Genomic DNA, 223,972 nt, shown 5'->3' on the forward strand with positions numbered 1-223,972 from the left:
CGCTGGCGGATTGGATCGGAGGACACGCTGGGCCAAGACGAGATCGCGCGCGACATCGACATGCCCACCGGGGGCAAGCGCGAGGTGCAGCCGCTCTTCCTGCAGGAAGAATACTCCGCTCTTCTTGAGCCCCGCGGTCACGCCATCGTGGCGCTGAGCCGTGCCGGCATCAAGCGAATCGACATGGCGGAGCTGCTGCCCGACGCGGATTGATGCGGGTAGGCGAGGGGGTTCGCCCCCTTGCCAAACCTGCGGATTGAGCAACGATGAACCTATTCACCCCAGCGGAGGAAACAAACATGAGCGACACCCTTTCCCAACCCATCGAAGAAATGACCGAGCTGCGAGCACTCCAGGCGCAGCGCAACGAGCGGCTTCTGGGCGAGCGCCCACCGCCCCAGAAGGACAGCGCGGCGCGGGCCGACTTCGAGCAGAACGTGGCCCAAGACCAAGACGCCATCGAGCAACGCCGACAGCGCGTTCTGGATTGGGCAGAGAAGGCCTCGCCCGATCAGATCGCCGCGCTCCAGGCAAAGATCCAGGAGGCCGACAAAGCCGTTCGTGATGCAAAGCCGGATGACAAGCGCGAGCAGGTGGTTCATGCGACCGTTGCGCAGTGGCGGCAGCAACGCGGGGTCCAGGGGGCGGAGAGCCCTCCCATGTTGACCCGTGAGCAGCGGATGGAGAACGGGCCCGGGCGCCTGGGATACGCCGATTACGCCCGCAGCTCGTTGAAGGAGGCGGCTTTCATGAAGGACTACGCTGCCAACTACGATTGGGAGAAGCACCAAAAGCAGGCCCAGCCGAACGTCTTCCGACAGTAATCTTTACCGATGTTCAAATCTGCCCGGTTCTTCGCAGAATCGGGCATTTTTGCGTCTTGACGCCCAGTTTTATGGTGCTCTACTGGTTATGTGACGAGTAGGTAAACCTACTCATAAAAACCCAAAGGAGAGCCTCTATGTCCACGTTGTTCAATGCCCTCAAAGACTTCGCTTTCGAAAACGCGGTCCCACTGCTGACCGGCTTGTTCCTGCTGATCGCGACCTTCGCAACGGCTGTCCTCGCCTACCCTCCGGCCGTTCCGGTTCTGCTCAAGGTAATGGCCATAGCGGCGGTGGGCTTTGTGACCATCGGGGTGGTGGTCCAGAGTTCCTTCCGGTGAGCAGCCGGCGCTGGCTCAAGCTGCGCGCGCGGTGCAGGAAGCGTTGGCGCCGGTTTGACTGGTAGGGGTTTGATTTCTGGTTCTATCCCGCGCTGATTTTCTACATGTTGGGTTGGATCGTCTTTGGCCCACCCGACAGCGTTTAACCCTTTAGCCCACTAATTCACCAGTGATCGAGCTAGGCCTTTCCGATGAGGCACATCGGCTTACCACTGCAGGAGGACCTGATGAATATCAACAACACCAACTTCCACCGTTTTCCCGACGTTGCTCCCGAGCATTTGAGTTCTTTCGCCTTGGTCGGCGGGTATGTGGATTCCCAGGTCTTGGCTGGAAGAAGCTTGGACAATGTGCTTCAGGAACTGGACAGCAGTAGCCCAGGGCAGAAGCTCTGGCATGACACTGAGATTCTTCGGCATTTCAGTGTTGCGGTGGCTACTCGCCTCAACAGCTAACATGTTCTCTTGACGGTCGCGGATTCGGCTTTACAACAGTAGAGATGGACATCCAAGAATCTCTGTTGTGCCTCTTGCGTCCCCTGGGCCTCCAACGAGCGGAGGCCTTGGCGGCCGCACTCGCTCGCGAAGCCGGCGCATCCAAAGGCCTTCACGATTCGCAAGTGTTGGCGCGCGCCCACGCACTGAGCGTTGCCCCTGTTGAGAGTCGGTTGGGCGATCTGGTTTGGCAGGTGCGCCAGCGGGAGCAGGATGGGGCACCGCAAGTGGACCTGCGCTGGGGCTTGCATCGCCTGGGGTTCGACGCGCCCATGCGGGCGTCCACACGGGACCTGGTGCGTGCTTACGAGAGGCGCTTGGCAGACCGTGACGAGCCGATGGTTTACAGCACCCTGGCAGAGAGGGTGGCTGGGTTGTCCATGGCAGAGCACGCCTCGCTGTTCCAAGGCATGGCGATGGCGGTAGAGGAGGCGCGGGCTCGGCGGTCGGATGCAAACCGGTTGCGGGAGAACGCACCGTGGCAGGCCTGGCTCGTGGGGGCGTCCCGGGCGGGCGAGGAAGCGGCACTGCTGGCCTGCATCGGCATGGGCGCGGACGCCCGGCTGCCCGATGCCAGCGGTAACACGCCACTGCATCATGCGGCCCGGTTTGGCCATGCCTCGCTGGTCACCCCGCTGGTCGAAGCCGGCGCCGACGTGGCGGCCCTCAACGCCCTCGGGTGGGCACCGCTCCACCTTGCCGCGCTTCACAGGCACGCCCGGGTCTGCCTCCACCTGATGGCCCACGGCGCCAATCCTGATCAGCCAGGGTGGCGAGGGCGGACCCCAACGCGCATGCACCGACATGAGCAAACCCAAGCCCTTTGATGCGCTGGGTGACGTGCCCGGCAGCGTTGCGCCTTCCCAGCCGGTCCGTTACTGGCACCGCGCCGTTCTTGTCGGCGGATTCGTTTTTGGCTTGGCCTACGTGGGGAGCATGGGTGTTGCCTGGCTCGTCCCGAATCCCGATGGCTCGCTCATCCGCTTCACAGATGCCTTGAACGGTGGTCTGGTGACCGCTTTTCACTTCCTGACTGCTGGCATCTCGGCACGTGCTCCGGCACGGGAGTTCATCGAACTGGTGTCCTACCACCACCCGGCGGAGACGTGGATCCGGATAGGGGTGTCGCTTCTGCTGGCGACGGGCCTTGGCCTTCGCATGTTCTTTAAGGCAGCCGAGCCGGTGAGCAACACCTGGCACCTGTCCGGATCGCGGTTGCTGGAAAGAAAAGAGGCCGTGGACGAAGCCCGGCACCGCTCGATGACACCCAAGGAAGCAGAGGCGGATCCCTTTGCCCTGTCCCTCCACCCCGATCTTTTGTTGCCAAAAAAACATTGGGCGCGCCACGTCTTGATCACCGGTTCGGTGGGGTCGGGCAAGAGCGTCATCCTCAAGCACATCCTGGAACAACTGACGCGAAAGAGGGGCGCAAAGCTGTTCCTTTACGACATCAAGGGTGATTTCACGTCGATTTTCAAAAGGCCCATCATCGTGTCGCCCTTCGATGCGCGGTCCCACGTGTGGGACGTTGCCGCTGACGTGCGGACCCCCACCCATGCGGCGGCGTTCGCTGCCTCAATCATTCCGGAGGGCGATGGGAACGCCAAGTTCTGGAGCATGGCCGCCCAGGACTTGTTGATTGGGTGCGTGCGCGAGCTCCAAAACACCCGGCCTGGCCAGTGGGGGTGGCCCGATCTGGCGGCCTTGGTGCGCCGCCCGGCTGCAGAGATGGCCGCAGGCATGCGCCCGCATTACCCCCGCGGCGCCGCACTGGTGCGTGATCCGGAGAGCCAAACCACGTCCAGCGTGCTGTCTTCCCTCGGGGGCTTCACCCGCCTCATCGACGACCTGGCCACCGCATGGCCCAAGGTTGGCAAGCGCCGTTTCTCAATGACCGAGTGGATACGGGACGACTACACCGGGCGCAAGCAGGTCATCGTTCAATCCGGACCCGACCCAACCCTGACGAAGGCCTACATCGCCGCCATGATCAACGTGGCCGTGCCAGATCTCATTGGGCCAGGTTTGCCGGACAACGAGGGCGGGCGTGGGCTCTACTTCGTGTTCGACGAGCTGACCAGCGCCGGGCGCTTGAACATCGATCCCTTGTTGGCGTTGGGACGCAGCAAAGGCGTGGTGGCCATCATGGCGGTCCAGGATCACTCCCAGATTGAGTTGGTTTATGGGGACAAGACCGCCCAGGCCTTCTCATCGCTGGTGGGCACCCACGTGGTGTGCCAAGTGCAGATGGGGGCGACCCGGGACAAGCTGGCAAGCCAGCTCGGCAAGCGGAAAATCGCCTGGCGTGGGCACGAAGACAAGGCCCAGATTCACGAAGAGAGCCGCGCGTTGGTTTCCAGCGGTGAGCTCACCGACCGGTTGGGTTTCCGCAAAGGCAATCGCTACGGTTCCGAGAAGTGGGGCATCGAGGCGATCGTCCAAATGGGCGGGGACGTGCTGTTGCTGACGTGGCCCGGCAGGAGCCATCCAACGGTTCGCGAAGGGCAGGTGGCCGCCGCGTGGACCACCAAGCCGGCCGGTGTGGTGGGAGAAGCTGAATTGCCCCCTTTGACCGGTGACGCGTTGGCCTTCCCAACCACCGCAGAAGGCATCGACACGGTCCAGCGGGTGCTGACCATGACACCCGAGGAAATCGACGCGCTTTTCAAGCGGTGATCGGCCTTGCCAACTCTCCGTTTTCTGGGACCTTGGAACAGTCAACGTTCTTTAAGGGAGCCCCATGATCAATTGCACCCGCATCGATGCCCGCGGCCACAACAAGAACAACGGAAACATGTTCGACTACATGCTGGCCACCGAGCGCCTGGCCATCGACAGTGCCGTGGCCTATTACGCCGGCAGCGGTCCCGATCCGCGGCAGACGCTCAATTGGGGCGGCAAGCTCGCCGCCGAACTCGACCTGGAAGATCAACCGGTCACCCGAAGGGTGATGGAGTTGTTGGGCAAGGGCTTTTCACCCACCGGAAGGCCGTTGTGCAAAAACGCGGGAGAGGAGCCCCAATTGGTCATCAAGACGGATCGCATGGGCAACGTGCGACTGGACGACGATGGCAAGCCAATGGAGAAGTGGGAGGGCGGCCATCGGGTCGGGTTTGATCTGACCATCTCCGCCCCGGGGGACGTGAGCGTGGCGTTTGCGCTGGCGGATGATCGCGAGAAGCTGGCCATCCTGGAGGCCCACCGCCAGGCCTGCGCCGTGGCCATGCGCTACATCGAAAGCAAAGTGGAGACCCGGCGCGGACAAGGAGGCGTAGACGTTATAGGCACGGCGGGATTGGTATGGACAGCCGCCGATCATGTCAGCAACCGGAACGTGGAACCCGACCTGCACACCCATCACCTGGTCTACGGGATCTCGATGGGCGAGGACGGTCAGTGGGGCACCTTCGACGCCATCGAAATCTACCGTCACCGGCACGCCGCGGATCACCTTTACAAAGTCGAGCTCTACGCCGCGATGAAAGCGCTGGGCTATGGGATTCAGCGGGAACGCGAGGTGGACGTGATGGGGCACGAAACGGGCCAGACTCTCACCACGATTGCCGGCATCGACCGGGAGCTGGTGCTTCAGAGGAAGACCCGCCGCCAAGAAATCCTGGACTACGTCAAGGAACACCCCAACGCCAGCCACGACGAGGCCTGCAAGGCCACCCGCAAAAAAAAGGAAGAACCGCCCTTCGAGCAGGTGGTCAAGGACTGGCAGCAAACCTTCGCCAACATCGCTAAAGAGCACCCGGAGCTGGTTCCCACCACCCAGTCGCTCAAGCAGACGAAAGGCCAACACCTGGACCCGCATACGTTTGACGAGGTTTTGCAGCGCATGCACGAAAACGAGGCGATGTTCTGCGAGCATGACCTGGTCCGGGAGTTGGGGATGGAGTTCGCAGGACAAAAAAATTCAGAAGAAATCCTCAGGATGGTGAATGAGTTCACCGAGCAGGACGATCTGGTGCGCGTGAAAGCCGAATACCTCCACGAAGACGACCGGGGCGTTCGGTTGGCGCGCAAGCACCGGGAGGATCGCTTCTGCGCCACCTGGATGGTCGAATGGGAGGCCGAGATCATCCGCCGCTCGAAAGAGCGGGAGAACGAGACGGACCTCAAGCTGTTCCGCTCCACCGTGGATCGGGAGATCGCCGCTTACGAGAAGCGCAAGGGCTTTACCCTCACAGAGGAGCAGAAAGCCGCCATCGGTCACCTCACCTACGGCACGGCCGGTGTGGGGGTCATGTCGGGGTTGGCCGGCACCGGCAAGACCACCGTGGCCGAGGTCTACAAACAGTGCTTCGAAGCCGAAGGAAAGCAGTTGATGGGCTTGGCCGTGTCGGGTAAAGCCGCGGCCAAGCTAGAAGAAGAGTCCGGAATGCCCTGCATGTCGGTTGCAAAGTTCTTTTCCCAGCTCCGGCAGGGCAAGGTTGCTCTGACGAAGAACGTTGTGGTGGTGCTCGATGAAGCCGGCATGGTGGCCACCGATGACACCTTGAAGCTCATGACCTACTGCCAGGGGGTGGGCGCCAAGCTTGTCATGCAGGGAGACAGTGACCAGCTTCAGCCCATCGCTGCGGGCAACGGCTTTGAGCTGGCGAAGATGGCCTTGGGGGACAAGAAACTGACCGAAATCCGCCGGCAGAGGAACGCTGATGACCTGGTCACCGCCAACAGCTTCTACGAGCGGGATGACGAGGGAGAGGTCAAGGACATGCGCCGCGGACACCGCAGCCGCAAAGGCACATTCGATATGGGCGAAGATATCCTGAACAACCTCAAGCAACGCAACTGCATCGACGACTTTGGCACGGAAAGCCAGGCCATCAAAGCGTTGGTGGAGGATTACTTGAAAGACAGGACGCCCATGGACGAGAAGCTGGTCTTGGCCCACACGCGCTCTGAAGTCAAAGCGCTTACCACGGGCATCCGAACGGGGCTCCAGGAGCAAGGCGTGCTGGACAAAGAGGAGTTCACCTTCCGATCGATCGTGAAAGGCCAATGGGAAGACCTGACGCTCTCCCGCCGCGACCGTGTGATGTTCACGGCGACCAACAACGACTTGGGTGTCATCAACGGCACCGAGGGCACGGTGGAGAGTATTCGGAAGGACAAATCCGGTGGCTACGACCTGGTGGTGCGCATCGACTCTTCGAACCCGAATGAAGAAGGACGCATCCTGGAGTTCAACACCAGCGAGCACAACGCCTTGGCCCACCGGTATGCCATGACCGTTCACAAGGCGCAGGGGCAGGGGAAATCCGAGGTTTACCACTTGGCCACGAACATGGGAATGCTCGACCAGCAGTCGGCGTTGGTGGCGTTCACTCGCCTCACCAAAGGCAGCTACCGCATGTTTACGACCGACGAGATGATGGATCGCATGGCCGAGCGGCTGGGCACCGAACGGCACAAGGAAATGGCGCTGAGCGTGGGACTGTCCAGCAAGCAGGCGGACCCGGTGCGCAACCTGGTCCAAGAAGTGGAAGCGCTGCTGGCCGGGTTGAAATCCGAAACCGAGGTGCCAATCTCGAACGCGGAACGGCGCGAGATGAGGCTTACCCGGTGACGCATCGGGCCAGCGCCAACACGCTGATCACCACCACTACCCATGGCCACCACCCCACGCGTTCGGAGGGGGCTTTCACCGGTGTTCCCAGCTGCCACCGCCGTTGGTGGGCCAACCCGCGCACGTGGGCCGTGGCCCGCCGGCGCGGGTTGACCACGATCCCCGGTGGCTTGGCGTAGATGCGCCATCCCTCCCGGGAGGCCTTCACCCGCCACGCCTGCTCATACGCCTCGGTTTCCGCCCGGGTGGCTGTCACCACCTCCAGCTGTTAGTGCTGTATGTGTCATCTTCCTTTGCGTCGTGGTTGGTCAACCATTCCCTGACGGCTTCTAGGGCAATGGCAAGCATTGGCGTGAGTAGTGCTACGGCAACGGTCATTACTGCAGGTGGGATTGTCAGTCCGGCTCCTACACTGCTGAGCGGTTGAGATGCTACCAGCTTACAACGCCGCGGTCAACGGTAAGTTATTGTATACAAATAGAATTTCAATAAATTGACGCCACGAACAAGGACCCCGAAGGGCCCTTGCCGAGATACGATCACCTCCTTTCGCCGCTGACATTCGTTACCAACCGATGGCCCAGGCTGCGCCCACGGCGGTGTCCTGCCCACTGCGGGAAACCCCGATCGAGAAAGCCGATGGGGATCCGCGTGGGGTGGTCACGTCACGGGTGTAGCCAATGGAAATGGCGGCTTGGCCGCTGCAGCCACCGACGCCCACGGCCAAGCGGTTTCGGTTCTCTCCGTGGATAGCAGACGTCGAGGTGGCCATCTGGGCGTTGGCTTGGGCCATGGCGCACACGCCGCTCACCCGTTTGTCGAGCTGGCGGAAACGGCGGTCCGTCAGGTTCCAGCGGTCGTCTTGCTCCCGCTGGTAGTCCCACAGCTGACCACCGTTGATCGCGTCCGTGGACCCTGGAGCGATCGCTCCTGCAGCCACCCCGGTTACCCGCTGGTTGCCGGCGTTGATCCCGAATCGGGTGACCGATGGGCCGCCTTGGACGGTGAAGCCGTCGCTGTTGTGGATGGCCTTGGCCACTTGGACCGAGCCCTGCTCGGAAAGCTCAATGGTGTCTTTCAAGGCAACGGTTTGGGTGCCGTCCCCGTTGTCCGTGACCTCGATGTTGGCCCCGGCCACCGCAGAGCTGCCACCGCCATCCTTGCCGTCCTCTCCATCTTGTCCAGCCGGACCTTGGGGGCCTGCTGGCCCCGGTGTTCCGCTTTGTCCGTCCGATCCTGCCGGGCCTGGCTCGCCTTTATCTCCCTTCAGCGACGCCAACCACTCGCGCTCATTGCCCTGGTAGCCATTGTTCACGGCCACTTGGTAGGCACTGGCACCATCGGAGCCTGCTGGACCTTGGCCGCCGCCGGGGTTGTTCTCAATGGTGTGAAGTCGTCCGTCGATGTCGTAGAGCGCCTCAGCAACCGTGTGGTAAGTGTTGCCGCTCTGCATAACATACGTCGGAGCGATGAATTGTCCATTGACGTAACGTGCACCGGCCCCCAGTGCACCAGCCATAGGATTTAATTGCCCGACTGTCGCAGCGTCTGTGTCGTAGAGGCCGTCGGCCACGTTGGACACACGGCGCTTAAGCGTAGCGTTACCCACGGAGACGGTGTTGGCTTCGCGGCCGCAGTCGCTGGTAGCGCCGAGGGCTACGCAGCCATCAGCGTCGGCGTTGGTGAAGGCTCCCAGCGCGGTTGTCGCGGCCTTGGCCCCCAAATGATTGGAATTGAGAGCTCGGCCGCCATCGCCCACTACCACAGTGCCTGCGCCAGTAGCTCGAATGTTCTTGCCCACGCCAACCCCTCCTTCATTGCTATTGGAGGGGTTGCCGCTGACTTGGCTGTTGCTGCCAATGATGGTTGCGTTGTCTCCGTTGCTGTTGTGGCCAACGACGACCGTGCCGCTCACCGCGCCAGCAGGCGCGAACGCGTCGTTTCCAATAACAATGACGCCGCCGGCGAGGGCTCGAACCCGAGTTCCGAAGCCGATCGAACCAGTTCCAACGACACTGTCCGCTCCCACTGCGATGCAGTCGCCGAATGCTGCATTGGGAATTCCAGCGAGGGAACCCTTTCCCACTGCGACGCAATTGTTGTGGGCAGTCGAGTCGTCACCGACGGAGGTGCTTTCAGAATCTGTGGCAGTGGCGTTGTTGCCAACTTGGGTTTGAGCATTTGCTAAACCCGCTAAAAGGACTGCCAACCAAGCGCAGTGGATGAGGGAGCGTTTCATAGGGTGGCCTCCTGGGTCTTAATTGAGTGAGTGTGTGCACTCACGAATAGATCAGATCCAAGAGTGCGCAAGCCCCCCCCCCAACGAAACTTCCCGGCGCAACGGCAGGAGGGGCCGTTGGGCCGGGAAGCGGTGGGGCCGACTTTTCCCCACCCTTGTTCTTCTACGTCAGGGAAAAGATTCCGCAAGCCCCCTTGCGCGTTTTCGATTCTCCGCTTGCATGGATGTATCGCTCATGTGAGTAAGGAGGCCTACTCATGATCACCCGTTTTCTGCTCGCGCTCGCACTGGCCAGCGCACCCGTCTTGGTCCACGCGCACGCGCCAGCCACCGATTCCGTTGAGGTCCACGGGAAGAAGCCTGGGTTTTTCAAACGCCTGTTCCACCGCCACAAAGACGCCCCGCAGTGGGACGGTGTCCAGCCCGAGCTTCGCTCAGCGCTGGAACGCATCGCCTTGCAGATGAAGGACGAGGGCTACGACCTGCGGCTGATGGAGGGCTACCGTTCTAAACAGCGCCAGGCCGAGCTGATCGCCAGCCAAAAGGGCGTGACCCAGGTGGGGCCAGGCAGCAGCTGCCACAACCACGGTTGGGCCGCGGACATGGTCATCTACAAGCGCGGGCGCCCTTCTTGGGACCTGAAGGACGAGCAGGTGCGGCAGGGCTACCAACGCTTCGGTGAGCTGGCCCAGCAGGCGGGATTGAGGTGGGGTGGGGCTTGGAAGAGTTTCAAGGACATGCCCCATGTGGAGATGCGCAGCGAGTGCCTGCTAGCCATTCGTGGGGGATATCCCCCACGCCGATCAATGCAAACGGTGATTGCCAAGGCGGAGTCAGTGTCTGACCTACCGAGAGCACCTCGGTGGGCCTGGAGCGTCGATTCCGAGCTGGCGCCGGACTGGACGTGCGAGTCCGTGCTTTGCAGTGCGTCTTGGGCGACGGTGAGCCGGCCATGGAGTTATGACGCAAGGTTGGCGTTGAAAGGGCTCCGAGCAGAACCGTTTGCTGCGGCCTCCTGTCCCATGGCCCCAATTGCCCTGAGACATACATGAGGAAGCGGTCCACCTGATTGCTTCCCTTTTCGGCGGAGAGTGGGGCGAGCGGGTCATCTGCCCTGATCGCGCAGGTTCGGAGGGGATCGAGATTGACGCTCCCAAGGGCGGCAAAAACGGCTGGATCCGTTGCACCGCAAGGGGTATGCTCGTGGCGGGCACATTCCAGGGCACCTCCCAGATTGGTGAAACCCAAGCCGCCCAAGGGGTGAGGGCACTTCTCAAGGAAGTCCCACTCTCTCCGCCAGTTGTTTCAAAGAGCCCCTGGAAACAGGGGCTTTTTCGTCTCTACGGCCCTGGCTGCCATTCATCCACCCATCCGCCCACAAGGGCAAGTGAACGGACAAACGGATGCCTTCCTTTGATCGGGACTCCGATAGGGCAGAGGAAAATCAAGAACCGTAAGCGGTTCTGATACACAGGCGCAGAGACTTGTGCCGGTCAATTTGAATGTACAAGTCACCCGCGCTAGGCTGCGCATGCCCAAGGAGGGCGATCAACGGAGTTATGGCATGAAGATTGGATTCAAGCTTTCTGTTGCTATTGCGGCCTGTGCGTTGACCTTTGGAATCAGTAGCGCCACGGCGAAAGCCCCCGGCCCTTGTACCGTCTGCGAGGTCCAGTACAGGGCGTGTGAGGCGTCAGGCACAGACGTGAGCATCTGCATCCGAAACTATACGCAATGCATGCGTGCGAACGGTTGCATTATCCCGTAAGAAAACATCGTGGGGATTTGCAGGGCCTTTACGATGCCCGCAGTCTTGCCACCATCCAGACGAAAGCCTCGGTCCAACCGGGGCTTTTTCTTTTCCGGAGACGCCATGGCGTAGAAGTGCCCTCTGATGCAGGCGGGCGGGTGCGTGCTGAAAGGGGGCGGGATGCAGTCATCCCCGACGCCCACCTCTCGGCTTGCTGTGGCACAACGGGTAACTGGAGCACGACCGGAACGCCCCATGCGGCCCATTGCGGTCCACAAACACGCCCACCTTGCACACCGGGCAGCGCTCTTCATTGATGGCCGCGCCTGAAATCGCGGTTACTTCCACTGCCCCGTCCTTCACCAGCTCATCCAGGAACGGCGAGTGCTTCCCCTGTAGGGTGAACATGGCCACCGAGCGTCGCGCACGCGTCAGCGCGACATAGAACAACCGCCGCTCTTCGCTCAGCGGATAGGTATCCCCATCCGGCATTGCCAGCGAAAGGACCGGGTCATCGGCGCGCAGGCTCGGGAAGCTGCGGTTGATCATGCCCGGCAGAATCACGTAGTCCGCCTCGCGTCCCTTCGATCGATGGACCGTGAGGAACTCTACGTCCATCGTGCTGCCGAAGGCTGTCTTCCAATCCGAAGGCATCGCGCTGCGATCTGCGCGGTAGCGCCCCAGGATAAAGACCGTCACGCGCCCGTTGCGCCCTTGTGGCACCGCCCCGGACAACAACTGCTGATGCAGCTTGGCGAGGTACTGGCGAACACCATCCTGAAGCTCCTCGCGCCGGGTCATCTGGAACGCGTGCAACACCGGGCCCATCGCCGGCGCAGCAGAGCGAACTTCTTTGGTGATCTGCACTGGATTCCGGCCGATGAAGCGGCTGGACGCATCGCAGAGCGCCTGTGGGCAGCGGAATGTCTGCTCCAGCTTCAGCACCTGGCCCTGGCCCTGGCCCATCCATTCGCGGAATCCGGTCATCACTGAAACGTCGGCGCCGGCGAAGCGATTGATCGACTGCCAGTCATCGCCCACCGCAAACAGGTAGCGGCCCGGTTGGCTGACCAGCGCACGGCAGAGGCGTGCGCGGGCGCGCGAGACATCTTGGAACTCATCGGCCATCACCAGCTCGTAGGGCGATTCGTAGCTGCCCTGTTCCAGCAGCCCGGCCGCCATGTTGAGCATGTCTTCAAAATCGATGCCGTGCTCGTCAGCCAGTGCGTTGTCCCAGGCCTGGAAAACAGGGCTGGCGATTTCCAGGAAGCGCCGATGCCGTTCCTTGAACTGGTCTTCGGGCATCTGTCGCAGGCGCGCGGCCATATCGTCCAGCGTCAGACAGTTGCTCTTGGCGTGGGCAATGAAGGTGCGCATCAAGCCGATCAGGTCTGCATCCGGCATCGGCTTGGCGCCCTGATCGGGCAACTCGCGGTCAGGGTTCGGGTCGAGTTCGACATCAGACGCGCCAAGTCGCTCCGCAAGATCCTGCAGGGCATGTCCACTGCGCAGGCCGAACGACGTCGTCTCGACCAGCGCGGTGCCGCGCGCTGCATGCTGCTGGCGCTTCCAGTGCATACCTTCAGCGTAGTGGGCGAAGTGCGCCGGCGGCTGGCCATTGGCATCCAGCGCAAAGTGCTCGTGATACAGCCCGGCGTCCGGGTAATAGAAGTCCGGACGATACTGGCGATGGGTGTCGGTCGCCGTATCGAATTCGTAGCGCCGCTCGTAGTCGTACGTCACGCCGTTGTAGAAGAGCCAGTCGGCGATCACGCACTCTTCCAGGCTCTTCACCCGCTCACCCTGCAGGGTGCGGATGTAGGGCATGCCATCGCGGTCGTAGCCGTCGGCCTCCATTTCCGCGCCGAATGGTGGCAGGTCGCGCCCGAACACTAGGCGGAACATGTCCCATTGGGTGCGGAAATGGGTCGAGCGATCCTTCAGGTCGTCCACCAGTTCGGCCAGCTTGTTGAAGCCCAGCGTGGCGTCAATGGCCCATTCCGGGATATCGGGCTTGCGCCCCGTGGCTTTGGCGATGATGGCCAGGCCGAGTGCATGGAAGGTCCGTACCTCAATCGTGATGTCGCCCATGCCTAATCGGTTGAAGGAACGCTGTGCGCGCTCTTCAAGCTCTCTGGTGGCATCCTTGTTGAAGGCGAGCATCACGATGCGTTCGGGTTCGACAAAGCCGCGGTCAATGGCATAAGCGGCCTTGGCGACCATCGTGGAGGTCTTGCCTGAGCCGGCCGCGGCCACGACCTGGACCCGGTTGTCGAAGCAGATGACGGCGCGGGCCTGTTCCTCGGTCAGCGGCTTGCTCTCGACCCGGTCCAGGAAGTCCTTGGCCAGCACCAGCTCCCGCGTCGCCATGGTCGCATTGGCGTCCCCCCATACGGCGGGCCAATCCAGCTGCCAGTCGTGCAGGGCATCCAATGCGGCACGATGGCTATGGGAGTGCAGGTCGTCGTGCACATCCTCATCGAGGAACAGCCGTTCCAGCTCGGCCGGCGACAAGGGCAGGGTGGGGCGCTCGGCCAGCAGGATATGCTGCTGTTCGTGGGTGATCCAGCGGCGGCCGGCGGTGCCCCGGTCAGTGAGGGCGTCGGCCTCGGCCAGCCACGATTGGATCTGCTCCAGAATGTCCTCGAAGAGCGCCTTGCGCCCGCGTGTGGTGCGCGCGAAGAGCACCTGCTGGACAGCACCCGCGAGGCGGGAAGCCTGGCCGTTGGGCAGGCCGTCCACGGACAGCGTTTCGCCGTCCTCGCTCTGCAGCGCAACCCTGGCCCAGAACAGGCCCGGAAGAACCCGCACACGCTGGTCATCATCGACGTGTTGGCGGTACTGCCGGCCTTCAATCAGAAGCTCGACATGCTCGCCATCCAGCCGCAGCCGCCAGTCCGGCGAGCGGGTCACACGCTGGCCCCAGCCCGAGGGGCGCCATTCCATAGACATCAAGATACTGCCTTGCGTACGTCACTGGGCGTAAAGCGCCCTTACAGCCCCATGATAAGGGGGCTTGATCAGGCGCGTGACTGTTGCCGTGCGGTCGGAGTGGGTTAGGCTGTCGCCATGCCGTAGCGGATGGCTGCGACCACTGCGTGGATGGCGCCCCGGGAAGGAATCCAATGCCTGCAGGAATGTTCTCTACATCTGGCCGCAACTGCCTTCTGGCTGTTGTACTGTCTTTGGCAGCACTGCCTGCGGCGGCGCAATCGCCCACCCCATCACTGTTCTGTGGCTTCTGGACTGAAGAGGCGGATGGAACATGGAGTGTGTCCCGGGAGGTGGACGCAGCAACGGGTGCCACGGCATCGCGCGACACCTACGAATGGACGTCAAACAGCACGCCATTCGGCACTGGCATGGCCAGCAGCTGGACCCTGAATTACTACTGGCCACAAGACGCGACGCGCCAGAAGGTTGTTCCAGAGGCCGAGGTTGTAGTGGTCATGGATTTCCGTTTTGACGCCAAGGAAATCGGCCAGGAGCCGAAGGATCCCGGACACACCTGGATACACCTGTATCGGTCGGAAGATCCGAACAAGCAGTTTTCGGTCTACTCCACCAGCCTGACGGGCAGTATGGACTGGAATCGCCTCCGAAACGGAAACCTCGGCGGAAGGGCTTTTCTGTCTTTGGATACGCTGCTGGCTTACGGTACGGGCCTGGAAAAACTGGTGTGGCAAATCCGCGGTGCGCCTAACGCTCTGGGTGTGACGGAAAGTTACGCCAAGGGCGTGCTGCCCATCGCGACGATGCGCGGCAAGCTGGCGAAGATTCTGAAGCTACGTGCTGAACTGGACCGGAAAGCGGGGAAATTCCGCAGCGAATGCAAGCTGCCGATTGAAGTTTCAGAATAGCGCTGCATAGACGCAGAGCACGGCATCGGCCCCGCGGCGGCAGCGTGCCACCGCGGGACTGCCTGCCGTCAGGCATTCACATCCACCACAATCCGCCCACGCACCTTGCCTGGGATGATCTGGTCGTAGACGTCCAGCACCTCGGCAAGCCCAATCAGCTGCACGGTGCTTTCGAGCTTCTGCGGGTCCAGGTCGGTGGCAAGCCGGTCCCACGCACGCTGGCGAACGGCCTGCGGCGCATTCACCGAATCCACGCCGGCAAGCGTCACGTTGCGGAGAATGAAGGGCAGCACCGAGCCATGCAGCTCATCACTCTGCGCCAGCCCGCACGCGGCCACTGCGCCGCGGTACTTCGTCTCGGCAAGGGCGTTGACGAGGGTAGGGCCGCCTGCCACATCGACCACGCCGGCCCAGCGCTCAGCACTCACCGGCCGCTCGCGCGGTTCTGAAAGCTGCGCGCGGTCGATGATCTCGGCGGCGCCCAGGCTGTGCAGATACTCGGCGTGTTCCGGGCGCCCGGTGGCGGCCACCACGCGATAGCCCAGCTTTGAAAGGATCGCCACCGCGATCGAGCCGACGCCACCGTTGGCCCCCGTTACCAGCACGTCGCCCCTATCGGGCGTCACGCCGGCATCTTCCAGTGCCAGCACGCACAGCATCGCGGTGTAGCCCGCGGTGCCGATGGCCATGGCGTCGCGGGTGCTCAGGTTGCCGGGAATCCTGTTGAGCCATTCGCCGCGAACACGGGCGCGCTGGGCGAGGCCGCCGTGGTGGCCCATGCTGAGATCCCAGCCATTGAGCACAACGCGGTCGCCGGGTTTGAAGTCGACGCTGCTGGAGTCCAGCACCACGCCAGCCAGGTCGATGCCAGGGATCAACGGGAACGTCCGGATCACCGGGCGCGCGCCGGTGAGGGCCAGCGCGTCCTTGTAGTTCAGCGTGGAGTACTCGACCTGCACCAGCACGTCGCCATCCATCAGGTTGGCTTCATCGAAATCGACCAGCTCCGTGGAAACGCCGTCGTTGGTCTTGCGGGTCAGCAGTGCCTTGAAACTCATGGTGCGGTCTCACGTTCAATGGATGAACCCATGCTAGGCTCGCACCACTATCGCAACAAGAACGATGATTTTCCGTAGGTACTATGGTTTTCCGGAGTATGCATGCGTAGCAAGTGTTGGGACGGCAAGAGCGGTTGCGCGGTGGAAGTCACGCTGTCGGTCATGGGCGGCGTGTGGAAGCCGATCATTCTGTTCCACCTGATGACAGGCAAGCGGCGTTTCATGGAGCTCACGCGGCGTGTGCCCAACGCTACCCAGTCCATGCTGACCAGCCAGCTGCGGGAACTGGAAGCCGACGGGGTGGTGATCCGCCACGTGTACCCGGAAGTGCCGCCGAAGGTGGAATACGAGCTTTCCGAGTTCGGGCGCACGCTGGTTCCGGTGCTGCTGGCCATGCGCGAGTGGGGTGAAACCTATCGTGGTTTCAAGCGTTCGCCCTGAGCTGATTGTCAGCCGCGCATGGAATGTGGCGCGCACCAGTGCCAGCCCCCAAAAATGGGGGCCGGCACACATCACGGCAATGCGTGACTTACGGGATGGTGCAGCCGCTGTTCCGCAGGCAACGGGCAAACGCCGGGTAGCAGACGTTCTCGCCATTGCCCGCCGCCAGACAAGCCTCGTAGGCGGTGTAGCACGGGGTACAGCGGGACTGCGCGGAGGCACTGCCGATTCCCAGGGTCAGTGCAGCAGCCGCAATAGCAACAGGCAGCTTGAATCCAATCTTCATGCTTCACTCCGTTGATAGCCCTCCATGAGCACCTCGGAGGCTAACGTGGGAAGAGGGTGTGTTCAACCCGCACCGCGTCCGGATGGGCATCCATCTTCAGCGCCCCGCCCTGGATTTACTTTGTTGGCGCGTCTGCAGTCTGAGCGGCCACCATGGCTTGTTGCATTTCCTTCAGTGACAGATAGCCATCACCATCGGTGTCCAGGCCCGTAAAGTACTTCGCGATCTCCGGCACCACGATGGCTTCCTCCTTGCTGATCCTTCCATCTTTGTTCTTGTCCATCGCGGTAAATGCGGCGTTGATTGAATCGGCCTGCTTGTTGAAACGGCCCTGCTGAAATTCTGCGTACTCGGACTTGTCGACGCGTCCATCCTTGTTGGTATCCATCGCGGTGAACGTGGAATCGATGTAGGCCTGTTTCGGGTCGGCCGGTGCGGCCTCGGCCAGTAATGGGGCAGCGCACAGGGCAATCAACAGAGCAGTTCTGGTCATGGGGTGTTTGTCCTTGTTGAGGGTCAATCAGCGGCAGGGATAGGTGTAGCCGTCGGTGCCGCGATAGGTATCGTTGCGGCGGTCGTAGTTGCCGTAGCGGTTCATGCAGTAGTCGGCGCGCTCGCGGACTTCGCGTTCGCGCTTGGCAGCAGCGGCAATCACGCCGGCCACCACCGCTGCACCCACCACGCCCACTACCACGCCGGTGGCTTTGGCGTCGTGCCGGCGCTCGCGTTCCCGCTCACGATCCCGCTCACGTTCGCGCCGCTCCCATGCATCGCGCTCCCGATCACGGTAGTCCTGGCTCCAGTGTGGGCTGTAGCGATCGCCACGCTGTGCGTGGGCGTCGCTGGAGTAGGGCATCAACACCAGTAGCTGCGCGGCAGCTACCAGCAGCAGTGCGGGCTTTCCTGTTCTAAGAAACATCGTCCAGCTCCTGTGCGGACATTCTCGGTAGCCGTAGTACACACTGCGGACATTGCGCGAACCTGCTGTCAATACAGGTAGATGCATTGGCTATTGGACCAGTGCCTCCACCGGATCGAGCCGTGCGGCACGTCGTGCCGGCAGAAATCCGAAGCCAACGCCGATCAGGCTGGAACAGGCGAAGGCGGCCAGAATCGAGTTGACGGAGAACACCAGGCTGAAGCCCGCATCGGCCAGCTCCAGAGCCGCGCCCAACGCAAGGGCCACGCCGATGCCGAGTACACCACCGAGCAGGCAGACCAGCACCGATTCGATCAGGAACTGCTGCAGGATGTCGCTGCGGCGCGCGCCCACCGCCATGCGCACGCCGATCTCGCGGGTGCGCTCGGTCACCGACACCAGCATGATGTTCATTACGCCGATCCCGCCGACCACCAATGCGATGGCTGCGATGGAGCTGATCATCATGGTCAGGATGCTGGTGGTCTGTTCGATGGATTCACGGATCTGCGCGTTGTTGCTCATGTAGAAGTCGGTGCTGCCATGACGCCGCGTCAGCAATCGTCGGATGGCCTGCTCAGCCGCTTCCATGCTGATCGCATCGGAAACGCGTACGGTGATGCTGGACACGTGGCTCTGCCCCAGCATGCGTGCCATGGCGGTGGTGTAAGGCAGCCATACCCGCAGCAGTGACGCATCGCCGGCAGCACCGGCATCTTTCTTCACCACGGCCACAATACGCACAGGCACGTTGCCCAGCAGCAGGGTCTGGCCGATGGGATTGTCCGCGGCAGCGAAGAAGCGAGCGCGGGTATTGGCGTCGATCACCACGACCTGCTGGTAGCCGCTCACACCCGGTGGGCCGAAGAATGCGCCTTCGCCCAGCTTCAGGCCATGCACGCGGAAATACTGCTCGCTGACGCCCTGCACCTGCACGCTGGCCGAACGGTTGCCGCGCAGGGCAGTGCCGCTGGTGGCAACACCGGGGGTGGCGCTGTCCACGAATGGCTGCCGGGCAAGGGCCACGCTGTCGCCGGGAGTGAGTGTTTCCACCCGCGCGGAATGGAGGTCGCCAAAGCCCGATCCGGGATAGATTTCGATGGTATTGGTACCCAACGAGGAGATGTTGGACAGGATGGCCTGCCGTGCGCCGGTACCCAGTGCCACCACCGCTACGACCGATGCAATGCCGATGATGATCCCGAGCATGGTCAGGAAGGTGCGCATGCGGTGGGCGTTCATCGCGCGCAATGCCATGCGGAAGGCTTCAGCGAAACGGTCCCGCCAGACCCGCCAGCCGCTGTTGCCCACAGGCTGGGTCACGGCTGGCGTCGCCACGCCCGCTGACAGACCAGTACCGGTTGCACGATCATCCACAATCCGCCCATCGCGGATTTCGATGATGCGCTGCGCGTGCTCGGCCACGGCCATGTCATGCGTAACCAGCACCACGGTATGGCCCTCGGCGTGCAGCTCGCCGAGGATCTTCATCACTTCTTTGCCGGAATGCGTGTCCAACGCACCTGTAGGTTCGTCGGCGAAGATCACTGCGCCGCCATTCATCAGCGCACGTGCAATCGAAACGCGTTGCTGCTGGCCACCCGACAGCTCACCAGGAAGATGCTGCATGCGCTCGCCCAGGCCAAGCCGCGACAACAGCGTGGCCGCACGCGCATGGCGTGCATCGGCAGGCATGCCGGCGTAGATCGCAGGCACTTCCACATTGCTCAGTGCAGTCAGATCGGTCAGCAGGTGGTAGCGCTGGAAGATGAAGCCGAAGTGTTCGCGGCGTAGTTCGGCCAGTTCATCCGGCGACATCTGCGCGGTCTCGCGCCCGGAGATCTGATAGACACCGGCGGAAGGGCGATCCAGGCAGCCCAGGATGTTCATCAGCGTGGACTTGCCCGAACCGGACTGGCCTACGATGGCCACCAGTTCACCTGCGTGAATATCCAGGTCGATGCCGTCGAGTACCACCAATGTCTGCTCGCCTGCGGCAAACTCGCGGCGTACGCCGCGAACGCGCAGCAGCGGCTCGGTCGTGGTCGTGCTCATCTGGACTGCGTGGGTGCGCTGGTGGCTTCGGCGTCGGCCTGCGCCAGCACGACCTGTTCGCCTTCCTTCAGCCCGGTGCGTACTTCTACCTGGATCTGATCATCCAGCCCGGTAGTGACGCGCCGCGTGCTGGCGCGGCCGTCGGCACCACGTACCTGCACGCTGTAACTGCCATCGGCGGCGCGCGCACCCAATGCGGCCGAGGGAATGGTCAGTACGTTGTTGGCGCGGCCCAGCACGATGCGGACCTGCGCGGTCATGTAGCTGCGCAGGCGGCCATCGGCGTTATCCACGTCGAACTGGCCGTTGTAGTACATGGCCGTGCGGCTGCCACCCGACACTGCCGGTGCAGCAAGGCTGGAGCTGTCTTCGTTGGTGATCGATTCCGGCGCTGGCGCGATATCCCGCAACGTGCTGCTGTGGCGGCGGCCGGCATCACCAAGAATGGTGAAGAATGCTTCCTGGCCAACAGACGTGTGTACGACGTCGGCCTCGGAGATCTCGGCGTACACCGTCATCACGTCCTGGTTGCCCAGCATCACGATGGTGGGGGCGCTCTGCACCGCATTCACGGTCTGCCCCTGGCGCGCGACCACGGCCAGTACGGTTCCGTCGGTGGGGGCGGTGATGCGGGTGTACTCCAGATTGGTCTGAGCAACATCGACGTCGGTCTGTCGGCGCGCCACTTCACCGTCCAGCGCAGCGACCTGTTCACGGGTGGCATCGACCTTGGCCTTGGCAGTATCGAAGTCGGCGCGGGCCACCAGTTGCGAGGCCACCAGTTGCTGCTGCCGATGCAGTGTCAGCTCGAACTGGCGCAGGTCGGTGGCCAGCGCATCGCGGTTGGCACGCGCGGTGCGTTGTGCGGCCTGCGCGCTGAGCAATGCATTGCGTTGAGTACGCGAGTCGATGTCGGCGATGGGATCGCCGGCTTTCACTTTGTCGCCCAGCTTTACATGCAGGGTATCGATGCGTCCGGAGACCTGTGCACCCACGCTTACCAGTTGCGAGGGCTTCAGCGTGCCAGTGGCCTCCACCACCTGTTCGATGCTGCCGCGAGCGACCGGTGCAACCTGCAGGTGCGGAGGTGGTGCGGGCCGCAACCACGCGAACAGAGTCAGCGCGCAGCACAGCAGGCCGGCAGCGACGATGAGCGCACGGCGGCGCTTGCGGGGTACGGTGCTCATCGGCTCAGCAACCAGAAGAGACAGGTCATCGGGGGTCCTTGCGACAGAAGAGACACACGTCTGTCGGGGAAGACGTGGTTGGCCGTCGAGTCTCGATGCGCTGGGTTGCGCGAACCTTGCGGGGCGATCGTTGTGTCAGCGCGCGGCATGAAGAGCGAGCAGTGTCACGGCGATGAACTGCAGGGCGCTACCGAGAACCAGCAGTGCATTTCGCAGCCGGTGACCTGCGATGCGCGCAGCGCAGAGTTGAATCGCCGCGCTGGCCAACAACCAGGGGAAGGTCGAAGCATGCAGCTTCGCCATTCCTGCACCGATGGCGATCAGCAGCGTACTGGCAATCATTATCCCAGCGGCATGGCCGTCCAGGGCCCGCAGCAGCGGTGGCGTTGGGTGTGGGGTTGCCGCCCGCCATGCCGCCAGCCCATGCAGCGCAGCATGCACGGCAACGAACAGGAGCACGGCCGTCGCCACCGCTGTGCTCGCATGCCGATACGCTGAAGCCACCAGCGCAATGCCGGGCAGCAGCAGAAACAACGCGCCGAACAGCCGCATCAACACGCCAGCGCGCTCGATATCGGGGACTGTCCGCAGCCAAAGCGGCCAATGTTGCAGGCCGGGCGCGCGGACATTGTGTGGGCGGCGATTCCATGCGGCAGCCGTAAGTCCCGGCGAATTCCGCGGTGGCACAGTGCGTGCGGAAGGGGACGGTGGGGGAGCTCCCTGGGTCACATGCAGGCTTCCTGTCAGATAGGAACGCGGTGGCACGGCAGGTGCCACACCCCGATGCTGTCCAGCGAACATTGCCGCAACCTTGCCTGTCCTCGCTCCCGGCCACGTATGGACAGGCGCCGGTTACACAGGTGCATGCGATGTGTTCAGTGCTCCAGCGGTGGCGTGCTGGTCACGCCCGGATGCAATGGAAACTCGACACGGATCAATGCACCACCGCCTGGCGCATCCAGAATCGTGACGTGGCCGCCGTGGCGGTCGATCACCTGGCGCACCAGGTTCAGCCCCAGGCCCGCGCCTGTCTGCCGCGGCCGCAACCGCTGGAAGGGTTCGAAAACCCGTTCGCGCTGGTCGACCGGTATGCCGGGGCCGTCGTCCTCGACCTCCAGGCAGCTGCCTTGAACGCGCACGATGATCTGGCGTCCGCCATGTTCGGCAGCATTCAGTACCAGGTTGGAAATTACCCGCTCCACTGCGCCGGTCTCGCCGAGCACCGGGAAATGTGATTCCACCGCCACGGCTACGGTCTTGTCCGACTGGATCAGCAGCGGCGCCAGATCGGCGGCCACCCGTTTGGCCACCCGCGCCAGGTTGATGGTTTCCTTCGGCCCGTCTTCGTCCATGCGGTGCAGATCCAGCAGCTGCTCTGCCAGCGTCGCCAGCCGCGCCACTTCCACGGCCAGGCTGCACGAGGTGGCGTCGTCGGCCGCATCGACCTTTACCCTCAGAATCGCAATGGGTGTGCGCAGCTCATGCGCGGCGGCGGCGATGAAGCGGCGTTGCCGTTCGTGCCCCTCGTCCAGCCGCTCCAGTGCTTCATTCACCGCCGTCACCAACGGAGCGATCTCCACAGGCACAGCGGTTTCTGTCAGGCGGACACCGCGGCGGCTGGCGGAGATGTTGCGGGCTTCCTCGGCGATGCGCTCCACCCCGGCCAGGGCCCGTCTCACGATGATCGGTGTCAGGACGATGGTGGCCAGGCCCAGCAGCAGGAAGATCGGCAGGGTGATGATGTGTGCCGCCAGCGCCATCTGCCAGGTCAGCGTATCGGTTTCGCCATGGGCCATGATGGTCAGCTTGCCGGCCGGCCCGCTGTGCTGGCGGACCACGACGGCCAGGCCATCGCTGCGATCCCGCCCGCGCAGGTCGCCAAAGGGGATGCCATCCAGTGCGCCTACCAGCGAGGCATAGGCCGGCGGCACAGGTCCGAACGTAACGTAGTGGCCATGCTCATCCTCGGCGATGAACCATGCACCGGGAACGATCTTCAGTAGTTCGGCCAGTTCCGGTGTGTTCTGCACGTACAGTTCGCCATTGCGGTCGCGGTGCACCGCGTCGGCGGCCACCGGCGCAAAGGTCTGGATGGTGTAGTAGCCACCGCTGTCGGCACGTATCAGCACCATCAGCAGCGCGAAGAACGCCACCAGCAACGCCATTAGCTGATAGATCAGCGTTTTGACGATCAACGGACGCTTCAGCGATGGACGACGCGCCATTATTTGGCTTCCCGCATCAGATAGCCGACACCGCGGATGGCGTGTATCTCTACTCCTGCGTCGGCATCGGCCAGCTTGCGGCGAAGGCGCGAGACGTGCGAATCGAGCGTGTTGGAATGGATGCCGTCATCGAATCCATACACCGCCATTTCAATCGACTCGCGCAGCACGGTGCGACCCAGACGCCGGGCCAACGCGGCCAGTACACGTATCTCACGGCGCGGCAGCTCCAGCCGCTGCCCGCCCACGCTCGCCTCGCCCGATGCCGGGTCGAACAACAACCGGCCGATGCTCACCAGTTCCACCTGCATGCCGCTCGGCCGGCGCCCGGCAGCGCGGATGCGGGCGAACAGCTCCTCCAGTGCGAAGGGCTTGGCCAGATAGTCGTCCGCGCCCTCATCCAGGCCGGCGATGCGGTCCGGCAGCTGCCCCAGCGCGCTCAGCACGATGATCGGCACCCCGGGGTTGCGCTCACGCAACAGCGAAATCAATCCCAGGCCGTCGCCGTCGGGCAGGGTGCGGTCCAGCAACACCAGGTCGTGCGATCCGCACAGCGCCGCTTCGCGGGCCAGCGCCAGCGTGTTGGCCAGGTCCACCACGTAGCGCTCGCGCTGCAGGGCGGACTTCAGGGTAGCGGCCAGTTCGGCTTCGTCTTCGATCAGCAGGATGTGCATCGGCGGGGTTTGCGCAGGAAGGGGGCGTGGCGGGGCGGTTCGGCACGCGCCGGCACCGTATTACAGGAACATTGCGTGAACATGGCGTGCCTTCCCGATGTCCCGCAAGGCTGTAATGGACGCAGGAAAGCGGATGTCGGCGCAAGGTTCGCGCAATCCGGGCACTCCAGCCTTGGCGCCCTTCCGCTGATCCCACCCCCTGGAGTACCCATGAAGTTGTTCGTTCCGTTGTTGTTCGTGGCCGCGCTGAGTGGCTGCACCACCGCCAGGATGACCGTTACCCCCGATGGCCGACGCGGCGTCTCCATCGACTGCAGCGGCTCCAGCTCCTGGAGTGGCTGCTACGAAAAGGCCGGGCAGATGTGCCCAGGCGGCTATGTGGTCTTCAGCAAGGATGGCGACGACGGCAACGCCATCGCGGTGGGCAACAAGAACGGCTTCACCTCCACCCAGATGGCCACCCGCTCGATGCTGGTGGCCTGCTCGCACTGACACCGGGAGGGGAGGTGGGCAGCCACCTCCCCCTGTCATCATGGTTCGCAGCCCTGTGTCAGAAGCTGTAGGCCGCCTGCAGATACACCCGCCGTGGCTCGCCGGGGAAATGCCCGTTGCGTTCAATGAAGCCACTGGCCGCGTACCCCTTGTCGAACAGGTTCTTGACGTTGGCCTGGAAGTGCCACTGCCTCCACGTGGTCTTCCAGCTCACGTCGAACACGGTGTAGGCCTTGACCGTCTGCCCATCCAGGCTGAGGCGTTCGCCGACGTGATCGGCGCCAAAGCCGATGGCGGAGTTGATCGCCGGCAGGTCATAACGCGTCCACAGTCCCAGCTTGTTGCGCGGCGCATTGGCGAATCGGTCGCCGGAGGCGTTGGTGATGCCATTCGGGCCGGCGTCCTTCACCCGCGCATCGTTGTAGGCGTAGGTCAGGTTCAGCACCCAGCGCTCGGTGAGGTCGGCCAGAAGGTCCAGCTCCATGCCGGTGCTACGTACCAGGCCCAGCGCGGCCAACTGGTTCACGCCACCGATCACCTCGCCGGTGGCCTGCACGATGTTGCTGCGGTCGATCCGGTAGGCCGCCATGTTCAAGGTCACACGGTCGGCCAGCAGCGACTTCATGCCCACTTCCCACTGCTTGCTGCGCTCGGCATCGAACGGTCCGCCAGCGGCCGGGTTCTGGTTGGCGGCACTCTGCGGCACGAAACCATTGGCGATGTTGGCGTAGACATTCAGGCCCTCGCGCACGGTGAACGTGCTACCCAGCCGCCAGCTGAGATCGTTGCCATCCACGCTGCTGCCACCCATGCGGTCCTCATCCTTGAAGCCATCCCAGCGCAGTCCGGCCAGCACATGCCAGCGTGTGCCCAGTGCCAGTTCGTCCTGCAGGTAGCCGCCATAGCGCTTGCTGCGGGTGGACGTGCTGCGCCAGGGCAGGGCCGCCAGGTTGTAGTCGTGCCAGGTACTGGCGCCGTACACGGGATTGAACAGGTCGATGCCGTGCACCGGCCCGGCGCCACGCGCAAGGTCAGCGCTGTTCGCGGTCTGTGCGGTGAAGTCCGCATCCAGCCGGTATACATCGGCGCCGAACAGCACCTTGTGCTCCACCGCGCCGGTGGTCACCCGCCAGACGGCATTGCCGTTGGCAGTGAATGCGTCGTTGTCGCGGATCTGGTTGCGCAGCTGGCGGGTCATCCACTCGGCCACGCCATCGCGGTCACGATCGATCAGGCCCATCGGCTCGTGGTACATCTGGTGTTCGTTGTTGCTGAACCAGCGGGCGGCGAAGTCCAGGTCCAGCGTGTCGAGCGGCGCGAAGCGGTACTGCGCCAGCGCCACCTTGGCGCGCATGTCGAGAAAGTCGCTGGCCTCGTTGTGGTTCCAGCGGCGGTCGGTCAGGAACGTGCCTGCATCGTTGACCGGCACGCCGCGCAGACGGTTGCCGCCAAGGTTCTGGGTGATGTCGGTGAACTGCAGCACCAGTTCACCGGTCTGTCCGACGTCGAAGGCCAGCGAGGCATCGCCGATCACGCTCTCGCTGTCGGTGTTCCAGCGCACGCCCTTTTCATTGTCGGCATAGAGCCCGGCGCGATAGCGCACGCTGCCGGCGGCATTCAACGGCCCGGTACCCTCGATCGATCCGGCACGGAAGTCCTTGTCGCCCAGCTGGACCTCGATGCGGCGCTCGGCAGCGGCTTTGGGCTTGCGGGTCACGTAGTTGATGACACCGCCCGCATCACCCCCGCCATACAGCGCGCCTGCCGGTCCCTTCAGCACTTCCACGCGCTCGATGTTGAACAACTGCGGCACCGAGAATCCTGCATACGGGTCGCCGCGCAGACCGTCATACAGCACGTTCTCCTGGCGGAAGCCGCGCAGGGTCACCCCGGCATAGCTGAAATAGCTGATGCCGCTGATGCTGCGATAGAGATCGGTTACCTGACGCGCCGCCTGGTCGTCGATCAGTTCACGCGGGATGACCTGGATCGACTGTGGGACCAGCTCCAGCGGTGTATCCGTGCGGGTGCCGACCGCGGCATCGTCCACCCGGTACAGCGCCTGTGCACGTCCGCGAACCTCGACCTTGTCCAGGTCCTTGGGCGCGGCAGTAGAGGACTCGGCAGCATGGGCAAGCGGTGCCAAGGGCAGGGTCAGTGCCAGGTACAGAGTGCGTTGCAGGGGTGTGGGAAGGGGCATTGGGGAGGGGCTATGTGTCTGCAAATGAGAAAGATTAGCATTTGCAACACTTCGAAACCTATCCCCCGAATGCGCTATGGACGCGCGCCGGGGTCCGTATATGGGGTGCCCGCCAAGGCCACCAGTACCCCGGTGGCGCCGCGCACGATCAGCTGCAGCATGGCCTCGCGCGGGTCCTCGCCCTGCAGTTGGCTTGCCAGTCCTTTCTCATAGGCCGCCACCATCGACGCCAGCAGCATGGCCGCGCCCAATCGCGCTTCGGCGTCATGTCCGGGCCGGCCGACAGCGTCGGCCATCAATTGCGCCAGATCGTCAGTCAACTGCGCCTGCAGCCGTCGCGCGTGCGCGACCAGTACCGGGCTCTCCGCCACGGTGCCCCAGAAGGCGGCAGCACCGGCATTGATGCGCAGCAGTGGATGGCCCGCCTCCAGTAACTCGCGCACGAGTGACTGGAATGCCATCAGCGGGGTCATTCCGCTGCGCGCCATCATGCCCTCGCGCAGCAGCGTGCGCGCCTCCTCATCGCGATCGAACACCAGGTCTTCCTTGCTGGCGAAGTAGTTGAAGACCGTCTTGCGTGAGACGCCCGCGGCTTCGGCGATCTCGGACATGGAGACGGCCTCGAAGCCCCGCCGGATGATCAGCTCGGTGGCGACGTCGGAAATCGCTTGTCGGGTCTCGGCTTTGCGCTGCTCGCGACGGCCAGGAAGCGGGGTCATGGGTGGTTCACGTGTGAAAAGGTACACCGAGTGTAACATTTGTCCCGCCAGAGCGCCGACCCGGCGCTCACAAGGAATCTCCATGCTGTACGACGTCGTCATTGCCGGTGCTGGCCCGGTTGGCTTGTTCCTGTCCTGCGAACTGGCCCATGCCGGGTGTTCGGTGCTGGTGCTGGAACAGGCCGGGTCCGCTGATTCGCCGTTGAAGCGCCTGCCATTCGGGCTGCGCGGCCTGAACGTCCCCACGCTGGAGGCACTGGATCGGCGTGGCCTGTTGGACGCGGTCGTCGCGACTCAGGTGCTCAAGCCCGACAAGGGCGCGCCGCCGCTGGGCACCGCCCATTGGCTGGCGCAACCGCGGGCGCTGGGTGGCCACTTCGCCGGCATTCCGTTTGCGTTGGACGACGTCGACCGCACGCGCTGGAGCTGGCGCCTGCCGACGCCAGTGGGCACTCAGATGGCGGTGGAGCTGCAGGCCCTGGAAACGGTATTGGCCGAACGTGCGATTGCGCTGGGCGTGCGCATCGAACGCGGGCGTGCGGTACAGGCGGTGGATGCGCACGAGGCGCAGGTTGCCGTGCACATCGGCTCCGGCAGGGTCCACGGCCGCTGGCTGGTCGGTTGTGATGGGGCCCGCAGCACGGTACGCAAGCAATCGGGCTTCATCTTTGCTGGAACCGGGCCGGAGTTCACCGGTTACACGCTGCTGGTCGAACTGGCAGATGGGTGTGTACTCACACCGGGCCGACAGTTCACCGATCACGGGATGTGCAATTTCAACCCGCCAGGCCTGCTGGCGCTGGCCGATTTCGACGGTGGCGCGGGCCATCGCACGCCACTGGACCGGCACTCCGCGCAAGCGTTGCTGCGGCGGGTGTCTGGCCGCGAGGCAACGATCACTGCATTGCACCTGGCCACGACATGGACCGATGCTGCGCGCCAAGCGACGGCCTATCGCAGCGGCCGTGTGCTGTTGGCAGGTGATGCCGCGCACATGCATTCACCGTTGGGCGGCCAGGGGCTGAACCTTGGCATCGGCGATGCGATGAACCTCGGTTGGAAGCTGGCCGCCGTAGTGGGGGGCAAGGCTGATGAGGCGCTGCTGGACAGCTATCAGTCTGAGCGCCATCCGGTGGGCACCAAGGTGCTGGACTGGTCGCGCGCGCAGGTTGCGCTGATGCGTCCCGGGGCCGGCTCGCGCGCGCTGGCAGCGATCATGGCCGACCTGGCCGGCACCCGCGATGGGGCCACGTATCTGGCCGAGCGGATCTGGGGTGTTTCGCAGCAGCTGGAACTTGGCGGAGAGCACCCGCTGGTCGGCAGGAGCGCGCCGGACTTCCGGTTGGCCGATGGCCGCCGCCTGGGCGAACTGCTGAGAGCGGGGCAGGGGGCGCTGCTTGTTTTCGACCCGGCGTCTTCGCCGCCGCAGCATGGCCAACGCTGGCAGCCTTCCATCGCCTGCGCCGCAGATACTGGAGATGTGGCATCGGGTCTGGGGGCGGTGCTGGTGCGCCCGGATGGCGTCGTTGCCTGGACCTGCGGCATAGGAGGAGATATGCCCGGCCTTGATTCGGCGCTTGCTTCCTGGACCGGTCCGACGCGGTGATCTGCCGGCTAAAGCGCAGTCACCATCGTCTGCGAGCGACGGCTGGCCTCGGTCATCACGGAGGCCAGCTGCTTCAGTGAGTAGGGCTTGCGCAGCAGCGTGAAACCGTGGCCTGGATCGCGGGCCAGCAGTTCGCTGTAGCCACTGGTGAGAATGATCGGAAGATCGGGCAGGCGGCTGCGGATGGTGCGGGCGAGATCCAGCCCATTGGTCCCGGGCATGACCACGTCGCTGAACACCACGTGGAAACGCGCAGCGTCGCGCTCGAGCTCCGCCAGTGCCTCGTCGGCATTGCGCGCGAGTACGACGTTGTACTCAAGCTCGCGCAGCGCCCCGACTGCAAACTCGGCCACATCCACGTTGTCTTCCACCACCAGTACGCACAATCCGTGGCCATGCAGCAGCCCCTGTTGCGTGGTCGGCAGCTCGATGGTGGCGTTTTCCTGCGCCAGCGGCAGATACAACGTGAAGCGCGTACCGACACCGGCCTGGCTCTGTACGTCCACTTCGCCCTCGGACTGCTTGACGAAGCCGAACACCTGGCTGAGGCCAAGCCCGGTGCCCGCGCCCACTCCCTTGGTGGTGAAGAATGGCTCAAAGATCCGGTCCACCACGGACGGATCGATACCGGCACCGGTGTCGCTGACGCTGATCGCAGCGAAGTTGCCTTTCATCGGCGCCGCGAACCGCACGGAAGGCACCGATGTCAGCTGTTCCACATCGATCGTCACCTTGCCGTGGCCGTCAATGGCGTCGCGCGCGTTCACCGCGATGTTGATCAGTGCGGTGTCGAGCTGGGTCCGGTCCAGCAGTACCGGCAACGGGGCGTCGGGCAGGTTTACTGATACGGAGATGCGCGCACCCAGTACTGTGGTGATGATGTCTGAAAGCGCGCGCACGCTCTCGCAAAGGTCGAACACCTGCGGCGACAGGCTCTGTCTACGCGAGAACGCCAGAAGCTGGGCGGTCAGGCGAGTGGCGCGGTCAGCGGCGGTTTCGATGGCCTGTACATAGCGCAGGCGCGCATCTCCGGCTGGCCAGGTATGCAGCAGCATGTCCACGGAGCCGGTGATGACCTGCAGCAGATTGTTGAAGTCGTGTGCAACGCCGCCGGTCAGCTGGCCGATGGCCTCCAGCTTCTGCGACTGCCGCAGCTGTTCGCGGGCGCGTACCAGTTCAAGGTGGGCCTCGCGTGCCTGCTCGGTGATGGCCGCTACCTGGCGCGTGTGCCGGTCGCGCTCGATCACCCGTTCGGTCTGCTCGCTGACGACGCAGATGATGCCGGCCACGCCTCCGCAACCGGCACGCAGCGGCGAGTAGGAGAACGTCCAGAATGTCTCGCGCAACGTGCCATCACGGTCCATCATCAACGGCATGTTCTTGAAACTGCGGCTCGTGCCGCCGAAGGCGTCGTTGACAGCATCGACGACGTCGGCCCAGACGTCCGCCCAGACGTCTTCCAATCGGCTGCCCATGGCGCCGTGGAGCTTGCCGCCCAGCATCGGCAGGTAGGCATCGTTGAAGAAGAACGCCTTGTTGTCGCGGCCCCATGCGATCCACAGCGGCTCCGGAGAATCCAGGATCATCGCCAGCAGAGCGCGAAGTTCGGGAGTAGCGTTGGCGGCGTCGGCGGAACGGGCCCAGTCGCTGTCCTGCAGCAGCCGGTAGGCGAGTTGATCGGGTGCCGAGACAGGAAGGGGGAAGGGATGCATGGCCGTGCGTGAAGAAAGGTGCCGCAGCTTAGCCGAGGTGATGTCATTGCGCTCTGCACAGGTCCTGCGCCCTGGCCGTCATCGGCCCTTCGGGCCGACGAGGTGGCTCACGGGGCGGCCTCTGACTTCACCATCATCCCTGCGCCAACAGCCTGCGTCATGGCACCGTCGTATTCCAGCCTCAGACACCCAGAAGCGAATTCACCTGCCAATCGGCAACCCGCGCATGGCTCACCGCCTGATGACTGCCGCATCCATCGCAGCGGAACAAGGCACCGCCCGGCAGCTGGACCAAGTTGTCTTCGCTGGCCGAGCGGGTTTCAGAACAGTGCCGGCAGATGACAGTGAGCGCCGTAATGCGCTCCACTCCGCCAGACAGGTCGAACACAGCTTCAAAGGCATGGATGACAGGGTGACCAGTGGCCGGCATCGGGAAAGTCGTCGCGGTGGGGAGGCGTTATCCTGCCCTTCTGATCGTGACGGGCTGGTCATCCGCATGCATCGGAACGATCAAGATGCCAGGCGGCTCAGAGATCCTTCTTCCTGCCGCTCAGGTCGATCGGCCTGTCACTGCCCTTGCGCTCGCTCGACCACACTTCCATGCCCTTGTTGCAGCGGCTCTCGCGGGCAGCCACTTCGCGCGGCAGGTCCTTCAGATGCGGTGATTCCTGGCAGGCCTGATGCATGTTGCTGTCGTCATAGGTGGCACAGGCGCTGAGCGAGGCCAGGGCAACGGCGGTGAGGGAGGCGCGAAGCAGGGGCTGCAGGGTCATGGGGAGGTCTCGGGTGGTGCCGGGCTGGCCATGGCATTCAAATCCGTGACCCCGGGCACGCACAATCCGACCAACCGCACTTGTTATTCTGTAACAGATGCGCGATAGTCCCGCGCCTGCTGGGATCAGGCGACGCAGATCATCAGCATCATGCTCAGCGCCAGCATCAGCACGAATACGCGCCGGCTCAGCGCAAGGCAGGCCAGGCAGGCGGCCAGTGCCCAGGCAGCCAGCAGCGCGCAGGCCAGCAGCCACAGCCCGATCACCATCAAGGATCCACTCGCCAGTGCGGACAGTGCGATCGCCTTGAACAGCGTCACGCCCAACACACTGCCGAGTACACCGGCCTGAAGGGCGATGGCATCGTGACGGGCAGGGGCGGGTGGGTGGTGCATGTCGGCGGCGTTCGTTCGCTGCAAGGGAGGCGCAGCCACTGTGCCCGACGGCATATCCACGCCATGTGTTTTTCGCGCACGCGATGCGAAGCCGGCGCAGGCTTCAGTCGAACTCGCCCTCGGCCGACTCCAGCCGTTGCCGGTAGGCCGCCCGATGCTGATACAGGCGCTGGCACTCGGCGGACCTGTGGATCCGGCTGGCCGGTTCGTTGGCCACGGCGTCGCACATTCTTGCGATGTGGTTGTTGGACGCCAGTTCGGTCACGAAGAACACGGCGGTGATACCGGTACCGAGCAGCACCACGTAGAGCAGGCGGCTGAGCCATCGCGTGCGCTTGCGCTCGAAGTGCTGCTGGAGGGTCAGGTCGAAGCGGATGATGCTGAGCACGATCCAGATGATCGCGACCAGGAAGCAGAGGGTGGGCAGCAGGCCACGCCAGAGCCCGGCCTCGTAGACCGATTCGTTGTAGTGGACGGCCGCGCCGGCACCGGCGATGGCGATGGCAAGTGCCCAGTTGCGGCCCAGCGAGAGCAGGTCGTCGAGCAGCTTCTCGCGGTTCCTGGTCGATCCTGCTGCCACGTGGCTTCCGTCTCCAAGTTGCGACCGGCGGCGGAGTGTCGCCGATCCTGCAGATGGTGGAGCATCGCTGCGGTGAAGAGAAGTCCGCGCGGCTCAATGTGCGATGACGCGGGCGCCGATCCAGCGCCGGTAGCGGCGGGTCCGACACTTTACGTCCGCCTGTGCCAGCAGCAGTGCCCAGGCCGGTGAGATACCTGGCGCGGTGGGGCGGTGCCGGCTCAACCGGCCCAGCTGATACTTCACTGCGGCCATGTGCGCGCTGGCCGCCAGCGGCTTGCTGCGCCAGTTGATGTTGCGCAGTGTCGGCACCGGGTCGCGGCCCTGCTGCCAGTGCTGCGGCAGATCCGGCTCGATCGCCAGCGCGGTGGCGATGCCGACCATGGCCACGCCGCTGGCCAACACCTGTTCTGCCACTTCGCGGCGGCGGATGCCGCCGGTGACCATCAGCGGCATCGTTGCCACCGTGGCGATCTCGCGTGCGAATTCGAGGAAGTACGCTTCGCGGGCCACGCTGCGTTCGTCGCGTGCGGCGCCGGTCATGGCCGGTGCTTCATAGCTGCCGCCGGACAGTTCGACCAGATCCACGCCGAGGGGCGCCAGCATCTCCACCACGGCGCGCGCGTCCTCGGGCGAGAAGCCGCCCCGCTGGAAGTCGGCGGAGTTGAGCTTCACCGCCACCACGAAGGTGGGCGCCACGGCCGCGCGCACCCCCTGCACGATCTCCAGCAGCAGGCGCGCGCGGTTGTGCAGGCTGCCGCCCCAGCGGTCATTGCGTTGGTTCGACAGCGGCGACAGGAACTGGCTGAGCAGGTAGCCGTGCGCAGCATGGATCTCCACCCCGCTGAAGCCGGCGCGCTCGGCCAGCTCGGCACTGCGGATGAAGCGCGCGATCACCGCGTCGATGTCGTCCTCGGTCATCGCCTTCGGCGGTGCGAACTGCTTGGACAGCGCGCCCATCTGCAAAGCAACGGCTGACGGCGCGAGCGCGGGTTGGCCGAGTGCGGCCGGCATCTGCCGCCCCGGGTGATTGATCTGCATCCACATCTGCGCACCCCGCGAGCGGGCAGTGTCCGCCCAGGCGGTGAAGCGGTCGAGGTGACGATCGTCTTCCAGTACCACGCCGCCCGGCCCGGTCATGGCGCGCCCATCGACCATCACGTTGCCGGTGATGATGAGCCCGGCGCCGCCGTCGGCCCAGCGCTGGTACAACTGCAGCAGCGCTTCGGAGGGGGCGTGGTCGGCATCGGCCATGTTTTCCTCCATCGCCGCCTTGGCGATGCGGTTGCGGATGACGGCACCGGAGGGTAGTGCCAGGGGCGAGAACAGCGACATCGGACAGCTCCAGGACAGGGGAATGGCGCTACGCTAACCTTCAAGTTTGATTGAAGGTCAACAGGTTCCGATGTCGAGGATTCAGGCAGATGAAGATCGGTGAGCTGGCCCGGCGCACCGGTCTGGCAGCGTCGCGCATCCGATTCTACGAAGAGGCCGGGTTGCTGGTGGTCCAGCGGCAGGCCAACGGCTACCGCGACTACCCGGAGCAGGCGGTGCTGTTGCTGGAGCTGATTACCGGTGCGCAGCGCGCCGGCTTCAGCCTGGAGGAGATACGCGCCCTGCTGCCACCGGACATGGGCCAGTGGCAGCACGACGCATTGATCACGATGCTGCAGCAGAAGGTGACCGACATCGAGGCGCTGCAGTTGCGGCTGGCACAGAGCCGGGCCCATCTGCTGGCCCTGATCGAGGACATCCAGGCACGGCCGGAGGGCATCGACTGCGCGGCCAACTCGCGGCGGGTGCTGGACCGCGTACAGCGCGGCGGGTTGGCGCGACCGACGCTGGCGGCCGGCGATACGGCGTTGCTGCGGCCGGGACGCCGCCGCCGCGTGGGCAGCGACTGACGAGCCGGCGCCGTGTTCAGTGGCTGCCGGCGGTGGCCTTGCGCTTCCTGTCCAGCATCACTGCCACGCACCACAGCAGCAGGCCGCCAATCGCAGTGGCCGCACCGACATAGCCGGTGCTGGCCGGGCTGAAGCCGGCGCTGATCGCCAAGCCGCCCAGCCACGGGCCGAGTGCATTGGCGGTATTGAAGGCGGCATGGTTGGAGGCAGCTGCCAGCGTCTGCGCTTCGCCGGCCACGTCCATCAGGCGTGTCTGCAGCACCGCGGCCAGCGCGCCCATGGTGCCGACGGTGATGATCATCGGGCCGATGGTCCACACCGATTGCGCGGCCAGCGGATACAGCAGCAGCATCACGATCGACCACAGCAGCACCACCGCGGCGGCCTTGAAGTGGAACTTGTCCACCAGCCAGCCACCGGCGATGTTGCCGATGATCGCACCGATGCCGAACACGCCCACCGCCAGCGGCATCCACGATTCGGCTACGCCGGTGACCTGCACCAGGGTCGGCGCCAGGTAGGTGAACACGCAGAACATGCCAGCGAAGCCAACGGCGCCGATTGCCAGCGCCAGCCACACCTGGGGGGTGTTGAAGGCGCGCAGTTCGCGCATCGGCGAAGTGCGCACTTCGTCCGGATCCGGCAGCAGGAAGCGCGCGATCATCGCCACGGTGGCGATGGCCAGCAGGCTGACCAGGGCAAAGGCGGTGCGCCAGCTCAGCTGCTGGCCCAGCCAGGTGGTCAGCGGATTGCCGACCAGGATCGCAATCGACAGGCCCAGCAGCACCCGCGACATCGCCTGGCCGCGCTGGCCGGCCGGGCTGATCGCCGCCGCCACCAGCATCGCCACGCCGAAGTAGGCGCCGTGTGGCAGGCCCGCGACGAAACGCGCGATCAGCATCGTGCCGTAGTTTGGTGCCAATGCGCTGGCCAGGTTGCCGACGGCATAGAAGCCCATCAGTGCCAGCAGCAGCTTACGGCGCGGGAAGCTGGCGCCGACGAAGGCGAGGATCGGGGCGCCGACCACCACGCCGATGGCGTAGGCGCTGATCAGGTGGCCGACCTGGGTTTCGGAAATCGACAGGCCGCGGCTGATCTCCAGCATCAGGCCCATGCTGGCAAATTCACTGGTGCCGATGGCGAAGCCGCCCAGGGACAGGGCAAGAATGATCAAGGTGCGCTGACGGGGCGTCAGCCGCGCAGCCAGGGAAGCGTTAGGGCTCATGCGGGGGCGCGATGGGGGCGGGGAGCCAGCCATTGTACTGCTGCACCGCAACAGCAGCAGCCACGCCGGGGGCAAATCAGTGTTTGATCGATGGGATTGCGGCACGCCGGGCACGGGCTCGGTGCTGCAGCGCGTGCGGCCCCCTGTTGCCGGACTCCTGCATGTGATGACGACACGGCGGTCGGCATGATGGGCGTGCAGGGGCTGTGGAATGCTGGAACAAGGAGGATGTCGATGCAGGAGTTCAGGCATGTGCTGGAGACGCGCGGCCGCTATCAGCTGGTAGCGGTGTCCTACGCGCCGGTGTACGCTCCGGGCGATGTGGTCGGCCATGCGGTCGTCGCCGATGATGGGGATCGTCTGACCGACCTGGTATCACTGGCCGAAGCGCGCCAACTGCTGTTGCAACGGGTGCGTGAAGAGGGCGAAGAGCCCGGGCTGGAGAACGAAAACCACCTGCGGAAGAAGGCGTCGCGCTGGCGCCGCCGCTAGGCCGTCGCGCCCTTGTGCGCATCATGGAGGATTCGGGTGTTGCCCAGTAAGAAGTATCTGCTCATCGCCATCACCACGCTGGCGACCCTGTTGCTTGGTTTCGTGTTTTCCGGCTACCTGACGTTGTTGTTCCTGGGCCTGGATACCAAGCTGTTCACCTGGAACACCTATTACCAGTACTTCAATGCGCTGGACCAGCCACAGGTCGCGCCGTTCGTGGGCAAGATCAAATGGGCTGGCTACGTGGGCTTCGGTCTGCCGCTGCTGGCCCTGCTGGTGACCGGCCTGGTGCTGCTGCTGAAGAAGGACAAGCGCTCGCTGCATGGCGACGCGCGTTTCGCCACCGGCGCCGACCTGTCCAAGCACGGCATGTTCAAGAAGACCGGGCAGAGCATCGTGGTCGGCAGCCACAGCGGAAAGCTGGTGCGGCTGGACGGCCAGCAGTTCGTGATCCTGGCCGCGCCGACCCGCTCGGGCAAGGGCGTGGGCGTGGTCATCCCCAACCTGCTGGAGTACGGCGAATCGCTGGTGGTGCTGGACATCAAGCAGGAGAACTTCGACCTGACCAGTGGCTGGCGCGCCAGCCAGGGCCAGGAGATCTACCTGTTCAATCCCTTCGCCGAAGATCGGCGCACGCACCGCTGGAACCCGCTCAGTTACGTGTCCGATGATCCGGCGTTCCGGGTTTCGGACCTGATGAGCATTGCCGCGATGCTGTATCCGGATGGGGCCGAGGACCAGAAATTCTGGGTCAGCCAAGCGCGCAACGCGTTCATGGCCTTCACCCTGTATCTGTTCGAGAACTGGGATGACGAGCGCAGCAGCGGATTCCCGGGCGGTTCGGGCACGCCCACGCTGGGCGCTGTCTACCGGTTGTCATCGGGCGACGGCACCGATCTGAAGAAGTACCTCAAGGCTTTGTCGGAGCGGTCGTTCCTCAGTGGCAACGCCCGTTCGGCGTTCGCCAACATGCTGTCCCAGGCCGACGAGACCTTCGCTTCGATCCTCGGCACCTTCAAGGAGCCGCTCAATCCCTGGATCAACCCGGTGCTGGACAAGGCCACCAGCAGCAACGACTTCCTGCTGACCGACGTGCGCAGGAAGAAGATGACCATCTACATCGGCATCCAGCCGAACAAGCTGGCCGAGAGCCGGCTGATCATCAACCTGTTCTTCAGCCAGCTGATCAACCTCAACACCAAGGAACTGCCCAAGTCCAACCCGGACCTGAAGTACCAGTGCCTGTTGCTGATGGACGAATTCACCTCGATCGGCAAGGTCGAGATCATCGCCTCGGCGGTGTCCTACATGGCCGGTTACAACATCCGCCTGCTGCCGATCATCCAGAGCATGTCCCAGCTTGATGCCACCTACGGACGGGAAGTGTCACGCACGATCATCACCAACCACGCGCTGCAGATCCTGTACGCGCCGCGCGAGCAGCAGGACGCCAACGACTACTCGGACATGCTGGGCTACACCACCATCCGCAAGAAGAACGTCACCCATGCCCGCGAGAAGACCCACAACTTCACCGAGGAGCGGCGCGCACTGATGCTGCCTCAGGAGCTGAAGGCGATGGGGCCGGACAAGGAAGTATTCCTCTACGAGGGCATACCGCATCCGGTGAAGTGCGACAAGATCCGCTATTACAAGGATCGCTATTTCACGTCGAGGCTGCTGCCGAAGGTCGACGTTCCGATGCTTAACGTCTAATTCACGTCGCTAAATTTGTGACGTGGATTCATATTCACTGACATGAAATCGTGACCTGAGTCAAAAATTCGGCATCTGTTCATAGATTTTCAGACTTGTCTGACATGGAATTGACGCGTGGTTGTGTAACTCTGTGTTCGTCATCCAGAAGTGTGTGCTGGATGGCAAAAGTTGTAACGCAGGGTGGCCAGGAGTTTGTGCCATGGAAACAAGGATGGTTTCGACGTTGGTGAGGGTGTGCGGGTGTGTCGTCGGCAACGTCTGGCGGCCCCGCGACCTGGTTGGCAGCTTTCGGGCTGCAGGGGAGCCGGGGCAGGTGTGCTGCATGCCAGCGCGTCTCCCCGATTCCGGCGTGCGCCATGCAGCGCCGGACGACCAGGGAACCAACGCTCGGGACTGCTTTTTCGTACGTCACAGTGAAGCCCGTATGAATCAGGCGTTTATCGCTAAAATCTCCATCGCCGCAGTCGCGGCGCTGATGGTGGCAGGGTGTGCCACCAAGTCCGCCCCCGATTTCGGTGGGCGCTGGAAGCCGGTCAATCGCTTTGCCGTGGCGACGACCGAGATCCCGCTGTACTCCAGCTACGTCTACCAGGCCTCGCCGATGGATGGCACGCTCAAAGCCATGCTCGAGCGCTGGGCCAAGGATTCCGGACGAACACTGGACTACCGCCTCAACTCGGACTTCACGCTGTATGGCGCGGTCTCGAAGATCGACACCACCAATGCACAGCAGGCCGTGATCGATCTGACTTCGGCGTATTCGGCGCAAGGCATCTCCGTCTCCATTGTTGGCAACCAGATCGTTGTGCAGAGCGCTGGCTCGACGCCCACCGCGTCGGCGCAGGGCGCTGATTCCAACAGCGGCACCTGAGTCCACCTCGAAACCATCGAACGTGCTGCTCCCCGCGCCTGTCGCAGGGGCTCCATGCCCATTGATGTTTCAGCAGTACGGAAGAATCCATGTTCCGCAAGAAGGATCCCGGCAACAGTCCCAAGGTCGAGCAGTCGGTCGCCAAGGCGGTCAGCTACGAGATCACCGTGGCCGACATGGCGCGTCGCAGCGAGCGGCGCGCGTGGTGGGTCGCCACGGGCTCGTTGCTGATGTCGCTCGCACTGGCGGGCGGCTACTACTACATGCTGCCGCTGAAAGAGAAGGTGCCGTTCCTGGTGATGGCCGACGCGTATACGGGCACCGCGACGGTCGCGCGCCTGCGTGGCACGTTCCAAGGCGAGACCATCACCGCCAACGAAGCCATCAATCGCAGCAACGTCGCCCAGTACGTGCTGGCGCGCGAATCGTACGACTCGGCGGTGATGGGCCTGCGCGACTGGGAACTGGTGTTCGTGATGTCCAACGGCCCGGTGTCGCAGTCGATGCGGCAGCGATATGCCGGCAACAACCCGCAGAACCCGTTCGTGATGTACGGCCGGGAGAAGGCCATCCGGGTCAAGATCCTCAGCATCACGCCGCTGGGCGCAGAGCCCAATGGCAGCTTCCGCGGCGCCTCGGTACGCATCCAGCGCAGCCTGCTGGACAAGCGAACTGGTGCGTCCACGTACCTTGACAACCAGCTGGTGACGATGCGCTTCGAGTACAACCAGAACCTGGCGCTGTCCGAGCAGGATCGCATCCTCAATCCGCTGGCCTTCCAGGTCACCGAGTATCGCGTCGACAACGACTACTCGCGTGGCGTTCCGGTGCCGGACGACGGCGCCATGCAGGCGCAGGCGCAGCAGGCGGCACAACAGGCAGCGCAGCAGGCGCAGGGCGTGTACGACCCGAACAATCCGGCCGCCGCCACCATGATCGACCCGGCCACCGGCCAGCCGGTCGCGGCACCGGTGCCGGCCAACGGCCAGGTCGCGGGCCAGCCGATGCCAGGTCAGCCTGTGCCGGGACAGCCCGTGCAGGGGCAAGCAATGCCGGGGCAGGCCATGCCCGGACAGCCGGCCATGAGGCCGGTGCAGAACAATTCCACCGGAACTGCTGATGGAGCAAGCAACCGATGAGTAGTCGAAAGATCAGGGGACGCGCGCTGGCGCTGCTGTCGATGTTGTCGCTGTTGTTTTCTGCAGCAGCGATGGCGCAGGCGGTGGACCACTACGAATACGAGAAGGACCGCATCTATCCGGTTCGCACCGGCCTGGGACTGACAACCCAGATCGAGCTGAGCCCGAACGAGAAGATCCTCGACTACAGCACCGGCTTCAGCAGCGGCTGGGAGCTGACGCGCCGCGAGAACGTGTTCTACCTCAAGCCGAAGAACGTCGACGTGGACACCAACATGATGGTGCGCACCGAAACCCACTCCTACATCTTCGAACTGAAGGTGGTGGCGACCGACTGGCGTCAGCTGGAGCAGGCGCGTCGTGCCGGCGTGCAGTACAAGATCGCCTTCGTCTATCCGAATGACACCGTGTTCGGCGTCGCCCAGGAAGCGGTCGAGGAAGAAGCCAAGCCGTTGCTGAGCGCTGAACTGGCCAAGGATCGCCAGTACAACTTCAACTACTCCTACTCGACCAGCAAGGCGAAGAAGATGGGCTGGCTGATCCCGGTCAACGCCTATGACGATAGCCGTTTCACCTATCTGAAGCTGCCGAACTCGCCCGAATACAAGACCGGCATCTTCCCGGCCGTGTTCGGTCGTGAAACGGAATACGGTGAAGACTTCGTGGTCAACACCACGGTTGAAGGCAACACGCTGATCGTGCACGGGACCTACCCGTACCTGGTCATCCGCCACGGCGACTTCGTCGTCGGCCTGCGAAGGAACGTGAAGAAATGAGTCAGCAGAACACCCCGGGCAACGACCCGAACCCGTCTCCCTATTCCCAGGGCGCCGCAGGCCAGGAGCCGCCGTCCAATCCTTACTTCGGCAACGCAGCCGAACAGCAGGCCGCGCCTGATCTTGATGCAGGAGCCCCGCAGCTGCGCTCGGCAGAGGAACAGCGCCTGAACCGCAAGGCGTTGCTGTTCCTGGGCGGTATCGTGCTGCTGCTGATGGCTATGGGTTTCCTGCTGTTCCGAAAGGGGCAGGACGATGCAGCCGAGCAGAAGAAACCACAGGAAGAAGCACGCGCCACCACGCCGCAGCTTCCGAGCGTTGTCGGGGCGACCGAGCCGGCGCCCCCGATCGCGGTTGCCGATCCGATCCCGATGCTGCCGCCTCCGCCGCAGCAGGAAGTGCCAATGCCGGGCTTCCCGATGGGCAACGAGGCCAAGGCGGATCATGATCGCGGACCGACGCTGATGGACCGTCGCATGGGCAGCGGCTCCGGCGTGGGCGGGGGCGAGGCGGGCGGCGCCGCCAACGGCCAGAGCGGCTCCGACTACAACCAGGCGATGATCGCGGCCATGCAGGCGGCGGCCAATCCGCAAGCGCAGCCGCAGAAGGTGCGCCGTGGACCGGATGTGGAGGATGTCTCCAGTGCCACCTACATCCGCAGTCCGGATGCACTGCTGGTGCGGGGCACGTACCTGCGCTGCGTGCTGGAAACCCGCATCATCACCGACATCGCCGGCTACACCTCCTGCCTGCTGACGGAGCCGGTGTACTCGATCAATGGCCGCAACCTGCTGCTGCCGAAGGGCTCCAAGATCTATGGCGCCTACGGTGGTGGTCCCACCGGAAAGCGCGTGGAAGTCATCTGGGATCGCATCACCACCCCGAATGGCATCGACGTGGCCATGTCCAGCCCCGGTACCGATGGTCTGGGCGGTGCGGGCCATCCCGGTCAGTACAGCGCGCATTGGGGCAGCCGTATCGCTTCGGCGCTGATGATCAGCCTGCTGGCCGACGCGTTCAAGTATGCCGCTGCAGAGCACGGTCCGGAGACCACGACCGTGGCCAACAACGGTATGACCATCCAGTCGCCCTATGAAAGCGCCACCGCACGCACCATGGAGCGCCTGGCCAACGAAGCTCTCGGCAGCAGTCGCCGTCCGCCCACCGTCACCATCAACCAGGGCACCGTGGTGAATGTCTACGTCGCCAAGGACGTCGATTTCACCAACGTGCTGCATCCCCGCCGGTAACCCAACGAACGACCATGGACGCTGAAGTGTCACCCCTCGCCCTCGTCTCCAGCGATTTCCTGCGCTATCAGTACGAAGTGCTGGGCATCGCCGAGTACATGACTTCGCCGGAAGTGACGGAAATCTGCATCAACCGTCCCGGCGAGCTGTACCTGGAAACCCGGGCCGGGTGGCAGCGGGTGGAGGTGCCGAGCCTGACCTTCGAGCGGGCCCGGCAGTTCTGCACGGCAGTGGTGAACGAGAGCAACACCGGGCAGCGCATCACCGATGCCGATCCGGTGGTCTCGCTCACGTTCCCGACCGGTCAGCGCGCCCAGTTCGTGATTCCACCGGCGTGTGACGCGGGCAAGGTGTCGATCACCATCCGCCTGCCGTCCAAGCACACCAAGTCACTCACGCAGTATCACGAAGATGGATTCTTCAACCAGATCCTGGAGAGCGACGGCAGCATCAGCGAACACGATCGCGAGCTGCTGGAGCTGCGCCATTCGCGTGAGTACGCCGAATTCTTCCGGCGTGCGGTGATGTACCGCAAGAACATCGTGGTATCGGGTGCGACGGGTAGCGGCAAGACCACCTTCATGAAAGCGTTGGTGAATCATATCCCGGACAGTGAACGCCTGGTCACGATCGAGGACGCGCGCGAACTATTTCTGACCCAACCAAACGTGGTGCATCTGCTGTACTCCAAGGGGGGGCAGAGCGCAAGCAATGTCACCGCCAAGAGCTGCATGGAAGCGTGCCTGCGCATGAAGCCCGAACGCATCATCCTGGCCGAGCTGCGCGGTGACGAGGCGTTCTACTTCATCCGCAACTGCGCATCGGGCCATCCGGGGTCGATCACGAGTTGCCATGCCGGCAGCCCGGAGCAGACCTGGGACCAGCTGGCGCTGATGGTCAAGGCCTCCAGCGAAGGCTCTGGGCTTGAGTTCAACGTGATCAAGCGACTGCTGATGATGACCATCGATATCGTCGTCCACATCAAGGCACATGCCGGTTCCCGCTACATCACCGGTATCGATTTCAACCCTGGGCGCGCCCAGGGGCAGGAGGGCTGAAGGATGCTGCCAGGACTGGAAATGATGGCGTGCCCGGAGATGGCCGTGTCGATGGACGTGATGCAGCACGTCATCAATGTCGAATCGTCGCGCAATCCCTACGCGATCGGCGTGGTTGGAGGAGCGCTGGTGCGCCAGCCCAAGGCGCTGGACGAGGCGTTGGCCACAGTGCGCATGCTGGAAGAGAAGGGCTACAACTTCTCCATCGGCCTGGCCCAGGTCAACCGCTACAACCTAGGCAAGTACGGGCTGGATTCGTACGAGAAAGCGTTCCAGCAGTGCCCGAACCTGCAGGCCGGATCCCGCATCCTCGCCGAGTGCTACAAGCGCTCGGGTGGCGATTGGGGAAAATCGTTCAGCTGCTACTACTCGGGCAATTTCGAAACCGGCTTCCGTCACGGCTATGTGCAGAAGGTCTACGACTCGATCCGCCGTGGGCAGCAGGTCGCCAGCAATGGCGTTGCGCCGATCGACGTGGTGAGCCGTGGCGAGCGCCGCAGCGTGAAGATCGAGCATCACCCGCAGCTGGCGTCGCCGGCACAGGCGCGCATCGTGGCCCAATCGAACGGACCGGTGTACGTTCCTTCGGATGATCCAGCGCGTGCGTACGTGGTGTACCCGTCCACCGGTGCGATGGCGCGCGGCAGTCTGCTGAATATTGCCGATCAGGCGCTGTCCAAGGTCGTCCTGGGGTCGGTGGACCGGATGATGCAGCCCCAGCAGGCAGGTCAGCAGGGCGGGGCTGCACAGCCGCAGCAGGCGCAGTTCCCGCAGGGCATGGCCCAACGCCTGCCGTCCCAGAACAGCTTGGCAATGCCGCAACAGCTTCCTGGTACCGCGGGCGGCACCGACAATGGCCCGGTGATGCTGCGTCCGTGGAGCGAACGCAACCTACCGGTGGCGGAAAGCGCAGATTCGTACAACGCGCCGGCGCAGGGCGCGCCGGTGCAGCAGATTCCCGCAGGGGATGCGGCCTTCGTGTTCTGACGAAGTCGTGGTGCGGCCAGTCCCCCGGCTGGTCGATTCAGTTGTGTTAGTCCATCAACAAGGAAATCAATCCATGAAGCGATCCAATCTCGACCTCGTCCAGGCCCAGCGCACGCTGAAGACCCTGCTGATGGCAACGATCTTCGTCGGCGCATTGTTCGCCCCGCAGGTGTTCGCCACCAACGGCGCCACCAACTACGGCGGTACCGACGGCAAAGTCTGCGGCTTCTTCTCCAACATCAATGGCCTGCTGAACATGGCCTCGATTGCCGTCGTCACCATCGCGGTCATCTTCGCCGGCTATCAGATTGCCTTCGCGCACAAGCGCATCAGCGAGGTCTCGCCGATCCTGATCGGTGGCGTCCTGATCGGTGCCGCCGGCCAGATCGCCCGCATGCTGCTGGGTGACGAGTACGGCACCTGCGAAGGCAAGACCGCCATGCTGATCCAGCAGGCAGTGCTCTACTACAGTGCATAAGAACGTCGTCTTCCGCGGTTGCACTCGCCCGGCAATGTTCCTGGGCGTTCCCTACCTGCCATTCTTCATGGTGGCAGGTGGGTTGCTGCTGCTGAGCGTCTACACCAATTTCTGGTTCCTGCTCACCATTCCGGTAGCAATCTTCATCATGCGGCAGATGGCCAAACGTGACGAGATGATCTTCCGTCTGATGGGCCTGCGCCTGATGTTCAAGCTGCGGGTGCGCAACGTGCAGCAGCACGACGGCATGTGGGTATTCAACCCGAATCATTACCGCAACAAGCCGGCCCGAATGGATTGAGGTCCGGAATGGCCTGGCGGTCGCGTGCTGCCCGCCAGGCCACCTCGAAGTTCCCTGGCAGCAACTCTTTGGAAGCAGTCGTATGTTCAGCCCAGATACCTCCATCAGTGAGTTCATTCCCCTGTCGACGCATGTCGCCCCGAACGTGGTCAAGACTACGGGCGGTGACTACCTGTTGACCTGGTACCTGGAGGGGTTGCCGTTCGTGGGTCGCGAGGAATGGGAACTGGAACATCGGCACAACACCTTCAATCGCCTGCTGCAGACGCTGCGTGCGCCGGACTTCGTCAACGTGGCTTTCTGGGTGCACGATATTCGGCGCCGTCGCACGCTGAAAGGCAAGAGCACCTACCGGCAGCGCTTCAACCAGGACGTGTCCGATCAGTACATGGGCATGCTGTCCTCGCAGCGCATCATGCAGAACGAGCTGTACCTGACCATGATCTACCGCCCGGTGGTATCGGGTAAGCGCTTCGTGGAAAAGTCGGCGAACGTCGATCGCCTGCGTGCCGAGCAGGAACAGGCCATCGAGAAGCTGATGGAGCTGGCCGGCAACGTCGAGGCCGTGATCCGTGATTACGCGCCGTATCGCCTGGGCATGTACGAGGCAAAGAATGGCGTGGTGTTCTCCGAGACGCTGGAGTTGTTCGGATACCTGATCAACCGCATCGACGAGCCGGTGCCGGTGCTGCCGGCGCCGATCAAGGATTACCTGCCGGTCAGCCGGCACATGTTCTCGGCCAAGACCGGCGACTTTGTCATCAACACCCCGAATGGCGCCAACCACTTCGGTGCCATCCTCAACATCAAGGAGTATGCCGAGGGCACCTACCCGGGCATTCTCAACGGCCTGAAGTACCTGGACTACGAGTATGTCATCACCCATTCGTTCAGCCCGATGGGGCGCCAGGACGCGCTGAAGGTGCTCGACCGCACCAAGGGCATGATGATCTCCTCCGGCGACAAGGCGGTCAGCCAGATCGTCGAGCTGGACCAGGCCATGGATCAGTTGTCGTCCGGCAACTTCGTGCTGGGCGAGTACCACTTCATCATGGCGGTGTACGGCGACACGCAGGCCAAGCTCTCGCAGAACGTCGCCTCGACCCGGGCCGAGCTGTCCAACGCCGGATTCGTGTCGACCAAGGAAGACCTGGCGGTTACCTCGTCCTTCTATTCGCAGCTGCCGGGCAACTGGCGCTACCGTACGCGCCTGGCCAATGTCAGCTCGCTGAATTTCCTGGGCCTGTCACCGCTGCACAACTTTGCTACCGGCAAGCAGCACAACAACCCCTGGGGCGACTGCGTCACCACGCTGCAGACCACCAACGGCCAGCCGTATTACTTCAACTTCCATGCGACCCATCCGTCGGAGAATTCGCTGGGCGAGAAGGCGATCGCCAACACCATGGTGATCGGTAAGTCCGGTACCGGTAAGACCGCGCTGATCAACTTCCTGCTCAGCCAGGTGCAGAAGTACGAGCCGTCGCCGACCATTTTCTTCTTCGACAAGGATCGTGGTGCGGAGATCTTTGTGCGTGCCTGCGGCGGCAACTACCTGGCCCTGGAGAACGGTGCGCCGACTGGCTTCAACCCGTTCCAGTGCGAGAACAACGAGTCGAACGTGCAGTTCCTGGCCGACCTGATCAAGGTGCTGGCCGGCAAGCGCGAGTACAGTGCCCGTGAGGAAGAGGACATCTACCGCGCAGTGGAGAGCATGCTCGATACGCCGATGCACCTGCGCAACATGACCAACTTCCAGAAGAGCCTGCCCAACATGGGCGATGACGGTCTCTACGCGCGCATGCGCCGCTGGACCTCGGGCAATTCGCTGGGCTGGGTGTTCGACAACCCGGTCGATACCGTTGACCTGAGCAAGGCCAACATCATCGGGTTCGATTACACCGACATCATCGACAACCCTGAAGTGCGCGTGCCGGTCATCAATTACCTGCTGCACCGCCTGGAGTCGCTGATCGACGGCCGTCCGCTGATCTACGTGATGGACGAGTTCTGGAAGATCCTGGACGGCGAGGGTGGCCTGAAGGAGTTCGCGAAGAACAAGCAGAAGACCATCCGTAAGCAGAACGGCCTGGGCATCTTCGCCACGCAGAGCCCGGAAGATGCGCTGAAGAGCGACATCTCCGCGGCCCTGATCGAACAGACCGCCACGCTGATTCTGCTGCCGAACCCGAACGCCAGCAAGAGCGACTACATGGATGGCCTGAAGCTGACCGAGGCCGAGTTCAAGGTGGTTACCGCGCTGGACGAGCGCTCGCGCTGCTTCCTGGTCAAGCAGGGTCATGCCTCGAGCGTCTGCCAGCTCAACCTGCGCGGCATGGACGACATCCTGTCGGTGATCTCGGCCTCGACCGACAACATCGACATCATGCATCGCGTGCTGCAGACGGCAGCGGTCCGCAACCGTGTGACGGTGGACGAGTTGACCCCGGATCAGTGGCTGGACGCGTTCTACAAGAATCGAAAGGGCTCCGGCAAGCGGGCCGAACAGGATCAGGAGGAGACGGCATGAACCTGCCCACTCAAACGAACAAGGAAACTGCCATGACGACCGAAACCCAACGCAAGCCCATTCGCCGGCGTCGCATGGCGCCCCTGATGGCAGCCGTACTGACGCTGGGCCTGACCGTGAGCACGGGCACCAGCCCGGCGCAGGCGATGACCGTCTATGACCCGTTCAACTGGGTCATGAACTTCCTGCAGGAGATGAAGGCCGGCAAGGAGTACTTCGAGACGGCTGCGCGCTGGAGCCAGACGGCCGAACAGTACACCAAGACCATCGACAACTGGCTGTCCAAGCTGCAGAACTGGACCCAGATCATTGCTTCGCCGCTGATGCCGCCGACGCCCACGCTGACGAAGATTCCCGAAAACTGGAACGTGGCAGAAAAGTGCGGTGGCGATTCCATGATCAGCATGAGCGGCCTGATGGCAGTGCTGAACATGAGCCCGGGCGGCGATATCGGCGCGCAGCAGCGAGCGATCTGCTCGTACATCCAGGTGCTTGAGAACAAGAAGTACAACGAGACCGTCGAGGTCGTGCAGATGTCCATGCCGGCGATGGAGCAGATGCTGCAGCAGCTGCGCCGGATCCGCAACGCGTTCAAGAACGAAGGCGCGCTGCAGGAGGATATCTCCAACAATACGGCAACCGCGGTCGAACTCGATAAGGCGTTCAAGAAGTGGGAAACCACCGTCAAGGTCTACGATCAGCAGATTCTTGCCCTTCAGGGGCGGCAGAAGAACCTGGCCGAGCGTGCGTTGCGTGGCGAGCGCAATCCGATTGGCAGCGTCATCAAGGCCGGCGCGCTGAAGGCCGCGCTTTCGAAGTGAATCACGTGCGCAACGCACTCCAGCAGGGCCCCGATGCGGGGCGGGTGATGTGATGAGTCAGGGAATGATGCACGGTATGGTGTTCAATGATCTGTTGCACGGCACGTTGTTCGCCTCGGTGGGCGACTTCGTCTTCTTCCGGCTGATCCTGGATTATCTGCGCGACGAGATCACCAACTTCGGCAACGGCATCCTGAGCCGGATGATGACCTGGGTCGGCACGATGGCGTTGGTGCTGATGACGCTGTGGGTGCTCATCCAGGGCTTCCGCATCGTGACCGGACGGAGCCGTGACTCGATGGCTGCGCTGATGACGAACATGGCGCGCGCCGCCCTGATCGTCACCGTCGCAACGTCGATGGCGATGTTCGGAACCAAGCTGCAGAACTTCCTGACCGGCGATGTGCAGGACCAGATCACCTACATCGTGACCGGCAAGAAGTCGACCGCCGAGGAGCTGATCGACAAGAACCTGGGCTACATGCAGCTGGCACTCACGTCGGTAAGCGTGCTGGATGTGGCCGGCGACGTGGCTCTTGATAGTGCCAAGACCCGCGCGATGTGGTTCATCGGCCTGGGAACGGGCGGTCCCGCCGTGACCGCAGGCGCGATGTTGCTGCTCTACCAGATTGCGCTGGCGCTGTTCATCGGATTCGGACCATTGTTCATCCTGTGTCTGCTGTTCGAGCAGACAAAGTCGCTGTTCCAACGATGGTTGTTCTATGGCATCGGCACCATGTTCTCGATGGCGGTGCTGGCTGCGATGACCGGCATTGCCATGGAAATGGTGGCGCGCGTGGCGGCTTCGTTCTGGGGCGCGTCTGCGCTGGGTGCACTGCTGGGGTCGAACCTGACCGAGGGCATGAGCAGCATGGCGCTGCAGCAGGGCGGTATGGGCCTGATCCTGACGACGCTGATTCTGACTGCGCCCCCAATGGCTGCGATGTTCTTCCAGGGCACCCTGGGTACCTTCATGGCATATTCGCAGATAGGTGGTAGCGCCGTGCCGACCTCGCCGGGTCCGAATGGGCAGCCGCCGGGTTCTAGCGGGTCGGGTGGTGGAGGATTCTTTATGCCAGCGATGCCTCCTGCTGATACGCAGATGCGAACGGGTGCTGCTGGGGCCCAGCGGTCGGGATTCACCGGCGAAGCGGCGCCTCATGCAGGCCAACGGGGTGCTGCTAACAACGATCGGAACTGAGATCTGACTATGTCTAAACGATTTATGCGAGCCGTCGTCGCAACAATGCTCCTTCTAGTATTCTCATCCGCAAGTGCTGAGGGGAACTGCCCTCCCGGTATGTATCCGATTGGAGGGCAGGGAGTACAGGGCTGCGCGCCAATTCCAGGAGCCAGTTCTGGGGGCAGCGCTACGATTCCTACTCCTCCGCCCAGACCATTGGGTGAGTGGGTTAAGACCTGGGGCGCACTCGCTGGCTCATCCAGCGGTTCGGAGGGGGGCGCATCTGTAGGTGAACCCAGTGAGCGTGCTGCGAAGAGGGCCGCGATTTCGAATTGCGAGAAGAACGGTGGACGTTGCAGAATCGAGTTCACCTACCAGAATCAATGTGTGGCTGCTGTCACCTCGGAACTGGCATCCACCGGTACGCAGTACGCCAGTTCGGGGACGGTAGAGAGCGCCGGGGAGCAGGCCATGCGTGACTGTCAGGCAGCAGGCGGGGCGCATTGCAGGATTATTTACTCGGAATGTTCCGCGCCGGTCTTCCGCAAGTATTGAAAGTGTGTCCAGGCGGCGCTCGAATGCCTGGTGGCTTTAGGGGAGCGTATGTTGGTGCAGGCTGGTACGCCGCCGTCGCTACCTTCACGCGAGTTGCTCGGCAGTCAGAGGTACATGGCCGCTGCCTCCGTTCTTCAATGTCGTCCTGGATGACTGATGCGGTACTTTGTTGGAATGCTGGCAGTGCTGGCTTCGTTCTGGTCCTCGCCGGTAGCGGCTGAGGGCAACTGTCCGTCTGGTTTCTACCCAATTGGCGGGCAGGGTGTCAGCGGGTGCGCTCCGATCCCTGGTGCGAGCAGCGTCTCTTCCCAGCAACAGTTGCCATCGCCCCCGCCGCAGCCGACAGGGCGTTGGCATAAGACCTGGGGCGCCGTTGCCATGGGTGAAAAGGGGGATACGGGAGTTGCAAAGCAGAAGTACTCCCGCGAGGAGGCTGAGCAGGAAGCGCTAAGTCAATGTGCGACGTGGGGTGCGCGAAACTGCGTGGTCAAGATCTCGTATGAGAACCAATATGTGGCGATTGAATCTCCCACTGCTTCCCAGACCGGCGCCCATATCGCCCGAGATGGCAGCATTGCCAAGGCCGGTGCTGTGGCGCTTTCGGGTTGCAAGAAGCAAGGAGGTTTCGGGTGTGAAGTTATGTACTCCGAGTGCAGCGATCCCATCTTTGAGAGGTTCTAGAAGCACTCCTGTCGCTGCGAATTTTCTTTGGGGCATGCCAACCTGGTTGTGGCTGCGGCACGAGTTGCATTGACGCAATCGGATTTCGCGAGAGCTGCGGATACAGGCTTTGGAGCTGTGGACCTTGGGCAGCCATAGCCTCGCGCGGTACTGGAGTACTGGTATGAGACGCGTTGTACCGTTGTCCCAAATGGCTTCATTCTTTCTGGTGCTTCTTGCATGCGATGCTCGTGCCGAGGGGCGGTGCCTGCCGGGACAGTACCCGGTTGGAGGACAGGGTTTAGGGGTGTGCTCCGATACCCGGAGACAGCAGCCAAGCTGGCCAAGCGGCACAGAGCGGTCCGATCGCGACTGGGCGCTGGATCAGGACCTGGGGCGCGATAGCCGGGGCAGCAAGCACCGGTGATGTGGGTGCCTCGGTAGGCCAGGGAACAAAGAGTGAAGCGATATCGGAGGCGCTGGAACGCTGTGGGAAATATGGCGCGAAAGGCTGCAAGATCGATACGACCTGCAGAAATCAGTGTGTGGCATATGCTGATCCTTCCCCTGGCAGTAAGGGTACTGCTCGGAACCTGTTTTTGAGTCCTTCTAGCTGAGTCAATTCAGGGTACTTGCGGCTTCGCCGAATCGCCCGGGTCGCAGGGCAACAGTGAGACTGTCGTTTCGCTGAGCCTTGGCTGACGCTAGTAGTTAACCTTATGAGCGGCGGTGCGAGAAAGAACTGAGATCGAGCCCGCATTTTGTAGCTGTGCTTTGGCCCGTCTTAGCGGCATAGCTCCTTGATCGGGGTGCCAGCGGCCGCCTGCTTCAGGAAGCCAATAATCTGCTCGTCGGTGAAACGCTTCTTCATGTCCGTCCTCGGTATGGGGACGGACTCTACTTAAGTTAGGCTGGCCCTGGAAACCGGGGGCACGTCCCACCTATATCGTGACCGGAAAGAAGTCGATCGCCGAGGAACTGATTGACAAGAACCTGGGCTATATGCAACTGGCGCTCACGTCGGTGAGTGTGCTGGATGTTGCCGGCGACGTAACGCTGGATAGCGCAAAGACCCGTGCGATGTGGTTCATTGGGCTGGGCACCGGCGGACCGGCCGTTACGGCGGGCGCCATGCTATTGCTGTACCAGATCGCCATGTCATTGTTCATTGGTTTTGGTCCGCTGTTCATCCTCTGCCTGCTGTTTGAGCAGACAAAGTCCCTGTTCCAACGATGGTTGTTCTATGGCATCGGCACCATGTTCTCGATGGCGGTGTTGGCTGCGATGACCGGCATTGCCATGGAAATGGTGGCGCGCGTGGCGGCTTCGTTCTGGGGCGCGTCTGCGCTGGGTGCACTGCTGGGGTCGAACCTGACCGAGGGCATGAGCAGCATGGCGCTGCAGCAGGGCGGCATGGGACTGATTCTGACGACGCTGATCCTGACTGCGCCCCCAATGGCTGCGATGTTCTTCCAGGGCACCCTGGGTACCTTCATGGCATATTCGCAGATAGGTGGTAGCCCGGTAGCGCAGGCGCCCAGCTCAAACGGCCAGCCGCCGGGTAGTTACATGCCGCCTCAGACTTCTAATGCGGAGAAGCATGTTTCACCACCAGTAACCTATGCAACCAGTGGAAGGTCTATAGGTGAAGGCGGGTCTAGCGGAAGTCTTGGGCCTGGTACGCATGGCAAGGCTGCTGGAAGTTAGTTGAGGCTTGCTCAGCGCATGATTCAAGGATTGGAGTAAACACTATGATCAAGTTCTTTCTTGCGGCCGCGCTGCTGATAGCCCCTTTTTCCGCTCTGGCGGAGGGGAGATGTCCCCCTGGGCAGTACCCTGTTGGAGGGCAGGGCGTCGGCGGGTGTGCGCCTATTCCTGGCGGAAGCAGCTCTCCCTCCACTGGATCTTCTGCGCCGGTTCCGGCCGGGAAATGGGAGACGCGCTGGGGAGCCATCGCTGAGGACAAAAAACCAGCAACTGGTGGCTTGATGGCAACCGGTGTTTCCGTATCCCAGAAATCGAAGCGAGCTGCGGAAGCGGCGGCGATCGACGGATGTGTCCGACGAGGAGGGAGCAAGTGTGAGATTCGTTTGAGCTATCACGATCAATGCGCCGCAATCGCCGATCCGTCGCCCCGCTCGGGCGGAAAGGCTGCCGGAAATTCAATCGTTGCCAGCGCTGAAACACTTGACGAAGCTCAATCGCTCGCGTTGAAGGAATGCGCCTCTGTGAATGATGGAGGAGCGTGTGAAGTGGCCTACTCGGCCTGCAGCATGTCGGAGTTCAGGGCGTATCGCTGATCGCCAGTTCTGCGTGAGGGCTGTCAGCAGTTATTCATGCTGCACCGGAAGGTGGCGTTACTTGTGGCCGCATCTGCTATGGCTGTGATGTTGTTCCGAGGCGTCTGGGAGACTTCATGCATGTTCGCAGATGGCTGGAAATTGAGTTCGGGCGTGGCTGTATGATCATGACTGGTCGGTTGATGCAAGCGGTCATCGCAGCAATGTTCTCTCTAGCATTCTCATCCGCAAGTGCAGAAGGGAACTGCCCTCCCGGTATGTATCCGATTGGAGGGCAGGGAGTACAGGGCTGCGCGCCAATTCCAGGAGCCAGTTCTGGGGGCAGCGCTACGATTCCTACTCCTCCGCCCAGACCATTGGGTGAATGGGTTAAGACCTGGGGCGCACTCGCTGGCTCATCCAGCGGTTCGGAGGGGGGCGCATTTGTAGGTGAACCCAGTGAGCGTGCTGCGAAGGGGACCGCGATTTCGAATTGCGAGAAGAACGGTGGACGTTGCAGGATCGAGTTCACCTACCAGAATCAATGTGTGGCTGCTGTCACCTCGGAACTGGCATCCACCGGTACACAGTACGCCAGTTCGGGGGCGGTGGAGAGCGCCGGGGAGCAGGCCATGCGTGACTGTCAGGCAGCAGGCGGGGCGCATTGCAGGATTATTTACTCGGAATGTTCCGCGCCGGTCTTCCGCAAGTATTGAAAGTGTGTCCAGGCAGCGCTCGGCTGCCTGTGGCTTTAGAGGGCCGTATGTTGGCGCAGGTCGGTAAGCCGCCGTCACTACCTTCAGGTAAATTGCTCGGCAGCCGGGCGAACACAGCTGCTGCCCCCATTCTCAATCTCGTCCTGGATGACTGATGCGGTACTTTGTTGGGATTCTGGCAATGGTGGTTTTGTTCTGGTCCTCGCCGTTAGCGGCTGAAGGCAACTGCCCGTCTGGTTTCTACCCAATTGGCGGGCAGGGTGTCAGCGGGTGCGCTCCGATCCCTGGTGCGGGCAGCGTCTCTTCCCAGCAACAGCTGCCATCGCCCCCACCGCAGCCGACAGGGCGTTGGCATAAGACCTGGGGTGCCGTTGCCATGGGTGAAAAGGGGGATACGGGAGTTGCAAAGCAGAAGTACTCCCGTGAAGAGGCTGAGCAGGAAGCGCTAAGTCAATGTGCGACGTGGGGTGCGCGAAGCTGCGTGGTCAAGATCTCGTATGAGAACCAGTGTGTGGCGATCGCGTCTCCCACGGCCTCCCAGACAGGCGCGCATATCGCGCGTGATGGCATTATTGCCAGAGCAGGTGCTGTAGCGCTCTCGGGTTGCAAGAAGCAGGGGGGTGTCGGGTGTGAGGTTATGTACTCCGAGTGCAGCGATCCCATCTTTGAGAAGTTCTAGAAGCTCTAAAGACTGCAAGATCGATACGACTTATAGAAATCAGTGTGTGGCATATGCTGATCCTGCCCCTGGCAGTAAGGGTACTGCTCGGAACCTGTTTTTGAGTCCTTCTAGCTGAGTCAATTCGGGGTATTCGTGGGTTCGCCGACTCGCCCGGGTCGCAGGGCATCAGTGAGGCTTTCGTTTTGCTGAGTCTTGGCTGACGCACGTATTCAGCCTTATGAGCCGTGGTGCAAAAAAGAGGATTGAGGCTGAGCCCGCGTTTTGTAGCTGCGCTTGGGCCCGTCTTAAAGGTGAGGGTTTCATGCGATCTACTCTATTTAACCTGCTGTCTTTGGGAATCATTGCAGCTTCAGCTTTCTCTGCACGTGCAGAAGGTGGAGCCTGCCCTCCCGGTTACTACCCCGTGGGGGGACAAGGGGCAATGGGGTGCGCACCAATTCCCGGCGCGGCGTCTGGTGGCGCCGCCCAGCAGTCTCCACGTCCTCCTCCGCAACCTACGGGTGAGTGGATCAAGACCTGGGGCGGAATTGCGGTATCCGCCAGCACTTCCGATGCCGGCGTTTCTACGGGGCACCGGTCAAAGAAGGAGGCGGAACGCAAAGCCGTCTCAGAATGTGCTGCCAGTGGAGCAAGCGATTGCAAGGTCAGCATGACCTATTTCAATCAGTGCGTTTCCTGGGTCATCCCGAGCGGAAGGACTGGAAATGGCCTGTCAGGAATTGGCACCGGTCCGACTCCGGGTGATGCCGAGCGGGCTGCTCAGGGAGTCTGCAAGAATGACAAGCCGGGAGCCTGTGCTCCTGTGTATGCAAATTGTACCGAGCCCTTGTTCAGGAATTACTGAAACGGCCGTGCTCGGGATGATTGCATTGACGCGGAGCGCTATTTGTTTGTTGCAATTTGCGCGCACAGAGGTTTGGCTCCGAGAAGCCTCGGGCGCGGCTGCGCTGCTGCAGCTGAGAATGAGGCCGACCCTGACCGCTCTGTTTTGCACGGCGGCGTGTGCAAGGACGTTATGATCTTCCAGGGACATGGCTAGCTTGATGGCATGAGTGGTCGGGTCAACGCGCGGGTTTCGACTGTGCAGGGGCATGTTGGAAGCCTGCTTGGATCTAATGGGTCTGGCGGGGCGTGTATACCCATCGGTACGGCCAGATGGCCATGCTGCAAAAAACTGCTGGATATTCTGGGCCCAGAATTTCATGGCGTGATTGATGTGCTGGTTAAAAATAGTCAACGGGGAGACGCCCCGACCATGGATGCTTGCCTTGGCGCTTGGAGCACGTAATGAAGTGGTTCACTAGGCTGGCTATTCCATCTTTCTTCTTGACTCTGTCTTTTTCCGTGATGGCTGAGGGCAACTGCCCCTCTGGTATGTATCCGATCGGAGGACAGGGAGTACAGGGCTGTGCGCCTATCCCGGGAGCAAACAATGGCGGGGTTACCGCTCCCATTTCGCCGCCACAACCGTCTGGAGAATGGGTCACCACCTGGGGTGCAATTGCCACCTCCAAGCGAACTTCGGATGCAGGTGTATCGACAGGGCAGCGAAGGAAGAGTGGAGCGGAGCAGGAAGCCCTTGGCAAATGTGCTTCCGCGGGTGCGAACGATCGCAAGCTTGTGCTTGCCTACTTCAATCAGTGTGCGGCATGGGTAGTTCCCAGCGGCCGGACAGGTCAGGGTGGCTCTGGCATTGGACGAGGACCGACACTCGACGTGGCGGAGCGCGAAGCTCAGAAAGGCTGCACGAATGATCAAGCCGGGGCACGCGAGGTTTTCTACGCGGATTGCACAGAGCCGATCTTCAAGGCGTATTGATGCTATTGCCCCCCTATGCCTCCGCAACCGTTGGGCGAAGGGTTGACTGGATGGAGAGCCGTTGCCAAATTTCACATGTCCAAATAAATCGAGTCCAGTGAGTGGCAGGCGATAGCTGTCGCCATCAAAAGATGCGTGGTTGAAGGAGCAAAGCGTTGCAAGCCTTCTGTGACCTGTTTCAACCCGTGGGTCACACCTGCGGTGCCATTCTCGGGGACCCACCCAGCTGGGTCCGCATGATCAATTGCGGGGCGCTGACGGGTGGTGCATCCCGAACTTGGATCCATCAGCGTCGATCCCGCTTTTATGTGATCAAGTCCGCTTTTCGCTCCGTTCCCCCTTCGACGACTGAAGCCTCCTCGAAGTAAGCTGCCTGCGCGCCAAAATTCCGGCGCATCAGTGCCATCGAACGCAGGAGCTTTCCCGTCCATGAGGACGCTGACGACCCGCGGTGCGGGTGACGCACCCCCACAACACCACCGCCGCAGGGCCGGGGCTATCATCCGCTCTGGCGGACACCGGGGCCTGCGGCGCACTGCGCGGTGTCCCGGCCGGCGCACGGGTACTGGCAAGACGGGATCGAAGGAGTGGCAGGGGATGCAGAAGGGGAGCGGCACGAACATGGACAATGCGTTGGCGTTCGTGCCGTCCGGCGCGAACCTGCTGGAAGCCGTGCGCGGTGATCTGACCGGCAATGGCATCGACGACCAGTTGCTGGTGATCGATCAGCCCGCCCCCGATGGCCTGGTGCCGGGCGAGCACGGTCCCAACCGGGTGCTGTTGTTGCTGCTGGGCGATGCTGCCGGCCGATGGCAGCTGGCGGCGCGCAACGACAAGCTGGTGCCATGCTCTACCCGCGGCGGCATTGCCGGTGATCCCTTCGCCTACGTGACGATCGAGGATGGCGCGTTCAGCGTGATCACCAACGGCGGCAGCCGCGAGCGCTGGAGCAGCACCTACACGTTCCGCTACGCGCCGTCCGAGCAGGTCTGTTGGGTCCATGGCGTGCAGCGCCGGGTGGTCGACACCGAGACCGAGGCAACCCACACCCGTGACTTCTCGGCGGCCGAGCTGGGTAGGGTACGGTTTGAGGACTTTGACCCGTCCGTGGTTGCCGACGTGAGCTTGCCTTGAGTGCCGCGCCTGTGAGGAGGCAGGAGGACCCCACGATGATCGAGCAGGAGTTTGACCGTGTCGCAGGATAGAGAGTCGCAATTGTTGCGACAGGCCACGGAGGCCGGCATCACCTCGTCCCGGGAACTGGCCAACTTCATGGCGCAGGCCGGGCATGAATCCCGTGGCTTGAGCCGTCTCAACGAGAGTTTCAACTTCACCCGGGGCATCTCGCAGATCCCGGTGGAAGCAGCGTGGCGCAATGGCAACGGTGCGCTGGAGAGTGCCCGCCAGGAAGCGCTGCGTGGCCACCCGGAAAACCTGGCTGAGCTGATGTACGGCGGGCGCATGGGCAACGATGCCCCTGGCGACGCACTGAAGTATCACGGCCGCGGCTATCTGCCGCTGGTCGGCAAGGAGAACTATGAGCGTGCCGGCAAGGCGCTGGAACTGGACCTGGTGAATCACCCGGAACTGGCCGCGCAGCCCGAGCACGCAGGTCGCATTGCCGTGTGGCAGTGGCAGACGCGGGTGCCGGAGGCGGCGCGCGAGGATGTGCGCGAAGCCACGCGTGCCCTGAATGGCGCGCTCAACGGCATCGAAGCCCGCCAGCAGCGTTTTGACGTGTGGCAGCAGAAGCTGACCCCCGATGTGATGGCGCGCCTCGAGCGTGGCGAAGTGGGGGCGCCTGCCCAGCAGGCAACGGGACGCGACATGTCGCAACCGGGCGAGCCGGGATACACGCTGTTCTCGGGAGCGCGCCAGCACCTGCAGCAAATGGGGCCGCAAAGCGGTCTGCGCAGCGTGCAGGAACTGGACAATGCCGCCGGCGCACTGGCGCTCAGCGCGCAGAAGGCCGGAATGTCGCGTATCGATCACCTGTTGGCCGGCAATGACGGTCGCACGTTGTTTGCCGTGCAGGGCGCGCTGGGTGACCCGGCCATGCTGCGCGCATCGGTCGATCGCGAACAGGCGGCGCAGCAGCCACTGGCGCAGAGCAGCCAGCAGTTGGCTACCAGCGTCGCCCAGCAGGACCCGGCGGCTGCGCTTGCCCGCGAGCAGGAGCAGCGTTCTAAATCCCTGTAGCACCTGATGCCTGCGGGCAGGGTGCCCGCAGGCGCTTTACCTACGACGCGTGGCGCCCTGTGGCGCCGACATGGAAACCCACTCGTAAGGACACCACATGCGAATCGTTCCTCAGAATGCCCGGCACGCCGCCGCCCACTGCAGTGCATCCGTGCGCCGCCTGCCGCCGCTCTGGCTGCTGTCACTTGGACTCGCCGCAGCGTCGGCACAGGCTCAGGAGGCCGCAGCACCCCTCGTGGAGACGCCCCCCGCTGCCGAGGCGGCCGTTGACGCGCCTGCAGGGACGACGCACGTTGCAGCACCCACGGCGGCCGAAGCTGTTGCCGCGGCACCGGCTCCCAAAGTGCCGGCTGCCGTGACACCTCCTGTGACACCTGTGGTGGACGCGCAGCCGGCGCCGGCTGCGGACCCGGCGCCTGCGCCCGTTGCGCCCGCAGCGGCGGCGCCTGTGGCTGCACCGCCTGCCGTCGTCGAGCCAGCCGTCCCGGCGGTAGCTCCCGCGCCACCCGCCTTGGTCATCGTGCCGTTGCAGCCCGAGCAGGCCACCGAGCGCGCGCTTGGCGCCCGTTGCCCGGTGGATCTGGCCGGGCGGCTGGCGACCCAGGGCGAGCTGCTGATCGGCGCCTGCCAGGGCAGGATGCCGGCGCATCTGGCCGCGCTGCTGGTCGCGCTGCCCCAGCAGGACATCCACCTGCCGCGCAGCTGGCGCGAGCGTGAGGTGCAGCAGAAGGCGTGGTTCAAGGCGGTGCCGGGCTACGGCCAGCGCCCGGACTTCATCGTGCGGATGGGCGACATCTGGGTGCGCTCGCTGGAAGGGCGCGACGCCGACAGCACGTTCTATCTGGTGTCAGCACCGTTCACCTGCAGCGACCAGGTCGCCAACCGCGATGAGTACGGCGCGGAGCCGGTCCGCGTGCCAGCGGGTGATTGCCGCGAGGCCTACGTGGCCCAGCGTGTGTACCAGGTCCGCGGGGACGCGGCGCCGAGGGATGTGACCGCCGATGCCATGCCGGCCATGCCCCCGGTCACGGAGGCCGATCGTGCGCGTCAGCTGTCGCGTAAGGGACGGATCAGCTTGGACCATAGCAAGTTGCAGTACGGCCCGGCCATGCGCTGGTTCGTGCAGTACCCGGAGTCTGCGCAGAAGGGCGGTCCGCGCGCCTACGGTGACTGGAACCGCGAGCACATCGCGTTCGTGGTCTGGACGGGGGATCGCTTCGAGCTGCGTGAGAAGGTCGCGCGGGCGCAGTGGCCCTGTGACCCGGTAGCGCCGGGCGATCGCGCCTGTGGTGGCTTCCCGGATTCCGGGCCGGATCTGTTCGTAACCGCCGGTGCGTCGGCGCCGGTCGCGGCCTCCAGCCCCTGACGCGCGATGCTGAAGTAAAGCGGGAGCCGGAATGACCGGCTCCCGCGCTGTTCATCAGGCCTGCATGCTGCGGGTCTGGTTCTGCTGTTGTTCCAGTTGCTGATCGCGGTCCTGTGCCAAGCGCTGTCCCGCGGCTTGCTGATCAATCCGCTGGCTGCTCTGCTCCAGCGGCGTGTTCATTGCCACCGCCGTGTCCACCGACACGCGCAGGTGTGCCGGGTCGCCGCCCTGGCCCTGCACGGCGAAGCTGCGTGAGGCGTCGGCATTCATCACCACCTCGTCGATGCGCTTGCCGCCTGCAGCGTGCATCTCCGCCGCCAAGCTACCGGCCAACTGCGTACTCATCACATCCGGCACGCGGCCGACGCGAACGTCCTGCGCATGCACGCCGCGGATCGCATCGTTGAACAATGGGTTGCCCAGGTGATTGGCATCGTCCATGCGCAGCATGCTGGTGTGATGGCCGTTCTTCTCCGCTTCGCGGCGTGCCGGTTCACCGGGCTGCAGCGGGCCGCGGATGTGGTCGTACAGATCGATGGCACCGCCCGGGATGCCCCGTGCCGCGCGGGTGACGCCGCGACGCAGTGACTCGACGTCGTCGCGGTACTCCTCGATCATCCTGGCGTTGTCTTTTGCCAGCTTCTGCGTTTCCGGGTGTTTCAGAACCGAGCCGTCGCCGAGGAAGTTGCCCAGCTTGTGCGCGCCGAAGGAGCTGGTGGCCGCGATGATCGGGCGGTCTGGGATCAGGTCACGCAGGGGGTGATTGCTGAAGCCGTTCGCTGCCAGCGTCTTGATCTCATCGGGCTTGGCATAGACGCGCACCTGGCCGAAGTGCGGCGAGGCAGCGCTGACCGGATCGGAGGCCATGACATGGTTGATCATGGTGTTGCCGCCTTCCGGAATGCGGTAGCTGAGGCTGACCGCGCCGTAGGCGTTGAAGGTCTCGCCCTTGACGTTGAAATGGTGCGAGGTGATCTGGGCGAGGGCGCCGCCGAGGGAGTGGCCTGTGACGGTGACCTGGGGGGCAGGTCCGCCGCTCAAGCGGGACTGAAGTGCGGCGCCTTCAATTGTCCTCTGCGTCAATGCGATCGCGTCAGGTGCCTGGACATTGGTGCGTGCAACCACCATTCCGCCATCGGTCAGAATCGCGTCGCGGGCGATCTGCTCGGTGCCACGATGGGCAATGACGATCTCTTTGGTGTCTACGCGCTGATAGACGGTGCCCTGATAGCCGTTGAGACGATTGTTGACATGCTCAAGTATCTTGTACTCATGGCCGTTTAACGTGACTTTTTCTTCTTGGCCGGGTTCACGTCGGCCGACGGCCCGATCCTTGTAGGCGTCATTGGATAACGCGGCGTAGTCCTGAGAGGTGACGGTCACGGCGCCACCTCACTTGCGGAGAGGGTGATCGTAAACAGCTTGTCCTGCAGATCAGGGGCGTAGTTGCTGCGATCGGGCTCGCCACTGGCTGGGAAGTTGGGAACGCGATCTGCCTTCGGATAGACCAGATCCGGATAGTAGAGCGTATGGCCGCCACCTTCGGTCAGCGGCTTGGCGTCGACGAAAGTGAGGAAGCGGGTCTCTTCTTCGGCACCCGTCGCCTTCAGCATTGCCCCGGCACCGGTGAACTCCCACTTGCAGACGCCACGACCGTAGTAGTCTTCATCCAGCATGCGGTCCACATACAGCGTGCCGCGGTACTCACCATCAGCGACCTTGCGCAGCTCCACCGGCTCCTGGCTGGTGATGCGTGCCGCCGTACCGGTGGCCGGCTCGATGTGGCCGCACTGGTCTTCGTTGGTGACGTCGTACTGGGCCACGCCTTCGACCACCGCGAAATCGCCCGGGGCGTCCTTCAGGCGCAGCACCAGCTCATAGGCCTTGCGCGGGCTGGGGTTGAGCTTGGCGAGGCCACGCCCACCCTGGGCGACATCGGCTTCAGCAGCGGCACGTTCCTGGTTCATGGCGGTCTCCGGGTTGCAGGCGGTCAATAGAAGCAGAGCAAGGCACGGAATCATCTTGTGGCGCAATGTCGGCCTCCTTTGGGGGTAGAGGTAAATGTGACACTGGCAGTTCATGGCACAAGCTTCTGCACAGTAGTGGTGGTTGAGAACAGCGCATTGCGCAGCTCTTCTTTGTACGCTGAAGGATCTTCCTTGCCGCTCGCTCCGTATCCGGTGATCTCTTCGATCCGCGGGTAGTCGGCGCGTGGGTAGTACCGTGTCAATTGGCTCCCCGCGTCCATGCGCTTCTTGTCGATGAACGTCAGGAATCGCGTATCCGCCTTGCCGTTCGTGGCGCGCAACATCGCACCGACACCTGTCAGCGACCAATGGCAGACGCCACGCCCGTAGTAGTCCTCGTCCAGCATGCGGTCCAGGTAGAACGTGCCGCGGTATTCGTGCTCGCCGACCTTGTGCAGGGTGACGGGCTCCTGGCTGGTGATGCGGCCTGCAGTGCCCGTTGCAGGCACGATCCGTCCACAGTCTGCGTAGTTGCTGGCGTCGTACTGGGCCGAGCCCTCAACAATCGCGAACGGGCCCGGCGCGTCCTTCAGTGTCAGCACCAGCTCGTAGCCCTGCTGCGGTGACGGGTTGAGCTTGGCCATGCCGCGTCCACCTGCGGCAACGTCACGCTCTGCGTCCGCGTAAGGCGAGCAGGCCGTCAGTGCCAGCAAGAGGCCCATCGGTACCAGATGGCGTCCCTTGCGTGTCGGCATGGCTACATCCATGGCGGCATCCTGCATCGTGCGTCCGTGTCCATATATCCTTCCCTGGTGACAGGTTTATCGATTATGGAGTGTTCTGGAAACCTGGCGCCAGCTAGGGCAAGGCGTGGGTGACGGAATTTTGACGCATTCAGCGTTCGGCGGCGTCGCCGAATCGATTGCGGCACAGGCGATTCGAGGTTCTCGGAGCCATTACGCTTCACGTTCTGTATTTCGCCATATATTTGTGACGTCAATCGCTAATTCACGCGACTCTCACGCAAGCGAACATTACGCCATGAACTACACCATCCGTGCCGAAGCCATTGATGATCATGCCACCCTCCGTGCGCTCACCGAGGCCGCATTCCGGGATGCTGCGCACAGCAGCCATACCGAGCAGTTCATCGTCGACGCCCTGCGCGCCAGCGGGCAGCTGAGCGTTTCGCTGGTGGCCGAGATGGACGGGAAGGTGATCGGCCATGTGGCGGTGTCGCCGGTGACGATCAGCGATGGCAGCACGGGCTGGTTCGGCCTGGGGCCGATCTCGGTTTTACCCGCGTGGCAGGGGCAGGGCATCGGTGCGGCCCTGATGCACGCCGCACTTGAAGCACTGCGTCAGCAGGGTGCACATGGCTGTGTATTGCTGGGCGAGCCGGCCTATTACGGTCGCTTCGGCTTCCGTGCCGAGCCGGGCCTGGTCCTGCCGGGTGTGCCTGCAGAGTACTTCCAGGCACTTTGCCTGCAGCCTCCGCTGGCACAGGGCGAGGTGCAGTACTCTCCGGCCTTCGAGGCGACGGCCTGATCCGGGCCTGGCACGTTCCGGCTCAGGGCGCCCGCCAGACAGTCGGTTCGGGTTGCGGCTTCGGAATGCGGTAGCCGCCGATGTGTTCAAGCAGTTCGTTGGTACGGCGCTGCTCGACCAGTACCTCACGCAGCAGGTTGCGCACGGCGAAGATGGCGAACGGCACCAGGATCCAGACCAGGCTGATGCCCAGCGCAAACAGGGTCAGCAGGGCTTTTGCACCATCCATGCACGGCGTTCCTTGGTCGAAAGCAGCCACGCTAGCACGTGGCCGCTGCCGACGGATGTCAGCCGTTATGCCGAAGATGGATGAGCGGATACGGACGGCCTTGCGAATCGAGCGGTGAGCGGCCGCTTTCGACGAAGCCCATGCGCAGGTAGAAGCCGACGGCCTGTGCGTTCTGTTCGTTGACGTCAGTGCTCAGCTGCGGATGCTGGGCAAGTGCATGTTGCAGCAGTTGCCGGCCGATCCCGGTGCCACGTACGTCGGGATCGATGAACAGCGCTTCCATGTGCGTGCCGTCGATCAGCATGAAGCCCAGCGGCCGATCCTGTGCATCGACAGCAACGGTCATCGGCGCCTGCGGCAGGAAACCGGCCACTTCGGCATCGATGGCCTGGCGGTCTTCGGCACTGAGGAAGTCGTGGGTGGCGTCGACGGCGCGACGCCAGAGGTCGACAAGGGCGGCGCCGTCGTCGGCGCGAGAGGGGCGCAGGGTGGTCATGGGTTCACCAAGGTGCTTCGGAAGAGTGCGAAGTATGAGGCTTTCCGGTAGCGCCTGCAGGCGAAGATTCATCCCGCGTCGCGGTGGCGGATGAAGGGGCTGTGCGCAGTCGCGTCCGCGCGCAGCACCACCCCATCCTCGAAGTCATCGCTGTCGTTGAAGGGCACAATTGGCCACTGCCGCCAGTGCGTCAGTCGCTCGCGGTAGGAGAGGGTGGCTGCAACCAGTGCTTCGTCGTGGGCCTGCACGCGTTCCGCTGCAAGCCCGGAACGCACGCCATGCACCACGCATGGCTCCATCACCTCGAAGCCGACGTAGCGCAGGCTGTACATCAACGGCCACAGCAGCAATCGGGTGTCGCCTTCGCGGCCGTCCACCGCGCATGCCCGTGCCGATGAACCGGTGGTGACGCTCAGCAATGCACGCTTGCCCTGCATCACGCCATGTTCGTGGCGCTGACGGCTGTTGTACATCGGCCCATATACCAGCACGCGGTCCAGCCAGCCCTTGAGGATGGCTGGCGCCGCGAACCACCACAGCGGGAACTGCAGGATCACCAGGTCTGCGACCCGCAGCAGGTGCAGGTGACGTCGCACATCGGCGGGCAACTGCTCCAGTTCGGCGCTGTGGCGTTGTTCGCGCTGGGCATCGAAGCGCTCGGGCTGCAGGCGCCGTGGATGGTGCCAGGCCGCTTCCAGCGGATCGAAGCCTTCCGCATACAGGTCGACCACATCCACCTGCGAGTGGTCGTGCCTCAGCTGCTCGGCCGCCTGCGCGGCGAGGTTGGCATTGAAGGAGCGGGGTTCGGGGTGGGCAAGCAGGATCAGGGCGCGCATGGGCGAGGTGTTCGAGGAGTGTGCGACCATCCTCGCGGTGCCGGCATGCCCCGGCAATTACGCACCTTGAGGTAACCATGGCCTATCCGGGCGATGTCTATGCCGCCGATTGCTCGGCGCGCGATGCGCTGGCGCTGATCTCCGGCAAGTGGGTGATGCTGCTGCTGCCGGCATTGGCGCAGGGCCCGCTTCGCAACGGCGCGTTGCTGCGGAAGATCGAAGGCATCTCGCAGAAGGTGCTGACCCAGACTCTGCGACAGCTGGAGCGCAATGGGCTGGTCGAGCGGTGTGACCGGGGCAGCAAACCGCTGCATGTCGAGTACCGCCTGACCGAGGTCGCGCACGGTCTGGTCGAGACGTTGTCCGCCCTGGACCGCTGGGCGGAGCACAATTTCCCGGCGCTGGATGCGGCCCGCGAGCGCTTCGACGCGCGCTAGCGGCGCCTGTACGGCCCGGGGCGTACAATGCGGCCCCGGCCGGCCATCCTGGCCCTGCACACACGCGAGAACCGCCATGACCGACGCCCTGGGCGTGCCGGTGCACGACACCGATGAACACTGGATGCGCCACGCGCTGGCGCTGGCCGAGCGCGCGCAGCGCGAGTTCGACGAAATTCCGGTCGGAGCCGTGCTGGTGGGTGCCGATGGCCAGCTGCTGGGGGAGGGCTGGAACCTCAACATCGCCTCGCACGACCCCAGCGCGCACGCCGAGATCGTGGCGATGCGGGCCGGCGGAAAGCTGCTGGCGAACCACCGCCTGCTCGGCAGCACGCTGTATGTGACCCTGGAGCCGTGCGCGATGTGCGCGATGGCGATCGTGCATGCACGCGTCGCCCGTCTGGTCTACGGCGCCAGTGACCCCAAGACGGGCGCCTGCGGCAGCGTGTTCGACCTCATTGGCGACGCCCGCCACAACCATCGCGTCGAGATTCACGGCGGGGTGCTGGCCAAGGAAGCCAGTACACGCCTGACCAATTATTTCCGCGCCAAACGTGGCAAGCCGCCGCTGCTGCTGGAAGACCACGCCGGCGAGGGCTGAGGGGCGAACGGGTATGATGGGCGCCTCTTTTCATTACCGGTGGGCCGCGCGCCTGCCCAGCAACGAGGCGACACAATGGCGGACACCGGCGCGGCCAACGAACGACTGATCTGGATCGACCTGGAAATGACCGGGTTGGACACCGACAACGATTCGATCATCGAGATCGCCACCGTGGTCACCGATGCCCAGCTCAACGTGCTGGCCGAGGGCCCTGAATTCGCCATCCATCATCCGCTGGAAACGCTGGAAGCGATGGACGAGTGGAACCGCAACCAGCACCGTCGTTCGGGCCTGTGGCAGCGCGTGGTGGACAGCACCACCACGCTGGCCCAGGCCGAGGCGCAGACCGTGAACTTCCTGGCGCAGTGGATTCCGGCCGGCCTGTCACCGATGTGCGGCAACTCGATCTGCCAGGACCGCCGCTTCCTGCACCGCCAGATGCCGCGCCTGGAGAAGTACTTCCACTACCGCAACCTGGACGTGTCCACGGTGAAGGAACTGGCCAAGCGCTGGGCGCCGACCGTGGCCGCCGGCGTCGGCAAGAACAGCAACCACACCGCGCTGAGCGACGTGCACGACTCGATCGCCGAGCTGCGCCACTACCGCCAGTTCATGGGGGCGCTTTCCGGCCTTTCGACGCCTTGATCGGTAGTGCCGGCCGCTGGCCGGCAACGCCGGGGGCGGATGCCTTTCCAGCGGAAAGGGCTCTGACCCCTCTGTCGTGCCCCGCGACGAACCGTTCAACTCCCTGGCGCTAAGATCGGCGCCATGAACGAGCCCATCCTGCTCCCCCGCGACATCGCCCACGACGCCCGCGACTGGTCCGACCTGCAGCGGGCGGTGGCGCTGCTGGAGGCGCCGACCCTGACCGCGCGCATGGCCAACCTGGTTGGCACGCCGCTGGAGTTCGCGGTGAAGGCGCTGCCCAGTTCGGTCTCCAACCGCATCCACGGTGCGGTGCAGGCGGCGCTGACCAAATCGGCGCAGGCCGCGCTGTGGAGCATGGACAACACCCCGGGCAAGGGGGCCTCCACCCGCTGGCACAAGCTGGCGGCGGCCACCTCCGGCGCGGTCGGCGGGGCATTTGGCTTTGCGGCCTTGTTCATCGAGCTGCCGGTGTCGACCACCATCATGATGCGCGCGGTGGCCGACGTGGCCCGCAGCGAGGGCTTTGACCTGTCCGGGTTCAGCACCCGCCAGGCCTGCCTGGAGGTGTTCGCGCTGGGTGGCAACTCGCCGCGCGATGACGCCAGCGAGACCGGCTACTACCTGGCCCGCGGCTTCACCACCGACGTGATGCGCCACCTGTCGGCCGAATTGGCCGGGCGCGTGGTGACCGGCCGCGACCTGACCCTGGGCGTGGCGCCGAAGGAGGCCGGCAAGCTGCTGGCGAAGATGGTGGAGAAAGTGGCGGCGCGTTTCGGCGTGGTGGTCACCGAGAAATTCGCTGCGCAGGCGGTGCCGATTGTCGGTGCCGCTGCAGGTGCAACGCTCAATACCATGTTCACCGACTACTACCAGGACATGGCGCGCGGTCACTTCATCGTGCGCCGGCTGGAGCTGAAGTACGGGGAAGACGTGGTGCGCACCTGCTATGACCGCGTGGCGCATGGCGCGGTAAAGATCGAACCCCGCCTGGAGTAGATCCACGCCATGCGTGGATGAGCCTTCATGCCGGGCCATCCTTGCCTGCCGGGCACAACTGTTTTGCCACAACACGCCTGTTGCCTTTCGCAGGCGGTCCCCATTCTTGCTGGCACTCCCCCCGCAAGAGATGTCCGCCATGTTGTTCACCTCCCACCGTCTGGGCCCGCTGACCCTGCCCAACCGGATCGTGATGCCGCCGATGACCCGCTCGCGTGCGGCTGCCGGCAACGTTGCTACCGCCGAGATGGCGACCTACTACGCGCAGCGTGCCGGTGCCGGCCTGATTGTCAGTGAAGGCACCCAGATCAGCCCGCAGGGCCAGGGCTATGCCTGGACGCCGGGCATCCACAGCCCCGAACAGGTAAAGGGCTGGCGGCAGGTGACCGATGCGGTGCACGCCGCCGGTGGCCGCATCTACGCGCAGTTGTGGCACGTCGGCCGCGTCTCGCATGTGGCCCTGCAGCCCGATGGCGCAGCGCCGGTGTCTTCCTCGGCATTGCTGGCCGATGGCGTGAAAGTGTTCGTCGACCCGACAGGGGCAGGTCCCGAAGCCGGCGTCGGCGAGATGATCCAGCATTCGATGCCGCGTGCGCTGCGCGAAGACGAGATTCCGGGCATCGTCGCCGATTACGCGCAGGCCGCCCGCAATGCGCTGGAGGCGGGCTTCGACGGCGTCGAACTGCATGGCGCCAATGGCTACCTGATCAACCAGTTCATCGACTCGCAGGCCAACCAGCGTACCGATGGCTATGGCGGTTCGCTGCAGAACCGGCTGCGCTTCCTGCGCGAGGTCGTGCAGGCGGTGGTCGCAGTAGCCGGTGGTGACCGCGTTGGCGTGCGCTTGGCGCCGCTGACCACGCTGCAAGGGGCGGTGGACGATACGCCGCAGGCGACCTATCTGGCTGCCGCACACCTGCTCGGTGAGATGGGGGTGGGCTACCTGCACATTGCCGAAGCGGATTGGGATGATGCGCCGCTGATGCCGGTGGCGTTCAAGCAGGCGCTACGCATGGTCTACCCGGGCACGCTGATCTACGCCGGCAAGTACACCGCCGAGCGCGCCGGGCAGGCGCTGGCCGAAGGCTGGGCCGATCTGATCGGTTTCGGCCGGCCGTTCATTGCCAACCCGGACCTGCCTGAGCGCCTGCGTGCGGGTGCAGAACTGAATCCGCCGGATCGCGCCACATTTTTCGGTGGTGGTGCGAAGGGTTTCACCGATTACCCGGCGCTGGAAGAGGCCGCCGAGGCCTGATGCCCATCGGTGGGTGCCGACCGTTGGTCGGCACTCCCGGGTTGGATCAGGGCTTGTCGCGCACCAGCGCGTCCGCTTCGACCACGCCGCCATCCTTGCCATGCAGGTACAGGTGCATGTCCTGCTGCGGGTACGGGATGTTGATGCCGGCCTTGTCATAGCCCAGCTTCAGCTGTTCCAGCAACGTGACTTTGGTACCGAACCAGTCGGCCGACTTCACGTAGCAGCGGATGCCGAGGTTGATCGCGTGCGCGCCGAGTTCGTATACCACCACGTCCGGTGCTGGCGTCTGCAGCACGCGCGGGTCGGCCTTCATCAGCGCCAGCGCGGTGTCGCGTGCCAGCTGGATGTTGTCTTCGTAGCCGATGCCGATCACCAGTTCGACGCGGCGCGTCGGTTCGGCGGTGAGGTTGATGATCGGCGCGGCGGTGATCAGTGTGTTCGGAATGGTGGTGTGCTGGTTGTCGGCGCCGGTAAGCACGGTCTGGAAGATGCGCACTTCGCGCACGGTGCCGGTCTGGCCGGCCACGGTGACCACATCGCCCACGCGGAACGGTCGCAGCGTCACCAGCATCACGCCCGAGGCGATGTTGGACAGCGAATCCTTCAATGCCAGGCCGACCGCCAGGCCAGCGGTGCCGAGCACGGCCAGCAGCGGGGTGATCTGCACGCCCAGCGTGCCGATCGCCAGCACCACTACGATCACAATCGATGCGGCATACACCACGTTGCGCAGAAAGCTGCCGAGCATCGGATCCACGCCCATGCGCGCGGTCGCCCGTGGCATTGCATTGGATAGACGTCGTGCCACCCACAGGCCGACCAGCAGCACCACGATCGCGGCCAGCAACGGTACGCCGTAGGTTTCCAGCAGGCGCTCCCAGTCGAGCGAGTGGAACCAGGGCGTTGCGGCGGGCGAGGGCGGTGCGGCGGCGATCATGCGGAAATTCCTTTGCTGCTGCGGGACAGGTGCGAGGTACGCGTGGCGTGCAAGGACGCCAGAAACAGCAAGCCCCGCAGAGGCGGGGCTTGCGTGCAGCAGCAGTATCGGCTGACGCCGATGAACACGACGTCAGCCTGCGGCCTTTACGGCATCAGCCGTTGGCCTTCAGCTTGGCCAGGCGCAACCAGGTATCGACCACGGTGTCCGGGTTCAGCGACACCGACTCGATGCCTTCCTGCATCAGCCACTCGGCCAGATCCGGGTGATCGGACGGGCCCTGGCCGCAGATGCCGACATACTTGCCCTTGGCACGTGCTGCCTTGATCGCCATCGACAGCAGCTTCTTCACTGCCGGGTTACGCTCGTCGAACAGGTGCGCGACGATCGACGAGTCACGGTCCAGGCCCAGGCTCAGCTGGGTCAGGTCGTTGGAGCCGATCGAGAAGCCGTCGAAGATTTCCAGGAATTCATCGGCGAGCAGTGCGTTGGACGGCACTTCGCACATCATGATGATCTTCAGGCCGTTCTCGCCCTGCTTCAGGCCGTTCTGTTCCAGCACCTCGATGACCTTGCGGCCTTCTTCCAGGGTGCGCACGAACGGAATCATGACCCACAGGTTGTCCAGGCCCATTTCGTTGCGCACGCGCAGCACGGCCTTGCACTCCAGCGCGAAGGCGGCCGAGAAGCTCGGGTCGACGTAACGGCTGGCGCCGCGGAAGCCGATCATCGGGTTCTCTTCGTGCGGCTCGTAGTTGCTGCCGCCGATCAGGTTGGCGTACTCGTTGGACTTGAAGTCCGACAGGCGCACGATCACCGGGTTCGGCGCGACCGAAGCAGTGAGGGTGGCGATGCCTTCGGCCAGGCGGTCCACGTAGAAGCTGACCGGATCACCGTAGCCGGCGATCTTCTCGTCGATCTTCTTCTTGGTCGCGGCATCCTGGCGGTCGTATTCCAGCAGCGCGTTCGGGTGGATGCCGATGTGGCTGGCGATGATCATTTCCAGGCGGGCCAGGCCGATACCTGCGTTCGGCAGCTGGCCGAAGTCGAAGGCACGTTCCGGGTTGGCCACGTTCATCATGATCTTCAGCGGTGCCGGCGGCATGTTGCCCAGATCGGTGGTGGTGCGCTCGAAGCCGAGCTTGCCCTCGTAGATGAAGCCGGTATCGCCTTCAGCGCAGCTGACGGTGACCAGCTGGCCATCTTCGATGACCTTGGTGGCGTTGCCCGAACCGACCACGGCCGGCACGCCCAGCTCGCGCGCGATGATCGCGGCGTGGCAGGTACGGCCACCGCGGTTGGTGACGATGGCCGAGGCGCGCTTCATCACCGGCTCCCAATCGGGATCGGTCATGTCGGCGATCAGCACGTCGCCCGGCTGCACGCGGTTCATGTCGTCCAGCGTCTTCACCACGCGGGCCACGCCCGAGCCGATCTTGGCACCGACGGCACGGCCTTCGGCCAGCACGTTGCCGCCCTTTTCGGTCAGCGCGAAGCGCTCGATCTGGGTGGCGTGGCTGCGCGACTTCACCGTTTCCGGGCGCGCCTGCACGATGAACAGCTTGCCGCTGACACCGTCCTTGGCCCACTCGATGTCCATCGGGCGGCCGTAGTGCTTTTCGATGACCAGCGCCTGCTTGGACAGTTCCTGCACGTCCTCGTCGCTGATCGAGAAGGTGTTGCGCAGTTCGGCCGGGGTGTCCTCGATCTTCACGCGCTCGCCGGGGACGTCCGAATACACCATGCGGATCGCCTTGCTGCCGAGCGAGCGGCGCAGGATCGCCGGCTTGCCGGCCTGCAGGGTGGGCTTGTAGACGTAGTACTCGTCCGGGTTGACCGCGCCCTGCACGACCATTTCGCCCAGGCCGAACGAAGAGGTGACGAACACCACGTCGCGGAAGCCGGACTCGGTGTCCAGGGTGAACAGCACGCCGGAGGAACCGACGCCCGAACGCACCATCAGCTGCACGCCGGCGGACAGGAACACGTCCTCATGCTTGAAGCCGTGGTGCACGCGGTAGGCAATGGCACGATCGTTGTACAGCGAGGCGAACACTTCCTTGACCTTGTGCACGACGTCGTCGGCACCGGTGACGTTGAGGAAGGTTTCCTGCTGGCCGGCGAAGGACGCATCCGGCAGATCCTCGGCGGTGGCCGACGAACGCACGGCCACGGCCACGTCGCCGCCGCCATTGTCAGCGCTCAGCTTGGCGTAGGCGGTGCGGATGTCCTGGTCCAGCTGCGGCTGCAGCGGCGCGTCGATCACCCAGCTGCGGATCTCCTTGCCCGCGGCGGTCAACGCGTTGACGTCCTCGACGTCCAGCGTGGCCAGCTTGTCGAAGATGCGCTTGGACAGGTCGTTGTGCGCGATGAAGTCCTTGAAGGCTTCAGCGGTGGTCGCATAACCTCCGGGAACGGAGACGCCCAGACCGGCCAGATTGCCGATCATCTCGCCCAGCGAGGAATTCTTGCCGCCTACGCGGGCCAGGTCGGCCAGACGCAGTTCGTGCAACCACAGGATGTTCTCGTTCAAGCGCGATGCTCCGTTTGGCCATCGCCCGAGGCGGGCTGAGTGGCCGCGTCCGTAGGAAGAAGCCGATATGATGCCGGGCAGACCGCTGTCGACACAAGCTTGTGTTGGCGGCCCTTTTAGGCTTCGTAGGGGGTAAAAGCGCGCATGTCGACCATCCGTCCGGTGTTCTACGTTTCCGATGGAACCGGTATCACCGCTGAAACCATTGGGCATAGCCTGCTGACCCAGTTCTCCGGGTTCAGCTTCATTACCGACCGGATGTCGTTTGTCGACGACCCCGAAAAAGCCCGGGAAGCCTGTTCCCGGATCCAGGCGGCGGGGGAGCGGTACCAGGTCCGGCCGATCGTGGTGAACTCCTGCGTGGACCAGAGCCTGAGCCTGATCCTGGCCGACAGTGGTGCCCTGATGCTGGACGTGTTCGCGCCGTTCATCGAGCCGCTGGAGCGTGAGTTGTCCAGTTCGCGCGTGAACCGTGTGGGCCAGGCCCATGGCATGGTCGACTTCGATACCTACCACCGCCGCATCAACGCGATGAACTTCGCGCTGACCCATGACGACGGTATCGCGGTGAATTACGACGACGCCGACGTGATCCTGGTGGCGGTGTCGCGCGCCGGCAAGACACCCACCTGCATCTACCTGGCCCTGCATTACGGGGTGCGCGCGGCCAACTACCCGCTGACCGACGAGGACCTGGAAAGCGACCGCCTGCCGCCACGGCTGCGCAACTACCGGCGCAAGCTGTTCGGCCTGACCATCGACCCGGACCGCCTGCAGCAGATCCGCCAGGAGCGCCGCCCGAACTCGCGCTACGCCAACCTGGATACCTGCAAGCGCGAGGTGGCCGCGGCCGAGGTGATGTTCCAGATGGAGCGGATCCCGACCCTGAGCACCACCCATACCTCGATCGAGGAGATTTCCAGCAAGGTGCTGGCCACGCTGGGGCTGCAGCGCGAGCTGTATTGAGGCGCGCGCCACGACCAACGGTCGTGGCCTACCGATGCTGCGGGAAACCCTCGTGCGTGGTGGGTATCGACCGGTGGTCGATACCGGGCCCCTTTGGCCGGGGCGATCCCGCCCCCACGTTGAAGCACCAACGTGTAGGATCGACCCATGGCCCGAGCCTTGCCCCGCACCGAACGCATTCCCCGCCTGAGCCGGCTGAGCTGGCTCATGGGCCTGTACGCGGAAAACTACCGCCACCTGGTGCGCCTGTTCGAACCGGCCGGACTGGTGGCGGGCAGCTACATTTCCTCGATCGGCGACGGCCTGGATGTTCGTCTGGACGTGATCGAGTGCCACCGTTACACGGTGGAACTGCGCCTGACCTACGACCTGGCCGACCCGGTCACCGGAGAGCCGGACCCGTCGGCCTATGTGCGGCTGTACCGTGACGCCCGCCAGGCCGAGACCACCCACTGCTACGTGGGCCGCCGCTGGCAGGACACGATGGGCCTGTATCCGCCGCCGGCGGAGCTGATCAGCCATCGCATGCGGATGAACACCTTCCTCGGCAAGTGGCTGGAATACCTGGCCGAGCGCGGCCACGGCGTCGCCACCCTGCGCCGTGATCCCGATGGTGCCGGCACGCCCACTGAGCGCCGCCTGTCGCTGGTGCGCTGATCGGCCATAATCCATGGCTGACCTGCCGCTGGATGCTGCCCCATGCCGTATACCCCGATCGTCGCCACCCTGGGCTACGTGCTGTCGCCCGATCGTCGCCAGGTGCTGATGATCCATCGCAATACCCGCCCCGGTGACCATCATCTGGGCAAGTACAACGGGCTGGGTGGAAAGATCGAGGCGGACGAGGATGTGGCCGCCAGCATGCGCCGCGAGATCCAGGAAGAGGCCGGTATCGACTGCACCAGCATGCGCCTGCGCGGCACCCTCAGCTGGCCGGGTTTCGGCAAGCACGGCGAGGACTGGCTGGGCTTCGTGTTCGTCATCGATGGATTCGAGGGCACCCCGCACGGCGGCAACCACGAGGGCACGCTGGAGTGGGTGGACCTGGACAAGCTGGACACGCTGCCGATGTGGGAGGGCGACCGCAACTTCCTGCCGCTGGTGTTCGATACCGACCCTCGCCCGTTCCACGGCGTGATGCCGTACAAGGACGGCCGCATGGTGAGCTGGTCCTTCAGCCGTCTGTAACCTGGCGAATCGTGTGGGTGCCACCCATTCCGGTGGGGGCCAACCGTGGTTGGCACGCTCTTCTGGTTGATTAATGCCCGGGTAATATTGACGGCCGCAAATTACCCGGGCAATATTGGCGCATCGCCTCTGATGCCATTGCCATGCCTGCGTCCCGACTCCCTCCCTTCAGTTGCTTCGACGGCCATCGCCTGGTCGCTTCCGGTACCCCGGAGGTGGCGGCGCTGGCGCTGAAACAGCTGCGCGCCGGCAACGCTGCCGGACCGCTGCTGGTGTTCGACAACGCTACCGGCCGCACCCGTGATTTCGATACGCGTGGTAGCGACGCAGAACTGCTGGCGCGGGTCATCGAAGCGTTTCCCGCCGCCGTCGAGGCGGATGCCGACATCACTGCCGAAGATGTGCCGGCAACCCCGCGCGGCCGTGGCCGCCCCAAGCTGGGCGTGGTTGCCCGCGAGGTGACGTTGTTGCCGCGCCATTGGGCGTGGCTGACCGAACAGCCGGGTGGCGCCTCCGTGGTTCTGCGCAGGCTGGTGGAGGCGGCCAGCCGTGCCGGTGCGGACAAGGACCAGCAGCGCCGCCACAGCGAGCGTGCCTATCACTTCCTGCAGACCATCGCCGGCGACCTGCCGGGTTTCGAGGAGGCGATCCGTGTCCTGTTCGCGCACGACCGGGCGGGCCTGGAAATGGCGTTGCGCAGCTGGCCCGAGGACGTGCGCAACCACGCCCTGCGCCTGGCATTCGAGAGCGCCGACGGCTGAGCCATCGCGCCGTCGTTGAGCGGCGGCGCCACCTGATCGCGGGCCACGGCCCGCTTCCCCTGTGCGTGCTTTGCTGGCGGAAACGCCGGGCAGGGCAGCCCTTGCCCAGAGAGTCCCATGACCCCCCCTGTACATCCGACACCCCCGGCCGCACCACCGCTGTGGCGCACCTACTTGGCCCTGCTGCTGCCGATGCTGCTGACCAATGCGCTGCAGCTTGCCGCAGGCACGCTGGACAACATCTACCTCGGCCATCTGCTGGGGACGCAGGCGGTGGCTGCCGCCGCAGCGTTCTTCCCGGTCTTCTTCCTGCTGTTGGCCCTGGTAATGGGCCTGGCGACCGGTGCGATGGTGCTGATCGGCCAGGCCTGGGGCGCGGGCCGGCCGCAGCAGGCGCGCGCTGTGGCTGGCAGCGCGGTGGCGCTGATCCTGCTCATGTCGGTGCTGGTGATGGTCGTGGGCGGCGGTTTCGCTCCAGAGCTGCTGGTGGCACTCGGTACGCCGGCCCCGATCCTCGGCGAATCCATCGTCTATGCCCGTATCCTGCTGCTGGCGGTACCGGTGTTCTTCCTGCTGTGGCTGGCCACTGCGGTGAGCCGCGCGGTGGGCGATGCGAAGACGCCGCTGCATGCGCTGCTGCTGGCCACGGTGGTCGGCCTGCTGTGCACGCCGCTGCTGATCCTGGGCTGGGCCGGCCTGCCGCAGCTGGGCGCAGCCAGTGCGGCAGTCTCGGCGGCGCTCGCCTCGCTGCTGGCCCTGGCCTGGCTGATGTGGCGGTGGCAGCGGATGGGGCACCCGTTGGCACCGGGGCATGAGTTGCTGCGAGCGATCCGTTTCGATGGAGCACTCATCCGTCCGATGCTACGCATCGGCGTACCGTCCTCGCTGCAGATGCTCAGTCTGGCCGTGGCCGAGATCGTGCTGCTGGGCTGGATCAATCGCCACGGCTATACCGCCACGGCCGCCTACGGCGCGGTCAATCAGTTGATGAGCTGGGTGCAGCTGCCTGCGATGTCGCTGGGCATCACCGCCACCATCCTCGCCGCGCATGCGCTGGGGGCGGGATGTACGGCACGGCTGCCCGCCATCGCCCGCACCGGCGTGCTGCTTGGACTGGCGATACTGAGCGGGGTGGTGATGCTGGTTGTGGCGCTGGCGCCCTGGTTGACTGGCCTGATCCTGGCGGCGACCGACGTGCGCGAACTGGCCACGCAGCAATTGCGCACCGTGGTGTGGGGCGTGCTGGCGATGGGAGGCAGTGCGGTGCTGGTCGGAGTGATGCGAGGCGGTGGCACGGTGTTGTTGCCGGCGTTGCTGGGCATGGCGGCCGTATTGCTGCTGGAGCTGCCACTGGCGATGTGGCTGCAGTCCCGGCACGGACTGGCCGGGCTGTGGTGGGCGTGGCCGCTGGGGTTGCTGGCCATGCTGGTGATGCAGGTGCTCTGTTTTGCTCGCTGGAGGCGGGTGCAGGCTGGGTAGTGCCGGCCGCTTGCCGGCAATCCGGAATCGTCGGGGCAGCCGGCCAGCGGCCGGCTCTACCACTCGGTCAGGCGGGCAGCTTCAGCGCCGCTGTGCCAACAGCAGGTGGAAGTGCTTTTCGCGGGTCTGGCCGTCATTGCCGGCCGCGGATTCCCGGTGGCTGCGCCAGGCCGAGACACGGAAGCCCGATACCCGCAGTGCGAGCTCCACCGCGTCCAGCTCATGCAGCTGGAAGTCGGCAGCGAATGGCAGGCTGCGCATGAAGCTGGCGTCGCCAAAGGCCAGGCACAGGCGGCCGCCCCGGCGCAGTACCCGCGCCAGTTCGTCCAGCACCGGGGCCAGGTTCGGCCAGAAGTACAGGGTGTTGACCGCCAGCGCGGCATCCATCGCGGCATCGGCGACCGGCAGCGCATGGGCGTCGCCGTGCCGCATCGCCGCACGCTCGGCCAACCCGACGCTGGCCAGCCGCTGGTTGCCGGCCTCGACCATGGCGGTGGACAGCTCGATGCCCAGATAGTGGCTGCCGGTGGCCTGCAGCATCAGCGGCGCGAAGGCCGCATTGCCCGGGCCGACCTCCAGGACCTGTTCACCGGCGCCGACGGCCAGCAGTCCGATCGCGGCCAGGTTGAGTGCGCCGTTGCTGCGGTTCATCGAGACGGCGACCGCCAACGCGGCCTCGCCATGGGGCTGCCGCAGTTGTGCGGCCAGGGTGGGAGCATCCAGCATCATCATCGTCCATTACAGAGTTTCGGACGTGGCGGCGGCGGGTCCGCCGGTGACCATAGCGCCGACCTTGTGGCTTGGGAAGTAGGGAAACCCCGATGCAGGGTGATGAGGAAATGTCCAACGTCGCAGTCGGTGAGATCTGGTTGTCCACAGGGGGTGTGGATTACGCGTGGGCAACTTTGTGGATAAGCCGCGACAGGCGCCACCCCCCTAGGCTGTCAAGATGGGTGGCGAAAAATTCACCGCTGGTGAGGGCAGGTGAGGGAGCGGTGAAGGCTGGGTCCTGCCAGCGCTGTCGCCAGTGGCGGCGCTCGCGGTAACCTGTGGGCCTTGATGCTCCGTGAGACCCCATGAAACGTCACTTCTCGATGCTGCGCGAATTCCAGCTGGCCGACTGGTTCACCCTGGCCAATGCTTTCTGCGGCACCGGTGCGGTCTTTGCCGCGATGCGCTTCCTGCAGGACGGCGAGCGCGGCTACCTGCTGTTCGGCATGGCGTTGATCCCGCTGGCTTTCATCTTCGATGCGCTCGACGGGCGCATCGCGCGCTGGCGCAAGTCCAGCTCTACCCTGGGTCGCGAGCTGGACTCGCTGTCCGACGTGATCTCCTTCGGCGTGGCGCCGGCGGCGCTGGCCTATGCCTGCGGCATGCAGGGCGGCTGGGACTGGCTGGTGCTGAGCTACTTCGTCTGCTGCGGCGTCAGCCGCCTGGCGCGCTACAACGTCACCGCCGAGGCGCTGGCCGGCGACGAGGGCAAGGTCAGGTTTTTCGAGGGCACTCCGATCCCGACCAGCCTGGTGCTGGTGATCGTGCTGGCGATCGCCGCCGGTACCGATGCCATCGGCCAGGACCTCTGGTTCGGCCAGTGGCAGATCGGTCCGTGGCAGCTGCACCCGATGGTGCTGCTGTTCGCCCTGTCCGGGTCGCTGATGATCAGCAAGACCCTGCGCATTCCCAAGCCATGAGCCAGCCCTGCGGAGGCCTGTGATGACCAGCTCGGCCCATGACGCCGGCAGCAGCGATTTCGAAGCCCTGGCGCGGCAGTACTTCGGCGCCTGGGGCGATGCCCTGCGCCATGCGAGCACGCCCGGTGCGCCGGCCGGTGACGACCCCGGCAGCTGGCAGCGGTTGTTCGACTGGTGGGGCCAGCTGTTGCCCGAACAGGGGCAGGGCGCACCGGGAGATGCCGTGCGCCGGTTCCGCGAACAGGCGGGCAGCTGGTACGGCACCATGCAGGAAGTGGCCGCGCGTTTCGCCGGCCGCGACGCCAGCAGCGCGGACGTGGCCCAGGCCTGGCGCGAGGCGGTGCAGGGGCAGGGCGACGGCATGCTGCAGTGGATGCTGCAGGGGGCCCGTGGCAGCACCCACGCCGGCGCCGCCGTGCCCGAATTCGCCGCATGGCTGCAGCAGTTCCAGCTGCAGGCTGGCCCGTGGCTGCAGAGCCCGGCATTCGGCCCGGGCCGCGAACACCAGGCGCGCTGGCAGGCACTGCTGCGCGCACAGGAAGAATACCAGCAGCATTCGCGCGCCTATGTCGACCTGATCAAGCGGGCACTGGACGAGGCCTTTGCGTTGTTCGAGCAGCGCCTGGCCGAGCACGAACAGCCGGGCAGCCAGCTGACCAGCGCCCGCGCGATGTTCGACCTGTGGATCGAAGTGGCCGAAGAGGCCTACGCCAAGGTCGCCATGTCCGAGCCGTTCCAGCAGGTATATGCCTCGCTGGGCAACGCACAGATGCGCCTGCGCGCCGGCCTGCAGCGTGAGGTGGAACAGATGAGTGAACGCATCGGCCTGCCGACCCGCAGCGAGATGGATGCCGCACACCGCCGTATCGCCGAGCTGGAGCGCAGCCTGCGCCGCCTGCAGGCACAGGTGGCGGTGCTGGCTGGAACTGCCGAGGTGGACCCAGTGGCGCAGCCGGCGCCGGCGAAGGTGAAGCCGGTCGTACGCAAGGCCGCGAAGAAGGCCGCGCCGGCAAAGAAGGCGGCTGCGAAAAAGGCGTCAGCGAAAAAGGCCGCACCTCGCACTTCCACTCGGACGCGTGACCGATGAAGGGGCCGCTGGGCTTCAACGCCGATGACCTGATGCAGGAAACCCTGGCCATGCAGCGCAAGCTGATGGAAGGGCTGAAGCTGCTGCCGCAGGTGGAAGACGTGGACTATGGCGTGACCGCGCGTGAGGAAGTCTGGCGCGACGGCAAGGTGGTGCTGTACCGCTTCGTCGGCGAACAGTCACCGACCCGGCGTACGCCGCTGCTGATCGTCTACGCGCTGGTCAACCGGCCGTACATGGTCGACCTGCAGGCCGACCGTTCGCTGGTGCAGAAGCTGCTGGCGCTGGGCCAGGACGTGTACGTGCTGGACTGGGGCTACCCGGATCGCTCGGAGCGCTTCCAGACCCTGGAGGACTACCTGCTGCGCTACATCGATGGCGCCGTCGATGCGTTGCGTGCGCGCAGTGGTGGCCCGGTCGACCTGCTGGGTATCTGCCAGGGCGGCGTGTTCGCACTCTGCTACGCCGCGTTGCGCCGGCAGAAGCTGGGCAAGCTGATCACCATGGTCACCCCGGTCGATTTCCAGACGGACGACAACATGCTCTCGCATTGGGCGCGGCAGGTGGACGTGGACCTGCTGGTCGACACGCTGGGCAACATCCCGGCCGACCTGATGAATGCCAGTTACCTGATGCTCAAGCCGTTCCGCTTGAACGTGCAGAAGTACGTGGGCCTGCTCGACATCCTCGATGACAAGGCCGCGCTGGAGGACTTCCTGCGCATGGAGAAGTGGATCTTCGACTCGCCGGACCTGGCGGGCGAGGCGTTCCGCGACTTCATCAAGCAGTTCTACCAGGGCAACGGATTGATGAACGGCACGGTGCGGATCGGCGAGGAGGCGGTGGATCTGTCGCAGGTGACCCTGCCGGTGCTGAACATCTACGCCGAGCAGGACCATCTGGTACCGCCGGACGCCTCGCGCGCGATGCGTGGGCGCTTGGGCACGGACGACTACACCGAGTCCAGTTTCCGCGGTGGGCATATTGGCATCTACGTTTCCGGCCGTGCGCAGCGCGAAGTGCCGGCCACGATCGATGGCTGGTTGAAGGCGCGTGACCTGTAGAGTCGAGCCATGCTCGACTGACCTGGGGGGATGATGACGTACCGGATTCTGTTGATTCTTGCGGCACTGCTGGCAGCGCCGCTTGCCCACGCCGCACCCAGTGCGGATGCACGGCGGGAGATCGCCCAGCTGATCGCCAGCCTGGACGGCTCCCAATGCCGCTTCCAGCGCAATGGCAGCTGGCACGATGGCAGTGATGCGCGTGCGCACCTGCAGCGCAAGTACGACTACCTGCTGAAGAAGGACATGGTGGACAGCGCCGAGCAGTTCATCGAGCGCGCTGCCAGCCAGAGCAGCATGAGTGGCAAGCCCTACCGCATCCAGTGCCCGGGACAGCCTGAACAGACCGCAGCCGCCTGGTTCGGCGCACGCCTGCAGGCCCTGCGCCACCGCACGCCGTAGACATGGGGGCGGTGTAGAGTCGAGCCATGCTCGACTGCTTTTTCCCGCAGCCCAGGAGAACCGCCATGAACACCACGCCGCGCACGCTGTCGCGTTCGTTGAACGACCGCATGATTGCCGGCGTGATGGGCGGCATCGCCCACCGCTTCGGCTGGAACCCCACGCTGGTGCGGATCGTGTTCGTGCTGGTCTCGATCGGCTCGGCGGCCTTCCCTGGCATCCTGGTCTACCTGATCCTGTGGCTGCTGATGCCGAACGAGGCCGATTGAAGACTGCCCCTGAGCCCTGGCCGATCTGGCTGCGCGCGCTGCAGGTACTGGGCGCGGTGTGGACGTCACCCAATTCCCTGATCGGCCTGATCGGCGGCCTGGCCGGCATGCTCGGCGGCGCGACATTGCGCTGGAGCGGCCGTGACTGTGCGTTGGTGTTCGACCGCTGGCCGTGGGGGCCGGGTGGGGCGATCACGCTGGGCAATGTGATCCTGCATACCGGTCATGATCTGGGCATTTCGTGCCGGACCTATGCGCATCAGGCGGGGTGGGGCGTGGAGCCGCTGATCCGGCTGGACGACCACGAACGCGCGCACGTCTACCAGTACATGGTGCTGGGGCCGCTGTACCTGCCGGTGTACCTGCTGTGTGGCGGGGTGAGTGCGCGGAATCCATTCGAGCGCGCGGCCGATCATTTTGCCCGGTTCGGGCACGGCTGGTGGCCGTAGGTTCCAGCCAACGGCGCAGCCCCTCGTGGCTTGGTCGCGGAATACGTTTCATGCGATTGGGCCGGGCGGGATGGGTTCGCGGGACACGTTGGCGCCATCCATGGCGCCAACGGTCCCGCGAACCCATCCCGCCCGACCTCTGACAGTTTCCGTGCGCGTCCAGCCACGGAGAAGAATAAGAACGGCAAAAGCGGGTCGCGCGCTGCGCTTGCTCGTGTAGAGCCGAGCCCACGCTCGGCTGCTTTCAGGCCAGCCCGCGAAGCCGAGCGCAGGCTCGGCTCTACAACAAAAAAGCGGCCAGCCAGGCTGCCTTTGCTTTTGATCTTCTTTTTTCTTCTCCGTGGGTGGCGGCAGGCACCAGGAATCTGTCAGCGGCCGGGAGGGTGGGTAGGGCGGGGTGTCCGCGGCATGGATGCCGCGGCCAAGCCCCATGGATGGGTTCACGGCGTCCCCGGCCTACCCACCCTCCCGGCCAGCCCGCAGGAAACCGGCTTTCCGCGACCAACCAAACCACCCACGAGGGGCTGCGCCGTTGGCAGGAATCCCCCATCGATTCGTTAGCCGGAAGTTAAAGATCCGTAAGCATTCTGCTGCGATCCCGCCGTCATCTGCATGCAACCGATCGTCATTAGCCTTCGTGACGTTCCAGTCAGGTTCGACGCGGTAAGCTCTCCCTCGATGAGCTCGCAGCATCGCTCATCGAGTGCAGTACGCAGTAGCAATTTGGAGGAATACATCACATGGCAATCGTTCTTTATGTCGGTGGTAGCAAGGATGGCGAGAAGGGCGTGGTGCCCTACGGCTTCAGCAAATCCCGCGCCGACACCGCGCTGGGGCCGGAGTTCTACACGGAGCGGTTCATGGAACTGCAGGGTGTCGGCAAGGTCCGCCTGATGGCCCTGGAAGGCATGCGTGACGAGATCGTCATGCAGCGCGCCGCCCGCCACTACCGCTGACCTCCGCAACACGCGGCAGGGCGCGCCCACCATCGCGCGCCCGCGCCGGCATCCCAGCCCAGGGCCAGTCCGAGCCCTCTCCTTGCCAGGATGCCGGCGTCCAATCCGGCCCCGCCGCTGAACCTCGGCCCCTGTCAATGCCTTGTCCGGCTCCGTCGTGGGTTGCCAGAATGGGGTCTTCCCGTACCGCGGCACAGACCTGAAGCAATGCACGACGCCAAGAACGCACAGAGCGCGCTCGCCCAGCAGATCGCCCAGACCATCGCCGATGAGATCGGTGCCCAGTCCGCCCAGGTACGCGCCGCAGTCGGCCTGCTCGACGAGGGCGCCAGCGTTCCGTTCATCGCGCGCTACCGCAAGGAAGTGACCGGGGGCCTGGACGACACCCAGCTGCGCAACCTGGAAGTGCGCCTGACCTACCTGCGCGAGCTGGAGGACCGCCGCGCGGCGGTGCTGGCCAGCATCGGCGAGCAGGGCAAGCTCAGCGACGAACTGCGCAACGACATCCTCGCCGCCGACACCAAGAGCCGCCTGGAAGACCTGTACCTGCCGTACAAGCCCAAGCGCCGCACCCGCGCCCAGATCGCCCGCGAGGCCGGTCTGGAGCCGCTGGCCGATGGCCTGCTGGCCGACCCGACGCAGGACCCGCAGACGTTCGCGGCCACCTTCGTCGACACCGACAAGGGCGTTGCCGACACCAAGGCTGCGCTGGAAGGCGCGCGTGCGATCCTGATGGAGCGCTGGGGCGAAGACGCTGCGCTGGTCGGCGAACTGCGTACCTGGCTCGGCGAATCCGGCGTGATCCGTGCCCGCGTGGCCGAGGGCAAGGAAACCGAAGGTGCCAAGTACCGCGATTATTTTGAACACGCCGAGTCGCTGGCGAAGATTCCCTCGCACCGCTTGCTGGCGCTGTTCCGCGCGCGCCGCGAGGAGATCCTGTTCCTGGAGCTGGACCCGGGCAGTGATGCCGAGGCTGGCCACCAGTACGCCGAAGGGCGCGTGGCGCGCAAGGCCGGCATTGCCGACCAGGGCCGTGCCGCCGACCGCTGGCTGCTGGACGCCTGCCGCCTGACCTGGCGCGCCAAGCTGCATACCCATCTGCTGCTGGACCTGTTCAACCAGGCCCGCGAAAAGGCCGAGGCCGAAGCCATCGCGGTGTTCGGCGACAACCTGAAGGACCTGCTGCTGGCGGCACCGGCCGGCCCGAAGACCGTGCTCGGCCTGGACCCGGGCATCCGGACCGGCTGCAAGATTGCCGTGGTCGATGCCACCGGCAAGCTGGTCGCCACCGATACCATCTACCCACATGAGCCGCGCCGCCAGTGGGACCAGTCGCTGCAGACCATCAAGCAGCTGTGCGCCAAGCACAACGTGGAGCTGATCGCGATCGGCAACGGCACCGCCAGCCGCGAAACCGACAAGCTGGCCGGTGAAGCGATCAAGGCCGCTGGCAACCCGAAGCTGCAGAAGGTGGTGGTGAGCGAGGCCGGTGCCTCGGTGTACTCGGCCTCCGAGTTCGCGGCCAAGGAGTTTCCGGGCCTGGATGTGGCGCTGCGTGGCGCGGTATCGATCGCCCGCCGCCTGCAGGACCCGCTGGCCGAACTGGTCAAGATCGAACCCAAGGCGATCGGTGTCGGCCAGTACCAGCACGACGTGGATCAGTACCGTCTGGCCCGGGCGTTGGACGCGCGCGTGGAGGACTGCGTGAACGCGGTCGGCGTGTACGTGAACACCGCGTCGGCCGCGCTGCTGTCGCGGGTGTCCGGCCTGTCGGCCACGGTGGCCGAGAACATCGTGCGCCATCGTGACGACAACGGCCCGTTCAAGCGTCGCAAAGACCTGCTGAAGGTTGCGCGCTTGGGCGAGAAGACCTTCGAGCAGTGCGCCGGCTTCCTGCGCATCGCCGACGGTGATCAGCCGTTGGACGCCTCGGCGGTGCACCCGGAGGCCTATCCGGTGGTCGAGCGCATCGTTGCCAGCACCGCACGCCCGATCAAGGCGCTGATCGGTGATGGCAGCTTCCTGCGTGGCCTGAAAGCAGAACAGTTCACCGACGACACCTTCGGCGTGCCGACCGTGCGCGACATCCTGAAGGAACTGGAAAAGCCGGGCCGCGATCCGCGTCCGGAGTTCAAGGCGGCGCGCTTCGCCGAGGGTGTCGAGGACATCAAGGACCTGCGCGAGGGCATGGTGCTGGAAGGCGTGGTGAGCAACGTGGCGGCCTTTGGTGCCTTCGTCGATATCGGCGTGCACCAGGACGGCCTGATCCACATTTCGGCGCTCTCCGATACGTTCGTGAAGGATCCGCGCGACGTGGTCAAGGCCGGCGATATCGTCAAGGTGAAGGTGCTGGAGGTGGACGTGGCGCGCAAGCGCATCGCCCTGACCCGGCGCTTGGACGACACCCCCGGGCAGGCCACCAGCCGCTCGGGTCAGCGCGATGAGCGCGGGCAGGGGCCGCGCCGCGACGCAGGCGGCCCGAACCGCGGGCCGAACCGGGGCCAGGGCAATGGTGGCCGTCCCGCCGTGTCCGCGCCCCCGGCCAACAATGCCCTGGCCGAGGCCTTCGCCCGCGCCAAGCGCAGTTGAGGACCGTGTCCCCCGTCACGCTTGATTCGTGGTGAGGGACTTGTCGGTTTTCCCCGTGATTGCGCACACTTGCGCTTGAGGGGAGGCGTTCGGCCACCCCGCTGTCGCTGGGGAGGGCCATGACGCCAGCAGGACCCGTTGTCTTCGTCGAGGGCTGCAGCGTTGTGCTGCGGCCACTGCCCGCCTGTGCGGGCCGCGGGGCGGGTTGATGGCGGGCCAGGGAAGCAACGGCAACGGGCTGCTCGAACGGCGCCTGCAGGAGCTGGCCGAGGAGCGCCGTCGCCTGGCGATGATCATCGACGGCACCGCAGCCGGCACCTGGGAATGGAACGTGCAGACCGGCGAAATGCGGGTCAATGCGCGCTGGGCGGAGATCGTCGGCTATCGCCTGGAAGAGCTGGAGCCGGTGTGCCAGAAGACGTTCCTGAAGCTGGTCCACCCCGACGACATCGTCCTGTCCGATGCGGCACTGGAGGACCATTTCGAAGGCCGCAGCGACAACTATGTCTGCCTGCTGCGCATGCGGCACAAGAATGGCCAGTGGATATGGATCCACGACCGTGGCCGCGTGTTCGAATGGGACGGGCAGGGACGACCGCTGTGGATGGCCGGTGCACACGCCGACGTGACCGAGCTGCAGCAGGCGCGACAGGATGCGGCCGAGAGCCGGCAGCGATTGCAGGCCGTGGTCGACGCATCCGACGAGGTGGCGGTGATCGCGACCGATACCGAAGGCACCATCACCTTGTTCAATACCGGCGCGGAACGCCTGCTGGGATACAGCGCCGAAGAAGTGGTCGGCCAGCGGCGACTGGGTGATTTCCACGATCCGGACGAGCTGGCGGCCTGGCTGCGTCCGCTGGCGGCTGCGGACGGAAGCCTGCCGGGCGCGTTTGAAGCACTCAGCGCTCGCGCCGATGAGCAGACCTATTCACGGCAGTGGACACTGCGGCGCAAGGATGGCCAGCCACGCCAGGTGCGCCTGTCGATCAGCCGCATGGATGGTGCCGGCGGCGCGCGGATCGGTTATGTCGGCATGTCCATCGACATTACCGAGATCCTGCAGGCGCGTGCCGAAGCACGCCTGTCGGCAGAGAAATTCGCCGGTGCGTTCACGTCGGCGGCGCTGGGCATGGCGCTGGTGTCGCTGGAAGGGCGCTGGCTGGACGTCAATGACGCACTTTGCCGGATCCTGGGCTACCCCCGCGAAGAACTGCTGCAGGTTGATTTCCAGCGCCTGACCCATCCCGACGACCTGCAGACCGACCTGGCCCTGGTGCAGGACCTGCTGGCCGGGCGGCGAAGCCACTACCACCTGGAAAAACGTTATCTCGATCGCGACGGCAAGGTGATCTGGGCACGGCTGTCGGTGTCGCTGGTGCGCACCGAGCACGGCGAGCCGCTGCATTTCGTGTCGCAGATCCAGGACATCAGCGCCCAGCGCAGCAGCGAGCAGCGCCTGTTCGAGAGCGAGCAGCGCAGCCGTATCACGCTTGATGCGGTGGCCGACCTGGTGCTCAGTGTCAGCCTGGATGGTCGCATCGACTACGCCAATGCGGCCGCGGTGCGCACCCTGGCCGGTGATGGCGCGCTGTCGCTGGCCGGACACAAGGTGCAGGATGTGCTGGCACTGACCACCGAGTACGCACCCGGTTCAGTGCTGGATGTCTCCGTGCTGCTGGACCCGGAAAGCAACGCAGTGGACCTGCACGCCGACCTGTTGCTGCGCCTGGGCACAGCCACGATTCCGGTTGACCTGACCCGTGCCTGGCTGCGTGATGATGAAGGTCATGTACGGGGCGCAGTGTGGGTGCTGCGCGATGACACCCAGCAGCGCGCGCGCCAGCGCGAGGCGCGCCATCTGGCCGAGATCGATCCGCTGACCGAGCTGAGCAACCGCCGCGGCTTCGAGGTGCATCTGCAGCAGGCGATCACCCGCGTCGAGCGTACCGGCCAGGCCGCCTCGTTGATGTACATCGACCTGGACCGCTTCAAGCCGGTCAACGATACCTGGGGCCATCTGGCCGGCGATGCCGTGCTGTGGGCGGTGGCCAGCGTGCTGCGCCACGGCGTGCGCGATTCGGACGTGGTGGCGCGGCTGGGCGGCGACGAATTCGCGGTGATCCTGTCCGGCTGCACGCCGCGTCGTGCAGCACGCATTGGCGGTGAACTGCTGCACACCCTGGCATCGCTGTCGATTCCGTGGGACCGGGATCGCCTGCATGTGGGCGCCAGCATCGGTATCGCGCCATTGGCGGGCGGGATGAGCGTGGACCAGGCTGTAGCGGCGGCTGATGCCCAGTGCTACCGGGCCAAGGCAATGGGTCGCAACAACGTACAGGTGCAGGGCGAGGCCAGTGAGCTGCCGAGCGACGACATCGACCCGATCGAGGGCTGATCTCAGCCTGTGAGAGGGCGTGCGCGAATACTCCGTGCACTTCCCCTCGTACAGGTGATCCCATGAATGTCTGCAACCCGGTGACGGTGCGTGCCTTCGCCCCGGCCCTGGTCGGTTGGTGCCTGGCCCTGGCCGCCTGCCTGCGTGCGGAACAGCTGCGCGGCGACCTGCACGCGCAGGCCCTGCTGCCGGTGCTGCAGGGCGGCGCGGTCGCCCTGCTGGTATTCACGCTGTCCTGCATCGGTGCCGCCTGCATCGTGCTCTGGCGGGCGGACAGGAAGGAAGCACCGCCTCATGCTTTTGATGCTCAGGCCCATGCTTCACGGGAAGGCGCAGAGATCACCTGAAGGGAAAGAGATGTTACCTGTCGATAGAACGCCTGCAACACCACCCTTTGCATTGATGCCGTTGCAGTTTCCAACACCCAAGCGACGATTCTGAATGAACCGGTTGGAGCGGAATGTTGCCGTGGTACCGCCCGATGTCTCAAACACCGCCCCACCATAGTTCGCACCGCTTACAGCATTGTTTTCTGCAAGAAAGCGCTGTGAACCCTGTACGACGTCGATACCCCATTCGCCAGGGCGTTCAATCACCGAGTTCTTGATGGTGCAGTCGACGCAGTTCACCAGATAGATGGCGCTGGCGCCGGAGTCGATGACGCGGGCGCCATCAATCATGACGTTGCTCGAGTTGTAGATGGCCATCTCGCCATCGCCCCCCGGGCCATCCTTGCGGCCGGTCAGCTGCCCATAGAGGATGGTGACGTCGCGGGAATCGGTGATCCACAGATTCGGTTCCGCCACATTGTTGCCCGCTATGCCGTTGGCACGCATGAAGGTGTCCCATATATCCACACCTTTCCCGCCCACGACACCAGTGCTGATCTGGAAGCCGACGATATCGAGGCTCCAGATGATGATGCGGTCCTGATGATAGGCCAGTACACCGAAGTTCCCGCCTGCACCGGTGGACAATGTGAAGTTGTGCAGCATGGTGCCGCTGCCGAGCCCGATTGCCTTCTGTGGGGAGCCATGGGCGGAGATCACGACGTCGGCCATGCTCGCACCCAATCCCTCGATGGTCGTGCCGGAGGGAACTTCCAGTGGTGCAGGCCCAGTGACGTAGGCGCCAGGCCGCAGACAGATTTTCTTGCCAGGTGCGGCGGTCACTGCGGCAGCAAGGTCACCACCACTGTCGAGAGTGAGATCGCATGCCGAGGCCTGCGCAGCACCGGCCAGGCCTATGGCAAAGAGTACGGCGGAAATGCGTTGTTTCATTATGGGTTCCTTCCGTGGAGTGGTTGAAGTTGCATCCAAGATACCGCAGCCGACGGGCTTGACGTCAATGCAGAACTTCATCCGAACTGACCAGCTGCACGTCGTGCATCAGGTTGAGGTAAGCCTCGTAGTAGCCCTTGTGCGAGGCACCGACGATGGTCAGCATGCGGCTGCCTGGATGCTGGCCCAGTATGTCGCGCATGTTGGCGACCATGCGCAGGTTGCGGGTTTCCCAGTAGCCCACGTAGTTGCGGCCGAAGCCTTCCGGCGAGGGTTCGACGAGCGTCGCGCCGAAATCGCTGTTGAAGGCCGCCATCACGGCCTCGGGTGCGTTGTAGGCGCGATACATCGCGAGCAACCCATCCGCTTGGTCAAGATTGGCTTCGAGCCGTTCATCGGCCGCCCTGCGCGCTTTGACGAAGGAATTGTCCCAGGCACCGCGTATGGCGGCAGCGTAGGCCTTCTGCTGCGATTCCGGTGTTGGCGAATCCGCAGTGTGGTCGTCGACCGACCACAGGCGCTCCAGTCCCAGGCGTGCGGCAAGGACGCCGGCCACCAGGCCGGCCTCGTTGCGGCGGGTCATGCGCGTGTCGAGGAACCGCACCAGCTCCGGCGTCAGGCTGTCCGAAGCACGTCGCTCTTCCCTGGGCAGCCGCAGCCATTGGACGACTGCCGAGCTGCTTTCGCCCGCGGCCAGGAAGACTGCGGCCAATCGGCGTCGCTGGGCAGCGGTTGGCGCCTTCGGCCATTCCGCAAGCAGGCGTTCCATCTCCACGTTCGCGCTGGGCACGTCCAGGCCGGTGGCGGCCTGCGCCGGGGCCGGATCGACGCAGTAGTCCGCTACGCTCTCCGCGTATCGGGCTGGATTGCGGCGCATGAAGTCACACTGCAGGCCGGACAGGTTCTCCACTGCGATCGCGGTGGGCCGCCAGGCTTCCAGGCGCTGCAGCAGAGGTTCCAGCATCGCCGGCGTGAAGGTCTCCGGCAGGCTGGACAGGTGCGGGCTGCCCAGTACCAGTACTTCGTTCGGGCGTCCTGCGGGCGGTCCCTTCAGCTGGTCCGGGTGGAACGCCGGTCGATAGGCGGTGTCGTTGGCCAGCGCGCTGCTGCTGCACACGGCCAGGAAGAGAAGGCTGGCAAAGCGAGGGAACATGCGATCTCCATGTCGATAAGCGTCCTGCGGGACCTTCATGCTGGTCATTTTCTCCGGCTGGGGAATCCCGCATTGGTCATGTAAACCTTTCTGCCTTGAGCTGCATCCTTCTGCTGAGCGATGCTGTACTCAGCGCTCAGGCAATGCAGAACATGACATCCGACGACTGGACCATCGACAGTCCGCGGCTGCACCTCCGGCCATTCACGCCCGGTGACGCCGACGAGGCATTTGCGGGAATCACGCCCGGGCTGACCCGCTACATGGCCTTCGAGCCGCCTCCGTCGGAGGCGGCGTTTGCTGCGGTCTGGCAGACGTGGCTGCCCACCATTGCCGACGGGACCGACATCACGTTCGTGATCCGCAGGCGCGAGGATGATGTATTCCTTGGCCTGGCAGGCCTGCATCGAGCCGGGGAAGCAGAACCCGAGCTGGGCATCTGGATCGCAGAAGTGATGCATGGGCACGGCTATGGCCGCGAAGCCGTGGCGGCGGTGTGGTCGGCGGCCTCCGAGCGCCTGCGCTGTGCGGCGTTCCGCTACCCGGTGGCGGAACGGAACCGGTCCAGCCGTTCACTGGCTGAGTCCCTCGGTGGGCAGGCGGTGGCACGTGAGCAGGGCGTGAAGTACACAGCAATCGTCTACCGCATTCCGGCTGCAATGCACGGAGTTGCGACGGACGTCGCGGAATCCCGCTAAAGCGGCCGACGGCATCGCCGATACTCCCTCTGGATCCCGCTCCAGTCACCCGCCGCAGGACCCCAGACTGCCCCCGATGGGCGGTCCGCGCAGTGTGTTCCGCCGCTCCTAGATGCCGATCGCAGCCGCAGCAGACGTTCTTGGCAGTCGCTCGAGAGGTGCCGGTTGGCACCTGTAGTCCCTGGCAACTGATGTTGCCGCCGGGCGTCCCGCCCGTCGGGTCACAACCGCTTACCGGACACCGAGGATCAGACAATGCTCATTCCAGGCTTCACGGCGGGCGCGCAGGCGCCGGCCGAGCTGCATACCCGTTGGTCGCCGTGGCGTGCGCTGCTTGGCGCACTGGCGCCGCAGCAACGCACCCGCACAGAGAAGGCGGTGACCGACCGCACCGAGCTGGAGGCGCAGGTGGCCGCGCTGCATCGCGTGCAGGCCGTCATCGAGTTCGCGCTCGACGGCACCATCCTGCAGGCCAATGACAATTTCCTGCAGGCGATGGGCTACCGGCTGGAGGAGATCCAGGGCGGGCATCATTCCCTGTTCGTCGACCCCGAGCAGGCGCGCAGCGCTGAATACCGCGACTTCTGGGCGCGCTTGGGGCGCGGCGAATATGACGCCGGACAGTACCGCCGCTTCGGCAAGGGCCAGCGCGAGATCTGGATCCAGGCCTCGTACAACCCGGTGCTGGACCGCCAGGGGCGGCCGTACAAGGTGGTCAAGTTCGCGACCGACATCACCGCGCAGAAGCTGCAGGCGGCCGACTCGGCGGGGCAACTGGCCGCGATCGCCAAGTCGCAGGCGGTGATCGAGTTCAGCATGGATGGCCGCATCCTGTCGGCCAATGACAATTTCCTGGCCGCCACCGGCTACAGCCTGGACGAGGTGCGCGGGCAGCACCATTCGTTGTTTGTCGAGCCCGAGCATCGCAGCAGCGTCGAATATCGCCAGTTCTGGGAGAAACTGGGGCGTGGCGAGTATGACGCCGGGCAGTATCGGCGCCTGGGCAAGGGCGGGCGCGAGGTCTGGATCCAGGCATCCTACAACCCGATCCTGGACCTCAACGGCAAGCCGTTCAAGGTCGTCAAGTACGCCACCGACATCACCGCGCAGGTGCATGAGAACCAGGCCATGCAGCGCGCCGTGGCGCAGACCCGCGAGGTGGTGGCTGCCGCCAAGCAGGGCGACCTGACCCAGCGCGTGGCCACCGCCGACAAGAACGGGTCGATCGCCGAACTGTGCGAAGGCGTGAATTCGCTGGTCGAGGCGATGGCGGCCATCATCGGCCAGATCAAGTTCGCTGCGGACACCATCGCAGTCGGCGCGACTGAAATCGCACAGGGCAACAGCGACCTCTCGCAGCGCACCGAGCAGCAGGCGGCCTCGCTGGAGGAAACCGCCGTGTCGATGAAGGGACTGGCCGAGACCGTGCAGCGCACGGCCACCAACGCGCGCCAGGCCAGCCAGCTGGCCGGTGGAGCGGCCGACGTCGCCGCGCGAGGCGGCAATGTGGTGCATGAGGTGGTCGAGACGATGGCGGTGATCAACGCCTCGTCGCGGCGCATCGTCGACATCATCGGGGTGATCGACGGCATCGCCTTCCAGACCAACATTCTCGCGCTGAACGCAGCGGTGGAGGCTGCGCGTGCCGGTGAACATGGCCGTGGCTTCGCCGTGGTTGCAACCGAGATCCGCGAGCTGTCGCAGCGTTCGGCCAGCGCAGCCAAGGAGATCAAGCACCTGATCGATGAGTCGGTTGCCAATGTGGGCGCCGGCACGGCGCAGGTTGAGAGCGCGGGCCGCACCATGGATGAAATCGTGATCAACGTGCGCCGGGTCAGTGACCTGATGACCGAAATCAGCACTGCCTCGCAGCAGCAGAGCGACGACATCCAGCAGATGAATCATGCGGTTGACCTGATCGATCAGGGCACCCAGCAGAACGCGGCCCTGGTCGAGGAGGCGTCGGCGGCGGCGCGCAGCATGGAAGAACAGTCGGCGCAGCTGCTGCAGACCGTGGCCAGCTTCCGCGTGCAGGGCGGGGCCGGGCATCGGCATGGAGCGGCGGCGCTGCACGCGGTCTAGACGCGGCGCCTGGACCAGTCTTCCGTGGTGCCGGTGTCGCCGCGTACGCAGTTGCGGCCGGCATGCTTGGCGCGATACAGGGCCTGGTCGGCGCGTTCGACCAGGTCGCGCGGATCGCGGTCTTCGCCCGGTGCCTGCCAGGCCACGCCGATGCTGATGGTGACGGTGGCTTCAGGGGCGGGCAGGGCTGCGGCTTCGACCGAAGCGCGCAGCCGTTCGCCCAGGCCCAGGGCGTGGGCGGCATCGGGCGAGGGCAGGGCGGCGATGAACTCTTCGCCGCCATAGCGGGCCAGCAGATCGTCACCCCGTTGCAGGCAGCCATCAAGAATGGCGGCCACCGACTGCAGGCGACGATCGCCTTCCGGGTGGCCGTAGGTGTCATTGAGCCGTTTGAAGTGGTCGATGTCGATCATCAGTACCGCCAGCCCGAGTCCCTGGACGAGGCGGCTGCTGCCGCGTTCGCCCGGGTGATGGCGGCACTGGAGCCGATCCGGCGGCCGGCGGAGACCAAGCCCAGACTGACGGATCCCGCTAAGGCTCGGTTGAGGGAGGCAAAAGTCGGATCAAAGCGGCGCTGACGCGGCGCTGGGCCAATGCCCAGCGCTCGCCGGTGTCGTTACTCGGTAGCGGGCTTGGCACGGGGCTTGAGCCTAAAGCTCACGCCTAGCCGATTGATCGCGTTCATTGCCGCGATGGTGAGCGTAAGATCGACAAGGTCCTTCTCGCTGAAGGCTGCGGCCACGGCCTGATACGCCTCGTCAGATGCGTGGGTCTCGCTGACAAGCGTCACTTCCTCAGACCATGCCAACGCGGCGCGCTCTTGCTCCGAGAACAGGTACGAGGCTTCGTGCCAAACAGGCAGAAGGGTGATTGTGTCGAAGGGCATGCCTTCCTTGAGTAGATCGCGTGTGTGGATGTCTATGCAGTGCGCGCATCCATTCAGTTGAGAAACGCGCAAGAACACCAGGTGGATCAATTTTGAGGGCAACGATGTGCCGGTGGTCACAAAGTGATGGAGCTGTCCAACCGCTTTGGCACCCTCGGGAGAGACCACAAACCAGTTCGCTCGGTTCATTTCTAACGTCCTTTTCCTCTAAGTGTGGGCCGGAGTCGGTCCACTCAAAGGTAGGGACGCCGAGCAGGGACGGTTCGTGACAGCTGATAGCGTGCGCCAGAATAGGCGCTTGGCTTAGCACTGGTGTGCGGTGGGGCTCTACCCGGGCCTGCCGCCGCGCGAGGCCGTGGACCCCCTGACCGACAGCACGCTCACCGCGCCGGCCACGCCTCTGCCGGGCCTACCCCCGACCCGCGAGCAGCAGCAACAGGCCCGGCGCCTGGCTGAGGCTGGGGCGAAGGAGATCGAGCGGATCAAGGCAGCGCTGGAGCCGCGCAAGCCGCCGGCGGAGACGAAACCCCGAGCGAGGGACATCCGCAGCAAGGCGCGGTTGAGGGCGGGGCTGCAGCAGATGCGCGGCGGTGTGTAGCGAGAGAGAATGAAGAAAAAAGGCGGAGCCGGAAGATTCACGACTCCATTACGCCATTTTCTTTTAAACCCTTATGCCGCAAGGGTCTTTGGTGCCGGTGAAAGGACTCGAACCTTCATGGGGTCACCCCCGGCTGATTTTGAGTCAGCTGCGTATACCATTCCGCCACACCGGCAGGCAGCGTGCGATTGTAAACGAGGTCGGCACGGCTTTCATAGTGGGGAGGCCGATCAGGGCGCGTCCTGTCGGCTTCGGCCCAGTGGTGGCTATACTGCGGCGGCTTGAATGCCTCCAGGAGTGGTAGCCGATGACAGTGTTGCAGGACCTGAGGGTGCTGGTGGTCGAGAACGACGAGATGAGTGCCGCACTGCTGCAGATGCAGCTGGTGCACGCCGGTGCGACGGTGGTGGGTCTGGCCGCGAGCGTCGCTGAGGCACTGCGCCTGCTGGAGGCGTCGACCCCGGACGTTGCCCTGCTTGATTACCGCCTGGCCCGCAATGAAACCAGCGAGCCGGTGGCCGCGGCGCTGTCGGCGCGTGGCGTGCCGTTCGTGCTGGCCACAGGCATGCTGGCCGAGCAGCTGCCCGAGCCGATGCTGGCCGGCGTGCTGCTGGTCAAGCCGTATCTCTCGGCAGACCTGAGCCAGGCACTGGTACGCGCAGTGGGCCGCGCCAGCGCCAGGGCCTGATTGGCGCATGCTGAAGCGGTGGGCGTATCCTGCCCGGGCCTGAATGCTCAGGCCTACAAGGAGAGTGGCATGAAGAAGTGGATCAAGCGCATGGTTGCTGCGGGTGTCCTTTCGATGGCGGTCTTCGGTGGTACGGCCTCTGCCGCGTGGTGCGGCCAGCCCTGTTTCCAGCTCTACAAGAGCTGCATCGCGCGGGGTGGTGAGGTCGAACAATGCCTGCAGGAACAGGCCTTCTGCGAAGAGGCGATGTGCGGCGGCAATCCCTGATCCATGAACCCCGCCCAGGCGGGGTTTTTCATCTGTGCGCGGTATTCAGCCGGCTTCTTCGTACACGTAGCGGATCTCTTCGCGGTCGTCGAGGATGCGGTACTGCCGCGCCAGATCATCCGGATCGGGATTGAGCCAGGCATCGAGGTGTTCCCTGCGGATGGGAACGACGCCGCGGTCGTGGCCCGCAGCGGCGACGTCGTGCGGAGGCGTGTCGGTGATGGTGGCAAATGACAGCAGGCGACCTTCCGGTCCTTCCCATTCCGCCCACAGGCAGGCCAGCAGCAGATCGCGCGGGGGATCAGGCCGGAACTCCAGCACCACGTCCTGCTCCTTCTCATCGGCACCCAGCGTGCGGCCGGCGATGGCGTGACGCGGTACGTGCTCATAGAACGCCTGCACCACCACCACGCCGTGGCGCAGGCCGAACGCACCGCGCCAATAGCCTTCCAGGCTGTCGCGCCTCGCGTTGTAGGTGCCGGGATAGAGGATGTCGTTGCGCACCGGCTTGTCCGGCAGCCGGCACTGGTAGCGCATCGGCTTGATCACGCGTTTGCCGCCCTCGCTGACCATGACCGGTGCGTAGGTGCCAGGGAAAATGCGGTTGTCGCGCGGCAGCAGCTGCACCCGGTGCAGGTCTTCCAGCCGGGCCTGCGCACGATCGATGCGGTTGCCGGCTACGCGCAGGTCGTTGCGTGCCTTCTGGGTGGGGCGGGTCGCCAGCGTGGCGTTGGCGATATCGCGTCGCTCGCGCTGGCGGGCCAGCTCCGCTTCCAGATCCTGGCGCTCCTGCGCATGCCATTGCTGGATTTTCGCGACGATGTCGCGGCCCTGCTCGGTGCGCGCACCGGCGAAGCCGTCATCCATGGCCTTGGGAGTTCTGGGGCGCTTCTTGCCGGGATCGTGCGCGTACAGCTCCGCGAATTCTTCCAGCGACAGGATGGCGCCAAACTCGCGCACCAGCTTGGCGTAGTCGGCGCGGATCAGGGCGGAATAGCACATGGGAACTCTGCAGGCGCGGGTCGCAGCAGTTGCGACATGGATGAGGCAGGATAGCCCGACCTACAGGGAGAAAGCGCATGAATGATTCCGTCGCCTGCCAGTTCCGCGACGCCGTGCCCACGGTCGAAGACTATTGCCAGCTGCGTGTGCTGGCGGGCCTCAGTGCCAAGAGCCAGGAGGCGGCGGCACGCGCGCTGCCCAAGACCCTGTATGGCGTGTGCGCCTACCAGGGCAACGAGCTGGTGGCGATGGGGCGCATCGTCGGCGATGGGGGCTGCCACCTGCAGGTCTGCGATATCGCCGTGTTGCCGCGCCTGCAGGGGCAGGGCCTGGGCAAGGAAGTGATGCGTCGCCTGGATGGCTGGATGCAGGCAAACCTGCCGCCGTCGGCATACGTCAGCCTTCTGGCAGATGGTGAAGCGCACCGGCTGTACGCGCAGTTTGGTTTCGCACCTACCGCACCTGCATCGATCGGGATGTATCGCCGGTTCTGAGGTGTGTCCAGGCTGAGGCCAGCCATGCGCGGCTCGGGCCTTCCCAGGAATCACAGGCAAAGAAAAACCCCGGCCGAAGCCGGGGTTTTAAAGAATTGGCGTCCCCACGGGGATTCGAACCCCGGTCGCCACCGTGAAAGGGTGATGTCCTAGGCCTCTAGACGATGGGGACGCACGAAAACTTCAAGTTGTAGATCCTTCGACGGCCTAATGTCGAAGTGGTGGAGCCAAGCGGGATCGAACCGCTGACCTCCTGCATGCCATGCAGGCGCTCTCCCAGCTGAGCTATGGCCCCAATGAAACTCCGGATGATCTGCCGGGAGCAGAGTCCGTTTTGAAACTGGCGTCCCCACGGGGATTCGAACCCCGGTCGCCACCGTGAAAGGGTGATGTCCTAGGCCTCTAGACGATGGGGACGCACGAAAAACTTCAAGTTGTAGAACCTTCGACGGCCTAATGTCGAAAGTGGTGGAGCCAAGCGGGATCGAACCGCTGACCTCCTGCATGCCATGCAGGCGCTCTCCCAGCTGAGCTATGGCCCCGTGTTACCGAGCCGCCTATCATACCTGCGTGTTCACGTTTGTGGAAGCTTTTTTTGAGCTTTTTTCGTTCCGGTTCAACCGCGGCCGCGAGGGCAGGGGAACCGCAACGCCACTACCTGACTGCTGGTAGGCGGTGAACAAAAAAGACCCGGTTATCGGCCGGGTCCTCGTTGTTCGTGATGAGTGGCGTCCCCACGGGGATTCGAACCCCGGTCGCCACCGTGAAAGGGTGATGTCCTAGGCCTCTAGACGATGGGGACGCAATTCTCATCAATGTTCTTTAGCGACCTTTCGACGGCCTAATGCCGAAAGATTGGTGGAGCCAAGCGGGATCGAACCGCTGACCTCCTGCATGCCATGCAGGCGCTCTCCCAGCTGAGCTATGGCCCCACGTCGCTGAGGAGCGAAATAATAGCCTTGCCCCAGGGGGTTGGCAAGCATTTGTTGCACTTTTCTTCACGTGCGTTGCGAAGCCGATGTCAGTCGCCTTTCGCCTGTGCAACGTTGTCGGTCAGTGCCGCCAGGATCGGGCACTGGTCCAGCGTGCCGTGACCGGGGCAGGCGTCGACCAGCTGCGAAAGTGCGGTGTGCATGCGCTGCAGCTCGGCCATCCGTTGCGCGATGTCCTGCAGGCGGGCCTGCGCGGTGTCGCGCACGCTGCCCATGTCCTGCGAGTGCTGATCGCTCAGTACGAGCAGCTCGCCGATCTCTTCCAGGCTGAAGCCCAGCGCCTTGGCGCGGCGGATGAATCGCAGCCGGCGCAGATCCTGCTCGCCGAAGATGCGGTAGCCACCCGCCGAGCGGGCTGCGGTCGGCAGCAGCTGCTGTCGTTCGTAGTAGCGCACCGTATCGATCGGCACGCCCGCCTGGCGGGCCAGTTGTCCAATGTTCATGGCGGATTCCTGCGGATGCTGCCGGCCATTGTGAAGCCTGGAGTCTGGTCGAGAGTCAAGGCTTGGCCCGGGTGCGCGCATTCAGCGCACTTTGCAACTTTCTTCATAGCCCCGCCGATGGGCCAGTTCCTACCCTTCGCCTGAACCGGCCGTTCGATGGCCTGCAACGAACCGAGGAGGTGGTCTGTGGAAGGATTCAGGAACGAAGGATTCGTCGAGATCGCGGTGGTTGAATACCCGGGAGGTGATCCGTCTGCCGCCTCCGTACTGGCCGAAATGGCGCACGTTGCCAATCGCCTTGCCCAGCAGCAGCGCCGGCCGTTCAAGAGGGTGCTGGTCACCCGCTGGATCGTGCCGGCCAGCCAGACTGGTGTGCACCGTATTGCGGGTGCGGAAATGCTCGATGCGGCCATCCCGGCTGTGATTGCGGTTCCCGGCCAGATCAGTGCCGGCGCGTGCCTGCGCGCGGATGAGGTCCTGCTGGACTGGCTGCGCGCGCACTATGACGGTGGCAGCCTGCTGGCCGCCGCCAGTGATGGCGTCAGCGTGCTGGCACGGGCCGGATTGCTGGCCGGGCGTACGGTCAGTGGCCCCGATCTCGGGCGCCATCCAGGCCTGCAGGCGCAGGCCGCGAGCTGGGTGCCGAGCGAGCGGGCGCTGGTGGATGACGGCGACCTGCTGACGGTCGGCGGGGGCCAGGCCTGGCGCTTCCTGGGCCTGCGGCTGTTGTACCGGCTGCATGGGCAGGGCGTGGCCAGTGCGGTGGCGCAGCAGCTGGGCATCACCGTGCCCGCCACGATCCAGCAGGATCTGGAACGCTTCAGCGCCAACTTCGCACATGGCGATCGTGATGTATTGAAGGCACAGCGCTGGTTGCACACCACGGCGGCACGCGGCGCCACCCTCGCCGCGATCTGCGAAGTCTCCGGATTGGAGCCGCGCACGCTGCAGCGGCGGTTCCTCAAGGCCACCGGCCTGCGGCCGATCGAGTACTGCCAACGGCTGCGCATCGCCAAGGCGCAGACCCTGTTGCAGCAGGGAGCGGGTATCGATGAGGTGGCCTGGGGCGTCGGCTACGCCGATCAGAGTGCGTTTCGCCGGTTGTTCCTGCGCATCGTTGGCATGACGCCGGCGAACTATCGGCGTCACGTCAGCAGCAAGCGCCGCGAGCGGCCCTTGATGCCGTCGGTGGCGGGCAGTCTGCGCGGGCTGCAATCGCCGTCGGTGATGCAACTGGGGCGCAGCGCGGCCTGATGCGGGCAGTATCGTCGGGCTTGCAACCGGAGTGCGACACTTCGACCATGCAGCCAGTGGACGATTGAACAGGTGGTCTGATGTCGAGCGTTGGGCCGGTGCCGATGCCGGTGGTATTGATTCTCGTGTGCGTACTGCTGGCGATGGCCGTGGCGCGTCTGTGGCCACGCAGGAAGGACGGCATGCCGCTGCCTTCCGCACCCAGCATGGTTCTGGACATGCTGCTGGTGGGCCTGCTGTGTGGTCGCATCAGCTTCGTGGCCTTGAACTTCGCGCTGTATCGCGAGGCGCCGTGGAGCATTCTGCAGATTGCCGATGGTGGCTACCACCTCGCGGTTGTCCTGGTTGCGGGATTGGCATGGGGACTGTGGCGGTTGCGCCCATGGCGGGCGTTGCGCGCCCCGGTGCTGGGCGCGGCGTTGGCAGGTGTGCTGCTCTGGGCGGGCGGCAGTCAGCTGTTGTCCGCCTGGCAGGAGCGGCGGATGCCCTTGCCGGTATTGCAGGTTGCTGATCTGCAAGGGGGCAGGGTGGACCTCCAGCAGTTTCGTGGCAAGCCACTGGTGCTGAACCTGTGGGCCAGCTGGTGTGGTCCCTGCAGGCGCGAGATGCCGGTCTTGGCAGCGGCACAGCAGGCACATGCGGACGTGCAGTTCGTGTTCCTCAACCAGGGTGAAACCCTTGAGGAGGTCCAGGGTTTCGTTGCGCGCGAACGGCTCCTGCTGGGTAACGTATTGCTGGACGATGACGCTGCGGCATCCACGGTGCTGGGTGTGCAGGCCTATCCCTCGACCCTGTTCTTCGACGCCGAAGGGCGCCTGCGTGAACTGCACCTCGGCGAACTGACGGCAGCGGGTCTTGAACACAAACTGCGCCGGCTGCGGTAGCCTGCGCGGGCATCTCACTACGGAGTTCCCATGTTGTCGACTTCCCTGCGCACCGCCCCGGCGGTGCTGTTGCTGCCGGTCCTGCTGGCATTGGCCGCCTGCAGCCAGGCACAGACGCCGCCGGGCAAGACCGCCGCGGCACCGGCAGCGAGCGCCACAGCCGCTGCCAACAAGGGCGATCGCCCTGCGGTGCTGAAGGGCATCGAGAAGCATGGGTTCGAGGTCGTCGCCGAATTCGATGCCCCCGGTGGCCTGCGAGGTTTCGCCGGCGTGGTCGGCGGCCAGCAGCCGGCAGCGGCCTATGTCACTGCTGATGGCAAGCATGTACTGGTCGGCAGCCTGTTCGATGCGGAGGGCAACGATGTAGCCGCTGAGGCCGTTGAGAAGCTGGTGGCCTCGCCGATGTCGGCCAAGATGTGGACCAAACTGGAATCCAGCGCTTGGGTACGTGACGGCAAGGCCGATGCGCCGCGCGTGGTCTATACCTTCAGCGATGCCAACTGCCCTTACTGCCACAAGTTCTGGGAAGCGGCACGGCCGTGGGTCGATGCGGGCAAGGTGCAGCTGCGTCACATCATGGTCGGCGTCATCCGCGAGGACAGCCCGGCCAAGGCGGCGGCCATCCTCGCAGCCCGTGACCCGAGTGCAGCGCTGCTGCAGAACGAGCACGATTTTGATCGCGGTGGCATCAAGGCGCTGCCGAACATCAGCCGCGAAATTGCTGGCAAGCTCGATGCCAATCAGGTACTGATGATCGAAATGGGCTTCCAGGGCACGCCGGGCATTCTGTTCCAGGACGCACAGGGCCAGGTACAGCGTCGTGCGGGCCTGCCGCAGGGTGCCGATCTGCAGACGGTGCTTGGCCCGCGCTGAGTGGCGCCAGCTTCATGAAACATTGCACAGGCCCGCATGGCAGCATGCGGGCCTGTTGCATTCTGTGGCCGGCCTTCCGGTTGCAGGCCCGCGCAACGTTGGTTCATCGTCACGTCTGAATCGTGACTGACATCAAGCATCGCGCCTTGATTCCAATCAAGGCCAAAAACGACAGGCGGATTAGCCTGTGACGCATGGAATACAGCGTCACTGCGCGACGGATGCCGCGCTCGCCACGCCCTGATCAGGGTCGGCCGGCACAGCCATTCACGACATTCTCACTCCGTGCTTGTTACCCAGACCGCTGCGGTCGCCACCTCTTTGGCAGCGCGGCCTTGATGGAGTCGACATCGGTGCGGGCAGGGCAGTGTCATCGTCCTGTTGCCTGCAGTGCGCAGGCTGGCCGCCGCCGTCGACGCAGTATCCGCATTTCCAGCAACTGCAACGTGGGGCCGGAGCCGCGCATGCGTGCGTTCGGCCTGCGAGATGAACATGGACGTCCAGGGAGGATGCAATGCGCGTGGCGGTACTGAGTCTGGCCTGCTTGACCGTATTGGCGATCACGCCGGCATATGCACAGGCTGATGACAAGGAGGACGCGCAGGCGCTGCGCCGTGAGATCGCGGCCATGCGTCAGGTACTGGAGGGCATGCAGCAGCGGCTGGATCGGCTTGAGCAGCGCAATGGCGCGGTTGCGCCTGCCGTCGCGCAGATCCCTGCGCCTGCGACCGCACCTGCAGGCGCTACCCATCTGCTGCATCCCACCCAGGTGCCGGGCGTGGCACAACCGGTGCTGCCGCAGCGTGAATCGGTGGCCGATCCTTCCACCGCGGCATCGCGACCGGACAGTGCGGCCGGCCCAACCGACCCGGATCTGAAGGGGTTCTTCGCCATTCCCGGCACCGATACGGTGATCCGCATCGGCGGCTACGCCAAGCTCGATGCCATCGCCGATTCGCGCGCAGCCGGCGACGAAGATCAGTTCATTCCTTCGTCGATGCCAGTGGGCGGCCGTCATCGTGACGTGTCCAATTTCAACATCCATGCCAAGCAGACCCGCTTCAGTTTCGAGGCGCGGCGCCCGACCTCGCACGGGAACCTGCGCTTCTACCTGGAGAACGACTTCTTCGGCAGCAGTGATGGTTACGAATTCCGCCTGCGCCACGCCTATGGCCAGCTTGGCAATACCTACGCGGGCTACGGCTATTCCAGCTTCATGGATCCGGACAGCTTGCCTGACACGCTGGATTTCGCCGGTCCGGGTGGTGCGGGCTATCTGCTGGTGGCCGGCATCCACCACAGCTTTGCGATGGGCAAGGGCAACACCCTGACTGTTGCCGCCGAAGATCCGAAGACTGAACTTGCCGGTGCCAGCGATGAGCGCGCGGCGGTGAACCGGCTGCCGGATATGACGGTGACGGCGCGCATGGAGCGCGACTGGGGCCACCTGCAACTGGGCGCGGTGGCACGCAGCCTGGCGTATGACGGTGACGATGAGCGCGACCGGCGCATGGCCGGTGGCCTGCAGCTGAGCGGATCGGCGTCGGTGGGCGAGCGCGACCTGCTGCTGTTCGGTGCCCTCGGTGGGCGCGGCCTGAGCCGTTACACCGCTGACCTGACCGGCTCCGGGCTGGACGCGGTGGTCGGTGCCGATGGCCGCCTTGATGCGCTGGACCTGCACGGTGGTTTCGTTGGCTACACCCATTACTGGTCCGAGCTGTGGCGTTCGAACCTGATCGTCGGCCAGCTGACCCTGGAGCGGAATGCTGCACTGGCGGCCGACGCATTCCGTCAGAGCCGCTACGGCGTGTTCAACCTGATCTGGAGCCCGGCACCGTCGTGGACGATGGGCATGGAGCTGCTGTACGGGCGCCTGGAACAGCAGGGCGGCGCGCGCGGCGACACGGTCCGGGTGCAGGGCAGCCTGCAATACAACTTCATCAAGTAAGCGCCAGCGGCGTTACGCCAGCGCAACCGTCCCCACGCCCGGCCGCACCGGGCTCATGCCAGTACAGGAGATTGTCATGGCAGAAGCAAAGAAAATCGGGGTGGTCGGAGCCACCTTCCTCGTCGCCGGCAACATGATGGGCTCCGGTGTGTTCCTGCTGCCCTCCAGCCTGGCCAAGATCGGTACCGCCTCGATCTGGGGCTGGCTGATCACCACCGCCGGTGCGCTGCTGCTGGCGTTCGTGTTTGCCAAGCTGGGCAAGCTGGCGCCCAAGGCGGGCGGTCCATACGCCTATGCGCGCGACTGGTTCGGGCCCTACATGGGCTTCCAGACCAACACCATCTACTGGTTCGCCAACTGGATCGGCAACGTCGCCATCCCGATTGCGGCGGTCGGCTACTTCAGCTACTTCTTCCCGATCCTGTCCGAGCCGCTGGTGCGCTGCATCGCGGTGCTGGTGCTGGTGTGGGCGCTGAGCTTCGCCAATGTGATCGGCCCGGCCTTCGTCAGCCGCGTGCAGACGGTCACCACCAGCTTTGCGCTGGTCCCGATCCTGGGCATCGCCATCTTCGGCTGGTTCTTCTTCGATGCCGACATCTTCAAGGGCGCCTACAACGTGTCCGGTGAATCCAACTTCGGCGCGATCTCCAGTGCTGCGGCATTGACCCTGTGGGCCTTCATCGGCGTCGAATCCGCTTCGGTCACCGCCGGCGTGGTGGAAAACCCGGAGAAGAACGTGGCCCGTGCCACCCTGGCCGGTGTGTTCCTGGCTGCCATCGCCTACATCGCCAGTTCCTCGGTGATCATGGGCATGGTGCCCAACGGCGAACTGCAGACCTCCGATGCCCCGTTCGCGCTGGCTGCGGCCAAGGCCGTCGGTGGCTGGGGCGGTGCGCTGGTCAGCCTGTGCGCCTTCATCGGCGCGGCGGGTTCGCTGGGCGGCTGGATCCTGCTGACCGCACAGAGCGCCAAGGCGGCGTCCGACGACGGGCTGTTCCCGAGCATCTTCAGCAAGACCAACAAGGATGACGTGCCGGTCAAGGGCGTGCTGATCGTAGCGGTGCTGATGACCCTGGCGGTGCTGGTCACCTCCACCTCGGAAACCGCGTCGGCACAGTTCGACGTCATCACGTCGGCCGCCGTGGTACTGACCCTGCTGCCCTACATCTACTCGTGCGTGGCCTGCTACTTCGTGGTCGAGCGTTCGCACACCCTGGTCCATACCGGTGCGTTCTGGACCCTGACCAGCCTGACCGTTGTGTACTGCCTGTGGGCGATCTACGGCTCGTCGGGAACCATCGTGCAGTACGCCTTCCTGTTCGTGCTGTTCATCACCGTGTTCTATCCCTTCTTCAGCGAGGAGCGCCGCCAGCAGCGGCAGCGCGCCCGCGAGGCATCGGCCATCAGCGCCGGCGCCCAGCGTTCCTGAGTTCGACAAGGAGAATCAACGTGTACTTCAAGTCCCTGGACTATCCGGTCATTGTCATCGACAACGACTACGAGTCGCCGCGCATCGGCGGCATCCTGATCCGCGCCCTGGTGGAAGAACTGCGCAGCAACGACCAGCGCGTGCTGTGCGGCCTGAACCTGGATGATGCGCGCGCCGGTGCCCGCACCTACGTGGCGGCCTCGGCAGTGCTGATTTCGATCGATGGCAGCGAAGAGGTGGATGGCGAGTTCCAGCGCCTGACTGCCTTCCTGCGTGAGCAGAGTGCGCGCCGCGCCAACCTGCCGGTGTTCCTGTACGGCGAGCGCCGCACCATCGAGAAGGTGCCGAGCAAGCTGCTCAAGTACATCCACGGCTTCATCTTCCTGTTCGAAGACACCAAGAGCTTCATCTCGCGGCAGGTGATGCGCGCAGCCGAAGACTACATGAAGAACCTGCTGCCGCCGTTCTTCAAGGCGCTGATCCATCACGCGGCCGAGTCGAACTATTCCTGGCATACACCGGGTCATGCGGGTGGCGTGGCATTCACCAAGTCGCCGGTCGGCCGTGCATTCCATCAGTTCTACGGTGAGAACACCCTGCGCAGCGATCTGTCGATCTCGGTGCCGGAGCTGGGCTCGCTGCTCGACCACACTGGCCCGATCAAGGATGCCGAGAACGAGGCGGCTCGCAATTTCGGTGCCGACCACACCTTCTTCGTCACCAATGGCACCTCCACCGCCAACAAGATCGTCTGGCACGGCACGGTGGCGCGCGGTGACGTGGTGTTCGTCGATCGCAATTGCCACAAGTCGCTGCTGCACGCGCTGATCATGACCGGTGCAGTGCCGGTGTACTTCACCCCAAGCCGCAACGCGCACGGCATCATCGGCCCGATCAGCCTGGACCAGTTCACGCCGGAGTCGCTGCAGCAGCGCATTGCTGCCAACCCGCTGGCCAGCCAGGCCTACCAGGCCGGCTCCAAGCCACGCATCGCAGTGGTCACCAACTCGACCTATGACGGCCTGTGCTACAACGCCGAGAAGATCGCTGATGAGATCGGCAGCGCGGTCGATTTCCTGCACTTCGATGAAGCCTGGTACGCCTACGCCGCGTTCCATCCGTTCTACGAGAACCACTACGGCATGGCCAAAGGCAAGCCGCGTGAGCAGGATGCGATCATCTTCACCACGCATTCAACCCACAAGCTGCTGGCGGCGTTCTCGCAGGCCTCGATGATCCACGTGCGCAACTCGGCGCAGCGCAACCTGGACGCCGAGCGCTTCAACGAGTCGTTCATGATGCACACCTCGACCAGCCCGCATTACGGGGTGATCGCGGCCTGCGACGTGGCCTCGAAGATGATGGAAGGCGAGGCTGGCCGTTCGCTGGTGCAGGAGATGCACGACGAGGCGATCGCGTTCCGCCGCGCGATGCTGCACGTCCGTGACGATCTGGGCCGCGACGACTGGTGGTTCAGTGTGTGGCAGCCGACCCAGGTCGAGCGCAGCCTGGACAAGGGTGATACGCCGGCGCCGCTGGTGGCCAAACGCGAGGAGTGGTACCTGCAACCGGATGCCCATTGGCACGGCTTCGAGAACCTGGTCGATGACTACGTGCTGATCGACCCGATCAAGGTGACCCTGCTGACCCCGGGCCTGGCGATGGACGGCAGCATGGGCAAGCTGGGCATTCCGGCGGCGGTGCTCAGCAAGTTCCTGTGGGGTCGCGGCATTACCGTGGAGAAGACCAACCTGTACTCGGTGCTGTTCCTGTTCTCGATGGGCATCACCAAGGGCAAGTGGAGCACGCTGGTCACCGAGCTGATGGCATTCAAGGAGCTGTATGACCGCAACGCGCCGCTGAGCCAGGCACTGCCGACGCTGGCGGCCGACTATCCCAATGCCTACGCCGGCTGGGGCCTGCGTGACCTGTGCGATGCACTGCATGCGTTCAACCAGGAATTTGCGGTGGCCAAGGTGATGCGCGAGATGTACGTGGATCTGCCGACCCCGGTGATGACCCCGGCCGATGCCTACAACCATCTGGTCAAGGGCGAGATCGAGCGGGTCGACATCGAGCAGCTCAGTGGCCGCGTCGCCGCGACCATGCTGGTGCCGTACCCGCCGGGCATTCCGACCATCATGCCGGGCGAGCGCTTTGGCGACAGTGACGAGCCGATCATCCAGTCGCTGCGCATCGCCCGCGAACAGAACGCTCGTTTCCCGGGCTTCGAGTCGGACGTGCACGGGCTGATCATCGAACAGGAGGGTGATGCGGTTTCGTACAAGGTGGAGGTGCTGAAGGCCTGACCGGCAACGGTCGGTCGTTCGGCGGACGATGGATACCGCGCGCGAGCAACGCATCCTGAAGTTCTCCATCGGGGTCACCCTGGCGGTGAGCACGGTCGGCTTCGGCGGTGGCCTGCTGGTGGGATCGCAGGCCATCCTGTTCGATGGCGTGTACAGCCTGGTCGACGTCGCGCTGACCCTGGTGTCGTTGTCGGTGCTGCGGCTGGTGGCGCGGGAGCAGAGCCCGCGCTTCCAGTACGGCTACTGGCACCTGGAGCCAATGGTCGAGGCACTCGGTGGGGTGATCCTGTCGCTGGCCTGCGTGTATGCGCTGGCCAACGCGGTGATTGGCTTGACCACGGGCGGGCATGAAGTGAAATTCGGGCCCGCGCTGTGGTGGGCGGCACTGCTGAGTGCCAGCAACCTGGCGATGGCGCTGTTTGTCGCCCAACGAGCGCGGCATCTGCGCTCGGCGCTGTTGTGGCTGGACGTGCGTGGCTGGCTGCTGGGTGGGTTGATGAGCCTGGCGGTGGTACTGGCCTTCGTACTGGCCCTGGCCCTGCAGGGGGGCGAATGGCACCACTGGGTGCCGTACCTGGATTCGATCGTGCTGGCGTTGATCAGCCTGGCGGTGCTGCCGGTGCCGGCGCGCAGCGCGTGGAAGGCCATGCGTGAAGTACTGCAGGTGGCGCCGGATGATCTGGACCGGCGCGTGCAGCAGGTGATGCAGGCATTCGTGGCCGAGCGCGGTTATGCCGGTTTTACCAGTCACGTGGCGAAGATGGGGCGGATGCGCTTCATCGAGATCCATGTGCTGGCCGACCCGGGTACGCCGCTGGGGTCGGTGGGCGAGGTTGATGCGATGCGCGATGAGATCGCGGTGCGGCTGGATGCGCGCGGCAGCACGTTCTGGCTGACCATCGATTTCACGGCAGACCCGGCGTGGACGTGAGCGGGGAACGGTAGAGCCGAGCCCATGCTAGGCTGCCATTCGCGCAGCGCAGCCGAGCACGGGCTCGGCTCTACACGTCGGCGTGATCGTTGCGCGTGGCAGACCGGTCTGTTGCACCGGATCCGTTTGACCTCAACCTGGGTTGAGGTCACAGACTGCCTGCAACCCCCACGAGGCGCGCGGCATGAACCTGCTGACCACACCGGACCTCAGCCATGGCCTGCTGGAGCTGTCCAATCCTCCCGGCCTCTACGACCCTTCCGCGAACGGCTACTCCCACGTGGCGGTGGTGCGCCTGCCAGCACGGGTGATCCATGTCGCCGGGCAGGGCGGTGAAGATGCCCAGGGCCGTCTCTCGCCCAGTTTCGAAGACCAGGTCGGGCAGGCGCTGGACAACCTGCAGACCGCGCTGCGCTCGGTGCAGGCAAGCCTGGCTGATGTGGCGCGGTTGCGCATCCTGGTGGTGGGCCACGACGAAGACCGGCTGGGCATCATCGCCCATCAGGTGCGGCGGCGCTGGCCGAACCGCGCCGCGCCCACCTGCACGCTGATCCCGGTGCCGCGGCTGGCGCTGGACGGCATGCTGTTCGAGATCGAGGCGGAGGCTTATGCCGCCTAGCGCAGGTAGTACTCCACCGGCACCACCAGCTCCTGCGGTGCCTTCAGTTCATCGGGAATGGGCGGCAGCGGCTGCGCGCGACGGAAGGTCTGCAGCGCGGCGTCATCGAGCATCGGCTGGCCACTGGACTGCTCCAGCCGCAGCGCCAGCAGGCGACCTTCGCGGTCGATGCTGGCCCTGACCCACGCAGTGCCCTGCTGCCGGCGCGAGCGCGCGGCGGCAGGGTAGTAGCGGTAACGCTCCAGCCGCGCCATCAGGCGGGCTTCCCACTGGTCGCTGGCGGCGCCGGCCTGGAAGTCTGCCGGTGGCGCGTCTGGAGCAGGCGGCGCGGCCGTGATCGATGCCGGTGCGGGACTTGCATCGGTCGCGGCCGCAGGCGGGGCGACTGGCAGTGGCTGGCGGCCCGTGCCACCCGTTTCGCTGGCGGCCAGCTCGCCCTCGCGCGCGGCGGTGGGCTTCGGTGGCGGGGGCGACTTTGTGGGTTGCGATGCACGCGCCTGCTGCGCCTGGCTGGGGGTTTCGGCCTGGCGCTCCTCTACCGGCTGTGGCGGCGTGGCCGGTGCCAGCAGGCGCAGGCTGATGCGCACGTCCTGCTCCGGCGGCGGCAGCATCGGCGGCATCGCGACCCAGTGCACCAACAGCAGCAGTGGCAGCAGATGCAGCACGACGGTGATCGCGATCGCCTGCCAGTGTTGGCCACGCTCACTCATCGTCCAGTACCCACAGCAGATCGGCATCTGCCGCATCGACGGTTTCACCCGGTGAAGCCAATGCGATCACCAGCGCAGGCGTATCCGGTGACAGGTACCCCGGTACCCCGGTACCGCGCAGTACATGCCAGCGACCTGCTACCAGCAGCGCTGGCGCGGGCGCATCGAGCAGCACCCGCGCCATGCGCGTATCGCGGGCCTGTTGCACGGCCAGCATCCCTTCCAGCATCGGTGCCGCGTCTGCGTGCTGGGCCAGCACCACCGCCGACAGGCGCTGGCGGGCAGCGGCCACCGGGAATCGCACGCCCTCGGTCGAGGCCAGCAGCGCGTTGACCTCGGCACGCGACAGGTTGCCGCCGAACAACGGCGTGCCTGCATCGGCAGCCTCCCGTACCAGCCCGCCATACGCGGCCCACGGCCAGCGCGTATCCCAGTCGAGCAGTTCCTGCAGGCGTGCACCTTCGGCCTGGTGGCCCTTGGCCAGCCAGCGCTGCACCCGCTGCAGGCGTGGCTGGCGCTCGCTGGCGATCATTTCCAGCACCAGTGAACCCTGCGGGCGCTGCTGCTGCAGGGCCTGCAGCAGCCAGCGCTGGGCGGCGTGGTCTCCGGCGAGATCATGGCGTTCACCCAGCAACAGCCGCTGGGCGTGCGCCGCGCGTGTCACGAATGCGGCTTCGTCCAGGTGCTGGCCAGTGGCCAGGTCGATCACTGTGCCGGGCACCGGCTGCGCGCCAGCCACCGCGGCCAGCGCGAGCAGGCATACGGGCAGCCAGTGACGGCTAGAACGCCACATTGACGCCCATCGAGACGGTACGGCCGCGGCCGTTGCCGCGGTCCAGGATCGGGCTGAAGATGCTGTCGATCGAGGCATTGTTGTCATAGGCCTTGTTCTGCAGGTTTTCGATGTTCAGCCACAGCGTGGTGTTGGCCTGGGGCTTGAAGCTCGCGTAGAAGTCCAGCAGCACGCCGGTGCCGCCGGTCTTGCGGGTCTGGAAGAAGTCGTAGCCCTCCTCGGTGGGCCCGGAGTACGCGGCGCGCAGGCCGGCCTGCACGCGCTGCTGCCACCAGCGGCCGCCTACGTCCAGGGTCCAATAGCGGTCCGGCAGGGCGGTGATGTCTTCCAGGTTGACGAACTCGATGGCCGGTGCGCTGGTGCGCGAGCGGGTCCAGCTGAGCGTGGCGTGGTAGTGCTCGCTGGCGTAATGCGCCTCCAGCTCGATGCCGCGCATGCGCACGACGCCGGGATGGTTCATCCAGCGGGTCGTGGCGGTGAAGTCGTCTGCATCCAGCACATCGGTCCAGGCATTGAGCTGCGGATCGCTGTCGATCGGCACCACCAGCGGTTCCACTTCCGGCGGATGCACGATCAGCAGGTACTGCGGCTTGATGTAGTCGCGGATGCGGTTGTCGAAGCGGGTGATGCGCAGCTGTGCCAGGTCACCCTCGACCAGCAGCGAGTCGATGCTGAGGTTGGCGCCGAACTGCAGGTTGCGCGAGCGCTCGCGGCGCAGGAACGGATTGGCGCCGATGCCGTCGGCGACGCTGGCGTCCTCCAGCGGGATCTTCTCGAAGAACATCTCCTGCACGCGCGGCGGCCGTGATGTGCGCGAGACCTCGGCAAACAGCTGCAGCCAGTCAGTGGCCTGCAGTGAAACCGCCAGGCTCGGGCTGAGTGCGCGCTCGCTGCGACGCACGTCGATGTCGCCGCCATTGATCTCCGCGCACTGGCCGGGCACATCCGAGCACACCGGGATGTGGCCACGGATGCCGAAGCGGTCCTGGCGCAGGCCGGCAGTCAGCGCGTAGATGTCGTACTGCAGTTCCAGCGTGCTGAACACGCTGTCCAGCTGGCTGCGACCCTGCGGGTTGGCACCGCGCAGGATGGGCGTATCGGCCACATAGATGTCCGACTGGTGCTTGATGCCGGTGTTCCAGCGCGCCTGCAGTGCGCCGATGTCGAAGCGACTGGTGTTGTCGAGGGTCCAGCTGCTCAGGCTGCTGTGGGTGCGGCGGCCGATGTAGCTTGAATCTTCCACCGGCGGATAGAACAGCCGGGTCTTGTTGCTCGCGAAGGTCGCGCGCAGGTCGATCCATGGCGAATAGGGTGTGTAGTGGTAGCTGGCGCGCTGGTTGCGCGCGGAAATCTGCCACGGGTAGTTGTGGTAGAAGTCGTTTTCGTAACGCATGTGGCTCAGGTCCAGCCGATGCTGGTCGCTGGGCTGCAGGCGTGCTTTCAGCAGCCAGCTGCTGGGCTGCTGGCTGCCGGGGTCGGCGTTGTTCTTCTGCCCACGCGCGGTCGCGTATTCGCTGCTGCGGCTGCTGCTGGCGGCGGCCAGCAGGCCGAACTGACGGTCGCCACCTTCTTCGCTGTGGCGCCATGCACCGGCGAAGGTGCGGCCGCTGCCATAGCCGTTGTTGCCATGGCGATAGCCGGCGCGCAGGCCCCAGTCACGGCCCTCACCCAGCAGATCGTCGATATCCAGGGTGCGGAAGTTGGCACTGCCGGCCAGCGTACCAGCGCCGTCACCGCCAGCGACCGCACCGCGCTGCACGTCCACACCGGCCAGCAGGAAGGGATCGACATAGGCGAACGGACCGCCCGAACCATGCCCGGCATTGTTGCGGAAGGTCTGGGTGACACCGTCGATCATGGTGTTGACCCGGCCGGCACCGGTCATGCCGCGGATGTTGACCTGCAGGCCCGGCTGGCTGCGCGAATGGAAGCTGTGGGTGCCGGGCATCGAGCGCAGCAGGCTGTTGCCTTCCTGGCGTTCGGCCATCGCCACGCGCTCGCTGCCGACCGAGGGCGCAAAGCCATCGCGGGTGGCCGGTACATACTGGCTGGCGCCGGCGCCCGGTGCCTGGCCGTGCGCGGTAGTGCCCTGCACCCGCAGCGGGCCGGTGCGACGGCTGCCATCGGTGCGTTCAGCCGGCGCCGGTTCCAGGGCGGCGCGGCGCGCATCGACGAAGCGCGGTCGCAGGCCGCTGCCTGCCAGCAGGCGCGACAGGGCCTGCGCATCGTCGAAGTCACCGCGCAGAGCAGGGGCCGAATGACCGGCAGGCAGCGCCGCGCCGATCACCAGGTCGACACCGGTCAGCCGGCTGTAGGCGTCCAGCGCGGCCGCCAGCGGCTGGGCGGGCAGATCGTAGGAGCGTGTGGCGGTCTGTGCGTGGGCACTGCCGGGCATCAGCGGAAGGGCGCTGGTGCAGGCCAGCGACAGGGCAAGGACAAGGGGGCGGGGGCACAGCATCGGGGGCTCCAGGGGCTGACGCAGAACGTCGTCATCCTGGGTAGACGCAGTCGCAGGCCGGATGTCAGGGTCCATCACGCTGCTCCCTGCGTGGCGGCAGCCACACCTGTATGCCCGCGCCGAGGCGCAGCACGCGCACCTGCAGTTGCGTGGCCAGCTGGTCGCGATTGCTGGCTGCACCGTCGGCACTGCCGAGCAGGGTGACCGGCTGCTGGCGCAGCTGCTCGCCGACGACCCACGTATGCCCGCCATGCCAGCGGTCCAGGCCCTGCGTGACGTCGGCCAGCGGGGCCGAGACCCAGTGCAGGCGCCGCTCGCGCCAGGCCAATGTTCCGGGGGCAGCCGTTGTTGCATGGGCTGTTGCCTGCCCATCGAAGCGCAGCTGCTCGCCGTCGTCGGCCAGCATGCTGACGTTGCCGCTGTCCACGCGCACGCGATGCTCGGTAACGGTGACCACGCTGCTGTTGCCCTGCGCGGCAAGATCGAATGCGGTCCCCAGTGCAGTGACGGTGCCCTGTGGGGTATGCACCTGGAATGGCCGGTCGGCATCGGCGGTGACCTGGAACCAGGCCTGGCCGCGCTGCAGCTGGAGCTGGCGGCGCTGCCCATCGATGCGCACCTTCACTTCGCTGCCAGGTGACAGCAGGACATGCGAACCATCCGGAAGAGTTTCCTCGCGGATCTCGCCAGCGGCCGTACGCAGTACCTGTGCCACGGGTGGCGAGGCATGGCGGCTGTAGAGACCCAGCGCGCACAGCAACAGAACCGCAATGCCGGCTTCGCGCAGGCGACGGCGTTGCCTGCGCTGCTGTTGCCGCTGCAGGCTGGGCGTCGCCGCACCGGCCTGCCACAACTCCTGCAGGTGCAGGTACTGCGCCGCATGGCGTGGATCGGCCCGGCACCATTGCTCGAACGCGTTCTCATCGCGGTCACCGTCGTGCGCATCCAGCCACCAGCGTGCAGCTTCGCGTGCAATGGTCTCCTGGCTCATGCGCCCGGCACCTGCTGCAATGCGACCAGGGCGCGCAGCAGATGGCCGTGCGCGGTCTGCCGGCTGATCCCCAGCTGGCGCCCGATCTCGGCCAGCGCCAACTGTTCCACACGGGCCAGCAGGAACACCTGGCGCGGGCGTGGCGGCAGCGCGGCGATGATCGCGTCGAGGTGGCGCAGTTGTTCGGCGTCGAGCAGTCGCTGCTCGGGCAGCGGCGCAGGATCGGCGATGGCATTCAACTGCGTGTCATCCAGCACCTCTTCGCGACGGCGCTGGCGTTGCCGGTAGTGATCGGCGATCAGGTTGTGGGCGACGCGGTACAGATAGGCGCGGCCATTGCTCAGCAGGCCACTGGTGGCGACTTTGACGACACGCAGCCAGGTTTCCTGGACGACGTCATCAGCGTCGCTGCGTTGCGGGAGTTTGCGGCGGACATGGGCGTGCAGCGGCCGGTAATGGGCCGCGCACAGCTGCGCGACATCCGTCGGTTCGACAGGCGTGGACACGGGGCGGGCGACAACTGGGAAAGGGAACAGCCCGCGGCGGCAAGGGCAGCGGCTGCACCTTACAGCAAAAGAGAATCATTTGCATCTATGGCATGAGGCGCAGCATGCATGGGCCACCGCGGCGTCAGCGCGGGCGATAGTCGCAGTGGATCTGCAGGGCCTCGGTGGGGTTGTGATGCAGCTCGAAGCCGCAATGCTGCAGGCTGCGCTTCACCCGCGCGACCGCTTCGGCATGATGGGCGACGGGATGATCCTGCCAGCGCGGTGGGGTGAACACGCCCAGCGGCAGCAGCCGCAGCCGCTTGCCGTGCAGTACCAGTGAGACATCGATATGACGGCCATCGATGTCGTGGCCGTTGGCACCGAAGATGGCATCGATCTCATCGCGGCGCTGCGGGTAGCAGGTGCGGAACACCGCAATGCCGAGCCGTCGCACCACGCGGCGGAAGCCACCGAGACGGCTGTGGCTGGGTTCGAAGCCACGAGTGAGCAGCAGGCGCAGCCCGGCAGGCAGCATTGCCTGCGCGTCGAGCAGGCGTTGCAGTACCTCTTCTTCCAGTTGGATGCGGGTGGAGGGCCAGCGCGGGGCGATGAGCAGTCCGTGGTGGTTGCCGCGTTGCAGGGTCAGCATCCGTGAAGCTTCGCACGCGGGCGAACAGCCAGGGTAGTGCCGGCCGCTGGCCGGCAAACCTGTTCTCCCGTCGGATGCCGACCAGCGGCAGGCACTACCATCGTCGGGTCAGATGTCGCGGTACTGGATCTGCGAAGCCAGTACGCGCAGGCCATCGGCATTGCTGGACAGGATGCGCTCTTCGCTGACCCCTTTCTGCCGTTTCAGCTGGAAGCCCTGATCGGCAGGCAGCTGTGCGGCGATGGCGTCCATGCGTTGCAGGGCATCGGGGCCGCTGCAGTCGAAGTGACCCCAGTGGGCGCCATCGCGGTGGATCTGCAATCGGTAGTTCATTGTGGTGTCTCCGGCAGGTCCTGCAGCCAATGGTCGAACATCGCGGTGGCGGCCGCAGCCAGTGGTGCGCCATAGCGACGCGCCTGCGCGCGAAGGTCGTTGGGATCGATGCCGGCCTGGGCCAGCTCCAGCGTGTGGCCGATCAGCCAACGCTCGAACTGGCGGGCGTCCAGTTCCGGATGGCATTGCAGGGCCAGTGCGTGGCTGCCGATGGCGAATGCCTGGTGACGGCAGGCCGGCGTGCTGGCCAGGCGGCGTGCACCGGCCGGAAGTTCGAACGCTTCACCATGCCAATGCAGTACCGGAATGCCCTGCAGGGACTGCAGCGGAGAACGCTGGCCTTCATCGGTCAGCAGCAGTGGCGCAAAGCCGATTTCCTTGCCACCACTGGGAGCGACACTGGCACCGAGTGCCCGCGCCATCAGCTGTGCACCCAGGCAGATGCCCAAGGTCGGCCGCTGCCGCTGCAGCCGGCGCTGCAGCAGGGCAATGCTGTCGTTGACGAAGGGATAGGTCCCTGTGTCATTGGCACTGATGGGACCGCCCAGCACGACCAGCAGATCGGCGGTTTCGGCGCCATCGAGGACATCGACACCGGCCTGCAGCACGTGCAGCTGCCAGCCCTGCGCCAGCAGCAACGGTTTCAGGGTGCCGAGGTCTTCAAAGGCAACGTGTTGCAGGACAACCGCGTGCTTCATGCCGGTGCTCCGCTGTTCGGCCAGTAGAAACTGTCCGGGGTGGCACGGGCACCGAAGATGGCCTGGCCGACGCGGACCACGGTGGCACCTTCCTCGATGGCCACTTCGAAATCACCGGACATGCCCATCGACAGCTGCGACAGGTCGAGGCCGGGTGGGGCGGTGCGTTGCAGCTGGTCGCGCAGTTCGCGCAGGCGCACGAAGCAGGCGCGCACGCGCTCGACATCGGGGGTGAAGATGGCCAGGGTCATCAGGCCGCGCACGTGCAGGCGATCGAAGGCCGGCAGCTGCTGCACGAAGGCCTCGACCGCGTCGGGTTCCAGGCCGTACTTGCTCGGTTCGGCCGAGGTGTTGACCTGCACGAACACATCCAGCGTGCGGTCTTCCAGTTGCAGGCGCTGCTGCAGGGCCTCGGCTACGCGCAGGCTGTCCAGCGCCTGGAACTCGCTGGCAAAGCGCGCCACGTAGCGCGCCTTGTTGGTCTGCAGATGGCCGATCACCGACCAGTGCACGCCCAGGTCGGCCATCGTTTCAGCCTTGCGTTGTGCCTCCTGCACCTTGTTCTCGCCCAGTTCGTGGCAGCCTGCGGCTACCGCCATGCGGATGCGGGCGTCATCGACGGTCTTGCTGACCGGCAGCAGGCGCACGCTGGCCGGGTCCCGGCCGACGCGGGCGCAGGCATCGGCGATGCGTTGGCGCACCGTGACCAGGTTGGCGGCGATCTGTTCAACGGACTGGGCGACGGGCCAGTCGGCAGCGGCAAGGGGCATGCGGGCACCTCCAATGCAGGGTGGCCAGGGTGGGATACACTGGCACAGGACAAGAGATATTTTGGCATAGGACAAAATGAAAATCACCGGGCATAGCGCCGAGTCGATCTTCGACAGCATCCGCGACGGCATCGGCAAGGGCCGCCTTCCGGCCGGCAGCGTGTTGCCGCCGGTGCGTGAACTGGCCGAGCAGCTGGGAGTGAACCGCAACACCGTGGCTGCTGCCTACAAGCGCCTGGATGCGGCGGGCCTGGCCAGCACGGCGGGCCGCCGCGGCACGGTGGTGCGTGGCCTGCCGCCGCCGCTGGCGCGTGAAGGCAGTACGCCCGGGCTGGCCCTGCAGGACCTGGCCGGTGGCAACCCGGATCCACGCCTGCTGCCGAACCTGCGCCTGGCCCCGGCCGCACCACGGCTGTATGGCGTGGGCACGGTCGACCCGAGGTTGGAGGCGCTGGCACGCGCCTCGCTGGATGCGGACTGCCCGGAGGGCTATGCGCTGGAACTGACCCATGGCGCGGTCGATGGCATCGAACGCCTGCTGTCGGCGTGGCTGCTGCCGGGGGATCGCATCGCGGTGGAGGATCCGTGCTTCCTCGGCAGCCTCAACGTGCTCAACGCTGTGGGCCACGCGCCGTTGCCGGTGGCGGTGGACGCGCATGGCATGCAGGTCGATTCGCTGCGGCAGGCACTGGAGGCCGGTGCACGCGCGGTGTTGCTGACCCCGCGGGCACACAACCCGACCGGGGCCAGCCTGGATGCGAAGCGGGCGCGGGCGTTGCGGCAGTTGTTGGCGGACTACCCGCAGGTGGCGGTGTTGATCGACGATCACTACGCGCTGCTCTCGCAGCAGGCCTATCACTCGGTGCTGCCGCTGGATGGCCGGCGCTGGGCGCTGCTGCGTTCGTTGTCCAAACCGCTCGGCCCGGACCTGCGGCTGGCCTGGCTGGCCTGCGATGAAGAGACCGCGATGCGGCTGCGGCTGCGATTGGCGTCCGGCACCGGCTGGGTCAGTCACCTGCTGCAGGATGCGGCGACCTCGGTGCTGTCGTCGGCAACGCAGCGGGCGAAGATCGCTTCGGCAGGTGAGCGTTACCAGCAGCGCCTGCGCTCGCTGCAGGAGTTGCTGCATGCGCGTGGCCTGCCGACACCGTTGCCGATGGAAGGATTGAACCTGTGGCTGCCGTTGCAGGCCGACAGCCATCCGCAGGTGCTGGCCCTGGCTTCGCGTGGATGGCATGTGCGCGCGGGCGAAGTGTTCTCGGTGGCAGCGCCGGGGCATGGCCTGCGCATCACCTGCGCTGCGCTGGGGGCAGCGCAGCTGCGGCAGCTGGCGGATGACCTGGCGGCGGTGTTCGCTCTGTAGCGTCGAGCCATGCTCGACGTTGCTTCGCCTTTGTAGAGCCGAGCCATGCTCGGCTGCTGTTGATAGAAGCAGTCGAACATGGCTCGACGCTACACAAGCAGATCAGGGCGCGGCGTTGGCGCCGGGACGCACGTAGTAGGACTGGCCGCTGTCATCGACGAACATCAGCTCCGGCTTGCCCTGCCAGGAGGTGAGCATGGCGCCGGTGTTGTTCTGGTGCTTGACCATCAGGCTGGCGCCGCGGTCCGGGTTGGCGACGACCTTGAATACTTCAGTGGTGCCGGTGGCATCGTCCAGGGTCAGCAGGGCTTCGCCGCCGCGGTCGCTGGTGCCGTAGCCGCCGCGTTCGGAACCATCGGGACCGAGCAGGATCATGCCTGACAGGGCGGTGGCACGCGGCCCCTGGGTGCGGCCCTGGCTGAGCGGATCGGGAACCGGTGCGCCGAGGATCACCCGCGGCTGGCCGCTTGCATCGTGGATGACCAGCCCGCGCGCCTCGATGATGCGCTGTGGTGATTGGCTGCGATGCAGGCTCCAGGCGGTCCAGCCGGAAACCAGCAGGGCGAGGGTCGAGACCACCAGGGTGGTCAGCAGCAGCGCACGGGGCATCGGGTCGTCCTTCCTTGGATGTGCCGACGATAGCGGATGCGGACCGGCAATGGCCAGTTCGTTGTGTGACGTTGTGTATCGTCAGTGGAAATCGCGGCTGTGGCTGCGCAGTCCCTGCAGCAGTTCATCCAGGCAGTGCATGCGCTGCACGATGACGTGCTGCACGCCATCGACGCGTTCCAGGCGGCCATCGATCTGCATCAGCTGGGTATCGACCAGCACCCGGTGCTGGCGATCGGCCAGGTGTCGCCAGACCACGGCGTTGACCATGCCGGTCTCATCTTCGAGCGTGAGGAAGGTGACGCCGCTGGCGGTCTGCGGGCGCTGGCGCATGCGTACCAGGCCGGCGATGCGCACGCGACGGCCATGGCCATGCCCGGCCAGTTGTGCAGCGTCCAGACAGCCACGGCTGCGCAGCTGCGCGCGCAGGAACGAGATCGGGTGGCGGCCAAGTGTGGTGCCGGTGCTGCGATAATCGGCCTGCATGTCCTCCCAGGCGCTGGGCAGGGGCAACGGCACGCGGGCTTCGGCAGTGGCGCGGGCCTGGTCGAACAGTGGCAGCCGGTTTTCCACGCCGGAGATATCCCAGCGTGCACGATGGCGATGGCCACTGAGCCCACGCAGTGCACCGGCATCGGCCAGCAGGCCCTGCTGGCGGCGATCCAGTGCGGTGCGCTGGCACAGGTCGCCCACATCGTCGAACGGGCGCTGCGCACGTTCGCGCATGATGGCCTGCACGACGGGTTCGTTGCAGCCATCGATCAGGCGCAGGCCGAGCCGGATCGCCGCCGGTCCCTTGCTGAAATCCAGCGTGCAGTCCCAGTCGCTGTGGCGCACGTCCACCGGCAGCACGCCGATGCCATGGCGGCGTGCATCCTGCAGCAGCTGGTCGGGGCTGTAGAACCCCAGCGGCTGGCTGTTGATCAGGCTGGCGGTGAACGCGGCGGGATGATGGCACTTCAGCCAGCAGCTGTTATAGGTCAGCAGGGCGAAGCTGGCAGCATGGCTTTCCGGGAAACCGTAATCACCGAAGCCCTTGATCTGCTCGAACAGGTGCTCGCCGTAGTCGCGGCTGAAGCCATTCTTCAACATGCCGGCCAGCAACTTCTCGCGATGCGGTTCCAGGCCGCCACGACGCTTCCATGCCGCCATCGAGCGGCGCAGGGCATCGGCCTGGCCAGGTGTGTAACCTGCTGCTTCCACTGCCAGCTGCATCACCTGCTCCTGGAACAGTGGTACGCCCAACGTGCGTGCGAACACGCGTTCCAGCTGCGGTGGGTAGAGCGGATTGTCCGGGTCGTTCAGTGCCTCCGGGCCTTGCTCGCGCAGGATCCTCCGCCGTTCCAGATAGGGGTGCACCATGTCACCCTGGATCGGGCCGGGGCGCACGATCGCCACTTCGATCACCAGATCGTAGAAGCAGCGCGGCTGCAGGCGTGGCAGCATCGCCATCTGCGCACGCGATTCGATCTGGAACACGCCGATGGTGTCGGCGGCGCAGATCATGTCGTAGGTCTTCGTATCCTTGGCAGGGATCGCATCCATGCGTCCACTGTGCAGGCCGTGCTGCTGCAGCATCGCCAGGCATTTACGGATGGCGGTGAGCATGCCCAGCGCCAGGCAGTCGACCTTCATCAGGCCGGTGGCATCCAGATCGTCCTTGTCCCACTGGACGACGGTGCGGTCGGCCATCGCCGCGTTTTCCACCGGCACCAGCGTCGACAGCGGGTGCTCTGAAATCACGAAGCCGCCCGGGTGCTGCGACAGGTGGCGCGGGAAATCGATCAGCTCGGTGGTCAGCGCCAGCAGGCGCCGCATCAACGGCGTGTCCGGATCGAAACCGCGCTCGCGCAGGGTTTCCGGCAATGGGATGTTGCCGCCCCAGTGGTCCATCGCCGCGCCCAGTTCGTTGACCTGGTCCATCGGCAGGCCCAGTGCGCGGGCCACGTCGCGGATCGCGCTGCGGCCACGGTAGCTGATCGCCACCGCGGTCAGTGCGGCGCGCTCGCGGCCGTAGCGCTTGAACACGTACTGCAGCACCTCCTCGCGACGCTCGTGCTCGAAGTCGATGTCGATATCCGGTGGCTCGTCGCGCTCGGCGGAGATGAAGCGCTCGAACAGCAGGTTGCTGCGCGCCGGGTCGATCTCGGTCACGCCCAGCACGAAGCACACCGCCGAGTTGGCCGCCGAGCCGCGCCCCTGGCAGAGGATGTCCTGGCTGCGGGCGAAGCGCACGATGTCCTGCACGGTGAGGAAGTAGGAGGCGTAGTTCTTCTGCTTGATCAACGCAAGTTCGTGTTCGATCTGCTCGCGCTGTGCCGGCTGGATGCCGTTCTTCCAGCGCCACGGGATGCCACGCTCGACCAGCACGCGCAGCCAGCTGTCCGGATCATGCCCTTCGGGCACCAGCTCACGCGGATAGGTGTACTGCAGCTGTTCCAGGGTGAAGTGGCAGCGCTCGGCGATGCGCAGGGTCTCGGCCAGCAGCTCAGGCGGGTACAGCTGGGCCAGCGCGGTGCGTGGGCGCAGGTGGCGCTCGCCATTGGGGAACAGGCGCCATCCAGCTTCGGCCACGCTGCAACGGTGGCGGATCGCGGTCAGCGTGTCCTGCAGGGCGCGGCGGCGGCGTACATGCATGTGCACATCACCACTGGCCACCAGCGGCAGGCAATGGCGTTCGCCGAAGGACTGCAGCTGCTGCAGGCGGCGTGCATCGTCGTGTTCGTGGTGCAGCTCCACCGCCAGCCACAGCCGATCATCGAAGCCGGCGCGCAGCAGTTCCAGGTCGGTGGCGGCCGGTTGCCGGTCCAGCCACAGGCACAGCAGGCCGACGGGCAGGCCGAGAAGGTCCTCGCGCAGGCAGCGGTACTCGCCCTTGGCGGCCCGCCGCCGGCAGGTGGTGATCAACTGGCAGAGCCCCGTATAGGCGGCCTGGTCGGTGCACAGCAGGGCCAGTTTCGGCCCATCCTCGACCTGGAATTCGGCGCCGACAATCAGCGCCACGCCATGCGTCTTCGCCGCCTGCCAAGCGCGTACGATGCCGGCCAGCGAGCATTCGTCGGTGATCGCCAACGCTCGATAGCCTTGGCCGGCGGCGCGCGCGAACAGTTCTTCGGCGATCGAGGCGCCACGCTGGAAACTGAAGGCCGACAGGCAGTGCAGTTCGGCGTAGCCGGGCAGTTCGCTGTGCATGGTGGCTCAGCCGAACCAGCCGTGCAGCATCCACGGCGCATGCGGGTCGTTGCGCTCACGAAAGGCCCAGCCGCGCTGGCCGTGAGCAGTTTCCACCACGTAATAGTCGCGCCGTGCATCGGCCTGATCCCACCAGCCCGATTCGATCCGCTCCGGCCCGGTGACGATGCGCAGCCGCGGATCACGCAGTGGTTGCGGCGTGTCCAGCAGCCAGCCGGGGCGCAGTGGCCAGTACGACGGAGGCTTGGCTGGCGGCTGGATGCCACTGGCGCGTTCGGGGCGATGGTCGGCCTGCACCGCCAGCGGCTGCACGGCGTCATCGCCCAGCCGCGCGCGCAGGCGCTCGCGCAGCTGGTTCCAGGGCATCGCCTGTGCCGGCCGGGTATCGAACAGGTCACGCGCGGCGGGCACGAACGGTGGCAGCTGCTCGGCCTGCAGGCGCAGTGCGCGGCTGCCGGCCGGCAGGGCAAACGCTTCCATGCGGTTGCGTGCGATCTCGAACAGCAGCGCGGGATCGCGCTCGGGCGCCAGCAGGCCGATGGTCAGCACGCTGGCCGGCAGCATGTCGTGCTCGAAATGCAGGTCGAAGCGCTGCACGCCGCCATCGCGCGAACACAGGAATGCGGCCAGGTCCAGCAGCAGGCGACGCAGCGGAAACAGCAGGGCCTGGCTGGATTCGATCTCGTATTCGAATTCGATGCGCGCATCGAAACGGTCCGGTGGCTGGTAGTAGCGCAGTGGCGCGGTGGGCAGCCCGCGCAGCGCATCCAGCTGCTGCAGCACGTCCGGTGCGAAGCGCCGGGCCAGGCTGTCGCGCGGCAGCTCGAGCACCGCACCCAGCGTGCGCAGGCCGGAACGGCCGAGTACGGTCACTGCTTCGCTGGGCAGGCCACAGCGAGGCAAGGGCAGCTGCGCCAGTGCCGCTGGCAGCTGCTGCGCATCGATGCCGAGGCCGTCGTGAACGTTGGCCAGCACGCGCGCGGCATGCGCGGTGGGCGCGGCCACCAGGCGATGGCGGAAACCAAGCTCATGCAGTTCGTTGCGCAGCCGCTGCTCGATCGTCAGCCAGTCGCCGAACAGGGCGCGGCTGGCACCGATTTCCATGACCAGCGCGTGCGGAAAATCGAGGCTGACCTGCGAGCTGTAGGCATAGGCCCAGCTGGCCAGCAGCTGCCGGGTGTGCTGTTCGGCGCTGGGATCGTAATCGTGCAGATGCAGGTCCTGCACCAGTACCTGCGCAGCCGACAGCAGCATGCCCGGGCGCAGCCCCGCTGCGCGTGCCGACGGGCTGACCGCACGCAGTACGCGACGCTGTGCCGGCCCCTGCAGCAGCACCAGTGGCCGCTGCGGGTCGGGCTGCAGGCGCAGCACGCTGTCCAGCGCCAGCTGCGGCAACAACAGACAGGCCCAGTGCATGGCGCGGCCTCAGTGGGCGATGGCCAGCGGCAACGGCTGCGCCGGCGGCAGGCCGCCACGGCACTTCAGCACCCGCACCTGGCCGTGGTCGAGCTGCAGGCGCAGGCTGGCCGGGGAGGGATTGCGCGCCGCCTGCGCCTCGCGGAACACGAAGCCCAGGCACTGGCCGCTGTCGGCCGCCACCTGCAGGCGGCGCAGTGAGCGGTCATCGGCCTGGTGTGGCCAGCACAGCACTGCTGCACAGGCGGCCGAGCGCAGGCACTGTTCGGTGGCCCACAACGCTTGTTTCGGCGCGGCGTGGATGATCTGCAGCTGGGTCAGATCCAGCCCGGCCGCTGCCCAGGCCGGAGCGTGCGGGCGATAGGGTGGGGCGACCAGCACGATCGGGCGGTCGCGCTGGCTCAGCTTCGCCAGCGCTGGCCAGACCAGAGCCAGTTCGCCGACGCCGGGCGCGGCCTGCAGTACCTCGCATAGCCCGCTGCTGGGCCAGCCGCCGCCGGGCAGGCGCGCATCCAGTGCCGGGTGACCGCTGGCCAGATGGTCGCTGGCCGGCCCCTGGCGGGCCGCGCCGCGCCACAGCTGGCGGCCGTCAAGCAGCCGGTCGAGGGCGACGACGGCACCCATCAGCGGGTCCTCCAGGGGAGGCGCCGGGCAGGCTGGAAGCGGCAGGAACGGGCGGAAACGGCGAGCATGACGCGAGTATCGACGGGCCGATATCAGGGGCTGAGACCGGACATGCTACTCGCCTTGTGAGTAGAATTACTAATGAAATCGGAGGATCGGATTTCAGGTTGCTGAAGGGGTAGGGGTGCCGACCAAGGTCGGCCCCCCGGCATGGCCCGGCGCTACCCGGGTATGCCCCCGGTTACGGGCGGACCGGCAGCGCGACCGGGCGCAGCGGCGCGGCATCGCCACCGCGGATCTTCAGCGGGCCGCCGATGAAGGCGAACTCGTAGACCTTGTCGTGGGCCAGTTCGTCCAGCGCCACCAGCTCGATGATCGGCGCGCCCTGCTGGGCCAGCAGGTAGGTGTGCAGCGGCACGTAGTCGTCGGACACCTCCGAGGGGAAGGTCTCGAAGCTGAGGTTGTCGGCACCGACGATCATCGCGCCGCTGTCCTCGATCAGGAAGCGCGCCGCGTCCAGGCCCATGCCCGGCGGGTTGGCCATGTAGGCCTTGGGCTGTTCGAACAGGCGCATGCGGCCGGTGCGGATCAGCACCACGTCGCCCTGCTGCAGTTTCACCTTCTGGCGTGCCAGCGCATCCTTCAGGTCCTGGCGGGTGACGCGGTAGCTGTCCGGCAGCATGTCCACGCCCTTGGCGGTGGCCACGTCGATCAGCACGCCACGCGCGATCAACGGCGGGAACTTCTCGATGCCGGTGACCTTCCAGCCACGGTCGCCGAGGTGTTTGTCGGCCTCGAAGCCATTCCAGATCTTTCCATGGATGCCGAAGTGGTTCAGCGCATCGATGTGGGTGCCGGTGTGGCTGTACATCGAGAACGCGGTGCCGGTGTAGCTGCGGGTGAGGTTCATGGTTTCGCCCACGCCCATCGGATCATCCATCACCGTGCCGCGCGGGGTGTGGGTCATCCAGAACTGGTAGTGCGGGTCGCCGGCATCCTGCCAGCTGGGCATGCCGACGTAGTACTCGGTGGCCAGGTCATAGGCCTTGCCGCCGCTGACCCGCGACAGGATCGCCGCACGCGAGGCCTCGGTGATCAGGTTGAGGCGGCCGATCTCGTCCTTCGGCCCCCAGGGGCTGGTGCCGACCTGCTGGCCGGAGGGTACGCGTTCGTGCGCGGACACGGTGGTGGAAGCTGCGGTGCCGGCCAGCAGCAGGGCCAGCGCGGTGGCCAGGGTGCGTGGGGTCATGGGAAATCTCCTTGCAGGGTGGGGGAGGGCGCGGCTCAGGCCGCGACCAGGTGCGCCAGGGCCTGGCGCAGGTGTGGCAGCGGCAGGGTCTGCAGGCGCAGGCCGTTGCCGCCGATCACGGTGGGAATGGAGCGGACGCCGAGGGCAGCGGCTTCGGCGCGATCGACCTGCACGCGCTGGCGTACTGCGTCGCTGCGCATGTGGTCAGCGAAGGCGCCACGTGGATGGCCCAGCGCTTCGGCGATATCCAGCAGGACTTCGGCGTCGCCGATGTTGCGGTGCTGGTGCAGGTGCGCCCACTGCACGGCATCGAACATCGCGCCATGGGCGTCGTTGCCACCGAGCATGCCGGCAGCCTGGCAGGCCAGTGCGCCGAGCCAGCCGGACGGATACTCGAAGTCCTGCGCGCGCATGCCTTCGATATCGATGCGCGCGGTGTCTTCATGCGCGGCGCAGTCGGTCCAGTGGCGCAGGATGATCGCCTTGGCGCGCTCCATCGAGCCGAACACCTCGACCATCTGTGCGCGCGAGTCCTGCAGCACGAAGCTGCGGTGGCGCACCTGGATGCCGAGTTCGGCGGAGACCTGCTTCAGGCGCGGGGCCAGCACGAAGCACCAGCCGCAGACCACGTCGTGGAAGAAATCGACCACCGGCGCGGCGGTGGCGGGGGAAGGAACGGAAGACATCTGCCTGCCATCGGTGAGAGGGGAGGCGGCAGATTAGGCAGCGCGGCGTGGCCGAAACAGCACGCCGCGGGCAGCTCAGTTTTCGCTGGCGGTTACGAATCCAGGCCAGCGCAGCCGGGCAGCTCGGCGTGCAGGAAATCGATGAAGGCGCGTACCTTGGGTTGCAGATGGCGCGACGTGGGGTAGACCGCATGCACGAAGCGCGGCGGATAGCGGTGGTCGGGCAGCACCTGCTGCAGTTCGCCCTGGGCCAGTGCCGGCGCGGCCAGGAACGAGGGCAGGGCACCGATGCCCATGCCGGCCACCAGCAGGTCGCGCAGCAGCAAGCTGTTGTTGACGGTGACGCGCGCGGGCAGGGTGATTGTCACCTGGCCATCGGGACCGAGCAGCGGCCAGCTGCCGGGGGAGTCGGACAGGCTGTAGGCCAGCACGCTGTGCGCCTGCAGATCGTCCACCGCCTGCGGTGCCGGATGCTGCCGCAGGTAGGACGGGGCCGCGCACAGCACCTGCTGCAGCGACGCCAGCCGGCGCGCCACCAGGCGTGAATCATCCAGTTCGGCACGCAGCCGCAGCGACACATCGAAACCCTCACCGACTGCATCGAGCAGGCGATCTTCCATCACCAGGTCCAGCGACAACTGTGGATGCTGCTGCAGGAAGCGCGGCAGCAGCGGCGCCAGCGTGCTCAGTGCGAATGACTGCGGCGCGTTCACGCGCAGGCGTCCGGCCACCTCGCCGCGCTGTTCGGCGATGCCGCGTTCCAGCGCTTCCAGCTCGTCGAGCAGGCGGCAGCATTCGCGGTAATAGGCGTGGCCGGTTTCGGTCAGGCTCATGCGCCGCGTGGTCCGCTGCAGCAGCACCACGCCCAGGTGCGTTTCCAGCGTGCGCAACTGCTTGCTCAGGCCGGCCGGCGACATGCCCAGGTCTTCGGCGGCACGAGCGAGCCCGCCGCGTTCGACGATGCGGCGGAAGGCGCGCATCAGGTTGAAGGAGTCCATGCCGGTCCCGGGCGCGATGAGAGCATCATTGTAGATCCACGCCATGCGTGGATGTGGGAAGCGTGGTGCCCGCAGGGTTGCGCCGTTTGTTCAAGCCCGCAACCCACACGCCACGCCAGCATGCAGGCCCCTCACTTCCCGGGTTGCCCATGAAGCACTGGATGCTCCGCCTGTATGCCCCGCTGTTCCTGCTTGGATTCGTCGCCACTGCCGTCGTCTGGGTCGGCCACTGCCATGGCGATCCGTTGTGGCTGCTGGCCCTGCTGGCGATCGCCATTGCGGTTTCGTTCGTCGCCGAGCGCGCCTGGCCGTATGACCCTGCGTTCAACCGCGACCACGGCGACCGTGTGCGTGACGCCCTGCACGCGCTGGTCAACGAAGGCCTGAACCTGTTGTCGATCGCGGCGGTGCCGCTGCTGGCGGCGATCATTCCGTGGCAGTTGTGGCCGCTGCAGTGGCCGTTCGCACTGCAGCTACTGGTGGCGATCATCGCTGCCGATCTCGGCATCACCCTGGTGCACTACGCCAGCCATCGCATCGGCTGGCTATGGCGTCTGCATGCCGTGCATCACAGCGTGACCCGCATGTATGGCTTCAACGGGCTGATGAAACACCCACTGCACCAGGCCGCCGAAGCGGTGGGCGGCGTGCTGCCGCTGCTGCTGTTGGGCCTGCCGATGCCGGTGGCGGCGGTGCTGGCCTTCGCCATTGCCATCCAGCTGCTGCTGCAGCACTCCAACGTAGACATGCGTCCCGGCGTGCTGGGCCGGGTGATGGCCTGGGCGCCGCTGCACCGCTTCCACCACATGCGTTACGGCACCGCCGGCGACGTCAACTTCGGCCTGTTCCTGACCGTCTGGGATCACCTGCTGGGGACCGCCTTCGATGCGCCGGGCTATCGGCTGCGCCAGCACGACCTCGGCATCGGCAGCCAGCCGGACTATCCGCGCGATTACCCCGGGCAACTGCTGGCGCCGTTCCGCGAACTGCCACATGGCGAGGTGCCGGAGCTGCCTGAAGGTCTGCGCAGGCGCGGATGATGGGTCGTGTCAGGCCGCGTGCAGCTGCAGGCCCTGCAGTTGCGCGGCACTGATGCCGAACATGCGGCGCAGGCTGCGCGACAGATGGGCCAGATCGGCGAATCCAGCGGCATGCGCACTGTCGGTCAGGCTGTGGCCGTGCAGATGATGCGTGAGTGCATTGCGCAGGCGTTGCCACAGTACCCAGCCGCGCAGTGTCACCGCCAGGTCGGACTGGAAACGCCGGTGCAGCTGGCTGGCCGACAGGTGCGCCGCCTCGGCGATATCGGCGGCCGGCACCGGGTCAGGCAGGTGCTGGGCGATACGGGCCAATGCCGCCTGCACGCGGCGGTCCAGCGGTTGTGGGCGGCTCAGCCGTGGCAGCCAGTCGCGTAGCTCCATGGTATTGCCCGGCAGTGCGTGCAGATGCTGCTGGATCTGCGTGGAATCGGCATGCGCGGGTTCGAGGAACACCGTGCAGCCCGCTTCCGGCGCCGACAGGATCGCATGCGTCTGGAAGGAGGGCAGCCACAGCCGTTGGCCCTGCTGCCGTACGCCATCGACTTCGACCTGCCAGGGCGTACCGTCGCTCAGCAGCAGTTGATGGGCGTAGTGCGCATGTACGCTGCTGTCACCGGCATGGCCCTGCAGCACCGCCACGTGAGCATCCAGCAGCAGCGTGCCATTCCAGGGCAGGGCGGGGGAGGACATGGAGGGATTGTAGATCCACGCCATGCGTGGATGAATCTCCATCGAAATCGATTAATTCGACGATTGATCGAAGAGCATCCACGCCTGGCGTGGATCTACTGCAGATTGCGGCGAATTGTCGAAGGCGGGGTGGGTCCGGTTGCGGGGGCGTGAGCGCCATGGATGGCGCGACCGAGGCTACATGGACGTACTTGCGCCGTCCCCCGCAACCGGACCCACCCCGCCACCCCACAGGAACCCAGCTTTTGCTTCTGCTGTTGCATTGGCCGTTGCCTCTGCGGGTGCCGGGCGCAGCCCGGTCGCGCGCACTCTCACCGCCCGTGCGGATCCGGCCGGTGATGCACGTACTCGACCACCGTGCCATCGGGATGCACCGCATTGAACGCCGCCCCGGTCGGCACCACCTGCAGCGGGAAGATGATCTCGGCACCGGCCGCGACCAGTTTGTCGTGATAGGGCCGAACGTCATCGACCAGCAGCGTCCCCGTGGTCGAAGTGAATGGCGCCAGCGCCTCATCGCAACCTTCGATCAGCAGGAATGCACCGACCATCGCCAGGCGTAGGCCGGCATCGGGAAACGGGAAGCCCGCATCGGCCACCACACCCTGCAACTGCTCGTAGAACGCCACGCTGCGCTCCAGTTCGCCAGGGGCAACGAATACCCGGATCAGCACGCGTGGGCTGCGCTGGGTGGAGGTATCACAGCGGTCACGCCAGAGATGATCGAAGTCGCGGTGTATGTTCATGGGCGGGGTCCAGGGCCGGTGACACCTCATTATCGGCAGCCCCACGCGGCCTGCTGATGACCGCCGGTGATGGCCTGATAACCGCTGGCCGGGTTGCCTCTGTGACTTAGGTCCTGTTGACAGGTGTGAACGCCCTCGCACAATCTTCACAGGATTGGGTCGCCCTGCGCGGCCCGGACAGGCAGGTTGTCACGCCGGGAGGAGGGTCCCAGGCGCAGACCGGCCCGTCCTTCGGCCTGCGGGAGGTTGCCTGGCAATTCCTGCGCGGCATGAACGCTGCACCCTTCGGCGGCACTTTCCCTGGACCGATTGCCTTGGCAACGGAATTACGCCTGCCGATGAAAACGTTTACAAAGCCGCTTGCACTGTCCCTGGCCCTGTCTGTCGCACTGGCCGCCCCGGCCTGGGCTGACCCCGCCGCGTTCACCGTGCTGACCCTGGAACAGGCCCCGACCGCCGAGACGATGCCGGCCCTGGCCGCCCAGCTGAAGACCCTGCAGGTGGACGCGGTGAGCGTGCGCCAGGTGCAGCGCGGCATCGGCCAGGTCGATCCGCTGCAGGTGCTGGCCGATGGCCTGGGCTACGAGTACCGCTTCATCGCCGCCGGCAGGGACGATGGCCAGATCCAGCGCGGCCAGGCCGTGCTGACCCGGCTGCCGATCGCCGCTGAATCCGGCCCGGACCAGCCGGGCCTGAGCTACCTGCGCCTGGACGATGGCCGCCACACGGTGGCGGTCTACACCGATGCCGGTGCAGGTGCCGCGCAGCTGCCAGCGCTGGTCACCCGTTCGCGGCTGGGTGCACCGGCGGTGCTGCTCGGTGCGGTGGCCGGTGAATCGGCCAAGGCCGCAGGCTTCGATCCGGCGCGTGTCGCCCTGGAAGCCGATGCCAGCTATTTCAGCGATGGTTTCCAGGCCGCCAGCAGTGCGCCGTTCAAGCTGGAAGGCAACACCCTGCGCGCCACCCTGCTGACCCTGGCCTATGCCGCCGACAAACATGGCGACAGGCCGTGGATGGACACCACCCTCAACGCCGATGCGCGCGCTGCGCTGCTGCTGAAGGCGATGACCGAGGATGAGAAGTTCCAGATGCTGCACAGCTACTTCGGGCTGGGCAAGGACGGTGGCCCGTTGCCGGAAGGCGCGGTCGGTTCGGCCGGCTTCGTGCCGGCAGTGCCGCGCCTGGGCATTCCGTCGCAGCAGTCGGCCGATGCCGGCGTCGGCGTGACCAATCCGGGCGGCATCCGCCCCGGTGATTTCGCCACGGCGATGCCATCGGGCCCATCCACCGCATCGAGCTGGAACCGGCAGGTCGCCTTCGCGGGTGGCGCGATCATGGGCCGCGAGGCATGGCAGCAGCGCTTCAACATCCTGCTGTCGGGCAGCGTCAACCTGCAGCGTGATCCGCGCAATGGCCGCAACTTCGAATATGCCGGTGAAGATCCGCTGCTGGCCGGTTCGATGGTCGGCGCGCTGATCCAGGGCGTGCAGAGCCAGCACGTGATCTCCTCGATGAAGCACTTCGCGCTGAACGACATGGAGACCCGCCGCAACTTCCACGACGTGCGCATTGGCGAACAGGCCATGCACGAGTCGGACCTCCTGGCCTTCGAGATCGCGCTGGAAGCCGGCCGCCCGGGCGTGGCGATGTGCTCGTACAACAAGATCAACGGCACCTACGGCTGCGAGAACGGCTACCTGATGAACCAGGTGCTGAAGCAGGAATGGAAGTTCCCCGGTTTCGTGATGTCCGACTGGGGTGGCGTGCACAGCGGTTCGAAGGCGGCGCTGGCCGGCCTGGACCAGCAGTCGGCCGGCGAAGTGTTCGACGCGGCGGTGTTCTTCGATGAGCCGCTGCGCCTGGCCGTGCATGGCGGCGTGGTGCCGCAGGCGCGCCTGAATGACATGGTCGCGCGCATCCTGCGCACGATGTTCCTGCATGGCAACTTCGACAACCCGCCGCAGCACCAGAAGGTCGATGCCGAGGCCGGCTTCGCCGTCGCCCAGCGCACGGTGGAAGAGGGCAGCGTGCTGCTGCGCAATGAAGGCAACCTGCTGCCGCTGGCCGACACGGTGAAGCGCATCGTCATCATCGGTGGCCACGCCGACAAGGGCGTGATCGGTGGCGGTGGTTCGTCGATGGTGGGCGTGACCGCCAAGGGCACCAATGCGGTGCCGGGCGTGCTGCCGACCACCTGGCCGGGCCCGGTGATCTTCCACCCGTCCTCGCCGCTGGAATCGCTGCGCGCAGCGCGTCCGGACGCGACCATCGAGTACGTGGACGGCACCAACGCCGCCGCCGCGGCCAGGGCTGCCGCGCAGGCCGACGTCGCCATCGTGTTCGCCACCCAGTGGGCCGCCGAATCGGTGGATCTGCCGGACATGCAGTTGCCGGACAACCAGGACGCGCTGATCTCGGCGGTGGCCAAGGCCAACCCGAAGACGGTGCTGGTGCTGGAAACCAATGGGCCGGTGCGCACGCCATGGCTGGCGCAGGTGCCGGCGATGCTGCAGGCCTGGTACCCGGGCATCCGCGGTGGCGAAGGCATTGCCGCGCTGTTGACCGGCCAGGTCAATCCGTCCGGCCGCCTGCCGGTGACCTGGGTGGTGGACGAATCGCAGCTGCCGCGCCCGCACATCGACGGCCTCGGCTTCAAGCCGGCCAAGCCGTTCGGTGATGTGTTCGATTTCGATATCGAAGGTGCCAACGTCGGTTACAAGTGGATGGCGGCCAAGGGCCTGAAGCCCACCTTCGCGTTCGGTCATGGCCTGTCCTACACCTCGTTCGCCTATGAAAACCTCAAGGTGAGTGTGGAAGGCTCGCGCCTGGTCGCCAGCGTGGACATTCGCAACACCGGCAAGCGCGCCGGTGCCGACGTGGCCCAGCTGTACCTGAAGCTGCCGGCCGGCAGCACCACGCCGATCCGCCTGATCGGCTATGACAAGGTGACCCTGCAGCCGGGCGAACAGCGCCGCATCCGCATCGAAGCCGAGCCGAAGACGCTGGCGCACTACGATGCGCAGGCCCGCCAGTGGAAGATCGACGGCGGCACCTACCAGGTGCAGCTGTCGCGCAATGCCGCCGAGCCGCTGCAGACGGTGGACGTGCAGCTGGTGGAGCAGGTGCTGCGCTGATGCCTTGAAGACACGGCCCCGGAAGGGGCCGTGTTTGTTTGTGGGGTACCGCTGCGCTCGCCGGGCGTGGCCCGGCGCTACCAGGGCTGTGGTGATCGGGTAGCGCCGGGCCATGCCCGGCGAGCGCGGAAGTCACACAGGCGCGCTGCCAAACCACCCGCGCAGGAAATCAATCAGCTGCCGTACCTTTGGCGAGGGCTGCGTGCTGTGCGGGTAGACCGCGTACACGCTCTGCTGCGGGAAGCGGTGCTGGCACAGTACCGGTCGCAGCCGACCCTGGGCCAGATCGTCCTCGATCAGCCAGCGCGGCAGCACGGTGACGCCGGCACCGGCCACGGCGAAGGCGCGCAGGCTGCTGGCGCCATCCACGCGCACCACCGCGTTGCCGGGGTTGGTGGCGAACAGGGCGTCGCTGCCATCCGGCGCCACCACCGGCACGTCGGCCAGACGCGGGTAGCCCAGGCGGGGCAGGGAACCCAGCTGCACGGGGTCATCGGCAGCATCGGCAGAGGGCAGGCGTGCCAACAGGGACGGAGCCGCTACCGCGCACAGTGGATGCCGTTCCAGTTCGCTGGCATGCAGCCCAGAGTCCGGCAGGCGGCCGAGGCGGATCGCCAGGTCGAAGCGTTCGGGAATCAGGTCGGCCGGTGCCGGTGAGGTCGACAGGTGCAGCTGCAGGGCCGGGTGCCGCGCACGGAACGCCTCCAACGCAGGAATCAAGCGGAGCTGGGCGTACTCCGGCGTGGTGGTCAGGCGCAGTACGCCCTGCAGCTGGTGCTGGTCGCGGCGCGCGGCATCGATCGCCGCCTGGGCGGCGTCCAGCGCCTGCACGCAGTGCTGCAGGAACTGCTCGCCAGCCTCGGTCAGGGCCAGGTGCCGGGTACTGCGCAGCAGCAGGGTCACGCCCAGCTCCTGTTCCAGCCGCTTCAGGTTGAAGCTGACCACCGCGCGGCTGAGGCCGAGGCGATCGGCGGCGGCGGTCAGGCTGCCGGCCTCGACCACGGCGCGGAAGATATCGAAGCGATCGAGGCTGACCATGGCGGTCTATTGTCAAAACAGATTTGACAGTGTTGCAGCTGTCGTCGTGTTTTTCCAACAAGGCCCGCACGGCATGCTGGCCGCTTCTCTGCTGGAGCGCCGCCGATGCCGTCCCCCCGCCTGCGCCATGAGGCGATCTTCCTGCTGGTGTTCGCCCTGGATCTGGTCAACATGTTCATCGCCACGGTGGCCTATCCGGCCTTGGCGGCGGAACTGCACGCTGATATCAGCACCCTGGCCTGGGTCGGCACCGCCTACATGCTGGGCCTGAGCGTGGTGATTCCGTTGGCGCCCTGGCTGGCTGCGCGCTGCGGCGAGCGTCGCTTGCTGCTGGTGGCGTTGCTGTTGTTCGCGGTTGCCGCTGTGCTGGCTGGCGCAGCGCCGGGTATCGGCTGGCTGCTCGGCTGGCGCCTGCTGCAGGGGCTGGCCGGTGGCCTGCTGATTCCGGTCGCGCAGGCCGCGGCGTACCGGCAATGCACGGCGGATCAGCGAGGTGCACTGACCCGGCGCATCCTGCTGGTGGCGTTGCTGGTACCGGCACTGGCGCCCGCGTTGGGCGGGTTGTTGGTGCAGTGGTTGGCCTGGCGCGGCGTGCTCTGGGCCAGCCTGCCCTTGGCGGTGGTGGCGATCGCGCTTGTGCTGGCATGGATGCCGGCCGATGGCGTGCGCAGTGCGCCGCGGCTGCAGACCTATGCGCTGTCCACCGCGATGCTGGCGCTGGGCGCGCTGCTGCTGGCGCTGACCTGGCTGGGTGAGTCCGGACACCGCGGCGCAGGTGCCGTGTTGTTGCTGGTCGCACTGCTGCTGGCGGTGGCCCACCTGCGGCATGCGCGTCGGCAGGCGCAGCCCCTCCTGCGCTGGTCGTTGCTGTCGCATCGTGGGCTGCGGCTGGCGATGCTGATCTATCTGGCCGTACCCGGTGTATTCATCGGCAGCCAGCTGGTCAGTACCCTGCAGCTCCACCAGGCCGGTTACAGCGCGGCACGCATCGGCGCGCTGATGCTGCCGTGGGCGCTGGCCTCGGCCACTGCGATCACGGCCAGCAAGCGCCTGCTGGCTCGCTTCGGCCCGGCCACGGTGCTGCGTACGGGCATGCTGCTGCAGGCCAGCGGCATGCTGTTGATGGCGCTGCTGCCGCAGCCGGCCTTCGCGTTGGCCGCGCTGTTGTTCGCGCTGATGGGGGCGGGCGGCAGCCTGTGCAGCAGCACGGCGCAGACGCTGGCCTTCCATGGCGTGGAGGGTGAAGCGCTGGGCGATGCCAGTGCCCTCTGGAACCTCAACCGTCAGCTCAGCTTCTGCCTCGGTACCGCCGCCATTGCGCTGCTGCTGGCATTGGCCATGCAATGGCTGCCGGCAAACGCCACGCGCGTGGCGCTGGGGCTGGCCGCCCTACTGACTCTGCTGCCGATGGTATTGCTGCGCCGGCCGCAATCGATCTCTCTTTCCCAACCCGAGACAATGCAATGACGATGACCGCAGAGAACGAGTTCCATGATCTGATCGCCAAGCTGCAGGCTTGGTTCCGTGCGGAAGCAGCCGCCAGTACGCTGGATGCGCTGATGGATCATTTCTGCACCGACTTCAGCATGGTCGGTATTGCCGGGCAGCGCCTGGACCGCGAAGCCCTGGCCGGCATGTTCGCTGGCGGCCATGGTGCCCGCCCGGGCTTGCGTATCGAAATCGATGCCCTGCAGTTCATTGCGGTGCCGGCACCGTTGGTGATGCTGCGCTACCGTGAAGGGCAGGGCGTTGCTGAAGGTGGGATGGCCTGGCGTGAAGCACTGGCCGTGCTGCGGCAGGAAGACGGCCGTTGGCGTTGGCTGGCGTTGCATGAAGTAACGGCAGCCTGATGTTGTAGAGCCGAGCCCAGGCTCGGCTGCTCTTCGGGGAGGTTGCGGTGGCCCCAGCCGAGCGTGGGCTCGGCTCTACAACGGCCAGATGGACGCGTGCCCGTCGGGCAGCACATGTGCCATCAGTCCTGCCTGCATCCACCGCAGAATGCAAAGCCCGCACACACTTCACGGCTCGGGGCAGGAGTAGGCTTGAGGCTTTCCTGCCGGGAGGGGTTGTCCATGCGTGTGCGTGCCGTCGCTGTAGCCATTGCCCTTTGCCTGTCCAGCACCGTGCTGGCCGCCGATACCCCGCCGATGACCCCGGACATCAGCGGCAAGCCCTTCGTTGCCCCCGATGTCGGTCGTGACTACGACAAGCGCGTGGTGATGGTGCCGATGCGTGACGGCACCAAGCTGTATACGGTGATCGTGGTGCCCAAGGGCGCCCGCAACGCGCCGATCCTGCTGACCCGCACACCTTACGATGCCGCTGGCCGCGCCAGCCGCAGTGATTCGCCACGCATGCGCGACCTGCTACCGCAGGGCGACGAGGTGTTCGTCGACGGCGGTTACATCCGCGTGTTCCAGGACATCCGCGGCAAGTACGGCTCCGAAGGCGATTACGTGATGACCCGGCCGCTGCGCGGGCCGTTGAACAACACCAAGGTGGACCACTCCACCGATGCCTGGGACACCATCGACTGGCTGGTGAAGAACGTACCGGAGAGCAATGGCAAGGTCGGCATGCTCGGCTCGTCGTACGAGGGCTTCACCGTGGTGATGGCGCTGACCGACCCGCATCCGGCACTGAAGGTGGCTGCGCCGCAGAGCCCGATGGTCGATGGCTGGATGGGCGACGACTGGCTCAACTACGGTGCGTTCCGCCAGGTCAACTTCAACTATTTCGCGATGCAGACCGAGAAGCGCGGCAAGGGCACGCCGCTGCCCAGCCTCGGCTACGACGACTACAGCACCTTCCTGCGCATCGGTTCGGCCGGCGACTACGCGCGCTTCACCGGTGTGGACCAGCTGACCTGGTGGAAGAAGCTGGTTGAGCATCCGGCCTATGACGGGTTCTGGCAGGGCCAGGCGCTGGATGCGGTGATGGCGAAAACACCGCTGAAGGTGCCGACCATGTGGCTGCAGGGCCTGTGGGACCAGGAGGACATGTGGGGTGCCAACCATGCCTACCAGGCCATGGAAGGGCGCGACAGCGGCAACAACCGCAATTACCTGGTGATGGGGCCGTGGCGGCACAGCCAGGTGAACTACAGCGGCAGCGAACTGGGCGCGCTGAAGTTCGATGGCGATACCGCGCTGCAGTTCCGCCGTGATGTACTCAAGCCGTTCTTCGACCAGTACCTGGTGGACGGTGCGCCGAAGGCGGACACGCCGCCGGTGCTGATCTACAACACCGGTGAGAACCACTGGGATCGCCTGAAGGGTTGGCCGCGCAGCTGCGACAAGGGCTGTGCCGCCAGCAGCAAGCCGCTGTTCCTGCGCGCCGGCGGCAAGCTGGCGTTCCAGGCGCCGGCGGCGGGCGAGGGCGACTTCGAGGAGTATGTGTCCGATCCGGCCAAGCCGGTGCCGTTCGTGCCGCGCCCGGTACGTTTCGGTGACCGCGACATGTGGACCACCTGGCTGGTCAAGGACCAGCGCTTCGTCGATGGTCGCCCGGACGTGCTGACCTTCATCACCGAACCGCTGGCCGCGCCGCTGCGCATCGGCGGCGCACCGGTGGTGCATCTGCAGGCCTCGACCAGTGGCACCGACAGCGACTGGGTGGTGAAGTTGATCGATGTGTATCCGGACCAGGAAGCGTCCACGCCGGAGATGGGGGGCTATGAGTTGCCGGTGTCGCTGGCGATCTTCCGTGGCCGCTACCGCGAGAGCTTCAGTGATCCGAAGCCGCTGGCGGCCAACGAAGTACTGCCGTACCGCTTCGATCTGCCCAACGCCAACCACACCTTCCAGAAGGGGCACCGGGTGATGGTGCAGGTGCAGTCCAGCCTGTTCCCGCTGTACGATCGCAACCCGCAGACCTACGTGCCGAACATCTACCTGGCCAAGCCGGGCGATTACCAGAAGGCCACGCAGCGGGTCTGGCACAGCGCGGCACAGGCGAGCTACATCGATCTGCCGGTGTATTGAAGCGGCCAGGGTGACGCCGGGCATGGCCCGGCGCTACCCGGGGATGTGCGGTGTCGGTAGCGCCGGGCCATGCCCGGCGGCGTTGATGGTGCCGGCCGCTGGCCGGCCTCCGCGATGGCACGGGAGCGTGTCGACCAAGGTCGACACCTATCAGGGCACCAGCCTTCAGCCCACCTTCGAGGGGCCCGTGCGCCAGCGGCTGGGTACCAGGCCGAAACGTTTGCGGAATGCAGCGGCGAAGTTGCTGGGGTGGCGGTAACCACTGGCGGCGGCGGCCTGCTCAACTGTCCATCCGTCTTCGCGCAGTCCCTGTTCGGCGTGGCGCATGCGCTGCTCGTGCAGGTAGTCGAATACCGAGCAGCCGTACTGCTGGGCGAAATGACGGCGCAGCGAGCTCGGGCTCATGCAGGCCAACTGGGCCAGTTCGATCAGACTGTGGGCATGGCTGGGATCGTCGTGCAGGTAGGCGCGCACACGCTCCAGCCGCTCGCGCTGGCCCGCGCGCAGCGTTCGTACATGGTCGGTCTGCAGATCCTCGGCCTTCAGGCCAACGGCCAGCAGCTGCAGTGCGACGCCTTCGCGCCACAAGGCGTCGATGCCGTCCTCCCATGGGCTGTCGAACAGCTGGCCCAGCACTGGCAGCAGGGTATGCGGAATGGCCCAGTGGCGGCATTCCAGGTGCGTGTTGAGCGCGGTTTCCAGCTGCGGCAGATGGAACAGGTCCGGGTCGATCTGGCCGGGCACCATCACGCTGACGCCGCGCATGCGCGTTTCGCCGGGATGCGCACCCGTCATCTCGACCTGTTCGCGGTGGTGCGCGGTCATTGCCGTGCCAGCGCGCAGGGTGAAACCAGCGCGTCGCGGAATGCGCACATCGACCTGGCCCTGCAGCATCACGCGGATGGCCAGGCCGGGACTCTGATGGGCGGTCGCCACATAAGGAAAGCGATTATGGACGTCGGAGGCGATCAGGCTCATGCCGCCGCGCAGGAACTGCTCGTTGACCTCGCCATGGCCGGCCCACTGGTCGTCGCGCAGGTGTTCCGGGTCGGTGCGGTAATCGAAGCCATGGCGGTGGCCGAAGCGGCGGTAATCAGCAAAAGTGAAATATCGGGACATCGCTCGGCACGTGCTTTGGAGGTGGACGCTGGCATTACCTCGCCCACGCACTCTGCAACACAGATGCAGATCCGGTCGTTACCCGTGAGACATGCTGGGAAGCAGTGGCATGGGCACTCTGGAGGGTGGGGGGAACACCAGGTTGAATTGAATGTGTCGGAGAAAATGGAAACGTTTCCCATTGTCGCCTCGATTCGCGCGCTTTTGATTTAAATATGGTCAAAACGATTGACGATTACGGCCAAAGTGAAAATGCCGCCGAACATACGCCAGCGTTTTGCATGCATAACCGTACGCAATTCCATACATCAACTTGAGTTGAGGTTTCATGGCTGGAACGATCCGCCATGGACGCGATGTCAGCCAGGCCATCACGGGCGCACGCGTAGGGTGGGGCGGTTGGCTGTTGCAGGCCACTTCGATACCCCCACTGATGGAGAACGCAGATGATTGACTACCAGCTCACCGGCAAGACCGCGATCGTGACCGGCGGCGTGTCCGGTATCGGCTTGGCCGTGGCGCAGACCCTGGCGGCGTCCGGCGCGCGGATCTCGGTCTGGGATCTGAAGCAGGATGCGGTCGATGCCACCGTGGCGCAGTTGCGGGATGCGGGTGCACAGGCCATCGGCATCGCGCTGGACGTCACCGACGACGCTGCGGTGGAGGCGGCAGTGCAGCGCACGATCAAGGAACTCGACGGCCTGCATGTGGCGGTCAACAACGCCGGTATCGGCGGGCCGGCTGCCAGCAGCGGTGACTATCCGGTCGATGGCTGGCAGCGGGTTATCGACGTCAACCTCACCAGCGTGTTCCTGTGCCAGCGTGCGCAGATCCAGGCGATGCGAGCCGCTGGAACCGGCGGCAGCATCATCAACATGGCCTCGATCCTGGGCCAGGTGGGCTATGCCGGTTCCACTGCGTACGTGGCGGCCAAGCACGGCGTGGTTGGGCTGACCCAGACCGCCGCCTGGGAACATGCGGCCGACGGCATCCGTGTCAACGCGGTCGGCCCGGGCTTCATCAGCACACCGCTGTTGGAGAAGATGGACCCGAAGGTGCGCGCCACGCTGGAAGGCCGCCATGCATTGAAGCGGCTGGGCACGGCCGAGGAAGTTGCGGCGCTGGTGGCCTGGCTGGCCAGCGACGATGCCTCGTTCGCGACCGGCGCGTACTACGCCATCGATGGTGGCTATCTGGCGCAATGATGCGGTAATCGCAGGCGACGGTGATGCCGGGCAGGGCCCGGCGCTGCCGGGTGAACGGGCTGTGGTGCGGCCTTCACCGTTGTGCCACGGCTGCCGCGCGACGCTCCGGGAAAATCCCGGAGCCTCTCCCATGGAACTCACCCAGGATGTCTCGATCCTGCTGCGCGTGGCCGCAGCCATGTTGTTCGGCGGCGTGCTCGGCGTCGAGCGCGAGATGGGCAAGCACGCGGCGGGCCTGCGCACGCACATGCTGATCGCCGGTGCCGCCGCACTGATTGTCGGCCTCGGCGACTCGGTGGCTGAGCATTTCCAGCAGGAGCGCTATCGCGACCTGCTGCAGGTCGACCCGGTCCGTCTGATCGAAGCGGTGGTGGCCTGTGTTGGCTTCGTTGCCGCTGGCACCATCCTGCGCGGCTCACGCGAAGACCAGGTCAGCGGATTGACTACCGCAAGCTCACTGATCATGGCGGCGGCCATTGGCATCGCCGTGGGCATCGGTAAATACGTGATTGCGATCGGCGTCAGCGTGCTGTGCGTGCTGGTGCTGGCGGTGATGCGGCGGTTGGAGAAACGGATCTCGTAAGGAATCTCGAGTTGCCGGCCAGCGGCCGGCATTACCATGGCGGCCTGAATGGTCGGACCAATATGACATCTAGCGCTATGGTCTAATAGGCTCTTCGTCGGAGTGGCGGTTAAATCCGCTGCAAGTGGTCTGATCGAAATCTTTATTGGTACGACCAATGTTCGACAGTCACGGCGACCCACCGCCTGCGGTGGGGCACCTTCCGCATCCAGTCGAGAGTCTTCATGCAGCCCTGGCAACACCTGTACGACCCCGCCGGCAACCTGTGGTTGTCCAGCCTGATCGCGCTGCTGCCGATCGCGTTCTTCTTCATTGCCCTGGCCGTGCTGCGCATGAAGGGCTGGCTGGCCGGCACGATCACCGTGGCCATCGCACTCGGCGTGGCCCTGCTGTTCTACGGCATGCCGCTGAGCCAGGCGCTGGGCGCGGCCGGCTTCGGCTTCGTCTATGGCCTGTGGCCGATCGCCTGGATCATCATCGGCGCGGTGTTCCTGTACAAGGTCTCGGTCAAGACCGGCCAGTTCGACATCATCCGCGCCTCGATCCTGTCGGTTACCGAAGACCAGCGGTTGCAGATGCTGATGGTCGGCTTCGCCTTCGGTGCCTTCCTGGAAGGCGCGGCCGGGTTCGGTGCGCCGGTGGCGATCACCGCCGCGCTGCTGGTCGGGCTGGGCTTCAAGCCGCTGTATGCCGCCGGCCTGTGCCTGATCGTCAATACCGCGCCAGTGGCGTTCGGCGCGATGGGCATTCCGATCATCGTGGCCGGGCAGGTCACCGGCCTGGATGCATTCGAGATCGGCCAGATGGCCGGCCGCCAGCTGCCGTTCCTGACCATCATCGTGCTGTTCTGGATCATGGCCATCATGGATGGCTGGCGTGGCATCAAGGAAACCTGGCCGGCGGTGCTGGTCGCGGGTGGCTCGTTCGCTATCGCACAGTACCTCACCTCCAATTTCATCGGCCCGGAACTGCCGGACATCACCGCGTCGCTGGCGTCGCTGGTGTGCCTGACCCTGTTCCTGCGTCGCTGGAAGCCGGTGCGGATCTTCCGCTTCGATACCGAAACCAGCGCCGAGGCGGCCGCACAGGCACTGGAAACGCCCCGCTACAGCGTTGGCCAGATCGCCAAGGCGTGGTCGCCGTTCCTGATCCTCACCGCGATGGTCACGCTGTGGAGCATCAAGCCGTTCAAGTCGCTGTTCGCGGCGGGTGGCCCGCTGGAAAGCTGGGTGCTCAAGATCCCGGTGCCGGGCCTGGACCAGATGGTACAGAAGATGCCGCCGATCGTGGATGCACCGTTGAGCTACGAAGCCGTCTACAAGTTCGACTGGTTCTCGGCCACCGGTACCTCGATCATCCTCGCTGCGGTGATCGCGATCATCGCGCTGCGCATGCCGGTCCGTTCGGCGCTGCGCACCTTCGGCGAAACCGTGCGCGAGCTGCGCATGCCGATCTACTCGATCGGCATGGTGCTCGCCTTCGCCTTCATCGCCAACTATTCGGGCCTGTCGGCGACGCTGGCGCTGGCATTGGCGCACACCGGCGACGCGTTTCCGTTCTTCTCGCCGTTCCTGGGCTGGCTGGGCGTGTTCCTGACCGGTTCGGATACCTCGTCCAATGCGCTGTTCTCGGCCCTGCAGGCAACCACCGCGCAGCAGATCGGCGTGTCCGACGTGCTGCTGGTGGCGGCCAACACCACTGGCGGTGTCACCGGCAAGATGATCTCGCCGCAGTCGATCGCCATTGCCTGCGCAGCGGTCGGCCTGGCCGGCAAGGAATCGGACCTGTTCCGTTTCACGGTCAAGCACAGCCTGATCTTCACCACGATGGTCGGCCTGATCACCCTGGCCCAGGCCTACTGGCTGACCTGGATGATTCCCTGAGCCATGCACGGTTGGCCGACCACCCGCTGCGCGCTTCGGGCCACAATGGCGCCATGAGCACGCAACGCATTTCCGACAAGGTGGCCGCACAGTTGCGCGGCCTGGTGCATGAACAACAGCTGCAGCCCGGTGACCGGCTGCCGGCCGAGCGCACCCTGGCGGTGCAGCTGGGGGTCTCGCGCACGGCGTTGCGCGAAGCCATCGCGCAGCTGGCCAGCCAGGGCCTGCTGACCGCACGCGTCGGTGGCGGCACCTATGTAGCCGAACCTGCGGCGCGCGCGCGGCAGGCGCTGGATGAACCGCTGGCGCCGTACCTGCCGCTGTTCCAGGGCGACCCGGAATACCGCTTCGACGTGCTGGAGATCCGCCACGCGCTGGAAGGTGCCACCGCCTGGCATGCCGCATTGCGCGCTACCGACGAGGACCGCACGCGCATCGCGCAGGCCTTCCAGACCATGATGGACGCGCACGGCAAGGACGACCCCACCGGCGAAGCGGAGGCCGACGCGGCTTTTCATCTGTCCATCGCCGAGGCCTCGCACAACCTGGTGCTGCTGCAGGTGATGCGCGGCCTGTTCGAGCTGCTGCAGACCAACATCTCGCAGAGCCGTGAAAAGCTCTACACCTCGGCGAGGACCTTCTCGCCGCTGTCCGACCAGCACCGCGAGATGATGGACGCGGTGCTGGCAGGCGACCCCGAACGCGCGCGCGCCGCCGCGCATGCCCACCTCGAGTTCGTGCACACCACGCTGCGCACCCTCGATGACAACGAAGCCCGGCGTGCGCGGGCCTCGCGTCTACCTTCCCCACACGGTTGACCCCATGATCATCTCCGCCTCCACCGATTACCGTGCCGCAGCGCAACGCCGGCTGCCGCCGTTCCTGTTCCACTACATCGATGGCGGCGCGTATGCCGAGCACACGCTGAAGCGCAACGTTTCCGACCTGTCCGACATCGCGCTGCGCCAGCGCATCCTGCGCAACATGTCCGACCTGAGCCTGGAAACCGAGCTGTTCGGCGAAAAGCTGGCAATGCCGGTGGCGCTGGCGCCGGTCGGCCTGACCGGCATGTATGCCCGGCGCGGTGAGGTACAGGCGGCGCGCGCGGCCGACAGCCGCGGCATCCCGTTCACCCTGTCCACCGTATCGGTGTGCCCGATCGAGGAAGTGGCACCGGCCATCCAGCGGCCGATGTGGTTCCAGCTGTATGTGCTGCGCGACCGCGGCTTCATGCGCAATGCGCTGGAGCGGGCACAGGCCGCGGGCGTGACCACGCTGGTGTTCACCGTGGACATGCCGGTGCCGGGTGCGCGCTACCGCGATGCACACTCCGGCATGAGCGGCCCGAACGCCTCGCTGCGCCGCATCGGCCAGGCCATCACCCATCCGCACTGGGCGTGGGACGTGGGCCTGTTCGGCCGCCCGCATGATCTGGGCAACATTTCCACCTACCGCGGCAACCCGACCGGGCTGGAGGACTACATCGGCTGGCTGGGCAGCAACTTCGATCCGTCCATTTCGTGGAAGGACCTGGAGTGGATCCGCGAGTTCTGGAAGGGGCCGATGGTGATCAAGGGCATCCTCGACCCGGATGATGCGCGTGACGCGGTGAAGTTCGGTGCCGATGGCATCGTGGTCTCCAACCACGGTGGCCGCCAGCTGGACGGCGTGCTGTCCACCGCGCGCGCACTGCCGGCGATTGCCGATGCCGTGCAGGGTGATCTGAAGATCCTCGCCGATTCGGGCATCCGCACCGGCCTGGACGTGGTGCGCATGCTGGCATTGGGCGCCGACACCGTGCTGCTGGGCCGTGCCTTCGTCTATGCGCTCGCCGCCCAGGGCGAGGCCGGCGTGGCCAACCTGCTGGACCTGATCGCCAAGGAAATGCGCGTGGCGATGACACTGACCGGCGCGCGCCGCATCGCCGACATCGGCCGCGATTCGCTGGTCAGCCTGCCATGAGTGGCCACGATGCCGTGCTGGCGCAGTTGCGCGACGCGGTCGGCAACCGCCATGTACTGACCGGCGACAAGGCCACGCGCCGCTTCCGCCGTGGCTATCGTTTCGGCGACGGCCCGGTGCTGGCCGTAGTGCGCCCGGGTACGCTGCTGGAACTGTGGCGCGTGCTGCAGGCAGCGGTGCAGGGTGGGGCGGCGATCATCCTGCAGGCGGCCAATACCGGCCTGACCGGTGGCTCGACCCCGGATGGCAACGACTACGGGAGGCCGATCGTGCTGGTCAGCACGCTGCGCCTGACCGGTATCCAGCTGTTGAACGAAGGCCGCCAGGTGTTGTGCCTGCCCGGCGCCACGCTGGACCGGCTGGAGCAGACGCTGGCACCGCTCGGCCGCGAACCACATTCGGTGATCGGCTCGTCCTGCATCGGTGCGTCGGTGCTGGGCGGCATCTGCAACAACTCCGGCGGCGCGCTGGTGCGCCGTGGCCCGGCCTATACCGAACTGGCACTGTACGCGCAGGTCGACGCGCAGGGCCGGTTGCAGCTGGTCAATCATCTGGGCATCGCGCTGGGTGATACGCCCGAGCAGATCCTGCAGCGCCTGCAGGTGGGCGACTACAGCGCGGCGGATGTCGGCAATGGCGACGGCCGTGCGGCTTCCGATCCACGCTATGCCGAGGAAGTACGCAAGGTCGATGCCGATACCCCGGCACGTTTCAACGCCGATCCCAGCCGCCACTACGAAGCCGCGGGTTCGGCCGGCAAGCTGGCGGTGTTCGCGGTGCGCCTGGACACCTTCGAGAAGGAGGCCGCCGAGGTCTTCTACATCGGTAGCAACCGCACCGACAGCCTGACCGCGATCCGTCGCCAGCTGCTGACCGGCTTCGAGCGGCTGCCGATTGCTGGTGAGTACATCCACCGTGATGCCTATGACATCGGCGAACGCTACGGCAAGGACAGCTTCCTGCTGATCGACCGCCTTGGCACTTCCCGCGTGCCCGCCGCGTTCGCGTTGAAGAGCCGTGTCGATGGCTGGTTCGAGCGATTGGGCCTGCGCGGCGTGACCGACCGTGTGATGCAGGTGCTGACGGACCTGCTGCCTTCGCACCTGCCCAAGCGCATGGGCGAGTTCCGCCAGCGTTATGAGCATCATCTGTTGCTGAAGGTCTCCGCGCAGGACGCAGCAGAAACCGAGGCCTGGCTGCGCGACTTCTTCACTGGCCACGAAGGTGGCTATTTCCACTGCACGGCGGAGGAGGGGCGCAAGGCGTTCCTGCATCGCTTCGCCGTGGCCGGTGCCGCGGTGCGCTACCGCGAAGTGCGTCGTGACCAGGTGCAGGACATCGTGGCGCTGGACATTGCCCTGCGCCGAGATGATGCCGACTGGTTCGAGCAGTTGCCGGCCGATATCGACGGCCGCCTGCTGCACAAGCTGTATTACGGACACTTCCTGTGCCACGTGTTCCACCAGGACTACATCGCGCGCAAGGGCGAAGACCCGATGGAGATCGAGCACGCGATGTGGGCACTGCTGGACCAGCGCGGCGCCGAGTATCCGGCTGAGCACAACGTCGGCCACCTGTACCCGGCCAAGCCGGCGCTGGCCGGGTTCTACAAGCAGCTGGATCCGAGCAATACGTTCAATCCCGGTATCGGCCAGACCTCGAAGGCCAAGGGGTGGGGTGGCTGCGACTGCGGATGATGTAGAGCCGAGCCGGCGCTTGGCTGGTGTTTGTGGTGAGAAGCAGTCGAGCAGGGCTCGACGCCGCCCGGGCAGCAGTTACCATCGGAGGCCCAACCGCAGGAGTCGTCCATGCCCACCGCTGCCGCCCGCGCCACCCTGTGCACTGCATTGCTGGCGATCCCGCTGCTGGCGCTGGCCCAGAGCGCGATCCTGCCGCAGCAGCGCGATGCCGCCGGCAACGTGATGGAGCCGCTGGGACAGGTACTGATCGCGAGTGAGACTGGACCGTCGGGGCTTTATGACTGCACGCGGGACAGCAACTGGTGCGTGCGCGTGCAGCCGGTGGCCGAGGAGGGGGACCGGCCCACCCTGCTTGAAGTGCTTGAGAAGGGGCCGGGCCAAGGCAAGCCGCACACCTACCACGTCAGCATCGACGTGCCGCGGGAAAGCGAGCTGTCGCTGTGGCCGTGGATCGTGCGCCTGGCCCCGGGCATGGGCAGCGATGAAACAGTGACCGACCCGCAGCAGCGCACCCGCCAGAATGTGCTGGTGGGCGGCATCGTCACGTTCAGCACCATGTACTCCGGTGGCGGTGCCGATGCGTCCACGCTGCAGTTGGCACGCGTGCGCCACCTGCAGGACGACATCCAGGTGGACGACGACGTGCTGACCGTGCCATGGCTGGGCAATGCGATGATCCGCGCCTGTTTCAGCGAGCAGGACAGCAAGCAGCGTGCAGGCGCCTGCCACGACGAATACAGCTTTTCGGCGAAGCTGGCGCTGGATCCAGCAGGGCAGGGCATGCCCGTGCTGCGCTACCAGACCGTGGCGACCCGGTTCCCGGCCGGTGTTTCGCGCTTCGAGGATTCGCTGGCCAAGGGGCCGCTGAAGAAGAATGACCTGCGCACCGAGCAGGATCCGGCGTGCACCTATACGCGGTTGTTCCACTTCCGCGAGGGCATGTTCCACCCGGACCAGGCGCTGCCGGACTGCGCCGGCTATACCGAACCCTGAAGTGTAGAGTCGAGCCATGCTCGACTCGGGTTCTCGCGTGGCCCGGCCGCAGAGCAGCCGAGCGTGGGCTCGGCTCTACAAAAACTGAGGCGGCGCTTACTCGCAGCGGGTGGCGGTGATGACGTTGTCCTTGTCCACGAACACGCGCAGGCGGTCCTGGCGGATGTCCTTGGTGGTGATGGTGCTGGGGCCGATCGGGTTGACCAGGCCGGCACCACTCTCGCGGGACAGGCGGCGGATGTTGGGCTCATTGGCCGGCTGGCCGATCGCCCAGCCCAGCTGGCTGGCGTCACAACGGCCGCTGCCTTTGACTTCCGGGCCAGGGGTGCTGACGCAGGCCGACAGCAGCAGGGCAGAGGCCGGCAGCAACAGGGACAGACGGAATGCGGACATGCGAGCGCTCCTGCGCAGGGGAAGATGGCGGGAACGATAGCACCGAGCGTGCGAAAGGCGTCAGCGCCCCGGTCATTGCCGGCACAGCGTGGTCATTGCATAGTGGGAGGAATGGCTGGCAGTACGCCAGCGGGCAGGCCGGGCCTTTCCGGCGCAGATGTTGGATAGGGTATGACGGCAGGCAGTTTCCGCGGCAAGGACAAGACGATGACGGCGCTGGCGTTGTCGTTGCTGGGCGTGGCGTTTGCCGCCTGCGCTGCCGATCCGGAACCCGTGCCGGTCGAATCCCCGGTATTCGGCGCCTGGCGCAACCTGCAGACTGAAGCGGGCTACGCGCCTGCGCAGCGCAATCTGGCGTTTGCCATGCTGCCGCAGGCGGCCACCCGCGGTGACCGATTCGCCATCCTCGATCGTGAGGGCAAGCGCGCGGTGTGCTGCCTGCAGGTGGCCAGCCCCTCGCTGGGCGTGGCCGCGCTGCGCGAGCAGTACCACCTGCCGCAGGCCTGGGTGACCGACCTGAGCAATGGCCGCAGCCCGGCACGTCCCTATGTGCCGCACGTCTATGCGATGCAGCGGGTGGACGAGCTGGCCGACTACAGCTTCGCCGATGTGCCTGGCGCCTACAGCGACCTGGGCGGGCTGCTGATTCCCGAAGGTGCCGCGCTGGAGGCCGACGGCAGCGCCGTCCGCCTGGGGGACATTCGCTATCCGCTGCATTTCCAGCGTCAGCCGCACGCCGATGACGACGGCGCGCTGGATCGCTACAGCCTGCAGGCGGGTGAGGGCGAGGCACCGATCGTGGTTGAAGTGCCGTTCGGCACCTACTGATTGCAGCTTCGCACTGGCTAGAATGCAGCGCGGCGCTGTCTGCCGTGCCTGCTCCGTGAGTCGTTTCCGTGTCCTTGCGCCCCTTCCTGCTGCCGTCCCTGCTGCCGTCCCTGCTGCTGTTGTCCGCCTGCGCCAGCGCGCCGCCGCCGCCGGCCCATTCCGACGCGTTATGGCGATTGATCGAACGTGACTGCCAGGGCGCCGAAGGTCCACGCGGCGACTGCCTGCGCGTGGAGACGGCCGCGGATCGCCGCGATGTGCTGGTCAAGGACGCGCACGGCGACTACCAGTTCCTGCTGATGCCGCTGGACAAGGTCAGCGGTATCGAGAACCGCCGCCTGTACCAGCGTGGTGCACCGAACTACTTCGCTGCAGCCTGGCAGGCGCGCAGCCACACCGAACAGGCCTTGCGGCAACCGCTGCCGCGCAACGTCGCCAGCCTGGCCTTGAACTCGCCGCACGGCCGGTCACAGCACCAGCTGCATATCCATGTGGATTGCCTGCGTGCCGACGTGCTGCAGGCGCTGGACACGCATGCTGCCGCCCTCGGCAGCCGCTGGGCACCGTTGCCGGTGCTGCTGCGCGGCCATCAGTACCAGGCCCGCCTGCTGCCGGGCGCGGAACTGACCGCCAATCCGCTCAATCTGTTGGCCTATGACCTCGCTGGCGTGGACGACGTGGGCCAGTGGAGCCTGGTCGTGGCCGGCCGGGACGAGGTGCAGGGCGGCCCGGGCTTCATTCTGCTGGCGACCCGTGTGGACGCCGGCACCGGCAACGAGGCCAGCGCTGAAGAGCTGCAGGACCACGCCTGCTCGGTGTTGACCGGCGCAGGCGCGTCGCTGGAGCGGGTCCGCTAACCCTGGGGCTGCTGGCGGCTTCGCCAGACCGGTGCGGTCAGCGCCAGCAGCTGGCGATCCTGCCAGCCCTCCAGGTCCAGATGATGGTCGCGCAGCAGGCCTTCCTGCTCGAAGCCGAAGGCGTGCAGCGCAGTGGCGAACGGGTCATTGCAGTCCGGTGGCAGCATCACGAACAGGCGATGCAGGCCGACATCCTCGAACAGGAACGGGCACAGCGCCCGCAGCGCCGCGTCGGTATGCGGGTGCCAGTGTTGCAGCGACAGCAACTCGGCGCTGCGCGCATGCAGCGACTGCAGGCGAATGTGCAGCTGATCCAGCACCGTGCCGTGTTCGTCGTCGAACACCCCCAGCAGCAGCTGGTCGTTGTCCTGCTCCAGACGCGAGCGATGCATGTGGGCGAGAAAGCGTGCCTCCTCGTCGATGTCGCCGGGGTGACGGCGGCCGCGCCGGCGGCGGTCATCGAACAGGCGCCAGCGCGGCAGGTCGGTACGCTGGAAGGGGCGCAGGGTGACCGGTGCGGCCTGCAGCTGCAGCAGGTGACGGCGCAGTACCGGGCGCAACGGGGGAAGGAGGGAGGTGGGATACGGAGTCATCATCCCCGGCACGATGGCCGTGCCCGCAGCGCCACACCATTCAAAACATTGCAAAAGTGTGGCGAATGGCACTGCGGGTCTGATTCGGTTCAGGCATAAGGCCATCAGGCCTGGTCATTTCCGTTGCCCCCCCCCATTCAGGACACTTTCGTTACGGGATCGTTATGTGCCGCACAGGCCGCTGTCCCGTACCACCACCCGCCAAACTCCCCAGGAAGCCCATGTCCGCCTCCCACAAGGCGCTGCGCCCGCGTCCGCTGGTGCTCGCACTGTCGTCCCTGATGCTGGTCTCACTGCCGGCCTTCGCGCAGGAAAGCGCACCCACCACATTGCAGGAAGTGAAGGTCACCGGCTCGCGTATTCCGCGCGCCAGTGTGGAGGGGCCCTCGCCGGTGACGGTGATCAGCCGGGAGCAGATCGATGCACAGGGCTACCGCAATGCCTTCGATGCGCTGAGCGCGCTGACCGAGAACACCGGCAACGTGCAGGGCGAGGACTTCGGCAATACCTTCACCCCGGCCGCCAACACCATCAACCTGCGCGGGCTGGGCCCGAACCGCACGCTGGTGCTGGTCAACGGCCGCCGCCAGGCCGACTACCCGCTGGCCTACGAGGGCTCGGTGAACGTGGTCAACCTGGCCAACATCCCCAGTGCGCTGATCGAGCGCATCGAGGTGCTGGCGGCCGGTGCGTCGGCGGTGTACGGCTCCGATGCCATCGCCGGCGTGGTCAACATCATCCTCAAGGACCGTTTTGAGGGTGTGGACGTGAACGTGCGCGCCGGCGGCACCCAGCAGGGCGGTGGCGACAACCAGCGCGCGCAGGTGGTCGGTGGCAGTTCCGGCGAGCGTTGGGATGCGCTGTTCGGCCTCGAGTTCGATGTGCGCAAGGCGATCCATGCGCGCCAGCGCGACTTCATGGATTCGCTGGATGATGACCCGGCCGGCAAGGCGCCGCAGGCGACCGCGATCGCCTATCGCCGCAATGCTGCCACCGGCCGCAACATCGATCCGGGCGTCAGCGGCTGCGACGCAGCGTCGGAGATCTATGGCGGCAGCGTGTTCCGCGCCAACAACCCGCGCCAGGGCTGGTACTGCGGCAGCAACGAGGCCGCCGCCAGCTACTGGACCGTGCAGACCCAGAAGCGCAACCTCAACGGCTACGGTCTGTTGACCTTCCACGTCAACGAGACCACCGACCTGTTCGCTGACGTCGCCGTGGGCAGCGCGCGCATCTACAACAACACGCGTGCGCCGACCTGGACCTCGGCGCGCAACTACTTCTACAACCAGACCACCGGCAATCTGGAAAGCTGGTACCGCCGCTTCGCGCCGGAGGAAATCGGCGGCCTGCCGCGCAATGCCAACCGCTTCCTGGAAAACTCGTGGTCGTTCAACGTCGGCGCACGTGGTCAGATCGGTGACAGTGGCTGGGACTATGAGGCGGTCTACAGCCGCTCGCGTTACGAGAACCGCACCCGCCGCCCGGTGCTGCTGGCCGGCATCAACGAATACCTGCTGGGTCCGAAGCTGGGCGTACGCAATGGCGTTGAGGTCTATGCGCCGGACCCGGCACGCCTGTTCAAGCCGTTGACCCCAAACGAATACGAGGGCCTGTCCGACTACCAGGAAAGCCGCAATGCGGCATGGCTGCAGACCTTCAGCGCCAGCGTCAACGGCCGCCTGTTCGCGCTGCCCGGTGGCGACGCTGCATTGGCAGCGGTGGTCGAAGCCGGCAGCCAGGGCTACCGCAACCGCCCGGACCCGCGCCTGGGAACCGGCGAGTTCTGGAACACCAGTGCAGGCGTCGGCGCCGGTGGCGAGCGTGACCGCTACGCCGCAGGTGTGGAGCTGCAGTTGCCGCTGCTGCAGTCGCTGACCACCACGCTGGCCGGCCGTTACGACCAGTACCGTGCGGGTGGCGAGCACATCGGCAAGGCGACCTGGAGCGTTGGCGTCGAGTTCCGTCCGATCGAGAGCCTGCTGATCCGTGGTACGGCGGCGACCAGTTTCCGGGCGCCGGACATGAACTATGTGTTCGCGACGGAGACGCGCGGTTACAACCCGGGCATGACCGACTACTGGCGCTGCCGCACCGCAGGCCAGTCGTACGACAACTGTGACTACAACGGCCTGTCGATCGACTACAGCAACCGCGCCAATGCGCAGCTGCAGCCGGAATCGGCCAAGTCCTATGGCTTCGGCGTGGTCTGGTCGCCGCTGTCTGGCCTGGATTTCAGTGCCGACTACTACGACATCCGCATCGACAACGAGGTGACCAGCCTCGATACCAGCCGCATCCTGCGTGACGAGGCCGATTGCCGCCTGGGCCGCACGCTGGGCGGCGAAGCGCGCGATATCGGTTCACCGCTGTGCCAGGACGCGCTGTCTCGGGTGATCCGCAACCCGTCCAACGCAACCGTGCAGCCGGACCAGGTGACCCGTGTGCTGATCAATCCGATCAACGCCGCCTCCGAATCGGTTCGTGGCCTGGACCTGAAGGGCAACTGGCGTTTCGATGCCGGCCGTTATGGCCGCTTCACCACGCGCCTGGCCTACACGGTGGTGCTGGAGCACAAATACCGGCAGTTCTCCGATGATCCGGAGCGTGACATCCGCAATTCGCTGGATGACTACCAGTGGCGCAGCAAGGCCAACGGCAGCATCACCTGGAACCAGGGTGACTGGACCACCACGCTGTACGGCAACCGCTTCGGCTCGCTGCCGAAGACAGATGGCAGTGGCCGCATCGCGCCGTATATGACGTACAACGCCAGCGTGTTCCGCCAGTTCGGCGAGAACCTGTCGGTGGGCGTGATCGTCAACAACCTGCGCGACAGCCGCCCGCCGGCGGACAAGAACGGAGGCGGCTGGCCGTTCTACCCGGTCGGCAATTACGACCCGTACGGCCGCCAGTACTGGGTGCAGCTGGATTACCGGTTCCGTTGATCCGGCAGGCGAACGAAAGGCCCGGCATTGCCGGGCTTTTCTTTGTGCAGTGCACCGGTGCTGCCGCTGCGCGCGTGGCATGCTGTGGCGATACCCGGAGGATGATGCGCATGGATGCCAGAGTGTGGAGTGTGATTGCCGTGCTGGCCATTGCCGGTTGCAGCAGCAAGCAGGCGGCCAGTGTGGACGATGCTGCGGAGGCGGCCAGCGCCGCGCCCGTGCCGTCTCTTTCCAACGCAGTGACCGATGCTGGATCAGCGCGCGTGCCAACGGCATCGACGCGTGCGACGGCCGGGCAAGGGCCTGCGGATCTGGAGGGACACTTCCTTGAGGGCGAGCGCTTGCTGTTGACTGAAGGAGCACTGTCGGCGGAAAAGAGCGACGTGATCCTGGGCTCGGACAACGCCTTTGCGCAGGCGATCAGCCAGTTCGAGCAGGATGCGGCGGGCCACCCGGAAGTGCAGGACCTGACCCGGCTCTACAGGACGGCTGCGACCCGGCTCATCGGCAGCGACGGCACGCTGGTGTCTTTTGCCTGTGGCTACAGCCTGTGTGTCGGCGAGATCCGCAGCCGCACCGATGAGGATTTCAGCGCCTGGTCCGAGGCGATCGGCATGGACAAGGCGAGTCCGGCCTACAGCCTGACCACGGCACCGATGACGTGGGGCAGGGACCAGCACGGTGGGCGTTTCGTGTTCTCGGTGGACCCGGCCGCCAACGCCATCACGGGTCGGTAGCGGCGGGACATGCCCGGGACCCACTGCGCGTTACGGCAGCGCCTGCTGCAGGTATGACTCGATGACGTAGCTGAAAGGCTGCTGCTGGCGGTCGCGCAACAAGGCACGCACCTCGAGGATCACGCCGTGATCGCCTTCGCCCCGCGGCGGCCAGAACGTCTGGTCAGCCAGGGTCTGGCGCTGGAAACCGAGCGGGCCGACCACGCGACCGAACGGCTCGTCGGTGCTGTCCAGCACCTGGTTCATGGCCGGGCTGAGGTGGCCGGGCAGGTACCAGTTGTCGGCCTCGGACAGCACGCGGCTGCCGCAGACCAACTGTACGCGGCGATAGCGCAGTTCGGTACCCGGCGTCGCGCCCAGCGACTGCAGAACGTCGGCGGGGGCCGGCTTGTCCTGGCCGTGTATGCGCACGGCGCGCACCCGCGCCTGTTCGGCCAGGCCGTGCTCGGCGCACCAGTGTTCCAGCGTGGCGGTGGCGCTCTGCCCGGACAGCACGCGCTGGTGCAGGCGCTCGACCAGTGCAGCCGGGGCGATGCGCTGCTGGCCCGGCGGCGACTGCAGCGGCGCAGCCGCCGCAGCATCAGTGGCTGACAGGCTGGCGATCGGGGCGGCGGCAAGCAGGGACGCGGCCTGCCAGCGGCGGAGACGATCGTGGCGGTCGGACGGGCCCATGCGGCTTCACAGCGGAGACAGGCGCCCATGTTACCCGTTCAGGGCTGTGCACGGCGTGGCTGCGACCGGTTGTCGCAGGGGTAGTCATCGTTCTGGTGAATGTATGCCATCCAGATATTTCGTTGGCCGATGGCTGCGGCGAGGCGCACGATGGCGCCATTCTTGGCATTCCGGGAGTTCCCGATGACCCTCCAGTTCGTCCATGGCGGTGTCGACCGCGACGGTGCGCCACTGCACTTCCATATCCGTGATGGCCGCATCAGCAGCCTCAATGGCGAGGCCGTGCCGACAGAAGGGGCGGAATGCGTCAACCTGCAGGGGTTCGCGGTGCTGCCCGGGCTGGTCGACGGCCACATCCACCTCGACAAAAGCTTCGTCGGCGACCATTGGCACCCGCATCAGCCGGTGAACAGCCTGCGGGAGCGGCTGGCGGTGGAGAAGGCGGCGGTGGCGGGTGCGGCACCGATGGTGGACCGTGCCGAGGCGCTGATCCGCCAATGCAGTGCTTTCGGTACGGTGGCGATGCGCTGCCATGTCGATATCGACGCCAGCACCGGTCTCGGCCATCTCGAGGCAGTACGCGAGGCGGCGTTGCGCTGTGCCGACATCATGCGCATCCAGCTGGTGGCATTCCCGCAGGCCGGGGTGATGTCCTGTCCGGGTACCGCCACCGTACTGGAGCAGGCGCTTGCTGCGGGCGTGGAAGTGCTCGGCGGCATCGACCCCACCACGCTCGATGGTGATGCCGAAGGCCAGCTGGCGCTGTTGTTCGCTCTGGCCGAGCGCTACGGTGTGCAGCTGGACATCCATCTGCACGAGCCCGGCGAAACCGGTCTGGCGCAGCTGCTGCGCATCGCTGCGCGTACCCGGGCCGCCGGCCTGCAGGGGCGTGTTGCGGTCAGCCATGCCTATTCGCTGGGCGACGTGCCGCTGGCGCGCGCGCTGCAGGTGGGCGAAGCATTGGCCACCGCGGGTGTGGCGATCATGAGCAACGCGCCGGGGGATCATCCGTTCCCGCCGCTGCGCGCGCTGCATGATGCCGGTGTGCGCGTGTTCGCAGGCAACGACAACATCCGTGACTGCTGGTGGCCGTATGGCAATGGCGACCTGCTGCAGCGGGCGATGCTGCTGGGCTACCGGTCCGGCTTCTACACCGATGCCGACCTGATGCTGGCGCTGGACATGGTCACCACCCATGCCGCGCAGGCGATCGGCCTGCCGCAGCATGGTATTGCCGAAGGCCGGCCGGCGACCTTCGTGGCCGTGCGTGCCGACCACGGCCCGGCGGCCGTGGCTGCGGTGCCGCTGGAGCGCCGCGTGGTGGTCGACGGCCGCTGGCTCTAGATCCACGCCGCGCAACCCCCTGTAGTGCCGAGCCATGCTCGGCGACCTTTCAGGCGTAATCGTCGGCGCGGGTGGCGATGAATTCCTCAAGCCACGCCAGCAGATGGGCGATGTCGATGATCTCGCCCTGCTCGACGCGCTTGAGCAGCAGCGTGCTGGCGCCGATCTGCAGGCTGCTGTCGGCATAGCGCAGCACCGCGTCGATGCCCCAGGCATCGGTCACCTGCATCCAGGCCAGGCCCGGCACGCGCTGGGCCAGGGTGTCACCGAAGGCCACGCCCAGTGCTTCCCAGCCTTCGCAGTCGTCACGATCGATCAGCTCCGCATCGACCACGCGCTGCAGGGTGGTGGCCGCCAGCGGCCACTGCACCGGCAACGTCGGAAAGCCGGCGGCCACGCGCGCGGCGATCAGCGAACGCTGGTGCTGCAGATGCGTCTGCAGGGCAGCGGGCAGGGGATCGAAACGGGTGGGGATTTCGTCGGACATGGCAAGGCGCCGTGGGGCACGGAAACATCAGGCACTCTACGAGCCGATGTTGCCGGCCGTGCGGCCGGATTGACCATGTTTCGATGCGTGATGCGCGAAGTTCATCCACGCGTGGCGTGGACCTACCGTGGTCAATCCGGTTCGCGTTGTACCTGCCGCCACAGCTCGCTGGCCAGCGCACGCACGGCATCATCAGCGTCCGGGCGATGCAGCAGGCCGATCTCGTAGTTGTCGATCACCGGCAGCTCACGCTCGCCATCGATGATGCGGTGCTCGCGGCTGACCGCGCGGCGCGGCAGCAGGCTGATGCCGATGCCATCGGCCACGGCGCCCTGGATGCCACTGAGCGACGAGCTGGTGAAGGCGATGCGCCAGCGCAGGCCCAGCGCTTCCACGGCGTGGATCATCTCGTCGCGGTACAGCCCACGCGGCGGGAACGTGACCAGTGGCAGCGGGTCCTGCTGCAGGCAGCTGCTGCGCAGGCTGTCGATCCAGTGCATCGGCTCGCGCCGGCAATGCACCGCCTGGCGGCTGTTGCGGCGCTGCTTGACCAGCACCAGATCCAGCTCGCCGTGGTCGAAGCCCTGCGCCAGGTCACGGCTGAGGCCGCTGCTGATCTCCAGCTTCACCTGCGGATGGCGGCGGCTGAAAGCGGCCAGCATGCGCGTGGTCTGCGGGTTGACGAAATCCTCGGGCACGCCGATGCGGACGGCGGTCTCCACCGTCGCACCGGCCAGCGCCTGTGCCATTTCCTCGTTCAGGTCGAGCATGCGCCGCGCGTAGCCGAGCAGGGTGTGGCCGGCGTCGGTGGGGTGCACATCGCGGTGGCCGCGTTCGAGCAGGCGATGCCCGGCCAGTTCCTCCAGCCGGCGTACCTTCTGGCTGACCGTGGATTGTGTCGAATGCAGGCGCGTGGCCGCCGTGGTGAAGCTGCCGCAGTCGGCCACCATCACCAGCGCCCGCAGCAGGTCCAGTTCGAACAGGGTTCTATTCGATTTGGCACTGTCTTGCATTTGAACATTTCACTTCTGGATACCCAAGCCGACTTCTACCATGCAGGGCAGGGGCCGGCAATGCCCGGCTGTTGCTACCGTCGCCCGGTGCTCCGTGGCGACGGACATGAGGAGTCACTGTCATGCGCGTCCATCGTTCCCCTGGCTGGCGTGCGCCGTTCGCGCGCGTGCTGCTGTTGTGCCTGCTGGCCATGGTCACCCCGGCCTGCACCGCAACGTCCAAAGCCGACGTCGATGGCCGCCTGCGGGATGCTGCCAGCCGCGGTGACGCTGCTGCGGTGCGACAGGCGATCGAGGAGGGCGCCACGATGGAGGCGCGCGATGGACAGGGCCGCACCGCGCTGCTGCTGGCCACGCATGGCAACAACGTGGATGCCGCGCGCGAGCTGATCGAGGCCGGTGCCGACGTCAACGCCAAGGATGCGTTGCAGGACAGCGCCTACCTGTACGCAGGCGCGCGTGGCCTTGATGAGATCCTGGCGATGACCCTGGCGCATGGTGCCGATCTTCGCAGCACCAACCGCTATGGCGGCACCGCGCTGATTCCCGCCGCCGAGCGCGGCCATGTCGCCACTGTGCGCACGCTGCTGCGGGCCGGCGTGGCGGTGGACCATGTCAACCGGCTGCACTGGACCGCGCTGCTGGAAGCGATCCTGCTCGGCGATGGCGGCGTGCGCCACGTGCAGATCGTGCAGCTGCTGCTGGAGGCCGGTGCCGACCCGGAGCTGGCCGACGGCGATGGCGTAACGCCGCTGGCACACGCGCGCCAGCGCGGCTATACCGGAATTGAATCCCTGCTGCGCCAGCACGGCGCGGTGCGCTGAGCCGCAACCCCTTCCACCCGCACGCTGGGCGTGCCCACCAGGATGCTGTCCATGTTCCGTTCCCGTCCGTTGTCCCTTGCCATCCTCCTTGTGGTGGCGCCGCTGTCGGCATCTGCTGCCGAGCGCGCCGACCTGCTGATCCGTAATGCCACCGTGGTCGACGTCGAGCACGCCAGTACCCTGGCTGGTCAGAGCGTGGTGATCCGCGGCGACGACATCGTCGCTGTCGGCCCGGACGCGCAGCTGCGCAGCCAGTGGAGCGCGACCCGCCAGATCGATGCCAAGGGCAAATACCTGATCCCGGGGCTGTGGGACATGCACGTGCACTTCGGTGGTGGCCCGGCGCTGATCGAAGAGAACAAGGCACTGCTGCCGCTGTACATCGCGCACGGCATCACCACCGTGCGTGACTGCTCTGGTGATCTGCCCGAGCAGGTGCTGCAGTGGCGTGGCGAGATCGCCAAGGGCACCCTGTTCGGCCCGCGCCTGCTGAGTTCCGGCGCGAAGATCGAAGGCATCAAGCCGGTCTGGAAGGGCACGATCGAAGTGGGCAGCGAGGCCGACGCCGACAAGGCAATCGCCCGCCTGCAGCACGACAAGGTCGATTTCGTGAAGATCACCGACAGCACGCTGAAGCCGGAACTGTTCCTGTACTCGGCCAGTGCCGCGCGCAAGGCCGGATTCAAGGCGTCGGGCCACATCCCGATGGCGCTGACCGTGGAGCAGGCGGTCGATGCCGGCCTGGCCTCGATCGAGCACCTGGACTACGCGTTCAAGGCCGGCAGCAAGGACGAGGCGCAGATTGCCGCCGACTTCGGAGCTGGCCGCATCGACCGTGCCGAAGCCAACCGCCGCCTCGACTCCAGCTTCGACCGTGACACCGCAATGCGGGCCTACCGTGATTTCGCCAAGCGTGGCGTATTCGTGACCCCGACCCTCAACGGCGGCCGTATCCTCGATTTCCTGGACCAGGATGACCACGCCAACGACCCGTACCTGGCCTACATCGGCCCGGGCCTGCGCGCGACCTACCAGTGGCGCGTGGACCGCGCGGCGAAGGCGACGCCGGCGCAGATCGAAGCGCGCCACGCGCAGTACCACCAGGTGGCCGCAGTGCTGCCGATGCTGCAGGCGGCCGGCGTGACGATCATCGCTGGCACCGATGCAGGCTTCCTCAATTCGTTCAACTTCCCGGGCATCGCCCTGCACCAGGAACTGCAGCTGTTCGTGAAGGAAGGCCTGAGCGCACCGCAGGCACTGTCGGCCGCAACCCGTTCCGGCCCGGCCTGGCTCGGCCAGATGGAACGCTACGGTAGCGTTGCGCAGGGCAAGGCCGCCGATCTGGTGCTGCTGACTGCCAACCCGCTGCAGAACATTGCCGCCACGGAGAAGATCGACAGCGTGATCCTGCGCGGCAACGTGTATGACCGCGCCGCGCTGGACAGGATGCTGGCCGACACCAAGGCCAAGGTCGCGGCGTGGAATGCCGAGGCGGCGAAGGCCAATTGATGGTGTGGCGGGGCGGAATCCACGCATGGCGTGGATCTACCGGTTACCGTCCGGGCATCCATACCCGCGATCAGCAGTAGATCCACGCCATGCGTGGATGATGCGGCCGGTGACCTAGCGCGGCGCCGGCCGCATGCCGTGCAGCTGCGGTAGTGCGGCCTTCATCGCATCGATGAAGGCGCGCAGCCGCGGCGGCTGCTGGCGCGCGGCGGGAAATACCACGTGTACCGGCAGTGGCGGTGCCTGCCAGTCCGGCAGCAGCTGCACCAGCCGCCCTTGTGCGAGGTCGTCGGCCACCAGCCAGGCCGAGACCACGGCCGCTCCCAGCCCGGCACATGCGGCCTGCTGCACCACGAACAGGTTGTCGCTGAGCAGGCGCGGGCTGATCGAAAGGGTATGCGCGTGCCCCTGCGCGTCATGCAGCAGCAGTCGTTCGCGGTAGTAGGTGACCAGCGAGATCCACGGCAGTGACTGCGCCTGTTCCGGCGTACCGACCGCTGTGACGTCCACCAGCGAGGGCGCCGCCACGACGATGCGCGGTACTTCGGCCAGCGGCAGCGCGACCATGCGCGGTTCGTCGACCGGGCCCACCCGCACCGCGCAGTCGATGCCTTCTGCAATGAAATCCGGACGCCGATCTTCAAGGATCCACTCCAGGCTCAGCTGCGGATGCCGGGCGAGGAATGCGAGCATGGTCGGCAGCAGCTGCGCCTGGCCGAAGGCATGCGGCACCATCACCCGCAGACGGCCGCGCAGTGTTTCCGGCTCGCCGTGGAGTTCGGCCTGCAGCGACTCCCATTCGTCGACCACGCGTTGCGCATGGCGCTGGCAGCGCAGGCCATCCTCGGTCAGTTGCAGGCCATGGGTGGAGCGCAGCAGCAGGCGCAGGCCGAGCTGCCGCTCCAATGCCTGCAGGCGTCGGCTGACCGTTGGCTGGGTGGTGCCCAGCTGCGCGGCTGCGGCAGAGAGGCTGCCGGCATCGACGATGCGCAGGAAGGTGCGCAGCAGATCCAGGCGATCGGCGCCAGCGGTGAGGTCGGTCATGCGTATGGCGTATGAATGATATGTATTTCAGCCTACTACAGACGTTGGGCGAATGCGGGCAGGATACGTCCACTTCTTCCACCGGACTCCCCCATGTCTACCCCTTCGCTGTCCGTCGCCGCCGCACCCGCGACTGCACCCTCCACCCCGCTGGTGCTGGCAATGGCGGCCGGCGCCGGCTTCTCGGTCGCCTCGCTCTATTACAGCCAGCCGATGCTGGGCCTGATCGCCCAGGACCTCGGCGCGGGTGAGCGCGCCGCTGGCCTGGTACCGACCCTGACCCAGCTTGGCTATGCAATGGGCATCCTGCTGCTGGCGCCGCTGGGTGACCGGTTCGACCGCCGCAACCTGATCCTGTTGAAATCTGCATTGCTGGCACTGGCATTGGGTGCTGCAGCGATGGCCGGGCACCTGCCGGGCCTGCTGATGGCCAGCCTGCTGGTCGGGCTGATGGCCACGCTGGCGCAGGACATCGTGCCGGCCGCTGCGGTGCTGGCACCGGATGCGCAGCGCGGGCAGATCGTCGGCCGGGTGATGACCGGCTTGTTGCTGGGCATCCTGTTGTCGCGCGTGGTCAGTGGTGTGGTGGCTGAAGCGTGGGGTTGGCGCACGCAGTTCGTACTGGCTGCGGTATCGGTGGCGGCGATGGGCGCGGTGATGGCGCGTGCGCTGCCGCGTTTTGCACCGACCAGCACGCTGCGCTATCCGGCGTTGCTGGGCTCATTGCTGGCGTTGTGGCGCGAGCAGCCGCAGCTGCGCCGTGCGGTGGCCAGCCAGTCGCTGCTGGCGGTGGGTTTCAGTGCATTCTGGTCGACGCTGGCGCTGATGCTGCATGCTCGTCTGGGCCTGGGCAGTGCGGCGGCGGGTGCGTTCGGTATTGCGGGTGCGGCCGGTGCACTGGCCGCACCATTTGCGGGTCGATTCGCCGATCGCTTGGGTTGCCATGCAGTGGCGCGGCTGGCGATCGCGGTGGCGTTGCTGGGCTTCGGCCTGCTGCTGGCCGAGTCCTGGCTGCCGGCCGTCGCGCTGCTGCCGCTGCTGGTGGTGAGTGCGCTGCTGTTCGACTTCGGCTTCCAGTCGGCGCTGGTGGCGCACCAGACGCTGGTCTATGGCCTGGTGCCGCCGGCACGCAGCCGGCTCAATGCGCTGCTGTTTACCGGCATGTTCATCGGCATGGCCGCCGGTGGTGCGCTGGGCAGCCTGGCGCTGGCGCAGTGGGGGTGGCACGGCGTGGCCTGGCTGGCGGTGGTATGTGCGGGCGGCAGCCTGCTGCTGCGTTTGAAGTAGGGGTGGTGTTCGGCAGGGCTTGCAGCCCTGCACCTGCTGGAGGCAACAGCAACGGCAACAGCAACGGCAACGGCAACGGCGGGGTTCCTGTAGGTAGGCGGGGTGGGTCCGGTTGCGGGGGACGCCGTGAATCCGTCCATGGAGGCTCGGTCGCGCCTTGCTCGTGTGCGCTGTCCTGCGCACACGGCAAGACCGGGGTTGGGCGTCCTGCCCAACCCGCCCGAGGCATGCCTCGGGCCCATGGCGCTCACGCCCCCGCAACCGGACCCACCCCGCCTTCGACAGTTTCCTGCGGTGTGTTGGAACGGATCTGACCCCAGATTGATTTCGATATCTGACAGAAGTGTCGACCAAGGTCGACACCTACCAACAGCCGTGGAGTTCTGTCAGAGGTGGGGCGGTGTCGGAGTGCGGGGTGTCAGCCGCATGGATGCGGCTGCCAAGCTTACAGGGACGTACTTGCAGCGTCCCCGCACTCCGACACCGCCCCGCCATCCCACGGACTCCACGCTTTTGCTGTTGCTTTTGCTGTTGAGGTTGCCGGCCAGCGGCCGGCACTACCGTGGGTGCAGGGCGCAGCCCTGCCGAACACCCCCCTAATCGTGACCGCTGTCGTCCAGGCTGATGATGCCGCGCCTCAGCGCCTGGGTCACCGCATGCGTGCGATCACCCACGCCCAGCTTGTCCATCAGGCTCTTCATGTGGGCCTTCACCGTCTGCTCGGAAATCTGCATGCGTTCGCCGATTCGCTTGTTCGACAGGCCACCGGCCACGTGCCGCAGTACCTCGGTCTCGCGCGGTGACAGGCGGTCTTCGATCACATGCGCGGCGATGCTGGCAGCCACCGCTGGAGGAATCGGCGCACGGCGGCCACCGGCCACCATGCGGATGGTGTCGACCAGTTCGTGGCGCAGCATGTCCTTCAGCAGGTACGCGCTGGCACCCGCCTGCAGGGCCCGCACCGCGCGTACATCGCCGCGGTAGGTGGTCAGCACAATGATGCGGGCACGTGGGTCCACCGCGCGGATCCGTACGATCGCTTCGACGCCATCCAGGCGTGGCATCTGCAGGTCCATCAGCACCACGTCGGGCTGCAGCTGCTGGTAGCGTGCGATGGCTTCCTCGCCATCGGCGGCCTCGCCGAGCAGGCGCAGGTCGGAATGGGCGCCCAGCAGCGCCGCCAGGCCGTCACGCAGCAACGGGTGGTCGTCGACCACCAGCACGCCGATCGGGGCAGGGGACTCAGTCATGGTTTGCTTTACTCCAGGGCCAGCGCCAACGCGATGGGCGGCGGTGATACAGGCGCCGGGCGGGAACCGCCAGCGCGACTTCGGTCCCCAGCCCGGCGCGGGTCCACAGCTGCAGTTCCGCACCGAGGCGCTGTGCGCGTTCGCGCATGCCCTGCAGGCCCCAATGACCATGGCCGGCGTTCTCGTCGGCGATGCCGACGCCATCGTCGCGCACGTGCAGCAGGAAGCAACGCGTGCCGTACGACAGCTCCACTTCGATGGCGCTGGCGTTGGCGTGGCGCAACGCGTTGCGGATGGCCTCGCGACCAATCAGGAACACTTCCTCCGCGGCATCGGCCTGTAGTGGTGGCGTCGCGCCCTCAACGGTCAGGCGCAGAGGATTGGTGCCATGCCCCGCGTACTCGGCGTGCACATCGGCCAGTGCCGAAGCCAGGTCGCGGCCGGCGAAAGGGCCGTCGCGCAATGCGTTGACGCGTTCGCGGCCCTCGGCCAGATTGCGCTCGGCCAGCTGCATCGCCGACTCCAGCTGGCCGCGCACTGCTTCTGGCGTCTGCGCGGACTGGCTGATTGCATGCAGGCGCAGGATCAGGCCCTGGCTGCCCTGCAGCAGGGTGTCGTGCAGATCGCGCGCAATGCGTTCACGTTCGCCATTTCGCTCCTGCAGGCGGGCGCGGAACAGCGCGGCGAGCTGGCCACTTCGGATGCGCACGGCCAGTACGAGCAGCGCCAGCACGGCGGCCACGCACAGCAGCTTGAACCACACGGTCTGGATGAAGGTGGGCGCGATGCGGAAGCTGCGGCTGGCCGGGACCGTGCTCCAGATGCCGTCCTCATTGGCGGCTTCCACGTCGAAGCGATAGCTTCCCGGCGCCAGGTTGGTGTAATAGGCGCGGGTGCTGCTGCCTGCGTCCTGCCAGCCGTCATCGACGCCGGAGAGTCGATAGCGATAGCGGTTGCGCTCCGGGCGGGCCAGTGAAAGCGCCACGTAGTCGATCTGCAGCTGGCTGGTGCCGGCCGGCAGGCGCAGGCCGTCCCGCAGTGGTTGCTGTTCGCTGCCATACAGCACGTCGCCGATGCGAACGCTGGGTGCCAGTGTGTTGACGTGCGAACGCTTGGTGTCCAGCCAGGCCAGGCCTTGGTTGGTCGCCAGCCACAGAAGACCGTCGTCGGCCAGCGTGGCGGTGGCGATCGGCCCGCTCTGCAGGGCAATGCCGGGCATGCCATCCACCGCATCGAACAAGCGGGGCGTCACCTGCTGCCCTGCCTGCATTGCTCGGCGCAACAGGCTGCTCTCAAGACGCACCAGGCCACGGCTGCCATTGAGCCACAGATGCCCGCCCGCATCGGCGACCATGCCGGTGATGCCTTCGAGGACGCCGGCCATGTCGGTGCGCACTGCAACGAAGGGCCCCTCGCCGATGCGTGCGGCGAGTCCGGCTTCGCCGGCTACCAGCAGCAGGTCCTGATGCTGCAGCAGGGCGGTCACCGGCCCTACCGAAAGGCCCTGCGCTGCGCCGAAGGCATCGATGGTCGTGGTGCCCATCCGGCGCACGCGACCATCGGCGTAGCCGAGCAGCAGCTGGCCATGGGCGTCCAGCGCCAGGGAGGAGCAGGCCTGCTCGGGCAGGCGACTCGCCCGCTGCCATTGCTCGTCCCGGTAATGCAGCACACCGCGTTCGCCCGTGCATACCCAGGCCTGCGTCTCGTCGGGAAACAGCAGGGCGTGCAGCGGCTGCCCGGTGAACGGCGCGGGCAGCGGAATCAGCGTGGTACGGCCTTCGACAGTGCGCGCCAGATTGACCCAATCGAACTGCCAGATCGGCGCAGGTGACTGCCGCGCTGCGGCCTGCAGCTGTGCGGCGCTGCCTTCCAGCAGGGACCGCCGCAGGTCGTAGGGCTTGAGGTCTTCACCGTAGCCGTAGACCCGTCCGTCAGTGGTGCGCACCAGCGAGCGGTAGGGATCACTGGGGCCGACCGCCAGGGTGTGCACGCTGCGCGCGCGGAAGCGGTTGAGGCCAAGATTGGTACCTACCCAGAGGTTGCCTTCGCGGTCGGCGATGATCGGCACCGCCGAGGTGGCCGTCAGGCCATGCGGTGAATCGAAGCGCTCCATGCGCACGGCTCGGGTGCCGTCGAACGTGACCCGGGCGACGCCTCCATGCGGGCTCATCGTCGCCCACAGCGCGCCGTCGGTGGTGAACTGCATGCGGGCAGCGACCAGGTCGGGCAGGCGCCTCGCCTCACGTTCGGGCCCGGTCAGCAGACCATGTGCGTTTGCCAGTGGCGAGGCGCCACGGACGCGGTCGGCCAGCCACACCTCACCCTGCGGGTTCTCCACCAGTGTTGCCATCTGCGAGACGGCGATGCCGGTATCAATGAAGGCCGCCTGGTGGGGTCCGCGCATCCATATCTTCAGATCCGCCAGTACCCAGAACGTGCCACGGCTGTCATGCAACACCCATTGCACGCGGTGTTCCGGCAGCCCGGTGGAGGCCGGCGGGCGTTGCCAGCGCCGGCCATCGAACCAGCGCAGCCCACCATTGATCGCTGCCCAGAGGCGGCCCTCGCGGTCCTGGCTGAAGTGCGGCACCACGCCGACCGGTACGCCCTGTTGCCGACCGTAGCTGTGCAGTTGGCCGCGTGCGAGTTGGCTGATGCCGGCCTGGAAGTAGCCGATCCACATTGCGTCATCGCGCCCGACTGCCAGGGTGACCATGTTGGTGGACGGGAAGCTGCTGCCCGGTGGTGGCGCCTGGCGTTCAAAACGGCGGCCGTCGAAGCGGTACAGGCCAGAACCGGTCGCCAGCCACAGCAGTCCATCACGGTCCTGCGCAATGTCCCATATATCGCCAGGCGCACCCTGGCCGACCCGCCATGCGGTGTGCTCGTAGCCGGGCAGTCCGCTGCTCAGGGCGGGACGCTGCACGGCGAGCGCGGGCAGGGCGGTCATCAACAGCAGGCACGTCAGCAGCGCCGGTAGGCGACGCAGGAACGGGAAGGGGCGGCCACGCATGGTGCGCATTCTGGCAGGTGCGGGGCAGGCCAGGGTGACCCGAACGGGGTAGGCGGCACGCGGTCCGTTCCGATATCACGCCGGCATGCCCCGTGGAGCCCGGTCATGCAGCGCCTGTTCGTGATGTTTCCCGACCGTGGCCCGGGCCTTGGCCTGCTGTGGCTGCGGCTGTGCGTTGCGGCCGCTCTTTGCGGGCCCGGTATGCCAAGCGGCTGGTGGTCGGCCTTGTACCTGCTGGCCGTAGCGATGCTCGCACTTGGTGTGCTGACACCACTGGCGGCAGTGATGGCGGCCGCGGGTCTGTCCACGCTGCCCGGGCCTTGGCCACTGGCGCTGCTGCCTCTGGCCCTGCTGGTGCTGGGGCCGGGCGCCTATTCGCTGGACGCACGGCTGTTCGGTCGCCGCGTGATCGGCCGCCGGCCTCCCCCATTCGGGTAGGTGCTGGCCTCGACCGACGGGGGTAGGGCATCGTGCAGGCGCCCCGCACCATGGGCCACCCCCTCGCGGCGACCTCGATGGCCACCGTTACTCCACAGGAATTCCCCGCTGCGTCGCTGGCACCACAGCAGGTCGCAGCATTGCAGCGTGCATTGCGCTATGTCGATGAACACCTGTCGCAGCCGCTGCGGGTGACCGAGCTGGCGGCGGCCGCCTGCGTCAGCCGCTTCCATCTGGTGCGCCTGTTCCGTACCGGTACCGGTGCCAGCCCGCTGCGCTATGTGCGTCGCCGCCGCATCGAGCGTGCGCGCCAGCTGCTGCCGGGTGCGCAGTTGCCGATGGCCTGCCTGGCCCAGCAGCTGGGCTTCTTCGACCAGAGCCATTTCGTCCGCAGCTTCCGCGCGGAGACCGGCTGCAGCCCCGGCCAGTACGTCGCCGGCGATGCCGCCCTGTTGCTTCCCCTTGATCGTGTTTCCAACGGAGTCCATCCATGAGCCTTGCCACCGCCACTCCCGCCCCGGCGCTGCTGTCGCCGACCGACCACGCCCTGGTGCTGATCGACTTCCAGTCGCAGATGGCGTTTGCCACGCACACCATCGACATCTCCGCGCTGCGCAACAACGTGTCGCTGATCAGCAAGGGTGCCAAGGGCTTCCACGTGCCGGTGCTGCTGACCACGGTGGCGGAAGCCTCGTTCTCCGGCCCGATGTTCCCCGAACTGCCGCAGATCTTCCCGGGCCAGACGGTGTTCGACCGCACCTCGATGAATACCTGGGAAGACCAGCCGGTGATCGACGAGATCAACCGTATCGGCAAGCGCCGGCTGGTGATGGCCGGCCTGTGGACCAGCGTCTGCATCGTCGGCCCGGCGCTGTCGGCACTGGCGCAGGGCTTCGAGGTATATGTGATCACCGATGCCTGTGGTGATGTCAGCGAAGAAGCGCACGAGCGTGCGATCACCCGCATGGTGCAGGCCGGCGCGGTGCCGATGACCAGCGTGCAGTACCTGCTCGAACTGCAGCGCGACTGGGCACGCGGGGAAACCTACGACCTGACCACCGGCATCGCGCGCGATCACGCGGGTGGCTATGGCATCGGCATCCAGTACGCCAAGCGCATGTTTGGCGCGCAGGAAGGCGGGCACTGAGCATGCTGGCTGGCCATGGCCTCGACCTGGCCCTGCTGATGCTGCGCGTGGCGGCTGGAGGCTTCCTGCTGCCGCACGCGCTGGGCAAGCTGTTCGGCTGGTTCGGCGGTCCGGGGCTCTCTGGTTTCGCCACCGAGCTGCGCGGCTTCGGGCTGCCAGCGGTGGCACCTTTGCCACTGTTGCTGGCCCTGTTGCAGGTGCTGTCCGGGCTGGCCGTGCTGCTGGGATGGCAGACCCGTATCGCCGCGCTTGCGGCGGCCGCTTTCATCGGCTTCACCGTCCTGTTGGCCCTGCCCAGGGGCTGGTTCTGGATGCGCGGTGGCAGTGAGTACCCGTTGATGTGGACCACGGTACTGCTGGCCATCGCGCTGGCCGGGCCCGGCACCTGGGCGCTGGACGTCCACCGACTTCCGGGAGACCTCGCATGAGTCACGATCCACTCGATCACGGCCGCCGCAACGTGGTGCTGGCCAGCGGTGCCGCTGTTGCGCTCAGCGTGGCAGGTCGCGCCGGTGCTGCACTCGATTCCACTTCCAAGGAGCGTCGCATGAGCACGCTGGTCATCCGCAATGCTCGCATTACCACGCTCGATCCGCAGCAGCCGCATGCGCAGGCGCTGGCCGTTCAGGACGGGCGTATCGTCGCCGTTGGCAGCGACGAGGAGATCATGCGCGGCTGGGGCAATGAAGCGACCCTGATCGACGCGCAGGGCCGGCGCCTGCTGCCCGGCCTCAACGACAGCCACACCCACCTGATCCGTGGTGGCCTGAACTACAACCTGGAGCTGCGCTGGGACGGCCTGCGTTCGCTGGGCGACGCCCTGGACATGCTGAAGGCCCAGGTCGACCGCACGCCCGCTCCGCAGTGGGTACGCGTGGTCGGTGGCTTCACTGCCGCGCAGTTCAACGAGAAGCGCCTGCCGACGCTGCAGGAGCTCAATGACATCGCGCCGGATACCCCGGTGTTCCTGCTGCACCTGTACGACCGCGCACTGCTCAACCGCGCCGCGCTGCGCGCGTGCGGCTACAGCAAGGACACGCCGGATCCGCCGGGTGGCCAGATCGTGCGCGATTCGCTGGGCAATCCGACCGGGCTGCTGCTGGCCAAACCCAATGCGTTGATCCTGTACGCCACGCTGGCCAAGGGCCCGCGCCTGCCGATCGAATACCAGGCGAACTCGACGCGCCACTTCATGCGCGAACTGAACCGGCTCGGCATCACCTCGGTGATCGACGCCGGCGGCGGCTTCCAGAACTATCCCGAGGACTACCAGGTCATCGAGCAGCTGCACCGCGATGACCAGCTGACAGTGCGCATCGCCTACAACCTGTTCACCCAGAACAAGGGCAAGGAGGTGGATGACTTCCGTGGCTGGAGCGAGATCCTGCAGCCGCGCCAGGGCGATGACTTGCTGCGCCACAACGGTGCCGGCGAGATGCTGGTGTTCTCCGCGGCCGACTTCGAGTTGTTCAACGAACCGCGACCGGAGCTGCCACCAGAACTGGAGCCGGAACTGCACGACGTGGTGAAGCTGCTGGTCGAGAAGCGTTGGCCGTTCCGCATCCACGCCACCTACGACGAGAGCATCAGCCGCATTCTCGATGTCTACGAACAGGTGAACCGTGAGGTGCCGTTCGATGGCCTGCACTGGTTCATCGACCACGCCGAGACCATCACCCCGCGCAACATCGAGCGCATCCGCGCGCTGGGTGGCGGCATCGCCGTGCAGCACCGCATGGCCTACCAGGGCGAAGCCTTCGTCGAGCGCTATGGCGTGCAGGCCGCGCGGCATACGCCGCCGGTCAAGCGCATGCTGGCCGAAGGCGTGCCGGTCGGTGCCGGTACCGACGCCACCCGCGTGGCCAGCTACAACCCATGGGTGGCGCTGTCGTGGCTGGTGACCGGGCGTACCGTCGGTGGCCTGGCCCTGTATGGCGACGAGAATCTGCTGGAGCGCGAACAGGCGCTGCGCCTGTGGACCCAGGGCAGCGCCTGGTTCTCCGGCGACGAGGCCGTGAAGGGCACGCTGAAAGCCGGCCAGCTGGCCGACTTCATCCTGCTCTCGGCCGACTTCTTCCGCGTCGACGATGCGCAGATCGCCGACATCACCAGCGTGCTGACCGTGGTCGGTGGCCGCATCGTGCATGCCGACGGCGACTACGCCGGGCTGGCGCCGCAGCTGCCGCCGGCGATGCCCAACTGGTCGCCGGTCAACAGGTTCGGTGGCTACCATGTCGGCGGTGCTGCCACCGGGTTGGCCGCCGCCCATCGCCACCATCACGGCGTGGCCTGCAGTACGCATGGTGCTCACGGTCATGCCGCGCAACATGCGGCGCCCACCGATGACCTGGCCGCGTTCTGGGGCGCGATGGGATGTTCGTGCTTCGCGTTCTGAGCCTGGCGCTGCTGGCCGTGCCATCGCTGGCGCTGGCCTGCGAGGGTGGCCATTGCTCTGGCGCCGGCGACGGCCAATTGCGGTGGGACGCCTCGCTGCGCCTGCGTGGCCTGTACTACGACCCGACCCGGTTCGGCATCGGTGGCAGTGAAGATGGCTACGGCCTGCTGCGCGCGCTGGCCTCGGCCACCTATGCGGAGGACAGCTGGCAGGCGAAGCTGCAGCTGGGCGTGCATGCCGAGAATGGCAAGGCAGGCGGCCCTGGCCGCACCGACCGCAGCGCGCTGGACGTGCAGCAGGCGTACTGGCGCTGGCAGCGTGGCAGCTTCCACCTGCAACTGGGCCGGCAGGAAGCCGGCTATGGCAGCTCGCGGCTGCTGTCGGTGCGCGATGGGCCGAATATCCGCCTGGCCTTCGATGGTGCGCGCCTGGGTTGGAAGGGCCGCCTCGGCACGCTTGACCTGATGGCGCTGCGGCCGGTGAAGAACCGGCCGGGAGCCTTCGATGATCATGGCGAACACGGTGCCCACCTGTGGGGTGCCTATGCCACCACGGCACGCGGGCAGGGCGCAGGACAGTGGGATCTGTACCTGCTGGACTACCGCCGGGAAGGAGCACGCTTCTCGGCGGGTTTCGGCATCGAACGGCGGCAGACCGTGGGTGCGCGCTGGTTCGGCCAGTCCGGTTCACTGGACTGGAACAGTGAACTGGTGGCGCAGGGCGGTGAACTGCGCACCTCGGCAGCTACGCTCGACATCCGCGCCTGGACGCTGGCCACCGACACCGGCTGGCGCTGGACGGACCTGCCGCTGCAACCGCGGTTGGGACTTAAGGCGGACATCGCCAGTGGCGATGGCAATCTGCATGACGGCCGCCTGGGAACCTTCAATGCACTGTTCCCGAAATCGGCCTACTTCAGCGAGGCCAGCCTGCTGGCCCCGGCCAACCTGATGGACGTCCAGCCGACCCTGACCCTCCGCCTGCACGACGCGGTGACGACGGAGCTGGGCGTACAGATGGCCTGGAAGCATCGTCGTGCCGATGCGGTGTACACCACGCCGGCACCCCTGGTGGCCTTGCCCGGCACGGCCGGAGGTGCACGCCTGATAGGCACCCAATACAAATCCGAAACCCGCTGGCAGGCCAGCGAACACTGGCAATGGCAGCTGCAGCTGGCCTGGATCGATGCGGGTCCTGCGCTGAAGCAGGCCGGTGGCCAGGACACGCTGTTTGCCTCGATCGTTGGAGCATGGCAATGGTGAACGCAACCGCGTCGCACCCCCCCGCACAGGCCGCAGGTGCCTGGTCCCCGCTGAAGATCCGGATGTTCCGTTCGATCTGGCTGGCAATCCTGGCCAGCAACATCGGCACCTGGGTCAATGACGTGGCCGCCGCCTGGGTGATGGCCGAGCGTACCGGCTCGCCGTTGATGGTTGCCCTGGTGCAGTCGGCCACCACCGTGCCGATCGTGCTGCTGGCGCTGGCCGCCGGAACGCTGGCCGACATCGTCGATCGCCGCAGGTACCTGCTGGCGACCCAGGGCTGGATGCTGCTGGTCGCCGCGATAATGGCGACACTTACCGCGATGGACATGCTCACCCCGCAGCTGCTGGTGCTGCTGACTTTCTGCATGGGCTGCGGCGCGGCGATGGCGATGCCGGCGCAGGCCGCGATCGTGTCCGAACTGGTGCCGCAGCCGATGCTGGCCTCAGCGGTGGCGCTGAACTCGATCGGCATCAACATCGCGCGCTCGATCGGCCCGGCCATCGGCGGTGTGATCGTGGCGCAGCTGGGTGCGGTCTGGGCGTTCGGCTTCAACGCCATCACCTTCGCCGCGATGCTGTTCGTGGTGTGGGGCTGGAAGCGCGACCCGAAGCAGTCGAGCCTGCCGCCGGAGGGTTTTGGCGCAGGGCTGAAGGCGGGCCTGCGTTATGCCAGCCGTGCCGGACGCCTGCAGGCCGTGCTGATCAAGTCGGTCGGCTTCTTTTTCTTTGCCGCGGCGATGAACGCGTTGCTGCCGGTGGTGGTGCGTGGGCAGATGCACGGTGGGGCCGGGCAGTACGGCATGCTGCTGGGCTGCATCGGTATCGGTGCAGTGGGCGGTGCCTTGCTGCTGCCGAAGCTGCGCGCGCAGATGGATCGCGACCTGCTGGTGCTGCTGGCCACGCTCTCACTTGCGCTGAGCCTGGTCGGGCTGGCGCTGACCCGCAGCTGGTACGTGCTGCCATTGGTGATGCTGATCAACGGTTTTGCCTGGATCACCGTGCTGTCGTCACTGCAGATTGCCGCCCAGACCGCGGTACCAGCGTGGGTACGCGCGCGTGCACTGGCGCTGTACATCATGGTGTTCTCCGCCGGCATGGCGGCCGGTGGCCTGAGCTGGGGTGCGCTGGCTCAGCGTACCTCGCCGGAGCTGGCGTTGCTGGTGGCTGCCGCAGGTGCGGTGATCGGCGGATTGCTGGTGTGGCGCGTGCGCATCGCCGGTACCGAAGACCTGAACCTGCGTCCGGCCGGGCACTGGCCGGCACCAGAGCTGTCGGTGCCGGTGTCGAACGATCGCGGCCCGGTGCTGGTCACCATCGAGTACCGTATCGACGACGCTGATCGTGCCGCGTTCCAGGCGCAGATGCGCGCGCTGGGCACGATCCGCCGCCGCGATGGTGCCGTGGTCTGGGGCGTGGTCGAGGATGTGGCCAGCCCGGGCATCCACCTGGAGTATTTCGTGACCCCGTCGTGGCTGGAGCACCTGCGCCAGCACGAGCGCATCACCGCCGACGACAAGGCGATCCAGGAAGTGCTGCGGGAACTGCATCGCGGTGAGCGCGCACCGGTGGTACGCCACTTCGTGGGTGGGCATGACCCGCTGCCGAAGACCGGGGTCCCGCACCACCACAGCGACATCTGACAAAAAGGGGACGGAGGGGATCAAGTCGTTTGTGCACAAACGACTTGATCCCCTCCGTCCCCTTTTTTGTGCGGCGGCGCTGGGTAGCGCCGCCGCGGTGAATCACTTACGCGCGAACGCCAGCAGGTCGGCGTTGAACTGGTCGGCGTGGGTAACGGTCAGGCCGTGCGGCGCACCGGGGTACACCTTCAACTCGGCGTCCTTGATGATCTGCGAGGACAGCTTGGCCGAGGCATCGAACGGCACGATCTGGTCGTCATCACCGTGCACGACCAGCGCCGGCACATCGATCTTCTTCAGGTCCTCGGTGTAGTCCACTTCCGAGAACTCGTGCACGCAGTCGTACTGACCCTTGACGCCACCGAGCATGCCCTGCAGCCAGAACACATCACGCATGCCCTGGGTAACGGTGTTGCCGTCGCGGTTGGCGCCGAAGAACGGCGTGGTCAGGTCCTTGAAGAACTGCGAGCGGTCGCCGCCGGTGCCCTTGCGGATGCCGTCGAAGACTTCCAACGGGGTGCCGGCCGGGTTGGCTTCGGTCTTCAGCATCAGCGGCGGCACCGCGCCGACCAGCACCACCTTGGCCACGCGCTTGCTGCCGTGGCGGCCGATGTAGTGGGCCACTTCGCCGCCACCGGTGGAATGGCCGACCAGGATCGCATCCTTCAGGTCCAGTGCTTCGATCACTGCGGCCAGGTCATCGGCGTAGGTGTCCATGTCGTTGCCGTCCCAGGTCTGGCTGGAGCGGCCGTGGCTGCGACGGTCGTGAGCGATCACGCGGAAGCCGTTCTGGCCCATGAACAGCATCTGCGGGTCCCAGGCATCGGACGACAGCGGCCAGCCGTGGGCGAACACGATCGGCTGGCCGGTACCCCAATCCTTGTAGAAGATGCGGGCGCCGTCGGCGACGGTGACGAAGTTGCTCATTGCGGTTTCCTTGGCGGAAGGGAGGGAAGGCACTGGCAGTTGCGCCGGTGCCTCCGGCAGTACAGCGCAGCGCCAGGCCGGCGACTTGCACGGCTGTGCTGGATTACACCGGATGTGACGCATATCGCTCTGGCACGAAGCCGTTCCGGCATTGAGGATGGCGGTAGCCCTGCTGAGGAGCCTGCGATGTTGAATGCGTATTGGAGTCCGCTGTTGTGCCTGCTGCTGGCCGCGGGCGCGCACGCTCAGACCAACGTCTACAAATGCGTGGACGGGCCGCATCCGGTCTACCAGCAGACGCCGTGCCAGGGGCATGCGGAATGGCGCTGGGAGGTGCCGGCGGAGCCGGCCTCAACGGGTGCAACCATGGCCAAGGCGGCGAGCCCAGCCTCAAGCCGTCCGCGTGTGGTACGGCAGGCGCGTGCGCGGGCTGCACTGATATCGATCAGCGCGGATCCTGCCGCCTGTGAGCGCGCGCGGCAGCAACGCGCAAAGGTGCTGGCCAATGGCAAGCGCATGGACTTCGTGCAGCGCCGGCAACTGGACGATGCCGTGCATGAGGCGTGCCGCTGAAACGAAATGGTGCCGGAAACGACAACGGCGCCCGCAGGCGCCGTTGGACAGGATGCGAGGTGCTGGACCTCAGCGACCGTCGCTGGCAGCCGCCGGTGCCGGCGAGGGCACGCTGTCCGGCTTGGGAAGGCTCAGCTCCGGGTTGCCCTGTTCCGCCTGCAGGATCTGGATGCGGCGCTGCAGGGAATCCAACTGGCTGTTGGTGCTCTGCACGTCGCTGCTCAGGCTGACCGCCTGCTGCTGGGCCTGCTGAAGGGCGGCGCTGACCTGGGCCGACTGTGCCTGCTGCTGTTCCATTTCCTGCTGCAGGGCGCGCAGGCGTTCCTCGTTGTAGGCCACCAGGCGCTCGGTATAGCGCTTGCCGGCCTCCAGGCGGGTGGTGTCGATGTAGACCTGGGCCAGCTGCTCGGACTGCTGCGCGAAGGTGCGGTAGACACGCTCGGCGTTGTCGACGGCATCGGTCTTGATCACCCGCCAGAAATTCTTCTCCTGGAACAGGGCGACGTAGTAGGTCAGGGTGTTGGCATTGAACAGCAGGCTGGCGCCGTAATTGCCGTTGTAGGTGGTGCGCAGCTCGGTCAGCTGGCGGGCATCCATCAGCTGCTTGAGCTCGTCAACGGTGTTGCGCACCACCGGTGCGGTACGTGCGGCCGGCTCTGCGGCTGCTTCGCGGTCGCCACGGGCAGCCATCGCCGCCGGTGCCACCAGCATCATGGTCACGGCCAGCAGTGCCGCGCCGCGCGCGTGCCGGGCGAAGACCGCGCCCCCTGAAGTTTCTCGCATGTCTAGACCATCCACGGATGAGTGTGGGTTGAGATGAAGGTGGTTCCCCGCCGGGAGTCTAGCATGTGCGCGGGCGCCGCCAAGGGCGCCCGTCACGGGTCAGTAGACCAGTTGTGCGGGCGTGCACTGGATGGACTGGACATGCACATCCGTACGGCCCAGTTCCAGGCCCAGTACCTGGGCCAGCAGCGAGCGCAGCAGCGAGCCGACACTGTTGAGCAGCGGCTTCAGGACGTCCAGGGCGGGCTTCAGCAGGAAGCACAGCAGGCCCGAACAACTGACCGGGCCATTGCCGGGGGCGGTGACGCCGTCGCCGGCGAACTGGTCCAGGAAGCCGGCATCGGCGGTCTGCAGGTAGGAAGTCAGGTTGTACTTCATGCAATTGTTGTAGGTGGTGTCATCCAGGGCGCCGATCAGGCTGTTGCACTGCTTGACCAGCAGCCCACCCACAAGCGCTCCCAGGACGCCATCGAGGAGCCCCGAGCCAACCCCGGTCACTGCGTTGCGGAATCCTTGCCAGACCTTGCCGTCGACCATGCAGGTCACCAGCACACAGCTGGTCGGTACCCCCTTGGTGATGTCCCAGTTTCCCAGTGGTTTCAATCCCTGCGTACTGTCTCCGAATTCCAGCAGCTTGATGGTTGCGTCGACATCGTATCGCTTGCGACCAACGTTGGCTGCTTTCAGGTAGCGATCGGCCAACTGCGCTGCGGTCGAGCCCTGGCTCATGCCATCGTCGCGCGGATCGAGCACCCCGGACAGTACGCGCAGCAGTTCGCTGACCAGCTCGGACACGGCGGTGCCCACCTCCAGGGAGTTGACCTGGGTTGAACCGGTCGCGCCGGCGGGGAGGGTGAGGCTTTGCGTGTCGGTCAGCGTATTGACCTTGATGCTGTCATTGATCAACGGGGCGCCGAGCAGTGTCAGCATCTGTTCCTTCTGCAGGGTGTCGCCACAGACATTCTGCTTGGAAAACCGCTCGCTGTCGGCCACCTTGCCGACGCAGGCGCGCAGCACGGAGGACTCGACCTTGATCGTCGCCGTGGGAGGCGTGCTGCCACATTGCAGGCTGGTCAGGGTCGCCATTGCATTGGTCACGTCTGCATGGACCGGCAGCTTCAGGCGGATGCCCAGCAGTGAAAGTACGCCGCCTGCAACGGGGATGTTGTTGGTGTCGATGTCGAGGAAGACGCGGATCTGCGCGTTGTAGGCGCGCGAGCCAATGCCTCCGATGGCGATCGACGGCGGCTCCACCACGGCGGCTTTCGCATTGACCAGGCCCAACAGGTTGAGGTCATTGACCGAGACCGCGCGGCCGCCATTGGCTATGCTGATGCTGGTCCCTATAAGGTCCAGCACATTGACATCGGCCTGCAGCGCGCTGGAAATCGTTCCATCCGGCGCGACCACGCGTGCGAACAAGCCGCCGCCGCTGTCATCGGAGCCGAGTTTCACCTCCAGCTGCTTGAGGTCGATGCCCTGCACGACCAGGGCATTCTCCAGCGCACTCAGGTCCACGTGGGCAACGCCCTGCTGGGTGAGCAGGTCAACGGTCGCCTGAAGGATCTTGCCCAGCTTGACCTTGCGGCCCGCCAGCAGATTGTTGAACTCGGCCACGCCCATGTTGACGTCGATCGGAATGCCCAGTGCCTGCAGCAGTCCGTTCGGAGTGATATGCGCCTGTGCAAGGCCGTCGTAGCCGAGCAGGGTGGTCTTGTCGAGGTCGGCACCCACCAGTTTCAGGACATTTCCCAGTGGCGTGTTGCCGTTGATGCGGAGCAGTTGCGAGCCGACACTGAAAACCGCCGTGGGCTCTGCACGGCGCGCCACGGCCTGGGCGGTCACGGTCGGCAGGCTGCTGTTCTGCCCGAAGAAGGGAAGCACCGCGCGGCGGGTGATGACACGAACGGCGTTGCGTTGATTCGCAGCATCGACGGCCGGGCTGAAGTGCCCCTCGGTGGCCCGGGTCACGTTCCAGTTTCCGCAACGGATTTCCAGGCTCCCAGCGAACCTGTTCTGGGTGAGTGCGCTCTGCCGCGCAGCACTGTTGTCGCTGTTGTCCGAGGTGCACAGCTCCAGCCGTTGCGCTCCAGCCAGTGCGGCCAGATCAGCGACTTTCTGCGCATCGCGCTTGGCCCAGAACAGGTAACCGATCTCGATCAGGCCCAGCATCGCCAGCAACGCCAGCATGACCAGCATCATGGTGATCGACATGCCGCCCCGTGGGCGGCTGAAACTGAACTGGCGTGGGCGTTTCATGGCCTACCTCAGCGTCCGGATGAGGATGATCCCTTGGACTTGGCGACATCGGTTTCAAAGAAGTCCGGGATCTCGTGTTCGAAGCTCTTCATGTAGCGGGCGTAGCTCAGCGTCGCCTGGTCGCCGAGGATCGGCAGGTGCTGCCCGGCCCGTTGCCCCGATGCCTGCAGGCGGAACAGGTTGCGCGTGGTATCGCCGATCTGGCTGCGGCCGGGTCGCGCGGCTGGAGCATTGCCATCGGTGATGGCCACTGCTGCGGGCGCCGCCTGCGGCACCGGTGCTGGCGGGGCCATCAGGTCCACGGTGGCCAGTGACTCGGACTGCAGCGGCTGCGACGTCGGCACAGCCGGCGTGCTGCCGCCAAGCATCCGACCGGTCAGCGGCTGTTGCTGCGCCTGCACGGCAGTGGCCGGTAACAGGCAGATCAGAACGGGCAGCAGGCGTCGGGTCAGGGGCGTCGCGGTCATGGTGTGTTCCCGTTCGGGTGGTCGGAGGTGCTGAAGCGTTCCAGCATCGAGGGCGGCAGGCGCTGCGGATCGCGTTCGTCGCGGCTGTCGCGGCGTGGTTCCGCCGCCAGTCGCGTGGCGGCGGGCGGGTTGCCGACGGCATCTCTGGCGAGAGCACGCGCAGTGGCCGGCACGGCTGCGGCAGCGGCCGATGCGGCCTGGCGTTGCTGCAGGCGGGCACGGATCTGCGCCGCCTGCTGCTGGATGCTGAGCCGGGTCTCGTCGTTGAGGTTGGCCTGCTGGGCGAGGCGTTCGGCGGTGGTGGTGTCGCCACGCAGCACCGCCCACAGCGCGAGGTTGGCAGTGGCCTTGGCATTGCCCGGCGACAGCTCCAGCGCCTTGGCCAGGGGTTCGCGCGCGCGCTCGAACTGCCCGGCGCGCAGCCGCGCATAGCCGAGGTCGCCGAGATAGCTTGTATTCAATGGCTGCAGTTCGGTCGCCCGCGCCAGTGCCTGCTCACTGCCGGCGTCGTCGTCGCGGCGCGCGGCAATCAGGCCCAGGCCATGTGCGGCCGCGGCGGCCTGGGGACCACTGGAAAGATCGCGGTACAGGGCGATCGCAGCATCGGCCTGGCCCGTCTCGCGCAGCGCGTCGGCCTGCAGCAGACGCAATGCCGGCGGATCGCCGTAGCGCTGACGGAAGGCGTCGACGTGGGCGAGCGAGGCATACCATGCGCCTTGCTGCTGCATGCGTTCGATCAGCTCCAGGTAAGCATTGCGGCTGTCCTGCGGCGCCGGTTCGGGCGCGGCCAGGCTGGGCGCGCGCAGGTACTTCGGTGTGGTCGATGCACAGCCGCTGGCGCCGGCAACGGCGGCCAGGGCAACAATCAGGCAGGAAGTGCGCAGGGCAGGCATCAGGGGGACCCCATCTTGGACATGGTAGTGGCCAGCGCGACCAGCGCCGGGCCGGCAAGGACCAGCATCAGCGCTGGCAGCAGGGTCAGCATCATCACCACGGTCATCTTCACCGAGAGCTTGCCGACCTTTTCCTTCAGCGTGTTGCGACGCTGTTCGCGCAGGCGGATGCTGAACTGCCGCAGCGGCTCCTGCACCGCGCCGCCATGGGCGTGCACCTGCAGGATCAGCTGCATCAGGCTGGTCAGGTCATCGTCTGCATAGACCTCGCTCAGCCGGCGCAGCGACTGCGCGCGCGTGCGGCCATGGGTATAGGCGACGTTGGCCTCCTGCAGCTCGCCGCCGAGGACCGGCAATGCATCGCGCAGCTTGTCGCCGAGCGTCTGCAGGCTCTGGTCCATGCTGAAGCCCACGCCCTGCAGCAGGCGCAGCAGGTCGATCAGCAGCGGTAGCTCGTTGTCGACCGCGCGCCGGCGCCGCTTCACCCAGGAGGAGAGAATGAACTTGGGCAGCAGCAGGCCAGCGGCCAAGGCGCCGATGATCACCATGATCCTGGCCAGCCCGGTGACGCTGCTGAATGTCAGCACCAGTGCCAGCACCAGCACGGCCAGCAGCAGGCGCAGGCCGAGGTAGATGGCCGTACCGCGGCGGGTGTTCCACCCGGCCAGATCCAACAGCAGCCGGTCTTCATTGGCCAGCAATGCCGCTTCCAGGCGGCCGCCGCTGAGGGCACGGCCGAAGCGTTCGAGCCAGCCCAGCGAATCGTGCCGTGCAGGTTCGGGGTCACGGGACGCCTCGCGCGGCTGCAGGGCGGTCTTCAACGTGGCCGTTGTACGCTGCTCACGATGGCTGCGTACCCAGCCGCCGATACCCAGCAGGGCGATACCTGCAGCCAGTACGAGCAGGGAGAGGGCGAACCAGGCGCTGGCGCTCATCGGTCGTCTCCGGCGGGGCGGGGGTGGTTCATAGCGATTTGGCCAGGCGATACAGCAGGAAGCCACCGACAAGCTCCATGCCCAGTGCAAGCAGCAGGATCTTGTGGCCAAGCGGATCGTGCAGCACCGGCTGGAAGAAGTCCGGGCTGGCGATCGCCATCAGCACCGCGCAGGCCGGTGGCAGCAGGCCCAGCACCCAGGCTGACATGCGCGTCTCCGAGGTCGTTGCCGCAAGCTCCTGCTGGGCCTGTTCCAGATCGCGCATGAAATCGCCCATGCGCTGCAGGATCTGGTCGGAGCGCCCGCCGATGCGCACGCTGACACCGATCACCACCGACAACACCTTCAACACATCCATGCGATAGGGATGCGAGGCCTGTGCGAGTGCACGGTCCAGCTCCATGCCACTGCGCGCAAAGCGCACCGTAGTGTCCAGCAGCCCGCGCAACGGCGCGCTGGTCTGCATCGAAGCAACCTGGAACGCGGCCTGCAGGCTGTTGCCCAGTGCCGTCAGCCGCACCAGGTTGTCGAGGAAGTCCGGCAGCTGATGCAGCAGTTGCGCACGCAGCTTCGTGGTCCGCCGCATCACCCACAGCCAGCAGCCAAGCAGGTACAGCAGCAGGGTCAGCGGAAACATCCATGCGGTGCCCAGCCGCAGCATCGCCACCACCGACAGTACCAGCCCCGGTACCAGCAGCATGATGGGAATTTTCCAGCCGGTCTGCAGCCCTGCGCGCTGCAGCAGGCCATCCAGCGGCAGCACGCGGCGCCCGGTGCTGGCGGGCCGCGCCGGATCGTTGGCAGCGGTGACGGACGGCCCGGCGGGTGCTCCGCCCGTGGCGCTTCCGCGCGAAAGCTGCTGCTCGGCGTGCCGCATTGAAACCTGGCGTTGTTCACGGCTGCTGGCCGTGCCCCACAGCCAGGCTGCCAGCGCCAGCAGCACCGCGATGATGCTCAACATGCCCAGCAGCGCGCCGGTTCCCATGCTCAGAAGTCTCCGTAGAGCGATTCGCGCAGTTGTTGGCGGAACGGCTCCAGCTTGTGTGAGTGCGGATGGAAGCCCAGCCCGACCCAGCGATCGATCTCTTTGCCGTTGCCGTCGATCTGCAGCTCGTGGCGGAACATTTCCTGGGTGGTGATCAGGTTGTCGCTGACACCGGTGATCTCGGTGATCGATACCAGCACGCGGCGCCCGCTGCCCAGGCGCGAGATCTGCACGATGAAGTCGATGGCACTGGCGATCTGCCGGCGCAGGCTGTCCTCGCTGCCCTGGAAGCCGGCAAAGCCGGCCAGCATCTCGATCCGGTACAGGCAGTCGCGCGGTGAGTTGGCGTGGATGGTGGCCATCGAGCCGTCGTGGCCGGTGTTCATTGCCTGCAGCATTTCCAGGACCTCGGCGCCGCGCACCTCGCCCACCACGATGCGGTCGGGGCGCATGCGCAGGCTGTTGCGGACCAGATCGCGGATACTGACCGCACCGTGGCCTTCGGCGCCACCGATACGGCTTTCCAGGCGGACCACATGCGGGTGGTTGAGCGAGAGCTCGGCGGTGTCCTCGACGGTGATCACGCGCTCGTTCGCGGGGACGTAGCTGGCCAGGGCGTTCAGCAGCGAGGTCTTGCCGGAGCTGGTGCCGCCGGATACCAGGATGTTGCAGCGGCCCAGCACCATCGCCTTCAGCAAGGCCTGCATCGGCGCATCGAAGGTGCCCTTGGCCAGCAGTTCATCGGGGGTGAACGGGTCCTTGCGGAACTTGCGGATGGACACCATCGGTCCATCCACCGCCAGTGGCGAGATGATCGCGTTGAGACGGCCGCCGTTGGGCAGGCGCGCATCGACCATCGGATTGGAGTCATCCAGCCGGCGCCCAAGCGGGGCGAGGATGCGGCGCAGGATGCGCAGCAGATGCGTATCGTCGGTGAAGCGCTGGGTGGCCCGCTTGAGCTGGCCGCCCTGGGACACGTGCACATCCTTGAAACCGTTGATCAGGATGTCTTCGATGGACGCGTCGTGCAGCAGGTCGTCCAGCGGGCCAAAGCCGGTCAGCTCCTTGACCAGGCCGTTGGCCACCACCTGCATTTCCTCTTCGTTGATCGGGATGCGCCACTCCTGGATGAAGCCCGCCGTCTGCACCTGCACCCAACGGGCGATGGTGTCGGGGGCCCAGGAATCGATGTCGATGCGCTCGTCCTCGATGCTGTTGAGCAGGTGCTCATGCGCGGCCGAGAGCACCTTCTGGTACTGCTCGGTCTGCGCGAACGGCTGGTGGCCCGGCGAGCTTTCGGGCAGCACCGGCCGGGCAACGGCATGCGGGAACGGGGTTACCTTGTCTTCCATTGCGATCCACCCAGGGCAAGGGAGAGTCTTTCCCGCAGGCCCTGCGCCTGGACCGGGCAAGCAGCCGGATCCAGGCGCGAAACCAGCGGAGCGAGGGCACGCAGGTAGGGGTCGCGCGGTGCATCCTGCAGCAGCAGGTGGCCCTGGCTGGCAGCCAGGCGCACGCGCGGTCGTTCGGGAAGCGTCGCCAGCAGGGGCACCTCGAAGCGGCGCGCGATCTGCTCCGGGCTCATGCCGCTGCTGTCATCGTGGCGATTGATCACCAGCTGCAGGCGCTTCTCGCGTTCGCGCTGCCCGGCAAGATGCTTCAGTGCCTGGTCGAGCGACACCAGTGTGGCGATGGAGGCATCGGTGACCAGCCAGATCTCGTCGGCCTGGTCCAGCAGCAGCGGCGGCAGCTGACGCAGCGGGCAGCCACCGGCATCACACAGCACGCTGGCGAACACGGTGCGCAGGCGCTGCAGCAACGCACCCGGATCGGACGGCGGTACCGCATCGCTGCCGCTGGCGCGGTCCAGCAGCACCAGCCCGGAATCGTGACGGGCCATGGCCGTGCGGGCGAGGGTGGCATCGATGCGGCTGGCGTTGCGCAGCGCGTCTTCGTAATGGAAGCGGCTGTCCAGGTTGAGGTACAGCGCGAGGTCACCCGAAGGCTGGGCCAGCTCCATCAGCAGGCCGTCCTGATGCAGTGCCTCGCCCTGTGCCAGCGCACGGGTCTGCTGTGCCAGCACCGAGAGATGTGCGGCCAGCGTACTGGTGCCGACCCCGGCGCGCACGCCCAGCAGCACAATCAGGCGCGCCTTGTGCGCGTGCTGCGCGGCGGCAGCCGGTCGTGGCGACAGGGCGCGGCGCAGCGCGGCCTCGATGCCGACGTTGTCGCTGTCCAGATCCAGCACATCACGCAGGCCCGCCCGCAATGCGATGACGACGCCTTCCACCTGGCCGGCGCTGGTGGCACCGACGGCAACCAATGCCAGATCCGGCTCTGTCTGTTGCAGTTGCTGCGCCAGCACGCTGGAGGCGGCCGCATGCTCGGGGCGGAAATCGAGCAGCACAAGGCTCTGCGGCCCACGTTGCAGATCCTGGGCGGAGGTCGGCGTACTGCTGTCCTGCCAGTGCAGGGTAGTGGTCGGCGGCAGTTTGGCCGCCAGCCGGGGCAGCAGTTCGCGATCCATTCCATACAGGACCAGGTTCATCGGCGGTCCTTGCGGATGCAGCGGCTGGGCAGTGGCATAGGGCATGGGCGTGGTATCGCAGGCATCATGGAATCAGCGTGAGAAGCCGGGCACCGGGTCCTGGCTGATCGGACCCAGCAGCCAGGCGCCCCATTCGGGCATGTGCGGCTTGGCTTCGCGGTCGCCGGGCAGTGGCAGGTCGGTGTTGCGTGCCAGCGGCTTCACCAAGCGTGGCGTGACGATGATCACCAGTTCCTTGTCCTGGCGCTTGTAGTCGAAGTTGCGGAAGAACGAGCCGATGATCGGCAGGTCACCCAGCAGCGGGATCTTGCCGACGCTGGACACCACGTTGGAGCTGACCAGGCCACCGATCACGAAGCTCTCGCCATCGCCCAGCTCGACCGTGGTGTCGGCACGGCGGGTGGTGATCGAGGGAATCTGCACGCCGTTGAGCGCGATGGCGTTGCTGTAGTCCAGGTCACTGGCTTCCGGTGCGACTTTCAGGGCGATGCGGTTCGGCGCCAGTACCGTCGGTGTCACGGTCAGGCCGATGCCGAAGGGCTTGTAGGTGATCGTCGTGGTGCCCAGCCCCTGCGGTTCCAGGATCGGCAGCTCGCCGCCGGCCAGGAAACTGGCGCTCTGTCCGGACAGCGCGACCAGTGTCGGCTCGGCCAGCACGCGCGCCATGCCATTGCTCTGCAGCAGGTCGACGTCGGCATTCCACAGGCCCTTGGTCGAGCCGAATACCAGGCGGAAGGCCGAAGAAATGGGTGATTCGGCTTCGTTGCCGGAGTTGCCTTCCTTCATGCCGGGCAGGATGCCGGTGTTGCCCGGCAACTGGCCGCCCGGGCGGGCGAAGCCGTAGGCGAAGTTGCCGTTGCGGTTCTGGAAGCTGATGCCGATCTGCTTCAGTGCGGTCTTGTTGAACTCGACCACCTTGACCTCGACCTGGACCACGCCGCCGCTGCTGACCGTCGACGCATCGGCAAGCAGCCCCTCCTTGCCCAGCGCCATGGCGGCGGTCTTCTGTTCCTGCATGTGCGAGAGCACGCTGTCGGTGCTTCCCTGCAGCAGGCCCTGATTGTCCTGCTGGGTGAATACCAGCCCGTTCGCGCCAGTGTCGGCCGCACCCTGCACCGCGCTTTGTACCCGCACCTGCAGGCGCTGTGGTTCGGCCTGCTTTCGGTGCCAGAGCAGGAGCGTGGTAGTGCCCGGCGCCTTGCCGACCAGCAATGCCTGGCGCTGGCCGCGCAGCATCACGATATCGGCCACGCCCGGATCGGCAATGGCGACCCGCTCCAGATCGCCCGGCAGGGTCCAGGGACGCTGCTCACGCGCCTGCAGCACCAGGTCGTCGGCGGCCACGCTCGTCGCCGGTGCCAGCAGCACCAGCAGCAGGGCCAGCCAGCGCTGGCGGGGGGAAGGGCGTGGACTGCGGCGACGTTCGGTCATGGATGCGCTCGATGCAGGTCAAAGGGAACCACGGGGGGCGGAGCTGTCGCCTCGGATGATTTCGATACCCGATGCGCGCGGGGAACTGCGCCGCGGTGCGGGTGCGCGTGCCGGGGCATCCTGGGCGCTGCGCGCCGGTGTGTTGCTGCGCCCGGCCAACGCATCGCCGTCGATGCCGGCGAAGGCGTGATTCTCTGGCCGTTGCAGCGCAAGCTGCTGCTCCGCATCAAGCCCCCGCAGCGGATCGATCACCCCGCGTGCCTGCGGGAACAGCGCCAGATCGGGCTGGCCGGCATCGGCAGGGTTGCGCAGGGCCAGGAACAGCTTGCCCTGCTGTGCACCCAGCAGCAGCCGGTTGGCGTCGGCCACCGGTACCGCCAGTACCGCGCTGCGTGCGGGCTGGGCAGTCTCGCTGCCCGTGCTCTGGGTGCTGCTGCTTCCGGTGATGTCAGCGGCGCGCGGATCGTTGCGGGCATCGGCTTCAGTGCTGGCAACAGCGTCATGGTTGGCCGGGGCGATGTCCTGCTGGCCATAGCTGAGCACGCGCAGGCGTGACAACAGCAGGCGCGTCTGTGCTGCGTCGGCCGGGCCGCTGGCGCTGGATTGGGCAGTGCGCAGGTTGAGGAACACGTCGACGAAATCACCCGGAAGGATGCGGTTGCCGGCACCCACCAGCTCGTCCACCGGGACCGCGAGTGCGCGTTCCCCGGGGCGCAGCTGCAGCGAGAATCCCTGCGCGAGTGCATTGCTGCTGATCGCCGTGCCTTCGGCGATGTCCTGCACTGGTACCTTTCCGACCACGGCGGAAATGCTGGTGGCGGCACCGGCAACCGGGGCGCTGCGCTGTGCCAGACGCAATCCGTTGGCAGAGATCGGTTCGCCGGCCGGCAGGCGTGCCACCGCCTCCACCACGGTGATCGCCTGGGCATCGCTCCGCGCGACCGGGGCAACCGTGGCCGGCGCGGCCTGCTTGCGCCCGATCATCAAGGCGATCACCGCCAGCAGCACGGCCAGCCCGATCAGGGCGACGGCAGCAATGCGGGTCAACTTGAGCATGGAACCGTCTCCTGTACCGAACGTCAGTTGCCGCTGCCGAGGTCGAGCTGAGCGACCGCGACGCTGCGGATGGGAGCCCGCATCACCCACTTGTAGAGCGTGGCGGTGCCGGGCAGGAAGGGGTGGCTTGCGTAGTCGTAGCTGACTGTCACGGTCATGCACTGGGCGCTGGCCAGTCCGGCGCAGGGGGCCTGCGCCGAAACCAGAATGGCGTTGCTTCCGCCATTGCTGCAGTCGACCGGCTGACCCGAGAAGTTCAGCAGCCACTGCATCGAACTGCGCGCCGCAACACAGGCTGCAGTACGGCGTTCGTTGGCGCTGCCATAGCGCAGCGATGCGCGCGCACCCTCGGCCGAGGCGGTTGCCAGGGTCTGCTGGGCCGCCATGATCATCACGCCGGAGAACGTGAACAACAGCAGTGGCAGCAGGCCCAGCATCAGCATCAGTGCGAACTCGATGCTGGCCACGCCGCGTTGCCGGCGTGGGTTCTGGATGTTCATGCCACACCTCCGTACGTGCTGATGAGGATCCAGGCGATGGCGGATACCGCCAGGTAGGCGGCGTAGGGAATGCCTTGGCGCCCCTGGCGGGCGCTCTGCATTCCGCGTAGCGCCGGGTGCGAATGCCATTGCGAACTTGCCCGATGCATATGGGCTTGAAGGCCGATGGGCAGTGCTGGACCCAACCGGCGTGATACCAGCACCAGTGCGGCATGTGCGCCCGCTGCCAGGCTGGCCGCGATCCAGATCGGCAGCAGTGCCTGCCAGCCCAGCATCAATCCCAGTACCGAAAAGAATTTGACATCGCCGGCGCCCATCCAGCGCACTGCATGGAAAGGCAGCAATGCGACCAGGCCGAGCGCCGCGCCGGCAATGTGGGAAGCCCACGGCAGGCGCGGCGCGTTGAACTGTCCGGCGATGAGCACGACAACGGTGATCGCGCATGCGGACAGCAGCCAGGCGTTGGGCACCCGACGGGCGTACAGATCGCTGATCGCAATCCGCAGGCACACACCGATGGCCAGCAATCCCAGCAGTGTCATCGCACCCTCCTTTGTCCGTCAGTGGACGGTCAGCAGCTGCTGTCCCTGATCAGCCTGGGAGCGGCTCAGGCCGGTGGGTTGCCTGACGCCTTGTCGGCAAGCTTGGTGAGATTCTCAAAGAGCGTTTCGAAGAAATCCTTGATCTGCGTGCTGCCCAGTGCGATCAGGACACCCGCAATCACAGCCGCCAGCAGGCCGTACTCGAGTGCGGTAACGCCATCTTCTTCCTTCAGGAACTTGCGGATCGATGCGTTCATGACGTTTGTCTCCCTCTACCTGTCTGCTACAGGACACCTGTTGGGCGGTGGCCCGGCTCCGCCGGGATCGTCCGTGGACCTCCGCACGTCCTGGCGGAGGAGGCACGGCGGGATGGACCCGCCATGCTCAAGCAGGGTGATCGATTCCAGGCGGGACGCCGTTCGCGCAACCGCGACCGCACGGCGCGGAGCCGGTGGTCGAGGTGTCGAGCGATACGTGCATGGTCATGCTGTCCCCCTGGGTGCGGTCATTATCAAAGACCGGATCACCGTGTTATCGACTTTGCCTGAATGGCGGCCGGCTGCAACCGGAACCTATATGCAAATTCGGCAGAATCCCTTCGGTCCTTAATTTTTCACGCGGGTTCTGTGACGGAAATCCGTTCGTTCGCAAAACGATTCATCGACGTGCAGATAATGTGAGGCAGGTTTTTCAGTCGCATGCGAAAACTGTGCCAAACACCACGACCTTGTTTTCACGTCTGTATCCATCTTATTCAATGCAGTGCAGATGTTTACCCCGTTGAATTATCGGGCATACTCGTATTCAAGTACTCGCGTTTCTTTTGGGGTGCGCACTTTGCTGGCGCGCATCCCGGCGATGGAAGAGATTCCATGAGAGGTGCGCGCCCTGTCAGGCAGTGGGGGCCGTATCGCACGACGGATAATCGGGGGACGACACTGTCATGGTCGATGGTGGGGTAGGAGACAGCGACGACAGCGGCCTGCGGTCGATCGACCTGGCGACGCTGAGCGGCGTGCTTCGTGTATGTGATGTCGAACTGCTACTGCTCGATGGCAATGGGCCGCGGGCGGCCTTCGCTTCACGCGTGCACGAGGAGGCGTTGTTCTGCAGCATCAGCTGTGGATTCCATTGCCGTGGACGATTCATGCTGCCGCCGGACTGGGCGATGCTGGGGTATCTGCACGCGACCGATGAAACCCTGAGCTGGTGCCACGGTGTACCGCTCGTACCTGGAATGGCGTTGACCGTGATGCCGGAGGGTATCAGCGAGTTCACCCTGAGCCCGGGCACGCACATGACCCTGATGCTGGTGCCGGTGGCACGGGTGCAGCGCAAGCTGACCGAACTGAGCCTGCGCAGTACACCGCCGGCCGGACAGGCACTTTCGCTGTTCAATCTCGCCAGCGAGGCCGCCCCGCTGGCACAGCACTACCAGCAGCTGCACCTGCAGCTGGGCCAGGGCACGGGGCTGCAGCCTGAAGAAACCGAGCGGCTGTTGCACGAACATGTGCAGGCACTGCTGGGCGCGGGTTCCGCCGATCGCCCGGGTTGCAGCCGTGCGCGGCGCACGCATTATCTGATCGCACAGCGGGCGGAAAACTTCATGCGCCTCAACCTGCGCCGCAATATCTACATGAACGAGATCTGCGATGCTGCCGGTGTCAGCGAGCGTGGCCTGCGCTACGCGTTCGAGGACCTGTTCGGCACGTCGCCCAATCGTTACCTGTCGATGCTGCGCCTGTGCGCGGCCTGCCGCAGCCTGTCGATGGCTGATTCCAGCCGCCGTTCGGTCAAGGCCATCGCCCTCAGCTGTGGCCTGTGGGACCTGTCGCGCTTCGCCGACAACTACCGCAAGGTCTTCGGTGAACTGCCGCGTGACACGCTGATGCGCGCTCCCGCGCAGATCGGCCAGCCAGCTTGATTCAAGCCCCGTAAGGGTTTCCCGGCAGTTCCTGCCGGAATTGCATATCCGCTTGCCGATATGGTTGCCGCTTCTGCATAACCGGCTGCCGATTCCGACCGTGGATTTGCCGGAATGCGCGATTGCCGTGCCGGAATGAAGTGCGCAGCCGCCGTTGCAAACGCTGAAATGTCAGTCACCTGCCTAACGGCAAGTCCACTGACATTCCAGTTGTTCGCCTACGGGGGAAATGCTCATGAACCGCATCTACCGGCGTGTATGGAACCGCCAGCTCAATGCTCTGGTTGTGGCCTCGGAACTGGCCACCGGCGACAGCGGCGGCAGCGCCGCCCGCGATCCGCGCAGTGCACTGCTGATGCCGACCGCACTGGCCCTGGCCCTGCTGTGCGCGCTGGCCAGCGGGCATGCAGGCGCGTCCGAATCCAATCAGTCTCTACGTGACCTGCAGGCACTGGCCGCGAAGTACGCGCAGCCGATGCCGGCCAAGGTCGACGCGGAAGTGGCGCTGGCTGCCGCATCGCGCCAGGCGCAGAGCAGTCCGGCGATCAGCGCTGACGCGCGTGTCGGCCTGCAGCTGAGTACGAACTCGCTGCCGATCGTACGCGACGTGCTGCCGGCCACCGTGCAGGTGAAGCTGGCGGCGAACGCTGCGCCGAAGCAGGTCGCGGTTCCTGCGCTGGCTGCCGATGTCCGCGCCAATGTCGGGCTGGGTCATGCAGCGTCCCATGTGGCGAAGATTGATGCATCGCTGGCGGCCAACGTTGCGCCGTCCGCGCATGCGCCGCTCGGTGTGGCTGCGGATGCCCAGGCGAAGGCCGGCGTTGGCATCGCCGGTACCCAGGTGGCCTCGATCGATACCGGTGCCAAGGCGGCCGCCGCTGTTGCTGGCGCACCGGCTGGCTCGCTGTCCGGCCTCAAGGCGTCCGTTGACGGCAAGGTGGATTCGCAGCTGAAGCTGGCGGGCCACCAGATCGACGGCCAGGGGCAGGTCAAGGCGACGGCGGCGGTCACGCTGCCGGCCAAGGAGGAGCTGCCGGGCGAGACTCATGATCGTGCGATCACCGCGGCCTTCGATACCGGTGTTGCCGGCAAAGTGCGCGTGCAGGCGCCGGATGGCCAGGAGGTCGTGGCCGACCGCAATCTGAAGCTGGCCGGCCAAGCCACCGTGGCAGCGCAGAACAGCGCGCTGGGCGTCGGTGGCCTGGTGGGCGGCGTTGTCGGCGCAGCAAGTGGCGCCGTGGGCGGCGTGCTTGATGGCACCGTAGGCAACACGGTTGATGCGGTCGGCGGCGCCTTGCACGGCACGGTTGGAACGGTAGGCGGCGCAGTGGGCAGCACGCTCAATGGTGCCGTTGGCGGAGCCGTAGGCGGTGCGCTCAACGGCACCGTTGGAACTGTCGGTAGCGCGGTGGGTGGTGCGCTCAACGGTGCGGTTGGCACGGTCGGTGCAGTTGGCGGCACCGTGGGTGGTGCACTCAACGGGACGGTCGGTTCGGTCGGCAGCACCGTCGGTGGTGCGCTCAACGGTGCGGTTGGCACGGTCGGTGCAGTTGGCGGCGCCGTGGGTGGTGCACTCAACGGGACGGTCGCTTCGGTCGGCAGCACCGTCGGCGGCGCGCTCAACGGTGCGGTTGGCACGGTTGGCGCAGTCGGCGGCACCGTGGGTAGTGCACTCAACGGCACGGTCGGTTCGGTTGGCGGTGCCGTGGGCGGCACGCTCAACAATACGGTGGGTGCAGTAGGCAGCACCGTCAGCGGTGTACTCAACGGCGCAACAGGTGGCAGCACCGGCGGCCTGGGTGGCCTGCTGGGCGATACACTCGGCAATGTCGGCGGCGCCGTCGGTAACCTGCTCAATGGCAACCTCAACGGCACCATCGGCAATCTCGGCAGTGCCGTAGGCGGCCTGGTCGGTGGCACGCTCGGCGGCCTCGGCCTGACCAAGCCCTCGGCGATCCCGCCGACCAGCCCGAAGGCGCCGGCTCCGGCCGACCCGAACGCTGGCCTGATCATCGGCACCGGCGGCCTGGTCGGTAATGTCGGGCAGCTGATCGGCCCGACCACCACCAGCCTGTTCGGCGGCAACGGCTACCTGAGCAACGGCAACCTCAAGCTCAGCAACGCCAACGTGATGCAGACCTACTCGACGGTCAATGTGCTGGGACTGCCGGTGGTCAACCTGTCGCCGGTCGGCAGCACCCTCAATGGCCTCGGCGGCGCCGTCACCGGCGGCAGCTCGCACCTGACCCTGATCGGTGGCGTCACCTCCGACAGCTACATCTACAACATCAACAACGGCAATCCGGGCGGCCTGCTGGGCTTGTTGCTGCCGAAGGATTCGCCGGCCTGGGCCGCCAAGTGCCTGGACATCGCCCTGGCCGACATCTCCTGCTGGGCCGTCAACGCCGCGCAGGACTACCAGGTGCTGATGGGCGACGGCGCCTTCGCCAACGGCTCGAAGGAAGTGGTGATCGGTGCCAATGCGCGGCACGAACTGCCGAAGGTCGATGCCAACGTGGCCTTCCCGGGTGCAGGCACCAATGACCCGAGCAACCCGACCGGCGTGCCGACCGCGGACTACGCCGCACGCATGGGTCACTCGGTGATCGTCGGTGACAGCGCGGTGGGTACTGCCAACGGGCAGACCCTGCTCGGTGCCGAGGCCACCTCGAACCAGGCCAACTCGGTCGCACTGGGCTACCGCTCGGCCGCGCTGCGCGGTGCCCAGGCCAGCTACAGCGCCTATGGCCTCACTGCGCCGCAGGTCTCTGCCGGTGAAGTGTCGGTGGGTACCGCCGGTGGCGGTGAGCGCCAGATCACCAACGTCGCGGCGGGTAGTGTCAATACCGATGCGGTCAACGTGGCCCAGCTGAAGGGGGCCATCAGCCTGATCGATGATGTGGCGGCCGCTGCGGTGACCTATGACCTGGACGGTGCCGGCAACCCGAACTATCGCCGTGTCACGCTCGGCGCGGGCACCGGCACCACCACCATCGGTAACCTGGCTGGCGGTGCGGTCACGGCCGGCAGCCTGGAAGCGGTCAATGGTGGCCAGCTGGCGGCGACCAATGCTGCCATCGCCAGCTTCTTCGGCGGCCGCGCAGCCTTCGATCCTGCCAGTGGCGCGTTCACTGCGCCCCTGTTCGAGATCAGCACCATCTCCACCGGCGGCGCCATCGCCAAGGGCCTGTATGAGAACGCTACCGATGCCTTCGCCGCGGTCGATGGCTCGCTGGTCAACCTCAACACGCAGATCACCGACATCCGTAACGGTGGCACCAAGTACCTGCGGGTGAACTCGACCGGTACCGAGGCCCTGGCCAGCGGTGCCGACTCGATCGCAGTCGGCACCAACGCCCGCGCAACCGCCGCCAACAGCATCGCGGTCGGTGCCGGCAGCCTGGCCGATCGTGCCAACAGCGTGTCCATCGGTGCCGCCGGTGCCGAGCGTCAGGTCACCAACATGGCGGCCGGTACCGCAGCGACCGATGCAGTCAACCTGGGCCAGCTGCAGGCCTCGGAGCAGGGCGCCCTGCGCTATGACCTCAACGGCGACGGCAGCGTCAACTATGCCAGCGCCACGCTGGGCCAGGCTGGCACCGCCACTACGCTGCGCAACCTCGGCCCGGGCCAGGTCAGTGCCACCAGCAGCGAGGCCATCAACGGTGCCCAGCTGTTTGCCGCCAACCAGGCCGTGGCCACCCACCTCGGAGGTGGTGCAGCGGTCAATGCCAGCGGTGTGCTGACCGCACCGACCTACGCGATCAACAACGTCGCCGCCAACGGCACCGTCACCAAGGGCAGCTACAACGACGTCGGTACCGCCTTCGATGCCGTCAGCAACTCGCTGGCCAACGTCGCCGACCAGACCGGCGAGATCGACAAGCTGGCCGTGAAGTACGACGTCGACGGCAGCGGCAACGTGCTCAACAGCGTGACGCTGACGGGCACCGGCACCGGCGCGGTGAAGATCACCAACGTCGCCGCCGGCAGCATCCTGGCCGGCAGCAGCGATGCCATCACCGGCGACCAGCTGTTCAACACCAACAGCACCATCGCCAACTACTTCGGTGGCACCACCGCGTACAACGGCACCACCAATGTGTGGACCGCGCCGAAGTTCAGCATCTCCAGCATCGCCACCGACGGCACGTTTACCAGCGGCGACTACAACAACGTCACCGCCGCCTTCACTGCGGTGGACGGCTCGCTGAAGGTCCTCAACCAGCGCATCACCAACGGCGGCGGTGGCAGCGCCTACCTGGCGGTGAACTCGACCGCAGCGGCTGCAACGGCTGCCGGCGCGGAAGCGGTGGCTGTCGGCCCGCAGGCCAGTGCGGCCGGTGCCAACAGCGTGGCGGTCGGCAACGGTGCCAGCGCCAGTGCAGGCAACAGCGTCGCCCTGGGTGCCGGTTCGGTGGCCAGCGTTGGTGCGCAGAGCGGCTACACCGGTGCCTACGGCCAGACCGGCGCCAGCAACTCGGCCGGTGAGGTCTCGGTCGGCAGCACCGGCAGCGAGCGCAAGATCACCCACGTTGCCGATGGCTCCGACACCTACGACGCAACCAATGTCGGCCAGCTGAAGAATGGTGTGAACTACGCCATCGATGAGTCGAAGAAGTACACCGACCAGAAGATCCAGAACATCACCAACGTGGCCGGCAGCTTCCGCGCCAACAACACCAACAACCTGGCCGATCCGTCCGCCAGCGGTGCCAACTCGGCCGCCGGTGGTGCAGGCTCCACCGCCGCCGGTGCCAACTCGACCGCGCTGGGCAATGGTTCGCAGGCGCAGGCCGACAACTCGGTGGCGCTGGGGGCGGGTTCGGTGGCGAACCGGGCCAACACGGTCTCGGTCGGTGCCAGCGGCGCCGAACGCCAGGTCGTCAACGTGGCTGACGGTTCGCAGGCCACCGATGCGGTCAACGTGCGCCAGCTGCAGGCCTCGCAGCAGGGCACGATCCGCTACGACACCACGGTGAACGGTGCGACCAACTACAACAGTGTCACGCTGGGCAGCACCAACAGCGGCCCGACCACGGTGCGCAACGTCGCCGCCGGCACCGCCGGTACCGACGCAGTCAACGTGGACCAGCTGAAGTCGGGCATGGCGCAGACCCTGGACTGGTCGAAGGCCTACACCGACGAGCGCATGGGGGGCTTCGAGCGCGACCTGCGCAAGACCGACAACCGCGCCTCGGCCGGTATCGCTTCGGCGATGGCCACCGCAGCCCTGCCGCAGCCCAGCGAAGCGGGCCGCAGCATGGCCTCGGTCGCTGCCGGCAGCTACAACGGCGAGTCGGGCGTGGCGGTCGGTATCTCCGGTGTCTCCGAGGGAGGGCGCTGGATCTACAAGTTCAGCGGCTCCACCAACAGCCGTGGCGAGGCCGGTGTGGCCGTCGGTGCCGGCATCCAGTGGTGATCCCCGCCGCCGGGCCGCACGCGCGGCCCGGCATCGCGGAAACGTCCATAGGGGGAATGACATGAAACAGCATCGCATCGCCCGCACTGGCCAGATGGCCGCAGTGCTGGGCCTGGTCCTGGGAATGGGCCTGCTGGCCGCCTGTCGCAGCCATGCGCCGGCCGCCGAGGGTCCTGCCGAAACCACCGCCGTGCAGTTCCCGGAGGCTTCGAAGGCCTCGTTGAAGGAAGGCATCTATCCCGACGTCGCCGACCTGCGCCGTTTCGCGCCGGGCATGAGCAAGCGCCAGCTGTATACCTTGCTGGGCACGCCGCACTTCAACGAAGGCATGTGGGGCGTGCGCGAGTGGAACTACCTGTTCAACTTCCGCACCGCGCAGGGCGCGGAGTATTTCACCTGCCAGTTCCAGGTGCGCTTCGACAGCAAGGGCATCGCCCAAGGGGGCTACTGGAAGCCGGAATCGTGCGCGGCGGTGCTGGAACCGCCGCGGCCGCCAGCGCCGCCAGCACCGGCACCGTTGCCGGAGCAGCCGCTGCGGTTGTCGGCGGATGCGCTGTTCGGGTTCGACAGCGCGGTGCTCAGTGCCGAAGGTCAGCAGGCCGTACAGGGCGTGCTGGCGCAGGTGCGCGAGGCCAGTCAGGTGCAGTCGATCCGGGTGACCGGGTACACCGACCGTATCGGCAGTGCCAGCTACAACCAGACCCTGTCGCAGCGACGTGCCGAGGCCGTGCGCAGCGCGCTGGTGCAGGGTGGGGTGCCTGCGGCCAGCATCAGCGCCGAAGGGCGGGGCGCAGCCGAGCCGATCGTGCAGTGCGAGCAGCGCAACCGTCGCGAGCTGATCGCCTGCCTGGCGCCGAACCGGCGTGTGCAGATTGCTGGAATGGCCCAGCCGCGCTGAGAGTCCCACACCGGGGTCATGCCCCGGTATCCCGAGTCCCCCCTGACCGTCGGCAGGACGTGGTTACGTCTCCCCCGTTGACCATGCCTGCCGGCGGCTCAGGTTTTCCATGGTGCACGCGATGAACGCCCAATTCCTGCCTCTTTCCATGAAGACGGAAGCCACATTGAGTGTGTACGGCCAGCTCGGCAACCATGCGGTGGTGCGCATTCCCGGGCGGCGCCTGCCGGGCTTGATCCTGCAGGCAGACACCGTGGCCGGCTTCCTTGCCCAGCTGCAGGAAGCCCAGGCCTGCCTGCGCAGTGGTCGCGCACAGCGCACCGACGCCGAACTGGACATGCTCATCGACGTGTTGCAGCAGTGGTATGCGCTGATCGAATCGCGCCTGGCCGACGCCGGCGAGGCACTGTAGAAGAAAAAGGGGACGGAGGGGATTAAGTCGTTCCCGGCACGGCAGGGACATGGACGACTTAATCCCCTCCGTCCCCTTTTCTGTGTCATGCGCGTGCGCGGATCAACCAGCAGGCAGCATCCACGCGGACCCGATCGCCGTCGATGAATGGTGTGAATGCTGCCAGCGCCTGGTCGCGCAGCCCAGCGGCCTCCGCTTCGGGCAGCGCCCGCAGCGCCTGGCCCACCGGGCCCAGCTGGCCGACGTAGGTCGGCAGCTCATCGCGTGCGATCGAACACGGAAGGTCCACCGCAACCACCTCCACATCCTTCCAGCCGGCAGCCTGCAACAGGCGCTGCACGCGTTGGCCATCTGCGAAGGCGAACTGTCCCGGGGCACCGGGTACGCGCGGCGGAAGCTCAAGCGCATCGCCGACCGCGCGCTCGGCCGTGGTCATGAATGGATTCTCGTCAGCGCTGCGCCAGGCAATGAAACGCAGGCCGGCACCGGGCCGCGTGGCGCGGTGCAGGTTGGCGAAGGCCGCACCGGTATCCTCGAAGAACATCACCCCCAACCGCGACTGGATCCAGTCGAAGTGCGCGGAAGGCAGAGGGTGCCGTTGCGCGTCGGCAAGAATGAAGTCAGCGTCCAGCCCCGCCGTTTCTGCCCGTTCGCGCGCCATTGCCAGCATCGGTGCGGAGATATCCAGGCCGGTGCAGTGGGCGGCCGGGCGTGCCGCACCGGCGGCAAGCAGGCTTGCGCCCGTGCCGCATCCGATGTCGAGCAGTTGCGTGACGGTTTCTGGCAACTCGGCGACCAGCAGGTCGGCCATCGGCTGGAACAGGCCATCGAGGATGGCCTGCTGGGCGACCCAGATCTGGCCGCCGGGGCCGTTCCAGAGGGTGTTCTGATCAACGGGGGATGGGCTGGCCATGGTCTTGCCTTGTCGGGAAGTGGCCCATAGGTTGCTGCTTGAAGACGACTTGAGGTCAAGCCCATGCGTGAACTGGATATCGGCGAGGTGGTCAAGCGCAGTGGCGTGCCGGCCTCGACCCTGCGCTACTACGAACAACTGGGGCTGCTGCAGGCAATTGGGCGCCGTGGCCTGCGCCGGCAGTATGACGAACAGGTGCTGGAACGGCTGGCGCTGATCGGTCTCGGCCAGGCGGCCGGGATGTCACTGCAGCAGATCGGGGCATCGCTGCCGCCGCAGCGTGGATGTATCTCCCTGGATCGTGAGGCGCTGCTGGCGCAGGCTGATGTGCTGCAGAGGCAGATCACCCAGCTGCAGCGGGTGCGCCGGCACCTGCAGCGCGCGGCGGCCTGCCCGGAAGCGCAGGATGCGCGGCAGTGCGGTTCATTCCGCAAGCTGCTGCGGGCGCAGCAGCGCATGGCGAGTGGGTGAGTTGCCGGAACCGGCTCAATCGCGGGTGCTGACTTCCCAGGTGGCATGCAGAACGCCCGGCACGTGCTCCATCCGCGCCAGCACCACGTCCAGCTCATCGGCACTGACGGCCGTGCTGACCAGCACCGCGATCACGTCGGTGGGTGCGTCGGCGTGCTCGACCAGCTGCACATCACCGACCGGATACTGCGCTGCTTCCAGCGCATCGACCAACCGCTCGCGCACGCGCGGCACGGCTTCGGCATCCACGCTCAGGCGCACTTCGTAGGTCGCCTCGGTGGCGGTCTCATTGATCGGAATGCGGTTGATCGCATTCACCAGCGGCCGCAGCAGGGTGTTTCCGGCGATGATCAGCACGGTCAGCAGCACGCCTTCGGCCAGCATGTCCGCGCCGGTGCAGCTGCCCACCGCCGCAGAGCACCACAGGGTGGCGGCGGTGTTCAGGCCGCGCACGTTCATGCCTTCCTTCATGATTACGCCGGCGCCGAGGAAGCCGACGCCGGAGACCACGTAGGAGATCACCCGCACCGCCTCGGCGCTGCCGGCGATGCGCATGCCCAGGTCGACGAAGGCAGCGGCGCCGACGGCCACCAGCACGTTGGTGCGAAGGCCGGCGGTGCGCTGCCGGTACTGGCGTTCGGCGCCGATCAGCGTGCCCAGTACGAAAGCGGCCAGCAGGCTGACCACGGTGTCGGCGAAGGGACCGGCCTGGAAGGTCTCAATAAAGCGCATGGCCGGAGTCTACCCCGGTCATGTGACGGTAGATCCATGCCATGCGTGGATACCCGGATGGGCCACAAACGACTTAATCCCCTTTTTCGGGATCAGTCGGTGTCGTCGACGCGCTCGCCCATCAGCTCGCGCTGGCGCTTGTCCAGTTCTTCGGCGTAGCGCTTGCGCACGAAGGCTTCGGAGACGACGCCCAATACCTGGCCGTCGGCAGCCACCACCGCCAGCTCGTCGGCCTGGGTCTGGTCGAAGCGCTGCATCACGCTGACCACGTCGGAGGACGGTGCCAGCGAGACGTCACGGTTCTCGGCCAGTTCGCCGATCATGGTTTCCGGCTTCACGCCGTCGCCGTAGACACGCGGAATCTGCACGATGCCGGCGTAGTGGCCCTCGCTGTCGATCAGGATCACCCGGCTGCCCGAGCCCAGCGGGAAGCGCTGGCGGAACGCGGCGGCATCGAGATCGGCCGGAGTGGTGGCCACGCCCTTGCGCATCAGCCGGCCGGCGTTGAGGTTCTGCACCCAGCCCACGTCGCGGGCGCTCTTGATGGTCTCGCCGCGCAGGTGCATGCGCCAGGTCGAGAACGAATAGCCGAACCACTGCCGTACCAGCGTGCTGGACACCAGCACCGCGCTCATCACCACGCTGGTCAGCAGGAAGTCGTGGGTGCCTTCCAGCACCAGCATGGCCATGGTCATCGGCGCGCCGACCACGGCGGCGGCCAGTGCAGCCATGCCGGCCAGCGCGGCGGACGTGGCGTCGACCACCGGAACGCCGGTGGCCATGCCCAGCAGCCCGGCGAACAGCGCGCCGACCAGGGTGCCCATGAACAGCGAGGCGAAGAACAGGCCACCGCGGAAACCGAAGCCCAGCGAGATGCCCGAGGCCAGGCACTTCAGGGTCAGCAGGCCGCCGATCCAGATCAGCGGCAGGTGGGTGGTCAGGTCCAGATGCAGCGCGCCGTGGCCGGACGACAGCACCTGCGGGCTGGCCAGGGCCAGGGGAATCAGCAGCAGTCCACCCACCACCGGTCGTCCCCACGCGGGCAGGGGACTGCGCTTGACCGTGCCTTCGATCGAGGCGATCAGGCGCATGATGGCGATGCCGACCATCGCGCAGCAGCAGCCGAGCAGGCCGTAGATCGCGTAGTCGGCGGCGCGCACGTCGATGGTCGAGGCCGCTGGCAGTAGATAGGCTTCGATGCCGGCCTGGTCGGCCACGAACGCGCCGGCCAGCGCTGCGACGGCCACCGGTGCCAGCGCAGCGGGGGTGTAGGCGCCGATGACGATCTCGAAGGCGTAGAACGCACCGGCCAGCGGCGCACCAAACGCAGCGGCGATGGCACCGGCGGCACCGGCACCGACCAGGATGCGCACGTCGTTGCGACGCAGGCGCATCACCCTGCCCAGTTGCGAGCCGCTGCCCGCGCCCATCTGCGTATACGAAGCCTCAAGGCCGACCGACGCGCCGCAGCCGTTGGACAGCAGGGTCTGGGTCAGCACGATCAGGTTGTCGCGCATCGACATGCGGCCGCCGTGCAGCGCATTGGCTTCCACCGCATCGAGCAGTGGCCGTTTCAGTCGCGTCGCCGCCAGGCTGACCAGGCCGACCAGCAGCCCGCCCAGTGGCAGCACCAGTAGCGCGGTCCAGGTCAGCGAGGGCAGGGAGCTCAGGCGCATACCGTCGTCCAGCCCATACAACGTGCCCTGCAGCCAGCGCGCGATGCCCGACTGCAGCAGGGTCAGGTAGCCGGCGATCAGGCCAACCAGCAGCGCCAGCGCGATGAACCACAGGTCGCTGCCACGCAGGCGCAGGCGCAGGCCCTGGAAGGCCAGATGCAGGCGCGATGGCGAAACGGGCGAAGACATGGTGGCGGCATGATACGCCGCCACCGTGAGCGCCACCGTCACCGCATCGGGCGGCTACCGGCTCAGAAGCGGTAGCGGCCCTGTACGTAGAAGGTGCGCGGCGCGGCCACCATGCGGCCGGCGTTGCCATCGACATTGCGGGTGTACCAGCGCTTGTCGGCCAGGTTGTTCACGCCCAGTGCGATCTCGCTGTCACCCAGCCCCGGCACCTGCCAGGCCACCTGGGCATTCCACAGGCGTACGCCCGGCACGCGTCCCACGCGCGCGTCAGCGCTCTCGGCCCAGGTGTTGGCGGCGTCGGAGAACTGGCCGCTCTGGTGGGTGCTGGAGACGTTGAAGGTCCAGCCGGCCAGCGCGTAGCGGGCGCCGATGCTGTCGGTGTCGCGCGAGTAGAACGGCACGTCCAGGCCACGGTTGTCGCCGGACTGCTGGATCGCCTTGGTCCAGGTGTAGTTGGCGTACAGCTCCAGCCCGGCCAGCGCGCCGTCCTCGGCGAAGTGGTACTCCAGTGCGCTCTCCACACCCTTGTGGTCGGTGGCACCAATGTTCTGGAAGGTGGGCGGGGTGATGCCCGGCACCTGCAGGATCTGGTTGTCGAAGCGCATCTTGAACACGGTCACTTCCGCGCGCAGTGCCCCATCCTGCCAGCGTGCGCCCAGCTCGGTGGTCTTGGCCACTTCCGGGTTCAGCGGATTGCTGGCGGTCTGCGAATTGAGCTGGATGTTCTGTACCGGTCCGAACGAGGTGGTGTAGTTGCCGAACACGGTCAGCTGCGGAGTCAGCAGGTAGGCGATGTTGATCGAGGGCAGGGCCTTGTCGTTGCGGCTGCTGAAGGTCGCCGTGCCTCCGGCCTGGCGGCGGTCCATGTCGATCCATTCCATGCGCACGCCGGGCGTGATCCGCCACTGGCCGATCGCAATGCGGTCGTCGATGTAGAAGGCGTGCGCGTCGGTGGCGTTGTCGAAGCGGGTGGTGGCACTGGCCGCGCCGGTGCGGCGGGCGACGGTGTAGCTGCGGTCGTTGCCGCGCTCGCGCAGGAAGCGGTAGCCGGCGGTGATGTCATGCACCGCGCTGCCCCAGTGCAGGCGCTGGGTATAGCGCGGCTCGATGCCGAGCACGCGGTAGTCGCGCGGCTGCACGGTCAGCTGGGTGTTGGCGGCGTTGATCAGCGAGCTGGCACGGGTGCTCTCGTTGTAATAGGCCAGCACCTCGAACTCGCTGTTGGCCGACAGCGTGTTGGTGTAGCCCAGGTCGATGCCGGTGCGGTGGCCCTTCCAGAAATCGGTCGGCCGGGTGTTCTGGAACGGATCGGCCTCGTACTGCGCACGGGTCAGGCCGCCCGGCGTCAGCGAGCGTACGTCGTAGTAGGACAGCTTGGCACGCAGCTCCTGCTGTTCGTCGATGGCGTAGGCGAACTTCAGCGCGAGATCGTTGAAGCGGTCATCGCTGCCCTGGCGCCAGCCGCGACCATCCTGGCCGGAGTACAGCAGGGCGGCGCCCAGATCGTTGTCGCCGGTACCGCCAAGGAAGGCGTTGTACTGGGTGCTGTCACCGCCGCCATGGTCGTAGGCGGTGTAGCGGACGCCGGCTTCGCCGTGCAGGCCGGCCTCGGTGGGAATGGCGCGGGTGCTGAAGTTGATGATGCCACCGACGTTCTGCGGCCCGTAGCGCACCGCGCCGCCGCCGCGCACCACGTCGATCGACTCGATGTTGGACAGGCTGGTCGGCGCGAACGACAGCTGTGGCTGGCCATACGGCGCCACCGCCAGCGGCACGCCGTCCAACAGGACGGTCGAGCGCGGCGAGTAGCGCCCGGTGAGGCCGCGCACGCCGATGTTCAGCGACACCGAACTGCCAGCGGTGCCGGAGTTGTCGGTGACCTGCACACCCGGAATACGGCGCATGGCATCGCCGAGGCTGGCCGCGCCGCTGGCCTCGATGCGCTGGCGGTCAACCACGGTGCGCGCGCCCGCGAAGCGCTTCACGCTGTCATGCAGGCCGGTGCCCAGCCAGCTGCCGGAGACCTGGATGCTGTCCAGCGTGGTGGCGCCATCCTGGGCGAAGGCGGTGGTGGCCGGGAGCAGGCACAGGGCAAGGGCGGCGGCCAGCGGCAGGCGGGCCGGTTGCAGGGCAGGGATGGGCATCGGTGCGAGCTGTGGAAGGCGGTAAATGAGAATTATTGCTGATTCCATTCGCCAATGGAATGCGCCGCCGGTTCACGCTGTTCCCCCGGTGGTAGAGTGGGCGATTGCTTCCTGACTCGCTGAGATCTGCCATGTCCCAAGCCGCCTTCTACCCCGTCGGAACCCCTGGCCAGCCGTGGGGAGCGGCGGAACGGGAGGCGTGGCGTGGCCGCCAGCAGCGCCTGCGTCGCTATGACGAGGAGGTGCTGCCCCGCATCGAGGCGCTGGCTTCGCGCTTCGACAAGGTGGCCTATGGCCAGCTCGACTACGCTGGCGAGACCTACACTCTGTTCGCCCTGCGCAGCCGCGATTGGAACCCGGCGCTGCCGGCTGCCCTGGTTACCGGTGGCGTGCACGGTTATGAGACCAGCGGCGTGATGGGCGCGCTGGAATTCCTCGAAAGGCACGCCGCCGACTACGCCGGCAAGGCCAATCTGCTGGTGGCACCGTGCGTGAATCCGTGGGGCTTCGAGCGCATCAACCGCTGGAACTTCGATGCGATCGACCCGAACCGCAATTTCCGCGCCGATGGCCCGGCCCGCGAGTCGACCGCGCTGATCGAGCTGATCGCACCGATCAAGGACCAGTTCGTGCTGCACATCGACCTGCACGAGACTACCGACAGCGACGAGAGTGAGTTCCGCCCGGCGTTGGCCGCGCGTGACGGCAAGCCGTTCGAGCCGGGCCTGATTCCGGATGGCTTCTATCTGGTGGACGACAGCGAGAACCCACAACCGGCCTTCCAGCAGGCGGTGATTGCCGAGGTGGAGAAGGTCACCCACATCGCGCCGGCCGACGACAAGGGCGAGATCATCGGTTCGCCGGTGGTCGCTCACGGCGTGATCGAGTACCCGCTGGTGAAGCTGGGCCTGTGTGCCGGCATCACCGGTGCGACCTACACCACCACCACCGAGGTCTACCCGGACAGCCCGCGGGCGACCCCGCAGCAGTGCAACGACGCCCAGGTGGCAGCGGTGTGCGCGTCGCTGGATTACGCGCTCGCCCATCGTTGATTTCGGTTCACCCCAACGCGTCGGCCCACCACAGCGCCGCTGGCCCCGGCGGCGTGTCGCGGCGCCACAGCAGGTCGCTGTGGATGCGTCGTGGCCAGCCGGGCAGAGTCAGTTCCACCAGCTGCCCGCGGTCGTAGCGCTGTACCAGCGCGCGTGGCAGCTCGGCCCAGCCGATGCCGTCCTCGGCCATCTCCATCACCATCAGGTAGTCGGTGGCGGTCCACGCCAGCCCGGTAACCGCCCGCGCATGGTCGACCTCCGCGCTCAGGCGCACCTGCCGGTGCCGTGCCAGCTGGGCGGCCGCGCGACGGCCGGCGTCGGCCAGCGGATGGTCGTGCGCCACATACACCGACAGCTCGCTGTGATGGGCCAACGGCCGTGCCACCAGACCATCCGGATAGCTTTCCTGGCGCGGCAGCAGGCCCAGCGCGGCGCGACCACTACCCACCAGTTCCAGCACGTCTTCGCCTTCGGCATCCAGCCATTCCAGTTCGATCTCGGGGAACGCTTCGGCAAAGCGCTGCAACACGCGCTGCTCCGGATCGAGCTGATAGACGTCGGAGAACACCACGGTCAGCCGCGCTTCGACCGGGGCGGCCAGCCGCACGCTCAACTGCTGCAGGCGGGTATCGGCGGCGAGAATTTCCTGGGCATGGCCGAGCACCTGGCGCCCGGCTTCGGTCAACTGCGGGTAGCGTCCGCTGCGGTCGAACAGGCTGACGCCGAGGTCTGCCTCCAGGTGGGCGATGGCGGTGCTGACCGTCGATTGGGTCTTGCGCAGGCGGCGCGCCGCCGCCGAGAACGAGCCCAGCGCCGCGGCTTCCACGAAGGCCTGCAGGGATTCAGGGGAATAGGGCATTGATCCATCGCTCCTGTCGATGGAATCCATTTTGATACCACCGTAAAAGGCGATGATACTGCCAGCCGTCGCCCCTGTCTGCGGGGTGCTCCGGACCCTCCACGCACCGCGTGGATCTATTGAAAAGGCGGCGCGCTCCCCGTCCCGCAAGGAGTTTCACATGTCCCGTACTGTTCCCGCCCGTGGCGCGCTGGTCGCCTGGGCCTGCCTGACCGTGGCGATCGTTGCCGAAGTGGTCGGCACCTCGTTCATGGCCCATGCCGCCCGCGACGGCGGCTGGACCGGCTACCTGATCATGGCCGGCGCGTTGGCGCTGTCCTATTACTTCCTGGCCCTGTCGGTCCGCCGCATCGCCGTCGGTGTCGCCTATGCGGTGTGGGAAGGCCTGGGCCTGACCCTGCTGACCGTGGTCGGCCTCACCGTGTTCGGCGAGAGCCTGTCGCTGCAGCAGCTGGCCGGTCTGGTGCTGGCGGTGGTAGGCATCGTCTGTGTCACCCTCGGGGAGGCGCACTGATGAATACCCTGGCCCTGTTTTTCGTGATCTGTTCTGCCTTGATCGACGTCGCCGCCAACATGATGGTGGCCAAGTCGGAAGGCTTCCGCCGCTGGCGCTGGGGTGTCGGCGCGATCGTCATGGTCTGGATCGCCTTCGCCCTCCTGGGCCAGGCAGTGCGCTACATGGACCTGGCCACTGCGTATGCGATGTGGGGTGCGATCGGCGTGATCGGTACCGCCACCTGTGGTCGCCTGTTGTTCGGCAACCGCCTGCGCCCGATCGGTTGGATCGGCATCGCGCTGGTCACTGTTGCGGTGCTGCTGCTCAGCACCGCGAAGTAACGCGTTGCTGTGCCAACCAAGGTTGGCACCTACCCGTGCTGAGTTGCTGGTTGGCACCTACCCGTGCTGAGTTGCTGTGCCAACCCGGCTTGGCACCTGCCAGAGCGTGAGCCGCCACGTGCAAGCGCCCCGGGGATGATCTCCCCGGGGCGTTGCCGTTTCTGACGAACTCAGAAGCGTGCGGTGAAGTTCAACCGCGTGGTGCGCCCCGGGCCGGGCATCAGGCTCATCGCCAGCGTGTCCATGTAGTAGGTGTTGCGCAGGTTGCTGACCACCAGTTCCACCTCGGCCTTCGGGGTGAACTGCCAGCGCGCATAGAAGTCGTAGATCGCGGTGGGCAGGTAGATGTTCTGCAACCCGGTCGAGCCGGTGGTATTCCAGGGCTTGTCCAGTTCGTGGGTGGGGCCGCTGTTGTAGGTGCGGCGGATGCCGGTATCCAGCCGCTTGTCGAACAGGCGGAAGCCCAGCGTGCTGTGGATCGAGTACTTCGGCGGATTCTGTGCGTTGACAAACGAGGTACCGAAGCCGCCATCCACGCAATCCGGCGTGGTGTCCAGCTTGCTCCACTTCGCATAGGGGTCTTCGCGCAGGCGCTTGGCGGTGGCCGCGTCGCAGGTGCGCGCGCGCTGGTAGTAGCTGGCCGACAGGTCCAGGTAGGCGATGCCGGCGTCATAGCCGGACTGCAGCTCGTAGCCGGATACCGTGTAGTTGTCCACGTTGTCGACATAGAACGCCCAGTTGCTGGAGTCGAAGCGACGGGTGATCGCGTTGTCGATATCGTTCTTGAACCAGGCCACCTTGAACGCCAGGCGGTCGCCATCGCGCCACAGGTCCTGCTTGAGCAGGCTGAAGCCGATGTCCCAGGAACGGTTCTTCTCCGGCTTCAGGTCGGCCACCGGTGCCGAGGTGCTGTTGCCCAGCGTCGATTCGAACAGACTGGGCATCTTCCAGCCCTGCGCGTACTTCACGTAGAAGAACATGTCCTGATCGAGGTTGAAGCGGGCCTCTGCGTACGGCGCGAAGCCGTGGCCGGAACGGCGGATCGCCGGCTTGTAGCCCCATGCGGTGGGAATCTGCCTGGTGTAGAAACCGTTGGCGCCGCGCGGGTCGGGAATGAAGCCATCGAAGTCGTAGCTCTGGCCCAGCGTGCTGCCGCCGTAGGGCGTAGCGCGCAGCGAGTCATACGTGTAGTTGCCCTGTGCATCCGGGTACCACTCCTTGTACCAGCCCGGCAGCAGCTGGCCCCCCTTGCTCAGGCGCGCGAAGGTATAGCGCAGGTCGCGCGATTCGCTGACGAAGGCCACGCGATTGCGGTCGCGGGTGCGGTAGTCGATGAAGCGGCCGCCTGCGGTCAGCGACAGCCAGTCCCACGGCTGCCATTGCAGCGAGGCGACAACGCTGGCTTCGCGCCGCGTGCCGGAGCGCAGGTAGCGGTTGTTGTTGTAGTCCACCGGCAGCACGGGCGAGTTCGGTGCGGTGTCCTCATGCTGGAACGCAGCGCCGTAGCGCAGCGTCCAGTCGCCCAGGCTGTTGCTGAAGCGGGTGGTGTTGCTGCTGTCCACGCCCCAGCGCCGGGTCTTCACGTCCGACTGCAGGCCCGGGCCATAGGTTTCCCCCAGCGTGTCCGGCATCTGGTCGTTGGGTACGTCCTTGAACAGCGGCGTGTTGGCGATGTTGCTGTTGAACATGCGGCTGGTGGCGGTGGTGAACCACAGCGTGCTGCTCAGGTCCAGCCACGGGTGTGCCTCGGGCCGGTAGCGGTGGCGCAGCGAGGTGGCGTTGAGCCGCATTTTCCCGGGCTCGAACTGGAACATGGTGTTGGCCTTGTCCACGTAGGTCACCCATTCGTTGGACTCACCGACACGGCCGATCGCCGAGGGCATGATCTCGCCGAAGCTGGAGTTGAAGTAGCGGTGGCTCAGCTCAAGCCGCTGGTCGGGGTTGGGCGTCCAGGTGAATTTCAGCAGCGCCGATTCGTTTTCGGTGTGCGTGTTCAGCACTTCATCACCCGAGTGGTACATGTCCGAGACCGCCTGGCTGGACATGCCGGTACCGCCGCTGGACAGGTGCTGGTCGTCGTAGCGGTGCGCGCCGTTGCTGCCGGCGAAGTAGTTGCCCTGGCGGCGACGCGCGTAAGCGGCCACCAGCTGCCAGTCCTCGCCGCGCTGGGCGAAGGCCACGCTGCCGTTCCAGTCGCGCGGGTCACGCAGGCTGTTGCGGTTGTCGCCGCCGCGCGCGATCTGCTTGAAGGTACGGGTGCGGTCGATGCTGTTGTCGGCCACGCCACCGCGCACGCGCAGTCCCCAGGCCTCGCCCTCGTCGAGGATGTCATCGACGTTCAGCGTCTCCATGTAGATCACGCCGCCGATCGCGCTGGCGGCGTTGGCGGCCAGGCTCGGCCCCTTCTCGATGCTGATCGCGCTGATCAGGTCCGGGTCGAGGTAGCTGCGCTGCTGCACACCGGCATAGCCGCGGTACACGTCGATGGCCTGCTGGCCGCCGTCGATGATCACCGGCACCCGGTTCTGGCCCTGCAGGCCGCGGATGTTCACGTCCAGCGCACCACCATTGCGTACGTCTCCGGTGTGCACGCCGACTGCGCCGGCCAGCACATCGCCGATCGACTGGCCGCGGAAGCGTTCCAGCTGCTGGTGGTCCAGATGCACGCGCGAGCCGCTGTCGCGGTATACGGCATCGGCATCGGCCAAGCCCCACGGCGAAGCACCTTCGCTGGCCTGGCCGGCTACGCGCAGGGTGCCGATCTGGCGCACACCAGCATCGGTGGCGGGGGCGGCCTGCAGCACAACGCCGCTGGCATCACGCTGGAACGACAGGCCGGTGCCGGCCAGCAGCTGCGCCAGCGCGGCCTCGGTGTTGAGCGAGGCCTGCACGCCGCTGCTGTGGCGGCCGCGGGTCAGGCGCGCATCGGTGGCGATGGACAGGCCGGACTGCTGGCCGAACGTGGTCAAGGCCTGGTCGAGCGGTCCGGCCGGGATCTGCCAGCGAACGGCAGCGGCGGCATCCTGTGCGTGGGCGGCCGCCGGCAACAGGCACGGCGTGGCCAGGGCCAGGCACAGCGCGATGGCAAGCGGGCGAGGGGAAGGGCAGGGTCGTTTCATGGGGGCGGCAACATCCGCAATGGGTTCCCTTGTAGTGCCCGCCGAGCGCGCAGAAAGGGAACCGCGATTTCAACGCGGACGCACAACGGTCCACCACGGCCAACGCTGCTCGATGTGGATCGGCAGGGCGCGCGCCAGCAATTTCAGGGCCTGCAGGCTGTCCAGGCGCGGCAATACCGCGGTGACATTCAATGCGGACAGTGCCGGATCACAGCCCAGATAGCCCTGATGGTGACGGGCCAGTTCGTCGATCACCCGGATCAACGGCGTGTCCTGCACCTGCAGGCGTCCGTCCTGCCAGTCGCCGCGCAGAGGATCGGCAGCGACCGCTGTGAGTCCCCCCATCGGTCCGATCTGCAGCGCACTTCCCGCAGGAACATCCAGCGCCGCACCGAACATCGGCAGGCACCGCACCACACCCTCGAACACGTCCAACCGGCCGTCCTGCGCTTCGCGGCCGACCGCGAAGCGGGTGCCGATCGGCTGCAGGCGCGCCCCGGGCACATGCACGGTCAGGGGCAGGCCGACGAATGCAGGGTGGTGGCTGGTCTGCAGCAGCAGTTCGCCGCGCAGCAGATGCAGGGCGCGGTGGCCGTTGCCGATGTCGACGGTCACTTCGCTGCCGGCGTTGAGCCACAACTGGCTGCCATCGGCCAACGTCCAATGACCGGTACGCCCGGCAGCGGTGCGGTGCGTCTGCAGGCGGCGCTGCGCCTGAAGCCCATGCAGGCCGAGCAGGGAGACCGCGCCGATGCCGAGGGCGCCACCGATGCCGCGCAGCGCCCGCCGCCGGCGAAGGCGCGCAGCATCAAGTGCCGTTGCAGCTGCCGGAGCCGACAGCGGGGCGAACGATTGCCAGACCGCCTCGACCCGTCGCCAGGCGTCGGCGTGATCAGCATCGGCCTGCAGCCAGGCGTGCCAGCGTTGCTGGTCGCCGTCGCTCCAGCCCTGTTGGCGCAGCGCGAACCATTCGGCAGCCTGTTCCAGCGCCGGGCCGGCCAATGCCGCGCTCATGCCGCCGCGTCGCCGGACAGGCGCAGGCAATGCAGCATCGCCTGCGCCATGTACTTCTTCACCATGCGCTCGGACACGCCCAGCTGCACGCCGATCTGTGCATAGCCAACGCCGGACAGCCGCGCCAGCAGGAACGCGCGCCGTGGCCGCTCGGCGAGGCCGGACAGCATGTCGGCGATGGCATGCAGCAACTGCAATGCCTGGGTGCGCTCCTCTGCCGAGGGATGCACCGGCTCCGGTTGGGCGGCCAGCGCGGTCAGGTAGGCGCGTTCCAGGTCCGCGCGCTGCCAGTGGTTGACCAGCAGGGCGTGCGCGATGGTGCTGAGATAGGCGCGCGGCAAGCGCAGTTCTGATGGATCGACACGACGGCTGAGCAGGCGCAGGAAGGTGTCCTGGGTCAGGTCGGCGGCGCAGTCGGCGTTGTGCGTGCGGCGGCGCAACCAGCCGAGCAGCCAGCCATGGTGTTCACGGTAGAACCCCGCCAGCGCAGTGCTGGAGGCGGCGGGCACGGCCATCGGTATTGATCATTAATGAGAATGATTCCCATTATAGGGTGATCGAGCGGCGCGCGACAAACGTTGCGCGGGGCGCAGCGGGGGAGGTCGCCGGATTTGCGATGCCCGACGTGCTCGCCGACACTGCGGTTTTCCACAGGGAGTGCCCGCATGTTCAGCCACATCACCGTTGGAACGAACGACATGGACGCCGCGCATCGCTTTTACGATGCACTGTTCGGTGCGTTGGGCGCACGTCCGGGCGTCTTCGATGACAAGGGCCGTCTGGTGTATTTCAAGGATGGCCGTATGTTCATCGTCACCGCGCCGATCGACGGTCAGCCGGCATGCCACGCCAACGGCGGCACCATCGGCTTCACCCTCGACAGTGCTGAGGCCGTGCGTGGCTGGCAGGACGCCGGCGTGGCCCATGGCGGCACCGCCATCGAAGACCCGGCCGGCATCCGCAGCATGGCCGGGCGCCAGCTGTTCCTGGCCTACCTGCGCGACCCGGATGGCAACAAGCTGTGCGCGGTGCATGTGATGTCGTAATTGGACAGTACGCGCGTGGCCGCGTCGCAGGCAGTGCGCGCGGCTGTGCTCGCAGGCGTCTGCCGGCGCGCGCGTGATAACACGTAATGGTGGATCGGGCCTGTGACCGCTGGCCACAACTTCATGCTCTGTCCACTGCGGTTCAGCCACAATCGGTCGGCTAACCCTTTGATCTACCGGAGAACGCCGCCCCATGGATGTACTGGAGCCGCAACAATCCCCGGTGCGCACCCTTCGGCCTGTGTTCGCCTTCGCGGCGATCGTTGTCGTGGCGTTCGCGCTGTTCGTCAGCCTGTTCCCGCTGGGCGCAGGCCGCCTGCTGCTGAAGGCGCAGGACTGGGCCGCACTCAACGTCGGCTGGTACTACCTGCTGGCCATGACCCTGTACCTGGTGTTCGTGGTCGGCGTGGCGCTGTCCAAGTACGGTGGCATCAAGCTCGGTGCCGACCATGACGAACCGGAGTTCAGTTACCTCTCCTGGGCCGGCATGCTGTTCGCTGCAGGCATCAGCATCACCCTGTTCTTCTTCTGCGTTTCCGAGCCGCTGACCCACTACCTGCAGCCGCCGCAGGGCGATCCGGCGGCGGGCGAGGCCGGCGCGCGCCAGGCCATGCAGCTGCTGTTCCTGCATTGGGGACTGCATGGCTGGGGTGTGTTCGCGCTGGCGGCGATGGCGATGGCCTACTTCGCCTACCGCCACAACCTGCCGCTGGCACTGCGCTCGGCGCTGTACCCGCTGATCGGCAAGCGCATCAACGGCCCGATCGGTTACACCGTGGACGCGCTGGGCATCGTCGCCACCGTGTTCGGCATCGGCGCCGACATGGGCTTCGGCGTGCTGCACCTCAATGCCGGGCTGGCGCACCTGTTCAACATCCCGCATTCCAACCTGGTGCAGATCATCCTGGTGGTGGCGATGATGGGCGCGGCGGTGGCCGTGGCCGTCTCCGGCGTGGAGAAAGGCGTGCGCTGGATGGCCAACATCAACATGCTGCTGGCGATCGCGCTGGTGCTGTTCATGCTGTTTGCCGGGCCGACGCAGTACCTGTTCAGCACCTTGATGCAGAACCTGGGCGACTACCTCGGCAGCGTGGTCGGCAAGAGTTTCGATGTGTATGCCTACGGCGGCCGACCGGAATGGCTGGGCGGCTGGACGGTGTTCTACTGGGCCTGGTGGATCGGCTGGGCGCCCTTTGTCGGGCTGTTCATCGCGCGCATCTCGCGCGGCCGCACCATCCGCGAATTCGTGTTCGGCGTGTTGCTGATTCCGCTGGGCTTCACCCTGGCCTGGCTGTCGATCTTCGGCAACAGCGCGCTGGACCAGGTGCTGCACCACGGCCAGCAACAGTTGGCGCAGCTGGCGGTGGATGATCCACCGACCGTGCTGTATGCGCTGCTGGACGGCTACCCCTGGAGCCGCGCGGTGATCACGGTGACAGTGCTGGTCAGCTTCATCTTCTTCGTGACCTCGGCCGACTCGGGGGCGGTGGTGTTGTCCACGCTGTCCTCGCATGGCGGCGCACCCGAGGATGATGGTCCGCGTTGGCTGCGGGTGTTCTGGGGCACGGTGATCGCGGTGCTGACCGCGGGCCTGTTGCTGGCCGGCAGTATCGACGCACTGAAATCGGCGGTGGTGCTGGCGTCGTTGCCGTTCTCGGCGATCCTGTTGTTGATGATGTGGGGGCTGACCCGCGCCTTCAGTGACGAATCGCACCGCAAGCGCGCGCTGCAGTACCGGCCATCGCCGCTGATCGGCGACGATCGCCACCACCAGGGCTGGCGCCAGCGCCTGAGCCAGGCGATGCATTTCCCGGTGCGCGACCAGGTCTACCGCTTCATGGATGACACGGTGAAGCCGGCGATGGAAGCGGTGGCCGAGCAGCTGCGCGGGCAGGGCTGGGACGTGGCCACGCGCTTCGAGGCGGGCGACATGGAGTTGACGGTCAACCATGGCGAGCAGCAGGACTTCCTGTACCGGGTGATCCTGAGCGGTTACCTGACCCCGTCGTTCGCCGCACAGCAGCTGCGCAACCAGCGCTACTACCGCGCCGAGGTGCACCTGTTCGAAGGCAGCCAGGACTACGACCTGGTGGGCTACAGCCGCAAGCAGATCATCAACGACATCATCAGCCAGTACGAACGGCACCTGCAGTTCCTGCACCTGAGCCGGTGATGCGGTGGGTGCGGACCGTTGGTCCGCACCCCCTGTAGAGCCGAGCCCGCGCTCGGCTCCTCGGTGTCCGAAGAGCAGCCGAGCATGGCTCGGCTCTACAGTGGCAATCAGAACCTGTAACGAGCGCCCAGCGAGACGAACTGTCCGCGCAGGTTGTACTGGCTGATGTCGAAACCGTTGGAGCCACCGGCGGGGTCGAACGGCGGGTCCTTGTCGGTCAGGTTCAGCACCGACAGCGACAGCGTGGTGTTGGGAATACCTTCGTACGCTACGTACAGGTCCAGCTGGTGATACGGCTTGATGCGGTCGCGCAGGCCCGGGTTGCTGGTTGCCGTCGCCACACGCTGGTCGTAGCCACTCACGTACTGCAGGCTCAGCGTACTGCTCCAGTCGCCCACCGCCCAGTTCAACGAGGTGGTGCCGCGGGTACGCGGCAGCGCGCCGTGGCGGTTGTTGCCGGCGCCGTCATACGGTGCCTGCCCAGCCACCAGCGGCTGCTTGAAGCTGAGCAGGTGGGTCCAGCTGCCGGCCACGGTGAAGTTGCCCCAGCCCACGGTGCGGAAGGTGCGGTTGGCGTCCAGGTCCAGGCCCGAGGTGGTCAGTTCGCCCTGGTTGGCGTACTGGTTGGTGATGAACTGGATGCGTCCCTGCGCATCACGTTGCACGCGACCGGGGAACAGCGTCGGGTTGTCGACGATGAACTGCGCGCTGTCCGGCTTGACCAGGTTGTCCTGCTCGATGCGGTACCAGTCCAGGCCGATGCTGGTATCACCATCCGGCGACCACACTGCACCCACGTTGAAGTTGCGCGAGCGCTCCGCCTTCAGATCCGGGTTGCCGGTGCGGATGTTGGTCACGCCACGGCTGCCGCCCGGTTGCAGCGGATCCAGCGGATCGATCACCGAGCCGTAGCTGACGGTCTGGCCCGGCGCGATCTCCGGCAGCGAGGGTGCCCGGAAGCCGCGCGAGAACGAGCCGCGCAGCAGCAGGCTGTCCAGCGGCTGCCAGCGCAGCGCCACCTTCGGCGAGAACGCCTTGCCGAAGTCATCGTAGTGATCGCCGCGACCGGCCACCTGCAGCTCCAACGTGCGGTGCAGCGGCACGCTCAGTTCGGCATAGGCGGCGCTGACCTGGCGCTCGCCATTGACCACGTTGATGGCCGGACGCAGTTCGGTGCCCGACAGCACCTGCGCACTGGTGCGCGCGTCCAGCGATTCCTTGCGGAACTCCGCACCCCAGGCAAAGCCGACCGTACCGGCGGGCATCTCCCACAGCGAGGTGGAGGCCTTCACGTTCAACGCGTGCAGCTTGTACCAACCCGGACGCTTGGTCTGCAGGCGCAGTGCATCCAGCGCGCCCGGCGTGCTGGACGGGTTGAGGAAGTTGTAGCTGCCCTCGCGCAGGATCTGCTCGAACGCATAGCGATTGACGAAGTTGTCGACGTACTCGCGCTGTGCACTCTGCGAGGTCAGTGCCGCCACTTCCCAGTCCCAGCGTTCGCCGCTGCCGCGCACGCCCGCCAGGGCACGGTAGAACACCTGCGTGTTGTCCTTCAGGCGCGGGCCGAGATCGAAGAAGGTGTACTCGAACGGCAGTGGCGTACTGCCCGGGTTGTTGGGATGGCCGACCGGCAGCACCGCCGGCACGTCGATGAGCGTGCCGGTAGCCGGGTTGTAGGCACGCAGGCCCGGGCCAACGGTCAGCGGCGCACTGAAGATCTGGTCGGCCTTGTTGTGGCTGTACAGCACGTCGGCGAACGCTTCGACACTGTCATTGAAGCGGTAGGTCGCACTCAACGACGCCTGCAGGCGCTCGGCGCCGGGCTGCAGGGTCTTGAACGGCTGCGCGTTGAAGGCGCAGGCCTGGCCGGGCAGGGTGCTGCCGAAATCGCTGTAGGGACGCAGCTGACTGCCATCCGGGCAGTTGGCGAACGGTTGCGGCGCGCGCGGGTTGGACAGCCAATTGCCACCGGCGGTGGACCAGCCGGCCAGGCGTCCGCCGGGCTTGTCGCGGAAATCGCCGCTGCGGGTATAGGCGCGCTGGTCGGCGTCGAGGCGATCACGCTTGAGCAGGTCCAGCCCGAACAGCACGTTCCAGCCCTGCTGCTCCAGGTCGCCGAAGCCGGCCAGCAGGTTGGCCTTGCGTTCGTCCAGGCCGGCCTGGGTGGCGGTACCGAAGCCGCCGCCCACTTCCACGCCCTGGAAGTTCTTGCGCAGGATGATGTTGATGACACCGGCGATGGCGTCGGAGCCATACACCGCCGAGGCGCCGTCCTTCAGCACTTCGATGCGTTCCACCGCGCTGATCGGCAGCGCGTTGAGGTCGACGAAGGTGTCCTGGGTATTGAGCGCGAAGCCGAAGTTGGACACGCGGTAGCCGTTGACCAGCACCAGTGTGTTCTTCGGCGACAGGCCACGCAGGCCGATCGAGGCCGAGCCGGCGGCGAAGCTACCGGTGTACTGCTCGTCGAAGCTGTTGCCGGCATTGGCCGACAGGTTGCGCAGCACGTCGGTGAGGGTGGAGCGGCCGGTCTGCTCGATCTGTTCGCGGCTGACGATCTGCACCGGGTTGGGCCCGGCGGTATCGCTGCGCTTGATGTTGGAACCGGTCACCAGCACGGTGCCGAGGGTGGTGCTGTCCTTGCCGGTGTCGGCGGATTCAGCGGCGCCGGCAGCGCCGCCGGTGAGGCCCAGCGCAATGGCGCCAGCAAGCAGGTTCAGGGTGGTGCGGTACATGGAAGCGACAACGCCGAACGGGGGAGGAGCCGTCAGTACCGCATGCAGGTACATGCACCTTCCAATGACGAAAGCGCATTCAGTTATACATCACAGGTTCTTAACGAAAGTAAGCGCTCTCGGCGGCGCGGTCTGTGCTTCGGTGGGTGCGGACCGATCTTTGGTGGGTGCGGACCGTTGGTCCGCACGCCCCTGTAGAGCCGAGCCTACGCTCGGCTCCACACACTGGCCGGAAAGCAGCCGAGCATGGCTCGGCTCTACAGAACGCAATGTCAGACGATCACGGCCGCAGCAGCACCTTGCCGTTACGACCCGAACCCGCACCGGCCTTCGCTGCCTGGGCGATGTCGTCCAGTGCGAAGATCTGCTCCACCGGCAGCGTCAGCTCGCCGCCAGCCGCACGCTTCAGCAGTTCGCCAACCAGCCGGCGCTTTTCCTCCACCGCCATCGCCTGGCTGACCTTGCTGCCCCAGAAGCCCTTCACCGTCGCTTCCTTGTAGATCAGGCCGCCGGCCGGGATGCGCATCGGTTCGCCGCTCATCACGCCGAACGACACCAGCGTGCCGTTGTGGCCGAGCAGGTCGACCAGGTCACCGCTGGCGTCGCCGCCGATGGAATCCACGGCGGCCGCCGCCTGTGCTTCGCCGGTCGCTTCACGAACGCGATCCTTCCAGCCGTCCACCGAGGTGTCGAACACATGATCGATACCCAGGGCCTGCAACTGTGCGACGGCATCCGCATTGCGCACCAGGTTGGCTACATGCACGCCACGCGCCCGCGCCAGCATCGCCAGCGACTTGCCCACCGCGCCGTTGGCGGTGTTCTGCACGATCCACTGGCCCGCCTCGACGTGCAGGAACTCCAGCAGCATCAGCGCGCTCAGCGGCATGGCGATCAGCTGCGCGGCCATTTCGTCGGGGATCGCCTCCGGCATCGGAATCACCATGCGTGCCGGCGCGATGAAGGCCTCGGCCCAGGTACCGTGTACCGAGGCCGCGGCGACGCGCTGGCCGATCTGCAGGCCGTCGACACCATCGCCGAGTGCATCGACCACGCCCAGCGCTTCACTGCCACCGATCGCCGGCAGGGTCGGCTTGTAGCCGTAGAGGCCGCGCACGGTCAGCAGATCGTGGTTGTGGATCGAGGCCAGCACGGTGCGGATGCGCACCTCGCCGGGGCCGGGCTCAGGCAGCGGCGCATCGGCAATGGCAAGGACGTCGGCCGGGTTGCCGAAGGAGGGGTACTGGGCAGCGCGCATGGGTGGTGTTCCGGGGAAAGTGGATGTTGTACCGAACTGGGGCCGCAGGGGCTGTCGACAAGGCGCCGCAGCTGCAACACGGCATCCTGCGACTGATCGTCGCGACATGTGCTGATTACCGCATCTTGTGTTGACGGTTCGGGATATCCCCACTATGTTGTGGCCGTCACTCCCGGTCAGCCGCCGCCGCCGGACATGCAGCAAACGTCCCGCGGCCCGCCCCTGAAGGCTTGCCGTGTCGACGCGGCCGCCATCGTGCGGACGCAGGTCGCCCCCACGGCCCGGATACCGGCCGCAGGCGCAGGCAGATGCCGACGACCTACGTTCCCGTGCCCTGGCAATCCACCCGTTCGCCCCGTGCGCCGGTATCGCGTTCAGGGCCGCCATGGCATCGACCGCCAACGCGCGTGCGAGCCTGGAGTTTCACCACCATGACCGACAGTACCTTCCGCGTGGCCGATCTGGCCGGCGCTGGCGACGCCTTGCGCGCCGGTGGCGAGCGCGTGCCGACCTGGATCACCAAGGAGGCCGGCAACCGCCGCCTGCCGTTCGAGGCCGAGCGCCTGCAGCGCAGCATCGACGCCGTGCATGCCGAGTTCCCGCAGCTGGACGTGAGCGACTATCGCCGCGTGGTGCAGGCGATGGTCGAGCGCAAACCGAGCATCAGCGCCGACGACCTGGTCGATCTACTGATCCGTGAGGCCGAATCGCGGGTGGACCTGGTTGCACCCGAGTGGGAACAGTTTGCCGCGCGCATCTACCTGCGCCGCCTGTACAAGCGCGCCAGCCGCAACCGCTTCTACGACGTCGGCCTGAAGTACGGTTCGTATGTGGGCCTGCAGGAAAGCCTGGCTGACCGCGGCATCTACAGCAACGACATCCTGCGCTGCTATTCGAAGGAAGAGCTGCAGCAGGCCGGCGAGATGATCGACCCGGAGCGCGACCGCCTGTTCGCCTACAACGGCCTGTACCTGCTGGCCACGCGCTATCTGGCCAGCGACCGCAGCCGCGAGGTCTACGAACTGCCGCAGGAGCGCTGGCTGACCATCGCGCTGTACCTGATGCAGGAGGAAAAGCCGCGCGAGCGGCGCATGCAGCTGGTCGGCGAGGCGTACTGGGCGCTGTCCAACCTGTACATGACCGTCGCCACACCGACCCTGGCCAATGCCGGCAAGGTGGGTGGGCAGCTGTCCAGCTGCTTCATCGACACGGTGGACGACAGCCTGCAGGGCATCTATGACTCCAACACCGATATCGCCCGCGTGTCCAAGCACGGTGGCGGCGTCGGCGCCTACCTGGGCTATGTGCGCAGCAGCGGCGCGCCGATCCGGGGCGTGGCCAATTCCTCCGGTGGCGTGGTGCCGTGGATCAAGCAGCTCAACAACACCGCGGTGTCGGTTGATCAGCTTGGCCAGCGCAAGGGCGCGGTGGCGGTGTACTTGGACATCTGGCACCGCGACATCGAAGCGTTCATGGACCTGCGCCTCAACAACGGCGACCAGCGCCTGCGCGCGCACGATGTGTTCACTTCGGTGTGCGTGCCCGACCTGTTCATGGAAGCGGTCGAGCGCCGCGCCGACTGGTACCTGTTCGACCCGCACGAGGTGAAGCAGGCCAAGGGCTGGTACCTGCAGGACTTCTACGATGAGACGCGCGGTGCGGGCAGCTTCCGCGACCGCTATGCCGAACTGGTGGCCGACGAGCGCATCAGCCGCCGCACGGTGAAGGCGATCGATCTGTTCAAGCGGATCATGCTCAGCCAGTTGGAGACCGGCAATCCGTTCCTGTTCTACCGCGACGAGGTCAACCGCCGGAACCCGAACAAGCACGCGGGCATGATCTATTCCAGCAACCTGTGCACCGAGATCCTGCAGAACATGAGCCCGACGCGGATGATCCAGGAGATCGTCAGCGGCGACCAGATCGTCACCACGCGCCGCGCCGGTGACTTCGTGGTCTGCAACCTGTCCTCGATCAATCTCGGCCGGGCAATCAGTGCGCCGGATGACCTGCTGGCCACCGACGTGCTGGAGCGCCTGATCCCGATCCAGGTGCGCATGCTCGACAACGTGATTGACCTCAACGCGCTGCCGGTGCCGCAGGCCACCATCACCAACCGCAAGTACCGCGCCATCGGCCTGGGCACGTTCGGTTGGCACCACCTGCTGGCGCAACAGGCGATCCAGTGGGATTCACCGGATGCCGAGGATTTGGCCAACCGTCTCTACGAGCGCATCAACTTCCTGACCATCCAGGCCAGCGCGCAGCTGGCGAAGGAGAAGGGCAGCTACCCGATGTTCGCGGGCAGCGACTGGCACAACGGGCGTTACTTCCGTGACCGCGACTACAGCGGCGCCGCGTGGGACAGCCTGGCCCGCGAGGTCGCCACGCACGGCCTGCGTAACGGCTGGCTGCTGGCCGTCGCGCCGAACATGAGCACCGCTCAGATTGCCGGTTCCACCGCGTCGATCGACCCGATCTACAGCGCGTTCTACTACGAGGAAAAGAAGGACTTCCGGCGGCCGGTGGCGGCTCCGGGCCTGTCGCTGGAAACCTGGCCGTACTACGAGAAGGGTGCCTACAAGGTCGACCAGTTCGCCAGCGTGCGCCAGAACGCCCGCCGCCAGCGCCATGTCGACCAGTCGATCAGCTTCAACCTGTATGTGCCGAGCACGATCCGCGCGAGCACCCTGCTGGAGCTGCACCTGAGCGCCTGGCGCGAAGGCCTGAAGACCACCTACTACGTGCGCTCCAACGACATCGACATCAGCGAATGCGAATGGTGCTCCAGCTGACCATCCACGGTAGCGCCGGGCCACGCCCGGCGAGCGCATCGCGCGGCCGTCGCACATTCCGCCGGGCATGGCCCGGCGCTACCCCCTGCAGGTAACACCATGGCAACCCCCCTCGACCGCATCAAGATCCTCGAACCGCGCCATCCCAACCGCAGCACCGGCATCATCAACGGCCGTACGAGCGGCATCCTCAACTGGAACGATATCCCGTATCCGTCCTTCTATCGGGCCTACAAGGAGCTGTCGACCAACTTCTGGATTCCCGACGAGGTCGACATGAAGCTCGATGCCCGCCAGTACGGCGAGCTCAACGCACGCGAAAAGAACGCCTACGATTCGATCATCGGCCTGCTGGCCACGCTCGACTCACCGCAGACCCGTTTCATCTACAACGTCGCCGAGTACATCACTGACCCGGCCGCGCATGCCAATGCGGCGATCATCGGCCAGCAGGAAGTGATCCATAACGAGAGCTACAGCTACGTACTGGCCTCGATCACCGACCTGCCGAACCAGAACCGCATCTTCGAGATCGCCCGCACCCACCCGACCATCATCAAGCGCAATGCCCCGATCATGGGCGCGTATGACGACTTCATGCGCGAGAAGACCGCCGAGACCCTGCTCAAGTCGCTGATCCAGTCCTCGATCCTGGAAGGCATCAACTTCTATTCCGGTTTCGCCTACTTCTACAACATGGTGCGGCAGAACCGCATGAACGGCACCGGCAAGATCATCAGCTTCATCAATCGCGACGAGCTGGCCCATACCAAGTTCATCAGCGAGCTGATCCGCGCCATCATCGGTGAAAACCCCGAGCTGCAGACCAATGAGTTGACCGCCTATGTGCACCAGTCATTCGAACATGCCATCGAGCTTGAGACGCAGTGGTCGTCGGAGGTGCTGGATGGCATCGATGGCATCGACGTGGACGAGATGGTGCGCTACGTGAAGTACCGCGCCAACAAGATGGCCGGCATGCTCGGCATCGAGCGCCTGTACAGCGACGCCACCGACAATGTGATGCCGTGGATCAAGGCCTACGCCGACAACTTCACCGAGACCAAGACCGACTTCTTCGAGATGCGCAATGCAAGTTACAAGAAGACCAACGTCGACAACGGCTTCGACGATCTCTGAGCCTGGCGCCGCGCTGAGCATCCTGATGGTGGTCGCCTCCTTGAGCGGCAACACCCGCGAACTCGGCCGGCAGATCGCCGAGCGCTGCCGTGCCGTGGGGCATGCCGTGCACTGGTACGAGGCCGACGACCTGCGGCAGGCGCCGCCGCTGGCTGCCGGCGAGGCCGATCTGGTGCTGCTGGGCTGCTGGACCGACAACGCCGGCCGCACGCCGGCGGAGATGAAGGCATGGGTGGCCGGCATCGCCGAGCGCGGCGAGCGGCCACGGCAGCTGGCGGTGTTCGGCACCGGTGAAACGCAGTGGGGGCAGGAGTACTACTGCGGCGCCGTGCACCGGCTGATCCGCTATTTCCGCAGCGACTACCCGCCGCTGGAGATCGAACAGATGCCGCATGGCCAACGCCATGCCGGGACCATCGATGCCTGGACCGATGCGGTCCTGGCCCATTACTGGAGCAACACCGATGCAGATCATCGACGCCACCACGCCTGAGCAGTTCCAGCAGCTTCTGGCCGAACATCCGCGGGTGCTGGTGGATTTCCACAAGGACCAGTGCCCGGGCTGCCGGATGCTGGAGGTGTCGTTGCACCGGGTGGCCAACAGCGTGGCGGGGCAGGGCACGACCCTGCTGCGCGTGCAGTTGGAAGTGCTGGGTGAGGCGTTCTTCAGGGAGCTGGGGCTGCGGCAGACCCCGACGTTGTCCCTGTTCCGTGACGGTGATGAGCGCACGCGCCTGGCAGGGTTCCAGTCACCGCAGCAGATCGAGGCCGCGATCGCGTTGCATCTGTAGAGCCGAGCCCATGCTCGGCTGCCGTTCGCGCGGTGAGCGATGAGTCGAGCATGGCTCGACTCTACAAGGGCATCCACGCATGGCGTGGATCTACCGGGGCAGGGTCCGTGGTTCGGCGTCAGGCTCCGCTGAAGGTATCCACCAGCAGCTTCACGTTCAACACCACGATCACCAGCGCGATCACCCAGGCAATCGCGCCCAGCCAGCGTGGTGCCACCAGCGCGCCCATCGTCACTTTGTCGGTCACGATCCGCACCAGGGGAATGATCGCGAACGGCAGCTGCATCGACAGCACCACCTGGCTCAGCACCAGCAGCTTCACCGCGCCCTGGTCGCCGAACAGCATGATCACCACCACCACCGGAATGATCGCCAGTGCGCGCGTGATCAGCCGACGCAGCCACGGCGGCAGGCGCAGGTGCAGGAAGCCTTCCATCACGATCTGGCCGGCCAGCGTGGCGGTCACTGTCGAATTCAGGCCCGAGGCCAGCAGGGCAATCGCAAACAGTGTCGCCGCCGCGCCCACGCCCAGCATCGGCGCCAGCAGCTGGTGCGCCTGCTCGATGTCTTCCACATCGAAACGGCCATTGGCATGGAACACCGCCGCCGCCAGGATCAGGATGCTGGCGTTGATGAACAGTGCCAGCGTCAGCGCGAGGGTGCTGTCGGTCACCGCCCAGCGCAGCGCGCTGCGACGGCCCTCGTCGGTGCGCGGATAGGCGCGGGTCTGCACGATGGAAGAATGCAGGTACAGGTTATGCGGCATAACCGTGGCGCCGATGATGCCGATGGCGATGTACAGCGCGTGCGGATCAGTCACTACCTGCGCGCGCGGAATGAATCCGCCCAGCACGTCCATCACCGGCGGTGCGGCCAGCGCGATCTGCACCATGAAGCAGCCGAAGATCACCATCAGCAGCGCGATCACGAAGGCTTCCAGCGCACGGAAGCCGCGGTTCATCAGCAGCAGGACCAGCAGCGTATCCAGCGCGGTGATCACCGCGCCCCACAGCAGCGGCAGGTCGAACAGCAGCTTCAATGCGATCGCGGTGCCGATCACCTCGGCCAGGTCGCAGGCGATGATCGCTGCCTCGCACAGCGCCCACAGCGCCAGGTTCACCGGCTTCGGGTACCGCGCGCGGCAGGCTTGCGCCAGGTCCATGCCGGTGGCGATGCCCAGCCGTGCCGACAGCGCCTGCAGGATCACCGCCATCAGGTTGGAGATGAGGATGACCGACAGCAGCAGGTAGCCGAAGCGCGAACCGCCGGCGAGGTCGGTGGCCCAGTTGCCTGGGTCCATGTAGCCGACCGAGATCATGTAGCCCGGGCCGAGGAAGGCCAGCAGGCGGAACCACCAATGGCCCTTGTCGGGAACGGCGACCGAGGCGTTGAGCGCGCCCAGGCTGGCCGGGGTGGAGGCCGAAGGGTCGTGGGGCGCCAGGGTGTTCATGGGTCCGAATATAGCTCCTGCTATAGTCATTAGCAATGTGAAACAATCGTCTTTATCGCGTTACTGGTCCAGAATTCAGTTTCAAACCCGGAGTAGACCGGAAGGACAGGCGCAGGCGTGGGCAAGACCGACGATTCGACATCGCTGAAAAGCACCCCCTTGATCGAGGCTGAGCGCCAGGTCGAGAGCTTCCGGCAAGTGCGCGAAGCGCACCGGATGGAGCTGGTGGAGGACTATGTCGAGCTGATCTCGGACCTGCTGGCCGACGGCGGCGAGGCCCGCCAGGTCGACATCGCCACCCGCCTGGGCGTGGCCCAGCCCACCGTGGCGAAGATGCTGCGGCGCCTGGCCCGCGATGGCTGGGTGGTGCAGCGGCCGTACCGCGGCGTGTTCCTGACCCCGGAAGGCGAGGCGCTGGCCCATGCCAGCCGCCAGCGGCACCAGACCGTGGAGCGTTTCCTGCTGGCGCTGGGCGTGGACCCTGATACGGCACGGCGTGATGCGGAGGGTATCGAGCACCATGTGAGCGAGCAGACGCTGGCGCTGTTCGAGGCGTTCGTGCGCAAGGCCGAGGGCGAGGCGCCGTAACGGTAGCGCCGGGCCATGCCCGGCGGCCGTTCGCGCGATCCCGGTTTTTGTAGAGCCGAGCCATGCTCGGCTGCCGTTCGCACGGTGATGGAATGCGTCGAGCATGGCTCGACGCTACAGGTCAGGCGGGCAGCGGGCCTGTTCCTGCGCACACGCCTGTTTCGTCCACTCCTTCAGCACCGGCTGCAGACCGTCGTAGCGACGTCCATGCCAGCCATTGGCCAGCACCGTGCCGTCGGCATCGATCAGCACCAGGTTTGGCGGTGCCAATCCGGCCAATGCCTGCAGGGCCGGCATGCGCGCGGCGCGGCGCGGGTCCAGTACCGGCCACGGCATGTCCTGCGCGTGCATGTAGCGGCGCAGCGCGCTCTCGCTCTCATCCTGGCTGACGTACACCACTTCGGTATCGGCGCCGGCTTGGCGCAGGGCATCACGCACGCTGCGCAGCGTGGGTACGAAGGCATGGCACGGTGCACACCAGTCGGCACCGAAGTACAGCGCCACCAGTTTCGGCGGCTGCGTCCATTGCATCGGTCGCAGCGAGCGCTGTTCCGGCCGCATCAGCGAGGCCGAGACCTGCGCGTGCAGGTCCGCAGCCGTCGCCGGTGCGGCCAGCAGCACGGCACAGGCCAGCAACAACGCTCGCAGAGCTTCAGAACGCATAGCGCAGGTTGACGTACCACGAACGCGCGAAGCGCGGCCCGTAGACATAGTCGCTGTCACGCAGCGCGCCCACTTCCAGATCTTTCTGGCGCTGATCGAACACGTTCTTGACACCCGCGGCCACCGACACTTCCTGCTGCGCCTGCGCGCCCAGATGTCGGTGCCAGCGAGCACCAAGATCGGTGACGAGGAAGGAACGCGTACGGTGCAGCTCGCCCAACCGGTTGTTCAGCACCGACATCGGCCCGGTATGGCGCAGCGCGACGAAGGTTTCCCACGGCTCGGCGGGCATCCAGCTGAGCTGCGCCAGGCCGGTCCAGCGCGGGGTCTTCAGGTAGTCGCGGCTTTCGATGATGGTGTCGCCACCGTCGCCGGTGTCGTCGAAGATGCGCTGCGGTTCGCGGAAGCGCGAGCGGTACCACGAGGCACCGGCGGTCAGGCGCCACTGCGGCGACGGTTGCCAGCCGAGGTTGGTTTCCGCCCCCAGTACGTTGGAGCCGGAGGCGTTGTAGCGCAGCTGGCTCAGTTGTCCGTCATCGCCGCGCTGGATCTCGCCCAGCGCGAAGGTGTCGCGGATGCGTGCATAGGAGGCGGTAGCATCCCAGCTCCACACTGGATTGGCCGGGTCCGAGCGCCAGTCGAAGCCGAACAGGGTGGTCAACGCGCGCTCTTCCTTCAGGCCATCGGTGTTGCGTACGCGCACCTGCTCGCCACCCAGCGTATCGACGTGCACGTCCTCGACGAAGATCTCCGGTGCACGGAAGCCGGTGGCGACGCCGGCGCGCCACTTCAGGTTCGGGGTGGCCTGCCAGGCCAGGGCGATGCGCGGCGAGAACACCGCGCTGTCCAGCTCCGAGCTCTTGTCCACGCGTGCGCCCAGTACCAGGTCGACGTTGTCACGCAGGCTCCATTCGTCCTGGATGAAGGCGCCCAGGTTGTGGAAGGTTGCATCTTCCAGCACCGCCAGGCGCTGCCCGTCACCGGTGCGGTTGTCGTCGCGCAGCGCCTCGTGCTTGTACTGCACGCCGAAGGCCAGCGCGTGCGCGCCCAGCCGCCAGTTCAACTGGCTGTCGATGTAGTGCAGCGGGTTGTGGGTGCGGCCGTATTGGCGCCACGAACGCGAGGCCGCGCTGCCGGCCACGTTGGGATCCAGCTGCGACGGGTCATGGCCGGGGGCAGACGGATCGGTAACCACGTCGCCAAGACCGCCGTAGAAACTGTCGCGGTCGATGTCGGCGAAGGCGTAGGCCAGGCGGAAATCGGCGTCGGCATTGATTTCCTGATCCCACGACACGCTGCCGCGCCGGTATTTCGTATCCAGCGATTCGGCGATGTTGGTTAGGTATTCGGGCTGATCCAGTCGATTGCCGCCACGCCGGGTTTCATCGGTCACCTGCAGGTCCAGGCGCAGCCGCGTGCCTGGCGTGGGCGCGTACCAGGCCTGCAGCCCGCCGACCTTGAGGTTCTTGCGGGTGATCTCGGTGTAGCCGTCACCGTTGTAGTCGATGCCGCTGTTCCAGTTGCGCTGGGCAATCACTGAAAGCCCGGCGTCGGCATCTTTCGCCACCAGGTCCAGGCGCACGTCGGCATTCTTCTGCGGTGTGCCCTTCAGGACATCCACGCCGGCCTGCACATGGCCACCGCTGCGCGCCGGCAGCGGCGGAATCAGGTTGATCACACCGGCCACCGCACCCGGGCCGTACAGCGCCGAGCCGCCGCCCTTGACCACTTCGATGCGGTCGACGAACCCGGCCGGGATCTGTTCCAGGCCATAGACGCTGCCCAGCGTGGACAACAGCGGGATGCCATCGAACAACAGCTGGTTGTAGGCACCGGGCAGGCCCAGCAGCTGCACTTCGCTGGTGTTGCAGTTCTGGCAGTTGCTTTCCACGCGCAGGCCGTTGATCAGCTCGGCGGCGCGCGAGAAGTCGGTGGCCGCGCGCAGCGCGATGTCTT

General features: G+C 65.9%; 204 protein-coding genes, 7 tRNA genes and 3 pseudogenes (2 of these 214 only partly in view). 116 read left to right on the forward strand and 98 right to left on the reverse strand.

Features of this window, described 5'->3' with window-relative positions:
* From AC5QAH_RS02900 to mobF, 7 genes are all read left to right on the forward strand, one after another.
* Positions 1–213, forward strand: partial view of a TraM recognition domain-containing protein gene (locus AC5QAH_RS02900; RefSeq protein WP_054172044.1) — the 3' portion only. 2,769 nt of this gene lie to the left of the window's left edge; 213 of the gene's 2,982 nt are visible here — the last part of the coding sequence; its start codon lies off the left edge, out of view; it ends in the stop codon at positions 211–213.
* An 86-nt stretch (positions 214–299) separates the two neighbouring features.
* Positions 300–824: a hypothetical protein gene (locus AC5QAH_RS02905; protein ID WP_054172049.1), complete on the forward strand. Its 525-nt coding sequence runs from the start codon at positions 300–302 to the stop codon at positions 822–824.
* Positions 825–961: 137 nt separating this feature from the next.
* Positions 962–1,165: a hypothetical protein gene (locus tag AC5QAH_RS02910; protein WP_054172043.1), complete on the forward strand. Its 204-nt coding sequence runs from the start codon at positions 962–964 to the stop codon at positions 1,163–1,165.
* 227 nt (positions 1,166–1,392) lie between these two features.
* On the forward strand, positions 1,393–1,620 hold the full coding sequence (locus AC5QAH_RS02915; RefSeq protein ID WP_005410158.1) for a hypothetical protein: 228 nt from the start codon (positions 1,393–1,395) through the stop codon (positions 1,618–1,620).
* 212 nt (positions 1,621–1,832) lie between these two features.
* Positions 1,833–2,486 (forward strand): ankyrin repeat domain-containing protein, encoded by a 654-nt coding sequence (locus AC5QAH_RS02920; RefSeq protein ID WP_230080599.1) that lies wholly within the window; start codon positions 1,833–1,835, stop codon positions 2,484–2,486.
* Entirely contained in the window at positions 2,464–4,335 is a 1,872-nt protein-coding gene (locus AC5QAH_RS02925; protein ID WP_054172040.1) for a helicase HerA-like domain-containing protein, read from the forward strand. Before AC5QAH_RS02920 ends, AC5QAH_RS02925 begins: the two co-directional genes overlap by 23 nt.
* A gap of 64 nt (positions 4,336–4,399) precedes the next feature.
* Positions 4,400–7,234 (forward strand): MobF family relaxase, encoded by a 2,835-nt coding sequence (mobF, locus tag AC5QAH_RS02930; RefSeq protein WP_495232087.1) that lies wholly within the window; start codon positions 4,400–4,402, stop codon positions 7,232–7,234.
* A 565-nt stretch (positions 7,235–7,799) separates the two neighbouring features.
* Here mobF and AC5QAH_RS02935 read toward each other — a convergent pair.
* Positions 7,800–9,473: an adhesin gene (locus tag AC5QAH_RS02935; RefSeq protein WP_495232088.1), complete on the reverse strand. Its 1,674-nt coding sequence runs from the start codon at positions 9,471–9,473 to the stop codon at positions 7,800–7,802.
* 257 nt (positions 9,474–9,730) lie between these two features.
* On the opposite strand from AC5QAH_RS02935, the gene AC5QAH_RS02940 reads away from it, so the two are divergent.
* Positions 9,731–10,525: a M15 family metallopeptidase gene (locus AC5QAH_RS02940; RefSeq protein WP_180836296.1), complete on the forward strand. Its 795-nt coding sequence runs from the start codon at positions 9,731–9,733 to the stop codon at positions 10,523–10,525.
* A gap of 884 nt (positions 10,526–11,409) precedes the next feature.
* On the opposite strand, the gene AC5QAH_RS02945 is transcribed toward AC5QAH_RS02940, so the two are convergent.
* Complete coding sequence (locus AC5QAH_RS02945; protein ID WP_241874283.1) at positions 11,410–14,169, reverse strand: UvrD-helicase domain-containing protein; 2,760 nt, start codon at positions 14,167–14,169, stop codon at positions 11,410–11,412.
* A gap of 179 nt (positions 14,170–14,348) precedes the next feature.
* Between AC5QAH_RS02945 and AC5QAH_RS02950 the strand changes: the two genes are divergently transcribed.
* A complete protein-coding gene (locus tag AC5QAH_RS02950) occupies positions 14,349–15,083 on the forward strand; it encodes a hypothetical protein (RefSeq protein WP_224328287.1) in 735 nt (244 codons plus the stop codon).
* 68 nt (positions 15,084–15,151) lie between these two features.
* On the opposite strand, the gene acuI is transcribed toward AC5QAH_RS02950, so the two are convergent.
* Positions 15,152–16,141, reverse strand: coding sequence for an acrylyl-CoA reductase (NADPH) (gene acuI / locus AC5QAH_RS02955; RefSeq protein WP_109813642.1), 990 nt, complete (start codon positions 16,139–16,141; stop codon positions 15,152–15,154).
* A gap of 102 nt (positions 16,142–16,243) precedes the next feature.
* Here acuI and AC5QAH_RS02960 point away from each other — a divergent pair, with 102 nt between their 5' ends.
* A complete protein-coding gene (locus tag AC5QAH_RS02960) occupies positions 16,244–16,582 on the forward strand; it encodes a winged helix-turn-helix transcriptional regulator (protein ID WP_495232089.1) in 339 nt (112 codons plus the stop codon).
* A gap of 88 nt (positions 16,583–16,670) precedes the next feature.
* On the opposite strand, the gene AC5QAH_RS02965 is transcribed toward AC5QAH_RS02960, so the two are convergent.
* The 8 genes from AC5QAH_RS02965 to AC5QAH_RS03000 all read right to left on the reverse strand — a co-directional run bounded on the left by AC5QAH_RS02965 (position 16,671) and on the right by AC5QAH_RS03000 (position 23,928).
* Entirely contained in the window at positions 16,671–16,868 is a 198-nt protein-coding gene (locus tag AC5QAH_RS02965; RefSeq protein WP_049455411.1) for a hypothetical protein, read from the reverse strand.
* Positions 16,869–16,983: 115 nt separating this feature from the next.
* Positions 16,984–17,361 (reverse strand): EF-hand domain-containing protein, encoded by a 378-nt coding sequence (locus AC5QAH_RS02970; protein ID WP_049412998.1) that lies wholly within the window; start codon positions 17,359–17,361, stop codon positions 16,984–16,986.
* Between the two features lie 27 nt (positions 17,362–17,388).
* Complete coding sequence (locus tag AC5QAH_RS02975; RefSeq protein WP_049412999.1) at positions 17,389–17,787, reverse strand: hypothetical protein; 399 nt, start codon at positions 17,785–17,787, stop codon at positions 17,389–17,391.
* 90 nt (positions 17,788–17,877) lie between these two features.
* On the reverse strand, positions 17,878–19,842 hold the full coding sequence (locus AC5QAH_RS02980; protein WP_049455409.1) for a MacB family efflux pump subunit: 1,965 nt from the start codon (positions 19,840–19,842) through the stop codon (positions 17,878–17,880).
* On the reverse strand, positions 19,839–21,029 hold the full coding sequence (locus tag AC5QAH_RS02985) for an efflux RND transporter periplasmic adaptor subunit (RefSeq protein ID WP_262102214.1): 1,191 nt from the start codon (positions 21,027–21,029) through the stop codon (positions 19,839–19,841). Before AC5QAH_RS02985 ends, AC5QAH_RS02980 begins: the two co-directional genes overlap by 4 nt.
* A gap of 135 nt (positions 21,030–21,164) precedes the next feature.
* Positions 21,165–21,581, reverse strand: coding sequence for a hypothetical protein (locus AC5QAH_RS02990; RefSeq protein WP_049455408.1), 417 nt, complete (start codon positions 21,579–21,581; stop codon positions 21,165–21,167).
* A 323-nt stretch (positions 21,582–21,904) separates the two neighbouring features.
* Positions 21,905–23,254 carry a sensor histidine kinase gene (locus AC5QAH_RS02995; RefSeq protein ID WP_010484812.1) on the reverse strand — a complete coding sequence of 450 codons (1,350 nt, stop codon included), beginning with the start codon at positions 23,252–23,254 and terminating at the stop codon, positions 21,905–21,907.
* A complete protein-coding gene (locus AC5QAH_RS03000) occupies positions 23,254–23,928 on the reverse strand; it encodes a response regulator (protein ID WP_049413006.1) in 675 nt (224 codons plus the stop codon). The genes AC5QAH_RS02995 and AC5QAH_RS03000 overlap by 1 nt, the downstream gene beginning before the upstream one ends.
* Before the next feature lie 210 nt (positions 23,929–24,138).
* Between AC5QAH_RS03000 and AC5QAH_RS03005 the strand changes: the two genes are divergently transcribed.
* A complete protein-coding gene (locus AC5QAH_RS03005; protein ID WP_010484816.1) occupies positions 24,139–24,420 on the forward strand; it encodes a hypothetical protein in 282 nt (93 codons plus the stop codon).
* Between the two features lie 58 nt (positions 24,421–24,478).
* On the opposite strand, the gene AC5QAH_RS03010 is transcribed toward AC5QAH_RS03005, so the two are convergent.
* Positions 24,479–26,620 carry a TonB-dependent siderophore receptor gene (locus AC5QAH_RS03010; RefSeq protein ID WP_224328286.1) on the reverse strand — a complete coding sequence of 714 codons (2,142 nt, stop codon included), beginning with the start codon at positions 26,618–26,620 and terminating at the stop codon, positions 24,479–24,481.
* Between the two features lie 74 nt (positions 26,621–26,694).
* A complete protein-coding gene (locus tag AC5QAH_RS03015) occupies positions 26,695–27,339 on the reverse strand; it encodes a TetR/AcrR family transcriptional regulator (protein WP_100446096.1) in 645 nt (214 codons plus the stop codon).
* 82 nt (positions 27,340–27,421) lie between these two features.
* On the opposite strand from AC5QAH_RS03015, the gene AC5QAH_RS03020 reads away from it, so the two are divergent.
* Positions 27,422–28,945 (forward strand): FAD-dependent monooxygenase, encoded by a 1,524-nt coding sequence (locus AC5QAH_RS03020; protein ID WP_241874281.1) that lies wholly within the window; start codon positions 27,422–27,424, stop codon positions 28,943–28,945.
* Between the two features lie 8 nt (positions 28,946–28,953).
* Here AC5QAH_RS03020 and AC5QAH_RS03025 read toward each other — a convergent pair whose 3' ends face one another.
* The 6 genes from AC5QAH_RS03025 to AC5QAH_RS03050 all read right to left on the reverse strand — a co-directional run bounded on the left by AC5QAH_RS03025 (position 28,954) and on the right by AC5QAH_RS03050 (position 33,737).
* Positions 28,954–30,657, reverse strand: coding sequence for an ATP-binding protein (locus AC5QAH_RS03025; RefSeq protein ID WP_010484824.1), 1,704 nt, complete (start codon positions 30,655–30,657; stop codon positions 28,954–28,956).
* 181 nt (positions 30,658–30,838) lie between these two features.
* Positions 30,839–31,087, reverse strand: a complete 249-nt coding sequence (locus AC5QAH_RS03030) for a hypothetical protein (protein WP_005410137.1) — start codon at positions 31,085–31,087, stop codon at positions 30,839–30,841.
* Between the two features lie 97 nt (positions 31,088–31,184).
* The gene (locus tag AC5QAH_RS03035; protein ID WP_010484828.1) at positions 31,185–31,430 is read right to left on the reverse strand and encodes a hypothetical protein; all 246 of its coding nucleotides are present in this window, start codon (positions 31,428–31,430) and stop codon (positions 31,185–31,187) included.
* Positions 31,431–31,555: 125 nt separating this feature from the next.
* Positions 31,556–31,825, reverse strand: coding sequence for a hypothetical protein (locus AC5QAH_RS03040; protein ID WP_010484830.1), 270 nt, complete (start codon positions 31,823–31,825; stop codon positions 31,556–31,558).
* Positions 31,826–31,928: 103 nt separating this feature from the next.
* Positions 31,929–32,405, reverse strand: coding sequence for a hypothetical protein (locus AC5QAH_RS03045; RefSeq protein WP_010484832.1), 477 nt, complete (start codon positions 32,403–32,405; stop codon positions 31,929–31,931).
* A gap of 93 nt (positions 32,406–32,498) precedes the next feature.
* A complete protein-coding gene (locus AC5QAH_RS03050; protein ID WP_049413021.1) occupies positions 32,499–33,737 on the reverse strand; it encodes an NADH:flavin oxidoreductase/NADH oxidase family protein in 1,239 nt (412 codons plus the stop codon).
* A gap of 89 nt (positions 33,738–33,826) precedes the next feature.
* Here AC5QAH_RS03050 and AC5QAH_RS03055 point away from each other — a divergent pair, with 89 nt between their 5' ends.
* The gene (locus tag AC5QAH_RS03055; protein WP_049455405.1) at positions 33,827–34,306 is read left to right on the forward strand and encodes a MerR family transcriptional regulator; all 480 of its coding nucleotides are present in this window, start codon (positions 33,827–33,829) and stop codon (positions 34,304–34,306) included.
* A gap of 16 nt (positions 34,307–34,322) precedes the next feature.
* Here AC5QAH_RS03055 and AC5QAH_RS03060 read toward each other — a convergent pair whose 3' ends face one another.
* Positions 34,323–35,531 carry an MFS transporter gene (locus AC5QAH_RS03060; protein ID WP_049455404.1) on the reverse strand — a complete coding sequence of 403 codons (1,209 nt, stop codon included), beginning with the start codon at positions 35,529–35,531 and terminating at the stop codon, positions 34,323–34,325.
* A 234-nt stretch (positions 35,532–35,765) separates the two neighbouring features.
* Between AC5QAH_RS03060 and AC5QAH_RS03065 the strand changes: the two genes are divergently transcribed.
* The 16 genes from AC5QAH_RS03065 to AC5QAH_RS03140 all read left to right on the forward strand — a co-directional run bounded on the left by AC5QAH_RS03065 (position 35,766) and on the right by AC5QAH_RS03140 (position 50,968).
* On the forward strand, positions 35,766–36,023 hold the full coding sequence (locus tag AC5QAH_RS03065) for a hypothetical protein (protein WP_029379975.1): 258 nt from the start codon (positions 35,766–35,768) through the stop codon (positions 36,021–36,023).
* Positions 36,024–36,059: 36 nt separating this feature from the next.
* Positions 36,060–37,739, forward strand: a complete 1,680-nt coding sequence (locus tag AC5QAH_RS03070; protein ID WP_010484842.1) for a type IV secretory system conjugative DNA transfer family protein — start codon at positions 36,060–36,062, stop codon at positions 37,737–37,739.
* Between the two features lie 427 nt (positions 37,740–38,166).
* Positions 38,167–38,613, forward strand: coding sequence for a hypothetical protein (locus AC5QAH_RS03075; protein ID WP_010484845.1), 447 nt, complete (start codon positions 38,167–38,169; stop codon positions 38,611–38,613).
* Positions 38,614–38,702: 89 nt separating this feature from the next.
* Positions 38,703–39,752: a VirB8 family type IV secretion system protein gene (locus AC5QAH_RS03080; protein WP_049455403.1), complete on the forward strand. Its 1,050-nt coding sequence runs from the start codon at positions 38,703–38,705 to the stop codon at positions 39,750–39,752.
* Positions 39,749–40,528, forward strand: a complete 780-nt coding sequence (locus tag AC5QAH_RS03085; protein WP_049455402.1) for a TrbG/VirB9 family P-type conjugative transfer protein — start codon at positions 39,749–39,751, stop codon at positions 40,526–40,528. The genes AC5QAH_RS03080 and AC5QAH_RS03085 overlap by 4 nt, the downstream gene beginning before the upstream one ends.
* The gene (locus AC5QAH_RS03090) at positions 40,525–41,778 is read left to right on the forward strand and encodes a TrbI/VirB10 family protein (protein WP_049455401.1); all 1,254 of its coding nucleotides are present in this window, start codon (positions 40,525–40,527) and stop codon (positions 41,776–41,778) included. Before AC5QAH_RS03085 ends, AC5QAH_RS03090 begins: the two co-directional genes overlap by 4 nt.
* Before the next feature lie 14 nt (positions 41,779–41,792).
* On the forward strand, positions 41,793–42,836 hold the full coding sequence (gene virB11, locus AC5QAH_RS03095; protein WP_049455400.1) for a P-type DNA transfer ATPase VirB11: 1,044 nt from the start codon (positions 41,793–41,795) through the stop codon (positions 42,834–42,836).
* A 3-nt stretch (positions 42,837–42,839) separates the two neighbouring features.
* A complete protein-coding gene (locus AC5QAH_RS03100) occupies positions 42,840–43,823 on the forward strand; it encodes a lytic transglycosylase domain-containing protein (protein WP_049455399.1) in 984 nt (327 codons plus the stop codon).
* Between the two features lie 73 nt (positions 43,824–43,896).
* Positions 43,897–44,301 carry a TrbC/VirB2 family protein gene (locus AC5QAH_RS03105; protein ID WP_049455398.1) on the forward strand — a complete coding sequence of 135 codons (405 nt, stop codon included), beginning with the start codon at positions 43,897–43,899 and terminating at the stop codon, positions 44,299–44,301.
* A complete protein-coding gene (locus AC5QAH_RS03110; protein WP_080392955.1) occupies positions 44,294–44,602 on the forward strand; it encodes a VirB3 family type IV secretion system protein in 309 nt (102 codons plus the stop codon). Before AC5QAH_RS03105 ends, AC5QAH_RS03110 begins: the two co-directional genes overlap by 8 nt.
* 82 nt (positions 44,603–44,684) lie before the next feature.
* On the forward strand, positions 44,685–47,132 hold the full coding sequence (locus AC5QAH_RS03115) for a VirB4 family type IV secretion/conjugal transfer ATPase (RefSeq protein ID WP_049455396.1): 2,448 nt from the start codon (positions 44,685–44,687) through the stop codon (positions 47,130–47,132).
* Positions 47,129–47,953, forward strand: coding sequence for a TrbJ/VirB5 family protein (locus AC5QAH_RS03120; RefSeq protein WP_224328282.1), 825 nt, complete (start codon positions 47,129–47,131; stop codon positions 47,951–47,953). The genes AC5QAH_RS03115 and AC5QAH_RS03120 overlap by 4 nt, the downstream gene beginning before the upstream one ends.
* A gap of 52 nt (positions 47,954–48,005) precedes the next feature.
* On the forward strand, positions 48,006–49,154 hold the full coding sequence (locus tag AC5QAH_RS03125) for a TrbL/VirB6 family protein (protein ID WP_425541439.1): 1,149 nt from the start codon (positions 48,006–48,008) through the stop codon (positions 49,152–49,154).
* Between the two features lie 99 nt (positions 49,155–49,253).
* Positions 49,254–49,691, forward strand: a complete 438-nt coding sequence (locus tag AC5QAH_RS03130; RefSeq protein ID WP_224328281.1) for a DUF4189 domain-containing protein — start codon at positions 49,254–49,256, stop codon at positions 49,689–49,691.
* Between the two features lie 174 nt (positions 49,692–49,865).
* Positions 49,866–50,372, forward strand: a complete 507-nt coding sequence (locus AC5QAH_RS03135; RefSeq protein ID WP_495232190.1) for a DUF4189 domain-containing protein — start codon at positions 49,866–49,868, stop codon at positions 50,370–50,372.
* A gap of 407 nt (positions 50,373–50,779) precedes the next feature.
* Positions 50,780–50,968 (forward strand): DUF4189 domain-containing protein, encoded by a 189-nt coding sequence (locus AC5QAH_RS03140; protein WP_233282216.1) that lies wholly within the window; start codon positions 50,780–50,782, stop codon positions 50,966–50,968.
* Positions 50,969–51,138: 170 nt separating this feature from the next.
* On the opposite strand, the pseudogene AC5QAH_RS03145 reads toward AC5QAH_RS03140, so the two are convergent.
* A pseudogene (locus tag AC5QAH_RS03145) lies at positions 51,139–51,222 on the reverse strand (transposase); the annotation flags it as partial.
* A gap of 68 nt (positions 51,223–51,290) precedes the next feature.
* On the opposite strand from AC5QAH_RS03145, the pseudogene AC5QAH_RS03150 reads away from it, so the two are divergent.
* The 9 genes and pseudogenes from AC5QAH_RS03150 to AC5QAH_RS03190 all read left to right on the forward strand — a co-directional run.
* Positions 51,291–52,058, forward strand: a pseudogene (locus AC5QAH_RS03150) (type IV secretion system protein); the annotation flags it as partial.
* Between the two features lie 44 nt (positions 52,059–52,102).
* Positions 52,103–52,651 (forward strand): DUF4189 domain-containing protein, encoded by a 549-nt coding sequence (locus AC5QAH_RS03155; RefSeq protein ID WP_088479783.1) that lies wholly within the window; start codon positions 52,103–52,105, stop codon positions 52,649–52,651.
* Between the two features lie 257 nt (positions 52,652–52,908).
* The gene (locus AC5QAH_RS03160) at positions 52,909–53,346 is read left to right on the forward strand and encodes a DUF4189 domain-containing protein (RefSeq protein ID WP_224329404.1); all 438 of its coding nucleotides are present in this window, start codon (positions 52,909–52,911) and stop codon (positions 53,344–53,346) included.
* Positions 53,347–53,527: 181 nt separating this feature from the next.
* Positions 53,528–54,025, forward strand: a complete 498-nt coding sequence (locus AC5QAH_RS03165) for a DUF4189 domain-containing protein (RefSeq protein ID WP_224328280.1) — start codon at positions 53,528–53,530, stop codon at positions 54,023–54,025.
* Between the two features lie 424 nt (positions 54,026–54,449).
* Positions 54,450–54,872, forward strand: a complete 423-nt coding sequence (locus AC5QAH_RS03170) for a DUF4189 domain-containing protein (protein WP_224329403.1) — start codon at positions 54,450–54,452, stop codon at positions 54,870–54,872.
* Positions 54,873–55,402: 530 nt separating this feature from the next.
* A complete protein-coding gene (locus AC5QAH_RS03175) occupies positions 55,403–55,846 on the forward strand; it encodes a DUF4189 domain-containing protein (RefSeq protein ID WP_495232191.1) in 444 nt (147 codons plus the stop codon).
* 597 nt (positions 55,847–56,443) lie between these two features.
* The gene (locus tag AC5QAH_RS03180) at positions 56,444–56,980 is read left to right on the forward strand and encodes a hypothetical protein (RefSeq protein ID WP_049455020.1); all 537 of its coding nucleotides are present in this window, start codon (positions 56,444–56,446) and stop codon (positions 56,978–56,980) included.
* 57 nt (positions 56,981–57,037) lie between these two features.
* Positions 57,038–58,045, forward strand: a complete 1,008-nt coding sequence (locus tag AC5QAH_RS03185) for an XVIPCD domain-containing protein (RefSeq protein ID WP_049455025.1) — start codon at positions 57,038–57,040, stop codon at positions 58,043–58,045.
* A gap of 97 nt (positions 58,046–58,142) precedes the next feature.
* The gene (locus AC5QAH_RS03190; protein WP_380574818.1) at positions 58,143–59,411 is read left to right on the forward strand and encodes a hypothetical protein; all 1,269 of its coding nucleotides are present in this window, start codon (positions 58,143–58,145) and stop codon (positions 59,409–59,411) included.
* 54 nt (positions 59,412–59,465) lie between these two features.
* Here AC5QAH_RS03190 and AC5QAH_RS03195 read toward each other — a convergent pair whose 3' ends face one another.
* From AC5QAH_RS03195 to AC5QAH_RS03205, 3 genes are read right to left on the reverse strand one after another with little or no spacing between them, the layout of a single operon-like run.
* Complete coding sequence (locus tag AC5QAH_RS03195; RefSeq protein WP_049455016.1) at positions 59,466–60,794, reverse strand: XVIPCD domain-containing protein; 1,329 nt, start codon at positions 60,792–60,794, stop codon at positions 59,466–59,468.
* Positions 60,791–61,444, reverse strand: coding sequence for a hypothetical protein (locus AC5QAH_RS03200; protein ID WP_495232090.1), 654 nt, complete (start codon positions 61,442–61,444; stop codon positions 60,791–60,793). The genes AC5QAH_RS03195 and AC5QAH_RS03200 overlap by 4 nt, the downstream gene beginning before the upstream one ends.
* A 44-nt stretch (positions 61,445–61,488) precedes the next feature.
* Complete coding sequence (locus tag AC5QAH_RS03205) at positions 61,489–62,145, reverse strand: hypothetical protein (RefSeq protein ID WP_049455023.1); 657 nt, start codon at positions 62,143–62,145, stop codon at positions 61,489–61,491.
* A 274-nt stretch (positions 62,146–62,419) separates the two neighbouring features.
* Between AC5QAH_RS03205 and AC5QAH_RS03210 the strand changes: the two genes are divergently transcribed.
* The gene (locus AC5QAH_RS03210; protein WP_049455014.1) at positions 62,420–62,926 is read left to right on the forward strand and encodes a GNAT family N-acetyltransferase; all 507 of its coding nucleotides are present in this window, start codon (positions 62,420–62,422) and stop codon (positions 62,924–62,926) included.
* Between the two features lie 22 nt (positions 62,927–62,948).
* On the opposite strand, the gene AC5QAH_RS03215 is transcribed toward AC5QAH_RS03210, so the two are convergent.
* The 3 genes from AC5QAH_RS03215 to AC5QAH_RS03225 form a co-directional block, all read right to left on the reverse strand.
* On the reverse strand, positions 62,949–63,155 hold the full coding sequence (locus AC5QAH_RS03215) for a hypothetical protein (protein WP_005410107.1): 207 nt from the start codon (positions 63,153–63,155) through the stop codon (positions 62,949–62,951).
* 58 nt (positions 63,156–63,213) lie between these two features.
* The gene (locus tag AC5QAH_RS03220; RefSeq protein ID WP_010484891.1) at positions 63,214–63,651 is read right to left on the reverse strand and encodes an acetyltransferase; all 438 of its coding nucleotides are present in this window, start codon (positions 63,649–63,651) and stop codon (positions 63,214–63,216) included.
* Positions 63,652–63,719: 68 nt separating this feature from the next.
* A complete protein-coding gene (locus AC5QAH_RS03225; RefSeq protein WP_224328278.1) occupies positions 63,720–64,487 on the reverse strand; it encodes an NAD(P)H-dependent oxidoreductase in 768 nt (255 codons plus the stop codon).
* Positions 64,488–64,564: 77 nt separating this feature from the next.
* Between AC5QAH_RS03225 and AC5QAH_RS03230 the strand changes: the two genes are divergently transcribed.
* The 5 genes from AC5QAH_RS03230 to AC5QAH_RS03250 all read left to right on the forward strand — a co-directional run bounded on the left by AC5QAH_RS03230 (position 64,565) and on the right by AC5QAH_RS03250 (position 68,427).
* Entirely contained in the window at positions 64,565–64,924 is a 360-nt protein-coding gene (locus tag AC5QAH_RS03230; RefSeq protein ID WP_010484895.1) for a winged helix-turn-helix transcriptional regulator, read from the forward strand.
* A 76-nt stretch (positions 64,925–65,000) separates the two neighbouring features.
* A complete protein-coding gene (gene tadA / locus AC5QAH_RS03235) occupies positions 65,001–65,525 on the forward strand; it encodes a tRNA adenosine(34) deaminase TadA (RefSeq protein ID WP_010484897.1) in 525 nt (174 codons plus the stop codon).
* Between the two features lie 75 nt (positions 65,526–65,600).
* On the forward strand, positions 65,601–66,173 hold the full coding sequence (gene orn / locus AC5QAH_RS03240; RefSeq protein ID WP_043402905.1) for an oligoribonuclease: 573 nt from the start codon (positions 65,601–65,603) through the stop codon (positions 66,171–66,173).
* A gap of 123 nt (positions 66,174–66,296) precedes the next feature.
* A complete protein-coding gene (locus AC5QAH_RS03245; RefSeq protein WP_109813661.1) occupies positions 66,297–67,172 on the forward strand; it encodes an EcsC family protein in 876 nt (291 codons plus the stop codon).
* A gap of 139 nt (positions 67,173–67,311) precedes the next feature.
* The gene (locus tag AC5QAH_RS03250) at positions 67,312–68,427 is read left to right on the forward strand and encodes an alkene reductase (RefSeq protein WP_224328276.1); all 1,116 of its coding nucleotides are present in this window, start codon (positions 67,312–67,314) and stop codon (positions 68,425–68,427) included.
* Between the two features lie 46 nt (positions 68,428–68,473).
* Here the strand turns inward: AC5QAH_RS03250 and AC5QAH_RS03255 are convergent, their stop codons facing one another.
* Together AC5QAH_RS03255 and ppsA are read right to left on the reverse strand one after the other, a co-directional pair.
* Positions 68,474–69,367, reverse strand: a complete 894-nt coding sequence (locus AC5QAH_RS03255) for a mechanosensitive ion channel family protein (RefSeq protein ID WP_197602347.1) — start codon at positions 69,365–69,367, stop codon at positions 68,474–68,476.
* A gap of 154 nt (positions 69,368–69,521) precedes the next feature.
* Positions 69,522–71,900, reverse strand: coding sequence for a phosphoenolpyruvate synthase (gene ppsA, locus AC5QAH_RS03260; protein ID WP_010484907.1), 2,379 nt, complete (start codon positions 71,898–71,900; stop codon positions 69,522–69,524).
* A 144-nt stretch (positions 71,901–72,044) separates the two neighbouring features.
* On the opposite strand from ppsA, the gene ppsR reads away from it, so the two are divergent.
* From ppsR to AC5QAH_RS03285, 5 genes are all read left to right on the forward strand, one after another.
* Positions 72,045–72,866: a posphoenolpyruvate synthetase regulatory kinase/phosphorylase PpsR gene (gene ppsR, locus AC5QAH_RS03265; protein WP_010484909.1), complete on the forward strand. Its 822-nt coding sequence runs from the start codon at positions 72,045–72,047 to the stop codon at positions 72,864–72,866.
* A 147-nt stretch (positions 72,867–73,013) separates the two neighbouring features.
* Positions 73,014–73,523 carry a DUF1249 domain-containing protein gene (locus AC5QAH_RS03270; protein ID WP_010484911.1) on the forward strand — a complete coding sequence of 170 codons (510 nt, stop codon included), beginning with the start codon at positions 73,014–73,016 and terminating at the stop codon, positions 73,521–73,523.
* 42 nt (positions 73,524–73,565) lie between these two features.
* Positions 73,566–74,054, forward strand: coding sequence for an NUDIX hydrolase (locus tag AC5QAH_RS03275; protein WP_019660268.1), 489 nt, complete (start codon positions 73,566–73,568; stop codon positions 74,052–74,054).
* A 143-nt stretch (positions 74,055–74,197) separates the two neighbouring features.
* Positions 74,198–74,815, forward strand: a complete 618-nt coding sequence (locus AC5QAH_RS03280) for a DUF2239 family protein (RefSeq protein ID WP_019660267.1) — start codon at positions 74,198–74,200, stop codon at positions 74,813–74,815.
* 117 nt (positions 74,816–74,932) lie between these two features.
* Positions 74,933–76,294 (forward strand): MATE family efflux transporter, encoded by a 1,362-nt coding sequence (locus tag AC5QAH_RS03285; RefSeq protein ID WP_197602346.1) that lies wholly within the window; start codon positions 74,933–74,935, stop codon positions 76,292–76,294.
* Between the two features lie 81 nt (positions 76,295–76,375).
* On the opposite strand, the gene AC5QAH_RS03290 is transcribed toward AC5QAH_RS03285, so the two are convergent.
* Complete coding sequence (locus tag AC5QAH_RS03290; protein WP_495232091.1) at positions 76,376–77,026, reverse strand: class I SAM-dependent methyltransferase; 651 nt, start codon at positions 77,024–77,026, stop codon at positions 76,376–76,378.
* Positions 77,027–77,370: 344 nt separating this feature from the next.
* On the opposite strand from AC5QAH_RS03290, the gene AC5QAH_RS03295 reads away from it, so the two are divergent.
* The 10 genes from AC5QAH_RS03295 to AC5QAH_RS03340 all read left to right on the forward strand — a co-directional run bounded on the left by AC5QAH_RS03295 (position 77,371) and on the right by AC5QAH_RS03340 (position 87,546).
* Positions 77,371–77,985 (forward strand): CDP-alcohol phosphatidyltransferase family protein, encoded by a 615-nt coding sequence (locus tag AC5QAH_RS03295; protein ID WP_019338201.1) that lies wholly within the window; start codon positions 77,371–77,373, stop codon positions 77,983–77,985.
* A gap of 22 nt (positions 77,986–78,007) precedes the next feature.
* The gene (phaE, locus tag AC5QAH_RS03300) at positions 78,008–79,072 is read left to right on the forward strand and encodes a class III poly(R)-hydroxyalkanoic acid synthase subunit PhaE (protein WP_049455006.1); all 1,065 of its coding nucleotides are present in this window, start codon (positions 78,008–78,010) and stop codon (positions 79,070–79,072) included.
* Complete coding sequence (phaC, locus tag AC5QAH_RS03305; protein WP_010484926.1) at positions 79,069–80,136, forward strand: class III poly(R)-hydroxyalkanoic acid synthase subunit PhaC; 1,068 nt, start codon at positions 79,069–79,071, stop codon at positions 80,134–80,136. Before phaE ends, phaC begins: the two co-directional genes overlap by 4 nt.
* 33 nt (positions 80,137–80,169) lie before the next feature.
* Positions 80,170–80,538, forward strand: a complete 369-nt coding sequence (locus tag AC5QAH_RS03310; RefSeq protein ID WP_031269840.1) for a YfeK family protein — start codon at positions 80,170–80,172, stop codon at positions 80,536–80,538.
* Positions 80,539–80,603: 65 nt separating this feature from the next.
* On the forward strand, positions 80,604–80,807 hold the full coding sequence (locus AC5QAH_RS03315; protein WP_010484929.1) for a PspC domain-containing protein: 204 nt from the start codon (positions 80,604–80,606) through the stop codon (positions 80,805–80,807).
* Complete coding sequence (locus AC5QAH_RS03320; RefSeq protein ID WP_010484931.1) at positions 80,804–81,256, forward strand: hypothetical protein; 453 nt, start codon at positions 80,804–80,806, stop codon at positions 81,254–81,256. The genes AC5QAH_RS03315 and AC5QAH_RS03320 overlap by 4 nt, the downstream gene beginning before the upstream one ends.
* A gap of 740 nt (positions 81,257–81,996) precedes the next feature.
* Positions 81,997–82,212 carry a hypothetical protein gene (locus tag AC5QAH_RS03325; protein WP_005410085.1) on the forward strand — a complete coding sequence of 72 codons (216 nt, stop codon included), beginning with the start codon at positions 81,997–81,999 and terminating at the stop codon, positions 82,210–82,212.
* Positions 82,213–82,419: 207 nt separating this feature from the next.
* The gene (locus AC5QAH_RS03330; RefSeq protein ID WP_049409087.1) at positions 82,420–84,801 is read left to right on the forward strand and encodes a Tex-like N-terminal domain-containing protein; all 2,382 of its coding nucleotides are present in this window, start codon (positions 82,420–82,422) and stop codon (positions 84,799–84,801) included.
* Between the two features lie 208 nt (positions 84,802–85,009).
* Entirely contained in the window at positions 85,010–87,199 is a 2,190-nt protein-coding gene (locus AC5QAH_RS03335) for a PAS domain S-box protein (protein ID WP_019336521.1), read from the forward strand.
* A 62-nt stretch (positions 87,200–87,261) separates the two neighbouring features.
* Entirely contained in the window at positions 87,262–87,546 is a 285-nt protein-coding gene (locus tag AC5QAH_RS03340) for a hypothetical protein (protein WP_049453035.1), read from the forward strand.
* Here the strand turns inward: AC5QAH_RS03340 and AC5QAH_RS03345 are convergent.
* Both AC5QAH_RS03345 and AC5QAH_RS03350 read right to left on the reverse strand, forming a co-directional pair.
* Positions 87,520–88,479 carry a right-handed parallel beta-helix repeat-containing protein gene (locus tag AC5QAH_RS03345; protein WP_160314084.1) on the reverse strand — a complete coding sequence of 320 codons (960 nt, stop codon included), beginning with the start codon at positions 88,477–88,479 and terminating at the stop codon, positions 87,520–87,522. The two genes, AC5QAH_RS03340 and AC5QAH_RS03345, sit on opposite strands and share 27 nt — an antisense overlap.
* Before the next feature lie 64 nt (positions 88,480–88,543).
* Positions 88,544–89,632 carry a DUF5694 domain-containing protein gene (locus AC5QAH_RS03350; RefSeq protein WP_049453040.1) on the reverse strand — a complete coding sequence of 363 codons (1,089 nt, stop codon included), beginning with the start codon at positions 89,630–89,632 and terminating at the stop codon, positions 88,544–88,546.
* A 152-nt stretch (positions 89,633–89,784) separates the two neighbouring features.
* Here AC5QAH_RS03350 and AC5QAH_RS03355 point away from each other — a divergent pair, with 152 nt between their 5' ends.
* On the forward strand, positions 89,785–90,330 hold the full coding sequence (locus tag AC5QAH_RS03355; protein ID WP_029550665.1) for a GNAT family N-acetyltransferase: 546 nt from the start codon (positions 89,785–89,787) through the stop codon (positions 90,328–90,330).
* 255 nt (positions 90,331–90,585) lie between these two features.
* Positions 90,586–92,412, forward strand: a complete 1,827-nt coding sequence (locus AC5QAH_RS03360; protein WP_049453042.1) for a methyl-accepting chemotaxis protein — start codon at positions 90,586–90,588, stop codon at positions 92,410–92,412.
* On the opposite strand, the pseudogene AC5QAH_RS03365 reads toward AC5QAH_RS03360, so the two are convergent.
* The 3 genes and pseudogenes from AC5QAH_RS03365 to AC5QAH_RS03375 form a co-directional block, all read right to left on the reverse strand.
* Positions 92,409–92,930: pseudogene (locus tag AC5QAH_RS03365) on the reverse strand (GGDEF domain-containing protein); the annotation flags it as partial. The gene AC5QAH_RS03360 and the pseudogene AC5QAH_RS03365 sit on opposite strands and share 4 nt — an antisense overlap.
* A 98-nt stretch (positions 92,931–93,028) precedes the next feature.
* On the reverse strand, positions 93,029–93,487 hold the full coding sequence (locus tag AC5QAH_RS03370) for a carboxymuconolactone decarboxylase family protein (protein ID WP_019336516.1): 459 nt from the start codon (positions 93,485–93,487) through the stop codon (positions 93,029–93,031).
* 498 nt (positions 93,488–93,985) lie between these two features.
* Positions 93,986–94,071 (reverse strand) — tRNA-Leu (locus AC5QAH_RS03375).
* A gap of 132 nt (positions 94,072–94,203) precedes the next feature.
* On the opposite strand from AC5QAH_RS03375, the gene AC5QAH_RS03380 reads away from it, so the two are divergent.
* Together AC5QAH_RS03380 and AC5QAH_RS03385 are read left to right on the forward strand one after the other, a co-directional pair.
* Positions 94,204–94,584: a response regulator gene (locus AC5QAH_RS03380; protein WP_010484954.1), complete on the forward strand. Its 381-nt coding sequence runs from the start codon at positions 94,204–94,206 to the stop codon at positions 94,582–94,584.
* Positions 94,585–94,653: 69 nt separating this feature from the next.
* Positions 94,654–94,851, forward strand: a complete 198-nt coding sequence (locus AC5QAH_RS03385) for a hypothetical protein (protein WP_010484956.1) — start codon at positions 94,654–94,656, stop codon at positions 94,849–94,851.
* A 45-nt stretch (positions 94,852–94,896) separates the two neighbouring features.
* On the opposite strand, the gene AC5QAH_RS03390 is transcribed toward AC5QAH_RS03385, so the two are convergent.
* A complete protein-coding gene (locus tag AC5QAH_RS03390) occupies positions 94,897–95,853 on the reverse strand; it encodes an SOS response-associated peptidase family protein (protein WP_010484958.1) in 957 nt (318 codons plus the stop codon).
* 77 nt (positions 95,854–95,930) lie between these two features.
* Between AC5QAH_RS03390 and AC5QAH_RS03395 the strand changes: the two genes are divergently transcribed.
* On the forward strand, positions 95,931–96,347 hold the full coding sequence (locus AC5QAH_RS03395; protein WP_049453045.1) for a GNAT family N-acetyltransferase: 417 nt from the start codon (positions 95,931–95,933) through the stop codon (positions 96,345–96,347).
* Positions 96,348–96,443: 96 nt separating this feature from the next.
* Here AC5QAH_RS03395 and AC5QAH_RS03400 read toward each other — a convergent pair.
* The 7 genes from AC5QAH_RS03400 to AC5QAH_RS03430 form a co-directional block, all read right to left on the reverse strand.
* Positions 96,444–96,519 (reverse strand) — tRNA-Glu (locus AC5QAH_RS03400).
* A gap of 47 nt (positions 96,520–96,566) precedes the next feature.
* Positions 96,567–96,642 (reverse strand) — tRNA-Ala (locus tag AC5QAH_RS03405).
* A 46-nt stretch (positions 96,643–96,688) separates the two neighbouring features.
* Positions 96,689–96,764: transfer RNA gene (locus AC5QAH_RS03410), tRNA-Glu, on the reverse strand.
* Positions 96,765–96,813: 49 nt separating this feature from the next.
* A tRNA-Ala gene (locus tag AC5QAH_RS03415) sits at positions 96,814–96,889 on the reverse strand.
* A gap of 184 nt (positions 96,890–97,073) precedes the next feature.
* Positions 97,074–97,149 (reverse strand) — tRNA-Glu (locus AC5QAH_RS03420).
* 54 nt (positions 97,150–97,203) lie between these two features.
* Positions 97,204–97,279, reverse strand: a tRNA-Ala gene (locus AC5QAH_RS03425).
* An 89-nt stretch (positions 97,280–97,368) separates the two neighbouring features.
* Complete coding sequence (locus AC5QAH_RS03430; protein WP_010484978.1) at positions 97,369–97,782, reverse strand: heavy metal-responsive transcriptional regulator; 414 nt, start codon at positions 97,780–97,782, stop codon at positions 97,369–97,371.
* A 186-nt stretch (positions 97,783–97,968) separates the two neighbouring features.
* On the opposite strand from AC5QAH_RS03430, the gene AC5QAH_RS03435 reads away from it, so the two are divergent.
* The 8 genes from AC5QAH_RS03435 (at position 97,969) to AC5QAH_RS03470 (ending at position 108,029) form a co-directional block, all read left to right on the forward strand.
* Entirely contained in the window at positions 97,969–99,036 is a 1,068-nt protein-coding gene (locus AC5QAH_RS03435) for a GlxA family transcriptional regulator (RefSeq protein ID WP_019336511.1), read from the forward strand.
* Positions 99,037–99,116: 80 nt separating this feature from the next.
* Positions 99,117–99,920: a TlpA disulfide reductase family protein gene (locus AC5QAH_RS03440; RefSeq protein ID WP_010484981.1), complete on the forward strand. Its 804-nt coding sequence runs from the start codon at positions 99,117–99,119 to the stop codon at positions 99,918–99,920.
* Between the two features lie 30 nt (positions 99,921–99,950).
* The gene (dsbG, locus tag AC5QAH_RS03445; RefSeq protein WP_010484982.1) at positions 99,951–100,793 is read left to right on the forward strand and encodes a thiol:disulfide interchange protein DsbG; all 843 of its coding nucleotides are present in this window, start codon (positions 99,951–99,953) and stop codon (positions 100,791–100,793) included.
* Between the two features lie 514 nt (positions 100,794–101,307).
* Positions 101,308–102,741 carry a DcaP family trimeric outer membrane transporter gene (locus tag AC5QAH_RS03450; RefSeq protein ID WP_159360309.1) on the forward strand — a complete coding sequence of 478 codons (1,434 nt, stop codon included), beginning with the start codon at positions 101,308–101,310 and terminating at the stop codon, positions 102,739–102,741.
* A gap of 76 nt (positions 102,742–102,817) precedes the next feature.
* The gene (gene adiC, locus AC5QAH_RS03455; protein ID WP_049481955.1) at positions 102,818–104,170 is read left to right on the forward strand and encodes an arginine/agmatine antiporter; all 1,353 of its coding nucleotides are present in this window, start codon (positions 102,818–102,820) and stop codon (positions 104,168–104,170) included.
* Positions 104,171–104,190: 20 nt separating this feature from the next.
* Positions 104,191–106,479, forward strand: coding sequence for an Orn/Lys/Arg family decarboxylase (locus AC5QAH_RS03460; RefSeq protein WP_100446057.1), 2,289 nt, complete (start codon positions 104,191–104,193; stop codon positions 106,477–106,479).
* A gap of 28 nt (positions 106,480–106,507) precedes the next feature.
* Complete coding sequence (locus AC5QAH_RS03465; RefSeq protein WP_010484991.1) at positions 106,508–107,410, forward strand: cation diffusion facilitator family transporter; 903 nt, start codon at positions 106,508–106,510, stop codon at positions 107,408–107,410.
* Between the two features lie 184 nt (positions 107,411–107,594).
* Positions 107,595–108,029 (forward strand): RidA family protein, encoded by a 435-nt coding sequence (locus AC5QAH_RS03470; RefSeq protein WP_126560373.1) that lies wholly within the window; start codon positions 107,595–107,597, stop codon positions 108,027–108,029.
* Here the strand turns inward: AC5QAH_RS03470 and AC5QAH_RS03475 are convergent.
* The 9 genes from AC5QAH_RS03475 to AC5QAH_RS03515 all read right to left on the reverse strand — a co-directional run bounded on the left by AC5QAH_RS03475 (position 108,026) and on the right by AC5QAH_RS03515 (position 115,919).
* Entirely contained in the window at positions 108,026–108,739 is a 714-nt protein-coding gene (locus AC5QAH_RS03475; protein WP_010484995.1) for an energy transducer TonB family protein, read from the reverse strand. The genes AC5QAH_RS03470 and AC5QAH_RS03475 overlap by 4 nt on opposite strands.
* Positions 108,732–109,532, reverse strand: coding sequence for a ChaN family lipoprotein (locus AC5QAH_RS03480; protein WP_049454647.1), 801 nt, complete (start codon positions 109,530–109,532; stop codon positions 108,732–108,734). Before AC5QAH_RS03480 ends, AC5QAH_RS03475 begins: the two co-directional genes overlap by 8 nt.
* Positions 109,519–111,990, reverse strand: a complete 2,472-nt coding sequence (locus tag AC5QAH_RS03485; protein WP_197602253.1) for a TonB-dependent receptor domain-containing protein — start codon at positions 111,988–111,990, stop codon at positions 109,519–109,521. The genes AC5QAH_RS03480 and AC5QAH_RS03485 overlap by 14 nt, the downstream gene beginning before the upstream one ends.
* A gap of 64 nt (positions 111,991–112,054) precedes the next feature.
* Positions 112,055–112,981, reverse strand: a complete 927-nt coding sequence (locus AC5QAH_RS03490; RefSeq protein ID WP_495232092.1) for a FecR family protein — start codon at positions 112,979–112,981, stop codon at positions 112,055–112,057.
* On the reverse strand, positions 112,978–113,487 hold the full coding sequence (locus AC5QAH_RS03495) for an RNA polymerase sigma factor (protein ID WP_049454643.1): 510 nt from the start codon (positions 113,485–113,487) through the stop codon (positions 112,978–112,980). The genes AC5QAH_RS03490 and AC5QAH_RS03495 overlap by 4 nt, the downstream gene beginning before the upstream one ends.
* 124 nt (positions 113,488–113,611) lie before the next feature.
* Complete coding sequence (locus AC5QAH_RS03500) at positions 113,612–114,118, reverse strand: hypothetical protein (RefSeq protein ID WP_495232093.1); 507 nt, start codon at positions 114,116–114,118, stop codon at positions 113,612–113,614.
* 108 nt (positions 114,119–114,226) lie between these two features.
* Complete coding sequence (locus tag AC5QAH_RS03505) at positions 114,227–114,451, reverse strand: hypothetical protein (protein WP_010485009.1); 225 nt, start codon at positions 114,449–114,451, stop codon at positions 114,227–114,229.
* Positions 114,448–115,149, reverse strand: coding sequence for a glutamine amidotransferase (locus tag AC5QAH_RS03510; protein ID WP_019660234.1), 702 nt, complete (start codon positions 115,147–115,149; stop codon positions 114,448–114,450). Before AC5QAH_RS03510 ends, AC5QAH_RS03505 begins: the two co-directional genes overlap by 4 nt.
* Positions 115,146–115,919 carry a YggS family pyridoxal phosphate-dependent enzyme gene (locus AC5QAH_RS03515; protein ID WP_010485014.1) on the reverse strand — a complete coding sequence of 258 codons (774 nt, stop codon included), beginning with the start codon at positions 115,917–115,919 and terminating at the stop codon, positions 115,146–115,148. Before AC5QAH_RS03515 ends, AC5QAH_RS03510 begins: the two co-directional genes overlap by 4 nt.
* Positions 115,920–115,995: 76 nt before the next feature.
* Between AC5QAH_RS03515 and ptsJ the strand changes: the two genes are divergently transcribed.
* Positions 115,996–117,282 (forward strand): MocR-like B6 salvage transcription factor PtsJ, encoded by a 1,287-nt coding sequence (gene ptsJ / locus AC5QAH_RS03520; protein WP_049454639.1) that lies wholly within the window; start codon positions 115,996–115,998, stop codon positions 117,280–117,282.
* A 102-nt stretch (positions 117,283–117,384) separates the two neighbouring features.
* Here the strand turns inward: ptsJ and AC5QAH_RS03525 are convergent, their stop codons facing one another.
* The 7 genes from AC5QAH_RS03525 to AC5QAH_RS03555 all read right to left on the reverse strand — a co-directional run bounded on the left by AC5QAH_RS03525 (position 117,385) and on the right by AC5QAH_RS03555 (position 126,101).
* The gene (locus AC5QAH_RS03525; RefSeq protein ID WP_010485017.1) at positions 117,385–117,891 is read right to left on the reverse strand and encodes a hypothetical protein; all 507 of its coding nucleotides are present in this window, start codon (positions 117,889–117,891) and stop codon (positions 117,385–117,387) included.
* Positions 117,892–117,972: 81 nt separating this feature from the next.
* Positions 117,973–121,083 (reverse strand): error-prone DNA polymerase, encoded by a 3,111-nt coding sequence (locus tag AC5QAH_RS03530; RefSeq protein ID WP_049454637.1) that lies wholly within the window; start codon positions 121,081–121,083, stop codon positions 117,973–117,975.
* A gap of 6 nt (positions 121,084–121,089) precedes the next feature.
* Entirely contained in the window at positions 121,090–122,499 is a 1,410-nt protein-coding gene (locus AC5QAH_RS03535; protein ID WP_049454635.1) for a Y-family DNA polymerase, read from the reverse strand.
* A gap of 9 nt (positions 122,500–122,508) precedes the next feature.
* Complete coding sequence (gene imuA, locus AC5QAH_RS03540; protein ID WP_049454633.1) at positions 122,509–123,123, reverse strand: translesion DNA synthesis-associated protein ImuA; 615 nt, start codon at positions 123,121–123,123, stop codon at positions 122,509–122,511.
* A 241-nt stretch (positions 123,124–123,364) separates the two neighbouring features.
* Entirely contained in the window at positions 123,365–124,372 is a 1,008-nt protein-coding gene (locus AC5QAH_RS03545; RefSeq protein WP_049454631.1) for a cyclase family protein, read from the reverse strand.
* 35 nt (positions 124,373–124,407) lie between these two features.
* The gene (locus AC5QAH_RS03550) at positions 124,408–125,058 is read right to left on the reverse strand and encodes a DsbA family oxidoreductase (RefSeq protein WP_049454629.1); all 651 of its coding nucleotides are present in this window, start codon (positions 125,056–125,058) and stop codon (positions 124,408–124,410) included.
* Between the two features lie 92 nt (positions 125,059–125,150).
* Positions 125,151–126,101, reverse strand: a complete 951-nt coding sequence (locus AC5QAH_RS03555) for a LysR family transcriptional regulator (protein ID WP_495232094.1) — start codon at positions 126,099–126,101, stop codon at positions 125,151–125,153.
* Positions 126,102–126,217: 116 nt separating this feature from the next.
* Here AC5QAH_RS03555 and AC5QAH_RS03560 point away from each other — a divergent pair, with 116 nt between their 5' ends.
* Complete coding sequence (locus AC5QAH_RS03560; protein ID WP_227199619.1) at positions 126,218–127,096, forward strand: sterol desaturase family protein; 879 nt, start codon at positions 126,218–126,220, stop codon at positions 127,094–127,096.
* Between the two features lie 9 nt (positions 127,097–127,105).
* On the opposite strand, the gene AC5QAH_RS03565 is transcribed toward AC5QAH_RS03560, so the two are convergent.
* Both AC5QAH_RS03565 and AC5QAH_RS03570 read right to left on the reverse strand, forming a co-directional pair.
* Complete coding sequence (locus tag AC5QAH_RS03565; RefSeq protein WP_010485034.1) at positions 127,106–127,810, reverse strand: helix-turn-helix domain-containing protein; 705 nt, start codon at positions 127,808–127,810, stop codon at positions 127,106–127,108.
* 287 nt (positions 127,811–128,097) lie between these two features.
* On the reverse strand, positions 128,098–128,532 hold the full coding sequence (locus AC5QAH_RS03570) for a VOC family protein (protein ID WP_010485036.1): 435 nt from the start codon (positions 128,530–128,532) through the stop codon (positions 128,098–128,100).
* A 338-nt stretch (positions 128,533–128,870) separates the two neighbouring features.
* Between AC5QAH_RS03570 and AC5QAH_RS03575 the strand changes: the two genes are divergently transcribed.
* Complete coding sequence (locus AC5QAH_RS03575) at positions 128,871–131,666, forward strand: glycoside hydrolase family 3 C-terminal domain-containing protein (protein WP_100051361.1); 2,796 nt, start codon at positions 128,871–128,873, stop codon at positions 131,664–131,666.
* A 132-nt stretch (positions 131,667–131,798) separates the two neighbouring features.
* On the opposite strand, the gene AC5QAH_RS03580 is transcribed toward AC5QAH_RS03575, so the two are convergent.
* Positions 131,799–132,704, reverse strand: a complete 906-nt coding sequence (locus AC5QAH_RS03580; RefSeq protein ID WP_049452751.1) for a LysR substrate-binding domain-containing protein — start codon at positions 132,702–132,704, stop codon at positions 131,799–131,801.
* Between the two features lie 105 nt (positions 132,705–132,809).
* Here AC5QAH_RS03580 and AC5QAH_RS03585 point away from each other — a divergent pair, with 105 nt between their 5' ends.
* From AC5QAH_RS03585 to AC5QAH_RS03595, 3 genes are all read left to right on the forward strand, one after another.
* Entirely contained in the window at positions 132,810–134,171 is a 1,362-nt protein-coding gene (locus tag AC5QAH_RS03585) for an MFS transporter (RefSeq protein WP_171954455.1), read from the forward strand.
* Positions 134,168–134,554, forward strand: a complete 387-nt coding sequence (locus tag AC5QAH_RS03590) for a DUF4440 domain-containing protein (protein ID WP_010485044.1) — start codon at positions 134,168–134,170, stop codon at positions 134,552–134,554. The genes AC5QAH_RS03585 and AC5QAH_RS03590 overlap by 4 nt, the downstream gene beginning before the upstream one ends.
* Before the next feature lie 222 nt (positions 134,555–134,776).
* Complete coding sequence (locus tag AC5QAH_RS03595) at positions 134,777–136,687, forward strand: CocE/NonD family hydrolase (protein ID WP_019338311.1); 1,911 nt, start codon at positions 134,777–134,779, stop codon at positions 136,685–136,687.
* Positions 136,688–136,852: 165 nt separating this feature from the next.
* Here AC5QAH_RS03595 and AC5QAH_RS03600 read toward each other — a convergent pair whose 3' ends face one another.
* Positions 136,853–137,806 carry a helix-turn-helix transcriptional regulator gene (locus tag AC5QAH_RS03600; protein WP_423161648.1) on the reverse strand — a complete coding sequence of 318 codons (954 nt, stop codon included), beginning with the start codon at positions 137,804–137,806 and terminating at the stop codon, positions 136,853–136,855.
* 446 nt (positions 137,807–138,252) lie between these two features.
* On the opposite strand from AC5QAH_RS03600, the gene AC5QAH_RS03605 reads away from it, so the two are divergent.
* From AC5QAH_RS03605 to AC5QAH_RS03635, 7 genes are all read left to right on the forward strand, one after another.
* Complete coding sequence (locus tag AC5QAH_RS03605; RefSeq protein WP_440865913.1) at positions 138,253–139,011, forward strand: SDR family NAD(P)-dependent oxidoreductase; 759 nt, start codon at positions 138,253–138,255, stop codon at positions 139,009–139,011.
* Between the two features lie 130 nt (positions 139,012–139,141).
* The gene (locus tag AC5QAH_RS03610) at positions 139,142–139,594 is read left to right on the forward strand and encodes an MgtC/SapB family protein (RefSeq protein WP_005410036.1); all 453 of its coding nucleotides are present in this window, start codon (positions 139,142–139,144) and stop codon (positions 139,592–139,594) included.
* Between the two features lie 224 nt (positions 139,595–139,818).
* Complete coding sequence (gene lldP, locus AC5QAH_RS03615) at positions 139,819–141,477, forward strand: L-lactate permease (RefSeq protein ID WP_100446029.1); 1,659 nt, start codon at positions 139,819–139,821, stop codon at positions 141,475–141,477.
* Between the two features lie 53 nt (positions 141,478–141,530).
* Positions 141,531–142,295 (forward strand): transcriptional regulator LldR, encoded by a 765-nt coding sequence (lldR, locus tag AC5QAH_RS03620; protein WP_029379987.1) that lies wholly within the window; start codon positions 141,531–141,533, stop codon positions 142,293–142,295.
* Positions 142,296–142,299: 4 nt separating this feature from the next.
* The gene (lldD, locus tag AC5QAH_RS03625; protein WP_010485059.1) at positions 142,300–143,439 is read left to right on the forward strand and encodes an FMN-dependent L-lactate dehydrogenase LldD; all 1,140 of its coding nucleotides are present in this window, start codon (positions 142,300–142,302) and stop codon (positions 143,437–143,439) included.
* Positions 143,436–145,136, forward strand: a complete 1,701-nt coding sequence (gene dld, locus AC5QAH_RS03630) for a D-lactate dehydrogenase (RefSeq protein WP_071305377.1) — start codon at positions 143,436–143,438, stop codon at positions 145,134–145,136. The genes lldD and dld overlap by 4 nt, the downstream gene beginning before the upstream one ends.
* 111 nt (positions 145,137–145,247) lie before the next feature.
* Entirely contained in the window at positions 145,248–146,132 is an 885-nt protein-coding gene (locus AC5QAH_RS03635; RefSeq protein WP_495232095.1) for a hypothetical protein, read from the forward strand.
* Positions 146,133–146,228: 96 nt separating this feature from the next.
* Here AC5QAH_RS03635 and AC5QAH_RS03640 read toward each other — a convergent pair whose 3' ends face one another.
* Positions 146,229–146,525 (reverse strand): I78 family peptidase inhibitor, encoded by a 297-nt coding sequence (locus tag AC5QAH_RS03640; protein ID WP_010485066.1) that lies wholly within the window; start codon positions 146,523–146,525, stop codon positions 146,229–146,231.
* 171 nt (positions 146,526–146,696) lie between these two features.
* Here AC5QAH_RS03640 and AC5QAH_RS03645 point away from each other — a divergent pair, with 171 nt between their 5' ends.
* Complete coding sequence (locus tag AC5QAH_RS03645; RefSeq protein WP_010485068.1) at positions 146,697–147,353, forward strand: hypothetical protein; 657 nt, start codon at positions 146,697–146,699, stop codon at positions 147,351–147,353.
* A gap of 68 nt (positions 147,354–147,421) precedes the next feature.
* Positions 147,422–148,210 carry a CDP-diacylglycerol diphosphatase gene (locus AC5QAH_RS03650; protein WP_019337894.1) on the forward strand — a complete coding sequence of 263 codons (789 nt, stop codon included), beginning with the start codon at positions 147,422–147,424 and terminating at the stop codon, positions 148,208–148,210.
* Here AC5QAH_RS03650 and AC5QAH_RS03655 read toward each other — a convergent pair.
* Entirely contained in the window at positions 148,207–148,806 is a 600-nt protein-coding gene (locus AC5QAH_RS03655; protein WP_019337893.1) for a GNAT family N-acetyltransferase, read from the reverse strand. The two genes, AC5QAH_RS03650 and AC5QAH_RS03655, sit on opposite strands and share 4 nt — an antisense overlap.
* Positions 148,807–149,024: 218 nt before the next feature.
* Here AC5QAH_RS03655 and AC5QAH_RS03660 point away from each other — a divergent pair, with 218 nt between their 5' ends.
* Positions 149,025–151,751 carry a TonB-dependent receptor plug domain-containing protein gene (locus AC5QAH_RS03660; RefSeq protein ID WP_495232096.1) on the forward strand — a complete coding sequence of 909 codons (2,727 nt, stop codon included), beginning with the start codon at positions 149,025–149,027 and terminating at the stop codon, positions 151,749–151,751.
* A gap of 110 nt (positions 151,752–151,861) precedes the next feature.
* Positions 151,862–152,488, forward strand: a complete 627-nt coding sequence (locus AC5QAH_RS03665) for a hypothetical protein (RefSeq protein ID WP_049409234.1) — start codon at positions 151,862–151,864, stop codon at positions 152,486–152,488.
* Positions 152,489–152,518: 30 nt separating this feature from the next.
* Here AC5QAH_RS03665 and AC5QAH_RS03670 read toward each other — a convergent pair whose 3' ends face one another.
* Positions 152,519–153,160 (reverse strand): hypothetical protein, encoded by a 642-nt coding sequence (locus AC5QAH_RS03670; protein WP_043401982.1) that lies wholly within the window; start codon positions 153,158–153,160, stop codon positions 152,519–152,521.
* Between the two features lie 183 nt (positions 153,161–153,343).
* Here AC5QAH_RS03670 and AC5QAH_RS03675 point away from each other — a divergent pair, with 183 nt between their 5' ends.
* Entirely contained in the window at positions 153,344–154,504 is a 1,161-nt protein-coding gene (locus tag AC5QAH_RS03675) for an amidohydrolase family protein (RefSeq protein WP_329766735.1), read from the forward strand.
* 49 nt (positions 154,505–154,553) lie between these two features.
* Here the strand turns inward: AC5QAH_RS03675 and AC5QAH_RS03680 are convergent, their stop codons facing one another.
* Both AC5QAH_RS03680 and AC5QAH_RS03685 read right to left on the reverse strand, forming a co-directional pair.
* On the reverse strand, positions 154,554–154,991 hold the full coding sequence (locus AC5QAH_RS03680; protein ID WP_010485084.1) for a DUF3806 domain-containing protein: 438 nt from the start codon (positions 154,989–154,991) through the stop codon (positions 154,554–154,556).
* Between the two features lie 131 nt (positions 154,992–155,122).
* Positions 155,123–156,004 (reverse strand): LysR substrate-binding domain-containing protein, encoded by an 882-nt coding sequence (locus tag AC5QAH_RS03685; protein WP_010485086.1) that lies wholly within the window; start codon positions 156,002–156,004, stop codon positions 155,123–155,125.
* A gap of 122 nt (positions 156,005–156,126) precedes the next feature.
* On the opposite strand from AC5QAH_RS03685, the gene AC5QAH_RS03690 reads away from it, so the two are divergent.
* Both AC5QAH_RS03690 and AC5QAH_RS03695 read left to right on the forward strand, forming a co-directional pair.
* Positions 156,127–156,828 carry an ankyrin repeat domain-containing protein gene (locus tag AC5QAH_RS03690; RefSeq protein ID WP_495232097.1) on the forward strand — a complete coding sequence of 234 codons (702 nt, stop codon included), beginning with the start codon at positions 156,127–156,129 and terminating at the stop codon, positions 156,826–156,828.
* 51 nt (positions 156,829–156,879) lie between these two features.
* Positions 156,880–158,337, forward strand: a complete 1,458-nt coding sequence (locus AC5QAH_RS03695) for an amidohydrolase family protein (RefSeq protein WP_423165586.1) — start codon at positions 156,880–156,882, stop codon at positions 158,335–158,337.
* Between the two features lie 114 nt (positions 158,338–158,451).
* Here the strand turns inward: AC5QAH_RS03695 and AC5QAH_RS03700 are convergent, their stop codons facing one another.
* Positions 158,452–159,381, reverse strand: a complete 930-nt coding sequence (locus tag AC5QAH_RS03700) for a LysR family transcriptional regulator (protein ID WP_241888113.1) — start codon at positions 159,379–159,381, stop codon at positions 158,452–158,454.
* Between the two features lie 93 nt (positions 159,382–159,474).
* Between AC5QAH_RS03700 and AC5QAH_RS03705 the strand changes: the two genes are divergently transcribed.
* Entirely contained in the window at positions 159,475–160,668 is a 1,194-nt protein-coding gene (locus AC5QAH_RS03705) for an MFS transporter (protein WP_241874909.1), read from the forward strand.
* 596 nt (positions 160,669–161,264) lie between these two features.
* Here AC5QAH_RS03705 and AC5QAH_RS03710 read toward each other — a convergent pair.
* Positions 161,265–161,918 (reverse strand): response regulator, encoded by a 654-nt coding sequence (locus tag AC5QAH_RS03710; RefSeq protein ID WP_126560839.1) that lies wholly within the window; start codon positions 161,916–161,918, stop codon positions 161,265–161,267.
* Complete coding sequence (locus AC5QAH_RS03715) at positions 161,911–164,940, reverse strand: sensor histidine kinase (protein ID WP_495232098.1); 3,030 nt, start codon at positions 164,938–164,940, stop codon at positions 161,911–161,913. The genes AC5QAH_RS03710 and AC5QAH_RS03715 overlap by 8 nt, the downstream gene beginning before the upstream one ends.
* Before the next feature lie 96 nt (positions 164,941–165,036).
* Between AC5QAH_RS03715 and AC5QAH_RS03720 the strand changes: the two genes are divergently transcribed.
* From AC5QAH_RS03720 to AC5QAH_RS03750, 7 genes are all read left to right on the forward strand, one after another.
* On the forward strand, positions 165,037–165,369 hold the full coding sequence (locus AC5QAH_RS03720) for a hypothetical protein (protein ID WP_053443205.1): 333 nt from the start codon (positions 165,037–165,039) through the stop codon (positions 165,367–165,369).
* Positions 165,370–165,419: 50 nt separating this feature from the next.
* Positions 165,420–165,863, forward strand: a complete 444-nt coding sequence (locus AC5QAH_RS03725) for a helix-turn-helix transcriptional regulator (RefSeq protein ID WP_019337880.1) — start codon at positions 165,420–165,422, stop codon at positions 165,861–165,863.
* Positions 165,860–166,516, forward strand: a complete 657-nt coding sequence (locus tag AC5QAH_RS03730) for a hydrolase (protein ID WP_010485105.1) — start codon at positions 165,860–165,862, stop codon at positions 166,514–166,516. Before AC5QAH_RS03725 ends, AC5QAH_RS03730 begins: the two co-directional genes overlap by 4 nt.
* Before the next feature lie 2 nt (positions 166,517–166,518).
* A complete protein-coding gene (locus AC5QAH_RS03735) occupies positions 166,519–166,944 on the forward strand; it encodes a DoxX family protein (protein ID WP_005410009.1) in 426 nt (141 codons plus the stop codon).
* A gap of 119 nt (positions 166,945–167,063) precedes the next feature.
* Positions 167,064–168,911 (forward strand): amidohydrolase family protein, encoded by a 1,848-nt coding sequence (locus AC5QAH_RS03740; RefSeq protein ID WP_197655064.1) that lies wholly within the window; start codon positions 167,064–167,066, stop codon positions 168,909–168,911.
* A complete protein-coding gene (locus AC5QAH_RS03745) occupies positions 168,890–170,173 on the forward strand; it encodes an alginate export family protein (protein ID WP_313510504.1) in 1,284 nt (427 codons plus the stop codon). The genes AC5QAH_RS03740 and AC5QAH_RS03745 overlap by 22 nt, the downstream gene beginning before the upstream one ends.
* Positions 170,167–171,816, forward strand: a complete 1,650-nt coding sequence (locus AC5QAH_RS03750; RefSeq protein WP_313510506.1) for an MFS transporter — start codon at positions 170,167–170,169, stop codon at positions 171,814–171,816. The genes AC5QAH_RS03745 and AC5QAH_RS03750 overlap by 7 nt, the downstream gene beginning before the upstream one ends.
* Before the next feature lie 102 nt (positions 171,817–171,918).
* Here the strand turns inward: AC5QAH_RS03750 and AC5QAH_RS03755 are convergent, their stop codons facing one another.
* Positions 171,919–172,743, reverse strand: coding sequence for an alpha/beta fold hydrolase (locus AC5QAH_RS03755; RefSeq protein WP_071305363.1), 825 nt, complete (start codon positions 172,741–172,743; stop codon positions 171,919–171,921).
* A 186-nt stretch (positions 172,744–172,929) separates the two neighbouring features.
* On the opposite strand from AC5QAH_RS03755, the gene AC5QAH_RS03760 reads away from it, so the two are divergent.
* Complete coding sequence (locus AC5QAH_RS03760; protein WP_197601813.1) at positions 172,930–173,316, forward strand: hypothetical protein; 387 nt, start codon at positions 172,930–172,932, stop codon at positions 173,314–173,316.
* Between the two features lie 69 nt (positions 173,317–173,385).
* Here AC5QAH_RS03760 and AC5QAH_RS03765 read toward each other — a convergent pair whose 3' ends face one another.
* The 13 genes from AC5QAH_RS03765 to AC5QAH_RS03825 form a co-directional block, all read right to left on the reverse strand.
* On the reverse strand, positions 173,386–174,099 hold the full coding sequence (locus AC5QAH_RS03765) for a DUF2968 domain-containing protein (protein WP_235650608.1): 714 nt from the start codon (positions 174,097–174,099) through the stop codon (positions 173,386–173,388).
* 99 nt (positions 174,100–174,198) lie between these two features.
* The gene (locus AC5QAH_RS03770) at positions 174,199–176,358 is read right to left on the reverse strand and encodes a TadG family pilus assembly protein (protein WP_010485121.1); all 2,160 of its coding nucleotides are present in this window, start codon (positions 176,356–176,358) and stop codon (positions 174,199–174,201) included.
* A gap of 8 nt (positions 176,359–176,366) precedes the next feature.
* Positions 176,367–176,825, reverse strand: a complete 459-nt coding sequence (locus tag AC5QAH_RS03775; RefSeq protein ID WP_197601803.1) for a DUF3613 domain-containing protein — start codon at positions 176,823–176,825, stop codon at positions 176,367–176,369.
* Positions 176,822–177,718, reverse strand: coding sequence for a tetratricopeptide repeat protein (locus AC5QAH_RS03780; RefSeq protein ID WP_010485125.1), 897 nt, complete (start codon positions 177,716–177,718; stop codon positions 176,822–176,824). The genes AC5QAH_RS03775 and AC5QAH_RS03780 overlap by 4 nt, the downstream gene beginning before the upstream one ends.
* The gene (locus AC5QAH_RS03785; RefSeq protein ID WP_010485128.1) at positions 177,718–178,653 is read right to left on the reverse strand and encodes a type II secretion system F family protein; all 936 of its coding nucleotides are present in this window, start codon (positions 178,651–178,653) and stop codon (positions 177,718–177,720) included. The genes AC5QAH_RS03780 and AC5QAH_RS03785 overlap by 1 nt, the downstream gene beginning before the upstream one ends.
* 28 nt (positions 178,654–178,681) lie before the next feature.
* Positions 178,682–179,638: a type II secretion system F family protein gene (locus AC5QAH_RS03790; protein ID WP_049410331.1), complete on the reverse strand. Its 957-nt coding sequence runs from the start codon at positions 179,636–179,638 to the stop codon at positions 178,682–178,684.
* Between the two features lie 2 nt (positions 179,639–179,640).
* Positions 179,641–180,990, reverse strand: coding sequence for an ATPase, T2SS/T4P/T4SS family (locus AC5QAH_RS03795; RefSeq protein WP_235650606.1), 1,350 nt, complete (start codon positions 180,988–180,990; stop codon positions 179,641–179,643).
* Positions 180,975–182,231, reverse strand: a complete 1,257-nt coding sequence (locus tag AC5QAH_RS03800; RefSeq protein ID WP_049455076.1) for a CpaE/TadZ family protein — start codon at positions 182,229–182,231, stop codon at positions 180,975–180,977. Before AC5QAH_RS03800 ends, AC5QAH_RS03795 begins: the two co-directional genes overlap by 16 nt.
* Positions 182,232–182,258: 27 nt before the next feature.
* Positions 182,259–183,617, reverse strand: a complete 1,359-nt coding sequence (locus AC5QAH_RS03805; protein WP_010485136.1) for a type II and III secretion system protein family protein — start codon at positions 183,615–183,617, stop codon at positions 182,259–182,261.
* An 18-nt stretch (positions 183,618–183,635) separates the two neighbouring features.
* Positions 183,636–184,673: a Flp pilus assembly protein CpaB gene (gene cpaB / locus AC5QAH_RS03810; protein WP_241883252.1), complete on the reverse strand. Its 1,038-nt coding sequence runs from the start codon at positions 184,671–184,673 to the stop codon at positions 183,636–183,638.
* A gap of 23 nt (positions 184,674–184,696) precedes the next feature.
* Positions 184,697–185,173, reverse strand: coding sequence for a TadE/TadG family type IV pilus assembly protein (locus tag AC5QAH_RS03815; protein WP_010485140.1), 477 nt, complete (start codon positions 185,171–185,173; stop codon positions 184,697–184,699).
* The gene (locus AC5QAH_RS03820) at positions 185,170–185,715 is read right to left on the reverse strand and encodes an A24 family peptidase (protein ID WP_019337869.1); all 546 of its coding nucleotides are present in this window, start codon (positions 185,713–185,715) and stop codon (positions 185,170–185,172) included. Before AC5QAH_RS03820 ends, AC5QAH_RS03815 begins: the two co-directional genes overlap by 4 nt.
* Positions 185,716–185,780: 65 nt before the next feature.
* Positions 185,781–185,972 carry a Flp family type IVb pilin gene (locus AC5QAH_RS03825; protein ID WP_010485145.1) on the reverse strand — a complete coding sequence of 64 codons (192 nt, stop codon included), beginning with the start codon at positions 185,970–185,972 and terminating at the stop codon, positions 185,781–185,783.
* Positions 185,973–186,658: 686 nt separating this feature from the next.
* Here AC5QAH_RS03825 and AC5QAH_RS03830 point away from each other — a divergent pair.
* The 4 genes from AC5QAH_RS03830 (at position 186,659) to AC5QAH_RS03845 (ending at position 194,371) form a co-directional block, all read left to right on the forward strand.
* The gene (locus tag AC5QAH_RS03830; protein WP_010485148.1) at positions 186,659–187,639 is read left to right on the forward strand and encodes an AraC family transcriptional regulator; all 981 of its coding nucleotides are present in this window, start codon (positions 186,659–186,661) and stop codon (positions 187,637–187,639) included.
* A gap of 235 nt (positions 187,640–187,874) precedes the next feature.
* Positions 187,875–193,061, forward strand: a complete 5,187-nt coding sequence (locus tag AC5QAH_RS03835; protein WP_495232099.1) for an ESPR-type extended signal peptide-containing protein — start codon at positions 187,875–187,877, stop codon at positions 193,059–193,061.
* Between the two features lie 61 nt (positions 193,062–193,122).
* The gene (locus AC5QAH_RS03840) at positions 193,123–193,959 is read left to right on the forward strand and encodes an OmpA family protein (protein WP_010485152.1); all 837 of its coding nucleotides are present in this window, start codon (positions 193,123–193,125) and stop codon (positions 193,957–193,959) included.
* Positions 193,960–194,080: 121 nt separating this feature from the next.
* A complete protein-coding gene (locus tag AC5QAH_RS03845; RefSeq protein WP_014037513.1) occupies positions 194,081–194,371 on the forward strand; it encodes a DUF6959 family protein in 291 nt (96 codons plus the stop codon).
* 85 nt (positions 194,372–194,456) lie between these two features.
* Here AC5QAH_RS03845 and AC5QAH_RS03850 read toward each other — a convergent pair whose 3' ends face one another.
* The gene (locus AC5QAH_RS03850) at positions 194,457–195,284 is read right to left on the reverse strand and encodes a class I SAM-dependent methyltransferase (RefSeq protein ID WP_029550798.1); all 828 of its coding nucleotides are present in this window, start codon (positions 195,282–195,284) and stop codon (positions 194,457–194,459) included.
* A 63-nt stretch (positions 195,285–195,347) separates the two neighbouring features.
* On the opposite strand from AC5QAH_RS03850, the gene AC5QAH_RS03855 reads away from it, so the two are divergent.
* The gene (locus AC5QAH_RS03855; protein ID WP_418081404.1) at positions 195,348–195,755 is read left to right on the forward strand and encodes a MerR family transcriptional regulator; all 408 of its coding nucleotides are present in this window, start codon (positions 195,348–195,350) and stop codon (positions 195,753–195,755) included.
* A gap of 15 nt (positions 195,756–195,770) precedes the next feature.
* On the opposite strand, the gene AC5QAH_RS03860 is transcribed toward AC5QAH_RS03855, so the two are convergent.
* The 3 genes from AC5QAH_RS03860 to AC5QAH_RS03870 form a co-directional block, all read right to left on the reverse strand.
* The gene (locus AC5QAH_RS03860) at positions 195,771–196,487 is read right to left on the reverse strand and encodes an MgtC/SapB family protein (protein WP_197597875.1); all 717 of its coding nucleotides are present in this window, start codon (positions 196,485–196,487) and stop codon (positions 195,771–195,773) included.
* 92 nt (positions 196,488–196,579) lie between these two features.
* Positions 196,580–198,352, reverse strand: coding sequence for a chloride channel protein (locus AC5QAH_RS03865; protein ID WP_483724646.1), 1,773 nt, complete (start codon positions 198,350–198,352; stop codon positions 196,580–196,582).
* Positions 198,353–198,414: 62 nt separating this feature from the next.
* A complete protein-coding gene (locus tag AC5QAH_RS03870; protein WP_495232100.1) occupies positions 198,415–200,496 on the reverse strand; it encodes a TonB-dependent receptor family protein in 2,082 nt (693 codons plus the stop codon).
* A gap of 131 nt (positions 200,497–200,627) precedes the next feature.
* Here AC5QAH_RS03870 and AC5QAH_RS03875 point away from each other — a divergent pair, with 131 nt between their 5' ends.
* Positions 200,628–201,548, forward strand: coding sequence for a M14 family metallopeptidase (locus AC5QAH_RS03875; protein ID WP_057503797.1), 921 nt, complete (start codon positions 200,628–200,630; stop codon positions 201,546–201,548).
* Positions 201,549–201,555: 7 nt separating this feature from the next.
* On the opposite strand, the gene AC5QAH_RS03880 is transcribed toward AC5QAH_RS03875, so the two are convergent.
* A complete protein-coding gene (locus AC5QAH_RS03880) occupies positions 201,556–202,407 on the reverse strand; it encodes a LysR family transcriptional regulator (protein ID WP_235651829.1) in 852 nt (283 codons plus the stop codon).
* 160 nt (positions 202,408–202,567) lie between these two features.
* Here AC5QAH_RS03880 and AC5QAH_RS03885 point away from each other — a divergent pair, with 160 nt between their 5' ends.
* Both AC5QAH_RS03885 and AC5QAH_RS03890 read left to right on the forward strand, forming a co-directional pair.
* On the forward strand, positions 202,568–202,921 hold the full coding sequence (locus AC5QAH_RS03885) for an SMR family transporter (protein WP_019659945.1): 354 nt from the start codon (positions 202,568–202,570) through the stop codon (positions 202,919–202,921).
* Positions 202,921–203,244 carry a DMT family transporter gene (locus AC5QAH_RS03890; RefSeq protein WP_012480533.1) on the forward strand — a complete coding sequence of 108 codons (324 nt, stop codon included), beginning with the start codon at positions 202,921–202,923 and terminating at the stop codon, positions 203,242–203,244. Before AC5QAH_RS03885 ends, AC5QAH_RS03890 begins: the two co-directional genes overlap by 1 nt.
* 170 nt (positions 203,245–203,414) lie before the next feature.
* Here AC5QAH_RS03890 and AC5QAH_RS03895 read toward each other — a convergent pair whose 3' ends face one another.
* The 3 genes from AC5QAH_RS03895 to AC5QAH_RS03905 form a co-directional block, all read right to left on the reverse strand.
* Entirely contained in the window at positions 203,415–206,363 is a 2,949-nt protein-coding gene (locus AC5QAH_RS03895) for a TonB-dependent receptor (protein WP_495232101.1), read from the reverse strand.
* Between the two features lie 69 nt (positions 206,364–206,432).
* Positions 206,433–207,377 carry a FecR family protein gene (locus tag AC5QAH_RS03900; protein ID WP_495232102.1) on the reverse strand — a complete coding sequence of 315 codons (945 nt, stop codon included), beginning with the start codon at positions 207,375–207,377 and terminating at the stop codon, positions 206,433–206,435.
* Entirely contained in the window at positions 207,374–207,892 is a 519-nt protein-coding gene (locus AC5QAH_RS03905; protein WP_495232103.1) for a sigma-70 family RNA polymerase sigma factor, read from the reverse strand. Before AC5QAH_RS03905 ends, AC5QAH_RS03900 begins: the two co-directional genes overlap by 4 nt.
* A gap of 150 nt (positions 207,893–208,042) precedes the next feature.
* Between AC5QAH_RS03905 and AC5QAH_RS03910 the strand changes: the two genes are divergently transcribed.
* Positions 208,043–208,423 (forward strand): VOC family protein, encoded by a 381-nt coding sequence (locus AC5QAH_RS03910; protein ID WP_010485179.1) that lies wholly within the window; start codon positions 208,043–208,045, stop codon positions 208,421–208,423.
* Positions 208,424–208,616: 193 nt separating this feature from the next.
* Positions 208,617–210,596, forward strand: a complete 1,980-nt coding sequence (gene betT / locus AC5QAH_RS03915; RefSeq protein WP_134958429.1) for a choline BCCT transporter BetT — start codon at positions 208,617–208,619, stop codon at positions 210,594–210,596.
* Between the two features lie 107 nt (positions 210,597–210,703).
* On the opposite strand, the gene AC5QAH_RS03920 is transcribed toward betT, so the two are convergent.
* Together AC5QAH_RS03920 and AC5QAH_RS03925 are read right to left on the reverse strand one after the other, a co-directional pair.
* Positions 210,704–213,385, reverse strand: coding sequence for a TonB-dependent receptor (locus AC5QAH_RS03920; RefSeq protein ID WP_495232104.1), 2,682 nt, complete (start codon positions 213,383–213,385; stop codon positions 210,704–210,706).
* 226 nt (positions 213,386–213,611) lie between these two features.
* A complete protein-coding gene (locus AC5QAH_RS03925) occupies positions 213,612–214,589 on the reverse strand; it encodes a zinc-binding dehydrogenase (protein ID WP_241874028.1) in 978 nt (325 codons plus the stop codon).
* A gap of 431 nt (positions 214,590–215,020) precedes the next feature.
* Between AC5QAH_RS03925 and AC5QAH_RS03930 the strand changes: the two genes are divergently transcribed.
* From AC5QAH_RS03930 to AC5QAH_RS03945, 4 genes are all read left to right on the forward strand, one after another.
* Positions 215,021–217,384, forward strand: coding sequence for a ribonucleoside-diphosphate reductase subunit alpha (locus tag AC5QAH_RS03930; protein WP_049480877.1), 2,364 nt, complete (start codon positions 215,021–215,023; stop codon positions 217,382–217,384).
* A 99-nt stretch (positions 217,385–217,483) separates the two neighbouring features.
* Positions 217,484–218,524, forward strand: a complete 1,041-nt coding sequence (locus AC5QAH_RS03935) for a ribonucleotide-diphosphate reductase subunit beta (RefSeq protein ID WP_241874027.1) — start codon at positions 217,484–217,486, stop codon at positions 218,522–218,524.
* A gap of 25 nt (positions 218,525–218,549) precedes the next feature.
* Entirely contained in the window at positions 218,550–219,017 is a 468-nt protein-coding gene (locus AC5QAH_RS03940; protein ID WP_241874026.1) for a flavodoxin, read from the forward strand.
* Positions 218,989–219,315 (forward strand): thioredoxin family protein, encoded by a 327-nt coding sequence (locus tag AC5QAH_RS03945; RefSeq protein WP_010485192.1) that lies wholly within the window; start codon positions 218,989–218,991, stop codon positions 219,313–219,315. The genes AC5QAH_RS03940 and AC5QAH_RS03945 overlap by 29 nt, the downstream gene beginning before the upstream one ends.
* 118 nt (positions 219,316–219,433) lie before the next feature.
* Here the strand turns inward: AC5QAH_RS03945 and AC5QAH_RS03950 are convergent, their stop codons facing one another.
* Positions 219,434–220,765: an Nramp family divalent metal transporter gene (locus tag AC5QAH_RS03950; RefSeq protein WP_010485195.1), complete on the reverse strand. Its 1,332-nt coding sequence runs from the start codon at positions 220,763–220,765 to the stop codon at positions 219,434–219,436.
* Positions 220,766–220,882: 117 nt separating this feature from the next.
* Here AC5QAH_RS03950 and mntR point away from each other — a divergent pair, with 117 nt between their 5' ends.
* A complete protein-coding gene (gene mntR, locus AC5QAH_RS03955) occupies positions 220,883–221,353 on the forward strand; it encodes a manganese-binding transcriptional regulator MntR (RefSeq protein WP_006372477.1) in 471 nt (156 codons plus the stop codon).
* 114 nt (positions 221,354–221,467) lie between these two features.
* Here mntR and AC5QAH_RS03960 read toward each other — a convergent pair whose 3' ends face one another.
* Positions 221,468–222,016, reverse strand: coding sequence for a thioredoxin-like domain-containing protein (locus AC5QAH_RS03960; RefSeq protein ID WP_241874025.1), 549 nt, complete (start codon positions 222,014–222,016; stop codon positions 221,468–221,470).
* Positions 222,006–223,972, reverse strand: partial view of a TonB-dependent receptor plug domain-containing protein gene (locus AC5QAH_RS03965; protein ID WP_272773643.1) — the 3' portion only. Its footprint extends 193 nt past the window's final position; 1,967 of the gene's 2,160 nt are visible here — the last part of the coding sequence; the start codon falls outside the window, past its right edge — the gene reads right to left on this strand; the stop codon is at positions 222,006–222,008. The genes AC5QAH_RS03960 and AC5QAH_RS03965 overlap by 11 nt, the downstream gene beginning before the upstream one ends.

The organism is Stenotrophomonas sp. YJH_SMC_43 (assembly GCF_059372535.1).

What these genes read in the sequence shown, in the direction of transcription:
- AC5QAH_RS03475 (WP_010484995.1), bottom strand. Translation starts at nt 108,739, where the DNA reads ATGAGTGAGCGTGGCCAACACTGGCAGGCGATCGCGATCACCGTCGTG.
- AC5QAH_RS03845 (WP_014037513.1), top strand. Translation starts at nt 194,081, where the DNA reads ATGAACGCCCAATTCCTGCCTCTTTCCATGAAGACGGAAGCCACATTG.
- AC5QAH_RS03585 (WP_171954455.1), top strand. Translation starts at nt 132,810, where the DNA reads ATGCCGTCCCCCCGCCTGCGCCATGAGGCGATCTTCCTGCTGGTGTTC.
- AC5QAH_RS03065 (WP_029379975.1), top strand. Translation starts at nt 35,766, where the DNA reads ATGCAGGAGTTCAGGCATGTGCTGGAGACGCGCGGCCGCTATCAGCTG.
- AC5QAH_RS03550 (WP_049454629.1), bottom strand. Translation starts at nt 125,058, where the DNA reads ATGTCTTCCGTTCCTTCCCCCGCCACCGCCGCGCCGGTGGTCGATTTC.
- AC5QAH_RS03820 (WP_019337869.1), bottom strand. Translation starts at nt 185,715, where the DNA reads ATGACACTGCTGGGATTGCTGGCCATCGGTGTGTGCCTGCGGATTGCG.
- AC5QAH_RS03850 (WP_029550798.1), bottom strand. Translation starts at nt 195,284, where the DNA reads ATGGCCAGCCCATCCCCCGTTGATCAGAACACCCTCTGGAACGGCCCC.
- AC5QAH_RS03930 (WP_049480877.1), top strand. Translation starts at nt 215,021, where the DNA reads ATGACCGACAGTACCTTCCGCGTGGCCGATCTGGCCGGCGCTGGCGAC.
- AC5QAH_RS03430 (WP_010484978.1), bottom strand. Translation starts at nt 97,782, where the DNA reads ATGAACATTGGACAACTGGCCCGCCAGGCGGGCGTGCCGATCGATACG.
- AC5QAH_RS03725 (WP_019337880.1), top strand. Translation starts at nt 165,420, where the DNA reads ATGGGCCACCCCCTCGCGGCGACCTCGATGGCCACCGTTACTCCACAG.
- AC5QAH_RS02925 (WP_054172040.1), top strand. Translation starts at nt 2,464, where the DNA reads ATGAGCAAACCCAAGCCCTTTGATGCGCTGGGTGACGTGCCCGGCAGC.
- AC5QAH_RS03870 (WP_495232100.1), bottom strand. Translation starts at nt 200,496, where the DNA reads ATGCCCATCCCTGCCCTGCAACCGGCCCGCCTGCCGCTGGCCGCCGCC.
- lldD (WP_010485059.1), top strand. Translation starts at nt 142,300, where the DNA reads ATGATCATCTCCGCCTCCACCGATTACCGTGCCGCAGCGCAACGCCGG.
- AC5QAH_RS03565 (WP_010485034.1), bottom strand. Translation starts at nt 127,810, where the DNA reads ATGGCGTGGATCTACAATCCCTCCATGTCCTCCCCCGCCCTGCCCTGG.
- AC5QAH_RS03485 (WP_197602253.1), bottom strand. Translation starts at nt 111,990, where the DNA reads ATGCTGTGCCCCCGCCCCCTTGTCCTTGCCCTGTCGCTGGCCTGCACC.
- AC5QAH_RS03050 (WP_049413021.1), bottom strand. Translation starts at nt 33,737, where the DNA reads ATGTCGCTGTTCTCGCCCCTGGCACTACCCTCCGGTGCCGTCATCCGC.
- AC5QAH_RS03345 (WP_160314084.1), bottom strand. Translation starts at nt 88,479, where the DNA reads ATGAAACAACGCATTTCCGCCGTACTCTTTGCCATAGGCCTGGCCGGT.
- AC5QAH_RS03210 (WP_049455014.1), top strand. Translation starts at nt 62,420, where the DNA reads ATGAACTACACCATCCGTGCCGAAGCCATTGATGATCATGCCACCCTC.
- AC5QAH_RS02990 (WP_049455408.1), bottom strand. Translation starts at nt 21,581, where the DNA reads ATGCGGCTGTTCGGCGCGTTGTTTCTGCTGCTGCCCGGCATTGCGCTG.
- AC5QAH_RS03525 (WP_010485017.1), bottom strand. Translation starts at nt 117,891, where the DNA reads ATGCCCCGTGCGCTGCTGCTGACCACCCTGGTGGTCTCGACCCTCGCC.
- AC5QAH_RS03670 (WP_043401982.1), bottom strand. Translation starts at nt 153,160, where the DNA reads ATGGGCCCGTCCGACCGCCACGATCGTCTCCGCCGCTGGCAGGCCGCG.
- AC5QAH_RS03470 (WP_126560373.1), top strand. Translation starts at nt 107,595, where the DNA reads ATGAACCTGCTGACCACACCGGACCTCAGCCATGGCCTGCTGGAGCTG.
- AC5QAH_RS03370 (WP_019336516.1), bottom strand. Translation starts at nt 93,487, where the DNA reads ATGAACCGAGCGAACTGGTTTGTGGTCTCTCCCGAGGGTGCCAAAGCG.
- AC5QAH_RS03880 (WP_235651829.1), bottom strand. Translation starts at nt 202,407, where the DNA reads ATGCCCTATTCCCCTGAATCCCTGCAGGCCTTCGTGGAAGCCGCGGCG.
- AC5QAH_RS03340 (WP_049453035.1), top strand. Translation starts at nt 87,262, where the DNA reads ATGAATGTCTGCAACCCGGTGACGGTGCGTGCCTTCGCCCCGGCCCTG.
- AC5QAH_RS03600 (WP_423161648.1), bottom strand. Translation starts at nt 137,806, where the DNA reads ATGTCCCGATATTTCACTTTTGCTGATTACCGCCGCTTCGGCCACCGC.
- AC5QAH_RS03130 (WP_224328281.1), top strand. Translation starts at nt 49,254, where the DNA reads ATGTATCCGATTGGAGGGCAGGGAGTACAGGGCTGCGCGCCAATTCCA.
- AC5QAH_RS03715 (WP_495232098.1), bottom strand. Translation starts at nt 164,940, where the DNA reads ATGCGCACCATGCGTGGCCGCCCCTTCCCGTTCCTGCGTCGCCTACCG.
- AC5QAH_RS03865 (WP_483724646.1), bottom strand. Translation starts at nt 198,352, where the DNA reads ATGTCTTCGCCCGTTTCGCCATCGCGCCTGCATCTGGCCTTCCAGGGC.
- AC5QAH_RS03335 (WP_019336521.1), top strand. Translation starts at nt 85,010, where the DNA reads ATGGCGGGCCAGGGAAGCAACGGCAACGGGCTGCTCGAACGGCGCCTG.
- AC5QAH_RS03680 (WP_010485084.1), bottom strand. Translation starts at nt 154,991, where the DNA reads ATGTCCGACGAAATCCCCACCCGTTTCGATCCCCTGCCCGCTGCCCTG.
- phaE (WP_049455006.1), top strand. Translation starts at nt 78,008, where the DNA reads ATGACCAGCTCGGCCCATGACGCCGGCAGCAGCGATTTCGAAGCCCTG.
- acuI (WP_109813642.1), bottom strand. Translation starts at nt 16,141, where the DNA reads ATGAGTTTCAAGGCACTGCTGACCCGCAAGACCAACGACGGCGTTTCC.
- AC5QAH_RS03015 (WP_100446096.1), bottom strand. Translation starts at nt 27,339, where the DNA reads ATGACCCCGCTTCCTGGCCGTCGCGAGCAGCGCAAAGCCGAGACCCGA.
- AC5QAH_RS03730 (WP_010485105.1), top strand. Translation starts at nt 165,860, where the DNA reads ATGAGCCTTGCCACCGCCACTCCCGCCCCGGCGCTGCTGTCGCCGACC.
- cpaB (WP_241883252.1), bottom strand. Translation starts at nt 184,673, where the DNA reads ATGCTCAAGTTGACCCGCATTGCTGCCGTCGCCCTGATCGGGCTGGCC.
- AC5QAH_RS03645 (WP_010485068.1), top strand. Translation starts at nt 146,697, where the DNA reads ATGACGGCAGGCAGTTTCCGCGGCAAGGACAAGACGATGACGGCGCTG.
- AC5QAH_RS03655 (WP_019337893.1), bottom strand. Translation starts at nt 148,806, where the DNA reads ATGATGACTCCGTATCCCACCTCCCTCCTTCCCCCGTTGCGCCCGGTA.
- AC5QAH_RS03830 (WP_010485148.1), top strand. Translation starts at nt 186,659, where the DNA reads ATGGTCGATGGTGGGGTAGGAGACAGCGACGACAGCGGCCTGCGGTCG.
- AC5QAH_RS02970 (WP_049412998.1), bottom strand. Translation starts at nt 17,361, where the DNA reads ATGACCAGAACTGCTCTGTTGATTGCCCTGTGCGCTGCCCCATTACTG.
- betT (WP_134958429.1), top strand. Translation starts at nt 208,617, where the DNA reads ATGGATGTACTGGAGCCGCAACAATCCCCGGTGCGCACCCTTCGGCCT.
- AC5QAH_RS03275 (WP_019660268.1), top strand. Translation starts at nt 73,566, where the DNA reads ATGCCGTATACCCCGATCGTCGCCACCCTGGGCTACGTGCTGTCGCCC.
- AC5QAH_RS03875 (WP_057503797.1), top strand. Translation starts at nt 200,628, where the DNA reads ATGTCCCAAGCCGCCTTCTACCCCGTCGGAACCCCTGGCCAGCCGTGG.
- AC5QAH_RS03720 (WP_053443205.1), top strand. Translation starts at nt 165,037, where the DNA reads ATGCAGCGCCTGTTCGTGATGTTTCCCGACCGTGGCCCGGGCCTTGGC.
- AC5QAH_RS03245 (WP_109813661.1), top strand. Translation starts at nt 66,297, where the DNA reads ATGAACGAGCCCATCCTGCTCCCCCGCGACATCGCCCACGACGCCCGC.
- AC5QAH_RS03395 (WP_049453045.1), top strand. Translation starts at nt 95,931, where the DNA reads ATGAATGATTCCGTCGCCTGCCAGTTCCGCGACGCCGTGCCCACGGTC.
- AC5QAH_RS03105 (WP_049455398.1), top strand. Translation starts at nt 43,897, where the DNA reads ATGAAGCGATCCAATCTCGACCTCGTCCAGGCCCAGCGCACGCTGAAG.
- AC5QAH_RS02935 (WP_495232088.1), bottom strand. Translation starts at nt 9,473, where the DNA reads ATGAAACGCTCCCTCATCCACTGCGCTTGGTTGGCAGTCCTTTTAGCG.
- AC5QAH_RS03950 (WP_010485195.1), bottom strand. Translation starts at nt 220,765, where the DNA reads ATGAACACCCTGGCGCCCCACGACCCTTCGGCCTCCACCCCGGCCAGC.
- AC5QAH_RS03155 (WP_088479783.1), top strand. Translation starts at nt 52,103, where the DNA reads ATGATCAAGTTCTTTCTTGCGGCCGCGCTGCTGATAGCCCCTTTTTCC.
- AC5QAH_RS03160 (WP_224329404.1), top strand. Translation starts at nt 52,909, where the DNA reads ATGTATCCGATTGGAGGGCAGGGAGTACAGGGCTGCGCGCCAATTCCA.
- AC5QAH_RS02905 (WP_054172049.1), top strand. Translation starts at nt 300, where the DNA reads ATGAGCGACACCCTTTCCCAACCCATCGAAGAAATGACCGAGCTGCGA.
- AC5QAH_RS03325 (WP_005410085.1), top strand. Translation starts at nt 81,997, where the DNA reads ATGGCAATCGTTCTTTATGTCGGTGGTAGCAAGGATGGCGAGAAGGGC.
- AC5QAH_RS03900 (WP_495232102.1), bottom strand. Translation starts at nt 207,377, where the DNA reads ATGAGCGCGGCATTGGCCGGCCCGGCGCTGGAACAGGCTGCCGAATGG.
- AC5QAH_RS02980 (WP_049455409.1), bottom strand. Translation starts at nt 19,842, where the DNA reads ATGAGCACGACCACGACCGAGCCGCTGCTGCGCGTTCGCGGCGTACGC.
- AC5QAH_RS03255 (WP_197602347.1), bottom strand. Translation starts at nt 69,367, where the DNA reads ATGATCGCCGCCGCACCGCCCTCGCCCGCCGCAACGCCCTGGTTCCAC.
- AC5QAH_RS03595 (WP_019338311.1), top strand. Translation starts at nt 134,777, where the DNA reads ATGCGTGTGCGTGCCGTCGCTGTAGCCATTGCCCTTTGCCTGTCCAGC.
- AC5QAH_RS03855 (WP_418081404.1), top strand. Translation starts at nt 195,348, where the DNA reads ATGCGTGAACTGGATATCGGCGAGGTGGTCAAGCGCAGTGGCGTGCCG.
- AC5QAH_RS03800 (WP_049455076.1), bottom strand. Translation starts at nt 182,231, where the DNA reads ATGCCCTATGCCACTGCCCAGCCGCTGCATCCGCAAGGACCGCCGATG.
- AC5QAH_RS03025 (WP_010484824.1), bottom strand. Translation starts at nt 30,657, where the DNA reads ATGCATCCCTTCCCCCTTCCTGTCTCGGCACCCGATCAACTCGCCTAC.
- AC5QAH_RS03945 (WP_010485192.1), top strand. Translation starts at nt 218,989, where the DNA reads ATGCAGATCATCGACGCCACCACGCCTGAGCAGTTCCAGCAGCTTCTG.
- AC5QAH_RS03940 (WP_241874026.1), top strand. Translation starts at nt 218,550, where the DNA reads ATGGTGGTCGCCTCCTTGAGCGGCAACACCCGCGAACTCGGCCGGCAG.
- AC5QAH_RS03170 (WP_224329403.1), top strand. Translation starts at nt 54,450, where the DNA reads ATGGGGTGCGCACCAATTCCCGGCGCGGCGTCTGGTGGCGCCGCCCAG.
- AC5QAH_RS03635 (WP_495232095.1), top strand. Translation starts at nt 145,248, where the DNA reads ATGCCCACCGCTGCCGCCCGCGCCACCCTGTGCACTGCATTGCTGGCG.
- AC5QAH_RS03515 (WP_010485014.1), bottom strand. Translation starts at nt 115,919, where the DNA reads ATGCCCCTTGCCGCTGCCGACTGGCCCGTCGCCCAGTCCGTTGAACAG.
- AC5QAH_RS03190 (WP_380574818.1), top strand. Translation starts at nt 58,143, where the DNA reads ATGCGAATCGTTCCTCAGAATGCCCGGCACGCCGCCGCCCACTGCAGT.
- AC5QAH_RS03735 (WP_005410009.1), top strand. Translation starts at nt 166,519, where the DNA reads ATGCTGGCTGGCCATGGCCTCGACCTGGCCCTGCTGATGCTGCGCGTG.
- AC5QAH_RS03020 (WP_241874281.1), top strand. Translation starts at nt 27,422, where the DNA reads ATGCTGTACGACGTCGTCATTGCCGGTGCTGGCCCGGTTGGCTTGTTC.
- AC5QAH_RS03835 (WP_495232099.1), top strand. Translation starts at nt 187,875, where the DNA reads ATGAACCGCATCTACCGGCGTGTATGGAACCGCCAGCTCAATGCTCTG.
- AC5QAH_RS03795 (WP_235650606.1), bottom strand. Translation starts at nt 180,990, where the DNA reads ATGGAAGACAAGGTAACCCCGTTCCCGCATGCCGTTGCCCGGCCGGTG.
- AC5QAH_RS03610 (WP_005410036.1), top strand. Translation starts at nt 139,142, where the DNA reads ATGGAACTCACCCAGGATGTCTCGATCCTGCTGCGCGTGGCCGCAGCC.
- AC5QAH_RS03390 (WP_010484958.1), bottom strand. Translation starts at nt 95,853, where the DNA reads ATGTGCTATTCCGCCCTGATCCGCGCCGACTACGCCAAGCTGGTGCGC.
- AC5QAH_RS03290 (WP_495232091.1), bottom strand. Translation starts at nt 77,026, where the DNA reads ATGATGATGCTGGATGCTCCCACCCTGGCCGCACAACTGCGGCAGCCC.
- AC5QAH_RS03605 (WP_440865913.1), top strand. Translation starts at nt 138,253, where the DNA reads ATGATTGACTACCAGCTCACCGGCAAGACCGCGATCGTGACCGGCGGC.
- AC5QAH_RS03895 (WP_495232101.1), bottom strand. Translation starts at nt 206,363, where the DNA reads ATGAAACGACCCTGCCCTTCCCCTCGCCCGCTTGCCATCGCGCTGTGC.
- AC5QAH_RS03740 (WP_197655064.1), top strand. Translation starts at nt 167,064, where the DNA reads ATGAGCACGCTGGTCATCCGCAATGCTCGCATTACCACGCTCGATCCG.
- AC5QAH_RS03310 (WP_031269840.1), top strand. Translation starts at nt 80,170, where the DNA reads ATGACGTACCGGATTCTGTTGATTCTTGCGGCACTGCTGGCAGCGCCG.
- adiC (WP_049481955.1), top strand. Translation starts at nt 102,818, where the DNA reads ATGGCAGAAGCAAAGAAAATCGGGGTGGTCGGAGCCACCTTCCTCGTC.
- lldR (WP_029379987.1), top strand. Translation starts at nt 141,531, where the DNA reads ATGAGCACGCAACGCATTTCCGACAAGGTGGCCGCACAGTTGCGCGGC.
- AC5QAH_RS03000 (WP_049413006.1), bottom strand. Translation starts at nt 23,928, where the DNA reads ATGCACATCCTGCTGATCGAAGACGAAGCCGAACTGGCCGCTACCCTG.
- AC5QAH_RS03355 (WP_029550665.1), top strand. Translation starts at nt 89,785, where the DNA reads ATGACATCCGACGACTGGACCATCGACAGTCCGCGGCTGCACCTCCGG.
- AC5QAH_RS03535 (WP_049454635.1), bottom strand. Translation starts at nt 122,499, where the DNA reads ATGCACTGGGCCTGTCTGTTGTTGCCGCAGCTGGCGCTGGACAGCGTG.
- AC5QAH_RS02915 (WP_005410158.1), top strand. Translation starts at nt 1,393, where the DNA reads ATGAATATCAACAACACCAACTTCCACCGTTTTCCCGACGTTGCTCCC.
- AC5QAH_RS03920 (WP_495232104.1), bottom strand. Translation starts at nt 213,385, where the DNA reads ATGTACCTGCATGCGGTACTGACGGCTCCTCCCCCGTTCGGCGTTGTC.
- AC5QAH_RS03695 (WP_423165586.1), top strand. Translation starts at nt 156,880, where the DNA reads ATGTTCCGTTCCCGTCCGTTGTCCCTTGCCATCCTCCTTGTGGTGGCG.
- AC5QAH_RS03100 (WP_049455399.1), top strand. Translation starts at nt 42,840, where the DNA reads ATGCTGCCAGGACTGGAAATGATGGCGTGCCCGGAGATGGCCGTGTCG.
- AC5QAH_RS03450 (WP_159360309.1), top strand. Translation starts at nt 101,308, where the DNA reads ATGCGCGTGGCGGTACTGAGTCTGGCCTGCTTGACCGTATTGGCGATC.
- AC5QAH_RS03080 (WP_049455403.1), top strand. Translation starts at nt 38,703, where the DNA reads ATGTTCCGCAAGAAGGATCCCGGCAACAGTCCCAAGGTCGAGCAGTCG.
- AC5QAH_RS03165 (WP_224328280.1), top strand. Translation starts at nt 53,528, where the DNA reads ATGGTGGTTTTGTTCTGGTCCTCGCCGTTAGCGGCTGAAGGCAACTGC.
- AC5QAH_RS03120 (WP_224328282.1), top strand. Translation starts at nt 47,129, where the DNA reads ATGAACCTGCCCACTCAAACGAACAAGGAAACTGCCATGACGACCGAA.
- AC5QAH_RS03280 (WP_019660267.1), top strand. Translation starts at nt 74,198, where the DNA reads ATGCCTGCGTCCCGACTCCCTCCCTTCAGTTGCTTCGACGGCCATCGC.
- AC5QAH_RS03530 (WP_049454637.1), bottom strand. Translation starts at nt 121,083, where the DNA reads ATGCACAGCGAACTGCCCGGCTACGCCGAACTGCACTGCCTGTCGGCC.
- AC5QAH_RS03350 (WP_049453040.1), bottom strand. Translation starts at nt 89,632, where the DNA reads ATGTTCCCTCGCTTTGCCAGCCTTCTCTTCCTGGCCGTGTGCAGCAGC.
- AC5QAH_RS03330 (WP_049409087.1), top strand. Translation starts at nt 82,420, where the DNA reads ATGCACGACGCCAAGAACGCACAGAGCGCGCTCGCCCAGCAGATCGCC.
- AC5QAH_RS03580 (WP_049452751.1), bottom strand. Translation starts at nt 132,704, where the DNA reads ATGGTCAGCCTCGATCGCTTCGATATCTTCCGCGCCGTGGTCGAGGCC.
- AC5QAH_RS03675 (WP_329766735.1), top strand. Translation starts at nt 153,344, where the DNA reads ATGACCCTCCAGTTCGTCCATGGCGGTGTCGACCGCGACGGTGCGCCA.
- AC5QAH_RS03060 (WP_049455404.1), bottom strand. Translation starts at nt 35,531, where the DNA reads ATGAGCCCTAACGCTTCCCTGGCTGCGCGGCTGACGCCCCGTCAGCGC.
- AC5QAH_RS02965 (WP_049455411.1), bottom strand. Translation starts at nt 16,868, where the DNA reads ATGAAGATTGGATTCAAGCTGCCTGTTGCTATTGCGGCTGCTGCACTG.
- AC5QAH_RS03840 (WP_010485152.1), top strand. Translation starts at nt 193,123, where the DNA reads ATGAAACAGCATCGCATCGCCCGCACTGGCCAGATGGCCGCAGTGCTG.
- AC5QAH_RS03125 (WP_425541439.1), top strand. Translation starts at nt 48,006, where the DNA reads ATGAGTCAGGGAATGATGCACGGTATGGTGTTCAATGATCTGTTGCAC.
- AC5QAH_RS03640 (WP_010485066.1), bottom strand. Translation starts at nt 146,525, where the DNA reads ATGTCCGCATTCCGTCTGTCCCTGTTGCTGCCGGCCTCTGCCCTGCTG.
- AC5QAH_RS03180 (WP_049455020.1), top strand. Translation starts at nt 56,444, where the DNA reads ATGCAGAAGGGGAGCGGCACGAACATGGACAATGCGTTGGCGTTCGTG.
- AC5QAH_RS03035 (WP_010484828.1), bottom strand. Translation starts at nt 31,430, where the DNA reads ATGACCCTGCAGCCCCTGCTTCGCGCCTCCCTCACCGCCGTTGCCCTG.
- AC5QAH_RS02940 (WP_180836296.1), top strand. Translation starts at nt 9,731, where the DNA reads ATGATCACCCGTTTTCTGCTCGCGCTCGCACTGGCCAGCGCACCCGTC.
- AC5QAH_RS03285 (WP_197602346.1), top strand. Translation starts at nt 74,933, where the DNA reads ATGACCCCCCCTGTACATCCGACACCCCCGGCCGCACCACCGCTGTGG.
- tadA (WP_010484897.1), top strand. Translation starts at nt 65,001, where the DNA reads ATGACCGACGCCCTGGGCGTGCCGGTGCACGACACCGATGAACACTGG.
- AC5QAH_RS03590 (WP_010485044.1), top strand. Translation starts at nt 134,168, where the DNA reads ATGACGATGACCGCAGAGAACGAGTTCCATGATCTGATCGCCAAGCTG.
- AC5QAH_RS03935 (WP_241874027.1), top strand. Translation starts at nt 217,484, where the DNA reads ATGGCAACCCCCCTCGACCGCATCAAGATCCTCGAACCGCGCCATCCC.
- AC5QAH_RS03780 (WP_010485125.1), bottom strand. Translation starts at nt 177,718, where the DNA reads ATGCCTGCCCTGCGCACTTCCTGCCTGATTGTTGCCCTGGCCGCCGTT.
- AC5QAH_RS03690 (WP_495232097.1), top strand. Translation starts at nt 156,127, where the DNA reads ATGCGCGTCCATCGTTCCCCTGGCTGGCGTGCGCCGTTCGCGCGCGTG.
- AC5QAH_RS03710 (WP_126560839.1), bottom strand. Translation starts at nt 161,918, where the DNA reads ATGACTGAGTCCCCTGCCCCGATCGGCGTGCTGGTGGTCGACGACCAC.
- AC5QAH_RS03115 (WP_049455396.1), top strand. Translation starts at nt 44,685, where the DNA reads ATGTTCAGCCCAGATACCTCCATCAGTGAGTTCATTCCCCTGTCGACG.
- AC5QAH_RS03315 (WP_010484929.1), top strand. Translation starts at nt 80,604, where the DNA reads ATGAACACCACGCCGCGCACGCTGTCGCGTTCGTTGAACGACCGCATG.
- AC5QAH_RS03215 (WP_005410107.1), bottom strand. Translation starts at nt 63,155, where the DNA reads ATGGATGGTGCAAAAGCCCTGCTGACCCTGTTTGCGCTGGGCATCAGC.
- AC5QAH_RS03040 (WP_010484830.1), bottom strand. Translation starts at nt 31,825, where the DNA reads ATGCACCACCCACCCGCCCCTGCCCGTCACGATGCCATCGCCCTTCAG.
- AC5QAH_RS03085 (WP_049455402.1), top strand. Translation starts at nt 39,749, where the DNA reads ATGAGTAGTCGAAAGATCAGGGGACGCGCGCTGGCGCTGCTGTCGATG.
- AC5QAH_RS02985 (WP_262102214.1), bottom strand. Translation starts at nt 21,029, where the DNA reads ATGAGCACCGTACCCCGCAAGCGCCGCCGTGCGCTCATCGTCGCTGCC.
- AC5QAH_RS03555 (WP_495232094.1), bottom strand. Translation starts at nt 126,101, where the DNA reads ATGGCGTGGATCTACAATGATGCTCTCATCGCGCCCGGGACCGGCATG.
- AC5QAH_RS03380 (WP_010484954.1), top strand. Translation starts at nt 94,204, where the DNA reads ATGACAGTGTTGCAGGACCTGAGGGTGCTGGTGGTCGAGAACGACGAG.
- phaC (WP_010484926.1), top strand. Translation starts at nt 79,069, where the DNA reads ATGAAGGGGCCGCTGGGCTTCAACGCCGATGACCTGATGCAGGAAACC.
- lldP (WP_100446029.1), top strand. Translation starts at nt 139,819, where the DNA reads ATGCAGCCCTGGCAACACCTGTACGACCCCGCCGGCAACCTGTGGTTG.
- AC5QAH_RS03785 (WP_010485128.1), bottom strand. Translation starts at nt 178,653, where the DNA reads ATGAGCGCCAGCGCCTGGTTCGCCCTCTCCCTGCTCGTACTGGCTGCA.
- AC5QAH_RS03790 (WP_049410331.1), bottom strand. Translation starts at nt 179,638, where the DNA reads ATGGGAACCGGCGCGCTGCTGGGCATGTTGAGCATCATCGCGGTGCTG.
- AC5QAH_RS02975 (WP_049412999.1), bottom strand. Translation starts at nt 17,787, where the DNA reads ATGTTTCTTAGAACAGGAAAGCCCGCACTGCTGCTGGTAGCTGCCGCG.
- AC5QAH_RS03385 (WP_010484956.1), top strand. Translation starts at nt 94,654, where the DNA reads ATGAAGAAGTGGATCAAGCGCATGGTTGCTGCGGGTGTCCTTTCGATG.
- AC5QAH_RS03775 (WP_197601803.1), bottom strand. Translation starts at nt 176,825, where the DNA reads ATGACCGCGACGCCCCTGACCCGACGCCTGCTGCCCGTTCTGATCTGC.
- AC5QAH_RS03135 (WP_495232190.1), top strand. Translation starts at nt 49,866, where the DNA reads ATGCTGGCAGTGCTGGCTTCGTTCTGGTCCTCGCCGGTAGCGGCTGAG.
- AC5QAH_RS02945 (WP_241874283.1), bottom strand. Translation starts at nt 14,169, where the DNA reads ATGGAATGGCGCCCCTCGGGCTGGGGCCAGCGTGTGACCCGCTCGCCG.
- AC5QAH_RS03665 (WP_049409234.1), top strand. Translation starts at nt 151,862, where the DNA reads ATGGATGCCAGAGTGTGGAGTGTGATTGCCGTGCTGGCCATTGCCGGT.
- orn (WP_043402905.1), top strand. Translation starts at nt 65,601, where the DNA reads ATGGCGGACACCGGCGCGGCCAACGAACGACTGATCTGGATCGACCTG.
- AC5QAH_RS03005 (WP_010484816.1), top strand. Translation starts at nt 24,139, where the DNA reads ATGAAGTTGTTCGTTCCGTTGTTGTTCGTGGCCGCGCTGAGTGGCTGC.
- AC5QAH_RS03490 (WP_495232092.1), bottom strand. Translation starts at nt 112,981, where the DNA reads ATGAGCCAGGAGACCATTGCACGCGAAGCTGCACGCTGGTGGCTGGAT.
- AC5QAH_RS03905 (WP_495232103.1), bottom strand. Translation starts at nt 207,892, where the DNA reads ATGGCCGTGCCCGCCGCCTCCAGCACTGCGCTGGCGGGGTTCTACCGT.
- AC5QAH_RS03755 (WP_071305363.1), bottom strand. Translation starts at nt 172,743, where the DNA reads ATGAGCAACTTCGTCACCGTCGCCGACGGCGCCCGCATCTTCTACAAG.
- AC5QAH_RS03030 (WP_005410137.1), bottom strand. Translation starts at nt 31,087, where the DNA reads ATGCCGGCCACTGGTCACCCTGTCATCCATGCCTTTGAAGCTGTGTTC.
- AC5QAH_RS03055 (WP_049455405.1), top strand. Translation starts at nt 33,827, where the DNA reads ATGAAGATCGGTGAGCTGGCCCGGCGCACCGGTCTGGCAGCGTCGCGC.
- AC5QAH_RS03685 (WP_010485086.1), bottom strand. Translation starts at nt 156,004, where the DNA reads ATGCAAGACAGTGCCAAATCGAATAGAACCCTGTTCGAACTGGACCTG.
- AC5QAH_RS03465 (WP_010484991.1), top strand. Translation starts at nt 106,508, where the DNA reads ATGGATACCGCGCGCGAGCAACGCATCCTGAAGTTCTCCATCGGGGTC.
- AC5QAH_RS03175 (WP_495232191.1), top strand. Translation starts at nt 55,403, where the DNA reads ATGTATCCGATCGGAGGACAGGGAGTACAGGGCTGTGCGCCTATCCCG.
- AC5QAH_RS03805 (WP_010485136.1), bottom strand. Translation starts at nt 183,617, where the DNA reads ATGACCGAACGTCGCCGCAGTCCACGCCCTTCCCCCCGCCAGCGCTGG.
- AC5QAH_RS03885 (WP_019659945.1), top strand. Translation starts at nt 202,568, where the DNA reads ATGTCCCGTACTGTTCCCGCCCGTGGCGCGCTGGTCGCCTGGGCCTGC.
- virB11 (WP_049455400.1), top strand. Translation starts at nt 41,793, where the DNA reads ATGGACGCTGAAGTGTCACCCCTCGCCCTCGTCTCCAGCGATTTCCTG.
- AC5QAH_RS03705 (WP_241874909.1), top strand. Translation starts at nt 159,475, where the DNA reads ATGTCTACCCCTTCGCTGTCCGTCGCCGCCGCACCCGCGACTGCACCC.
- AC5QAH_RS03560 (WP_227199619.1), top strand. Translation starts at nt 126,218, where the DNA reads ATGCTCCGCCTGTATGCCCCGCTGTTCCTGCTTGGATTCGTCGCCACT.
- AC5QAH_RS03075 (WP_010484845.1), top strand. Translation starts at nt 38,167, where the DNA reads ATGAATCAGGCGTTTATCGCTAAAATCTCCATCGCCGCAGTCGCGGCG.
- AC5QAH_RS03270 (WP_010484911.1), top strand. Translation starts at nt 73,014, where the DNA reads ATGGCCCGAGCCTTGCCCCGCACCGAACGCATTCCCCGCCTGAGCCGG.
- AC5QAH_RS03205 (WP_049455023.1), bottom strand. Translation starts at nt 62,145, where the DNA reads ATGGATGTAGCCATGCCGACACGCAAGGGACGCCATCTGGTACCGATG.
- AC5QAH_RS02995 (WP_010484812.1), bottom strand. Translation starts at nt 23,254, where the DNA reads ATGGCGCGTCGTCCATCGCTGAAGCGTCCGTTGATCGTCAAAACGCTG.
- AC5QAH_RS03575 (WP_100051361.1), top strand. Translation starts at nt 128,871, where the DNA reads ATGAAAACGTTTACAAAGCCGCTTGCACTGTCCCTGGCCCTGTCTGTC.
- AC5QAH_RS03505 (WP_010485009.1), bottom strand. Translation starts at nt 114,451, where the DNA reads ATGAACTACCGATTGCAGATCCACCGCGATGGCGCCCACTGGGGTCAC.
- AC5QAH_RS03545 (WP_049454631.1), bottom strand. Translation starts at nt 124,372, where the DNA reads ATGACCCCACGCACCCTGGCCACCGCGCTGGCCCTGCTGCTGGCCGGC.
- AC5QAH_RS03440 (WP_010484981.1), top strand. Translation starts at nt 99,117, where the DNA reads ATGTCGAGCGTTGGGCCGGTGCCGATGCCGGTGGTATTGATTCTCGTG.
- dsbG (WP_010484982.1), top strand. Translation starts at nt 99,951, where the DNA reads ATGTTGTCGACTTCCCTGCGCACCGCCCCGGCGGTGCTGTTGCTGCCG.
- AC5QAH_RS03890 (WP_012480533.1), top strand. Translation starts at nt 202,921, where the DNA reads ATGAATACCCTGGCCCTGTTTTTCGTGATCTGTTCTGCCTTGATCGAC.
- AC5QAH_RS03815 (WP_010485140.1), bottom strand. Translation starts at nt 185,173, where the DNA reads ATGAACATCCAGAACCCACGCCGGCAACGCGGCGTGGCCAGCATCGAG.
- AC5QAH_RS03760 (WP_197601813.1), top strand. Translation starts at nt 172,930, where the DNA reads ATGTTGAATGCGTATTGGAGTCCGCTGTTGTGCCTGCTGCTGGCCGCG.
- AC5QAH_RS03480 (WP_049454647.1), bottom strand. Translation starts at nt 109,532, where the DNA reads ATGTGGCGTTCTAGCCGTCACTGGCTGCCCGTATGCCTGCTCGCGCTG.
- AC5QAH_RS03500 (WP_495232093.1), bottom strand. Translation starts at nt 114,118, where the DNA reads ATGCTGACCCTGCAACGCGGCAACCACCACGGACTGCTCATCGCCCCG.
- AC5QAH_RS03510 (WP_019660234.1), bottom strand. Translation starts at nt 115,149, where the DNA reads ATGAAGCACGCGGTTGTCCTGCAACACGTTGCCTTTGAAGACCTCGGC.
- imuA (WP_049454633.1), bottom strand. Translation starts at nt 123,123, where the DNA reads ATGGGTGCCGTCGTCGCCCTCGACCGGCTGCTTGACGGCCGCCAGCTG.
- AC5QAH_RS03750 (WP_313510506.1), top strand. Translation starts at nt 170,167, where the DNA reads ATGGTGAACGCAACCGCGTCGCACCCCCCCGCACAGGCCGCAGGTGCC.
- AC5QAH_RS03225 (WP_224328278.1), bottom strand. Translation starts at nt 64,487, where the DNA reads ATGCGCGCCCTGATCCTGCTTGCCCACCCCGAACCCCGCTCCTTCAAT.
- AC5QAH_RS03250 (WP_224328276.1), top strand. Translation starts at nt 67,312, where the DNA reads ATGTTGTTCACCTCCCACCGTCTGGGCCCGCTGACCCTGCCCAACCGG.
- AC5QAH_RS03295 (WP_019338201.1), top strand. Translation starts at nt 77,371, where the DNA reads ATGAAACGTCACTTCTCGATGCTGCGCGAATTCCAGCTGGCCGACTGG.
- AC5QAH_RS03925 (WP_241874028.1), bottom strand. Translation starts at nt 214,589, where the DNA reads ATGCGCGCTGCCCAGTACCCCTCCTTCGGCAACCCGGCCGACGTCCTT.
- AC5QAH_RS03010 (WP_224328286.1), bottom strand. Translation starts at nt 26,620, where the DNA reads ATGCCCCTTCCCACACCCCTGCAACGCACTCTGTACCTGGCACTGACC.
- AC5QAH_RS02910 (WP_054172043.1), top strand. Translation starts at nt 962, where the DNA reads ATGTCCACGTTGTTCAATGCCCTCAAAGACTTCGCTTTCGAAAACGCG.
- ppsR (WP_010484909.1), top strand. Translation starts at nt 72,045, where the DNA reads ATGTCGACCATCCGTCCGGTGTTCTACGTTTCCGATGGAACCGGTATC.
- AC5QAH_RS03960 (WP_241874025.1), bottom strand. Translation starts at nt 222,016, where the DNA reads ATGCGTTCTGAAGCTCTGCGAGCGTTGTTGCTGGCCTGTGCCGTGCTG.
- mobF (WP_495232087.1), top strand. Translation starts at nt 4,400, where the DNA reads ATGATCAATTGCACCCGCATCGATGCCCGCGGCCACAACAAGAACAAC.
- AC5QAH_RS02960 (WP_495232089.1), top strand. Translation starts at nt 16,244, where the DNA reads ATGCGTAGCAAGTGTTGGGACGGCAAGAGCGGTTGCGCGGTGGAAGTC.
- AC5QAH_RS02950 (WP_224328287.1), top strand. Translation starts at nt 14,349, where the DNA reads ATGCCTGCAGGAATGTTCTCTACATCTGGCCGCAACTGCCTTCTGGCT.
- AC5QAH_RS03360 (WP_049453042.1), top strand. Translation starts at nt 90,586, where the DNA reads ATGCTCATTCCAGGCTTCACGGCGGGCGCGCAGGCGCCGGCCGAGCTG.
- AC5QAH_RS03570 (WP_010485036.1), bottom strand. Translation starts at nt 128,532, where the DNA reads ATGAACATACACCGCGACTTCGATCATCTCTGGCGTGACCGCTGTGAT.
- AC5QAH_RS03770 (WP_010485121.1), bottom strand. Translation starts at nt 176,358, where the DNA reads ATGAAACGCCCACGCCAGTTCAGTTTCAGCCGCCCACGGGGCGGCATG.
- AC5QAH_RS03090 (WP_049455401.1), top strand. Translation starts at nt 40,525, where the DNA reads ATGAGTCAGCAGAACACCCCGGGCAACGACCCGAACCCGTCTCCCTAT.
- AC5QAH_RS03825 (WP_010485145.1), bottom strand. Translation starts at nt 185,972, where the DNA reads ATGAACGCATCGATCCGCAAGTTCCTGAAGGAAGAAGATGGCGTTACC.
- AC5QAH_RS03230 (WP_010484895.1), top strand. Translation starts at nt 64,565, where the DNA reads ATGGCCTATCCGGGCGATGTCTATGCCGCCGATTGCTCGGCGCGCGAT.
- AC5QAH_RS03220 (WP_010484891.1), bottom strand. Translation starts at nt 63,651, where the DNA reads ATGACCACCCTGCGCCCCTCTCGCGCCGACGACGGCGCCGCCCTTGTC.
- ptsJ (WP_049454639.1), top strand. Translation starts at nt 115,996, where the DNA reads ATGAAAATCACCGGGCATAGCGCCGAGTCGATCTTCGACAGCATCCGC.
- AC5QAH_RS03765 (WP_235650608.1), bottom strand. Translation starts at nt 174,099, where the DNA reads ATGCGAGAAACTTCAGGGGGCGCGGTCTTCGCCCGGCACGCGCGCGGC.
- AC5QAH_RS03745 (WP_313510504.1), top strand. Translation starts at nt 168,890, where the DNA reads ATGTTCGTGCTTCGCGTTCTGAGCCTGGCGCTGCTGGCCGTGCCATCG.
- AC5QAH_RS03660 (WP_495232096.1), top strand. Translation starts at nt 149,025, where the DNA reads ATGTCCGCCTCCCACAAGGCGCTGCGCCCGCGTCCGCTGGTGCTCGCA.
- AC5QAH_RS03910 (WP_010485179.1), top strand. Translation starts at nt 208,043, where the DNA reads ATGTTCAGCCACATCACCGTTGGAACGAACGACATGGACGCCGCGCAT.
- AC5QAH_RS03860 (WP_197597875.1), bottom strand. Translation starts at nt 196,487, where the DNA reads ATGCGCTTTATTGAGACCTTCCAGGCCGGTCCCTTCGCCGACACCGTG.
- AC5QAH_RS03700 (WP_241888113.1), bottom strand. Translation starts at nt 159,381, where the DNA reads ATGACCGACCTCACCGCTGGCGCCGATCGCCTGGATCTGCTGCGCACC.
- dld (WP_071305377.1), top strand. Translation starts at nt 143,436, where the DNA reads ATGAGTGGCCACGATGCCGTGCTGGCGCAGTTGCGCGACGCGGTCGGC.